Below are 225815 nucleotides of genomic sequence, written 5' to 3' on the forward strand. Positions count from 1 at the left end.
CCAGCCCGGCCCACGGTTCGGTGGCGGGCGCGGCCTGCTGTCCTTCCGGGCAGTGCGCGCGGAACTCGCACCAGCCGCAGCGCCCGCCGGGGTTCGGCGGGAACACGTCCCGCCCTGCCGTTCCCCCTTGGAACGAGTCGGAGGCGGTCTGGAGTTCCTCGGCCAGCCGTTCGGCCCGCGCCACGTGCTCGTCCAGGGAGGCCTGGGTGTGCTCCCACGCCCCGACCCGGCCGCTGGGCAGGTGGTGCAGTTCGACCCGCCCGGTGGGGGCGCGCAGCGTCCGCCGGGCGGCGACCGCGTACAGGGCGAGCGCACGCGAATCCCGGGCGTCCTCGTCGGTGGCCGCGCGTCTGCCGGTCTTGTAGTCGACGATGACCAGCTCGCCGTTACGCCGGTCGATGCGGTCCACGCGGCCCTCGGCGATGATCGTGCCCGCGGCGGCCGATACCCAGCGCTCCACCGCGACCGGCTCCGCGCCGGGCGCGAGCCGTTCGACGTAGTCGGCGACCCACCGCTGGGCGCGCTCCCGGTACCGGGTGGCCTGGGCGTGGTCGGCGAAGCCGTCGCTCTTCCAGCACTGCCCGACCAGCAGCACCGCCTTCTCCGCGGTCCGCTGGGCCGCGGGCAGTTCGAAGAAGGCTTTCAGCGCGTTGTGCACCACCGCGCCGAGGGTGGCGTTGGCGCGAGCGCCGGAGCGGGGCGGCGCAGGCCGGTCCAGGTAGGTCATCCGGAACTTGCGCGGGCAACCTTCCCAGTTCGCGAGCTTCGCGGGAGTGACCCGGACGAGCTTGCCGGGGATGCCTTCGAGGCCTAGCTGTCCCTGCACTCGCACCACACTACGCAGCCGGAGCGTCGCGTCGCGTTTCCCCCCGCGCCGCACCCGGAACTCACCGGATCAGCTGATCTCGGTGGTCATCCGGCCGTGAACACCTCACTGCCGCTGCTCTTGTCGATCAAGCGCTGCAGCGAGGCCGGCGCGGTGGTCTCCTGCCCGATCCGGATCGTCTTGTTCGTGCCGTGGTAGTCGCTGCTGCCCGTCGGCACCAGGTCCAGCTCGGCGGCGAGCTCGCGCAGCTCCTGCCGGGTCGGCTCGTCGTGGTCCGGGTGGTCCACCTCGATGCCGGTCATGCCGCGGTCCGCCAGCTCCGCCACCACCGCGGCGTTCACCACCGGGCCGCGGGCGCGGGCGAACGGGTGCGCCAGCACGGTGACCCCGCCCGCGTCGGCGATCATCTCAATCGCGCGCAGCACGGGGGTGTCGGTGCGCGGCAGGTAGTACCGGCCGCTGCTGCCCAGGTAGCGGGCGAAGGCCTCGTCGACGCTCCGCACCATGCCCGCGCGCACCAGCTGCCGCGCCAGGTGCGGGCGCCCGCCCGGCGAGTCCGGTGGCAGGCCCGCCATCAGCTCGTCCGCGTCGACCGGGAAGCCCTCCGCCGCCATCCGCTCGGCCATCTCCCGCAACCGGCCGCGCCGCTCCGCCCGCAGCCGGGACTGCTCGGCCACCAGCGCGGCGGAGGTCGGGTCGAACAGGTACGCCAGCAGGTGGACGGTGATGTCGCGCCCCGTCCCGTCCGGGCAGGTGCAGGACAGCTCGGCGCCCGGCACGACCCGGACGCGCCCGGCGCCGGCGACCACGGCGTCCGCCGCCTCCGCCCAGCCCGCCGTGGTGTCGTGATCGGTGATCGCGACGACGTCCAGCCCCGCCTCGATCGCCGCGTCGACGAGCTCCGCGGGCGTGTCGGTGCCGTCGGACTCGGTGGAGTGGGCGTGCAGGTCGATGCGCAAGCGTGGCCTTTCCGTTCAGGCCGGTCCGTCGACCGGCGGGCGGGCGTGCGGTCGCCGCGGGAGGTCGCGCCGCGACGGTGGAGGCCCAGCGGCTCGACCGGACTTCCGCTGCGCACAGTCTCGCCGATGGTCCCGGGACCTTCCGAACCAGCCCACGAAGAAGAGCCGGGGCCGCGGGTGATCCCGCGACCCCGGCTCGGCAGCGACCGGTTCAGCTCGGAAGCTTGGCCTTCTTCTTGCCCACCGCCGCGCGGCGGGCCTTGAGCATGGAGAAGCGTTCCTGCTGCGCCTTCTTCTCCCCGAACACCAGGTACGAGATCGCGTCCTCCACCTCGTCCGGGTTCGGCACGTACTCGATCCGGTTGAGCGCCTGGATCTGACCGGCCGACTCGACCACCAGCGTGCCGTAGCCGAACATGCGCCCGGCCAGGGTCCGCTGGAAGGTGAGGTCGGTGACCTTGCCGATCGGCATCATCGCCACGTTGGTGGTGAAGATGCCTTCCGCGATCAGGAACCGCTTGTCCGTGACGACGATGCGTTCCACGTACCAGTCCAGCACCTGGTAGGTGAACCGGAGCAGCACGACGAGGCCCGCATACCAGAGCACGTTCTGCGGCAGGCTCGTGTCCTGCGGCAGCATTTGGGACACCATGACCACGCCGACCAGCAACCCGATCGCCTCGAACAGTTCCCAGACCAGGCTCGCCCAGTGTCTGCGGAGCCGGATGACCCGGCGTTCGGTCTCGAGCAGGTACTCGTCGGGATCCCTAGGCGCGAACACGTCAACCGCCCTTCGGCGCTACTACACGAAGATGTTCTGCATGAAGGTGATGACCGCGTTCGCAGCATCCGCGAGGCTGTCCTTGATGTTGTTCACCAACTGACCAGCCTGATCTGGGGCGTTGATCAAGAAGAAGAGGAGGAACGCGACCCCGGTCCAGGTCAGGATCTTCTTAAGGTTCACTGCGATACACCCCGTCCGAAATGCCTTTGAACATGCTGGCGCCTGCCGATCTGTTGTACCGCACTCGGCGGCTGTAGGGCAGCATTGTCCCGCACTTGGGTCAGTCGTCAGCTGAACCGTCCGGATCAACTACCCTCCGTGTCGGTGATCATAACCAATGGACGAGTGATCCGGTGCGTCGGCGCCGTCGTGCACGATCCGCAGGGCCGGTTGTTGCTGGTGAAGCGGGCCAACGAACCCGGCAGGGGGCAGTGGTCGGTACCGGGCGGCAAGGTGGAGCCCGGAGAAACCGATCGTTCGGCGGTACAGCGCGAAATTTCGGAGGAAACGGGACTCTCCGTGATCGTCGGCAGGTGGCTCGGGAGGGTGCGGCGCCCGGCCCCGACGGGGACGTTCGACATCCACGACTACGCGTGCCGGCCCGATGACGTGGTGCTTTGTCCCGGCGACGACGCGGCCGACGCGATGTGGGCGGACGCTGCGACCTTTGCCACACTCGACGCCGCCGGCCGGTTGACCGAGGGCCTCGCCGAGGCGCTGCGGGGGTGGGGACAGCTCCCCGGGCCGTCCGCCGGGAGCTGAAACCGGCGAACCCGGCAGTCCACGCATTCGCCGCGAACGGGGCGAAATTCGGGATGGCCCAGGCGTGCGGGCGGCGAAAATTCACCCATTTCGCCGTGTGCCATCACACCCGGCACCGCCGCCGCTCGAACCGAGAACGGCGAGTATCGTGAACCGTTGGCCGGTCCGGACCACTCGCGAACGGCGAGTCGGGCAGAAGGAGGTGAGGGATTGTGAGCGGCGGTGCCGACAGCGCGCTTCCGAGTAGTACCAACCGCATCCCCGCCTGGGAGGCCTGCGGCTAGGCCGGTTCCAGGTGCCCATCGGCGCCGGTGGGGATGCGCGGTCGAGATCACCCGAGATCCGATTCCCGCCCTTGGAGGTCGCCGTGCCCAGCCTTCCTTCTCTCGGCCTGCGCAATCGCGCAGCGCGCCACAACGGCCGCACCGCGACCGCTCCCGCTCCCCCGCCCGCCTACGTCGTCGACTGCGGCGTGTACGTGGACGGAGTGCGGCTGCCGGGCGACCGGTCGCACGCCGAGGCGATCGACGAGGTGCGCAGGCGCGGCGCCGGGTTCGTCTGGATCGGGCTGCACGAACCGGACGAGGCGCAGCTCAACGGGCTGGCCGAGACGTTCGGGCTGCACGAGCTGGCCGTCGAGGACGCGGTGCACGCCCACCAGCGGCCGAAGCTGGAGCGCTACGACAGCACGCTGTTCATGGTGCTCAAGACGGTCCGCTACATCGACAACGAGAGCCTCACCGCGAACAGCGAGATCGTGGAGACCGGTGAGCTGATGGCGTTCGTGGGCCGCGACTTCGTGATCACGGTCCGGCACGGCAAGCACGCCAGCCTCGCCCAGGTCCGCTCGCAGCTGGAGACCGACCCGGAGCAGTTGCAGCTGGGCCCGGCCGCGGTGCTGCACGGCATCGCCGACCACGTGGTGGACACGTACCTGGAGGTCACCGAGGCCATCCAGGACGACATCGACGAGATGGAAGCCGCCGTGTTCGCGCCCCGGACCAAGATCGAGGCCGAGCAGATCTACCTGATGAAGCGCGAGGTCATGGACCTGCGCCGCGCGGTGATGCCGCTGGCGAAACCGCTGCAGCGGCTGGCCGAGGGCTACACGCCGATGGTGCCCGAAGAGGTGCGCTCCTACTTCCGCAACGTCGAGGACCACCTGACGACGGTGTCCGAGCGGGTGGCCTCGTTCGACGAGCTGCTGACCACGCTGGTGGACGCGACGCTGGCCAAGATCACGCTCCAGCAGAACACCGACATGCGGAAGATCTCCGCGTGGGTCGCGATCGTGTCGACGCCGACGATGATCGCCGGGATCTACGGGATGAACTTCGAGAACATGCCGGAAGTGCACTGGACGTTCGGCTATCCGGCGACGCTGCTGGTGATGATGCTGGCCTGCCTGACGCTGTTCAAGATATTCCGGCGGAACAAGTGGTTGTGAGCACGTGCTGTAACGTTTTCGATCATCCGGGCGATGTAGTCCGCAGAGGTTCGACCGCCGCGGTTGTGCACCGCGAGCGCTCTCCCCGAACGATTCGCCGCCGTGAGGATTCCGGTGCGCGTCGGGAAGAAGTGAGGAGGTAGTCATGTCGATCGTCGTGCGCCGCAGTGCGATGGGGCGGCGGGTGTTCACCCGCAGGCTGCCGCTGAGCGGATCGGGGAACGTGGCGCCGGAGCGAAGTCCCGGGTCGCCGCGCCGGGGGCGAAAACCCGGTGCGATGTGGGACGCGCTGTCCGCCTCGCCGCGCGCGCTCGCCGTGCGCTGATCACCGTTGCGGCACCGCCGCCCCCACATCGTGAGACGACATTTCACATCGATCATTCTCACGCTGCCGGGAGGCACCGCCATGACTCGTCTCGCCACCAACAAGCTCGCCCTGCTGACCACCCTGCTGATGGGGTGGATCCTGACGCTGTTCATCATCATCGCGCAGCAGGGCTGAATTCCCCAGGTCCACTGTGGACCTCGTTGATCGCATTCCCGTTCGGGTGATCCGCACGCGTTCGCGGATCACCCGTTGCGCGGATTCCCCGGTCGGCGCGCCGGAAAGCGGGTTAGAACTGTCCGCACCTGGAACCCCTTGAAGTCGAGGAGTGGTGCGGATGTTCGCCCGCCCGGCCCGGTACGCCCGGTCGATCCTGCTGTGCTCGCTGTTGCTCACCGCCGCCTCGCCGGCCCACGCGGACGAGCCCCGGCTCGACGCGCTCACCGCCGAGATCGTGGACCGGACCAACCAGGTCCGGGCCGAGGCCGGGTGCGGCCCGCTCGCGCCCGCGCCCGGTCTGGAGCAGTCGGCGCAGGCGCACGCCGCGGACATGGCCGAACAGAACTACTTCGCGCACTCCGACGCCGTCTCGCCCGCCCGGGCGCTGCCGCATGCCGAGGTGCTGCCGCGCGCCGAGGTGCTGGGCGAGAACATCGCCGCGGGCAACGCGGCCGCCGCCGAGACATTCCACCAGTGGATCACCAGTCCCGGGCACCGGGCGAACATCCTCGACTGCAGGTTCACCGGCATCGGCGTCGGCCACGCCTACGACCCGAGCAGCACCTACGGGCACTACTGGGTCCAGGAGTTCGCCGGCACCACCTGATCGCGCGGAACCCGGCCCGCTCGGCCGGCGTCACCGGTCGAGCGGGCCGCGGTCATTCCTTGACCGCCCCGGAGGTCAGCCCGGAGACGATGCGGCGCTGGAACAGCAGCACGAACAGCACGATCGGCACCGTGATCACCACGGCCGCGGCGGCGATCGTCCCGGTCGGGTCCTCGAACTGCGAGTCGCCGGTGAAGAACTGCAACGCCACCGGCACCGTGCGGGACGCCTCCGTCGAGGTCAGCGAGATCGCGAACAGGAAGTCGTTCCAGCAGAAGATGAACACCAGGATCGCCGTGGTGAACACCCCGGGCGCCGCCAGCGGGGCGATCACCTTCCGGAACGCCTGCCCCGGCGTCGCGCCGTCCACGGTGGCCGCCTCCTCCAGCTGCCACGGGATCTCGCGGAAGAACGCGGACAACGTGTAGATCGCCAGCGGCAGCGAGAACGTGGTGTACGGCAGCACCAGCCCCGGCCAGGTGTCGAACAGCCCGAGCGTCCGCTCGATCTCGAACAGCGGTGAGACCAGCGAGACCTGCGGGAACATCGCGATGAGCAGCGACACCCCCACCAGCGCCCGCTTGCCGGGGAAGTCCAGCCGCGCGATCGCGTAGGCCGCCATCGCACCCAGCACCACCGCGATCGCCGTGGAGATCAGCGCGATGCCGATCGAGTTGACCAGCGCCCGCAGGAACTCGCCGGTCTGGAAGATCGCCGCGTAGTTCGCCAGCGTCCACTCCGCCGGGATGAACCGGCCGTCGCTGAGCCCCGCGGAGGTCTTGAACGACAGCGACACGATCCACAGCACCGGCACCAGCGCGTACGCCACCACCACCGCGTTGAGCACCGTCCACTTGGCGGTGTCGGCGGGTTTCCGGCTCATCGGCTGCCCCCGTCCTCGTCGGCGCCGGGCGCGGCCGCGCCGAACAGCTTCACGAACAGGAACGCGATCAGCGCCACCGCCAGGAAGATCAGCACCGACATGGTGGAGCCGATGCCGAGGTTCAACCCCTTGATCAGGTTGTTGTAGGCCAGCACCGACACCGAGGAGGTGTCCTGCGCGCCGTCGGTGAGCACCACGATGTTGTCGAAGACCCGGAACGCGTCGAGCGTGCGGAACAGCACCGCCACCAGGATCGCCGGCTTCATCACCGGCAGCATCACCTTCGTGAACCGCTGCCAAGGGGAGGCGCCGTCGATCCGCGCCGCCTCCAGCAGGTCCTCGGACACCAGCGCCAGCCCGGTCATCAGCAGCAGCGCCATGAACGGCGTCGTCTTCCACACCTCGGCCAGCACGATGATCGCCAGCGCGCTGCCGCGCTCGGTCAGCGGCGCGCCGTCGGTGACCAGGTTCGCCAGGTAGCCGGTGTCCGGGGTCCACGCGTAGCGCCAGCTGAACGCGGCGACGACGGTGACGATGCCGTACGGGATGAGGCTGACCGTGCGCACCAGGCCGCGCCCGAGCACCGCCCGGTGCATGATCAGCGCCAACGCCATGCCCAGCACGAACTCGATGACCAGCTGGGTCGCGACGATGAGCAGCGTGGTGCCGAACGCCGTCCACCAGTACTGGTCGGACAGCACCGTCAGGTAGTTCTCCAGGCCCACGAACTCGCGCTGGTCCGGGTACTTGAGGTCGTAGCGCTGGAACGACAGCCACACCGCGTGCAGGATCGGCCAGCCGGTGACGGCCAGCATCACCAGCGCGGCCGGTGCGCACAGCATCCAGCCGAGCCTGCGCTCGGCGCGCTTCGCCTGGTCGACGGCGGACGTCACGGCAGCACCCCCCGCGAGTCCAGGGCCTTCTGCACCTCGGTGCGGATCCGCTCGGCGGTGCGCGGCGGGTCGATCCGCGACGCCGGGGACAGCAGCTTCGACAGCACCGTCGAGACGTTCTGGTAGGCGGGCGTGATCGGGCGGATCGCCGGCTCCCGCAACTCGGCGAGGATGGTGTCGCGCATCGGGTACTCGGCGGCCATCTCGGGTGCGGCGTAGACCGATTCGATGGTGGGCGGCACCCCGTCGTGGATCGCGGAGAACCGCTGGCTGTCCGCGCTGCGCAGGCACAGCGCCGCGTCGAAGGACGCGCGCGGGTTCGGCGAGTGGGCGCTGACGGCGAGGTTGAACCCGCCGAGGGTGACCTTGCTGGGCCGCGCCGGGTCGGAGCTCGGGTAGCGGGCCCAGCGGACGTTCCGCGCGAGGTCCGGCGCGTCCTCCTGCATCGACGGGTAGACGAACGGCCAGTTCAGCTGGAACGCCGCGTCGCCCTGCTGGAACTCCAGCCGGACGTCGTCCTCCTGCGAGTTGGACATGGAACGGCTGGTCAGCCCGGAATCGGCGAGGGCCTTGAGCTGCTCCAGCGCCCGCACCACGCCCTCGTCGACCACGGCCCGGGTGCCGTCGTCGGAGATCAGCTTCCCGCCCGCGGAGGCGAGCAGGGTGTTGAACTGCACCACGTAGCCCTCGAACTGGGCGCCCGGGACGAGGATCGTCGACGGCTCGCCCGCGGCCTCGAACCGCTTCGCCTGCTCGATCATCTCGTCCCAGGTGCGCGGGGGCCGGTCCACCACGTCGGAGCGGTACCAGAGCAGCTGCACGTTGGTGTTCTTCGGCGCCCCGAACAGCTTCCCGCCGTAGCGGGCCGAGGCCAGCGGTCCGGCGAGGGTGCCTTCCTCGGCTCGCTGCCGGTCCGCGCCGGTCCACTCGCGGACCCAGCCGGCGCGGGCGAACTCCGCGGTCCAGGTGGTGTCCAGGCCGAGCACGTCCATGCCGTCGTCCTGCGCGGCCAGCCTGCGCACCAGCTGCTCGCGCTGGCCGTCCGCGTCGCGCGGCAGCTTGTGGTAGACGATGCGGTACCGGCCGCCGGCCTGGTCGTTGCACCGGTCCACGACGGTCTGGAGGTTCTCCTCCGGCGCGTAGTACAGGTTGACGACGTCGTCGTGCCGCGGGGCAGCGCAGGCGCTCAGGGCCGAGACGGCCAGCACCGCCGTCCCGCACGCCGCGGCCAGCCGGACCGCGCCCCCAGCGCGTCTGCGCACCCTCACCGTGGTCGGACCTCCCGGTCTGCTCGCGCGCGGGCACGCCGAGGCCGAGTGCCCGCGCCCCGTCGCACGCCACCGCCGCACCGATGATCAGCGCGGTGACAGCAACCTAGGGCGCCGCCGACACCTCCGACAAGCCCCCAACCGTGCGCACCACCGGTGTCCGCGAACGGTGCGGGGTAACGGCACGAGCGGAAGAGGCGTACAACTTCCCGTACGCCGAGGAGGTGGCCGATGAAGACGATGTCCTATTCCGAGTCCCGCGCCAAGTACGCCGAAACGCTGAACTCCGTGGTCGACGACCGCGAGGAGGTCGTGATCACGAGGGCCGGGCACGAGCCGGTCGTCATGGTCGCGCTGGACGACTACGAGTCGCTGAAGGAAACGGCCTACCTGCTCAAGAGCCCGGAGAACGCCCGCAGGTTGCTGGCCTCGATCGAACGGCTGGAGCACGGCGGGGGCACCACGCGGGACCTCGTCGAATGAAGCTCGTCTGGGACGAGAACGCGTGGGCGGATTACGTCTGGTGGCAGACCCGGGACCGCAAGGTCCTCAAGAGGATCAACACGCTGCTCGAGGACGTCGAGCGGAACGGGAACGAGGGCATCGGCAAGCCGGAACCGCTCAAGCACGCGTTCTGGTCGCGCCGCATCACCGATGAGCACCGCTTGGTGTACCGGGTCCAGGAGGACCGGATCCAGATCGCCGCCTGCCGCTACCACTACGGCGGCTGACCGCCGTCCGCCGCGGCGGGATCGCGAACGCGTCCCGGGCGGACGCCACGCCGCCCGGGCCGGGCGAGCTCACGGCGAGGCTTGCGGCCGCATCGCCAGGTGCGCGAGGAGGTTCCGGCCGTGCTCGGCGTGCCGGGGCTGGGCGAGCACGTCGTAGCGCCCCGCGACCAGCTGGCTCGCCGAGGAGAAGTCCCGCCGCCCGCGCATCGCCGCGTACCCGGCCGCGGCGAAGCCGACGCCGATCAGGATGCCACCTGCCAGCCCGGCCAGCATCGAGCTCAGCGCGCCGGTGCCCTGCGGCGCCGCGATGCTCATCACCAGGCCGATCAGCAGCCCGATCCACGCGCCGGAGGCCGCACCCCCGGCCAGCACCTTGCCCCAGGTCAGCTTGCCGGTGACCCGCTCCACGAGCATCAGGTCGACACCGACGATGGTCACCTCCCGCACCGGGAAGTCGGAGCCGGCCAGGTGGTCGACCGCGCGCTGCGCCTCCTCGTACGTGCCGTACGAGCCGATCGGCCACCCCGTCGGCGGGGTGGGCATGCTGCTCGGTGAACCCGGCGCCGGCCGAGCCGAGCCGGAAAACGGGTAGGACACCGCTGACACCTCCGTGGAGCGCACTTCCTGGCGGGACGGCCGAAGCCCGATTCGTCCCCGATCGTCCCCGCCTCCAGGCTACCCCGAGCCCTCGGGCCGGAGATCGTCTTGGGTGGCGGGTCGCAGCGACCACGGCCGCAGCTCCACCCGTCCGCCGGTGACGTTCCACGCGCCGCGCCGCGCGGCCCGCCGCTCCGCCCACCAGGCGTAGGCGAGCACCGCCGCGATGAACGGCAGCACCTCGCCGACGGGGAAGTCCCCGGCCTGCTCGATACCGGGTACCCCGCTGAGGCCGCCGACCAGCAGGCTCAGCACGTTGTTCACCACGTGCAGCGCGATCGCCGCCTCCAGCCCGCCGGTGAGCACCGCCAGCCTGCACATCGCCACCGCCATCACCAGCAGCTGGCACCACACCAGCGGATCGGTGTAGCCGTGGCCGAGCAGGAAGAGGAGCGAGGTCAGCACGATCGCGGGCCACGGGGTGCGGAACCAGGCGCTGACCGCCTGCAGCAGGAACCCGCGGAAGGCGAACTCCTCGGCGGCGCTCTGCACCGGCACCACCACCAGCGCCAGCACCGCGATCCGCGCGTAGTCGGCCCAGCCGGGGAACCCCGTCCCGAACGAGCGGCCGGTGGCCCAGGTCAGCAGCGCCGAGACCGCGAACGCGACGAGGAACACCGCGAGGGCGGCGAGCAGGCACTCCCCGAGCCACCGCCACCGGAACCGGCCGGTGACGCCGATCAGCTGCCGCGGGCTGCGCCGCTGCACCCACAGCGCGGTGAGCACCGCGGCCGGGATCAGCGAGACCAGCGCCCCGAACGAGACGAACAGCAGCGCGAACGGATCCCGCACCAGCGCTTCGACCGAGTTCGGGTCCAGCACCAGCCCGGCGATCCGCAGGTCGCCGAAGCCCGCCGGGTACAGCACGGACGCGCCCAGCACCAGCATCACGGCCAGCAGCAGCACGAACGCCAGCACCGCGAACACGAGCAGCGCCACCAGCGGGCGCCACCAGCGGTGCCGGGCGTCGCGGGCGAGCAGGTGGTACGGGACGCCCGCCGGAGCCGGGTCCGCCGCGGCCGGGTAGTCGTTCACCTCGCTGATCATAGTGTTCGGGGCCCGGCGGCCGGTTCGGCGCGAGCCGCATCCGATCGGGCGGAATCGCCGGCGCTCGTGGGCCCGGTCCGATCGGCGGTGCGCTCCGGGCGTGGTCGCGGCCGCAGCAGATCCACAGTGGACAGCAGCACCATGTGCGCGTAGGCGGCGGCGATCGCGGTGGGCACCAGCCAGCCGACCTCGCCCACTGCCGGGTCCGCCAGCCAGAGCGCGGTGCCGAACACCGCCGCCGACAGCAGGGCCGCCACGGCCCGGCCCCACGGCCGCAGCCCCAGCGAGAGCAGGAAGTTCACCGCCACCGCCGTCAGCGCCAGCCCCTGCGGCCCGAGCGTCAGCCCGGTCTGGGCGACCCACGCCACCGCCGCGGTCACCACCACCGCGGTGATCCCGGCGGGCAGCCAGCGGGCCGCGCCCCGGCCCCGGCTCAGCAGGCGGAAGCCCAGCCACAACGCCGAGACCGCCACCACGACCAGCGCCAGCAGCACGCCCGCGTTCATCTGGAACGGGTCGAAGGTGAACGGCCGCAGCGCGACGGCCGTCGAGGAGTCCGGTGGCAGCACCACTATCCGGTCCCCTGCCGATGCGCCCGGGTACCAGCCCGTGCAGTACGTGGTGCCGTCCGGTCCCGCCGGGAGCCCGGCCGGGCAGCTCAGCGAGACCTCCCGCGTGAACAGCGCGCCGCCCGCCACCGGGGCCACCCCGCTGAGCACCACGGCCGCGGCACCGAGCAGCGCCGCCAGCGCCACCCGGCGCGGCGCGGCCACCGCGAGCACCGCCAGCAGCAGCACCGGCTTCACCACGGTCGTCGCCACCCGCCCCAGCAGCCGCAGCACGCCCGCCGTGCCCGGCCGGACCGCGCGGTAGGCCACCAGCCCGGCGCGGGTCGCGATCGAGGCGAGCCGGGGTTCGCCGAGGTCCGCCACCCGCTCGCGGCCGACCGAGTAGCGCCGCACCTCGCGGGCGAGCGGCTCCGGTTCGGGGACGTCCGGCAGCGCCGGTTCGCCCGGGTCGGCGCCGGGGGCGACGGTCGCGACGAACGGCACCTCTTGGGCGGCGATCGTCCAGTGCAGCCGTTCCACCACGAGTTCCTTGGTGCGGGTCAGCGGGTGCTCGTCGACCGGGTCGGCGAACATGGCCGCCAGCTCGGCGCGCACCTGGTCGGCATCGCGCTCCCACAGCTCGGCGAGGAACGCCCGCCACCGCTCGGATTCCGCGGCGTCGCCGAGCTCGGCGCGGGTCGGGGTGGTGACGATCTCCCGGATGCGGTCCGCGATGCCCTCCGGCCCGAGCCCACCGCTGTGCCGCAGCAGCCGCGCCGGGACCAGCAGCAGCCCCACCAGCGCCGAAGCCGAGTCCAGCCGCCCCCACATCCAGTCGTTCGCCCGCCACCGCGCGGACAGGAACGCGCCGAAGTTGCCCAGGTCGCCACCGCGCACCTTGTCCTCGACGTGCAGCTCGCCGCCGGTGCGCAGCGCGTCGAACGGCAGCGGGGAGCGGGCATCGCTGACGACCCGCAGCAGGTTGATCCGGTCCCCCGGCGACCGCCCCACGTCCAGCGGCGCGGTGAGCACCACCAGCGCGCGCAGCACCGCGGCGCGCTGCTCGGTGCGCTCCAGCAGCGCGTAGCCGACCTGCTCGGGGGAGGCGGCGCGCTCCGGGGAGCGGGCGGGCAGCCGGGAATGCTCGGGCGGTCCGGCGGGCCGCGTGCCGAACCGCTCGTCGTCCCCGCGCGGCGGGGCGGCGGCGGCCAGCCGGTCCGCGATGCGGTGCAGCACCACCCGCGCCTCCGCGACCGCGTCCACCCCGTGCTCGTCGTCCGGGACCGCGTCGGCGCCGGAGGACTCGGCGATCGAGGAGAGCTCGGCGGCGAACTCCTCCAGCGCGCGCTGGAACCGCTCGCCCCGGTCGATCTCGTCGAGGACCGCACCGAGCAGCGGCCGCACCGGGGACGGCAGCCGGTGCTGCAACCGGTCGCGGCGGTCCGCGACGCGCAGCACCCAGTCCGACATCTCCCCGAGCTCCACGATCGGTTCCAGCCGGGCGCCGTCCACCCAGTACCGGTCGGCGTGGCCCTCCAGGACCTGGGTGAAGGTGCGCAGCCGGTACAGCTCCGACTTGCAGCGCCCGATCACCGGCAGCTGCTCCGCCGCGGCCCAGCGGCCGATGTCCCGCGCCCAGTCCAGGCATTCCTGGACCCCGGAGTTCAGCGCGCGCACGTCGTCGAACACCGCCCGCGGGTTCGCCGCCGCCAGCCCGGCCAGCCCGACGCCGAGCCGCCGCCCCAGCACGGTGCGGACCTGCGGGGACCAGCCCGCGAGCGGTTCGCCCACCACCGGTGGCAGCAACCTGCCGTCCTCGCTGCCCGCCGGTTCGACCAGCAGCCGCACCACGGCTTGGGCGTCCAGCTCGGCGCGCACCACCGCGTACTCCGCTTCGATCCGCGCGGCCTCGGCCAGCAGCACCGCTTCGCGGTCGACGGCCTCGGCGGCCAGCAGCGGCGCGAACACCGATCTGCGGCGCAGTTCGGTGCGCTGCACCGCGGCGTTGTGCTCGTCGAGGGCGTGGATGTCGGCCAGCAGCGACTCCTGCGACATGCGCGCGCTCATCGCGGTGGAGGCCACCGGCAGCGCCAGCTGCCTGCTCAGCGGCCTGCCCTCGCCGACCGTCTCCGGTTCCGGGTTGAGGTACAGCAGCCAGCGCGCGCTGGGCCGCTCGGTGGGTACCGCGGCCATCGCCTCCACCGCCGCGGCCACCGGGATGTTGTCCAGCACGCCACCGTCGATCACCCGGTACGGCCGGGGATCGGTGGTCGTCTCGGAGAACACGCCGAGCATGTCCGGCTGCCCGGCCGGGGCGCCGCCGACGCTCGCGTGCACCTGCGCCGGTTCGAACGCGAACGGGAACGAGGAGGTGGCGCGCGCGGCCTGCGCCATCCGCAGCGCGGTCGCCGGGAAGTCGGGCCCGGTGCCGAAGTCCGACAGCGGCTGCCCGGAGCGGCCGCGGTGGCGGAACCGGAACATCGCGGTGCGGCGCTGCTCGACCAGCGGACCGGAGCGGCCGTCGAAGTGCCGCTCCAGCACCGGATCCAGCAGGGTCGCGGTGAGCAGCAGCTCCAACCGGGACCCGAGGTTGCGGGCGTCCCGCGGCGGCGGGGTCAGCTCGGTGATCAGCCGGGCCAGTTCGGCGCGGAAGTAGTCGTCGCCCTCCAGCAGCGAATCGGGGCGGCGGTGCCAGAACTTCGGCACCGCGCGGCTCATCGCCTCCAGGTCCGCCAGCCGCACCCACAGCTCGCGCATGTCCTCGAACGGCATGCCGTAGACGATCGAGGCGGCCAGCAGCGACGCGTTCAGCCCACCCGCCGAGGCACCGGCGAGCACGTCCACCGACACCGACTCGTAGCCGGCGAGCCCGGCCAGCGCCGACCACGGGTGCTCGGCGTCCACATCGGTGCGCTCCGCCCGGGGCGGTTCGACCCGGCCCGCCCGGTCGGCGGCCGCCCGGTCCACCGCGGGCCGGTCCGAGCGGGACGTCGCGCAGCGCAGCAGGTCGATCTCGGCGACGGCACCGCCGATCCACACCGCGAGGCTCGCCCCGCCGCGCATCGCCAGCGCCAGCCGGAGTTCCTGATCGTTCTCCGCGCCCGCGCGGCGCGGCGCGCCCGGTTCGGCCTCGCCGGGCCGTTCCTGATCCACCACGTCGCCGCCCCCTCGGTCGACCCGCACGCCGGGGCCGGTTCGTCCAGCGGCGGCCACCGGCGATCACTGTTGATCAGAACGTACCGCGCCGCACCGACCCCGGGATCGCCCACACGGGCGGTGATCACCCGGTTGGCGGGCTCCAGCGGTCCGTTCGGGACATGCCCGCGGCGCGGCCCTTGCCCGCGATGACCAGTGCCATCTTCCGGGAGGCCTCGTCGATCATCTCGTCGCCGAGCATCGCCGCACCGCGCTTGCCGCCCGCCTCCGAGGTGTGCCACTCGTAGGCGTCCAGCACGTTCTCCGCGTGGTCGTAGTCCTCCTGGCGCGGCGAGAACAGCTCGTTCACCACGTCCACCTGCGTCGGGTGCAGCACCCACTTGCCGTCGAAGCCCAGCGCCGCGGACCGGCCGCCGACGCGCCGCAGCCCCTCGACGTCCTTGATCGCCAGGTACGGCCCGTCGATCGCCTGCACGTCGTGCGCCCGCGCCGCCATCAGCATCCGCATCAGCACGTAGTGGTAGGCGTCGCCGACGTCGTAGCCGGGGGGCTGCTCGCCGACCACCATGGACCGCATGTTGATCGAGGCCATGAAGTCGGCGGGGCCGAACACCAGCGCTTCGACGCGCGGTGACGCGGACGCGATGGCGTCCACCTCGACCAGGCCGCGCGCGTCCTCGATCTGCGCCTCGACTCCGATCCGGCCGACCTCCAGGCCGGTGGCGCGCTCCACCTGGGTCAGCGTCAGGTCCAGCCAGCGCACGTGGTCCGGGGTGGACACCTTCGGCAGCACGATGGTGTCCAGGTTCTCCCCGGCGGTCTCCACGACCTCCACCACGTCCCGGTAGGTCCACTGCGAGGTGAGGTCGTTGACCCGGACCGAACGGATCTTGCCGTCCCAGCCGCCCTCGTTCAGCGCGGCCGCCACCCTCCCGCGGGCCTCCGCCTTCGCCAGCGGGGCCACCGCGTCCTCCAGGTCCAGGAAGAACGAGTCCACCGCCAGTCCGCGGGCCTTCTCGATCATCTTCGCGCTGGAGCCGGGAACGGCCAGGCAGCTGCGGCGGGCACGTCGGCGATCGACCACGGGAACCTCCTCATCGGGCACGGGCACCCAGGTCTCTACCACGATCGGCACCGCGCCGGTTGTGACGCCGGTCGCCGCGACTGCCCGGCGCGGCCCCGGCGATTAGCCTGATCAGCGTGGCAGCCACGACCAGGGTCTACGCAGCGCGGGTCGCGGGGCTCGCCGTGTTCGGCCCGGACGGCGAATCCATCGGCAAGGTGCGCGACGTCGTCGCCGGGCTCCGCGCCGCCGGGCAGCCACCGCGGGTCCTCGGCCTGGTGATGGAGATGGCGGCGCGGCGGCGGATCTTCGTGCCGATGCTGCGGGTGGTGCGCGTCGAACCGAACGCGGTCACCCTCGCCACCGGCTCGGTCAACACCCGCCAGTTCCACCAGCGCCCCAACGAGGTGCTGGTGCTCGGGCAGTTGCTGGACGCGAAGGTCACCCTCGCCGCCACCGGCGCCTCCGCGGTGCTGGTGGACGCGGCGCTGGAGCAGACCCGCACCCGCGACTGGCGGATCAGCAGGCTCGCCGTCCGGGAGCGCACCGGGCGGCTCGGCAGGCGCGGGCCGGTGCAGGTCGTCGAGTGGGACCAGATCACCGGGCTCGCCGCCGCCGAGCTCACCGACCGGCCGCAGGGCGTGGCGCAGCTGCTGGCCCTGCTGGACACGATGCGCGCCGTGGACGTGGCCAGCACGCTGCACGAACTCCCCGCGAAGCGCCGCTACGAGGTGGCCGAGGCGCTCGACGACGAACGGCTCGCCGACGTGGTCGAGGAACTGCCGGAGGACGACCAGAAGGACCTCATCGGACACCTCGGCGAGGACCGGGCCGCGGACGTGCTGGAGGCGATGAGCCCCGACGACGCCGCCGACCTGCTCGCCGAACTGCCCGAAGTGGACAAGAACCGGCTGCTGGAGCTGATGGAGCCCGCCGAGTCGGCCCCGGTGAAGCGGCTGCTCGCCTACTCCGCGGACACCGCGGGCGGCCTGATGACGCCGGAACCGGTGGTCGTCGGCCCGGACGCCACCATCGCCGAGGCGCTCGCGATGGTGCGCAACGCGGAGCTGCCGGTGGCGCTGGCCAGCATGGTCTTCGTCTGCCGCCCGCCGTCGGCGACGCCCACCGGCCGCTACCTGGGCTGCGTGCACATCCAGCGGCTGCTGCGCGAACCGCCATCGACGCTGGTGGCGGGCGCGCTGGACACCACGCTGGCCAGCCTGCCGCCGACCGCGACGCTGGCCGAGGTGACCCGCTACTTCGCCGCCTACAACCTGGTGTGCGGGCCGGTGCTCGACGACCAGGAGCACCTGATCGGCGCGGTCACCGTGGACGACGTGCTCGACCACCTGCTGCCGGAGAACTGGCGGGAGAGCGGACTGCCGGACGACCGGCGTTCCCCGGACGCACCGAAAGCGAGCGACGATGCCTGAACTGCTGTCCCGGCGGCGCCTGGACCAGCCCCGGATGCCGCGCCGGTTCTCCGTGGACTTCGACCCGGAGCTGTTCGGCCAGATCTCCGAGCGCGTCGCCCGCTTCCTCGGTACCGGCAAGTTCCTGTTCTGGATGACGGTGTTCGTGATCAGCTGGATCGGGATGAACCTGTTCGCGGTGGGCCTGCGCTGGGACCCGTACCCGTTCATCCTGCTGAACCTGGCGTTCTCCACCCAGGCCTCGTACGCGGCGCCGCTGATCCTGCTGGCGCAGAACCGGCAGGACGACCGGGACCGGGTCTCGCTGGAGGAGGACCGGGCGCGGGCCGAGCAGACGAAGGCCGACACCGAGTACCTGGCGCGGGAGCTGGCGGCGCTGCGGCTGGCCATCGGCGAGGTCGCCACCCGCGACTACCTGCGCGGCGAGCTGGACCGGCTGCGCGACGAGCTGCCCGGCACGGAGAGCCCGAGCGCCCGGCGCCGCCGCCAAGGCGCGGAGGGGCGCGAGGAAGGCTGACCGCCGCGCCCGGACCGCGGCCGCACCCGGGGCGCGGCCGCGAGCGTGTCGGTCAGGCCTGGGCGCGTTGTCCCGGCGGTGCGGGAACGCCGCCCGCGGCGAGCTTCTCGCAGGTGCGGGCGAACTCCTCCAGCTCCCGCGGCTCAGTCACCGAAAGGAAGTACTGGGTCACTCCACCGAGGTGCGTACCGGATGCGGTGCGCAACCGGCCCTCGCCGGCTTCGGTGATCACCGCGAGCACTCCTCTGCCGTCCGAATCGACCCGGACGCGGCTGACCAGACCGATCCGCTCCAGGCGGTCGACCAGTCTCGTCACGCCCGACCTGGACAGCAGCACGGCGTCCGCGAGCTCGGTCATGCGCAGCCTGCGCTCGGGCGCTTCGTACAGCGCGTGCAGCACGTCGTAGGCGGCCAGCGTCAGCCGCTGCTCGGCGATCAGATCCCCTTCCAAGCAGCGCGTGACGCGGGCGTGCGCGCGCAGGAAGGTCCGATAGGCGAGCAGCTCGCCACGAGTGGGTAATCGATCAAGACCCGTCTCGGTCACGATGAGTGATACTACGGAGGGCAGTCACACGAATGCGAAGTGCCCCCACATTTCCCGGATGTGAGCACGTCGGGGCCGGTGCCTGGAATAAACCAGCGCACAGGGCTGTTCAGGCGGCTCCGAGAGCACTCGCGGCGGCCACCAGGGCGCCCCGGCGGGCCGTCACGCGCTGCGCACCTCGCCGGTGTTCCCGGAGCTACCGGCCCGTAACATCGTGGGCCGGTCCGTAGCATCGAGGGCAAGCACAGCCGCAGGAAGGGTCGGTGTCACCGCAACCGTGACCAGCACGCACTCCGCTCCCACCGAAGAGGCCGTCCGCCAGGCCCTCACCCAGGTCGAGGACCCGGAGATCCACAAGCCGATCACCGATCTCGGCATGGTCAAGTCCGTGGCCGTCGAGGATGGCGCGGTCTCCGTCGGCGTGTACCTGACGGTCCAGGGCTGCCCGATGCGCGAGACGATCACGCAGCGGGTCGAGACCGCGGTCGGTGCCGTCGAAGGCGTGCGGGCGGTGACCGTCGAGCTCGACGTGATGAGCGACGACCAGCGCTCCGAGCTGCGCAAGAAGCTGCGCGGCAACGCCGACGAACCCCGCATCCCCTTCGCCGAACCCGGCTCGATGACCCGGGTGTACTGCGTGGCGTCCGGCAAGGGCGGCGTCGGCAAGTCCAGCGTGACGGTGAACCTGGCCGCCGCGATGGCCAAGCGCGGGCTGTCGGTCGGCGTGGTCGACGCCGACATCTACGGCCACTCCGTCCCGCGGATGCTCGGCTCCGGCGGCAAGCCCACCCAGGTCGAGAAGATGATCATGCCGCCGCAGGCGCACGGCGTGAAGGTCATCTCGATCGGCATGTTCACCCCCGGCAACACGCCCGTCGTGTGGCGCGGGCCGATGCTGCACCGCGCGCTGCAGCAGTTCCTCTCCGACGTCTTCTGGGGCGACCTGGACGTGCTGCTGCTGGACCTGCCGCCCGGCACCGGCGACATCGCGCTGTCCACCGCCCAGCTCATCCCGAACGCCGAGATCCTCGTCGTCACCACCCCGCAGCAGGCCGCCGCCGAGGTCGCCGAGCGCGCGGGCGCCATCGCCATGCAGACCCGGCAGCGGCTGGCGGGCGTCGTGGAGAACATGTCCTGGATGGAACTGCCCGACGGCCAGCGCATGGAGATCTTCGGCAGCGGCGGCGGGCAGATCGTCGCCGACTCGCTCAGCCGCGCCGTCGGCTCCGAGGTCCCGCTGCTGGGCCAGGTGCCGCTGGACACCCGGCTGCGCGAAGCCGGCGACAGCGGGACCCCGCTGGTCGTGGAGGCCCCCGAGTCGCCTGCCGCGCAGGTACTCACCGACGTCGCCAAGCGGCTCTCCACCCGGGCCCGCGGCCTCGCAGGCCAGCTGCTGTCGGTCTCCCCGGCCTGATCGACCCGCGGACGCCCGCCGACCCCGAACCCGGGGCGGCGGGCGTTCTCGCGTTCGGGGGCGGTCGACGCCGTGCGGCGGCCGGCGCGGTGACAGCAGTGCAGCGGTCACTGCACCACGACGGTCAGCGCACCCCGGCGGTCAACGCACCGCGACAGCCAGCGCACCCTGGCGGTCAACGCACCGCGACAGCCAGCGCAGCCCGGCGGTCAGCGCGCCACCGCGGTCACTGCTGTTCGGTGCGAGCGATGGCCAGCAGGCCGTCGCCGACGGGCAGCGCCACCGGCACCAGCGATTCGTCCGCGCGCACGGCCCTGGTCAGCTCGCGCAGCGCCTGGGCGCGCGGCTCCTGCCGCTGCGCGGCGTCGACCGGCCCGGCGAACACGATGGCCCCGCCCGGGCGCAGCAGCGGCGCGCCGAGTTCGAGGAACACCGGGTACTTGGTGGGCATCGCATCGACGAACACCAGGTCGTAGGCACCCTCGGTGAGCTTGGGCAGCACCCGCTCGGCCAGCCCGGCGATGAACCGGGTGCGGGAGCGGGGCACGCCTTCGGCCCGCAGCGCCTCGCGCGCGATGTGCTGCGCGGCGGCGTCGATGTCGATCGAGGTCAGCACCCCCTCGGGCACCATGCCGCGGAGCAGCCAGCTCGCCGAGGCGCCCGTGCCGGAGCCGACCTCGACGACGGATTTCGCGCGCAGCACGGTCGCCAGGAAGCGCAGCGCGGCGCCCGCGGACGCGTCGATGGACTCTTCCGCTGGGTCGGCCACCTGCCCGATGGATCCGCGGGCGTCGCCGAGCATGCTGCCCGGCCGGTCCAGGGGACCGGTGCCGATCGACGTCTCGGGTATCACGAGGCGCAAGATTATCTTCAGCGGGCGGTTCGGTTGCCCCTGTTCGGCACATCGTTAGACGGCTGTTTCCGGTATCACGTCCGATCTTGGGCCGATCAGGTGAACGTCAGGTTCTCAGGCTGCTCTCAGGGCCTTTTCATCCGTCCCTCACGAGCGCGCGCGAGAGTGGGTTGCGACCGGGAGCGGACCGCCGCTCCCCGCAACGAGGGCAGCACGCGGAACGCGCGCCCCACCGGCCCCGCCCGGCCTCGGCCGGGAACAAACCGGCGATCGCGTTCGTTCCCCGGATGCACACGCCGCAGGAGGTGGCTTCTCGTCCGATGCCAACACAGTCGATGAGTCCGGCCGTTCGAGCCGACCAGCACGCCGTCGCCACCGCACCCGTCGCGGAGGCGACGTGGACGCCGCCGTCCTGGGACGAGGTGGTCCGGGAGCACGCCGACCGGGTGTACCGGCTGGCGTACCGGCTCACCGGCAACCAGCACGACGCCGAGGACCTCACGCAGGAGACGTTCATCCGCGTCTTCCGCTCGCTGGCGTCCTACAAGCCCGGCACCTTCGAGGGCTGGCTGCACCGGATCACCACGAACCTGTTCCTGGACATGGCCCGGCGCCGCTCCCGGCTGCGCATGGAAGGCCTGCCCGAGGACACCGACCGGCTGCCCAGCACCGGCCCCAGCCCCGAGCAGGTGTTCTACGACACGCACCTGGACCCGGACCTGCAGGCAGCGCTGGACGAGGTGCCGCCGGAGTTCCGCGCGGCCGTGGTCCTGTGCGACGTGGAAGGGCTGTCGTACGAGGAGATCGGCACCACCCTCGGGGTGAAGCTCGGTACTGTGCGCAGCAGGATCCACCGCGGCAGGCAGATGTTGAAGGCCACGTTGGAAGCCAGGCGGGAGCAGGCTCGGGAGGACTCGGCATGACGGCTCGGCGAGGGTGGGGGCTGTCCGAACAGCACCTCGCACTGGACGCGCTCGTGGCATTCGTGGACGGGGAGCTCACCGCCAACGCCCACGACCGCGCGGCCGCCCACCTCGCCAGGTGCCCGGCGTGCGCGGCCGAGGCCACCGCCCAGCGGCAGGCACGGGCGGCGGTGCGCTCCGCATCCTGCCCGTCGATGTCCGCCGGGCTCCTGCAAGCGCTGCAGTCGATCCCGTCGAGCGCCGAACTCCCCGCCCAGCCCGACGGGCTGGCGCTGACCGAAGAGGGGCAGCTCGTCGCGATCAACCCGGGCGCACGACCGGGCCGGTTCGGTTCCGGCGCGGCGCTCGGTTCCAGCACTCCCCTCGGCGGCGGCAGGCAGCCGATGGGGTCGAGCACGCCGCTCGGCTCGGCGCAGTCCGAGGAACCGCGTGGTGGGCGCGGCAGGCGAGCGGGTGCGGGCGTGGTGTTCTCCGGGCTGGTGCTCGGCGCCTTGGCGCTGGTGAGCATCCCGGACGACCAGCTCCCGCCGACCGACGCGGGTCCGCCGCTGCCGCTGCCCGGCGAGGCCTACGACTCGGCTCTGATCCCCGCTTCGGCGCGGCTGGACGAGCCTCGGACGCCGACCTCGACGGCACCGACGTCCGCCACCTCGCCGGCCCCCACTTCGGGCGCGGCGCCGGGTGCCGAAGCCCCGTTCACGCCGCCCGACGCGCCGCTGGTCTCCGCCTCCACGCAGCCCTGATCATCGGGCCACCGCCCGGCGCCTACGCGGACTTCACCTGGTGCTGGGCAGGATGGGGACGTACCGGTGCGCGGGCGATCACCCACGTGTGATCCACTCGCATCGCCGATGTGTCGACGACTTCGCAGGCCCGGGGAGCGATGAGCGAGCAGCCGAGGAAACCCGCGCAGGAGGCCGATCCGGTGCGGCCCGACGAGGCTCGGCCGCACGACGACCAGCGCCACCAGGTTCCGCCCGCGCCGGACGGCGAAGCGGTGCACCCGTGGCAGCCGGGTTCGGCCGCTCCCGCCCGCGGCGTGCCCGCCGAGGACTTCTCCCGCCCGGACCAGGACGCGCCACCCGCTCCGCAGCAGCCCGCACCGCCCCGGCACCCCGAGGTCGACCCCGCGCAGGCCGCCGCCTTCGGCAGGCCCGACGGCGTCTCCGGCAGCTTCCAGACCGGGAACGACCGCCGCGCGCCCGGCGTCGAGCAGGCCCCTCCCCCACCCGATGCGCTGGTCAAGGCGTTCGGCCGCCCGCAGGGCACGCCCGAATCGCTGCAGCGCGAGCCCGGGGAGACCGCGCCCGCGCCCGCCGCTGACGAGCCCGCCACGTTCTGGAACGACCGCGGCGACCAGGACCCGTGGCGCAACCCGTCGGCGAGCTCCGTGATCGGCCCGCCCGCGGTGTCCGAGGCCGCCCCCGAACCTTCGCCCGAGCCCGGGCCGGGTCCGCTGCTGAGCGCCCGCGAAGTGCTGTTCGGCCGCCGGGTGCGGCCGCGCTCGCTGGCCGCGCTGGCCGGGGTCGCCGTGCTGCTGGCCGGGATCGGCGGCTTCGTCGGGCGGATCACCGCCGAGGAGGGCAACCCGCTGACCAACCCGGACGTGACGCTCGCCGAGGTGCAGCCGGGTGTGGACCGGCCCAGCGGCGGCGTGTCCGCCGTGGCCCGCCGCATCGTGCCTGCCGTGGTCTCGGTCGAGGTGCACGTCGGTGCGCAGGGCGGCAGCGGCTCCGGGGTGGTCATCGACGGCGACGGCTACATCGTCACGAACAACCACGTGGTGTCGATGGCCGCGGACACGCCGGGCGCGACGGTGTCCGCGGTGTTCAGCGACGGCAGCCGGGTGCCCGCCCGGATCGTGGGCCGGGACGTGAAGACCGACCTCGCCGTGATCAAGGTGGAGGTGGCGAACCCGACGGTGGCGCAGCTGGGCCGCTCCGCCGATCTCGCGGTGGGCGACCAGGTGATCGCCGTGGGCTCCCCGCTGGGACTGGCCAGCACGGTCACCACCGGCATCGTCAGCTCGGTGCACCGGCCGGTGCGGCTGGCCGGGGAGGGCACCGACACCAACGCGGTGGTGGACGCGATCCAGACGGACGCGGCGATCAACCCGGGCAACTCGGGTGGCGCGCTCGTCGACGGCAACGGCGCGGTGGTCGGCATCAACAGCGGCATCCGCACCATCGGTTCCGGTGGTGAGGGCGGTTCGATCGGGCTGGGCTTCGCGATCCCCATCGACGACGTGCGGCGCATCGCGCAGGAGCTGATCCGCAGCGGGCGGGCCGCGCACGCGGACCTCGGGGTGAACGCCAAGTCCGTCAACGACGGCACCACCGACGGCGCCCAGGTGCTCAACGTGCGGGACGGCGGTTCCGCGGCCGGGGCGGGCATCGCCGAAGGCGACGTGATCATCCGGGTGGGCGATCGGAAGGTGAGCACCGCGGACGAGCTGGTGGTGGCGACCGATCGGCACCGCGTCGGCGAGACCGTGCCGGTGACGGTGGTGCGCCAGGGCCGCGAGCTGGTGCTGGACGTGGCACTGCGCTGATCGCGCGCAGTTCTGGGAAAAGTGGCGTTTCCACCGGGCCCCGGCCGATGGGTAGGCTGGGTCCGGCGCGCAGCGCCACGCACGGGAGCGAAAGGTGATCCGAGGTGTTCGACAGCATCGGCTGGGGTGAGATCCTGGTCCTCATCGTGGTCGGTCTGTTCATCCTCGGTCCGGACCGGTTGCCCGAGGGCGCCGCGTGGCTGGGCAAGACGATCCGGCAGGTCAAGCAGTACGCCACCGGGGCGAGGGAGCACCTGCGCTCCGAGCTGGGCCCCGAATTCGACGAGCTGCGCAAGCCGTTGGAGGACCTGCGCGGCATCCGCGACTTCAACCCGCGCAGCGCGGTCACCAAGCACCTGTTCGACGGGGAGAACCCGCTCGACCCGCCGCTGAACGGGAACGGGACCGGCACGAACGGCAGCGGTACCGCCGCGAAGCCGCCGACCCCGGCCGCGCAGCCCCCGAAGCCGCAGCAACCGCTGGAGCAGGGCGAGCGCCCCCCTTACGACTCCGACGCGACCTGAGCCTGAGCCGCCACCGGCTCCGCCCGCGCGGTTTCGGCGCGCCTGCCGCGCAGCACCGCGAGCCCGGCCAGCAGCATCGAGCAGCCGAGCACGATCGACATCCCGTTCCAGCCCCAGGCCGCGTAGGCGATGCCGCCGACCACGCCGCCGACGCTGCTGCCGCCGTAGTACGCGAGCTGGTACATCGCCGAGGCCTGGCCGCGCGCCGACGGTGACGCGAGCACTCCCACCCAGCCGCTGGCCACCGAGTGCGCCGCGAAGAACCCTCCGGTGAACACGACGAGCCCGGCCAGGATCACCACCAGGTTCCCGGCCAGCATCAGCAGCAGCCCCAGCAGCGCGGTGCCCAGCCCGGTCAGCAGCACCAGCCGCCGCCCCCACCGGTCGGCGAGCCCGCCCGCGACCGCGGAGGTCACGGTGCCCGCCGCGTAGGCCAGGAACGCGAGCGCGGCGAGCGCGGGCGGCACCGACAGCGGCGGTTCGACCAGCCGGAACCCGAGCACGTTGTAGACGGCCACGAACGCGCCCATGCCGAGTGCGGCGACGAGGAACGGCGGCCGCAGCGCCGGATCGGTGGCAGCGGCCCGCACGCCGACCAGCAGCGGCTTCCAGCGCAGTTCCTGGCGCCGCTGGTGGCGTTCCTTCGGCAGCAGCAGCACGAAACCGACGGTGCAGATCCCGGCGAGGACGGCGACGGCCGCGATCCCACCGGCCCACCCCGCGTAGTCCCCGGCGATGCCGCCGAGCAGCCGACCGGACATGCCGCCGACGGTGGTGCCCGCGACGTAGAGGCCCATCGTGGTGCCGAGGTCGCGCCCGCCCGTCTCGTCGGCGAGGTAGGCGGCGGCGACGGCGGCGATGCCCGCCACGGCCGCGCCCTGCACCAGCCGCAGCGCGACCAGCAGCGGGAAGTTCCCGATGAACGGCAGCAGCACGCCGATCGCTTCGGCGAGCAGCAGCGAGCCGACCATGATCCGCCGCCTGCCGTACACCTCGGACAGGGTGCCGAGCGGGATCGCCGCGATCGCCAGGCCGAGGGTGCCCGCCGAGACCAGCAGGGCCACGGTGCCGGGCGCGAGGCCGAAGGCGTCGGCGAACTGCGGCAGCACCGGTTGCGGGGCGTACAGCAGCGCGAACAGGGCCAGTGCGCCGATGAGCAGCGCGATCCTGATGCGGCGGATGCGGTTCAGGTCGTCGGTGAGCACATCGGCGACCGTAAGCCGAGCTAATTAATGCGTCCAATGCGCCGGAGGCCCACAATTCATGCCGTGCCGCATGAATCAGAGCCGCCGCTGGACGCCGCCCAGCTCACCGCCGATCTCGCCCCGACGCTGGACCTGCTGCGCACGGTCGCCGCCGAGGGGCATCTCACACGCGCGGCGGCCCGGCTCGGCGTCCCGCAGCCCACGGTGAGCCGCGCGCTGGCCAGGATCGCCGACCGCCTCGGCACCGACGTCGTCACGAAGGAGGGGCGCGGTGTCCGGCTCACCCGCACCGGGGCGCAACTGGCGGCCGCCGCCGAGCACGCCTACGCGGAGCTGGCGGACCGGTGCCGCGAGGTGGTCGAGGAGCTGGACCCGGACCGCGGCCGCATCTCGCTCGGCTTCCAGCACACCATGGGCAGCGCCCTCGTCCCGGAGCTGATCCGCGGTTTCCGCGCCGAGCATCCCGGGGTGCGGTTCCGGCTCGTGCAAGGGGCCAGGGACGACATGCTGGCGGGCGCCCTGGACGGCCGGCTCGACCTGTGCCTGGTCTCGCCGCTGCCGACCGGCGCCGAGTGGCGGTCGGTGGCGGTGGCGCGCGACGAGCTGGTCGCGGTGGTGCCACCCGGCCATCCGCTGGCCGAGCGCGCGGAGGTGCGGTTCGCGGAGCTGGCCGCCGAGGAGTTCGCGCTGATGAGCCCGGGCTACGGGTTGCGGCACATCGTCACCGAGCTCGCCGAGGCGGCCGAGGTGCCGCTGCGGCCCAGCTGGGAAGCGGAGGAGGTCGGCACCCTCCGCGGCCTGGTGGCCGCCGGTCTCGCCGTCACGCTGCTCCCCCGGGCCTTCGGTGGCGAGGTGGCGGGCACGGTGGAGATCTCGCTGTCCCCGGCCGCGCACCGCACGGTCGGGATGGCCTGGCCGGCCGGCCGCACCCCGCCGCCGGTGGTGCGCGCGTTCCGCGACCACGCCACGTCCCGGCCCGGAACGGTCACGTCCCTGCCCTGAACGGCAGCGATCCCGCGGGGATCGGGTCCACCGCGGGATCGCTCCGGCCCGGCTACGTCATCCGGCCAGCGAGGCGGCCAGTTCGACGAGGGTGCGGGCCGCGAAACCGGTCGCGCCCGGCACGACCTCGTCGTAGGACTTGTCCGCGCGCCCCGGGCCCGCGATGTCCAGGTGCGCCCACGGCACGTCGCCGGTGAACTCGCGCAGGAACAGCGCGGCGGTGATCCCGCCCGGCCCCTGCGGCGCCTGCCGCACGTCGGCGAGCTCGCCGCGCACGTCGGCCGCGTGGTCCTCCAGCAGCGGCATCGGCCACCAGGACTCGCCGACCCGCTCGCCCGCCTCCCGCAGCGACCGGCCGAGCCGCTCGTCGGTGCTGAACAGGCCACCGGTGCGCAGCCCGAGCGCGACCTTCATCGCGCCGGTCAGCGTGGCCACGTCCACGAGGTAGTCCGGTTCGAGCCGGTCCACCGCGTAGGCCAGCGCGTCCGCGAGCACCATGCGCCCTTCGGCGTCGGTGTTGCCGACCTCGGTGGTCTTCCCGCCGTAGTGCCGCACCACGTCACCGGGCCGGTAGCTGCTGCCCGACACGTGGTTCTCCGCGGACGGCACCAGCGCCGTCACCCGCACCGGCAGCCGCAGCCGGGCGATGGACAGCAGGGCGCTGAGCACCGCGCCGCCGCCTGCCATGTCGGTGCGCATCAGGTGCATGCCGTCGGCGGGCTTCAGCGACAGCCCGCCGGTGTCGAAGGTGATGCCCTTGCCGACCAGCACCAGGTGCGGACCGGACTTCACGCCTTCCGGACGCCACGCCAGTTCCAGCAGCCGCGGCGGGCTCACCGATCCGCCCCCGACGGCGAGCAGGCCGCCGAAGCCCTTGTCCGCCAGCCACTTCTCGTCCCGCACGGTCGCGGTGACGCCCTGCAGCGGACCCGCGAGCGCGGTGCCCGCACCGGCCAACCAGGCCGGGTTCTTCACGTTCGACGGTGCGTTGGCGAGGTCCCGGGTCAGCGAGGTGGCCGCGGCCAGCTCCTCCGCCCGGGCCACGGCCACGCGGAACGCGTCCGCGTCCGCCCCGCCGGGAACCACCAGTAAGGCCTTGCGCATCCGCGGCGCGGCCGGTTCCGCCGACACCCGGAACCGGTAGTCGCCCAGCGACACCCCGAGCGTCAACGCCGAGACGAGCTCGACGTCGGCGTCCGCGGGCAGCAGCACCTGGACGTACTCCGCGTCGGCCGCATCGCCCAAGTCCGCGGGGTCGTCGTCCGAGGCGACCCCTTCGCCAAGCTTGGCGCGCGCCGCCCGCGCGATCGACGCGCCGATCGCGCGCCAGTGGCCGGGTTCGCCGGAGCCCACCCCGACGGCCCAGCCGAACCGCCCGTCGGCCAGCGGAACCGTGCGCACCTCGCCCACGGATGCGGTCACGCCCAGCGCTTCGAGCAGCGCGACGTCCACTCCCCACGGTTCGGCCGCTGCGGCCAGGTCGGGCCCGGAGACCCCGTCGAACACCGGCACCGCCGTCGGCACGCCGTCCCGCCACCGCGAGACCACGTCCACTTCGACCAGTGCCGTCGGGATCACCGGGAGCGCTGTCTGCTCCGGCGACCGCGACGAACCGAACACCGAGGAATCGGACACGGATTGAGATCCTTCCCGCACTCAAAGAGAAAAGGCCGTCTCGGCCACTCCACGGACACCGGCTCCGGCATCGAACTCGGATGCCAGAGCCGGTGAGACGATCGGGTGCACGCCGATCGCTTGCGCAGCGGCCTCAGCCGGTGGCAGATTCCAGGGCATCGCCCAGGTTCTTTGCCTCCTCCACCGACATCTCGACGACGAGCCGCCCACCGCCCTCAAGGGGGACGCGCATTACGATGCCGCGACCCTCCTTCGTCACCTCGAGGGGACCGTCACCGGTCCGGGGCTTCATGGCCGCCATAGCGTGCTCCCTCCGTGAACTCTTCCCACCCACTGATCGCCCACAACCAGCCGGGTCCGGTCCCATTCTCCCCCATCCGGACGCAGCCGCGAAACCGAACCGATCAACTCGTGTCGCTGTTGCGCTGGTCGAATGCCCGTGGCAGGTGGCAGACTCAGGCTCCGTGCGGGCTTTTTCCGGGCTTTTCGGCTCTCCGCACGGCCACCCGTGCGGGCGTCGTGCGGCGGCAGCGGCATTCCCGGCCGACCGTCCAGTCAGGACCTCCTCCGCGCCGCGCTCCGTGATCGACCCGGCACCGCCCGTGCGCGGTCCACTGTGGATGCGCTGGTCAGGGCGGCCGCGGCCCGCACCTCCCAGGCGACGAAAGGGCGAGAAGTGTCCGATGTACTGCTGACCCGCGACACCGGTGGCGTGCGACTGCTCACGCTCAACCGGCCGGAGTCGTTCAACGCGCTCAACGTCGAGCTCAAGCTCGCGCTGGTCGGCGCCCTGCGCGAGGCCGCAGCCGACGACGCGGTGCGCGCGGTGGTGCTCACCGGCAGCGGGCGCTCGTTCTGCGCGGGCCAGGACCTCAAGGAGCACATCGCGCAGCTGCAAGCGGACGACCCGAGTCCACTGAAGACGGTGGAGGAGCACTACAACCCGCTGATCAGGGCGGTGGTGACCATGCCGAAGCCGGTCATCTCCGCGGTCAACGGCAGCGCGGCCGGGGCGGGCGCCTCGCTGGCGTTCGCGAGCGACCTGCGGATCGCCTCGGCGGACGCGAAGTTCCTGATGGCCTTCGCCAACGTCGGGCTGTCGACGGATTCCGGCGCGTCCTGGACGCTGCCGCGGCTGATCGGCTACGGACGGGCGATGGAACTGCTGCTGCTGGCCGAACCGGTCGCCGCCGAAGAGGCGCTGCGCATCGGCATGGTCAACCGGGTGGTCGACCAGGGCCAGGCCACCGAGGCGGCGATGGAGCTCGCCGCGCGGATGGCGACCGGCCCCACCAGCGCTTTCGCCCGGATCAAGGAGACGGTCCGCGCGGCGGCCGCCGAGGGCATCGACGAGGCGCTGGACGTGGAGGCGGGCGCGCAGAACGAGGCGGGCAGCACAGCCGACCACCGCGAGGCGGTGGCTGCGTTCGTGGAGAAGCGGACGCCGAACTTCACCGGGCACTGACCCGCGCCGCGGGCCGTCCGCCGGGCGGCCCGCGCCGGATCACCCGGTGCGCTCAAGATCACTCGGCAAGCGCCGGATCACGCCGGATCACCCGGTGCGCGGCCGGTACTCCGGGCAGAACTCGGCGAACCGGTCCAGCGACCGCCGCAGGCCCCAGCTGAACGCGGGCCGCACCACCGGCCACAGCGCGCCGGTCCCGGCGGGCGCCGACAGGTCCTCCCACCACACGAAGGTCGACTCGTCGGCCTTGCAGTGCGCGATCACCCGGAAACCGCCCTCCCCGGACACCAGGGCGCCGGTGTGGCGGACCCGGCAGCACAGCGGCCGCCGCATCTCGATGATCTCCATGGTGTCCAGGAAGCCGACCCCCCGCAGCCCGGTGAACGCGGCCAGCGTGGTGCCGAGGCCGCCGTCGCCGCGGACCACGTGCACCGAGGTGCCGAGCATCCACTCGCCCTGCCGCGACCAGTCGGTCGCCGCCGCCCACACCTGTTCCGGTGCGGCGCGCACCGGTACCTCCAGCCGCAGTTGCGCATTGCCCACCCGACTCACTCCTCCTGGTCGACCGACCGGGCGCGCTGCAGCTGATCGCCCGCGATGTCGAGCTGCCGCTGCAGGACGGCGACCTGGCCGCGCAGGTCGTCGATCTCGTTGGCCAGCCGCTCCAGCGCCCAGTCCACCTCGGCAGCCTTGTACCCGCGCACGACCTGTTGAAACCGCAGCGAGCGCACGTCGGCGCCTTCGACGTCGACGGCGGGCAGTCTGGTCGGCGTCGCTCCGGGCGGCAGCGCCTCCAGCTGCTCCCCCCGCCCGAAGACCAGGGCAGCGAGCAGGTAGATCACCGCGGCGACCACGAGCACGACGAACAGGTAGATCAGCGCACTAGCCACGGTCCGATCGTGGCACGCCCGCCCCGCCGGGCGGCAGCAGACCTCGCCGGTGCGGCCGCGCTCAGCCCTGGGCCGGGATGACCTTGCCTTCGAGGACGCCTTCGATGGCCGAGGTGAACTCGCGCCACGCGCGGCGTTCCGCGCGCAGCGCCTCCGCGCCGGAGGGGGTGAGCCGGTAGGTGCGGCGCTGCCTGCCGCCGACGGTGCTCCAGGCGCTGGTGACGTAGCCGGCGCGCTCCAGCCTGCGCAGCGCCGGGTACACGGTGCCCGTCGGGAGGTCCAGCGCACCACCGCTGCGCTGCTGCAACGCCTCGATGATCGCGTACCCGTGCAGCTGTCTGCCGTCCAGGGTCGCCAGCAGCAGCGCGTCGAGGTGTCCGCGGAGCGCATCAGCCTTCACAGGTAGCGACTCTACGGTCATTCGCCACCACTGTCACCGTTCCGGCACAAGGGGACCTTGGTCCTTTCCCGATTCCTCTGCCGGTGAGTTCGATCACTCACCCGGGTGGTCGGGTTTCGCGGCGAACGGAGCCGTCCCGGTTCCGCCGACCGGCGGGTGGGGAGATCGCGTTTCGTGACCGGCCCGGCGAGACCGTCGCCCCGTTCGTGGGGCATTGCTCGACCGAACGAGTGGATCGATTCACGAGCACCGCATCGCCGCTCCCCGGCGGCAGCACACTGCGGATCACCAGACGCGCCCCGAGCCGGGCGCGTGCCGACGAGGAGGCCAGGAGGTCGGCGTGCGCGACGACAGCGAACGACAAGCCACCGGTTCGATCGACGACCGGGAGGTCGTCCTGCCCGCTCCCCGCCGCAGGCCCGACGCGGCACCGAGCTCGCTGTCGGTCCGGTCGAGCCTCGACGACCTGCGGGTGCGCATCGCCGCGCTGGTGGAGGCGGTGCACAACCTGCCCGCCACCGGCCTGGAGCTGGACGAGGCGCAGTGGCGCATCGACGAGCTCGCCCAGGAGATCAACCGCCCGTACCCGAGTCAGCCGCGGGTGCGCTCCCGCTGGCTGCGGCTCGCCCCGCTGCTCACCGAGCTCGACGCCGCGCTCCCCGTCGCCGCCACCGGCCGGATGATCGACGACGCCTTCTGACCGGCGGTGACCGCACCCGGCGGGTCGTGCCCGGCGTCCGACCGGCGGCGGAGCCGCTGAGCGGCGACCACCTGAGCGGCAGGACCCCGCCCGCCGGATGCTCGCGAGGACGGCGGGCTCTCCCGCGGTCGAGCCGGTGACGGCGGTCCCGCAGCGAGAACCCCGCTGAGCTTCCGCCCCGTTCCGCGGTGCGAACCCGAACCCCGAGGAGGTCAGGCGAGGGCGCGCAGCACGTGGTGCGGTGGGGTGGTCCCGGCGATCGCCGCGACCATGTCCAGGACCCGCCGGGTCTCGGCGACGTGGTGCGCGCGGAACACGCGCGCACCGCCCCAGGCGGCGACGGCGGTGGCGGCGAGGGTGCCCTCCAGCCGCTCGCCCACCTCGGCGTCGAGGGTCTCGCCGATGAAGTCCTTGTTCGACAGCGCCATCAGCACCGGCCACCCGGTGTCGGCGAGCTCGGACACCCGCCGCACCAGTTCGAGCCCGTGCCAGGTGTTCTTGCCGAAGTCGTGCGTCGGGTCGATCAGCACTCCGCTGCGCGGCACGCCGAGCGCGACCGCGGCTTCGGCGCGTTCGACCAGCTCGGCGACGACCTGGCCGACCACGTCCGGGTAGCGCACCCGGTACGGATCGGTGCGCGGCGGCAGCCCGCCGGTGTGCGAGCACACGACGCCCACGCCGAACTCGGCGGCGACCCGAGCCACGTCGGGATCGGCGCCGGCCCAGGTGTCGTTGAGCAGGTCGGCGCCCGCTTCGCACACCCGCCTGGCGACATCGCCGCGCCAGGTGTCGACGCTGATCACCAGCCGGGGATGCCGCTCGCGGACCGCGGCCACGAACGGCACCACCCGCCGGGATTCCTCGTCGGCACCGACCCGTTCGCCCTGCGCCCCGGCGCGGACCCCGCCGATGTCGACGATGTCGGCGCCGGCGGCGACCGCGGCGTCCACGGCTGCCAGCGCGGCGTCGGCGGCGAACGTGGCGCCGCGGTCGAAGAACGAGTCGCGGGTGCGGTTGACGATGGCCATGACCAGCGGCCGGTCCGCCGCCACGTCCTTGTCCCCGAAGCGCAGCGCGGGCTGAGGCGTCATGCTCCCGATCCTGGCACGTCCGGGTGCGGCGCCCGCCCGCGCCGGTTCAGCGGGACGGCACCGCGCAGGCGTCCAGCGCCGCTTCCACGTCGGTGACCACGACCAGCGCGTCCAGCGAGCGCTGCGAGGCGAACCCGTCGGCGACGAGCCTGCGCACCCAGGCGAGCATCCCGTCGTAGTGCCCGTCGGGGTCGAGGATCACGACCGGCTTCTCGTGCATTCCGATGTACCGGGACGTCCACACCTCGAACAACTCCTCGCAGGTGCCGATGCCGCCGGGCAGGGTGAGGAACGCCGAGGCGTGCGCGTCCATCAGGCCCTTGCGCTCGCGCATGGTGTCGACGACGAGGAGCTCGTCGGCATCGTCGTCGGCGACCTCCCGGTCCACCAAGGCGCGCGGGATGACGCCCACGGTGCGGGCACCGCCGGCGCGGGTCGCCCGCGCCACCTCACCCATCATCGAGACGCGCCCGCCACCGGAGACGAGCGTCCAGCCGCGCTTGGCGATGCCGGTGCCGACCTCGGCCGCGAGGTCCAGGTACCGCTGGTCCACCGGTCCGGAGGCGCAGTACACCGCGACCGCGTTCCCGGTGGTCTCCTGCTCGCTCAATGCGCCGCCTCCCAAGCCTGGTATGCCTCTTCCACGATGCGCACCGCATCCTCCACATCATCGGTCAGGTGCAGCAGGGCCAGGTCCTTCTCACCGACCTTGCCGGACGCGAGCATCGTGTCCCGCACCCAGTCGTAGAGGCCTTGCCAGTAGGACCGGCCGAACAGCACCACGGGGAACTTCGTGACCTTCTTGGTCTGCACCAGGGTGAGCGCCTCGAACAGCTCGTCCATCGTGCCGAACCCGCCGGGCAGGCAGATGAAGGCCTGGGCGTACTTGATGAACATGGTCTTCCGGGCGAAGAAGTACCGGAAGTTCACCCCGAGGTCCACCCACGGGTTGAGCCCCTGCTCGAAGGGCAGCTCGATGCCGAGACCGACCGACAGCCCGCCCGCCTCGGACGCGCCCCGGTTCGCCGCCTCCATGGTGCCCGGTCCGCCGCCGGTGATCACGGCGCAGCCGATGTCGGCCATGGCCGCGCCCAGCCGCACGCCCATCTCGTACTCGGGGTGTTCGCGCGGGGTGCGGGCGGAACCGAAGATGGTCACCGCGCGCGGGACCTCGGCCAGCGCGCCGAACCCCTCCACGAACTCCGATTGGATGCGCATGACCCGCCACGGGTCGGTGTGCACCCAGTCGGTGGGGCCGCGCGAGTCCAGCAGCCGCTGGTCGGTCGTCGTCGGTTCGTGCAGGCGGGAGCGGCGCAGCACGACCGGTCCGCGTCGCTTCTCCTGCGGGCGCTCGGCGCCGTTCGGTGAACCCTCGATCGTCATGGGTCGAGGGTAAGCAGGCGCCGGAGAACTCCGGGTGCCGCGCCGGTGACCACGTGGTGCCGTCCGGTCTCAGGACCGGCGAAGGGCCTTGGTGACCTGCGCGAACCCGCCCGTGCGGCGGCTCGCGGGCGTACCGTGGGCGGTACGACGACCGAGCGGTGCCCCGGCGGGTCGGCGGTGCCGCGGTCAGGGGGCGGCCATGCTCATCGAACTGCTCGTCATCGTCCTGGTCATCGGCGTGATCGGCACGGCTTCCGCGGCGCGGATCATCACGCAGTACGAGCGGGGCGTCGTGTTCCGCTTCGGCAGGCTCCAGGAATCGGTGCGCGGTCCCGGCCTCACCTTCGTGGTGCCCGGGGTGGACCGGTTGCGGAAGGTGAACCTGCAGATCATCACCATGCCGGTGCCCGCGCAGGAGGGCATCACCCGGGACAACATCACGGTGCGGGTGGACGCGGTGGTGTACTTCAACGTCACCGATCCGGCACGCGCGCTGGTCAACGTGGAGGACTACCTGTTCGCGATGGGCCAGGTCGCGCAATCCTCGCTGCGCTCGATCATCGGCAAGAGCGACCTGGACGACCTGCTGTCGAACCGGGAGCGGCTGAACCAGGGCCTCGAAGTGATGATCGACAACCCGGCGCTGCACTGGGGCGTGCACATCGACCGGGTGGAGATCAAGGACGTGTCGCTGCCGGAGTCGATGAAGCGCTCCATCGCCCGGCAGGCCGAGGCGGAGCGGGAGCGGCGCTCGCGGATCATCGCCGCCGACGGCGAGTTCCAGGCGTCCCGCAAGCTGTCCGAGGCGGCGGGCGTCATGGCCGACGCCCCGGCCGCGTTGCAGCTGCGGCTGCTGGAGACCGTGGTCGAGGTGGCGGCGGAGAAGAACTCGACGCTGGTGCTGCCGTTCCCGGTGGAGCTGCTGCGCTTCGTCGAGCACGCCCAGCACACCGCGGCCGGGCCCGCACCGGAGCAGCGCCGGGACGAGCCCCGCCCCGGCGCGATCGACCAGGTCCCGGACCCGGCGGGCGTGCCCGACGTCGAAGGCGTCCCGCAGGTCCACGACGCCCGCATGGGGCCCGGGGTCCTCAGCTCAGGAAGCGGGTGAGCGCTTCGGCGCAGCTCCGGATCTGGGCGACGGGCACGTTCTCCTGCTGGGTGTGCGCCAGCGTCGGCGAACCGGGGCCGAAGTTCACCGCGGGCATTCCGCGCGCGGCGAACCGGGCCACGTCGGTCCAGCCCAGCTTCGCGATCGGCTCCCCGCCCGCGGCCGCGACGAGTTCGGCGGCGGCGGGCGAGCTCAGACCGGGCAGCGCACCGCCGGAGGCGTCGACGACGGTGACGTCGAAGCCGTCGAACACCTCGCGGACGTGGGCTTCTGCTTCGGCGAGCGTCTTGTCGGGGGCGAAGCGGTGGTTGACCGCGACGAGGCACGCGTCGGGCACCACGTTGCCCGCGACGCCACCTTCGATCCGCACCGCCTGCAGGCCTTCGTGGTACTGCAGGCCGTCGATCACCGGCTGCCGCGGCACGTAGTCCAGCAGCCTGCGCAGGATCGGCTCGGCCGCGTGGATCGCGTTCTCCCCCATCCACGCGCGCGCGGTGTGCGCGCGGGCCCCGCTGGTGCGGATCTCCACCCGCAACGTGCCCTGGCAGCCCGCTTCGATGCCCGCGTTGGACGGTTCGCCGACGATCGCCAGGTCGCCGTCCAGCCAGTCCGGCAGTTCCCGCTCGATCCGGTTCAGCCCGTTGTGCTCGGCCGCGATCTCCTCGCAGTCGTAGAACACGAAGGTGAGGTCGTGGCGCGGTTCCGGCAGCGTCGCGGCCACGTGCAGCAGGACGGCGTCGCCGCCCTTCATGTCCACGGTCCCGCAGCCGTGCAGCACCTCGTCGGCACCGGAACCGGTGCGCCGGGACGGCAGGTTGTCGTTGATCGGCACGGTGTCGAGGTGACCGGCGAGCAGCACCCGGGAATCCCGCCCCAGGTCGGTGCGGGCCAGCACGGCGTCGCCGTTGCGCACCACTTCCAGGTGCGGCGCCTGGGTGCGCAGCGCGTGCTCCACGGCGTCGGCGAGGCGCCGCTCGTCCCGGGAGACGCTGGGGACGTCCACCAGCGCGGCGGTCAGGTCGACGGGATCGGCGCGGAGATCGAGTAGGTCGGTCACCCGCCGCAGGCTACCCGCGGCGGCACCGGCGGCGCCCGTCCCCGCGCAGTCCACGGTGGACGGTCCGGCGGGCGGAATCCGCCCTCGCTCGGCGCGATCGCGTGATCACGAAGCGTGCCGATGCCGCCTGCCGAGCCGACCCCTGCAGGGCACTGCCACCACGCGCCGATTACCGTTTTTCGCATGAGCGCGCAGACACCCGACCCGCAGAGCACCGGCGCCCACGGCATCGGCCTGGCCACCGTCACCGACGACGGCACCGTGCTGGACACCTGGTTCCCCACCGTCAAGCTCGGCGAGCCCGGCGAATCCCGCACCACCCGGCTGACCGGCGAGGAAGCGGTGCAGTCCCTGGGCGAGGCCGGGGCGGCACTGCTCGGCCGCGACGACGCCCGCGGCGTGGACGTCATGGCCGTGCGCACCGAGATCGGCAGGCTCTCCGACGAGCCCGCCGACACCCACGACATCTACCTGCGGCTGCACCTGCTCTCGCACCGCCTGGTCCGCCCGCACGGGCAGAACCTGGACGGCATGTTCGGGCTGCTGTCCAACGTCGTGTGGACCAACCACGGCCCGTGCCCGGTGGAGGGCTTCGAGGCGACCCGGCTGCGGCTGCGGGCCCGCGGCCCGGTCACCGTGCACAGCGTCGACAAGTTCCCCCGGATGGTCGACTACGTGACGCCGTCCGGCGTGCGCATCGGCGATGCGGACCGGGTGCGGCTGGGCGCGCACCTGGCCAGCGGCAGCACCGTGATGCACGAGGGCTTCGTGAACTTCAACGCGGGCACCCTCGGCGCGTCGATGGTCGAGGGCCGGATCTCCGCGGGCGTCGTCGTCGGCGACGGCTCCGACATCGGCGGTGGCGCCTCGGTGATGGGCACCCTGTCCGGTGGCGGCAAGGAGGTCATCTCCATCGGTGAGCGCTGCCTGATCGGCGCCAACGGCGGCATCGGCATCACCCTCGGCGACGACTGCGTGGTGGAGGCCGGGCTGTACGTCACCGCGGGCACCAAGGTCTCGCTGCCGGACGGCACCCTGACCAAGGCCCGCGAGCTGTCCGGTTCCGACGGCCTGCTGTTCCTGCGCAACTCCGGCACCGGCGCGGTGGAAGTCCGCCCGCGCGCCGGTGGCAAGGTCGAGCTGAACGCGGCGCTGCACGCGAACGACTGACCGCTACGCCGATCCGACCACCGAAGGGCGGGGGTTCACCGGCCCCGGATCGGCGACACTGGTGGTATGAACCACGCCGCAGGTGCGTCCGGCCTGCCACCCGAACCGCGGGTGGCGGGCCGGTCGGACCCGATCGCCGAGCACGTCCGCGCGGCGCTGGAACTCCGCGCGCGAGACCTGCTGGACGGCGAACCCGGCGCCAAGAGCGGCGAATCCGCCGAACCCGTGCACCGGATGCGGGTCGCGGTGCGCCGGATGCGGGCGGTGCTGCGGGCCGCCGCGCCTTTCCTCGACCAGAGCAGGCCGGAACACCTGCGCGCGGAGCTGCGCTGGCTGGGCCGCGAGCTCGGCGCCGTCCGCGACCTGGACGTGCTGCTGGCCCGGCTGCACCGCGACGTGGCCGATCTCGACGTGGCGCACCGGGAATCCGCCCGCCCGCTGCTGGATGCCGTGGCGCGCGAGCACCGCGCGGCGCGGCGAACGCTGGTGGCCGTGCTGGACGGGGAGCGCTACCGGGCGCTGGTCGACGAGCTCGTCGCGGCCGTGCACGCGCCGCCGCCCACCTCCGCCGCGGAGCACGACGCGGGGCACGACGCGGGGCGCGCGCTCCGGGCGCTCGTCGCCGAGCAGTACCGCGAGCTGCGCCGCGAGGTCGACGAGCTGGGTGCCCAGGCGACCGACGAGGAGCTGCACCGGCTCCGCGTCCTCGGCAAACGGGTGCGCTACACCGCGGAGCTCGCCGAACCGGTGCTCGGCAAGCCGATGCGGCGGCTGCTCGGCGCCGCCAAGCGGTTCCAGGACGTGCTCGGCGAAGTCCAGGACGCCCGGATCGCCGAAGAGCGGGTGCAGCGGCTGCTCCCCGACCTCGAACCGGACCTGGAGCTCGCGTTCGTGGCCGGTCGCCTCGTCGAACGGGAGCATGCGCGGCGGGTCGAGCACCGGGCGCAGTGGTGGGAGTGCTGGCGCGAGCTGCGCAGCAGTGCCGCGAAGGTGTGAACTGCTGGCGCTTCGCTCCTCTTGCGGGGAGGGGCGGGTGGCGGAACCTCAGCGGTCTTCTCGCTGCGGGATCGTTCTCGCAGGTGGCTCCGCCACATGCGACAACGCTGTCCTCGCGAGAAGACCGCTGAGAACCCGCGGCGGTGCCGGTGTCTCAGGTGGTCGGCAGCTCAGCGGCTTCGCCGCTGACAGGAAGGACGACTTGGCACGGTGCGCGGGTTGACGGTTTCGTCAGCCCAGGCGGGTTGCGGCGGCCTTGATCTGGTCGTCCGAGGCGGTCAGCGCGATGCGCACGTGCTGCTGCCCGCCCGGGCCGTAGAACGTGCCGGGCGCGACGAGGATGCCGTGCTGCGCCAGCAGGTCCACCGTCGCCCAGGCGTCCTCCCCGCGGGTGGCCCACAGGTACAGGCCGGCGCGCGAGTGCTCGATGGTGAACCCGGCGGCCTCCAGCGCGGGCCGCAGCACCGCGCGGCGGGCGGCGTACAGCTCGCGCTGCACCTCGACGTGCTCGTCGTCGAGCAGCGCCGCCGTCATCGCCTGCTGCACCGGCCGCGGCATGATCATCCCCGAGTGCTTGCGCAGCTCCAGCAGCTGCGCCACCAGGTCCGGGTCGCCCGTGACGAACCCGGCGCGGTAGCCCGCCAGGTTCGAGGACTTCGACAGCGAGTGCACCGCCAGGACCCCGGTGGAATCCTCGCCGGTCACCGACGGGTGCAGCACCGACACCGGCTCTGCTTCCCAGCCCAGCGCCAGGTAGCACTCGTCGGAGGCCACCACGGCCCCGACCTCGCGGGCCGCGCGCACCGACTCGGCCAGCGCGGCCGCGTCGAGCACCCGGCCCGTCGGGTTGGACGGCGAGTTCAGCCACACCAGCGCGGTCCCCGCGGGCGGGGCCTCGCCCGGCGCGAGCCGGACCACCTCGGCACCGGCGATCTTGGCGCCGACGTCGTAGGTCGGGTACGCGAGCTCCGGGATCGCGACCACGTCACCGGGTCGCACGCCCAGCAGCGTCGGCAACCACGCGACCAGCTCCTTGGAGCCGATCGTGGGCAGCACCGCCACCGGGTCGACGGTCACGCCGTGCCTGCGGGCCAGCGCCTCGACCGCGGCGGCGCGCAGCTCCGGCGTGCCGTGCGTCGCCGGATAGCCGGGGACCTCGGAGACCGAGGCCAGCGCCGCGCGCAGCGGCTCCGGCACCGGGTCGACCGGGGTCCCGACCGACAGGTTCACCAGCCCGTCCGGGTGCGAGCGGGCCGTCGCGGTCTGGGTCGCCAGGGAATCCCACGGGAAGTCCGGCAGCCGCGGACCGCGCGGCTCGCGCCTCGCGGAGCTCATTCTCCCTGCGGCGGCAGGCTGGTGACGGGCTCGACGTCCTTGTCGACCTTGCCGACCTTGGCCGCGCCGCCGGGCGAACCGAGCTCGTCGAAGAAGTCCACGTTCGCCTTGGTGTAGGCGCCCCACTCGTCCGGGACGTCGTCCTCGTAGTAGATGGCCTCCACCGGGCAGACCGGCTCGCAAGCACCGCAGTCGACGCACTCATCGGGGTGGATGTAGAGCATCCGCCCGCCCTCGTAGATGCAGTCGACAGGGCATTCCTCGATGCATGCCTTGTCGAGCACGTCGACGCAGGGCTCGGCGATCACGTAGGTCACGGTTGCTCTCCTGCTTGTTTCGATCCGGACCAGGCTTCCGCTACCCGGCCGATGCCAGTATCCCCCCGGCCCGCCGCCGCGGACCAAGGCGGGTCCCCGTCGCGCGGGCACCATTTCGACCATACTTCGGGCCGCCGAGGGCGGTAAACGGCATGAACTCCTAGATCGCTAGCGTCCCGACCCGTGGGCGTCCTTCCGCAACCACCTCGCGCCCTGCTTCGCGATGCGGCGCAGCGCGGACCGTTCGCCCAGGTAACCACCCACGACGCCGACCACGGGCACGTTCCCGATCCACTCGTGGTAGAAGCGGCCCTGCGGGCGTTTGTCCAGCTCGGAGTCGATCTCCCAGAGGGCACGTGCCATTCGCCACACCGTGCGCACCACCGCGCGCATCCTGCCGCCGCCGGTGCGCCGGGCCTCGTCGAGCTCCTCGGTGAGCTCGGCGGTCTTCGCGTCCTCCTCGGCCGGTGCCCCGCCCCGCTCCCCCGCGGCGACCTCCGGGGACAGGTCGCGGTCCAGCAGCACCTTGGCGATCAGCCGCACGTGGGTCCCCCTGTCGGTGACACCGTGTTCGGCGGCGATAGCCGAGAGCACCATGCCCTGCCCGGCCAGCCCCAGCGCGTTGCGGATCGGCAGCCGGGCGGTGAGGGCGCCGCCGAAGCGCGGCAGGCCGGCGGCGACCGCGACCAGCCTGCCCACCCGCTGCACCCACCAACCGCAGCGCTCGTCGACGCTCATCGCGTCCCAGGTCGAGCTGCCCGGCAGCTGCATGCCGTCGAGCTGGCGCAGCAGCTTGTCCAGCAGGCCGGGCTCGGCGGTCTGGTCGGCGGAGGTGGAGGCGGACGACCGCGCTCCGGTGCCCGGCTCGGTCGGATCTCCGGTACCGGTCTCCGCGGGGTCAGCGGCGTCGTTCTCCGGTGCCGTCGGGGTCTCCGGCGCTGTCGGGTTCTCCGGCGCCGTCGTGGTCTCCGGCGCTGTCGGGGCATCCGGTGCCGTAGTGGCCTCCGATGCCGTCGCCACCTCCCGTGCGGCCGCGGTCTCCGGCTCAGCGCGCTCGGTCTCCGGTGCGGCGGCCGTGGTCTCCGACGCCGCGTCCTCGGTCCCCGCCGCGATGTCGGCGACCTCCACGTCCGCGGCGGTGTCCGCGAACCTCCCGCGCAGCCGCAGCGGATCGGCCTCCCGGAGCACCTCCAGCAGCGGCGCGGTCGCGCGCACGAACGGCCGCAGCACCACCGCGACCCGCTCGTCGGTCAGCACTTCGGGCACGACCGCCCCCTCACTTCCCGGCGGTCCGGCCCAGGACGATCCCGAGCATCATCGCCGACGGCAGCGTTCCCGCGCCGATCAGCAACAACGTCCGCCAGTCGTTGCCCAGCAGCATGACGTCGCCGCCGGGGCCGAACAGCCCGAACACGAAGATGGTGGCGAACCAGACCACCAGCGGCGCCGCCGCCACCCGCCTGCTCGGCGAGAGCCGACCGGCGGCCGAGACCAGCATCGGCGTCGTCACCGCCGCCACCGCCGTGGTGATCGGGAACGGCGTGCTCCCGATCCACAGCGGCAGGTACAGCACCTCCACCAGCGCCAGCACCACCGCGTCGAGCAGCAGGAAGCCGAAGACCAGCCGGTCGCGGCCGGTCACCTCGGCACCACCGGTTCGGTCCCGCTCACCCCGAGTCCGCCGAACAGGTCCTGCTCGCCACCCGCCGGATCGCCGGTGGCCAGCACGTAGTGCTCGGTGCCGGTCAGCGGGTGCGCCACCCCGTTGGACAGCGCGTAGGCGCCGGGGCCGTCCCCGTTGTTCCACTCGTCCACCCACACCCGGACCTGGGTGCCGTGGGCGCGCAGCGCGCGGATCTTCCCGGACAGGTGGTCCGCGACGTCGATGACCGTGGTGATCGACTCGTCGGGCACGCTCGCCAGGTCCGCCAGGTCGGGCAGCTCGAACGGCATCGACTCGGCGGTGGCCAGGTCCGCCAGCCCGGCGCGGAGCCGGTCCCGGGACGGCACGGCGTGGAACACGCGCAGCACGTCCGGGACGCGCTCGGCCGCGGCCATCGTCACGTCGTGCGCGCGCACGTGGTCGGGGTGCCCGTAGCCACCGTCGGCCGCGTAGGTCACCACGACCTGGGGCCGCACCTCGTGCAGGATCTCCGCGAGCGCCTCGGTCTGCTCGGCCAGGTCGCCGACGGCGAACGCCCGCGGGTGCGCCGAGGGCAGCGCTCCGGCCCGGCCGGGTTCCTCCCACAGCATCCCGGAATCCCGCCAGCGACCGATGCCGCCGAGGAAGCGGTGGTCGGCCACCCGCAGCGCCGCGCACGCGGAACGGAGTTCGCCCACCCGGTAGCCGCCGAGCTGGTCGGCCTGGTCGGCCGCCAGCCCCCGCAGGCTCTCCGGGATGACCTCGCCCTCCTCGCCGAGGGTGCAGGTCACCACCGTCACCTGGACACCGCGCGCCGCGTAGCGGGCGATCGTCCCGCCGGTCCAGAGGGTCTCGTCATCCGGATGCGCGTGCACCAGCAACAACCGGGGAGGAGCCGTCAGCGTCACCTGCCCAGCCTAATCGGCCCGGCGCACCCCTCCACGCGGTGGTCGAACAGCCCGCGACGCGACCTGTCAACCAGCGGCGATCAACTTTCACCCGGGCCGGTGGACAGGATCGCCCGGACGATCAGCTCAGCGGCCCTGCAGCGCGTCCAGCGCGACGGCCTGCGCGAACACCACCCGCCGGTCCAGCCGGTCGTCGTGCACCGTGATCACGTAGCGGTCCCGCAGCGCGAACTTCTTCTCCACCGACAGCACGACCTGCCCGTCCACCGCGAAGTCGAAGTGGTACGGGAAGAAGAACGGGACGTTCTCGATGAACGGGATGAACTCCCACAGCCGGCGCAGCAGCGCGATCGGCTTGCTCCGCTCGTGCCCGACGGCCGCCGGCTGGCCGGGCTGCTCCAGGTGCCAGGTGGAGCGGGTCAGCGATGTGCGGAAGTCCTTGCGGAAGAACCCGATCGGCGCCCCCGCCGCGTCGGTGACGTCGTACCCGGAGGCCAGGTCGACCACCTTCCGCGCGCGGAACCCCGCCACCGGCTGCGTCTTGTCCGCGTCCGCGTACAGCGTGACCTGCTCCTTGAGCGCGACCCGCTTCTGCTGCGCGAACGCGACGAGCTCGCCCTCGCCGCCCTGGCCGTCGTCGGCCCGGATCTCGTACCGGTTGACCATGAACGTCACGCGCTGGCGCAGGTGGAACGTCCTGATCTGCTGCAACCGTCCCGAATCCACGTTCTCTCCTCGATGCCCGGCCACGACCGGGGCTCAGTACCCGTCGTTGTCGCTCGGGGTGCCCTTCCAGTCGGCCGCGGTCGAGAACGGGCCGGAGAGGCCGTTCCCGCGCTGCACCCCCGTCACGTCCCGGCCGAACGCCAGCACTTGAGCCTGCTGGTACAGCGGCAGCGCCACGGCCTGCGACCACAGCACCGATTCGACCTTCGCCGACGCCTCCGGGAACGGCAGCGCCCCGCTGAGCGCGGCGTCGATCGTCGGCTGCAGCAGCTGGTCGCAGAAACCGGTGGCGCTGAACGGGAACGGCCGGTCGTCCGAGTCGACGCCCGGGCAGCCGTAGGAGGTCGCCATCATCGCCGCCGGATCGCCGTCGGCCGGGCGCGGTGCGACCGCCATGTCCACCGAGCTGGCCGCGCCGGGTTCCTCGGACAGCGGGTTCGTGGGCAGCATCTCGCCGAAGAGCTGATCACCGGTGGGCGTGACCACGGTGGCCTGGACGTCCTGGGCCCGCAGCTGCGCGGCCGCGGCCTCGGCGATCCGGATGTACTGCTCGTGCTCGAACGGCGCCGCGATCACCAGGTTCAGCGGGCGGCCGTCCTTGGTCCACGCGCCCGCGCGGTGCTCGTACCCGGCTTCGGTGAGCAGCCGCTGCACGCGCGCCGGATCGGGCCCGTCGGCGCCCGGCGGTTCGGTCGGGGTGTAGCCGCGTTCCGAGGGGGCGAGCACCTGGGCGTGCGCGTGCAGCTGGTCGCCCGGTCCACCGCCGCTGCCGACGTCGATCAGCGCTTCCCGGTCCAGACCGGCCACGACCGCGTTCCGCACCCGGGCGTCGGCGAGCTGCGCGCTGGTCGGCCGCAGCAGCACCTGCATCGTCGCCGGCCGGGGGACCGTGCTGACCTGCACCGCCGAACCCAGATCGCGCAGCGCGCCCATGGTGCCGCGGTCCGCGCCGAACACCGCCATGTGCAGGTCCCCGCTGCGCAGCGCGGCGACCTGGCCGGCCTGGTCGCTGGCGCGCAGCACGATCCGGTCGGACACCGCGGGCTTGCCCCAGAACCGGTCGTTGCGCTCCAGGATGATCTCGCCGCGCTGCAGGTCGACCTGGCGAATGGCGAACGGGCCGCCGGAAGCCGGGTAGCCGTTGTCCAGCGCCGTGGCCCACCCGCGCGGCGCGTCCCGCAGCAGGTGCGCGGGCAGCAGGTTCGCGAACAGGCTCTGCCAGCCCGGGTAGGGGCGTTCGAAGGTGACCTCGACGCTCTTGCCGCCTTCGCGGGACTGCACGTCGTCGATCAGCTGGTATCCGGCGGGATCCGACACGCCGGGCTGGGAGCGCAGCTGCTCCCACAGGTAGACGAAGTCCTCGGCGGCGATCGGCGCGCCGTCCGACCAGGCCGCTTCCTTGCGGATCCGGTAGCGCACCGTGAACCGTTCCGCGTCCGGCACCACGTCCGCCGACTCCATCAGCGTCGTGTCCAGCGCGTTCGCCCCGTCCGGACCGGGCCGGAACACCGAGGGCAGCATCAGGCTGGACAGCGCCGAACTGGTCGGCGACAGGTCCGCGAGGGTGTGCGGGTTGAACCCGCCCTCCAGCGAGTCGACGCCGACGACGACCTCGGTCGGCATCGGCTGCGTGGACGGAGCCGTCTGCGGGCTCGGCGCCGGTGGTTCGACCAGCGGGGGAGGCGGCGCGTCGGTGCACGCCACCACCAAGCTCCCGATCGTCACCAGCAAGCTGACCGCGATGAACGGGTGTCGACCCTGGTGCACGCCGCCGAACCTCCCCTCTTTCCCCGGTCGCCGATCACAGGCGGACGCGATGTCCCCCTGTAGAAGGACGCGCGGAAGCACTCATGGTTCCGCGCGTCCTTCTGGCACTGCACACCGGGGTGGAAACGCTCAGCTTCCGCTCAGGTGGGGCTCAGCCGTTGTCGCGGGCCTTGGCCCGGGAGCGCTCCCGGCCGCGGGTCGTCGCGTCCAGCACGAGCTTGCGCACCCGGATCGCGTCCGGGCCGACCTCGACGCACTCGTCGGCGGAGCAGAACTCCAGCGCCTCCTCCAGGCCCAGCGTGCGGGGGCGGGCCAGCCGCTCCAGCTCGTCGCCGGTGGCGGAGCGCATGTTGGTGAGCTTCTTCTCCTTGGTGACGTTGATGTCGAGGTCCTCGGCGCGCGGGTTCTCGCCCACGACCATGCCCTCGTACACCTCGGCGCCGGGCTCCACGAAGAACGTGCCGCGGTCGGCCAGCTGCATCATCGCGTAGCTGGTGACCGGGCCGGAGCGGTCCGCCACCAACGAGCCGCTGTGCCGGGTGCGCAGTTCGCCGACCCACGGGAAGTAGCCCTCGAAGACGTGGTTGGCGATGCCGGTGCCGCGCGTCTCGGTGAGGAACTCGGTGCGGAAGCCGATCAGCCCGCGGGAGGGGATCACGTAGTCCAGCTTGATGCGGCCGGTGCCGTGGCCGTCCATCGTCTCCATCCGGCCCTTGCGGCCGGCGAGCAGCTGGGTGATCGCACCCAGGTGCTCCTCCGGGGAGTCGATGGTCAGCCGCTCGAACGGCTCGCACAGCTTGCCGTCGATGGTCTTGGTGACCACCTGCGGCTTGCCGACGGTGAGCTCGAAGCCCTCGCGGCGCATGGTCTCCACGAGCACCGCCAGCGCCAGTTCGCCACGGCCCTGCACCTCCCAGGTGTCGGGGCGCTCGGTCGGCACGACCTTGACGCTGACGTTGCCGATCAGCTCGGCGTCGAGGCGGTTCTTCACGAACCGCGCGGTGACCTTGGTGCCACCGTTGCGGCCGGTCATCGGCGAGGTGTTCACGCCGATGGTCATCGAGATGGCCGGGTCGTCCACGGTGATCCGCGGCAGCGGCTGCGGGTCGTCGGCGTCGGCGAGGGTGTCGCCGATGGTGATGTCCGGGATGCCCGCGATCGCCACCAGGTCACCGGCGTGCGCCTCGGCGGCGGGCACCCGGTCCAGGTTCTCGGTGATGAGCAGCTCGGTGATCCGCACCTTCTCGACGGACCCGTCCTCGCGGCACCAGCCGACGGTCTGGCCCTTGCGCATGGTGCCCGCGTGGATGCGGCACAGCGCGATGCGGCCCAGGAACGCGGAGGCGTCGAGGTTGGTGACCAGGGCGCGCAGCGGCGCCTCGTAGTCGCCGACCGGCGCGGGCACGTGCTCCATCAGCACGTCGAACAGCGCGGTGAGGTCCTCGTCCGCGGGCAGGTCGCCGTCGGCGGGCTGGGTGAGGCTGGCGCGCCCGGAGCGGGCGGAGGCGTAGATCACCGGCAGGTTCAGCACGGCGTCCATGTCCACCGAGCCTTCGCCGTCGTCGAGCTCGGAGGCGAGGTCCAGCAGCAGGTCGTGGGCCTCGTCGACGACCTCGGCGCAACGCGCGTCCGGACGGTCGACCTTGTTCACGACGAGGATCACCGGCAGCTTCGCGGCCAGCGCCTTGCGCAGCACGAAGCGGGTCTGCGGCAGCGGCCCCTCGCTGGCGTCGACCAGCAGCACCACGCCGTCGGCCATGGACAGGCCGCGCTCGACCTCACCGCCGAAGTCGGCGTGGCCGGGGGTGTCGATGACGTTGATGGTGACGGGACCGCTTTCGGTCTCCCGCCGGATGGCCGTGTTCTTGGCCAGGATCGTGATGCCCTTTTCCCGTTCCAGGTCATTGGAGTCCATGACCCGGTCGACGAGTTCGGCACGTTCGGAGAAGGCGCCGGATTGCCGCAGCATGGCGTCCACCAGGGTGGTCTTACCGTGGTCGACGTGCGCGACGATCGCGACGTTGCGCAGATCGTTGCGGATCCGCTGGTTCGGTTCGGCGACGCTGGTGGCGGGCACGCGAGCACTCCATGAGTTGGAAGACGAAGATCAGGTCAGGCGGCAGGCGCTTGTCGACCTCTGCCGGCCGCCGTCCCGCTGCCGCCGCTGCGGGAAGTTGCGGCCCCCGGCGCGGACCCGCGTTCCGAGAACCCCGTGCTCCGGCTGGCTCACCCGTCTGAAGAAGGCGGCCGATCGCGGACGGCGGGGCCGTCATGTCGAAGGCCCGACACTTGCTGAGGCTCGGTGCGTTGTCGACACGCGGCCTACTCCAGCGTAGAGCACTTCCCGAACGGGACCGCGGACAGGTGTTGAGCGCAACACCCGCGGCCGCGGGTTCGCCGGAACCACCGGGACCGACCTAGGGTGGCGGAGTCCGGTCCCCGAGCGGACCCCTCCGGCAGCGGGAAGCCAGTCGTGAGCAAGAAAACGATCAAGGTGAAGCGGAAGTGCTGCCTTTCGAAACCACCGTGCAAGCAATGCCCGATCGTGGTGTTGCGGGAAGCGCTGAAGGACGCGAAAGCACGCGAGGTCAAGAAAGCGCAAAAGAAGGCAAAGAAAGAGTCAAAGGAAAAGAAGTCGCATTGATCCGCACCTCGGCGCGAAGCCCAGGTGCGGATCAGCGCGGGCGCTCTATTCGCTCACCGGGACCAGCTGGTCGGCGTACTTCGCCATTTCCGGCACGGTGCGCAGCGCCTGGAATTCGATCACTTCGTGGCGGGCGAGTTTTCGCAGTTCGAAGGGGTCGGTGGCGAGGATGGCCTCCAACCTGCCACGAGACATGGATCTGGCGATGAGCACGCCCCCGGTCAACGGGCTGCCCGGTTCCGGAGTCCGGTGGCCGGTCGTGATGAAGTCACCGGCCTCGTAATGTCTGCTCACCCACTCATAGTGATCCACCAATGCGCCGTCGATGTCCGATTGCGGAGCCGTGTAGTTCAGCAATACGACGAACATGAATCCAGAATAGCCCTCCTCCGGCACGAGTGCCCATACCCTTCTGGTAACGTGCGCGCCGTGCACGAAATGTCGCATCCGCGTCTGAGCATGTGGTGGGGCGCCCCCGGGCGGCCCCGGCTCGTCGTGCGCTGAACCGCACGCACATCGGTCGCCACCAGGCGACCGGGCGTTGCGCGGTGCAGGCTGGTGAGCGGCCATCGATCCGAGGAGAGATCGTGACCCGCTTGTCCGGCATCACCCCGTCCGGCCACGTCCACCTGGGCAACCACCTCGGCGCGCTGCGCCGGTGGGCGACCGAAGGCGGCCCGGACGACCTGTACTTCATCTCGGACCTGCACGCGATGACGCTGCCCTACCGGCCCGAGCGGCTGCGCGCGCTCACCAGGGAGAACCTGGCCGTGCTGCTGGCCACCGGCATCACCGCCGATTCGGTGTTCGTGCAGTCCGACCTCGCGGGCGAACTGGGCGCGCTGAACTGGGTCCTGGAGTGCACCTGCGGCTACGGCGAGGCCAGCCGCATGATCCAGTTCAAGGAGAAGGGCGACGGCCAGGACGGCGCGCGGCTCGGCCTGCTCACCTACCCCGTGCTGATGGCGGCGGACATCCTGCTGCAGGGCGCCACCGAGGTCCCGGTGGGCGTGGACCAGAACCAGCACGTCGAACTGGCCCGCACGCTGGCCAAGCGGTTCAACGGCGGCCGCGGGGAGGTGTTCGTCGTCCCGCGCGCGGTGGTGCCGAAGACGGCCGCCGCGGTGCGCGACCTGTCCGATCCCGCGCGCAAGATGGCGAAGTCCGCGCAGCAGCAGGCGGGCGTCGTGTTCGTGCTGGACGAGCCGGACGTGGTGCGCCGCAAGTTCCGCCGCGCCGTCACCGACGACAGGGCCTCGGTCCGCTACGACCCGGACGAACAGCCCGCGGTGGCGAACCTGCTGGAGATCCTCGCCGCCTGCACCGGGGGCAGCCCGTACGCCGCGGCCTCGTCCGCGAGCACGTACGCCCAGCTCAAGGACACCGTGGCGGAGGCGGTGGTGGAACTGCTGCGGCCGGTCCGGGACGGCGCGCGGGAGCTGCTGGACGACCCGGCCGAGCTGGACCGGGTCCGGGAGAAGGGGGCCGCTCGCGCGGCCGAGCGCGCCCGGCCGCGGCTGGACGCCGCGCTGCGGGTCGCCGGGTTGCGCTGACCGTCCCCTGATCGAACGAGCCGAGGCAGGGGCCCGAAGCCGGGCGCCGCACGCCCGACGGGCCCCTGACCTGGTTCTTCAGCTTCACCACCGGAGCGAGCCCGTCCGTCGATTCGTTCACCAGTTCGAGTAGTTCAGGCCGAAAACGTGGCGAACAGGTGGTCGAACCCGGCAATCTCGGTGCATGGACGCAGCGAACGCGCACCCCGCCGGGAACGGCCTCCGACTCGACCGCAGGGACCTCAGAACGGCAGGTCGCGCAGCGAATGCGCGAGCACCTGGTCGGCTTCGAGCCAGTTCAGCTCGCCCAGCTCGGGCCGGCGTGCCCAGTGCACCGCCCGGTGCTCGACCGCCCGCGGCTCCGCGCCCGGATCGGCCAGCTCCGCGGTGTGCACCCGCAGCAGCATCCCGTTGCGCAGCGGCACGTCGGTGCCGACGCGTCCGGTCGGCACGACCTCGACGTCCAGTTCTTCCTTGCACTCCCGGACGACCGCGTCGTGCTCGCTCTCCCCCGGCTCCACCCGGCCACCGGGGAGTTCCCAGCGTCCGGCGTCCCGCGCGGGGAACCGGCGCTGCTGCACGAGCAGCCGGCCCTCCCGCGTGATCGCCGTTCCGACCACGACCGGACGCGCCGCCCAGGACTCGGCGAGCGCGCCGACCGCGCGCATCCGGCGCGCCAGCACCGCCAGCACCACCCGACGGGCCAGCGCCACGTCGACCACCCGTCCGAGCGCGCCGAACGGCGTCGTCCACCGCAGCGAGTCGGTGAGCAGCGTGCGGCCACCGGCCGCGGCCAGCACCGATTCGTGCCGCAATTCTTGGAGAGGACCAGCGATGAGCACCGATTCCAACCGATCCGCGTCCGCCCGCACGATGCGGGTGCGCAGCCTCGCCGGCGGGAGCTTCGTCCAGCGGAAGGCGAGGTCGTCGCCCGGGACGAGGAGTTCGGCGGCGGGCGTCAGCGCCCGTCCCTGGACGCCCAGCGCCCGCAGGCCGTCCTCGGCGGTGCGGGTGTGGCGCAGCGCCGCCCCGACCGTCCGCAGCGGGGCCGCCACCAGACCTGTGCTTCGCAACACCGACACGTGGGTACATCCTGCCGCACACCACGCGGAGCACGCTCCGGGGTGGTTCCGGTTCCGGGACCGCGCCCGGGCGCCGGGTGCGGGCGGACGGCTGCGCGCCCTCTCCGGTGTCCGGTGGCTGCGCGGTGTCGCGCTCGCGGTGGGCTCACTCCTGCCGGGACGCGGGGCGCAACGGCCCGGGCAGCGGCCAGCGGATCTCGATGCGGGCCCCGCCTTCGGGCGACTCCGCCGCGTGCACCGAACCGCCCCGGCCGCGCACGGCCTCGGCCACCAGCGCGAGCCCCAGCCCGGCACCGCCGGTGCGGCGGGCCCGGTCCGGCTGCACCCGGTGGAACCGGTCGAACACCCGCGTCCGGTGTTCGGCGGGGATGCCCGGACCGTCGTCGTCCACGACCAGGCGAACGCTCGCGGCGGCGGGCAGCAGCGACACCCGGACCAGGGCCCGCGCGTGCCGCAGGGCGTTCCCGATCAGGTTGTCCAGCACGGTGGCCACCTCGGCGGCACCGGCGAGGATCACGACGCTCCCGGTGGGCGCGGTGACCTGGACCCGGGGCCGGGCACCGCGCAGGTTCGCCCGGTCGGCGGCCGCGCGCACGGCGCTGCCGAGCTCGATCGGCTGCTGCTGCGGCTGCGCGCCGGACTCCGCCCTGGCCAGCGCGAGCAGCCCGTCCACCAGCTCGGACATCCGCTGCGCCTCGGCGGCGATGTCCTGCAAGGTCTCCTGCGCCAGCTCCGGGTCGGGGTGCACCACGGCGACCTCGGCCTGCGCCCGGATCGAGGCGACCGGATTGCGCAGCTCGTGCGCGGCGTCACCGGTGAACCGGCGCAGCCACTCCGTGTCGCCGTCGCGGCGGGCCAGCATCTCGTTGAGCGCCTCCGCGAGCGCGCGCAGCTCGTCGTCGGCCTCCGGCACCGGCAGCCGGTGCCCCTCCGGCAGGCGCACCGCGGCGAGCCGCATCCGCTCCACCGGGCGCAGCGAGCGGCGCACCACCAACCAGGTCGCGACGCCGACGGCACCGGCGGCGAGGATCGAACCGAGCGCCAGGGCACGGCCCGCCGAACGGACCGTGTCCGAGTGGCCGATCAGGTGCGCGCCGCCCAGCACCAGCCGCGGTTCGCCCGCCGGATCGGGCACCACGGCCCCGACCCAGCGGTAGAGGCCCTGGCCCGACCCGTCCCCCGACCACTCGACGACGCCCGCACCGCTCTTGAGCTCGCTGATGTTCGACCGCCCGAGACCCGGGTCCGGCAGCGAATCGACCGGGACGCCGGAGGTGTCGAGGACCCGCACCTCACCACCCGCCACGGCGCGCGGCGGAGTTCCGGCGGCGATCTGGCGAACGGCGACCCCGACCTTGCCCTTCAGCTCCGCGTCCACGGATTCGACGAGCAGCCAGCTCATCAAGCCGACGCCGAAGTGCGCGAGCACGCCGAGTCCGACGAGGGCCACCGCGGTCGCGACCGCGCTGGTCCGGAACCGGAGGGTGCGGCGCGACCACCACGCCCGCAGCTGCCGCAGCGGCCACCGGCTCACCGGGAACCGTTCCCGCCACGGGTGCTCGTCGGTTCCGCGCCGGCGGCCTCGTCCGGGCCCGCTTCGTCGCTGACCTGGTAGCCGTGGCCGCGGACCGTGCGCACCAGGTTCCCGGCGCCGACGGCGGTGAGCTTGCGGCGCAGGTAGCCGATGTAGACCTCGACCACGTTGCGGGTCACGAACTGGTCTGCGCCCCACACCTGGCGCAGCAGGTCCTCCTTCGGCACGACCGTGCCCGGGCGGCTCGCCAGCGCGACGAGCAACCCGTACTCGCGCGGGGAGAGCGCCACCGGGACTCCGGCCCAGCTCACCTCGCGGACGTCCCGGTCGATCTCCAGCTCGCCCACCCGCAGCCGGGCGTGCCGCGCGGAGCTCTCCCCGCGTCGGGCCAAGGCCCGGACCTGCGCGGTCAGCACCAGGAAGGAGAACGGTTTGACCAGGTAACCGTCGGCCCCCAGGTCCAGCCCGTCGGCTTGGTCCACCTCGCCGTCCTTCGCGGACAGCAGCAGCACCGGGGTCGTGATCCCCTGACCGCGCAGCCGCTCCAGCACTCGGTACCCGGACAGGCCGGGGAGCATCACGTCCAGCACCACCACGTCGAAGGAGCCGGTGGCGGCGAGCCGCAGCGCCTCCACGCCTTCGACGGCGACCGTGACCTCCATGCCCTCGGCGGAGAGGCCGCGGCGCAGCGCGGTCCGGACTCCCGGTTCGTCGTCGACCACCAACACCCGCGGCTGCATCTGCTCAGCATGCCGTCGTGGCACGGCCGCGCGCAGCCACTCCTGAGATCCTTCTCAGCTCGAGAGGAGCTCTCAGGTCCATCTCAGCTGTGCGGGATCACGCTCAGGGCAGCGGATCGGATCACCAGGAGGACCGCATGAAACGCAGGAACGTCATGGTCGCCGCCTCGGCGGGTGGACTGGCGGGGCTGCTCGGCCTCACCGTGCTGAGCCTGCCGGCCGGCGCGGACGAGGACCCGCAGCTGCCGCCGGTCGCGCCGGAGCAGCTGGTCGAATCGGTGCTGACCTCGACTCCTCCGGCGCTGACCGGCACGGTGCGGGTGGACAACGCGCTCGGGCTCCCCGCGCTGCCGGGCGTCGACGGCGGGGCCGGCTCGATGCTGGGCGACGGGAGCAGCACGCTGCGGGTGTGGAACGACGGAGAGGGGCACAAGCGCGCCTCGCTGCCCTCGTCCTCCGGCGAGGTGACCGTCGTGGACGACGGCACCGCGCTGTGGAAGTGGGACTCGGAGTCCCGCACCGCCACCAAGACCACCAAGCCGGAGCACCCGGGCGACGCGGACGGCCGCGGACCGCTCGGCCACGGCGGCGAGGACGTCGACCGGGACCCGGCGGCGCTCTCCCGGGACATCGTGGGGCGGCTGCGGCAGACCAGCGACGTCGCCGTGGACGGCACCGCGACCGTCGCGGGCCGGGACGCCTACGAGCTGGTGCTGACGCCGAAGCCGACCGAGCGCACCGTGCTGCGCGAGGTCCGGCTCGCGGTGGACGCGCAGACCCGCTCGCCGCTGGAGGTCACCGTGCTGACCAACGGTTCGGACGAACCGGCGCTGCGCGCCGGGTTCTCCGAGCTCGACCTGTCCCAGCCGGACCCGGCGATGTTCCGCTTCACCCCACCGGCCGGTGCGAAGGTCGAAGAGGCCCCTGCCGGGGATCGGCACCACCGGGAAGGTCGCCCGGAGGGCAGTCCGGAGCACGCCGGGCAGCACCCGACCGTCGTCGGCGACGGCTGGGACACCGTGCTGGTCGCGCACCTGCCGCAGCAGGCGGCGCAGCAGGACCGCCCCGGCTCGCCGCGCGGCGAGGACGGGAAGCGCGGTGGCGAGCGGATGAACCCGCAGGCGATGGCGCAGCAGCTGGGCAAGCCGGTCAACGGCCCGTGGGGTGACGGCTGGCTGATCAGCACCAAGGTCGGTTCCGCCCTGGTCACCTCCGACGGGCGTGTCGCGGCCGGTGCGGTTCCCGAGCAGGTGCTCACCGCCGCGATCGGGACTCCGTGATGACCGAAGTGGCCGACCAGGCCGAGCAGGCGGGGGCGGCGACGTCCGCCCCCGCCGCGGTCGAGGTGTACGCCGCGCGGACCTCGGGCCTGCGCAAGACCTACGGCGACACCGTGGCGGTGGCGGGCATCGATCTCGCCGTGCCCCGCGGCGCCGTGGTCGGGGTGCTCGGGCCGAACGGTTCGGGCAAGACCACCACGATCCGGATGCTGCTGGGCTTGATCAAGCCCACGGCGGGCTCGGTCGAACTGCTGGGGCACGCGCTGCCGGACGAGTCCGACCGGGTGCTGCCCCGGGTCGGGGCGCTCGTCGAGGGACCGGGGTTCCACCCGTTCCTGTCCGGGCGGGAGAACCTGCTGCGGTGCGCCGCGATGGAACCCGACCTGGCGAGCGCGGACATCCGGGCCGCGGTGGACGGGGCGCTGCACCGCGTCGGGCTGGCGGCCGCGGCGGGTCGCCGGTTCCGCGGCTACTCGCTGGGCATGAAGCAGCGGCTGGGGTTGGCCGCGGCCCTGCTGGTGCCGCGGGAGCTGGTGGTGCTCGACGAGCCCACCAACGGGCTGGACCCGGCGGGCACCAGGGAGATCCGGCAGATCATCGCCGAGCTGCACGCCGTCGGCACGACCGTGCTGGTGTCCTCGCACCTGCTGTCCGAGGTGGAGGCGACCTGCACGCACGTGGCCGTGATGCACCGGGGCACGCTGGTGGCGCAGGGCGAGCTGGCGGGCCTGCTGGAGTCCGGCGGTCCGCACCTGATGATCTCCACGCCGGACCTCGACGCCGGGCTGGAAGCGCTGCGGGACAGCGGGATCTCGGCGCGGACCGAGCAGGGCGCACTGCGGGTGGAACTGTCCGAAGTGGACGCCCCGGAAGTGGTGGCGACGCTGGTCCGCGCCGACGTCGGGGTGCACGAGGCACGTCGCGGGCGCGCGGGCCTGGAAGACCTGTTCGCCCGGCTCACCGAGGAGGAATCATGACCGCCCCCGCACCGGCCGAGGCTGTCGCGGCCCCGCAGGCGCGCCGCTCAGCACCGCTGGGCAGGGTGCTGCTGGCCGAGTTCCGCTGGGTGCTGCGGCGGCCGCGGAACCTGCTGGCGCTGCTCATGCTGGCGGGGCTGCCGGTGCTGATCGGCGCGGGCATCGCGTTGACCGGCGGTCCGAGCCGCGGCGGCGGGCCACCGGTGCTCAGCGCGGTCGCGGGCAACGGGCTGGTGCTGCCGGTGGCGAGCATCGTGCTCGCGCAGACGATGCTGCTGCCGCTCGTGGTGGCGATGGTCGCGGCGGACGCGATCGCAGGCGAGACCTCGCACGGCACGTTGCGCGGGCTGCTGATCGCGCCGATCAGCCGGGTCCGGCTGGTGGGCGTCAAGGCGGCCGGCGTGCTGCTGATGGTGCTGCTGTCCGTGCTCGTGCTGGCGGTCAGCGGCCTGCTCACCGGTTTGATCATCGTCGGCGGTGACGGCCTGGTGACCTTGTCCGGGACGACGCTGTCGCTCGGCGCGGCGCTGGGGCGCATCGCGCTGGCGGTGCTGTGGTGCGCGGCGCAGATGGCGGCGGTCGGCGCGGTGGCACTGGCGCTGTCCTCGCTGACCGAGCACCCGCTGGTGGTGATGACCGGGACGATGGCGGCGCTGATCGTGTTCGGCGTGCTGGGCACCGTGCCGTCGCTGGAGTGGATGCGCCCGCTGCTGATCACCACCGACTGGTCGGCCGTGATCGACGTGCTGCGGGATCCGATCTTCACGGACACCTTGTCCACGGGCCTGCTGCGCGCCGGTTGCTACCTGGTGATCGGGCTCTCGGCGACAGTGCTGCGCATGGTCACCCGGGACGTCTGATCGAGGTCCGGTGCGGTGGGCTTCCGCGGTCCTGGAACCACCGCACCGGAGCCGGACGGCTCGCGAACGGCGGCGGACGAACCGGGCGAGGTCAGTCACCGCCGACGAGCGCGACCCCGTCCGGGTCGAGGCGCAGCCGGACCTCGTCGCCGACCGCGGGAGCATCGGCGATGTGCGCGACGGCCTCCACCTGCCCGAGCTCCGGCACGGTGACGGCGAGCCGGACGTGGTCGTGCCGGTGCACCCGCTCGCGCACCGCGCCGAGCGGTCCTGCCGGTGCGGGATCGCCGGGCCGGATGCGCCGGGCGCGCACTCCGGCGGCCCGCAGTCCGAGCCGTGCCGCCCCGTCCTTCGCGGTCACGTCGACGGCGCCGAGCGCGCAGGTCGCCACGCCGTCGCGGACCTCCGCGGGCAGGAAGGTGGTGCAGCCGAGGAACGCGGCCACCTCCTCGTCCGCGGGATGCCGCCACAGCAGGTCGGGAGTGTCGGCCTGCAAGATCGTGCCGCGGGCCATGACGGCGACCCGGTCGGCGAGGGTGAACGCCTCGTCGTGGTCGTGCGTGACGACCAGCGCGGTCGACTCGCCGCGGCCGAGCAGTGCGGCCAGGTCCACCGCGAGCCGCTCGCGCAGCATCCGGTCCAGCGCGGAGAGCGGTTCGTCCAGCAGCAGGAGCTCCGGATCGGCGGCCAGCGCCCGAGCCAGCGCGACCCGCTGCGCCTCGCCCCCGGACAGGTCGGTGACCCGCCGGTCCTCGTACCCGGCCAGCCCGACGAGTTCGAGCAGCTCGGCGACGCGCGCCGCCCGGGCCGCGCCGCCGACGCCGCGCATCCGCGGGCCGAACGCCACGTTGCCCGCCACGTTCCGGTGCGGGAACAGCTGCCCGTCCTGGAAGACCAGCCCGAACCGGCGGTGGTGCACCGGCACGGCGGCGAGGTCGCGCCCGTTCCAGCGCACGGAGCCCGCCGTGGGGCGCTCGAGCCCGGCGACGGCCCGCAGCAGCGTGGACTTCCCGCAGCCGGACGGGCCGAGCAGCGCCAGCACCTCGCCGTCCAGCACCGAGAGCCGCACGTCGCGCACCGCCGTGGTGTCGCCGAAGCGGACGGTGAGCCCTTGCACTTCCAGCCCCATCAGAAGTCCTCCACGGCGTCGGTCCCCACCCGCAGCCGTTCGATGAGCACCACGCCCAGCACGGTGACGATCATCAGCAGCGCGCAGGCGGCGTAGGCGAGTTGCGAGTTGAGTTCGCCCGGCCTGCCGAGCAGCCGGGCGATGGCCACCGGCAGCGTCGGCGCATCGGGCCGGGCGAGGAAGCTGGTGGCGCCGAATTCCCCGAGCGCGACGACGAATCCGAAACCAGCGGCGGCCAGCACCGAGCGCACCGCGAGCGGGAAGTCGATCTCGCGGCGTACCCGCCACGGTCCGGCACCCAGCGTCGCCGCGGCCTGCCGCAGCCGGTCGTCGATGGCCCGCAGCACCGGCAGCACGGTGCGGATCACCAGCGGCGTCACCACCAGCGCCTGCGCGAACGGCACCAGCAGCGGTGAGGTGCGCAGGTCCCCGGGCAGCGAGCCGAGCGTGATCAGGTAGCCGAAGCCGACGGTCACCGCGGACACCCCCAGCGGCAGCATCAGCGCGAGGTCGAGGCTCTCGGCGACGAACCGCCGCCGCACGGCGACGAGCACGAACGAGGCGAGCAGTCCGAGCAGCAGTGCCATCCAGGTGGCGTCCACCGCGGTGCGCACCGAGTTCAGCGCGGCTTCGAGCCCGGTGACCTCCAAGGTTCCGGGCTGCCCGCTGCCCAGCAGCGCGCGGTATCCCGCGAGCCCCCACCCGTCCCGGGTGGACACCGACCGCACCAGCAGCGTGGCGATCGGCGCGAGCAGCGCGCACAGCACGGCACCGGCTAGCCCGACGATCCACCACTCCGCGCCCTGCGGCGGCCGGGCGGTGGTCGCGGGCGCGCGCAGCCGCAGCGCGGTCTCCCGGCGGCGGCGCGCGAGGGTGGCCACGAGCAGCGCGGCGACGACGGCGACCAGCTGGAGCAGGGACAGCGCCGCGGCACCGGGCAGGTCCAGCAGTTGCACGGTGCGCAGGTAGATCTCGGTCTCCAAGGTGCGCAGCCGTCCCCCGCCGAGCACCAGCACCACTCCGAAGCTGGTGGCGCTGAACAGGAACACGACGGCCGCCGCCGACCCGATCGCGGGCAGCAGCGCGGGCAGCGTCACCGAGCTGAAGGTGCGCAGTCGTCCGGCGCCGAGCGAGCGCGCGGCGTCCTCCATCCGCCGGTCCAGGTGGCTCCACAGCCCGCTGATGGTGCGGGCGACGACGGCGACGTTGAAGAACGCGTTGGCCAGCACGATCGGCAGCACTCCCCCGTCGGCGCCGAACAGCGCCCGGAACGCCATGCCCACGACGATCGTCGGCAGCACGAACGGCACGGTCACCGCGACCCGCAGCAGTCCCTTGCCGGGTACGACGAGCCGGGCGAGCACGTACGCGAGCGGCAGTCCGCAGAGCAGCGCGACGGCGGTGGACGCGGCGGCCTGGCCGAGGGTGAAGCCGACGAGGCGCCAGGTGGACGGCTCGGCCAGCACCGCTCCGACGTCGCCGCGCACGCCGAGCCCGATGATCGCCGCGACCGGCCAGGCGAAGAACACCCCGAGGAAGCCGAGGACGAGCACCGCGGCCAGCGCCACCGGCACCCGGCGCCGGAGTTCGCCGGTCATCCCCGGACCAGCGTCCGCCACTGCTCGACCCACCGGTCCCGGTTGTTCTCCACTTCGTCGGCGGGCAGTTCCCTGGGCCGCGGCGGCAGCGGAGCGCTCGCCGTCCACCCCTTCGGCAGCGCGACCCCGTCGAGCGCGGGGTACACGTACATCTGGTCGGCGACCTGGCCTTGGAATTCGGGCGAGAGCAGGAAGTCCACGACTTCTCGCGCCGCCTGCGGGTCCGCGGCGCCGGTGAGCACGCCCGCGTATTCGACCTGCCGGTAGCAGGTATCGAGCAGCGCCTTGGTGCGCGGCGTGCCGCTGTCGTCGACCTCGGCGGCGGGTGAGGACGCGTAGGACAGCACGATGGGCCGCGGTCCCTGCCCGGTGGATCCGGAGAAGTCCTGGTTGTAGGCCTCTTCCCAGCCGGAGGAGAGCCGCACGCCGTTGGCGTCGAGGGCGCGCCAGTAGTCCTGCCAGCCGGGTTCGCCGAAGGCGTCGATGGTGCCGAGCAGGAACGCCAGCCCCGGGGAGGACGTCGTCGGGTCCGGCATCGAGGTGAGGTTCCGGTACCGCGGGTCGGTGAGGTCCTGCAGCGTCGCCGGTTCCGGCAGCCGGTGCGCGGCGAACCAGGCGGGGTCGATGTTGATGCACACGTCGGCGACGTCGATGGCGGTGAGCCGGTCCTGCCCACCCTGGGCGTAGCGCTGGGGTCCGCGGTCGGCCGCGGCGGGCCGGTAGGGGGCGAACACGTCGGAGCGCAGCGCGCGGGAGGCGAAGGTGGAGTCGACGCCGTAGGCGACGTCGCCGAGCGGGGCGGCCTGGGACAGCGCCAGCTTGTTGGTCAGCTCTCCGGCGTCGCCGCTGTTGCGGACTTCCAGGTGGATGCCGCTGCGCTTCTCGAAGTCGGCGAGCAGCGCGGGGTCGGCGACGAACGAGTCGTGCGCGACGAGGGTGACGGTGCGCGCCGCGGTGTCCTCGCCGGAGCTCCCGATGAGCGAACATCCGGTGGTGAGCGCGGCTGCGGCGAGTGCCGCGGCCCAGCGCAGTAAGGGGTTCAACGGTCCTCCCGAGTAGCACACCGGTCTCGGCCACGCGTGCGAACTCGAGCTGATCGCGACACCTCCCTGCGCCGGCATGATCCGGTTCAGGTGCGGACGGTCGAGGGGATTCGCCCCTCCTCTCAGCCCAGCGCGCTGGACTCCCGTGGCGACGGCAGTCTACGTGCCACCACCGGGCCGGGGGTCGACGGTCGCGTTCCGGCCGTCCGACGACCACCATGTGGGCATGACCGAACTGCTGAACGACACCCAGGTCGCCGAGTCGCTGTCCCGCCTGCCGGAGTGGGCCCAGGACGGCACCACGATCGTGCGGAGCGTGGAGTTCGCGAGCTTCCCGCAGGCCATCCAGGCCGTGAACCGGGTCGCGGAGATCGCGGAGAGCGAGAACCACCACCCGGATCTGGACATCCGGTGGCGCACCGTCGTGTTCGCCCTCTCGACGCATTCGGCGGGTGGTCTCACCGCGAAGGACTTCACGCTGGCCGAGGAGATCGACGGGGTGGTCGACGCACTGGCCTGAGCCGCGCCGACCTGAGCCGCGGGCTGCCGTTGCGCGGGGAGCCGGCTCCGCCGCTGCCGCCCCGCCCGGTCAGCGCGTCGGGTGGAGGACGAGCGCGGCGGCTTCGGCGGCGCAGCCCCAGGACAGCGAGACGCCGCAGCCGGAGTGCCCGTAGTCGTGCACGACGGTGGCGCCGCCGAACCGCTCCACTTCGAGGCGGACGGCGTCGCGGCCGGGGCGGAGTCCGACGGTGGCGCCAAGCACTTCGGCCCCGGCGAGCAGCGGTTCGACGTCCGCGCAGCGGCGCAGCACGGCGGCGCCGTCCTCGCGGTCGGGCGTGCGGGACCAGTCCTGCTCGCGCGCGACGCCGCCGAGCACGACGTGGTCGCCGTGCGGCACGTACGAGGTGAACTCGGGGCCTGCGCCGACTTCCACGAAGTACTCGGTGATGCCGGGGTTGCGCACGATGACGTGCTGTCCGCGCACCGGGCGCACCCCGGGGTCGCCGACGAGTTCGTGCGCGCCGACGCCGGTGCAGTTGACGATGCGGTCGGCTTCGCCCGCGGCGTCGGCCAGCGAGGACACCGGGCTGATCAGCAGTTCGCCGCCCGCGGCGAGGAGCCTGCCGGTGAGGTGGTCGAGGTAGCGCGGCATGTCGATCAACGGGAGCGTCGCCCGGTAGCCGCTGCGGAATCCGGTGGGCAGCTCGTCGGCGGTGCAGGGGCGCAGGTCGGGCAGCAGCAGCGCTTCGGGCGGCAGCTGGTCGCCGAGGTCGACGCGCGCGGCCATCCGCCCGGTGGCGAGGTGCACCCCGCTGTCCGGGTCGGCCACGAGCTCGACCAGCCGGTGGTAGGTGTCGGCGACCCACTTGCGCACCCGAGCGGCGGGTTGCAGCAGTGCCGGACCCCAGATCGCGCCGGCGACGGCGGAGGTGGTGTCGGCGGGTGGTTCGTCGGTGCGGACGCGCACCGGCACGCCGGATTCGGCGAGGACCACGGCGGTGCTGAGCCCGATCACCCCGGATCCGATGACCAGAACGGTCCCGTTGGCGGCCATTTCGGCACGCTAGCAGCGTTCCCCGTCGCGCACGGCCTGCTCGGGGCGGGGTTCGCGGGCGCTCGGCGCGGCCCTAGTCCTCGACGATGGTGATCGTTCCGGTGCCGCCGCAGTTGCTGCACCCCTTGCCGTTGCAGTCTCCGCAGATCAGGGTGATGTGCTGCATGCGCACAACGTAAATCGCCTGGTCACGGCGTGCGACTCCGTTGCTCCGGGGTGCGTCGCCGACGGTTCGCGGCGGGCCGCGCTGCGCTACCGGCCCCGCCCGCCTTTCACCCGGACGTGCCCGAGCGGAGGGGGCGGCGGGTCGGAGAATCGCGTTCGCCCGGTGTTCGTCATCGATCGGGGGTCAGCCGATCGCGGTCCGAGGCGAGGAGGACCGGATTCGAGGAGCGGCCGCTTCCCCATCCGACGTCGGTCCCCCGGCGTACCGTTCCGGCCATGGAACGGGTCGATCGCACGAACACGTTCATCGAGGTGGCCGAGGACTGCCCGGTCACCACCGCGACGGTGCCCCCGCTGAACGCCGAGGCGCCGTCGGTCGCCGCGCGCACCTACCGGCTGATCGCCGAGCACCCGTACGAGTTCACGTCCGGCGACGTCATCTTCACCGTCTTCGCGGACCGGGCCGCCATCCCGGACGAGGAGCGGGCGGACGCCCGCCGGGAGTTCTTCGCGCGGAGCAGGGCCTGCCTGCGTTCCTCGCCGCTGGGCAAGCGCTACGGCTGGGGCATCCACGCCGACGCCCGCGGCCGCCTGGCCCTGTACGCCGTGGACGGCCCGGAGTACGCGGAGTTCACCTCCGGCCGGCGCACCGGAGAGTCGGGCGAACCGATCACCCGCACCAAGGCGCTGCGCAGCACCCGGGCCTGACCTCCCCGACCCGACCGGCCCGCGCCCTCGGCGAGCGGGCAGGGGCCGCATCCCGGGAGACCGCCCCTGCCCGTGAGCTCAGTCCACGGGGACGACCTCGAGGGTGTTCCGGCGCACGGGCTCGGTCGACATCGTCACCGAATACGGGCTGTCGGAGTACTTGTCGAGGAACGCGGCGTCCACCGCCCGGTTGGTCTCCTCGTCATCAGCGGGAACAGCGGCGAAACGCACGCTCCTCCGCACTCCTCCGGCGGAGATGCGTCCCCGCCCGGTCTCCAGCGCGGGCCCGTATCACTTGCCCCGGGTGCCGTTGAAGGAGCGGATGAAGATCCGACCGCCCACGGGCACCGACCAGATGTCCACGGTCTTCGGGGTGGTGCCGTCGGGCAGGGTCGCTCCGACGGTGAAGTAGGTCTCCGCGTTGATGCGGGCCAGTTCGTCCTGGGTCCAGTCGGCCATGTCGCCGGCCTCCCTCGCGTTCGGCGGCCGTGCGGCCGCGATGTCCGGTTCCGCGCGCCGACTCCGGTGCTCGATGCGATGGGTGCGTGCGTCGGCGCGTGCCCGCACCGGGTCCGGTGGCGGCTCCGCGGTGAACGCACCCCGGCGCCGCGCCCCGAGTCGGTGCGTCAGATCGTGCCGAGGAAGAACGGAACCAGCTGGGCGACCGCTTCGGCGACCTCCTTCTCGCCGTCGTAGAGCGACATGTGGTTCGCCCCCTCCACGACGTGGAGCGACTTGTCCGCGCTCGCCGCCCGCTCGTGCAAGTCGTCGCTCATCCACTTCGAACCGGCATCACTGCCCGCGATGAGCAACAGCGGCTGGGTGAGGAAGACCTCGGCCTCGTGGAAGGCGTCGTAGGTGACGATCTGGCTGAGGCTGCGCGCCGTCATCCAGCCCGGCGCGGCGGGGTGTTCGCAGCGGGGCGTGTGGTAGTACTCCCACGCCTCTTCCAGCTCGGGGTTCGGCGCGTCCTCCCTGTTCATCGGCGCGAGCGGGAACCGGTTGTCCTCGCCCCGCCCGGTGGCGTCGGTGGTCCGCGCTCGGGCGGCCTGGTCCAGTGCGGGTGCCGCATCGGCGTCGGCGACCGAGCCGTCCCAGCCGTTGCGGAACATCTGGCCGATGTTGACCATGCTCACGGTGCCCACGGCCTTGATGCGCGGGTCGTTGATCGCCGCGTTCGCGGTGTACCCGGCTCCGGCGCAGACGCCCATCGCGCCGATCCGCTCCTCGTCCACGTACGGCAGGGTGGTCAGGTGGTCGACCACGGCGCTGACGTCTTCGGTGCGGACGTGCGGGTTCTCCAACTGCCGGGGGCTGCCGGTGCTCGCGCCTTGGAACGATGCGTCGTAGGCGATGGTCACGAACCCGTTCTCGGCGAGCTCTCTCGCGTAGGTGCCCGCGGTCTGCTCCTTCACACCACCGCCCGGGTGGGAGACGACGATCGCCGGGTACTCCTCGGCCTCGTCGAACTCGGGTGGGAAGTTGATGACCGCGGCCAACGTGGTGCCGTAGCCGTTGCGGGTCTCGATCTCGATGTTCTCGCTCACGATCCTCCTCCGGTGAAACGCCGTGCAGCGCGTCCGGCCGGCTCCCGGCGGACCCGGCTGCACCGGACGCCCTCCACTGTGGGAGCCGTTCGGCGGCTGCGGCAGGTTCGGCCAGAACCCCCTCGACCAGGTCTTCCGGGGTTCCACCAGAGCCTGGATCGGAGCGGCGGGCGCATCTAGCCTCGGGGCATGGCGTCGAAGGACGAGAACGTGCGGGACTTCCTGGCCACCCGACGCGCGAAGATCACACCGGACGTGGCGGGACTGCCCTCGCTCCCCGGCATCCGGCGCGTGCCCGGCCTGCGCCGCGAGGAGGTCGCGATGCTCTCCGGGGTGTCGGTCGACTACTACACCCGGATCGAGAAGGGCGACCTGACCGGCGTGTCCGACGACGTCCTCGATTCCATCGCCCGAGCCCTGCGGTTCACCTCCGACGAGATCGGGTACCTCTACGACCTCGCGCGGACCGCGCGGCGCCCCGCACTCGCCCGCAAGCGGACCAAACCGGCCCGGACGGTTCCGCAACGGGTGCGGCTGCTCATGGACGCCATGCCCCAGACCCCGGTGCTCGCCCACAACAGGTGCCTGGACGTCGTGGCGGCGAACGCCCTCGGCCGAGCCCTGTTCTCCGTCGTCTACGACAGCCCGACGAGGAGCTCCGCGGCCACCCCGCCGAACATGGCGGCGTTCGTCTTCCTCGACCCGGCGGCCGAAGACTTCTACACCGACCTGGACGACGCCGCGAGCGCCTGCGTGCGGATGCTGCGCGTCCAAGCCGGGGCCACGCCGCACGACAAGCAGCTGACCGGGCTCATCGGGGAGCTCTCCACCCGCAGCGAGGACTTCCGCACCCGCTGGGCGGGACACGACGTCGGGCGGCTCCGCGACGGCAGCAAGGCGATCGACCACCCCGAAGTGGGCCACCTCGACCTGGGATTCGAGCAGCTCACGATCGACTCGGCACCGTCGATCGTCCTGTCCACCTACATCGCGGAGCCTGCTTCGGCGACGGCCGAACGGCTCCAGCTGCTCGCCGCGTGGACCACCGCACCGCCCACCCCGTCCCCGCTGCCCTGACGCGCGAGCCGGACCGGGCCGCCGCCGGTCAGGGCGCCGCTCGGCCGTCGCGGGACATCCGCAGCAGCGGGTACGGCCGCCCTTCGTCGTCGAGCTCGCTGCGCCCGGTGATCGCGAACCCGTGCCGGAGGTAGAACCCGACGGCCTGCGCGTTCTGCTCGTTGACGTCCACGGACGTCACCCCGAGCTCGACCACCGCGTGCGCGAGGAGGGCGCGGCCGACTCCTCGCCCGCGGTGCGCCGCGTCGACGAACAGCATCTCCAGGCCGGTACCGGACGTGCCCGCGAAACCGACCGGCGCACCACCGAGCTCGGCGACGCTGATCCGCACCTGCGGGAAGTGCGCGACGGGCAGGCGCTCCTCGATCTCGGCGCGGTCCCGCGGGTCCAGGAAGTCGTGGGTGGCGTCGACCGCACTGCGCCAGATCCGCAGGAACGACGGGAACTCGGCGGCTCCCGTCGACTCGCGGATCGTCACCTCAGGCACGACGAGCCCGAGCCGTGCAGCAGGGCAGGTCGAAGCGCCGCACTGCCGACGGCGGAATCACGAGCACCGTCCTGCCCCCTGATCTGCAGCGACCGACTACACGTTGAAGCGGAACTCCACGACGTCGCCGTCGGCCATGACGTAGTCCTTGCCCTCCATGCGGACCTTGCCCCCGGAGCGCGCGGTGTTCATCGAACCCGCTTCGACCAGGTCTGCGAAGGACACGATCTCGGCCTTGATGAAACCGCGCTCGAAGTCGGTGTGGATCACGCCGGCGGCCTGCGGGGCGGTCGCGCCCTGCGGGATGGTCCAGGCGCGCGCTTCCTTCGGGCCCGCCGTCAGGTAGGTCTGGAGGCCGAGGGTGTGGAACCCCGCGCGGGCCAGGGCGTGCAGGCCCGGCTCCGGCTGACCGACCGATTCCAGCAGTTCGCGGGCCGATTCCTCGTCGAGCTCGATCAGCTCGGATTCGACCTTGGCGTCGAGGAAGACGGCGTCGCCGGGAGCGACCAGGTCGCGCAGCTCCTGCTTGCGGGCCTCGTCGGAGAGCACGCCTTCGTCGGCGTTGAACACGTACAGGAACGGCTTGGTGGTGAGCAGGTTCAGCTCGCGCAGCTCCGGGATGTCGGCCATCTTCGCGGCGAACAGGGTGGTGCCCTCGTCGAGGACCCGCTTCGCTTCGTTGGCCGCGTCCAGCGCGGGGCGCTTGTCCTTGTGCGTGCGGGCTTCCTTCTCCAACCGCGGCAGCGCCTTGTCCAGGGTCTGCAGGTCGGCGAGGATCAGCTCGGTGTTGATCGTCTCGATGTCGCTGGACGGGTCGACGTTGCCGTCGACGTGCACCACGTCCGGGTCGTCGAACACGCGGATGACCTGGCAGATCGCGTCGGCTTCGCGGATGTTCGCGAGGAACTTGTTGCCGAGGCCCTGGCCTTCGGAGGCGCCCTTCACGATGCCCGCGATGTCGACGAAGGACACGGTGGCGGGCACCAGCTTCTCGGAGCCGTACAGCTCGGCGAGCTCGGCCAGTCGGGGGTCGGGCAACGGCACCACACCCACGTTCGGCTCGATCGTCGCGAACGGGTAGTTCGCCGCGAGCGCGTCGTTGCTGGTGAGGGCGTTGAACAAGGTGGACTTGCCGACGTTGGGCAGCCCGACGATTCCGAGGGTGAGGCTCACGGGCCGTGAGTCTAAGTGGTGCGGGCGGCGATCGGCGCAGGTGGCCCGCACCCGAACCGCGCGCACCCGGTTCGGGTGCGAGCCCGGTCCGGACGCAAGACCAGCTCGGGTGCAAGCCCGGTCCGGACGCAAGACCGGTCCGGGCGCCCGGTCCGGACGCAAGACCAGCTCGGGGGCGAGCCCGGTTCGCGGCGCGCCCGGATCGGGCGTCCAGCCGATCGGGGTGACCGCGTCAGTCGTCGTCCTGCTCGCCGTCGCCCTGGTCGTCCTCGCGGTCGTCGTGCTGGTCCCCGTTCTGCTGGTCCCCGTCCCGGTGGTCGTCCGGCTGGTCCCGGTCCTGTTCATCCGGACCCGGCTGATCACCGTCCTGCTGATCGCCGTCCTGCTGTTCCCCGTCCTGCTGCTCCTGCTGCTCCTGCTGCTGTTGCGGCGGCGGAGCCGGGTCGTCGCAGCCCGCGGTGACGGTGAGCGCGAGGAGCACGCCCGCCGCACCGCCGACGAGCTTGCCGCGGGAACGCGTGATCGTGGAGTGAGCCATGACTCCGACATTAAGGAGCAATCCCCCACCTGTCATCCGACCGCGACGACCCGCTCTCGTCGCGAGGCGAGGGGTGGCGCGACCTCGGCGGTCGTCTCGCTGCGGGATCGAGTCCACCGGTGGTCCCAGCGGACCACGCCGTCTCGCGAGAAGACCGCTGTGAACCCGCAGGCGGCCCGGTCGATCAAGGGGTCGGCACGTCAGCGGCTTCGCCGCGGGCAACGCGAGATCGGAAGCCGGTGGTCAGGTGTCGAGTTCGATGGTGGAGCCGTTGTCCCGCGACTTCCGGATCCGCAGCCGCACCCCGATGCGCTGGCGCATCTCATCCACGTGCGAGACGAGGCCGATCACCCGGCCACCGGCGCGCAGCTCGTCGAGGGTGTCCATCACGAGGTCGAGCGTGTTCGCGTCGAGCGTGCCGAAGCCCTCGTCGATGAACAGCGTGTCCAGCAGCGCCCCGCCGGTCTCGGCGGCCACTACGTCGGCGAGGCCGAGGGCCAGCGACAGGGAGGCCATGAACGATTCGCCGCCGGAGAGCGTCTTCGCGGACCGGGTCTGCCCGGAGTAGTCGTCGAGCACGTCGAGCCCGAGCCCGCCGCGGGTGCCGCGCGCGCCCGCGGCGTCGGAGTGCACGAACGAGTAGCGGCCGTCGCTCATCCGCCGCAGCCGCCGGGTGGCGGTGACCGCGACCTCTTCCAGCCGGGCGGCGAGCACGTAGGAGCGCAGCGACATCTTGCGCGCGTTCTGGCCGCGCCCGTTGACGACGTCGGCGAGCGCTTCGAGTTCGGCGTGCTCGGCGAGCGCCGGGCCGAGTTCGTCCCAGGCCGCGCGCAGCCGGGTCGCGAGCTGCCGCACGTCGCGTTCGCGCTGTTCGGCGCGTTGCGCGGTCACGGCGGCGCGTTCGGCGGCTTCGCGTGCGGTGGTGGCGGCTTCGGCGGCGGTGTCCAGCCCGACCTCGGTGTCGGCGTCGATGCCGAAGAGCTCCTCACCGCCGAGCGCGGCCTGCGCGGTGGCGCGCCGCTGTTCGGCGCGGGTGAGGGAATCGGTGAGCTCGCCGCGCCGGGCTTCGTCCCGTTCCGCGCGCAGCGCTTCCTCGACGTCGGTGAAGCCCGCGTCGACGGCCGCGGTCCGCAGCGATGCGCGCTGCTTGGCGAGCCGGGCGTCGGCGTCGTCGCGGGCGGTGCGGGCGGCGACGAGGCGGTCGAGCCGCCCGACCTGGTCGAGCAGGTGCGCGCGGTGCGCGTCGATGTCGGCGTGCTCGCCGCGGGCCGCGTCGAGCCGGGCGGCGCGGGCGTCGATCGCGTCGGCGAGACCGGTGCGTTCGGTGCGCGCGGCGGCGATGCGCCGGTCGAGTTCGCCGCGCTGCTCGGTGAGCCGTTGCGCGGCGGAGTCGAGTTCGGCGAGTTCCCGGGTGCGCGCCGGGGTTCGGTCGGCGAGATCGCGCACCGCGTCGCGGTGTTCGGTGGCGGTGGCGGTCTCGGCGGCGAGGTCGTCGGTGCCGCGGTCGCCGACGCGGTCCCGCAGCAGTTCGAGGTGCCTGCGCGCCTCGGTCTCGGCCGCGGCGGTGTCGTCCCGGCGGGCTTGGGCGCGTTGTTCGGCCTGCTGGGCGCGCTCCTCGTCCTCGGCTCCGACCGAGTCGTCGACGGCCGAGCGCGGTTCGGGGTGGTCGGCGGAACCGCACACCGGGCACGGGTCGCCCGCGGTGAGCCCGGCGGCGAGTTCGGCGGCCATCCCGGCGAGCCGGCGGTCGCGCAGGTCGAGCACGGTCTCCCGGGCGCGCTGGTGCTCGTCCACGGCGCGGCGGGCGGCTTCGGCGGCCTGGTCGTGGGCCTGCTGCGCGGCGGGCACGGCGCGGGCGGTGCGGAGCAGCTCGGTGAGCTCGTCGACCTTCGCCTCGGCCTGCTCGCGGCGGCTGCCCGCTTCTTTCGCCTCGTCGAGCCGGGTGCGGGCGGCGCTGATCCGGTCGGGCAGCGCGGCCTGCTGCTCGTCCAGCTCGGCGATGGCGCGTTCGTCGGCGTCGATGCCGCGGTCGAGTTCGGCGAGCCGGGCGCGGTCGGAGTCCTGCTTGCGGGCTTCCGGGAGCAGTTCGGCGAGCGCGCCCGCGCGTTCCCGGTGTGCACCGGAGCGCCTGCGCAGGTCGTCGAGCGGCGCGTCCGGGTCGGGGCAGCCGGTTTCGGCGTGCGCCGCTTCGCGGGCGGCCCGGTCGAGTTCGGTCTCGGCTTCGGTGACGGCGCGGCGCGCGGTGAGCACCGGCAGCACCCGCTGGGCGGCGTCGAGTTCGGCGCGCCACCGCTCGTGCTCGGCGCGCCGCGCGTCGAGTTCGGCGAGTTCGGCGTGGGCGCTGCGAACTCGGCGCACCTTGTCGGCGAGTTCGCGGCGGGCGGTGAGCTCCCGTTCCGCGGCGTCGCGCCGGGTGCCGAGTTCGGCGTGCTGCCGCCGGGCCTCGTCGAGTTCGGCGGCGAGGTGCTTCTCCCAGCTCTCCAGCCAGTGCCGCTCGTCGGCGCCGTCCTCGGGGTCCTGCCCGATGACCTGGGCGGTGCGGGCGAGCAGTTCGCGGACCTGCTGCTGGTGGGCGTCGACTTCGCGGCCGCGTTCCCGGCGGTGATCGACGAACCACTGCTCGACGTCGGCGAATCGCTGGGTGCCGAACAGCTTCTCCAGCAGCTTCTCGCGTTCGGTGGTCTCGGCGCGCAGGAAGTTCGCGAACTCTCCCTGCGGCAGCAGCACGACCTTCGTGAACTGGTCGACGCTCATCCCGAGCAGCCGCTGCACGCTGCGGTTGACCTCGTCGATGCGGCTGGAACCTTCGGAGGGCGCGTCGCCGGGGGCGTCGTCGATCCAGGTCAGCGAGGCCTTGGCGTTGCGGGTCGTGGTGCCTTCGCCGCGCTTCTTGCGCTGGTCGTACTTGGGGCTGCGCACGATGCGCAGCCGGTGGCCCTGCACGGTCAGCTCCAGTTCGACGGAGGTGACCACGTCGGCGGCGGCGGTGTCGCAGCGCAGCTGCTTGACCTGTTCGCGGGCGCCGGGGACCGCGCCGTAGAGGGCGAAGCAGATGGCGTCGAGCAGGCTGGTCTTGCCCGCGCCGGTGTCGCCGTGCAGCAGGAACAGCCCGTCGGTGCCGAGCGCGTCGAAGTCGACGTCGACCCGGTCCCGGTAGGGGCCGAACGCGGTGATCGTGAGCTGGTGCAGCCTCATTCCCGCACCTCCGCGACCTGCACGGCGTGCAGCGCCGCGGCGAGCAGCGCGCGTTCGCCGTCGGTGGGTTCGGTGCCGCGGCAGTCGGCGACGAACCCGTCGGCGATGGCGGTGTCGTCCCGCCCGCGCACCGCTTCGGAGTAGCGCAGTTCCGCGGTGGCGCGCCCGTTCTCCGGCTGCCATTCGAGGTGCACCGCGTGCGGGAACCGCTCCTGCAGGGCGCGCATCCCGTCCACCGGCCGCACGTCGTCGGTGAGCGTCGCGGACAGGAAGCAGTCCTCGTACTCGGCGTACTCGGGTTCGGCGAGCAGCGCTTCGAGCCGGCCGCGGACGGTCGCGAGCGCGCGCGGCACGGGCAGTTCGTGGCGGCGCACCTCGTGGAGCCCGTCGGCGTCGAGGTCGACGAGCCACGCGGACTTCCGCTGCCGCGCCTCGGAGAACGAGTAGGCGAGCGGGCTGCCGGAGTAGCGCAGGTGCTCGGCGAGGGTCTGCGGCCCGTGCAGGTGGCCGAGCGCGACGTAGTCGACGCCGTCGAAGACCGCGCCGGGCACGGTGTCGACGCCGCCGACGGCGATGGGTCGTTCGGATTCACTGGCGTCGCCGCCGACGACGAAGGCGTGCGCGAGCACCACGGACCGGGTTCCGGCAGGCCGGCCCGCGAGGTCGGCGCGGACGCGGTTCATCGCTTCGGCGAGCACCGGTTCGTGCCCGCGGCCCTGGACCGGTGCCGCGCCGGGCACGTCGGGCGACGAGTCGAGGACCTGGCGCGCCGGATCCGGTTCCAGGTAGGGGATTCCGTAGAAGGCGACGGGCCCGTGCTCGTCGTCGAGCAGCACGGGTTCGTGCAGCCGGGAGATGCGGGTGCGCAGGTGCAGTCCACCGGCGGCGGCGAACTCGCCGAAGGCGCCGACGCGGGCGGCGGAGTCGTGGTTGCCGGGGGTGACGACGAGTCGCGCCCCGGCCGCGCGGAGTGCGCCGAACACGCGCACGCAGGTCTCCACGGCCTCCCCGGAGGGCACGGCGCGGTCGTAGAGGTCGCCGGCGACGACGACCACGTCGACGTCTTCGGCGGTGACCAGGTCGGCGAGCCCGGTGAGGACCGCTTCCTGCTCGGCGAGCAGGTCGCGGCCGTGGAACGTCCGTCCCACGTGCCAGTCGGAGGTGTGCAGCACCCGCATGGCGGTCAAGTTACCGAACGCCTCCGACTCCGATCGCGCTGCGTCGAGGCCGCCGGGACGCGGTCCACGACATCGTCTTCGCAGGTGATCGACACCGCGCCGGACTCGCGGCGGGCCTCCCGGCGGACCGGCGGACCGTTGCGCCGACACGCGGACGGCGAGTCTGACATGCGTTCCTGCCAGGGAAAACGCGCCGGTTCGGGCCGATCAGGTGGTGCTCGACCCGATCGGAACCGGATCACCGGCCGGATGCGGAATGATCAGCCCCGTTCCCGGCCGAGAGGAGATCGCCATGGGCGTGCTGATCGCCGTCGTGATCGTGCTGGTGCTGCTGTTCGCGGCCGCGCTGGTGCTGATCTGGCGGCTCTACACGGATTCCGCGCACCGCGCCGACGAGGCGCTGCGGATGGTGGAGGCCGAACGCGCCCGCACCGTGGAGCAGCAGGCGGCGCTGCGCCGGTACGAGGTGGCGTTCGCGTCCATCACCGGCCGCGGGGAGCTGGGCGAGCAGGTGCTGGTCGAGACGGCGAAGTCGCTGGGGCTGCGGGAAGGCGTGCACTTCAGCGTGCAGACCGACCTGGCCGGGGGCGGCGCGGCGCGGCCGGACCTGGTGCTCTCCGTCGGCGGCGGCAGGCAGGTGCCGGTGGACGCGAAGGCGAGCCTCGCGGTGTGGGCGGAGGCGATGGAGACCGACGACCCGCAGGAGCGCGGCGATGCGCTGCGGGTGCACGTGCGCAACATCCGCTCGCGGGCGGCGGAGCTGTCCGGGAAGGGCTACCAGCGCTGGGCGGACGCGATCTACGGAACGATCATGTTCGTGCCGTCGGACGCAGCGGTGGTGACCGCGCTGGACACCGATCCGAGCCTGCTGTCCTGGCTGCTGGACAAGCGGGTCTTCCTGTGCGGCCCCACGGGTTTCGCGGTGCTGGCCTCGGCGGCGCTGTTCGCGGCGACCGAGCGCACCATCGCCGAGGACATCGAGCAGGTGCGGTCGCAGGCGGTGCGCGCGCAGCGGGCCGCGTCCGGCGCGGTGGAGGCGGTGAACCTCTCCAGCACGCACCTGCAGCGCTTCGTCTCGGCCCGTCGCCGCGAGCTGGACGCGCTGGAGTCGTTCCGCGGCGCGGTGCAGCCGCTGGCGGAGGGCGCGGGCGGCGCCGCCTCGATCGGCACCGTGCGCCGCGAGGAGGAGGGGCTGGTGGGCAGCGACCCGGCCGAGAACTGACCGCGGATCAGACGTGAGTGGCGAGGAACTCGTCGATCGCGTCCACGATCATCGGCACGCTCGGGCCCGGGGTGAAGCCGTGGTCGAAGTCGTCGTACGGGTGCAGCGACACGTCCACGCCGAGTTCGCGCAGTTCGGCCGCGAAGTTGAGGCTCTGCGCGATCGGCACCAGCGAGTCCTTGGTGCCGTGCTGGATGAGGAACGGCGGCTCGGCGCCGGAGAGGTTGCGGACGGGGCTGGCCGCGGCCGCGTGCTGCGGGCATTCGCTCGGCATGCAGCCGAGGTACTTGCGCACCGTCCGGCGCGAGTAGTCCGACAGCTGCGGGGTGGCCAGTTCCGCTTCGGCGCTCAGGTCCGTCGGTCCGAACCAGTCGATCACCGCGCGGATGCCGGTGAGCCCGCCACCGGGTTCGCCGGGGTCGTCGGTGACCGCCCCGAGCTGCGAGACCAGCAGCCCGCCCGCGGAGGCTCCCCACAGGACCACGCGGTCGGCGTCCAAGCTCCACGCGCCCGCGTGCGACTGCAACCAGCGGACCGCGGCCGCGACGTCCTCGACCTGCGCGGGAGCGGGGCCGAGATCGCTGAGCCGGTAGTCCACTGTGGCCACCGCGAAACCACGGCTGAGCATCCGTTCGGCCGCGAGCGATTCGGCGGCACCGCCGATGGCGAGGTGCCCGTCGAGCGCCCGGTCGCCCGCGTCCCAGCCGCCGCCGTGCGCGTACACCACCAGCGGGTGCGGCCCGGATCCTTCGGGCAGGAACAGATCCAGCTCCAGCGGCCCGGACGCGCGTGTCGCGTACACCTGACCGGGGACGACCCGCGCCGCGCCGAGGTCGGCGGCGGCCGCGCCGATCAGCGTGCCGCTGCCGGAACCGGCGGAGACGGCGCAGCCCGCGGTCACAACCAGCACCGCCGTGCCGGCCAGCACCGCGCGCCAGATCCGCCGTGCCGAGACCATGCCGCCCTCCCGGAACCGTTGGCTCCGTCCACCGGCGCCGACCGCAGAGGACCTTAACAAGCAACTCACTCGTTCGAGTGGCACTAGTACCTCTCGCAACGAGACCGACCACCCGACCGCACCGGACGAACGGACCGTTCACCCAGCGCAGCAACGCCGGCACTCCACGCACCCCACCACCGACCCGCGAACCACAACAGCGAATCCGCGCTCTCCCGCCAGCGGCGAAGCCGCCGGCAGTGGGACCACGCACGCCACCGGCACCGCCGCGGGTTCTCAGCGGGATTCTCGCGAGGACAGCGTTTTCGCCTGTGGCGGAGCCACCGGTGAAAACGATCCCGCAGCGAGAATCCCGCTGAGGTTCCGCCACCCGCCCCGCTCCGCAAGAGGAGCGAACGAACTCAGGCGTCAGCGGCGTGCTGCTGTCCCGCGAGGAAGTGCTGGATGTCCGCGGTGGCCCGGTAGAGCTCCAGGTAGTGCTGGTAGAAGGCGTCGTACCGCTCGGTGCGCTCCGGGTCGGGCACGACGGTGCGGGCCACCGGGTTCCACTGCCGCTCGTCCACGGCGGTGCCGGTGGCGATCCCGGCCATCAGCGCGTCGCCGAACGCGGCGCCGACGGTCTCGCTGGGGATCTGCTGCTCCTGGCCGGAGATGTCGGAGACGATCTGCGTCCACAGCCCGCCCTGGGTGCCGCCGCCGACGGCGACGAGCCGCCCGGCCCGGCCGCCCGCGGAGCTCATCGCTTCGAGGTTGTGCCGCACCCCGTAACCGATGCCTTCCAGCGCCGCCCGGTAGACCTCGGCCCGGCCGTGGCTGGTGGTGAGCCCGAGCAGCGCGCCGCGCGCGTCCGGGTCGAAGATCGGCGTGCGCTCCCCCGCGAAGTACGGCAGCAGCAGCAGGCCGCGACTCCCGGCGGGCGCGCCCGCGGCTTGCTCGACGAGTTCGGCGAAGTCGCCGTCGACGAGCCGCCGGATCCAGTCGGTGACGGCACCGGAGGTCGCCATGCCCGCGGCGAGCGTGTAGGTGTCCGGGAAGACGCCGCAGGTCCCCCACAGCGCGGAGTGCGGCCGCGGGTCGGTGAGCACCTGCACGAAGAACATGGTGGTGCCGTACATGAGCATCACGTCGCCGGGTTCGCGCACGCCCGCGCTGGTGGCCTCCGCCCAGGCGTCGATGGTGCCGGTGGTGACGGGGAGCCCTTCGGGCAGTCCGGTTTCGGCGGCGGCGTTCGCCCCGACCCGGCCGACGACCTCGGTGGGCCAGGCCAGCTCGGGCAGCGGCAGGTCGGGGGCGACGCGCTGCGCCCAGTCCTTCGACCAGTCGCGGGCCTGCAAGTCGTAGAGCGGGTCGCACTGGCTGGCGGAGTGGTGGTCGAGCACGTACCGCCCGGTCAGCCGGTGCACCAGGTAGGAGCTGCACATGAGCAGCTTCTCGGTGCGCGCGTACACCTCGGGTTCGTTCTTGGCGAGCCACCGGATCTTCGGTCCGACGGCCTGGCTGGTCAGCGCGGAGCCGCCGCGGCGCAGGATCTCGTCGGCGCCGAACTCCTCGGTGAGCTCGGCGATCTCGGTGGTGGCCCGGGTGTCGACGCCGTAGAGGATCGCGGGCCGCAGCGGGTTGCCGTCGCCGTCGGCGGGCAGCAGCACCGGTCCGATGCCGCTGACGCCGAGTCCTTCGATCGTGCGTCCCTCGGCGGCGGGCAGCAGGTCGCGCACGATGGCGGTGAAGTCGTTCCACCACACCGATTCCGCGTCGTGCTCGACCCAGCCCGGGTGCGGGTAGGAGGTGTCGTGCGGTTTGGTCGACCTGGCCACGATCCGCCCGTCGGTGGTGACCAGGACTCCCTTGGAACTCGACGTTCCGATGTCGATCCCGATCAGCACGCCCTCAGCCATCGCCTGTTCCTCCCGCTCGTCCGGTGTTCCCCGCGGCATCGTAAAGACCCGTCGTCCGGGCGATCCGCACTCCTGTCCGATTCGGGCACGCGCGCGGTCCGCTCAGCCACCGGCGGGAGCCCGGTTCCCGCCGATGGCCGCTGGACAGGCGCGTTGACCTGCGCTTCAGCGCGAGCGGCCCGCGTGTTTGATTCGGCCCGTTCCGGCTTGTTCGATCAGGTCGCCGGTTCAGGCCCCGCGGGTCCACTCGTCGAGCCGGACGCCGAGCTGGTCGGCGACGGCGCGGAGTTCGGCGCGGTGGTCGCCGGGCACGGCGTGCACGTGGTTGGCGCCGAACTTCGACAGGAACACCTCGCCGGGCGCGTCGAGCCGGGCGAACGCGTGCGGCCATTCCGGGGTGGACTGCTGGACGAGGGCGTGGTTGGTGTCCTCGTCGTAGTTCTCGAACTCGCCGAGCATCAGCTGCAGCCGGTACTCCCCCGCTTGTCTGGTGAGCCGACCGAGGGTCATCTGACCGGGCGCGGCGATGTGCTGCACGGAGGCGCCGCCCGCGGGGAAGAAGAACACCTCCGGATAGAAGTTGACCTTGGCGAGGTTCTCGGCCGGGTCGTCGCTGCGCGCCGCGTACCAGGTGGCGTGCTGGCCGGAGTTGCACAGGTCCCAGATGTCGCGGTCCGCGTGGTAGTGCCGCACGTCCGCGAACAGCACCGGGGTGCGGGCGACCTGCTTGAACAGCTGCATGGTGAGCGCGCCGTCCATGTCGGCTTCGGTGGCGCAGACGTGGGTGTCCTTGGGGCCGTTCCAGTCGTAGGGGTCGTTGAGGAAGGCCTCGGTGACGTCCATGGTCGCGAAGTTCTCGGTGAGTTCCGGCTGGCCCTTGATACCGGAGAAGTCGAGGTGCCGCTCGGCGATGATCTCGCGGACGGCGATGTAGGAGCGGAGCTGGCGTTCGAGCAGTTCGGGGGTGAGCTTCGCGCCGTCGTAGTGCACTCCGGCGGCGTGCTGCTCGATCCACTCGCGGGCTTTGCGGGCTTCGGCGGCGTCGGCCTTCTCGGCGCGCAGCACGAGTTCGTACTGGTCGATCTCCTCGACGTCGATGCCGAACTGCCGCTGCCACTGGTCGGTGTTGGCGACGGCGGTGTTCATGCCCATGGGCCGGCCGCCGAAGCGCCCGAAGGTGGAGCCGCGCAGCGAGGCGACGGCGGCGGCCGCGGTGGCCTGGACGCCGATGGTCGCGGCGAGTTCCGGGTCGTCGGGGGCTCCCCAGGCGCGGGTGTGCTTGCGCCCGATCTGGTCGAGCGCACCGCCCGCGGCGAGCATGCCGACGAGGCCGGGTTCGGTGGGGTCGGTGCTGGCGACGAGCACCAGCGGGCTGCGGGTGGCATCGGCGGCGAGCATCGTGAAGTGCGGGAACGACCAGACGGCGTAGTAGAGGACGGTGACGTCCACGTCGGCGGCGGCGACTTCGCGAGCCACGGTGGTGGCGAGCACGTTGTCGGCGACGAGTTCTCTCCCGGCGACCACGTCGTGCCCGGCCGCGGTGAGCGCGGCGACGAGGGCGTCCTGCTTGAGCCGGATGAAGTCGGCGTTGCGCGCGTGCACGTGATCACGACCGTCGGAGATGGAGATGACACCGATGCGGGCCACAGGGCCTCCCAGGTTCTCGGAACGTGCTGGGTCCGGACGCGCCTGGCTCCCGGTTTCGGGACGCCGACGCCTCGACTTGCACCGCCCCCGGCCGGTCGCCCCGGATCCGCCTGCGCTGGAGTTCCGCGCCTGCCGCCTGCACCCGAGTTCGTGCACCGTTGACCGACCGGGTTATGAGCAATCGATTTCTCGGAAGTTATTCTGGCTTCGTCGGAACTGTCAAGGAATCCGCGCCGCGACCACGCGGCCAGCCGACAGCAGGAGGTCCGGTGGCGACGATCAGTGATGTGGCGGCCAGGGCCGGGGTCTCCACCGCGACGGTGTCGCGGGCGCTGAACGGCAAGAGCACGGTCGATCCGGCGCTGGCGGCGCGGGTGGTGGCCGCGGCGGACGAGCTGGGTTACCGCCCGAACGGCCCGGCCCGGAACCTGCGCAAGCAGGAGACGGCGGTGCTGGCGCTGATCATCTCGGACATCGAGAACCCGTTCTTCACCGCGATCTCCCGCGGCGTGGAGGACGTGGCGCACGCCGCGGGCTATTCGGTGGTGCTGTGCAATTCCGATGACGATCCGGCGAAGGAGCGCGAATACCTGGACGTGGCGTTGCAGGAACGCGTCGCCGGGGTGCTGGTGTCGCCGACGGGTCGGGAGGAGAGCGCCGCCCTGCTGCGCGCGCACGCCGTGCCGGTGGTCGCGCTGGACCGGCCGCTGCCGGGTGGCGGGGACACGGTGCTGGTGGACAGCGGTGGGGCGGCGCGGAGCGCGACGCTGCACCTGGCCGACGAGGGCTATTGCCGCATCGGCTGCCTGACGGGCCCGAGCGGAATGCCGACGGCGGACGCGCGGCTGGCCGGCTACCGCGAAGGGCTGCGCACGGCGGGCCTCACCGATGCGGGCCTGGTGCGGCACACCGAGTTCCGCGCGGCGGGTGCCCGGCGCGCGGCCCGGCAGCTGCTGGACCGGCCGGAGCCGCCGGACGCGCTGCTGGTCGCGAACAACGCGATGGCGGTGGGCGTGCTGGAGACCTTGGGCGAACTGGGTCTGCGCCCCGGCCGCGACGTCGGCGTGATCGCGTTCGACGACGCGCCGTGGGCGACGCTGCTGGATCCGCCGTTGAGCGTGGTCGCGCAGCCCGCGTACGACGTGGGCGCGCTGGGCGCGCAGCTGCTGCTGCGCCGCATCGGAGGTGACGTGGGCGAGCCGGCGACGCGCACGTTGTCGGCCCACCTCGTCGCGCGGGGCAGCACCACCCGCCGGTGAGTCACCGGGCGGCGGGCAGCGCCACCATCCGCGCCATCTCGTCGATCTTGGCGGTGAGCTTGCGCCGGTCGGCGGGCGCGACGGTGAACCACTGCCGCCCGTCGCCCCCTTCCCGCTTCTGCGTCAGGTAGCAGCCGTCCGGCCCGGTGAAGAACGACACCGAGAACGGCGGCCGGTGCGTGCGCCCGACCCGGCGGTCGTGGCTGCGCACGGTGAACACCCCGTCCAGTTCGCGTTCCGCGGTGAGCACCGTCGCCAGCACTCGCGCGTCGGCGCTCTTCACCCCGGCCCCGGTGAGCGCGCTGAGCAGGGTGCCGGTGGGGTTGCGCCGCATCCGGTGGGTGGCGTTGTCGAGCGCGTCGACCGGCACGCTGGCGGTGCCGCCCTTGCCCGGCGGCGGGCTGCCGATCAGTTCGACGGCGTTGCCCGCGGGACCGCCGTACTCGTTCCTGCTGAGCACGATGTCCTGCAGGTCGTCGTTGTTCTCGCCATCGGCCTGGTACGCCTGCACCGTGGCCCGGCCGTGTTCGACGCAGACCGCGTTGAACGAGGTGCCGCGCTTGGCGTGCACCGCCACCCCGACCGCCAGCGGCGGCCGGGACAGCAGTTGCCACGCGTCGTCCAGGAACGGGTGCAGCTCATCGCGTTCCAGGTACCCGCGACGAGCGAGGTCCTGCCTGCCGAGTTCGGCGGCGCGGGCCAGCTCGTCCCGGGTGGGTTCGCCCGCCAGCCTGCCCACCCGCAGCAGCGGGTGGACGTGGCTGTCGAACCGCTCGCACAGGTAGGCGGCGGCCAGCGGGCTGATCGACATCCGGCCTCGGGTCATCAGCGGTCCTGGTTCTCCCAGTCGCCGAAGACCGGCGGGGCGACCGCCCGCATGTCGTTGGTGAACACGTCTTCCTCCTCGATGAGCCAGCTGGGGCGCTCGTGCTCGGCGTCCTCGCCCTGCTTCGCACCGCGCTGACCACCGCCCATGCCGCCCGGCGCGCCCGCACCGCCGCGAGCACCGGTCGCACCGGCGCCACCGGACGCGGACGTCCCGCCACCGGCACCGCCCAGGCCACCGATCCCGGCGCGACCACCGGCGCCCGTGCCCGAACCGGCACCAGCACCCGCACCGGCGCCGAGGCCGCCCATGCGACCCCCGGAACCACCAGCACCGACGCCACCGCGACCACCCGCGGCGCCACCAGGACCACCGCCCGGCGCCGGAGCCCAGCGACCGTTGTACGGGTTCTGCCGCTCCCACGCGCCGGTCTGCGGGTTCTGCCGGTACAACGTGCCGTCCGGCCCGCGCACCACACCCGGCGGCAACCCGCCGTTCTGCACCGGCGGCTGAGCCCACGACGAACCCGTGCCCGCCGGACCGCCACCGGGATTCCCGGTGCTCAGCGGCGGAGCCCCACCACTCGACACCGGCGACGAAGCCCACGAGGACGACGTCCCCGCCGGAACCCCACCGCTGTGCGAGGACACGCTGCTGAACTGCGAATTCCCCATCGCATCCCGCGCGGACGGCGTGGTCGCGCCGGGGGCGGGCGAGTTCGACTCCTCCCCGGGCATGGGCTGGAACTCGGGCACCGAGTTGAGGTTGGCCTCGGTCTCCCGCTGGTACCGCTCCTTGATCTCGACCGCGCGATCGTTGGTGAGCTGGAAGTCCTCCATCCGCTCCTCGTAGTCGCTGGCCCACCCGAGGATCCAGGTGTCGTCCCAACCGCCTTCCTCGACCCAGCCCTTCTGCGGCGGGTCGAGCTGCACCTCACGGCCGTTACTGAGCGTCTCGCCCTTACCGGGGATCTCGTGGAACGTGGAGGTCTGGGTGTTGGCCTGCGCCGCGAGCGCCTTGCTCACAGCGCCTGCGGTCTCCGACGCGGCACGAGCGTGCGGGACAATTTCATTGATCGAGGCGTTGGCGGCGTCGGCAGCACGCCCCTCGTGGGCGGACTCGGCACCACGAAGAGCATCCTCGATATCCGTTGCCAGGCTCTCAAATTTACTCTTCGCCGAATCCCAGCCCGCACTACCGTGATTCAGAGCCTGCGGCAACGAACCAGCATCAGGGGATCCCCCCATATCAGCACGCAGCTGCTTCGCGATCCCGGCGAAACAAATTCCCGAGCCAACGATCGAGCTAGAACCCGCAACAGAAGAAGACATCCCCAACCTCAATCACTTTACCGAAGGAAGACCTGGAACCGACCGCTCAAGTGCACCCTTCGCATACGAACACGGATCAAATCTACTACCATCAGAAGGCGTATCGAATGCGAAAGAAAACAAGATCTGATCATCCTTGGTTGCAAGGTAGATTCCACAACTACCCTGTTCAGGGAGAGAGTTGTTCGCCTGCACCGCCGGATGACCGGCAATATTCATCTCAGAGAAGTCGACATAACTCGCCGAAGAATCCCTATACTGCTGGATTGAACGACCAGGTATGACCGTCAAAGCGACCGACGTCTCCCCGCCCGCAGATTGCCATTCACAGGAATCAGGAATCGTCGGATCCGTCTCGTTCGGCGAAATCTCCCCAACGGGCTCCAGACCTAGCGATTTGGCATCGTCAGCCTTAAGCAAGTCGCACTGCTTCACCGCAGCAGCATCGAGCGGGTCCGTAACCTCTGTCGGCTCTACCAACGGAGCGGAAGAGTCAGCACCGTCACTCCCGCCATCACCACCGATCGCACATCCGGAAATAGCGACCGCAGACGAAGCCAGAAAAACCGCGAGACGCAACTTACCGCCGTTATTCATCGCCATTAAACGTCACGCCCGCCCGACTCGATCAGCGTCCACCGTCGCATTTTCTTCAGCTCGTCGATATTCTTCAAGAGTCTGACGATACGAATCAATCTTCACCGTCAATTGATCGACGATGGCGCTCGCCGCGCCCTGCATTGACGCATCAGCACCGCTCGCGCGCGCCTGGAAGAGCTCCCTCGCCGTCGACGTGGTTGCGTCCTTCGCAGTCAACTCACCTGGCATTGCCAACTGAGACTTCCGAGCCAGCGCCCGCGCATCGTCCCGCGCATCCTCGAGCTTTCGGATCGCCGCCTCGAGCGCCTCTGGGTCTATCCTGAACCCGGTCATGCTTCCTCCCCTGGCATGTCCACGCGTCAGCTGAGCATGGTGCACGCCCGCCCCGCCCCGCGTGCGGGAACCTACTCAACCACCTGTATGACGATCAACACAGTAGTTGGTGACGCGCCGCGGGTGATCGCCACCCGTTCAGCTCAATGGTTTCCGAGGCAGAGATTTACGCATTCCCCTGACCTGCATCAACCGCACTGCGTGACCGCGGATGATCGCACCCCCGGCAACTTGAAGCAATCCAGGGCGACGGCCATGGCGAGAGCGAGATCTCAACCGCACCGTGACCGTTCGACCGCCTGAGGCCAACGCAAAGGACACCCCAGCCGAGACGGCGGAATCACTCTCACCCCTCGGGCAAATCTGACTGCAATGCCATCAGGGAAGAGAACGCAACTTGCCGATGCGGAACGGCGATGACCACGCGGCCAATCTTCTGAGCTCAGACGCGAAGCTTGTGAATAGCCAGCACAAAACACATTCCAGACAAGACGGCAGGTAGAACCATCATCCCAAGGCAGGCAATGCTTTCCATATCGAACGCGCCACCCCTCCGAACCGACGCGCCCACGAGCAGGATGAACAAGGCGCCACCCAGGAAGCCGAAGAATACGCAACTGATCCAGATCACCAGCGACGCGCGCCATACGCCCGCAGCGTAAGTCACGTTCAGCCAACCACGCTTGACATAGGACTGACCGATCAGAGCGAACCCGCCGGCCATCATTGAAAAGAATCCAGATAGGCCGCACAGGCCTGACACCAAAATCATGGCAGCATTTTCAGCAGCCGACAATTCGAAAGCCCACCAGATCGCGGCAACCGCAATCACTGGGGACCCCACCAACAGAATTAGGCCCAGCAAAACCAGCCGAGTCTTCACCTTTCGCGCCCAACTGGGCGAAACCTGAATGTAGTTCGGCGGCGGCTGCGGACCAACCGGGATTGGAATGATCACCGCGCCTCCCAGTTCGACTCGTCCCCATCACTGGAGCTACCGTCACTCAAGTCAACACCGTTCTCCGGCGTCGCCCATTTCCCGCCGAGTTCGTCGATGGTCTTCTGCGCGGATTTCATCTGCGAGTTAATCGGCTGGATGGCACCGGTGAACGCACTGAAGGCAGCTGTGGCAAGGCCGATCGCGGCGACGCCGACACTGACGCCGAATGCTAACCCAGGCGGCGCCGTAACAACTCCAATACAACCCGCAATTGCGGTAGCCAGTCCACCGAGGAACGTTACCACCGCGATACTGATGGAGATCCAGAACATCTGGACGGCGTTAGCCAGCGTGTCGAGCGCGGTGACCATCTTGTCCGCAGCCGACTTGGCGCCGTTGACCGCGTCGGCTTGGCCGGGAACCAGTGCCTTGTACGCTTCCGCCGCACGCCCTTCCCACTCGATGTTGGTGCGGTGCTTGTCAAGTTTGAGATCACCCGCGACGGTGCCCAACTTCGCGGCCACCAGATCAGCCCACTGTTGGGACGCGGCCCGCAGCAGGCTGGGGCTGCCGGCCCGTTCCACGGTCTGCATGATCTGGTCGAACATCTGCTTGTGCAGCTTCACGATTTCCTCCATGCCCTTCTTGATCGGTTCGATCAAGTGCATGAAGGCTTCCGGAACCCAGCTCAGTAGCTGGTTGACTCCGTCGCAGAGCTTCTGCATCATTTCTTGGACTTCGGTGAGCTTTCCGCTCACCATGTGGATCACATCGTCGCCGGTGGATGCGGTCACGGGTGTTCTCCAAGCAGATTGTGCAGCTTTTGCATGGCAGCGTCGTCGTCGGCTTGGTACTGCTGCGCAGCAGCGGTCAAGTCGTCGGCGACCTTGTGGAAGTACTGCTGTCCCTGATCGATCAGGCTGCCGATCGCAACGCGCAGCTCTTCCAACGTGTCGTCCAGGCCGAGTTCGTCGCTGAGGAAGAACCGCTGTCCTGGCTCGATCTTCACCGCTTCCACGGCTTGCTTGGGACCGTTCATCGCTTCGGCCTGTTCGCGCCATAGGGCGGCGTCGGTGTGCATGGCGTCGAGGGCGGTTGTGATGCCTTCGCCGTGCGGGGGTGCCATCAGAGTCCCTTCGGGGGCTGGTCGGTGCTGAAGCCGAGACGGCGGAGGAATCGCTGCGGGTCGCTCGCCAGGGCGAACAGTTGGGAGATCGCCGGACTCTGCGGTCCGTTGGCCACATCGCCCGGGACGGCTTTGTCGCGCAGGACTCGCAGGACGTCGGCGAGTTCGCCTTCGATCTCGGTGTTGCGCGCCGCGCTGCACCAGGTCGCGTCGATGACGAGGTCCAGGATCTGGCCTTGTTTCGACGTCCCCCGGACATGGCCGCCGCTGCTCTGACCGGACACCGTCGCGCCGATGGCCTCCGTCATCCGCTGGTTGAACGCCGCCAGGTCGGTGGACACGGCGTTGATGAGCTGCATCGCGTCGGCTGCCGTGATCGGGTCATCGGAGGCGGCGATGCCTTCGGCCGGTTCGGTCCGAGTGGCCGGGGGAGCGGATTGCACGAGCTCGGCCTGTGCCGTCGCCGCCCGCATGGTCGCGTCGTTCGCGGCCGCTACGACGTGCACGGGCAGGCTGCGCGGATCAGTAGTGCGCTTCCAGCCGGAGGCCAGCTCGACCGAGCGGAACTCCCCGGTGTCGGTCACGCGGACCGTGACGACACACTCCGGGTCCCGACCTCGAAGCAGGTCGTCCGCCGCCTCCGGTCGCTCGGGGTTCCGGACTTCCTCCGGCCCGAGGTCTTCCTCGTTCAGCTGCCACCGTTGATCCACGGGGCGGGACCATACCTAGACCACGTCGTTCCGCGCCCGGGTTCGTCAACACGGGACGGGTTCGGTGGTGGGAGGCGCGCGTCACTCCGGTGCGATCGCCGCGTGCCGTACCGCCGGAATTCGGCGGCGGGCGGCGGAAGGCCGGTGCTAGCGTCCCGAGCTGCACGCCGTCGGGATGCCGTCGGTGCCGGAACGAGGAGGACGGGTCCTATGTGGACGACTCGGGCGGAGGCTCCCGCCGACGTGGCGGCCGTGCGCGCGGTGAACGCCGCCGCGTTCCCGACCGAGGAGGAAGCGGACCTGGTGGACTCGCTGCGGGCCGATCCGGCCGCGTGGATCGACGGGCTCTCGACCGTCAGCGCGGACGGCACCGGCGCGGTCGTCGGGCACGCGCTGCTGAGCCGCTGCCACGTGGACGGCGCACCGGCGCTGGCGCTCGCGCCGTGCGCGGTGCTGCCCGAGCAGCAGGGCCGGGGCGCCGGGTCGGCGGCGATCCGCGCCGGGCTCGACGCCGCCCGCGACCGCGGCGAGAACCTGGTGATCGTGCTGGGGCACGTCGACTACTACCCGCGGTTCGGGTTCACCCCGGCCTCCGGGTTCGGGGTGCGCGCGCCGTTCGAAGCGCCCGACGAGGCGTTCCTCGCCCTGTCCCTGGACACCTCGCGCCCCACCCCGACCGGGCTCGTCCGGTACCCGGCGGCGTTCGGCGTCTGACGCCTCAGCGGTCGAGGCGACCCGCCTTGACCGCCCCCAGGAACGCGCCGAACGCACCGGAGCCGAAGGCCAGCACCGGGCTCGCCTGCCCCAGCTTCGAATCCCGCACCGCGGAACGCTCAACGGACAACGCCACTTCGACGCACTCGTTGTTCGCCCCGCTGCGACTGGACTTCCGCCAGGTCGTGCCGCCGTCGCCGCTCAAGCCCTACCCGTCCACGCGGCCGGACTTGACGCAGGCGAGGAACGCGGCGAACGCACGCGCTTCGAAGCGCAGGACAGGTCCGGCTTCCCCGGACTTGGAGTCGCGCACCGCCGAATGATCCGCGGCCACCTCGACGCACGCACCACCGTTCGTGTTGCTGCGGCTGGACTTCCGCCAAGTCCGGTTCCGGTGCACTGCGTCCTCCCGATCGTCCTGGAATCGGTCGAAATGCGGCTGTGCCGCCTCAGCGGTCGAGCTTCCCGGACTTGATCCCGCGCAGGAACGCGCCGAATGCACCGGAACCGAACGCCAGCACCGGGCTCGCCTGCCCCAGCTTCGAGTCGCGGACGGCAGAGTGATCCGTGGTCAGTGCGACTTCGACGCAGGCGCCACCGTTGGCGTTGCTGCGGGTGGACTTCCGCCAGCTGACGGCCTGGATTTCGCGGGCGGTCACGGCGCCACCTTCTCTGTGCTAAGCGAGCTTTCCGATTGCGTCCCGGATGAGCTCGGCCGAAGCGGACTCGCTGAGCGCCGCGACCCTCAAACGGTTGAACGCTACGGTATAGGACTTGAGGTGTTGGGGACCAGCAAGATAGTCCGCGTTGGTCAAGCCTTCCAAGTACAGGATTGTCTTCTCCGGCTCGGCCAGGCTGAGGATGGTGAACGGTGATCCCAGCGCCAAGTGCGCCCAGTCGGACAACGGCAGCACCTGCAAGGTGACGTGCTTCAGCTTCGCCGTTTCGAGCAGCAAGTCGAGCTGTTCGCGCATGACGGCCGTGCCACCCACGACCCCGCGAATCGCTGGTTCGCCGAGGACCGCGGAGAGTTCGGGCGGATTCGGCCCGGTCAGCCTTGCGCGCCGCGCGACCCGACTCTCCGCGATCCGCCCCACGTCCTCCGGGCGAACCGAGATCGCCTGCGCCAGCAGTGCTTCGGCGTACGCCTTGGTCTGCAAGATGCCGGGGATCATGTCGCCGTAGTGGATCAGCAGTTCGCTCGCGACCGATTCCATGCCGACGTACGACCGCGCCCAGTCCTGGACGCGCCCGTAGCTCCCGCGCTTGCGGGCTTCCTTGGCGAGCTGGTGTGCGCGTTCGGTGCGATCATGGTCGACACCGCAGCGCTCGGCGATCCGGTCGAGCTCGGCGGCCGAGATCGTGCGCGCCCCGTTCTCCAGCTTCGACACCTTGGAGACGTCCCAGCGCAGCAGCTCTGCGATCTCCTTCGGCTCCACGCCCGCGGCTTCGCGCATGCGGCGCAGTTCCAGGCCGAGTTCCAGCCGCCGGATGACCGGTCCGGGATTCGTCACGATGCCTCCTCGATCGTTCGCCGAGGAGTCTGCCGGATCCAGGCCACGACCAAGATCCCTCTAAAGGGCGACTATCTACATGGCAATGCCGCTTATAGATTCAACGCAGCGACAACCTCCCGTCGCCGGCGCGGAACCGGTGGCCTCCCCCTCCCCGACCGGGTCGCCGGTTCCGCGTCCCACCAACGGAATTCGGGAGTGGCGCATGTCCGCGCCGGAACCGCGCGGCTGGCGCGGGGTGTTCAGCAGCGACCGGGTGCACCGGGTCTCCCCCGGCAACGAACGCCGGATCGCGCACGGCGGCCGGGCCCGGCTCGGGCTCGCCGACTGCGGCGCGGTGTGCGTGCCGCCGACGCCGAACGAGTGGCCGCTGGACTCCTGCGCGCGCTGCTACCCCCGGACATGACGGTGCCCGGTGGTCGTGGGACCACCGGGCACCGCGCGCGATCAGCGGGTCAGAACGCGACCACCGAGTACTCGGAGGCGGTCCAGGCCGGAGCTCCCTGCACCGGGATCAGCTCCACGCGCACCGACTCCTTGCCCTCGGTCAACGCCACCGGCAGCTCGAAGCCGTCCTCCAGCCAGCGGTGCGACTCGTTGCCCAGCGGCTGCAGCCAGGTGCCCGCCGGTGCGCCGTCGACCCGGACCTCCACCTGCTGGTAGGCCTGCGCCTGGTCGCCGATGCGGCGCAGCCGGGCGCCCTGGTTGTCCTCGCCGAGCTGCACGTCGAAGCCGACCGGCCCGGTCGCGGCCGCCACCGGCGCGCTGCGCTGCTCGTCGGTGCCTTCGAAGCGGGAGTCCAGCGGGTTCACCACCTCGCCCTCGGCCCGGTAGCCGTGCTCGTCCCGGCTGCCCTCGTCGGACACGTCGATCCGGTCCACTTCCTCCTGCGACACCGGCCGCCCGCCGTACCAGTAGGCGGTGGAGCTGTAGTCGCCCGGCTCGTCGTTGTTCGGACCGTGCTCGATGCCCGCGACCAGGCCGTCGTTGAACGGCACCGCGTCCGGCACCTGCAACCGGTAGGCACCGGTGCAGTCGTACTGGCAGCCGTCCCCGTTCAGCTCGTGCGCCGGGTTGCCCGCCAGCGGCATCGAGAACGTGGTGCCGTCCCGGAAGTACCAGCCCGACTCGTAGTAGTCCTCGCTGCCGGTGCCGTACCAGGCGGGGCTGCGTTCGCCGTTGACGTAGAAGCGCTCGTCGCCCTCCAGGTAGTTGCGCTGGTTCGCCGCCGCGTTCGTCTCCGGCAGGGACAGCGGCTGGTTGCGGTGCGTCGCCGTCGCGTTCGGCGGGATCAGGCCGCGCATGGTGTGCGTGACCCCGTAGAACGTGCCCGAACCGTCCGCGTCCAGGAAGTTCCAGTCCTCGCCGTCCACGGTCCGGCCGCGGTGGTGGGTGGCGTGGAAGTAGCCGGCGTTCTCGTCGGCCTCGCGCGGTGCCACGGAGACCTCGGCGGTCATGCCGTCGATCGGGACGCCGCCGCCGTTGACGATCTCCACGGTGGCGCTGCGGTCGAACGGCATCGGCCACCAGGCGGTGTACCAGCCGCCGTCGCCCGGGTCGATGGAACTCATCATGCTGCGCACGTCGTGCTCGCCCAGGCCGGAGCCGAAGAACTCGCCGATCGGAGCGTCCACGGTGGTCTGGCCGTCGAAGGTGATGCGCAGCCGCGCCGACTCCAGCACGTGCTCGGAGGCGGTGACCTCCTCGGGGCTGAAGCCGTAGCGGCCCACCAGCTTCTCCCTGGCGAACACCGCGTTGTCGATGCGGTAGCCGTGCGCGGCCTCCTCGCCGGGATGGCCCGGTCCGACGTCGAGCACGTCGGTGCGCACCCACTCGCCGCCGACGAGGCTCTGCACGTCGTAGCGGAACTCGTTGACGTCCAGCGAGGAGGACGTGAAGCGGTTCGCCACCTCGATCGAGGACTTCCCGGCCGTCAGCTCCGGGGGCACGTCGATCGCCTGCACGCCCCAGCCGCCGGGTTCCGCGGCGCCGCTGCGCCACTCGCCTGCCGGTGCGCCGTCCACGCTGAGGCCCGCCACCTGGTCGGCGACCTGCGGGTCGAAGCGGCGCACGATGCGCACGCCCGCGTTGGCCGGGTGCACCGCCGCGTCGAACCGGCTGCCGCCGCCTTCGCCGAACGCGCGACCGTCGTCGATCACCCGCGGGCTCGGCACGACCTGCGGAATGCGCAGCCGCAGCTCGTTGATCTGGCCCGGCCCGTCCAGCTGCGCCACCGGGGCCGCGGCGCCCGGGGGGACGCCGAAGTCGCGGCGCGTCGGCTGCGCCGCCGGGTCCACGCCCTTCGGGTCGGCGATGCCGAACTTGCGCAGCCGCGCCAGCACGTCCTGCGCCGGATCGGCCGGATCGAAGGTCCGCACGCCCTCCGCGTCGCCGAACGAGCGGTAGTCCACGTGGTAGAAGTCCGGGTTGTTCTGCACCGTCACCCGCATCGACTCGCGGTACGGCATCGGCACCTTGATCACCGCACCACCCGCGGCGTCATCGCCGTTGCCGACCAGCGGCCACTCGAACGGCGCGCCCACCCGGCCGCTCACCACGTCGATCAGCGGCGCGTCCAGCACCGTGCGGCCGTCCAGCTCGACCACGATGTTCCCGGTCCCGGTCACGTCGCCCCACGGTTCGCGGGTGAACCAGATCGAGGAGATCTCGCCCGCACCCGCGCGTTCCGCGATGACGCAGCCGCGCTCGGCCTGCCGCAGGCAGGAGTAGGTGCCGTTGAACCCGTCGTCGTTGCTGCCGTCCCTGGCGAAGCTGGAGAACTGCCCGGTGTGCTCCGATCCGCGCAGCTGGGCGAGCCCGCCCGGCTGGCGGAACGTGTCCCATCCGACGCTGCCCTTGCCCGCCGCGCGCGCCTGCTCCTGCCCCTGCGCCGAGGCGCGCGCCGCGCCGTGGGTGGCCGCGTCGGCGACCAGCGCGGCGGCCGCCAACGACGCCACGCCGAGCACCGCACCGAACTTCCTCGGCAGCCGTCTCGCAGTGCGCAGCGCATCACTCCTGCGGTCTCTCATCAAAGCTCGCCCTCCCCACATCACTATCCACAATGGACAGCGTTGTCCTGGTCATACGACGGTGGTGCGCGGTCGGGAACGGATGGGTCGGTTCCCTCGAACGGGGGCGCACAAGATCACACGCTCGGTTTCACCCGCAGCGTAGGAAGAGGTCGCACCGGCTCCAAGGGACATCGCGGAACAACGAGAATACGGACTCCGAAATTCACTCATTAAGATGGTCACCGGGACTGCGTGGAGATCAATACCACCAACCAGGTGGATTTGATTTCTTTTCGGCGACGTCTCGCTTTGCTAAAGAAAAAGTCGCACGCCAGGGCCACTTTCGCCCTAGCGCGCGACCTGCACCTTCACCGAATCAGAAGTGAGATGTGGTAGCCCTCGAAGTCTCAGCCCTGATTCAGCCGGGCGTACACCTCACCCGCGTTCTCCTTCGTGATCAATTCCGTGGGAAGGGTTTGCAGCTTCTCCGTCGGCTCGCAATCGACCAGGATCTTCTTCGCCGCTTCCACGGCCTCCTCGCCACCGGTCGGATTCAGGAACGTGGCCTGCAACCGGCCCTGCTCCACCGCTTTGATACCGCCCGCCTCGATCGGCAACCCGTCGATGCCCACGAACTTCAGCTGATCCGCCTTGCCCGCGGCCTGCGCGGCCAGGTAGGCACCCTCCGCCATCGGGTCGTTGTGCGCGTACACGGCCTGCGCGTCCGGGTGCGCCTTGAGCAGCGCGTCCATCTTCTCCTGGCCCTCCGCCCGCTCCCAGCCGCCGTCGTCATCGCCGATGATCTCGATCTTCGAGCCGGCGATGCCCTGCATGAAGCCGTCGTGCCGCTCGTGCGCCGGTGTCGAACCGGAGAGGCCCTTGATCTCCACGATCTTGCCGCCGTCCGGGAACAGCACGTTCTTGAAGTACTCGCCCGCCTGCCTGCCGATCGCCTCGTTGTCCACGCCGACGTAGGTGGTGAACGCCTCCCCGTTGACCTTGCGGTCCAGCAGGACCACCGGCGTCCCCGAGTTGTAGGCCCGGCGCACGATGTCCGTCAGCGGCGCCGCCTCGTTCGGCGAGATCATCAGCAGGTCGACCTGCTTGGTCAGGAACGACTCCACGTCCGAGACCTGCTTGGCGTTGTCCTTGGCCGCGTCGGCGAACTGCACGTCCTTGAACTGGGGGACCTGCGCGGCGAACTTGCGGATGTCGTCGTCCATCCGCACGCGGTAGGGCTCGGCGAGGTTCGCCTGGCTCATGCCGATCGTGTACTGGCGGTCCGGGCCGCCGCACGCCGCCCGCGCGTCCTGCGGCTTCGCCGCACCGCTGTTCTCGCTCGTCGTGCCGCACGCGGCGGCCGTCACCGCCAACGCGGCGCAGGCTGCTGCGAACGCGGACCTCGTCGTCTTTCGCATGGTGCTTCCTTCCCGCGGAACTACCAGGGACGCTTCGAGCGGACGGGTGGATCGGGGAACGGACCGGTCACGCGGCCGGGCGCAGCCGCTGCAGCGCCGCGGCGGCCACGATCACCAGACCCTTGATCAGCAGCTGCACGTCGGTGTTGACGCTGTTCAGACTCAGGATGTTGTTCAAGATCCCCAGCAGCAGCGCGCCCGCGATCGTGCCCACCACCGAACCGCGCCCTCCGGCGAGGCTCGTGCCGCCGATCACCACCGCCGCGATGCCGTCCAGCTCGTAGGCGAGGCCGTCGTTCGGGCTGCCCGCGTTCAGCTGCCCCGCGTGCACGATGCCCGCCAGCGCCGCGCAGAACCCGGACAGCGCGAACGCGATGATCTTCACGCGGTTCACCGGGACACCGGACAGCCGCGCCGCCTTCTCGTTGCCGCCGATCGCGTACAGGTGCCGCGAGTAGGCGCTGTAGCGCAGGAACAGGATCGCCGCGACCGCCACCACCGCGAAGATCAACGCCGGGATCGGCACCACCCCGCCGAAGGTGCGCTCCCCCAGCAGCGAGAACAGCATCGGCGCCTGGCCCGCGCCGTCGCCGTAGGAGATCTGCACCGTCTCGCCGCCCGACCACATCCGGGCCAGACCACGCGCGATGTTCAAGCCCGCCAGCGTCACGATGAACGCCTGCACGCCCAGCACCGCCACCGCGGCGCCCTGCAGCACCCCGAAGACCAGGCCGATCAGCAGCACCAGCAGCGCCGCCACCAGCACCCCGAAGTCGTCGTTGACCAGCAGCACCGCCGAGCCCACCGCGGCCAGCCCCAGCACCGAACCCACCGACAGGTCGATGCCGCCGATCAGGATCACGAACGTCAGGCCGACCGCGATGATCCCGATCTCCGATACCGCGCGCACGATGTTGAACAGGTTGTCGCCGGTCAGGAACAGGATCTGGCCGTCGTCGCCGCGCGGGGAGAGCGCGATCGCCGCCAGGAACACCACGACCAGGCCGAAGAAGCTCTGGAACCGGAACAGGGTCTCGACGCGCTCCCGCCTGGACCGGCCGGGTGCCGGGTCGGGTGCGACCTCCTGCTGCGTCTGCTCGCTCATCGCGCTCCTCCCCCGGCGACGGGGCCGCGCCCCGTCTCCACCGCCGACGAACCACCCTTCGGCGACACCTTTTCCCCCATCGCGGCGGCCAACAATTCGGCTTCACCGGCCCGGGTGGTGTCGAACTCGGCGACGCTGCGGCCGTGCCGGAGCACCACCACGCGGTGGCACACGCCGGTCAGCTCCGGCAGCTCCGAGGACGCCAGCAGCACCCCGATGCCGCGCGCCGCGATCTCGCCGAGCAGCTCGTAGATCTCCGCCTTCGCGCCGATGTCCACGCCGCGCGTCGGCTCGTCCAGCAGCAGCAGCCGCGGTTCGGTCAGCAACATGCGGCCGAACACGACCTTCTGCTGGTTCCCGCCGGACAAGGTGCCGACCGGGTCGGCGATGCGGCCCAGCTTCACCTTCAGCCGGTCCACGCTGCGCTCGGTCGCCGCCACCTCGGCACGGCCGCGCACCAGCCCGCCGACGCCGAGCCGGTCCACCACCGACAGCACCGTGTTCGCCCGCACCGAATGCCCCAGCACCAGGCCCGAGGCGCGGCGGTCCTCCGGCACGAACGCGATGCCGCGGCGCAGCGCGTCGCGCGGCCCGCGCGGGCGCACCTGTTCGCCGCCCAGCCGCACCGAACCTTCCCAGCGGCCGGCCGAACCGGCGCCGAACAGCGACTCCAGCAGCTCGGTGCGGCCCGCGCCGAGCAGCCCGCACAGGCCGACGATCTCGCCCGCGCGCACCGACACGTCGATGCCGTCCGGGTCCCGCCTGCCCACCCGGTACCGGCGCGGCAGCACCCGGAAACCGGCGACCGACAGCAGCTCCTCGCCCGGCGGCCGGTCGTCCGCGGTGCGGAACAGGGTGCGCACCGAGCGGCCCACCATCGCCTCCGCGGCCTGCTCGGCGGTGAGGTCGCGGGCGTCGAACTCGGCGACCCGGCGCCCGTTGCGCAGCACCGTGGCCCGGTCGGCGACCGCGCCGATCTCGTCCATCCGGTGCGAGATGTAGACGATGCCGGTGCCGCGCCTGCGCAGCTCCGCGATCACCGCGAACAACCGGTCCACTTCGGAGTGGGACAGCGCCGAGGTCGGCTCGTCCATGATCAGGACCTTGGCGTCGAGGGACAGCGCCCGCGCGATCGTCACCAGCTGCTGCTCGCCGACCCGCAGCTCACCGACCGGCCGGGCCGGGTCCAGTTCGATGCCGGTGCGGGACAGCAGCTCGCGGGTGCGCTGCGCCATCGCGCGGCGGTCCACCACGCCCGCGCGGCGCAGTTCCCGGCCCAGGTACAGGTTGTCGGCGACCGACAGCGCGGGGACCAGGTCCAGCTCCTGGTGGATCATCGCGATGCCCGCCTGCTGCGCGTCCGAGGGCTTCGCGAAGCGCACCGGGGCGCCGTCCACCGCGATCGAACCCTCGTGGTCGGCGATGTCGCCGGAGAGCACGCGCATCAGCGTGGACTTGCCCGCGCCGTTCTCCCCCAGCAGCGCGTGGACCTCGCCCTCGTGCACGGTCAGATCGATCCCGTCGCACGCCAGGACACCGCCGTAGCGTTTGGTGATGCCGGTCAGCTCTACCAGTGGCGCTGTCATGGTTCCCCCCGTCACCCGACCGCTGTCACTCCGAACAACCGCACGGACCCGAGAAAACGATTGCTCGGACGCTAAGAGTTTCCAGTTGCCTGTGTCAAGGTTCACAGTCCACCAGCGGGCCGCCCAGCCGCCATTCGGCCGCGACCGACCGCACGACGGTCACGAGGAAGGGGAAGCCCGCAGCTCGGCGATCAACTTCCGGAGAGGTCGTTCCACAGCCGTTCCTGACCGTTACGGTTGTGCTCGTGACCGCCACTCGCGAGCGCCAGAGCGCACCCTCTCCCGACCACGGCGCCCCACACTGGGCAGAACGGTCCGCTTTCCGCACCCGTGGCGTCCCGCTATGGGCGGCGGTGCTGATCGCCGCGGCCGGCACCGCGCTCGGCGCCGGGATCGACCTGCTCATCAGCGGCACCCCCGGACTGATCTTCAAGATCGGCCTGCTCGTCGGGTGCGTGGCCGGGGTGGCGCTGGTGCAGCGGGAGAGCCTGTTCGGCCCGATGGTGCAGCCGCCGCTGGTCGCCACCGTCGTCATGCCGCTGCTCGTGCTGCTGTTCGGCGGCGGAGGCGGCAGCGGGATGATGGGCAAGGTGCTGGGGGTCGTGCAGCCGATCATCGCCGGCTTCCCGATGATGGCGATCACCACCGCGATCTGCCTCGCGTTCGGGCTCGCCCGGATGTTCTGGCTGGAGCGCCACGACGCCGAATCCGAGCTGGACCTGGCCGACCAGCCCACCAAGAAGCGCAAGCCGGTGAAGCCGCCGAAGGAGGCCGCCGAACGTCCGGCGCGCAAGCGGCCCGCCGATGACGAGAAGCGCCCCGCCCGCTCCCGCGACGCCTCCGGCAGGCCCCGCCGCCCCGCCGAGCAGGGCGGCCGCACCCGCGACGCCGCGAGCAAGCGCGACGGGCGCGATCGCGGGACCCCGCCCGCCCGCGGCGAACGCGGCACCCCGCCCGCCCGGGGCGGCACTCCCGGCCGCAGCTCCCAGCCCGGCCGGGCCCCGCGCGGTGAGGGCCGCGGCGAAGGCCGCCCCAGGCCCGCGCCCGGGCGCGGACGTCCCGAACCGAAGCGGGACGACCCGGCGCGCAGGCCCCGCCGCCCGCGCCGCGACGACGACTTCTTCGACTGAATCCGCCGCGCCCCGCGCAGCAGAACGGCCCGCCGACCGATCAGGTCGAGCGGGCCGTTCGCGCTTCGGCGCTCCGAGGTGAGCCGCCCCGCGGAGACGGGGGTAGCTCACCTGCGGTGTCGGGTCAGCGGACGCCCTTCGGCGCGTCCGGGTTCTCCTTGAGGTCCTTGCGGAGTTCCCGCGGCAGCGCGAAGGTGATCTTCTCGTTGGCGGTGGTCACCTCTTCGACCTCGCCGTCCCAGCCGCGCTCGGCGAGGTGCTCCAGCACCTGCATCACCAGCACGTCCGGCACCGAGGCACCGCTGGTCACGCCGACCGTGCCGACGCCCTCCAGCCAGGAGTCCTCGATCTGGTTCGCGTAGTCGATCAGGTGCGAGTCGTGCGCGCCCGCCTGCAGCGCGACCTCGACGAGCCGCTTCGAGTTCGAGGAGTTCTGCGAGCCGACGACCAGCACCAGATCGCACTCGGCGGCCATCGCCTTCACCGCGAACTGGCGGTTCGAGGTGGCGTAGCAGATGTCGTCGCTCGGCGGCGCCTGCAGATCCGGGAAGCGCTCCTTGATCTGGTCGACCCGCTCCATCGTCTCGTCGACGCTGAGCGTGGTCTGCGACAGCCACACGACCTTGTTGGGGTCGCGGACGTGCACCTTGTCCACGTCCTCCGGCTTGTCGACGAGCTGCACGCGGTCCGGCGCCTCACCGGCGGTGCCCTCGACCTCCTCGTGGCCCTCGTGGCCGATCAGCAGGATGTCGTAGTCGTCGCGGGCGAACCGGTTGACCTCCTTGTGCACCTTCGTGACCAGCGGGCAGGTCGCGTCGATGGTGCGCAGGTTGCGGTCCTTCGCCTCCTCGTGCACGGCGGGGCTGACGCCGTGCGCGGAGAACACCACGAGCGCGCCCTCCGGGACCTCGTCGGTCTGGTCCACGAAGATCACGCCGCGGTCCTGGAGCGTCTCCACCACGTGCTTGTTGTGCACGATCTCCTTGCGGACGTAGACGGGCGGACCGTAGGTGTCCAGCGCCTTCTCGACCGTGATGACCGCGCGGTCCACGCCTGCGCAGTAGCCACGGGGTTTGGCGAGCAGGACGCGCTTGGTGCGTCCGCCCTCCGGAGTGCCCTGGTCGGAGGTGCCCTGGTCAAGGTCGCTCTGTGCGAGGCGATCGGCTGCCTGCGGCGAGGTGCTCATGCCGACCAGGGTACGGACCGCTCCCGGACGGGTCAGCCCTGCGGGCACCTCCCACGCAGGTACCGAACGTCACCGCTCACCCCACCGGTCGACACCTGGAACGCGGCACCCCGCCCCGGATCGGGGACGCGCCGCCACCGGGAGCACTCGCGGTACCGCCGAACATCGCAACCGCCCCGCACCTCCGGGCGAAGCTCGTGCGCCCGGCCGATGGTTTCCGCGGCGCGAGTGCGGGAGGCTGGGGCCATGTCGACGTACCCCTTGCCGATCCGCGTCGCGGCCGGACTCGCGGCCGTCACCGCCGAGCAGACCCGGCAGCTGCCCACCCAGCTGCTCGGGCTGCCGCTGACCGTGGCCAGCCAGGCCCTGCAGCTGTCGATGCGGGTGCAGCAGCAGATCACCGAACTGGCCATCCGCGGCGACGAAGCCCTCAGCGCCTGGGACCGCGGCGAGGACCAGCCGGAATGGGCCACCTTCGACGAGGACGAGCCCGCGCCCGGCCCCGCGGCGGCGGACGAAGCGGACGTGCTCACCAGCTACGACGAGATCACCCTGCCGCAGCTCCGCGGCAGGCTGCGCGGCTTCTCCGCGGCCGAGGTCGAAGCCATGCTCGACCACGAGCGGCGGAACCAGCAGCGCCCCGAATTCGTGCGGATGCTCGGCAACCGGCTGGAACGGCTCCGCGCCGAGAACTGACGCGCCGCCCCGTCCCGTCCGGGATCGGCCGTATGATCGCGCCGCCATGCCCGGACGTGGAAGGAGCGGTCCTGAACGCCCCCGCCAACCCACCGCCGACCAGCGCGGAAGATCCGTGGCCGGTGCGCACCGTGGCCCGCAAGATCGCCGACTGGATCCACCGGCTCGGCACCATCTGGGTCGAAGGCCAGATCACGCAGATCTCGCAACGGCCCGGCGCCGCCACCTCCTTCCTCACCCTGCGCGACCCGTCCGCCGAGGTGTCGCTGACGCTGACCTGCGCGTCCTCGCTGCTGCGCAAGCAGGACCCGCCGCTGACCGACGGCAGCCGCGTCGTGGTGCACGGCAAGCCCACGTTCTTCACCGGCCGCGGGACGCTGAGCCTGCGGGTGGACGAGATCCGCGCCGTCGGCATCGGCGAGCTGCTCGCCCGCATCGAACGGCTCCGCCAGCTGCTCAAGGCGGAAGGGCTGTTCGACCCGGCCCGCAAGCGGAAGCCGCCGTTCCTGCCGAACAAGGTCGGTCTCATCACCGGGCGCGCGTCCGCCGCCGAGCACGACGTGCTCAGCAACGCGCGGCTGCGCTGGCCGTCGGTGCGCTTCGAGATCCGCAACGTGGCCGTGCAGGGCTCGACCGCGGTGCCGCAGATCCTGGACGCGCTCGGCGAGCTCGAACGCGACCCCGACGTGGACGTGATCGTGCTGGCCCGCGGCGGCGGCAGCGTCGAGGACCTGCTGCCGTTCTCCGACGAGGCGCTGTGCCGCGCGGTCTCGACCTGCCGCACGCCGGTGGTCAGCGCCATCGGGCACGAACCGGACTCGCCGCTGCTGGACCACGTCGCCGACATCCGCTGCTCCACCCCCACCGGAGCGGGCAAACGGGTCGTCCCGGACATGGCGGAGGAGACCCAGCGGGTGCACCAGCTCCGGGACCGCGCGCGACGTGCGCTACACGGATGGGTGGATCGCGAGCGCAGGCTGCTCGATTCGCTGCGCAGCAGGCCCGCGCTCGCCGACCCGCACGGCCCGCTGGACCGCAGATCAGAACAGGTCCAGATCGGACGGGACCGCGCGCGGCGCGCCATCACCGGCGTGCTCACCGCCGAAGGGCACGCGATGACCGCGACTCGATCTCGCTTGACGACCCTCGGTCCTGCGGCCACTCTTGCTCGCGGGTACGCGATCGTGCAGCGGGTCGAGCCCGACGGGGCGGACGGAGTGCTGCGCTCGATCGACCAGGCCCCGGCGGGAACCACCTTGCGGGTCCGCGTCGTTGACGGAGCGGTGCACGCCGTGGTGCCCGACGGAACGGAGTAGTGGAACGAGGGAGGTAGTGGTGCGGGGACAGCAGGAGCCCACATTCCTCCCCTTGACGGTGGCCGTCACGCGCTCGCCGAAGCTGCACGACGCCGAGCAGGTCCGGCAGTGCGCGCGGGAGGCCGACCTGGCCGCCGCGCGCTGCTGGAACGCGCTGCTCGGCGGCTGCGACTCCACCGAGCGCCGGACGCTGCCGCTGAAGCTGCGGGCGCTGGCGGACGCCACGTCCGAGTACGCGGGCAACCGGTGGTGGGTCGGCCGCGGAGCCGGACACCGACGTAGGGTCGCCGAAGCGCAGTTGCGCATCAACGATGCGGTCCGGGAAGGCGACGGCGCCGAGTTCGCCGAGGCGTTCGTCGGCTACGACCAGGCCATCGCGACCGCAGTGGTGTCCGTACCCAGCAAGCTGGAGAGCCCCACCCCGTGACGAAGAACGAGCAGGACGAGCACTTCGACCCGGTCGCCGACCACCCGGACGTCGCCGAACTGGGCTACGAGCAGGCGCGGGACGAACTCGCCGACGTGGTCAAGCGGCTCGAAGCGGGCGGCCTGTCCCTGGAGGACTCGCTGTCGCTGTGGGAACGCGGCGAAGCGCTCGCGGCCGTGTGCGAGCGGCACCTCGCGGGCGCGCGGGAACGCGTCGACCGCGCCCTCGCCGCCGTGGAGGAGCCCGGCGAAGATCGGTAGTGGGCTCGCCCACGTGCCCCGGCTCCGTGCCGCGCGATCTGCGAAGATCCGACGAGCAGGGCGCGCGGAGCCGGCGCGTGCTGCCGATGGAGTCAGCTCGCCATACCGGGAGGCGCGATGAGCACGTCCACCACGCAGGGTCGCCACGAGGCGCCCGACCGCAACCTGGCCATGGAACTGGTCCGGGTCACCGAGGCCGCGGCGATGGCCGCGGGCCGCTGGGTCGGTCGCGGCGACAAGAACTCCGGTGACGGAGCCGCGGTGGATGCCATGCGCAAGCTGATCGGCACCGTCTCGATGCAGGGCGTCGTCGTCATCGGCGAAGGCGAGAAGGACGAAGCGCCGATGCTGTTCAACGGCGAGGAGGTCGGCAACGGCGAAGGCCCCGAGGTGGACGTCGCCGTCGACCCGATCGACGGCACGACGCTGCTGAGCAAGGGCATGCCGAACGCGCTGGCCGTGCTCGCCGTCGCCGAACGCGGTGCCATGTTCGACCCGTCCGCGGTGTTCTACATGGAGAAGCTCGCCGTCGGCCCGGAGGCCGCCGGGGTCGTGGACCTGAACGCGCCGACCGCGGAGAACATCCGCCGCGTCGCGAAGGCCAAGCACATCGACGTCTCCGACGTGACGGTCTGCATCCTGGACCGGCCGCGGCACGAGGACCTGGTCCGCGAGGTCCGCGAGGCGGGCGCCCGCATCCAGTTCATCTCCGACGGCGACGTGGCCGGGGCGATCGCCGCGGCCCGCCCGGACAGCGGCGTGGACATGCTCATCGGGATCGGCGGCACGCCCGAGGGCATCATCACCGCGGCCGCGCTCAAGTGCATGGACGGGGAGATCCAGACCCGGCTGTGGCCGAAGGACGACGCGGAGCGGCAGAAGGCGATCGACGCCGGGCACGACGTGGAGCAGGTGCTGACCACCTCGGACCTGGTGCGCGGGGACAACGTGTTCTTCTGCGCCACCGGCATCACCGATGGCGCGCTGCTCAAGGGCGTGCACTACCGGGCGAACCGGTGCAGCACCCAGTCGATCGTGATGCGGTCGAAGTCGGGCACGGTGCGGGTCATCGACGGCCTGCACAAGCTGTCCAAGCTGAGCGAGTACTCGGACGTGGACCTGGGCGGCACCGAAGGCGGCAGGCACGGCCTGCTCCCCTGATCGCACGACCCGGACCGCCCGTCCCGCGCACGCCGGGGCGGGCGGTTCCGCGTTTCCGGGCGCGAGCTGTTTTTCCCGGTATTTCCCCGAATCGGCCATTCGGGCCGCGTTGACCTGCACCGGAGCCCCGTTCGGCCGTGTGGGTACCGTCGTTGGAGCGACGCGAAGACCCACCTAAGTGGGTGCCTCGGAGGAGTGAAGATCCTTACCGTCAGTGGTCACTCGGCCCGCCGCACCGGACCGAGCACCACCCCGGCCGCACCAGGACCGGGCACACGGAAGGACTCGTCCCCCATGCGCACACGCTCCCTGCTCACCGGAGTGCTCGCCGCCGGCGCCGCGCTCGCGCTGGCCACGCCCGCTTCCGCGGCCCAGGACCCCACGCCCATGGTCGTGGGCGGGCACGACGCCACCGAGACCTACTCCTTCATGGTGTCGCTGCAGTCCGGCGGCGGGCACATCTGCGGCGCTTCGCTGATCAAGGAGGACTGGGCGGTCACCGCCGCGCACTGCGTCCAGGGCAGCCAGCCGGAAGACCTGTCCGTGCGCGTCGGCAGCCTGGAGCACGCCTCCGGTGGCGAAGAGGCCGGGATCAGCGACATCAAGGTGCACGACTCCGCGGACATCGCGGTGATCAAGCTGGACAAGGCGGTCTCCGCGCAGCCGATCTCCATCGCCTCCGAGTCGGGCGCGACCGGCACCGAGACCCGCATCATCGGCTGGGGCCAGACCAGCCCGGCGCCGGGCGGCGAGGCCCCCGCCACGCTGCAGGAGCTGGACACCGCGATCGTCGACGACGCCGACTGCTCGAGCATCGAGGGCGAGACCGAGATCTGCACCTCCAACCCCGGTGGCGACTCCGGCGCCTGCTACGGCGACTCCGGCGGCCCGCAGATCAAGGGCACCCAGGGCTCCTGGGAGCTGATCGGTGCGACCAGCCGCGCGGGCAACAACGACTCGAACTGCGCGACCGGCCCGTCGATCTACACCGACGTGTCGGCCCTGTCCAGCTGGGTCGAGGAGAACACCGCCGCCTGATCGGCACCCCCCTGACCGGCCGCCTTCCCCCTGGGGAGGGCGGCCGTTCCACGTTCAGGACCGGTCGGAGGAGTGGCCGGGGAAGAGGTGGGCGGCCGGGTCGAGGGCGACCGCGATGTTGTTGACCGCGGTGGCCGCCTCGCCGAAACCGGTGGCGATCAGCTTCACCTTCCCCGGGTAGGTGGCCACGTCGCCCGCCGCGTACACCCGGTCCCGGTTGGTGCGCATCGTGCTGTCCACCCGGATCGAGCGCCCGGCCAGCTCCAGCCCCCAGGATTCGATCGGCCCCAGCGAGGCGGTGAACCCGAGCGCGGCGACCACGGTCCGCGCGGGCAGCACCCGCCGCCGCTCGCCGACGGACAGCTCCACCTCGTGCACCCCCTCGGCGTCCCCGCGCACCGCCACCACCTGCGCCTCGGTGATGATCTCGACGCCGAGCGCGGCGACCTCCCGCACCAGGCCGGGGTGCGCGCGGAACCGCGACCGGCGGTGCACGAGGGTCACGCTGCGCGCGATCGGGTGCAGCGCCAGCGCCCAGTCGAACGCCGAATCCCCGCCGCCGACCACCACCACGTCCTGCCCGCGGTGCACGGCCAGGTCCGGCACGAAGTGCACCACTCCCCTGCCCAGCCAGTCCCCGCCCGCGGGCAGCGGCCGCGGCGTGAACTCGCCGATGCCCGCGGTGATCAGCAGCGCTCGCGCGCGCACCGGGTCCGCGCCGGCCAGCACCCGCAGCTCACCGTCCACTTCGGACAACTCGGTGGCGTCCCTGCCCAGCAGGTAGCGGGGTTCGCGCGGCGCGGCCTGCGCCACCAGCGCCGCCACCAGGTCGCGGCCGCGCACCGCGGGGAACCCCGGCACGTCGAAGATCAGCTTCTCCGGGTACATCGCGGTCACCTGCCCGCCCGGCTCCGGCAGCGAATCCACCACCGCCACCGACAGGCCGCGGAACCCCGCGTAGTACGCCGCGAACAGGCCCGCGGGCCCCGCGCCGACGACCAGCAGATCGACCTCGTGCTCGGCCATGCCCCACCCCGCTCGCCCCGGTGCAACGCGGATCACACCCGAGCCTAGACCCGGGCGGAAGTGCCCGGCCCGATGACGATCTCCGTCACCTTTCTCGGTCCAGCACCGGCCGGACGACCCGGAAGTGGGCCGCCCCATACTGACCGGCCCCGCTCGCGCGGTGGACACTTCGGTCATGGCTGAACAGGACTACCGGATCGAACACGACACCATGGGCGAGGTCAGGGTTCCCGCCGACGCCCTGTACCGCGCGCAGACGCAGCGCGCCGTGGAGAACTTCCCGATCTCCGGCCGCGGGCTGGAGCGCGCGCAGATCCGCGCCCTCGGGCTGCTCAAGGCCGCCACCGCGCGGGTCAACGGCAGGCTCGGCATCCTCGAGGCCGACATGGCCGAGGCCATCGCCACCGCCGCCGACGAGGTCGCCGAGGGCCACCACGACGCGCACTTCCCGATCGACGTGTTCCAGACCGGCTCCGGCACGTCGTCGAACATGAACGCCAACGAGGTCATCGCCACCCTGGCGACCCGCGGACTCGGCCGCGACGTGCACCCGAACGACCACGTCAACGCCTCGCAGTCCTCGAACGACACGTTCCCCACCACGATCCACGTGGCCGCCACCGAGGCCGTGCTCGCCGACGTCATCCCCGCGCTGGAGCACCTGGCGGGGGTCGTCGAGGGCCGCGCCGCCGAGTGGACCGAGGTCGTCAAGTCCGGGCGCACCCACCTGATGGACGCGGTGCCGATCACCCTCGCCCAGGAGGCCGGTGCGTGGGCCTCGCAGGTCCGCTTCGGCGTGGAGCGGCTGCGCTCCGGGCTCGACCGGCTCGGCGAGCTGCCCATCGGCGGGACCGCCGTCGGCTCCGGGCTGAACGCACCGGACGGCTTCGGCGCGGCCGTCGCCGCCGAGCTCGCCCGCGTCACCGGGCTGCCGCTGACCGAGGCCCGCGACCACTTCGAGGCGCAGGCCACCCAGGACGGCGTCGTCGAGACCTCCGGGCACCTGCGCACCGTCGCGGTGAGCCTGAACAAGATCGCCAACGACGTGCGCTGGCTCGGGTCCGGCCCGCGCACCGGCCTCGCCGAACTGGCGCTGCCCGACCTGCAGCCCGGCTCCTCGATCATGCCGGGCAAGGTGAACCCGGTGATCCCGGAGGCCACCCTCCAGGTCGTCGCGCAGGTCATCGGCAACGACGCGGCCGTCGCGTTCGCCGGCGCGCAGGGCAACTTCCAGCTCAACGTGAACCTGCCGGTGATCGCCCGCAACGTGCTCGAATCCGCGCGGCTGCTCGCCGCCGTGTCCCGGCTGCTCGCCGACAAGGTGTTCGCCGGGGTCGAGGCCAACGTCGAGCGCGCCCGCGAGTACGCCGAGGGTTCGCCGTCGATCGTCACGCCGCTGAACCGCTTCATCGGCTACGAGGAAGCCGCGTCGATCGCGAAGCAGGCACTCAAGGAGCGCCGCACCATCCGCGAGGTCGTCCTCGAACGCGGCCACGTCGACTCCGGCAAGCTCACCCTGGAGCAGCTGGACACCGCGCTGGACGTGCTGGGCATGGCCAAGGCCAAGTGAGCCGGTGGGCCGTGCGCACCGCCACCCGGCGAGCGCACGGCCCGATCCGGAGCACCCCCAGCGGTTCCGGATCACGACTACGACGCCGCGCACCGCACCTCCGGTTCCCCCGCTCTCCCGGCGAGTTGCGGGGAACCGCGCGCACCATGGGCGCATGGTGCCGCTGACCGCGGTCGTCGCCGCGTCCGCCGACGTCGCGGCGACCCGCGCCCGCAACGCGAAGATCCACGTCCTCGCCGAACTGCTCACCCGCCTGCGGGGTGCGGAGATCCGGCCGACCGCCGCGCTGCTCGCCGGGGAACTGCCCGGGGGACGCGCGGGCGTCGGCTGGTCCACGTTGCGCTCGCTGCACGCCGCACCGGCCGCCGAACCCGAGCTGACGGTGCTCGACGTGGCCGCCGCCGTCGACGCGCTGCGCGCCACCACCGGCGCGGGATCCGGGCAGCGGCGCCTCGACCTGCTGCACGCGCTGCTGGGCCGGGCCACCACCGACGAGCAGCGGTTCCTCGTCCGGCTGCTCGGCGGCGAACTCCGGCAGGGCGCGCTGGAAGGCGTGCTGCTGGCGGCCGTGGCCCGCGCCGCCGACGTGCCCGCCGACGCGGTGCGCCGGGCGTTCATGCTCTCCGGGCGGCTGCCCGCCACCGCCGAGGCCGCGCTGACCGGCGGTTCCGCCGCGCTCGCCGAGTTCCGGCTCGAAGTGGGCAGGCCGCTGCGGCCCATGCTCGCCTCCCCCGCCGCGACCCTCGCGGACGCGCTGGACGAGCTCGGGGCCTGCGTCGTCGAGCACAAGCTGGACGGGGCGCGGATCCAGCTGCACCGGGACGGCGGGCAGGTGCGGGTGTTCACCCGCACGCTCCGCGAGATCACCGGGCAGGTCCCGGAACTGGTCGAGCTCGGACTCGCCCTGCCCTGCACGTCCGCGGTGCTGGACGGCGAGGCGCTCGCCCTCACCGACTCCGGCAGGCCCCGCCCGTTCCAGGAGACGATGTCCCGCTTCGGCGCCCGCGGCCCGCGCGACGAGGTGCTGCGGCCGCACTTCTTCGACTGCCTGCACCTGGACGGCGCCGACCTGGTGGACGAGCCGCTGCACCGGCGGCTGGCGGCGCTGGCCCGCGTCGCGCCCGAGCACCGCATCCCCGGTGTGCGGCCCGGCACGGCGGAGGACGCGAGCGCCGTGCTGGACGACGCGCTCGCCGCCGGGCACGAAGGGGTCGTGGTGAAGTCGCTCGACTCGGTCTACGCGGCGGGGCGCCGCGGCCGGACCTGGCGCAAGGTCAAACCGTCGCACACGCTGGACCTGGTGGTGCTCGCCGCGGAATGGGGCCACGGGCGGCGCAGCGGCGCGCTGTCGAACCTGCACCTCGGCGCCCGCGACCCGGCGGGCGGGCCGCCGATCATGGTGGGCAAGACGTTCAAGGGCCTCACCGACGAACTCCTCGCCTGGCAGACCGCCGAATTCCCCCGCCACGAGACGCACCGCGACCGGAGCACCGTGCACCTCGTCCCCGACCTCGTGGTGGAGATCGAACTGGACGGCGTGCAGGTCAGCACCCGCTACCCCGGCTCCGTCGCGCTGCGCTTCGCCCGCGTGCTGCGCTACCGCCCCGACAAGGACGCCGCCACCGCCGACACGATTGACGCGGTGCGGGCCATGCTGCCGGGGGCTCCGGCGGCGGATGAGAAAGTGGAGCCATGACCACACCCAGCGACGACGAGCAGGTCGGCTCGATCGACATCGGTTCGGGCAGCATCGACCCCCGCGACTTCCAGGCGAGCACCTCCTCCGCCGAGGCCGAGTTCTACGTCGCGCTGCTGCTCATCGAGATCTCCTCCGCGTCGGCCACCGAACCGGAGCTCTACGAGGAATCGTTCGTGCTGGTCAAAGCCGAATCCGACGAGGAAGCGCGGGAGAAGGCCGTCGACTACGGCAAGCAGCAGGCCGCCAGCTACCCGAACGAGGACGGCGAGATCGTCACCTGGAAGTTCAAGGAGCTCGTCGAGGTGAAGAAGGTCGAGGACGCCACCTTCGACGACGGCGCCGAGCTGTACAGCCGCTTCTTCCGCAACTACACCGCCTACCGCGCCTTCGAACCGATGCTCAGCGGCGAGGAGATCTGACGCCGTCCACCCCACCGGTGATCTTGCGACCCGTTCGGGTGCCGCGGCTTGCTCTCGAACGCGCGTTCCCGATGCAGTACGAGCGTGTACTTAGCCGCCTACGCCGACGAGTCCTACGACCTGGACCTCGGCGTGTACGTCCTGACCGCCAGCCTGATCGACCGGACCGAGGCCGAACCGATCCGCGCCGTGCTCACCCACCTGCGCAAGGGTGGGCGAAAACTGCACTGGAGCAAGGAGCCCGATCGTCGTCGCGAGGAGATCGCGAAGGTCGCGAGCACCTTCCGGTCGACCAACTTGGTGGTCGTCGGCTCGGCGTCTCCGATGAACGCGGAACGCGCCCGCCGCAAGTGCCTCGAAGCAATCCTGCCGGAGGTCGAGGCGGCGGGCGGATCCGTGCTGACGCTGGAATCCCGTCGGCCGCACAACGACAAGCTCGACAAGAAGACCGTGGCGGTCTGCAAGCGCAAACGCGTGATCTCGATGAAGGTTCACGTCGAGTTCATGCCCGGGGACGCCGAGCCGATGCTCTGGCTGCCGGACATCGTGTGCGGAGCGGCGTTGGCCGCCGCACGCGGAAACCGGCGGTACTTGGAGCAGCTGGCCGACGCCGCGCGCCTGCTCGACGTGGATGCGTCGTGAGCGGAAAAGGCCCCAGAAAACGCAGAGGCCGGGGTCCCGCCTCCGGCGGGTAGTCCCGGCTTACTTCCACGCACCTCGGTGCGCAGCTACCCACAATGTAGCCGCGCGGCGAAAACCCCCGCAACCACACGTCCGGATGATCCGCTCCGGGTGCGGGGCTCGTCCGATCCGGCCGGTGGCGGCCGTCCGGCACGTATCGTGGAACCTCGTGCGGTTCTTGAACGGGCAGCAGCCCTCCACAGACCTGACCTACGACGACGTCTTCCTGGCCCCGCGCCGTTCCGGCGTCGAGTCCCGGTTCGACGTCGACCTCGCGACCTCGGACGGCTCCGGCACCACGCTGCCGGTCGTGGTCGCCAACATGACCGCCGTCGCGGGCCGCCGCATGGCGGAGACGGTGGCGCGGCGCGGCGGGATCACCGTGCTGCCGCAGGACGTCGCCCCCGAGGCCGTCGCGGAGATCGTGTCCTGGGTGAAGGACCGGCACCCGGTGTGGGACACACCGCTGGTGCTGCGCGCGGACGACGCCGTCGCGGACGTGCTGAACCTGCTCCCGAAGCGGTCGCACGGCGCGGTCGTGGTCGTGGACGAGGACCGCAGGCCGGTCGGCGTGGTGGACGAGGCCGCCTGCTCGGGGGTGGACCGGTTCGCGCGGATCGGCGAGGTCGCCGACCGCTCCCCGCTGGTGCTGGCGCTGGGCACCGAGCCGCGGGAGGTCTTCGAGCAGCTGCACGCCCAGGGCAAGCAGGTGGCGCTCGCGGTCGACGCGGACGGCGGGCTCGCCGGCATCCTCACCCGCCGCGGTTCGCTGCGCGCCGAGATCTACGAGCCCGCGCTGGACGGCGCCGGCCGGCTCCGGGTCGCGGCGGCGGTCGGCGTGAACGGCGACGTGGCGGGCAAGGCCGCCGCGCTGCTGGCGGCCGGGGTGGACGCGCTGGTCGTGGACACCGCGCACGGCCACCAGGAGAAGATGATCAGCGCGTTGCGCGCGGTGCGGGCGCTCGACCCGTCGGTGCCGGTCGTCGCGGGCAACGTGGTCACCGCCGAGGGCGTGCGGGACCTCGTCGACGCGGGCGCGGACGTGATCAAGGTCGGCGTCGGGCCGGGCGCCATGTGCACCACCCGGATGATGACCGGCGTCGGCCGCCCCCAGTTCTCCGCCGTCGCCGAGTGCGCGGCGGCCGCGCGGGAGCTCGGCAAGCACGTGTGGGCGGACGGCGGAGTCCGGCACCCGCGGGACGTGGCGCTGGCGCTGGCCGCCGGGGCCGCCTCGGTGATGGTGGGTTCCTGGTTCGCGGGCACCCACGAGTCGCCCGGTGACCTGCTGCGCGACGAGCACGGTCGCGCGTACAAGGAATCCTTCGGCATGGCCTCCAAGCGCGCCGTCGGTGCTCGGACGCGCACCGACAGCACCTTCGACCAGGCCCGCAAGGCGCTCTACGAGGAGGGCATCTCCAGCTCTCGGATGAAGATCGACCCGAAGCGCCCCGGCGTGGAGGACCTGCTGGACGAGATCAGCTCCGGGCTGCGCTCCTCCTGCACCTACGCGGGCGCGCGGAACCTCGCCGAGTTCCACGAGCGCGCGCTGGTGGGCATCCAGTCCGCCGCCGGTTTCGCCGAGGGACGCCCGCTGCCCGGCGGCTGGTGATCCCGGTGGCCGGGGGCGTCCGCGCGGACGCCACCGGCCCGGGCGTCAGGGGGTGAACTCCCCTTCCAGCATCTCCGTCACCAGCGCCGCCACCGGCGAGCGCTCGGAACGGGTCAGCGTGATGTGCGCGAACAGCGGATGGCCCTTGAGCTTCTCGATCACCGCCGCCACCCCGTCGTGCCGCCCGACGCGCAGGTTGTCCCGCTGCGCCACGTCGTGGGTCAGCACCACCCGGGAGTTCGCCCCGAGCCGGGACAGCACCGTGAGCAGCACGTTGCGCTCCAGCGACTGGGCCTCGTCCACGATCACGAACGAGTCGTGCAGCGAGCGGCCCCGGATGTGGGTCAGCGGCAGCACTTCGAGCATGCCCCGGTCGGTGACCTCGTCGAGGACGTTCTCGCTGGCCAGCGCGCCGAGGGTGTCGAACACCGCCTGCGCCCAGGGCTGCATCTTCTCGTTCTCGCTGCCCGGGAGGTAGCCCAGTTCCTGGCCGCCGACCGCGTAGACCGGCCGGAACACGACGACCTTGCGGTGCTGCTGGCGCTCCAGCACCGCTTCGAGCCCGGCGCACAGCGCGAGCGCCGACTTGCCGGTGCCCGCTCGGCCGCCGAGGGAGACGATGCCGACGTCCGGGTCCAGCAGCAGGTCCAGCGCGATGCGCTGCTCCGCGGAGCGGCCGTGCAGCCCGAAGGCCTCCCGGTCGCCGCGCACCAGCTTCACCTGCTTGTCGGCAGTGACCCGGCCGAGCGCGCTCTGGGTGCCCGCGAGCAGCCGCAGCCCGGTGTTGGCGGGCAGGTCCTTGGCCTCGTCCAGGTCGGCCGCGCCGTCCTTGAACAGCGCGTCCACCTGTTCCGGCGGCAGGTCCAGGTCCGCCATGCCGGACCAGCCGCTGGACACCACGTCCTGCGCCCGGTACTCGTCGGCTTCCAGCGCGACCGAAGCAGCCTTCACCCGCAGCGGCATGTCCTTGGTGACCAGCGTGACCCGGTGCCCGTCGGCGGCGAGGTTCAGCGAACACGCCAGGATGCGGGCGTCGTTGGAGTCGGTGCGGAAACCTGGCGGCAGCACCTGCGGATCGGAGTGGTTGAGCTCGACGTGCAGCGTGCCGCCGTCCTCACCGATCGCGACCGGCGCGTCCAGCCGGCCGTGCTCGATGCGCAGTTCGTCGAGGCCGCGCAGGGCCTCGCGGGCGAACCAGCCGAGTTCCGGGTGATGCCGCTTCGCCTCGAGTTCGCTGATCACGACCAGCGGGAGCACCACGCGGTGCTCGGCGAACCGGGTCATCGCCCACGGATCGGACAGCAGCACCGAGGTGTCGAGCACGTACGTGCGGACATCCGTTCGGGCTGCGATGCCTGCGGAGTCCTCGGCCTGGGCCGGGGTTTCCGCTGTGGCTTGGGAACGTCGTGTGGTCACGGCTACTCCCTCGCGGGCGTGGGGCACACGCCCGCTCGTCGGCGGGCCGGGCCGCCCCTGCCCTGGCCTGGCCGGACCGGCAGGCGGTCCGGCGCAGCCACCGAGGCCGCGCACCGGCCCCGAGCGACCACGGAGGACGGTGATACCGTCCGATCCAGCCAACAGCCACGGTCAGGGCCTCCCCGGACGGGCCATTTACGCGTCGACCCGTCACTTCGGACGCTACCTCCGAGATTCGCTTCTGGGCAGGCGACCAGGCAGGTGATTCGCCAGAACGTCAGCCTGGGGTCACGTGCGCACCGGTTCCGGTGCACCCGGACGCCATCCGCCCGTCGCCCGGACGTTCCCGCGAATCGGACAAGATCCTGGTCACAGCGTTGCGGACGGGGCAGTCGAACTCCTCCGCCGCGAGCCCCCGGAACCACCCGGACGTACGCACGTGCCGTGATCAACGCAGCGTCCACTTTGGTCTGATCGAGTGAACAACAGGACTTTTCGGACTTGTGGCACCGATTCCGGGGTTCGACCGATCGGCCCAATCGGCGCACCGATCACCCGCCGGGAGTCCACGGCTCGTCCAGCAACCGCCGCACCCCTTCGCCCGCTTCGAGCCTGCGCGCCACCCGCCGCGTCCCTTCCGCGTAGGTGACGACGTGCAGCCGCCACCGCGGATCGGCGGCGAAGCGGAGGAACGCGCGGACGCCGTCCGCGGGCAGGCACGCCCACCGGTGCAGGTGCGCCGCCGCCGCATCGATGCCCGGGCCGTCGTGCAGCAGCAGCGCCGCGTCCGACCGCACCTCGCGCAGGCCGTCCAGCGCGGCCAGCACCCGTTCCGCCCGCTCCCCGTCGACGCGGATCCCCGCCTCCGCCAGCACGTCCTGCGCCCAGCGGCCCCAGCCGGGACCGACCGCGATCCGCAGGCCCAGCTCGGCGATCCCTTCCGCGAGCAGCGACTGCGGGCCGTCCCGCAGCGCGATGCCGTGCTCGGCCCAGCCGCGCGCGCCGACCAGCTCCCGCTCCTTGCGGCAGTGCTCGGCGTGGTGGCCCGGGTAGGACTCGTGCGCGACCAGCGCCGGGAGCCGCCCCGCCCACACCTGCCGGTCCGGGTTCACCGCGACCAGCGAGCGGAAATCACCCAGGTAGCGGTGCAACGCCGACCACGGGCGGCCGCGGACGTAGCGGTGGTCGACGCGCTCCTGCACCGGCAGGCCCGGTTCGGCCCGCACCCGGGCGCGCAACGCGCGGGCGAGCTCGGCGACCCCGCGGGCCAGCAGCGGCGGCGGCACCCGTTCGCGCCGCGCCAGCAGCGCCAGGCGGTCCGCGACGGGTCCCGAGCCGGGCAGCAGCTCCGCCAGCTCCGCGTGCGCGCGGCGGTACCGATCGGGGTCACCCGGTTCGAGGGAGATGCCGAAGCACGCCGCGACCTCCCCGCGGAAGGACGCCTGTTCCCCGGCCAGTCGTCTGGCCCGGAGTTCCAGCGCGGCGAGCTGCGCGCTCAGGAACGCCGCCCGCGGCGCGGCGAATCCGACGTCGGGGACGGAGGCGAACAGCAATTGCGCGCGTTCTGCAAGTACACCGGGGACTGATATGGGCTCGCGGGCGATCACGCTGTGCAATCGCGGTTCGCCGACGCAGGAGAGCACGAAATCGGGGTCGAGCCGCCCGATGCGCAGTCCGAGCCGCAGGTACTCGCGAACCAGCTCGGCGGCGTCCACCACCGGACGGTACGGCCTCGCTAGCTGCGAGGAAAGGCCCCGAAGACCATTCGGCGGAGCCCGGATCGCGAATCCCCGGCGACCGATGTTATGGAGCACGAATACTTACCGGCGAGTAGCCGGACCGGGGAGCGACGGTTCGCCTTGAGGGCGAAAAATTTTGCCTACACGATGGTGTTAACCAGCTGTGCTTACACCTTCAGGAATGGTTAGGTTTTTTTCGCGGCCGACTCCCTGGGCGAACTTTCCGGGGTGCTCGTGAACGAGGGACCGCGACCGCAACACCCGAAACAACAAGGAGCATCCAAGTGCTGAAGAAGGCAGTGGTCGTCGCCGGTGCGGCGGCGGGTCTGATGGCGCTGGCACCGATCGCGAACGCGGACACCGCGGACAACGACGGCGTCAACCTGCTGAACGACAACAACCTCAGCGTGCTGCCCGTCCAGGCCTGCGGGAACAACGTCGCGGTCCTCGGTGCCGTCGTGCCGATCCTGTCGCCGCAGACCAGCGACTGCGTCAACGCGCCGGTCGTGGACCACCCGTCCGTCAAGGGCTGAAACGGCGCCACCACTCGGTAGTCGGCATTCCGTCGGCGCGGTCCGTGAGAGACGATCTCAATTCGCGCCAGGTTCGCCGAAATCGCCGAGTCACCTCATTTCGAGGTAACGTCGCCGACGGACCGGAATCCACTTGGACTTTTTCGAGCGGAAGCCATTCTCCGGCGACATCACGACCGCCCCGATCCGGTCACTCCACGTGTTCGCACACGGGTGAGCGCGCCACTTCGGGGCATCCCGCGGCAATACTTCTAGGAGAGTGAACGCAATGCTGAAGAAGGCAGTGGTCGTCGCCGGTGCGGCGGCAGGCCTGATGGCCCTCGCCCCCATCGCCAACGCGGACAGCGCCGACAACGACGGCGTGAACCTGCTCAACGGCAACAACATCAGCGCCGTGCCGGTGCAGCTCTGCGGCAACAACGTCGCCGTGCTGGGTGCCGTCGTGCCGGTGCTGTCCCCGCAGACCAGCCAGTGCGTCAACGCCCCGGTCGTCGACCACCCCTCGGTCAAGGGCTGACACACAGGCGCTCGTGTGGATGCATGAAAAGGCCAGGCCCTTCGGGACCTGGCCTTTTCGCTGCGCTGGTGCGGGACCAGCCCGGACGGTCTTCAGCCGCCGTAGCGGCGGTGCCGCGCCGAGTACTCGCGCAATGCGCGCAGGAAGTCGACCCGCCGGAACGCGGGCCAGTACGCCTCGCAGAACCAGAACTCCGAATGCGCCGACTGCCAGAGCATGAACCCGGACAACCGCTGCTCTCCGGACGTGCGGATCAGCAGATCCGGGTCGGGCTGGCCCGAGGTGTAGAGGTGCTCCGAGATGTGGTCGACGGTGAGGAACTCCGCGAGCTCCTCGATGGTGGTGCCCGCCTCCGCGTGCTGCTGCAGCAACTTGCGCACCGCATCGGCGATCTCCTGCCGCCCGCCGTACCCGGCCGCGACGTTCACCTGCATCCCCGTGCGGCCCTCGGTGCGCAGCGCCGCCGCCGACAACCGGGCCGCCGTCTCGGTGGGGAGCATGTCCAGCGCACCGACGATCCGCACCTGCCACGGGTTGCTCGCATCGGTGAGCTCGTCCACCACCCCGGCGATGATCTCCAGGAGCGCGTCCAGCTCCGCGCTGGTGCGGTTGAGGTTGTCGGTGGAGAGCAGCCACAGCGTGACCACCTCGACGTCGGCCTCCTTGCACCAGCCGAGCAGCTCGCTGATCTTGCGCGCACCGGCGCGGTGGCCGTGCGCGATGTCGAGCCCGGCTTCCTTGGCCCAGCGGCGGTTCCCGTCGAGGATCACACCTACGTGCCGGGGTGCCCTGGCGCCTCTGAGCTGACGGCGCAGCCGTCGCTCGTACACGTCGTAGATGAGTTCCCGCAGACGAACCTTGAGCGCCACGCTCCCTGAGAGTACGCGCGCCGCTGCGCAGCCCCGACGGTCCCTCCGTCGAATGCCGACCGTGCTGCTCCGAACGCTGCCGCGGCCTGCAACGGACATCACCGCCAGCGGGGGGCTGCGCAGAACCTACGGTCCCGTAATCTTGCGGTGTGACTAGCGCCTTGACCGCTCGACGCGCCACCTCCTCCGTCAAGCCCCGGATGCGCGGCTGGATCCACCTCTGGTCGCTGGTGGGGGCCGTGGCCTCGGGCGCCACGCTCATCTCCTTGGCCGCGGCCACCGTGGGGGCGTCCGCAGCGCTGGGGACCTCCATCTACGTGGCCACCGTGCTCGGTCTGTTCGGGGTCAGCGCGCTGTACCACCGCAAGACGTGGAACTCGGTGGGCGCGCGCACCTGGATGCGCCGCCTCGACCACTCGATGATCTTCCTCTTCATCGCGGGGACCTACACGCCGTTCGCGATGCTGGCGATGCAGCCGACCACCGGCGCCATCGTGCTCGCCGTGGTGTGGGGCGGGGCGCTCGGCGGCGTGGTGCTGAAGCTGGCGTGGCCGAACGGGCCGCGCTGGGTGGGCGTGCCGGTGTACCTCGCGCTGGGCTGGGTCGCCGTGTTCGTGCTGCCGGAGCTGCTGTCCCACGCGGGCGTGGCCGCGTTCGTGCTCCTCGTCGTCGGCGGCGTGCTCTACTCGCTCGGCGCGGTCTGCTACGCGACCCGGCGGCCGGACCCGTGGCCGAAGACCTTCGGCTACCACGAGCTCTTCCACGCGGCGGTGACCGCGGCGGCGATCTGCCACCACATCGCCATCTGGCTCGCGCTCTACGCCTGACCGGCCGGCCCGCCCCGCAGGTTCAGCGGGAGAGGGCGGCCGCCAGTTCCTCGGGTGAGGTGACCGGGCGGTCGCACACGTAGCCGCGGCAGACGTACGCGGCGCTGGCACCGTCGACGAGCCCGCGTCCGGCGAGCAGCGGCACCGCCTCGGCATCCGGGGGCCCGGCCACCGCCACCGCTCCGCCGGGGGCGTGCCGGTGCGCCACCGCGAGCAGTTCCGAGCGCGCCGCCCCTGCGGCCCCCGCCACCGCGATCTGCACCGGGCCGTGCGCCAGGGCTTCCGCGGTCGCGAGCCAGTGCCCGGCGAAGCGCGGCGCGCGCTGCACCAGCAGGCCGGCGCGGGACAACGCCTGCTCGGCGGCCGCCCGGTAGCGGGTCGCGCGGTCCGGGCCGGCGAGCGCCGCCGCCGTCAGCAGGGCCGCCGCGGTGGCCGAAGCACCGGACGGGCTCGCGTTGTCCGTCGGATCGGACGGCCTGCGCACCAGCGCCTCCGCGTCCGCGGCCGTGTCGAAGAAGGAACCGGGGTGCTCCGGGTCGGCGAACTGCTGCAGCGCCGTGTCCAGCAGCGCGCACGCGGCGTCGAGCCAGGTCTGCTCACCGGTGGCCTGGTGCAGCGCGAGGAGGCCTTCGGCGAGGCAGCCGTGGTCCTCCAGCACGCCGGCGGCCTGGCCCACCACGCCGTCGCGGGAGCTGCGCCGCAACCGCCCGTCCACCACGTGCCGCTGCACCAGCAGCTCCGCGGCCCGGCGCGCGTCCTGCACCCACTGCGGCTCGTCGAGGACGGCGGCGGCCTCCACCAGCGCGGTCAGCGCCATGCCGTTCCACGCGGTGACGACCTTGTCGTCGATGCCGGGTTGCGGGCGGTGCGAGCGGGCCTCGGCGAGGACGTCGCGCACCCGCCGCCACCGCTCCGCGTCGTCCGGGTCCGCGGGCAGCCGGAGCGTCGACGCCCCCTGCTCGAAGGTGCCTTCCGGCGTGACGACGAGCAGCTCCGCGGCCCACCGGCCGTCCTGCTCGCCCAGCACCTCGACCAGTTCCTCCGGCGTCCACGCGTAGGTCAGGCCTTCCACGCCTTCGGTGTCGGCGTCGAGGGACGCGGCGAACCCGCCGTCGGCGGTGCGCAGGTCGCGCAGCAGGAATTCGGCGGTCTCCCGGGCGACCCGGCGCGCCAGGCCCGACGCGGCCACGTCCAGCCGGGCCAGGTGCGCGTACGCGCGCAGCAGCAGCGCGTTGTCGTAGAGCATCTTCTCGAAGTGCGGCACCACCCACGCCGCGTCGACGCTGTAGCGCGCGAACCCGCCGACCAGCTGGTCGTACAGGCCGCCGCGGGCCATCGCCTCCGCGGTCGACCCGGCCAGCCGCAGCGCCTCGTCGGAACCGGTCCGCTCGTGGTGGCGGAGCAGGAACTCCAGCACCATCGACGGCGGGAACTTCGGCGCGTCCCCGAACCCGCCGTGCACCGCGTCGAACTCGGCGCCCAGCCGGGAGACCGCCGCGTCCAGCGCCGCGTCGTCCACCCCGGCCTCCGGCAGCGCCGACGGCTGGGCGGCCAGCTGCTCGACGACCCGGGTCGCCGCGGCCCGCACCTCGTCACCTCGCTCGGACCAGGCGGCGGCGACCGCCTCCAGCAGCTGCGGGAACGAGGGCATGCCGTGCAGCGGCTTCGGCGGGTAGTAGGTGCCGCAGTGGAACGGTTCGCCGTCCGGGGTGAGGAAGCAGGTCATCGGCCAGCCGCCCTGCCCGGTCATGGCCTGCGTGGCCTCCATGTACACCGAGTCGACGTCCGGGCGCTCCTCCCGGTCCACCTTGATGTTCACGAAGTGCTCGTTCATCGCGGCCGCGATCTCGGCGTCCTCGAACGATTCGTGCGCCATCACGTGGCACCAGTGGCAGGCCGCGTAGCCGATCGAGAGCAGCACCGGCACGTCCCGGCGGCGGGCCTCCTCGAACGCCTCCGGCGTCCAGGGCCACCACTGCACGGGGTTGTCCGCGTGCTGCAGCAGGTAGGGGCTGGTCGCGTCCGCAAGCCGGTTCATGCCGCCAGCCTCCCACCCGCCGATGATCGCCGCACCCATCCGGGTGGGTGCGGTGCTGGCTAGCCGGAGGTGCCGGTGCCGCCCTTCGCCCCGGGTTCCGCCGGCTCCGGTTCGGCCGCGGCGGGAGCCTCCTCGGCGCCGTCGGCCGCCGCTTCGGCGCGGCGCGCGCGGGCTGGGGCGGCCTGGGCGGCGCGCTGCTCGTCGAAGCTGGTGGGCAGCTTCTTCAGGTGCTTGGTCATCGAGCGGATCAGGAACGCCACCGCGATGCCGAACAGCACCAGCAGCAGCAAGCCCACCGGCGAGGACTTGCCGAAGTCCTCGCCTTGGCCACCCGGGTCCGCCGGCGGCGCGGGCGCCTGCGCGACCACCCAGGTCAGCGCTTCGTGCGCGTTCATGCCGACACCTTCTCCCGCACGCCGGAGAACAGGTCGTCCTCCGGCAACGTCGAATCGACCAGCGAGCGCACCAGCTCGTACTCCTCGGTCGGCCACAACGCTCGCTGGATGTCCAGCGGGACCGCGAACCACCGGCTGTCCGGGTCGATCTGAGTCGCGTGCGCGCGCAGCGCGTCGTCCCGCGCCTCGAAGTATGCCCCGCACTCGACGCGGGTGGTGACCCGCTCATCGGTGTCCGGGCGGTTGCTGCCGTCCCACTTGGCCAGCCAGTCGCCGTACGGCGACTCCAGGCCGCGCTCCAGCAGCGCGTCGTGGAACAGCTGCATCTTCTTCCGGGAGAAGCCGTGCGAGTAGTAGAGCTTCAGCGGCTGCCACGGCTCGCCCGCCTCCGGGTACAGCTCCGGGTCGCCCGCCGCGTCGAACGCGGCCATCGACACCTCGTGGCAGCGGATGTGGTCCGGGTGCGGGTAGCCACCGTTCTCGTCGTAGGTGATGACGACGTGCGGGCGGAACTCGCGCAGCAGCGCGACCAGGTCGGCGGTCGGCAGCGCCGGGTCCACCGTGGCGAAGCAGCCCTCCGGCAGCGGCGGCAGCGGATCGCCCTCGGGCAGGCCGGAGTCGACGTAGCCGAGCCAGCGGTGCTGCACGCCGAGGATCTCGGCGGCCCTGGCCATCTCGGCCCGGCGGATCTCGGGCATGTTCGCCAGCACGTCCGGTCGTTCCATGGCCGGGTTCAGGATGCTGCCGGCCTCACCACCAGTGCAGGTGACGACCATCACGTCGTGGCCTTCCGCCACGTAGCGCGCGGTGGTCGCAGCGCCTTTGCTGGACTCGTCGTCCGGGTGCGCGTGCACCGTCATCAGACGCAGCTTCTCGGCCATCGGAGGCATGTTCCTTTCCCGCTCACGTCACACCCGGCCCCGCTGGTCGCCGGCCGGACACCCACAGGGATACTCAACGCGGGTGTCGCCACCCATTGTTCCCAACGGGCCGACATCCTCGAACGGCCGGGCAGGCTTCGTCCGATCCGGCTAACCCCGATCGGACCAGGAAGGCGGCGTGCGGTGAGCGACCAGGTCCCCGCAGGGCGGTACGGGTCACGGGCCCGTCGCACCGCCCCGCCGGCGGTCCGCTGGGGGCTCGGCGTCCTCGCCGCCGTGGTGCTGCTGGGCGTGGCGCTGCTGGGCTACCAGAACCTGGGCAGCGCGCCGATCGAGGGCAAGCAGGTCGCGTTCGAGGTGATCGACGACGGCTCGGTCCACGTCACCGCCGAGGTCCGGCGCGACGACCCGGCGCGACCCGCCGAGTGCGTGATCCGGGCGCGCGCCGAATCCGGCGAAGAGGTCGGGCGGAAAGAGATTCTCGTGCCGCCCGCCACCGGAACGGTCCAGCAGGGCACGGTGCTGCGCACCTCCCATCGAGCGACCATCGGGGAGGTGTACGGCTGCACCTACCGCGTTCCTGAATATTTGTCCACCCACCAGCGGCCAACCGGGTGAACAAGACCTAACGGCCCCGGATGCTGAGAAAATGCACTCCATCGGTGGGCTGATTTGTGCTATCGTCAAGCGCAGCACGGTCCCGCGCGGGCCGTGTTTTTTCCGTTCCTAGCAGTACCCGGAATTCGCGAGGACGGAAGTAGTCGGCCCGCGGAAGGCGGGTCGCCGTCGACGAGGAGTGGTGACCGTGAGCGATACCCAGGTGACCTGGCTGACCCAGGATGCTTATGCGCGGCTCAAGGGCGAGCTCGATGAGCTCGTGGCCAACCGCCCGGTGATCGCCGCGAAGATCAACGAGGCCCGGGAGGAAGGCGACCTCAAGGAGAACGGCGGATACCACGCCGCCCGCGAGGAGCAGGGCCAGCTCGAGTCGCGCATCCGCCAGCTGCAGGAACTGCTGCGGACCGCGCAGGTCGGCGACGTGCCCACCGAGTCCGGCGTGGCCAAGCCCGGCTCCGTGCTGACCGTCCGCTACGACGGTGAGGACGACACCGAGCAGTTCCTCCTGGCCAACCGGGAAGAGGGCGCGCACGGCGATCTCGAGGTCTACTCCCCCAGCTCCCCGCTGGGCCAGGCGCTGCTGGAGGCCAAGGAAGGCGAGACCCGGGAGTACGAGCTGCCCAACGGCGGCACCATGAAGGTGACCCTGGTCAAGGCCGAACCCTTCTCCGGCTGAGCAATAGCGGACGCGGGCGTGCTCCGACCACGCCCGCTCCGCATATCGGATCGCTTTGCGGCCGCACCGGCCCGCGCCGAGCGACGCACGCACCTCCGCGCATAACGCAACCCCGTACCGGAGCGAGTAGCGACGCGTCCCGGCCCGCTGGTCCCGGCCTGGATTTATCGACGAATCGAACTCATTCGAATCCCCGCATTATCGCCGCGCTTTCGCGCGCCCCGAATTCTTTTTCCACGAATGGTCCCGGCACCGCCGGTCGTCGCTGGCCGGCCCGCTCCCGCCCGGCCGCCGAACGCCGATCCGGCCGCACGGCCCGGAGTTCCGGCGCTCGCGCCCGGCGGCGGACCCCGGCCGGGCGCGTCGTGCCCGGCCACCGGAAGATCGTCGCCCAGAACGGGCCTTTTGTCCGGAGGGTGAATTCACCGCGTTCCGGAAACCGACCGGCACCGGCCCGTCACGGCTGTTCCCCCGCCAACCGCTCCAGCAGCGGTCGCACCCGCGGCGGCACCGGGGTGGACAGCGCGATCGACGTGGAGGTCCGCAGCACCTGCGGCGCGGCCACCACCTCGTCGATCACCCGCTGCAGGTCGGCGTTGGACCGCGCCACCACCCGCACCCACAGATCGCCCTCGCCGGTGGTGGTCTGCACCTCGCACACCTCGTCGATCGCGGCCAGCCGCCGCACCACGGCGTCCCGCTGCCCCTGCGCGATCTCCAGCACCGCGAACGCGGTCAGCCCGTAGCCCATGGCCGCCAGGTCCAGGTCCGGTGGGAAGCCGCGCAGCACCTCGCGGCGTCGCATCCGGTCCAGCCGGGCCTGCACGGTGCCGCGGGCGACGCCGAGCCGCCGCGAGCACTCCAGCACCCCGAGCCGGGGCTCGTCGGCCAGCAACAGCAGCAGCCGGGCGTCGAGCGCGTCCAGCTCCGAGTCCTCGTGCTCCACCGCGCCTCCTGCGCAACTTGACCGACCTGGCGAGCCGCGTCCCCGCTCGACCGGACATGTTGTCCAGTGAACTCGGCGTCCCTTGTGCAGCATGACCGACGACCTCACCCTTCGTGGCACACACCTCGCACAACGCAGGGAGGGCACCCGTGACCGGCACCGTTGACCACGGCAGCACCGGCAAGCTCGACGACGTCACCTTCGACCAGATGCGCAGGCTCGTCGGCCTCGTCGACCACGACTCCAGCCGCGACCCGTTCCCGGTGCGGGCGATGGACGCGGTCGTGTTCGTCGTCGGCAACGCCACCCAGAGCGCGTTGTTCTACCAGATCGCGTTCGGCATGGAACTCGTCGCCTACCGCGGCCCGGAGCAGGGCGAGCGGGACCACAAGGCGTACGTGCTCAAGTCCGGCTCGGCCCGGTTCGTGCTGCTCGGCGCGGTCGACCCGGACAGCCCGCTCGCCGACCACCACCGGGCGCACGGCGACGGCGTCGTCGACCTGGCGCTGGAGGTGCAGGACGTGGACCGCTGCGTGGAGCACGCCCGCTCCCAGGGCGCCACCGTCCTCGACGAACCGCACGAGCGCGCCGACGAGCACGGCGTGGTGCGGATGGCCGCCATCGCCACCTACGGCGAAACCCGGCACACGCTGATCGACCGCAGCCGCTACACCGGCCCCTACCTGCCCGGGTACGTGGCGCGCACCGGCGGCTACACCAAACCGGCGGGGGCGCCGAAGCGGCTGTTCCAGGCCGTCGACCACTGCGTCGGCAACGTCGAGCTCGGCGAGATGGACCGGTGGGTCGGCTTCTACAACCGGGTGCTGGGCTTCGTGAACATGGCCGAGTTCGTCGGCGACGACATCGCCACCGAGTACTCGGCGCTGATGAGCAAGGTCGTCGCCAACGGCAACCACCGGGTGAAGTTCCCGCTCAACGAGCCCGCCGCCGGGCGCAAGAAGTCGCAGATCGACGAGTACCTGGAGTTCTACCGGGGCGCGGGCTGCCAGCACATCGCGCTCGCCACCGGGGACATCCTCGGCACCATCACCGCGATGCGCGCCGCCGGGGTGGAGTTCCTGAACACGCCGGACTCCTACTACGACGATCCGGAGCTGCGGGCTCGCATCGGGCAGGTGCGGCTGCCGATCGAGACGTTGAAGGAGCACGGCATCCTCGTGGACCGCGACGAGGACGGCTACCTGCTGCAGATCTTCACCAAGCCGATCGGGGACCGGCCCACCGTGTTCTACGAGCTCATCGAGCGGCACGGCTCGCTGGGCTTCGGCAAGGGCAACTTCAAGGCGCTGTTCGAGGCCATCGAGCGGGAGCAGGACCTGCGCGGCAACCTGTGACGCCGGGTGTCCCGCCGCGTCGAGGCGCGGCGGGCACCTCGCTCACCGCTCGGAGGTGACGGTGTAGCCGGCGCGGGTCAGCTCGGCGACCACGTGCTCGCGGTGCTCCGGGCCGCGGGTCTCCAGGCTGACCTCCACGTCCACCTCGTTGAGCGCCAGCGCACCGGAGATCCGGGAGTGCTCGATGTCCAGCACGTTCGCCGCCAGGTCGCCGAGCCTGCCGAGCAGTTCCGCCAGCGATCCCGGCAGGTCCGGCAGCCGCACCCGCAACGACAGGTAGCGGCCCGCGGAGGTCATGCCGTGCCGGATCAGCTGCAACAGCAGCAGCGGGTCGATGTTGCCGCCGGAGAGCACCGCGACCGTCGGCGGTCGCAGCAGGTCCGGCCGTTCCAGCAGGCCTGCGATGGCGGCGACCCCTGCCGGTTCGGCGACCAGCTTCATCCGCTCCAGGCACAGCAGCAGCGCGCGGGACAGGGCCTGCTCGCTCACCGTGATCACGTCGTCGACGAGGGCCGAGACGTGCTCGAAGGTGACCTCGCCGGGCCGGGCGACGGCGATGCCGTCGGCCATCGTGCGGGTGTCCGAGAGCTGCACCGGGGCGCCCGCCGCCAGGGACGGCGGCCAGGCCGCGGCCTGCTCCGCCTGCACCCCGATGACCCGCACCTGCGGCCGCAGCGCCTTCACCGCGGCCGCCACCCCGGCGACCAGGCCACCACCGCCGGTGGGCACCAGCACGGTGCCGACCTCCGGCAGCTGTTCGAGCACCTCCAGGCCGACGGTCCCCTGCCCGGCCAGCACGTCCGGGTGGTCGAAGGGGTGGATGAACTCGGCGCCGGTGCGGGCGGCGTGCTCCTGCGCCAGCGCGAGGGTCTCGGACAGCACGGCGCCCTCCGCGCGCACGTCGGCGCCGTAGGACTGGGTCGCGGCCAGCTTCGGCAGCGTCGCGCGCTCCGGCATGAACACCGTGGATTCGATGCCCAGCAGCGACGCCGCCAGCGCCACGCCCTGCGCGTGGTTGCCCGCGCTCGCCGCCACCACCCCGGCCGCCCGGCGCTCCGCGTCCAGCGCGTGCAGCCGGACGTAGGCGCCGCGCAGCTTGAACGACCCGGTGCGCTGCAGGTTCTCGCACTTCAGGTACACGTCGGCACCGACGTGGTCGCTGAGCACCCGGGAATGCGCGAGCGGGGTGCGGCGGGCCACGTCCACCAGGTCCTCGGCGGCGGTGCGGATCCGGTCCACGCTGATCAGGGACATGCACCAATCGTGCCCCAGCGCGAGCTCGGCCCGTCGACCGAGGTGTTGGGTACGCTGCTCGGTACGCGTGATCTGCCCACGGCATCGGGGCCCTGCCGGGGCGCGCGGACCCACGACGGCGCAACGGCGCGCGGAGCAGCGGCTCCGGGGAGGACACGGATGGCACCGGCGATGGCATCGACGGGAACGCTTCCACTGGTCAGCGGGATCGCGGTGGCCGCGGTCCTGTCGGCGGGCGCCGTGTTCGCGGTCGCCCAGGCGGGCTGCGACGAACCCGGCTCGTACCGGCAGCAGGACGGGGTGGTCGAACTCATCGGCGGCTGCGTACAGGCGGAGGACCTGCCGGTGTCGCCGGAAGCGCAGGACGGCGGTACCCCGCACACCACCACGAACACCTCCGTCGCTCCCTGACCCGAGCGCCCGCCCTCGGCATGCCGTCGTCCTGTCAGCGGCGAAGCCGCTGAGCAGCGACCACCTGGTCGACCGGCACCGCAGCGGGTCCTCAGCGGTCTTCTCGCGAGGACGACGCTTTCGCATGTGGCGGAGCCATCCGTGAAAACGATCCCGCAGCGAGACGACCGCCGCCCGCCCGTATCTGAACCCGCCCGGCGAGTCTCGTCGGTTTCCTGTCAGCGGCGAAGCCGCTGAGCAGCCGACCACCTGAGACACCGGCACCGCCGCGGGTTCTCAGCGGCTTCCTCGCGAGGACAGCGATTTCACGTGTGGCGGAGCCACTCGAGAAATCGATCCCGCAGCGAGGAAGCCGCTGAGGTTCCGCCACCCGCCCCCCTCGTATCAGGAGGAGGAATCAAAAAGGCTTCAGAGGGCGGCTAGGAGGTCTTCTACCAGGTCGTCCGGGTCCTCGATGCCGACGGACAGCCGGACCAGCTCCGCAGGCACCTGCAGGGCCGAGCCGGCGGTGCTCGCGTGCGTCATCTTGCCGGGGTGCTCGATCAGCGACTCGACGCCGCCGAGCGACTCGGCGAGGGTGAACAGCCGGGTCTTCGCGCACACGTCCAGCGCGGCCTGCTCCCCGTCCACGTGGGTGAACGAGATCATGCCGCCGAAGCCGTGCATCTGCTTGGCCGCGACCTCGTGGCCGGGGTGCTCGGGCAGGCCCGGGTAGTAGACCTTCGCGACCTTGGGGTGCTCGCGCAGCGCGGCGGCGATGCGCCCGGCGTTCGCGCTGTGCCGGTCCATCCGGGCCGCCAGGGTCTTCACCCCGCGCAGCGTCAGCCACGCGTCGAACGGGCCCGGCACGGCACCGGCGGTGTTCTGCAGGAACGCCACCGAGCTCGCCAGCTCGTCGTCCGAGGTGAGCACTGCGCCGCCGACCACGTCGGAGTGGCCGCCGAGGTACTTGGTGGTCGAGTGCACCACCACGTCCGCCCCCAGCTCCAGCGGGCGCTGCAGGTACGGCGACGCGAAGGTGTTGTCCACCACGAGCCGGATCCCCGCGTCCCGCGCGACCTGGGCCAGCGCGGCGATGTCGGCGATGGTCAGCAGCGGGTTCGTGGGCGTCTCGACCCACAGCACCTTCGTCTCCGGCCGCACCGCGGCGCGCACCGCGTCGACGTCGGACACCGGGACCGGCGTGTACTGCACGCCCCACTCGGTGAGCACCTTGTCGATCAGCCGGAACGTGCCGCCGTAGGCGTCGTCCGGGATGATCACGTGGTCGCCGGGGCGCAGCGAGCCGCGCAGCACCGCGTCCGTGGCCGCCATCCCCGAGGAGAACGCCCTGCCGTGCTTGGCGCCCTCCAGCTCCGCGAGGCACTGCTCCAGCGCGGTGCGGGTGGGGTTGCCGGTGCGCGAGTACTCGTACCCGGCGCGCATCCCGCCGACGCCGTCCTGCGCGTACGTCGAGGTCGCGTGGATGGGCACGATCACCGAACCGGTCGTCGGATCGGGTTGCTGTCCCGCGTGAATCGCGCGGGTGGCGAAGCCATCACTCATGGATGGCAGCGTACGGACCACACGGACATCCGCCGTTCGGCAGGTGGCCGTCCTGCCTGTGCCCGAGCACGACGACGGCCCGCGACCGGAGTGGTCGCGGGCCGTCGTGGCTGGATCAGCGGATCACCACTGCGGGGGCTGCTGCCCCGGCTGCTGCGGGTATCCACCGGGCTGCTGCCCGTACTGCGGCGGCTGGCCGTACGGCGGCTGTCCCGGCTGGGGCTGGCCGTAGGGCTGCTGCCCGTACTGCGGGGGCTGGCCGTACGGCGGTTGCCCGGGCTGGGGCTGGCCGTAGGGCTGCTGGCCGTACTGCGGCGGCTGGCCGTACGGCTGGCCCGGCTGCGGCTGGCCCGGCTGGCCGTACGGGTTCGGCTGCCCGAACTGCTGGCCGGGCTGGCCGTACGGGTTCGGCTGGCCGAACGGCGGCTGGCCCGGCTGCGGCTGCCCGGGCTGGCCGAACTGCGGCTGGGCCGCGTAGGGCTGCCCGGCGAAACCGGCCTGCGGGACGCCCTGCGCATCGGGACCGGCGGCGATCCACTCGCGCGTCGCGGGCAGCATCGCGAGGACGCCGACACCGGCCGCGATGAGCGCACCGACGATGTAACCGATCAGCAGCGGCACGGTGGGGGCGGTCGCGATGCCGGTGATCAGCAGCACCAGCGCCATGACCCCGGCGCCGCCCACGGTCACGTACGGGCCGTGCTGCTTGCGCATCAGCAGGAAGATCCCGCCGACCAGCATCGCGATCGACGCCAGCAGCTGGATGAGGGCGAGGAAGCTGGGCAGGCCGAAACCGATCAGGGAGATGGCCGACAGGACGCCGATGAAGCCGATGAGCCCGAGCAGGGTGCAGAGCCCGCCGAGTCCCGCGGCGACCCCACCGGCGACCTTCGCCATCGTCCCGTCCACACCCTGCTGCCCGTACGGACCCGGCCCGGCCTGCGGCGGCGGTGCGCCGAAACCGGCCTGCGGTGCCGGGAACCCGCCACCGGGAGTACCGGCCTGCGGGGGCTGCTGCGGGAAGCCGCCGGGCTGGCTCTGCGTGCCCGGCTGGCTGTACATCGGCTGCGCGGGCTGCGCCGACGGCGGCACCATCTGCGTGGCGGCCTCACCGCCCTGCCCGGCGAGTCCCGGCTGCTCGTACATCGGCTGCGCGGGCTGCATCGACGGCGGCACGACCTGGGTGGAGTCCCCACCGGGCTGCTGCTGCGGGCGCACCACCTGGGTGGCGTCCGCGGACGGCTGGTCCGCGGCCTGTTCCATCTGCGCGGGGCGGACGACCTGAGTGGCGTCCGCGCCGGAGGACTGGTCGGTGGCCGGGGTCTGCGGGTCCAGCTGGGCGCCGATCTTCGATTCGGGGGCGTCCGCCTCCGAGTCCGATCCCTGCGGTTGCTGTCCCTGCTGACCGCCGTCCGGCGGCTGCGGAGAGCTCATCGGGTTTCCTGACCCCCTTGGGCGTGGAACGTGGTTCTGCGGAGCGTGTTGATCGTGCACACGCTATCCGATGTGTCGCAGCGTAGCGGCCGTTCGTGACCAGAAGTCAACGCCCGGCGATGAACGCGAGGACGTCTTGGCGCGTGACGACACCGGCCGGTTTGCCGCCGATGAGCACCATCGCCCCGTCCGCGTCGGTCAGCGCCGACATCGCCGCGCTGACCTCCTCACCTGCACCGATGGTGGGCAGCGGCGGGGACATGTGCTGTTCGATCCGGTCGGCGAGCTGGGCGCGCCCGGCGAACAGGGCGTCCAGCAGGTCGCGCTCGTTCACCGCCCCGGCGATCTCGGCGACCATCACGGGCGGTTCCGCGTTGACGACCGGCATCTGGGAGACGCCGAACTCGCGCAGGATCGCCACCGCCTCCGCGACCGTCTCGTTCGGGTGGACGTGGACGAGTTCGGGGAGGGTGCCGTCCTTGCGCAGCAGCACGTCCTTGATGGCGCCGCCCGCGTGGTCCGGGGACAGGAAGCCGTACTTCGCCATCCACGAGTCGTTGAAGACCTTGCCCAGGTAGCCGCGTCCGCCGTCGGGCAGCAGCACCACGATCACGTCGTCCGGCCCGGTGTGCTCGGCCACGCGCAGCGCCGCGGCGGCCGCCATCCCGCAGGAACCGCCGACGAGCAGCGCCTCCTCCCGGGCGAGGGAGCGGGTCATGGTGAACGAGTCGGCGTCCGAGACCGGCACGATCTCGTCGCAGATGTCCCGGTCGTAGGTCTCCGGCCAGAAGTCCTCGCCGACGCCCTCCACCAGGTACGGACGTCCGCCGCCTCCGGAGTACACGGAACCCTCCGGGTCCGCCCCGATGATCTTGACCTTGCCGCCGGAGACCTCCTTGAGGTACCGGCCGATGCCGGAGATGGTGCCGCCGGTGCCGATGCCCGCCACGAAGTGCGTGATCCGGCCTTCGGTCTGCCGCCAGATCTCCGGGCCGGTGCTCAGGTAGTGCGACTCCGGGTTCGCGGGGTTGGCGTACTGGTTCGGCTTCCAGGCGCCGTCGATCTCGGTGACCAGCCGGTCCGAGACGCTGTAGTAGGACTCGGCGTGCTCCGGCGGCACCGCGGTCGGGCACACCACGACCTCGGCGCCGTAGGCCTCCAGCACGGCCCGCTTGTCCTCGCTGACCTTGTCCGGGCAGACGAACACGCAGCGGTAGCCCTTGCGCTGCGCCACCATCGCCAGGCCCACGCCGGTGTTGCCGGAGGTCGGCTCGACGATGGTGCCGCCCGGCTTCAGCTCGCCGGACTCCTCCGCCGCCTCCACCATGCGCAGCGCGATGCGGTCCTTCACGCTGCCGCCGGGGTTGAGGTACTCCACCTTCGCCAGCACCGGCGTCGAGGCCGATCCCGCCAGCGAGTTCAACCGCACCAGCGGGGTGTTCCCGACGAGGTCGATCACGTGCTCGACGTAGTCCACAGCGAGTCCCTTTCGCTCTCCGCGACGTTGTGCGGCTGAGCCTAAGCGGACGTTTCGCGGCCCGTGGCGCACGGGTGGTCCCCGGGCGCGCCGCCCGGCTCGCCCGACCCGGCGGGAACGTTTTCCCGGCTGAGGGCGTATTCATGTACAGGACGAGAATTCGCGGAGCGTCGGCGTGGCGCGAGGAGGAGCGGTCATGGTCGGGACGCGGATGCTGCGGCTGGCACTGGTGGCGGCGGGAGCCGTCGGCGGCGTGTCCGGCGCCGCGTACGGCCTGCTCAACGGGCAGTCCTGGTACGCGCGGCGCGCCATCGGCGAACCCACCGGCGTGCCGTTCCGCGCCGACGGCGTGCACCTGCCCGACGGCACCGGGCCCGTCGCGGCCTCCCCCACCGGGGAAGCCCCGGTCCTGTTCGCCGTGCTCGGCGACTCCTCGGCCGCCGGCCTCGGCGTGGACGCCCCGAACGAACTGCCCGGGGTGCGCATCGCCCGCGGCGTCGCCGCCGAGCTGGAGAACCCCGTCGAGCTCACCACGTACGCGATCGTCGGCTCCACCTCCCGCGACCTGGCCGCGCAGGTCGAGGCCGCGCTCGTGGTGCCGCCCCGGCTCGCCCTGATCATCATCGGCGCGAACGACGTGACCGCCCGGCAATCGGTCGCCGACTGCGCCGCGCTGCTCGGCGACGCGGTCGGCGAGCTGCGCGACGCGGGCGTCGGCGTGGTCGTCGGCACCTGCCCGGATCTGGGGGCGATCCGGCCCATCCCGCAGCCGCTGCGGTCCGTGGCCTCCTCCTGGAGCCTCGCGCTCGGCCGCGCGCAGCGGCGCGCCGTCGAAGAAGCGGGCGGCTACGCGGTGCCGCTCGCCGACCTGCTCTCCCCCGAATTCCTCACCCACCCCCAGGAGCTGTTCAGCCCCGACCGGTTCCACCCCTCCGCCGCCGGGTACGAGGCCGCCGCCGGACTGCTGCTGCCCGCGCTGTGCTCCGCGATCGGCGAATGGCACGGGCCGCCGGTGCCGCAGCCGCCGGTCCGGTCCTCCGCCGCCGAAGCCAGACGCCCCACCAGCCGCGTCGTCGCCCGCCTCAACCAGCGCTTCGGCCGCCACCGCAGCAGCTGACCCGCCCGACGACCGCATCCCCACCGGGGTGCTGGTGACGGTCGTCTCAGCACGTCCCGGCCGGTGCCGGTCTTACAGTGGCGCGAGAAGTCGACCTCGCGGTCGGCGCCGCGACCCGTAGGCGAACGAAGGAGTTCCCGCATGCCCGAAGCAGTGATCGTGTCCGCCGCGCGCTCGCCCATCGGCCGCGCAGGCAAGGGCTCGCTGGTCGACGTTCGCCCCGACGACCTCGCCGCGCAGCTGGTGCGCGCCGCGCTGGACAAGGTGCCCGAGCTCGACCCGGCCGAGATCGACGACCTGATGCTCGGCTGCGGCCTCCCCGGCGGCGAGCAGGGCTTCAACATGGGCCGAGTCGTCTCCGTGCTCCTCGGCTACGACCACCTGCCCGGCACCACCATCACCCGGTACTGCTCGTCGAGCCTGCAGACCACGCGGATGGCGTTGCACGCCATCAAGGCCGGTGAGGGCGACGTGTTCATCAGCGCCGGGGTGGAAGCCGTGTCCCGGTTCGCGAAGGGCAACTCGGACTCGCTCGACGACACGCAGAACCCCGTGTTCGCCGACGCCGAAGCCCGCACCAAGGCCACCGCCGAGCAGGGCGCCGACGAGTGGGTCGACCCGCGCGAGTTCGGCAACGTGCCCGACGTCTACATCCCGATGGGCCAGACCGCGGAGAACCTGGCCCGCGCCAAGGGCATCAGCCGCGACGAGATGGACGAGTTCGGGGTCCGCTCGCAGAACCTCGCGGAGAAGGCCATCGCCGACGGCTTCTGGGCCCGCGAGATCACCCCCGTGACCACGCCGTCCGGCACCATCGTCGACACCGACGACGGGCCGCGCGCCGGAGTCACCAAGGAAGCCGTCTCCGGGCTCAAGCCGGTGTTCCGCCCCGACGGCCGGATCACCGCGGGCAACTGCTGCTCGCTCAACGACGGCGCCGCCGCGCTCGTCGTCATGAGCGACGTGAAGGCCAAGCAGCTCGGCCTCACCCCGCTCGCCCGCGTCGTCTCCACCGGCGTGTCCGGGCTGTCCCCCGAGATCATGGGCCTCGGGCCGGTGGAGGCCTCCAAGCAGGCGCTGCGGCGGGCCGGGCTCGGCATCGGCGACATCGACCTCGTGGAGATCAACGAGGCGTTCGCCGCGCAGGTCATCCCGTCCTACCAGGACCTGGGCGTCCCGCTGGAGAAGGTGAACGTCAACGGCGGTGCCATCGCGGTGGGCCACCCGTTCGGCATGACCGGCGCCCGCATCACCACCACGCTGATCAACTCGCTGCAGTGGCACGACAAGCAGTTCGGCCTGGAGACGATGTGCGTGGGTGGTGGCCAAGGAATGGCCATGGTCCTCGAACGCCTCAGCTGATGACCGGCTCTGTCCACTGAGTGGGCAGGTGGCGGAACCTCAGCGGGCCCCTCGCTGCGGGATCGTTTTCACCGGTGGCTCCGCCACAGGCGAAAACGCTGTCCTCGCGAGGGGCCCGCTGAGAACCCGCTGCGGTGCCGGTTGCTCTGGTGGTCGCCGCTGACAGGACTGGAGCATGGGAAAGGGCCTCCCTCCTTGTGGAGGGAGGCCCTTTCTCGTCCTGGTGCTAGTCGTTCTGGAAGTACGACAGCAGGCGCAGGATCTCCAGGTACAGCCAGACCAGCGTGGTCATCAGGCCGAAGGCCACGTACCAGGCGAACTTGGCGTCCACCCCGCTCTTGATGGCCTTGTCGGCGGCGTCGAAGTCCAGCAGGAAGCTGAACGCCGCGATGCCGATGCACACCAGGCTGAACACGATGGCGATCGGGCCGCCGTCGCGCAGCCCCAGACCACCGGCGGTGAAGAACCCGGCGACCAGGTTCACCAGCATCAGGATGGCCACGCCGGCCGCCGCGCCGATGATCCACTTAGTCAGCTTCGGCGTGACCCGGACCGCACCGGTCTTGTAGACCACGAGCATGGCCGCGAACACGCCCATGGTGCCCGCGATGGCCTGCATGATGATCCCGGAGCCACCGCCGCCGGTGAAGTTGTTGACCGCGCCGCCGATGACGTAGCTGATGCCACCGAGGAACACGCCCTCGACCGCCGCGTAGGCGATCACGAGGGCGGGGCTGACCTTCTTCTTGAAGATGATGACCAGCGACAGCACCAGACCGATGATCGCCGCGGGCAGCGCGAGCGCGTACAAGCCGGAGATGTAGGTCGCCGCGCCGGTCGCGACGGTCAGCGCGAGCGTGATCGCCGTCTTGGTGACCACGTCGTCGATCGTCATCGGACGCGTCGCCTGCGGCGGCGCGGCCGGTGCCTGCCCGGGCGCGCCGAAGCCGCCCTGGCCGTAGTTGAAGTTCGCGTACCCGCCGTTGGTCGGCAGGTTCTTGAACGCTGGGTTGCTCGTAGTGCGCAACTCGTCCTCCTGGGCGTGCTTTGCGCCGTCTCCGGTACAACGACCGAAGCTGCCGGTCGGTTCCCCACGGGTAAAACAGACTTTACCCCCGGTCCCGCGAACGCCTCGGCCCCCGGTTTCCCCGCCCGGCCGCCGGCCGAACAACCGGGAAAATCCGGTCACGGAACGTCGCAACCTTTTCCAGGGGTGGCCGCGCGTGCCTGGTCCGCGCGGAAACGGGTGCTGCGCTGCGACCGAACGAGTGAGAACCGGGCGAATCCGGCTGGGAAAAACGCAGCGCGTCATGGGCGCGAATAGATCGGATGGCGCCTTGTGGCCACCCTCCGTGATCGGAAGGATGCGGCTCGGGTGTCCGTGTGCCGTGTCGGGGGCTTTCGCACCCGGCGCGCGCCACATCGCTGTGGCGCGCGCCGGAGAGCAAGCACGCCGACGCCCTGATCTCCCAGACCGAGACTGGAGCATGCATGCGCACGTTCAGGAAGTTGATCACAGCGGCGGTGGGTTCCGCTGTGCTCGCCGGCAGCGGACTGCTGGCGACCACGGGAACGGCCATCGCCGCGCCGGAGGAAGGGATCGGCCACGAGACCACACCGGGACAGCCCTACGCGGGTATCGAACGGGACCGGGACTGGCTCGGCTCCTACATCGTCGGCGACAAGCAGGTGTGGTGCGTCCGGTTCGCGCTGAAGGCGCCGGACACCGGCGAGCAGTACGAACCGGGCGACGAACTGCTCACCAAGTGGGGCGACCCGCTGCCGGACGACGTGGCGGCGAACATCTCGTACCTGCTGCTGCGCTACGGCACCACGCAGGACGCGGACCAGGCGGCGGCGCTCGCGCACCTGCTGCACTCGTGGACGTCCGCACCCCGGGACCCCAGCGACCTCGACCCGGGCAAGCCGTTCCAGGAGATCGGCTACGACATCGACTTCCAGCTCGGCAAGCTGCCGCAGGGCGCCAAGGACGCCGTGGAGCAGCTGCGCGCGGACGCGGAGAAGAACCGCGGACCGTGGGAGGCCTCGCTGACCGCTCCCGAACAGGAGCAGGTCATCGGTGAGGCCGCCGACTGGACCGTCACGGTCGAGCACCCGGACGGCACCGGCGTCACCGGCGTCCCGGTGACGATCACCGCCACCGACGCCGAGGTCGAAGGCCTCGACGAGGACGGCACCGTCACCACACCGGACAACGGCGACCCGCTCACCCTGAAGGTGACGCCCACCGGGCCGAACCCGAAGGTCGAAGGGGAGCTGTCCACCCCCGCCGAACGCCCCTACGTGCAGCAGGCCGTCGAGAACCCGGATGGCGTGCAGCGCGTGGTGTCCACCGGCGGGGAGGACCAGGTCAAGGTCGAGGACGTCACGACCGCGGTCACCGCGCCCGGCAAGGTCGCCGTCGGCAAGATCGACGAGGAGAGCAAGGCGGGCATCGCCGGCGTCGCGCTGCGGGTCAGCCTGCCCGACGGCGGGCCCGCGCTGAAGCAGGACGGCACCGAGCTCGTCGGCCCCGACGGGCAGCCCGCCGTGGTCACCACCGGCGACCAGGGCACGGTCGAGATCGCGGACCTGCGCACCCCGCAGGACATCATGATCACCGAGGTGGCACCGGCGAAGGGCTACGAAGAGGCCTTCGACGCGGCGAACCCGCCGTCCGTCACGGGCACCGTCGAACCCGGCGGCACCCTGACGCTCACCGTGACGAACAAGGCCAACACCCCCACCGTGCCGATCTTCATCCCGGCCGGTGACCCGGGCGTCAGCGGTGGCGTGGTGGAGCTGAGCGCCGCCGGTGGCGACGGCGCCGTCTCCCCCGGTCTGCTGGGCCTCGGCGTGCTGGCGCTCACCGGGACCGCGGTCGCCGGTGGCGTGGCGTGGCGCAAGCGGCTCGCGGCGGCAGGTGAGCGTTGACCGCGCCGAAGCGTCGCCTGATCACGCTGGTCCTGGCCGGCGTGGTCGCGCTCGTCGCGGTGGTGGCCGTCGTGGCGAGCACGCTGCTGCGCACCGAGGAACCGGCCGCGGCACCGCGGGCGGCCTCGGTCGCACCGGCCCCGGTGCAGCCCGCGGACCTGCCGCCGCAGCCGGTGCACATCCCCGCCGGGCAACCGCCGGGCACCGTCCGGTTGCCGCAGGGCGGCCAGGCGGAGCTGGTGCGCAAGGAGCTCGACCGCAGCGGCACCCTCCCGGTGCCGGACGGCGTCGACGAGGCCACGTGGTGGGGTGCCGGGCTGGACTCCCCGCAGGGCGCGACGGTGCTGGCCGGGCACGTGAACTGGAAGGGCTCGGTCGGGCCGTTCGAGGAGCTGTGGAACTCCGCTCCGGACCAGCTGGTCACCGTCGTCGACGACGACGGAACGGAGTGGCGCTACCAGGTCTCCGAGATCGTCACGCTGTCCAAGGAAGAACTGCCCGCCCGCGCCGCCGAGCTGTTCGGCCAGGGCGGCGAGCACCGGCTCGTGCTGGTCACCTGCGGTGGCCGGTACGTGGGCGGTGACCTCGGCTACGACGAGAACCGGATCGTGGTGGCCACCCCGGCCTGAGGCCGGTGCAACGACGAGAGCGGGGTTCCCACTCGGGAACCCCGCTCTTCGTTCGTCCAGGACCGGCGGCGGCTAACGCCGCTTCTTCTGGCCCTTCTTGGCCGAAGCGGCCTGCTTGCCCGGCCGCTTCTTCTGCTGCGGGCGCCGGTTCCCGCCTCCGCCGCCGGAGTTCGCGGTGGCCTTGGCGCCGTTCACGGCGGTGGCCGAAGCGTCGGTGGCCGAGGCCTCGGAGTCCTCGTCGGCAGCGGATTCCGCGGAGGTCTCCTCCGCCTTCTTCACCTGGCCGGGCTTCTGCCCCGGCTTCGGGCGCGGCGCGTCCTTCTTCGCTGCCAGCTCCTTCTGCTTCTCCCGCTCCTGCTCGCGGTCGATCTTGTTGCTCAGGAAGTGCTGCTGGCCCAGCGTCCAGATGTTGTTCGCCATGAAGTACAGGACGATCGCGATCGGCAGCACCCAGCCGGAGAACAACGTGCCGACCGGCGCGACGTACATCATGAACTTGCCCATCATGGCCGTCTGCGGGTTGGCCATGGAGGCGTCGGTCTGGCGCTTCATCGACATGCGCATGGTGGTGAACGTCGCGATGGACGCGATCACCATCAGCGGCAGGCCGACCGCGATCATGTTCAGCCGCGTGGTCCCGAACGCTTCGAGGACCGCCGCGGGCTGGCTCAGCCAGTTGCCGAGCTTCGCACCGAAGATGTCGGCGTTGATGAACGACTCGACCCCGGCGCGGTCGAAGATGTAGTTGCTCTGCGCCTGCGGGGTGAAGCCGCGCAGCACGTGGAACAGGCTCAGGAACACCGGGATCTGCAGCAACGCGGGAAGGCAGCCACCGATCGGGTTCACCCCGTGCTCGGACTGCAGCTTCTGCATCTCCTGCGCCATGCGCTGCTTGTCGTTCTTGTACTTCTCCCGCAGCTTCTGGATCTGCGGGGAGAACTTCGCCATCTTCCGGCCGGCGCGCATCTGGCTGATCGCCGGCTTGAGCAGCACCACGCGGAGCGTGAACACCAGGAAGAACACCGACAAGGCCCAGGCGAACCCGTTGTCCGGCCCCAGCACGGTGCCGAAAACCCTGTGCCAGAACCACAAAATGGCCGACACGGGATAGAGGATAAAGTCGAACACTCAACCACTCCTGGTCATCGCCCGGCGATCGTCCCGGGCCCGCTTGCACGGCCGCGCCCGCCCTGTGCGCACCGGCCTCAGCCCTACCAGGGTGCCATGCCCGGCGGCCCGGACGAGGCGGGGCGGGGCTTTACCACGGAGGGTGATGGCGCGGTCGCGGAACGTTCGAGGCCCGTCGCGGGCGACCGGGCCGTCCGGCACCCGCTCGGCACCACGCGCGGTGCGCCATCCCGCGATCCTGCGCCGCCTCCCCAGCCGGACCGCGGGCAGCCCGTTCCGGGAGCCGGCGACCCGCAGCCGCCCCGCCGGGCCGGAGCGCCGCACCGCACCGCTCGCCAGCACCGGGACCAGGTCCACCAAGTCGGCGGCGAGGCGATCCAGCTCCGCCGCCGCGTCCCGCGGGTCGAACCGCCGGTGCTGGCGCTCCGCGAGCCAGCGCAGCGCGGGCGGCAGTTCCGCCGGGCCCAGCGGCGGCACCTCGCGGCCCACCAGCATCGGCAGCACCACGGCGCCCGCGCCCGCGGCCACCACGATCTCCCGCCGGATCCAGTCCTGCGACTCGTCCAACGCCCGTCCCCCGCACGTCCCGGGCGCGGTCCTCCAGTGCGGGCCGATCAGCACCAGCAGCACCCGGCAGCGCCGCGCCCCCGCCAGCAGCTCCGGCGGGAACACCCGGCCCGGCTTGATCGACAGGCCGTCGAAGAAGATCCGGTCCGCCCCGAACCTGCGCCGCAGGTCGGCGGCGATGAACGCCGCCGCGATCTCCGCATCTCCGGTGCGGTAGTTCACGAAGACCTCGTGCACAGTGGCGATCTCCTCTACCCGTGCGGACTTCCGCTGATCAGCTCGTCCTGGTGTGCAGCGCCGCGGTGAGCCGCGGGTACAGCTCGCGCACGCAGCGGTTCGCGTGGAAGCGGGACAGCGTGCGGGAGATCCGCCGCAGGTCGGACAGGATCGTGGCCGAGGCGAACGAATCGACCACGGCCAGCAGCGCTCCGGTGAGCGCGCACGCGTGCTCCACCGCCCCGGCCGAGGCGTAGGCCAGCGCGCGGCGCATCCCGTAGCGCGCCCGGGTGCGCAGCGCCTGCTCCGGAACCCGGGCCAGCTCGCCGTCCAGCACCTCCGCCGCCCGCCTCGACCGGCCCAGGTCGTGCAGGCACCAGCCGGTGATCATCGCGGTGGGGTCGGGCAGGTACTTCGGCCCCAGCACCGGGACGTCGTGCTCCGGCGCGGCCCGCGCCAGCAGCTCGCGGGACCGGTCCAGCGCGCGCAGGCACGAGTCGTAGTCGCCGGCCAGCGCGTGCCCCTGCGCCTCCCGCTGCGCCGCGAGCCCGCCGATCCGCGGCGGCACCGGGCCCTGCTGCGCCCGCCGGGACAGCTCGATGGTCTGCCGCGCGTCGTCCCGGTACAGCGTGATCAACCCGCGGCACACCAGCGCGTAGCTGGCCAGGTGCCGATCCCCGCCCACCGCCGCGAACTCCACCGCGCGGTCGGTCCACCACAGCGCCGCCCGGTCGTCCCCGGACTCCTGCGCCATCCAGCCCGCGTATTCGGCGTAGCGGGCGCTGAGCACCAGCAGGTCACCGCTGCTGCTCGGCCCGGCGTCCGCCGCCAGCCTGCGCAACGTCTGGGAGTGCACCGCGAGCACCGGCAGCACCGCGCCGTGGCTGGCGGTCTGCCCCAGCTCGCGCAGCAGGTCGAACTGCCTGCGGAACACCTCCAGCGGTGGAGCGTCCAGCGCGGTCGCGGCCCGGCCGCGCGACCCGCCGCCGTAGGCGAACGGCACCTCGGCGCCGGGGACGCCCAGCGCGGCCACCTCGCCCCGGTCCACCAGCCGGAACCAGCCCGCGTCACCGGTGAGGTCCATCAGCCACAGGTCGCCCTCCCCCACCGGTCCCGGTTCCGGCGCGCTGGGCTGCGCGGGCACCAGGCTCGCGAGCGCACCGCCCGCCCCCAGCGCGGCGTCGCAGCTGCGAGCGAGTTCGGGGTTCGGCCGCCGGACACCGTTCTCGACCTTGCTGAGGTAGCCCTTGCTGTAGTGCACCCGCTCGGCCAAGTGCGCCAGCGACCATCCGGCGTCCTGGCGGAATCGCCGGAGTTCCGTCGCGAACCGAGTTCGCCGTGCGGCCACGAATACCTCCTGTTTCCGGTCGTCCGGCCGCGTGGCACCGGGCAACGCCTCGTGCCGGACGACTGATCGGGACATGCTTCGTCGAGGAAGAAAAAGAGGGGCGCCACGGAAATTAGTACGAAGCACACTGAAAGTGGAGGAGTTCTTGATCATGACATCCGGATTGCGCAACGCCTCACCCGACAGGAGCAAGAATCCCGGGGATCAGTTCGCCCTGCGTGCGATGCTGTCGCTCGGATTCACCCTGGTGCAGGTATGGGCCATGCACACAGCGCTCACCAGCGCCCCGCCGGAAGGTCCGGCCCGCTGGGCGCTGGCCCTGGTGCTGTCCGCCGCGTTCATCGCCGTGCTGGATTCCTGGGCCGCCGTCTGGCGGTACCTGCGGAACGGGAACCGGCGCCGGGTCCGCAATATCGGGTAATCCGGCCGGCCGCGCCCGACTCGCCGAATTCGCGGTTTCACGGGAAACGGCGCATTTCCCGCCGGAACAGCGAATCGAAATGGTCCGAGCGGTCGATCAAGCGACCCGAATCAGCCGGTTGGTACCGGGACCGCCCGTTCACCCCTCTTCCAGGACGTCCAGGACGGGCTGGCCGTACTTGGCCAGCTTGTTCTGGCCGACGCCGCTGATCGCGCCCAGCTCGTCCAGGGTGGCCGGGCGCTGCGCCGCGACCTGGCGCAGCACCGCGTCGTGGAAGATCACGTAGGCGGGCACGCCCTGCTCCTTCGCCGTGGCCGCGCGCCACGCGCGGAGGCGTTCGAACAGCGGCGCCGCCTCCGCGGGCAGCTCGACCTGCTCGGCCTTGCCGGCCTTGGCCTGCTTCGGCTCCTTCGCGGCCTTCGCCGGTTCGCGCCGGAACCGCACCTCGCGCTCCCGCGAGAGCACCGCACCGCTGGACTCGGTGAGCACCAGGGTGCCGTAATCACCTTCCACCGCCAGCAGACCCTGCGCCAGCAGCTGGCGCACCACGCCCCGCCACTCCACTTCCTTGAGGTCCGCACCCACGCCGAACACGGTGAGCTCGTCGTGCCGGAACTGCTGGACCTTGTCGTTGCGCTTGCCCAGCAGGATGTCCACGACGTGGCCCGCGCCGAACTTCTGCCGCCGCTCGTGCAGCAGCCGGTACACCGTGGAGAGGAGCTTCTGCGCGGCGACCGTGCCGTCCCAGGACTCCGGCGGGTTCAGGCAGGTGTCGCAGTTGCCGCACGGCGCGCCGTCCTGGCCGAAGTAGGCCAGCAGCTGCACCCGGCGGCACTCCACGGTCTCGCACAGCGCGAGCATCGAATCCAGGTGCGCGCCCAGCCGCCTGCGGTGCGCGTCGTCGCCCTCGGAGTTGTTGATCATCTTGCGCTGCTGGACGACGTCCTGCAGCCCGTAGGCCAGCCACGCCGTGGAGGGCAGCCCGTCGCGACCGGCCCGGCCGGTCTCCTGGTAGTAGCCCTCCACCGACTTGGGCAGGTCCAGGTGCGCGACGAACCGCACGTCCGGCTTGTCGATGCCCATGCCGAACGCGATGGTGGCCACCACCACCAGTCCGTCCTCCCGCAGGAACCTGGACTGGTGCGCCGCGCGCGTCCCCGCGTCGAGGCCCGCGTGGTACGGCACCGCCGGAACACCGTTCTGGCTGAGGAAGTCGGCGGTCTTCTCCACCGATGACCGGGACAGGCAGTAGACGATGCCCGCGTCCCCGGGGTGCTCGGTGCGCAGCAGGTTCAGCAGCTGCCGCTTCGGATCGTTCTTGCCGACGATGCGGTACTGGATGTTCGGGCGGTCGAAGCTCGCCACGAAGTGCCGCGCCTGCGTCAGGTCCAGCCGCGTCGCGATCTCACCGCGGGTGGCCTCGGTGGCGGTCGCGGTCAGCGCGATGCGCGGCACGTCCGGCCAGCGCTCGTGCAGCATCGACAGCGCCAGGTAATCCGGCCGGAAGTCGTGGCCCCACTGCGCCACGCAGTGCGCCTCATCGATCGCGAACAGCGAGATGTTCCCCTTGTCCAGCAAGGACAACGTGGATTCGACGCGCAGCCGCTCCGGCGCCAGGTAGAGCAGGTCCAGCTCCCCGTTCAGGAAGGCGGCCTCCACCGCGCGGCGCTGCCCGGCGTCCTGCGTCGAGTTGAGGAACCCGGCGCGCACCCCGAGCTCGGTGAGCGCGTCCACCTGGTCCTGCATCAACGCGATCAACGGGGAGACGACGATGCCGACGCCGTCGCGGACCAGCGCCGGAACCTGGTAGCACAGCGATTTCCCGCCGCCGGTGGGCATCAGCACCAACGCGTCGCCGCCACCGACGACGTGCTCGACGATGTCCTGCTGCGGGCCCCGGAACGAGTCGTAGCCGAAGACGCGGTGCAGCACCTCCAGCGCGTCGGGCGCGGCAGGATCGGCGACGGGACTGCTCTGCGCGGAAGTCACCGGGCGATTCTACGGAGCCACCACGACGCCGAACCGGCCCATCGGGCGCCGGTGTGTCGGCCCGGTCCGCGGCCGCTCGCACGCCGCGGGCCGGGCCCCGGGCTCAGTTGACGAAGTCGGGGAGCCGCTCCGCCACCCGCTGCGGGCTCGGCATCTCGGCGATCTCCGCGGCCACCCGGCGAGCGACGAGCCGGTGCGGCGAATCGCCCAGCAGCGGCGCGGCCGCCGTGCGCACCGACTCCGCGGTGACCTCCGCGCCCAACAGCTGCGCACCACCCCCGGCCGCGGTGATCGTCTCGGCGTTGCCGAACTGGTCGGCGCCCTGCGGCAGGAACAACTGCGGCAACCCGGCCCCCAGCGCGGCCAACGTCGTCCCGCTGCCGCCGTGGTGCACCACCAGGTCCACCCGCTCCAACAGCTCCGCCTGCGGCACCCACTCGTGCACCGAGACGTTCGGCGGCAGCTCGCCCAACGCTCCCGCCTGCACGCTCGGGCCCGCCGCGACCAGCACGTCCACGTCCAGCGCGGCGAGCCCCTCGATCGCGGACCGCAGCACTCCCGCATCGCCGAAACCGGTGCCCAGCGTCAGGTACACCAGCGGCCGCGACCGCTCGGCCACCGCTTCCGGCGGCAGCTCACCGGGCGGCGCGAACGGGACCGGCCGCAGCGGGAAGCGCGGCAACGATTCGAGGAGCTCCGCCGGTTGCAGCGAAGCCGGGAAGATGTCCAGGAACGGATTCCCCAGGGTGCGCAGGTCCCCTTCGGGAAGGTCGATACCGGCGTCCGCCGCCACCGAGCGCAGCGCCGGGTCGAAACCCGCGTAGCTCGCCGGGGACTGGCGGCCGAAACCGTGGCACACGCCGGGAATTCCCGCTTCCCGCGCGGCCAGCCCGGCACCGTGGTTGCCCGCTTCGTGCACCACCAGATCGGGCTTGAACTCGGTGAGCACCGGCCGCAGGTCGGCCAGGTAGCGGCGCGGCAGCTCGGCGCCGAACACGAGGGAGACCAGCCGTCGCCATTCCTCGGAACCCGGTTCCGGCCGCGTCGACGAACCACCCGAGGCCGCGGCGAAACCGGCGCCGATCGGCACGCCCACCGCGGCGAAGCGGAGGCCGAGCTCCTCGACCGTGCCGCGGAACGGTTCGCCGGTGGCGAACAGGACGTCGTGGCCGTGTGCACGCGCGGCGCGCGCCAGCGGGATCAGCGGGTACAGGTGGCCGTGGCCGGAAAGGCTGGAGAAGACGATTCGCACGCGGTCGACGGTAATCGTCCGATACCGGTTCTCGCCGGTGGATTTTCCCAGGTACGACGCGGAAGAGGCGATTTTCGCCGTGAATGACCGATTGGCTCGTTTCGAGCCGGGGTGATCGCAGCCCTCCTGCCGCGATCACCCGGCCCCCAGTTGATCTTTCTTTCAGCGCGGAACGATCCGCGGGATCAGGTCGCGGCTTCGGAATCCCGCGACGGCAGGTGCACCAGGATCAGGCCGACGGCGGCGATGATCAGGTTCTGTAGGGCGGCCTGCAGCCCGTTCCACTTCTCGGACTGCCACATCATGAACCACTCACCGCCGATCACGATGAAACCGCCGCCGAACAGCAGCACCTCCAGCAGCCAGCCCAGCGACGCCAGCCGGCGTGCCAGCTCCGCGCGCCGCGCATCCGCGTGCGAGCGCAGCCACACGACCAGCGCGGCGACGAGCACCACCGTGATCAGCACTTCCCAGCCGATGACCACGAGGTACGCGGTCGTCGACAATCCGGGATGCGTGATCGACCGCCACATCGTGTCCGGTGAATTGAACGTCGTGTCCATTGCGAACACGTGCTGCACGAACGCCGCATTCGTCCCGAAGTCCGTGATGTTCCCGAAGGCGACCAGCCCCATCTGCGCAGCGGTGATGGCGACCAGCACCGTGATCACCGCACGCAGACTCCCCAACGTTGCCAGAAGACGCATGCGGCGGACTGTACGCAAGCGGCGGTGTCGAGACCGCTCGCGTGCCGCATTCGCAATAATCCGGATCGGAACACGACACCGGAACAGCACCAGGGAAGGAGCCCCATGCGGGTGTGCCTCGTCTCGCACCGCCTGGGCGGGTTCGACGGCGTGAGCATCGAGGCCGCGAAATGGGCGGCCGGGTTCCGCGCCCTCGGCCACCGGGTCACCCGGGCCGCCGGCCACTTCGTCGACCGGGAACCCGGCGACGTCGAGGTCACCGGCATGTGGGCGGACCGCCCCGGTGGTGATCCGCCCCCGGTGGACCACGCGGTGATCCGGCGGCTCTGCACCGAGCACGACCTGCTGGTGCTGGACAACGCCGGCTCGCTGTGGAGCGCGCCGGACGCCTCCACCGCGTGGGAACGGCACGCGCTGGACACCGGCACGCCGGTGCTGCTGCGCCACCACGACCCGGCTTGGCAGGGCACCGCGCTGCGCGCGGTGGACGGCGACGCGGTGCCGCTGCACCACCCGGCGCACCTGCACGTGCTGATCAACGAGCGCACCGCGGGCGAGTTCACCGCCCGCTGGCCCGAACTGCACCGGACCGGGGCGCTGCGCGTGGTGCACAACCGCGTGCACGTGGACCGGCTCGCGAGCGGCGACCGCGACCGCACCCGCGCCCGGCTCGGGATCGCACCGGACGAGGTGCTCGTGCTGCACCCGGCGCGCGTCGAGGGCGCGAACAAGAACATCCCCGGCGCGGTCCGGATCGCGACCGAGCTGCGCGCGCGGCTCGACCGGCCGGTGCGCTACTGGCTCACCGACGACACCCCCGCCACCGGGCACGTCGCGGAGGCGCTGGCCGCCGCGCCCGGACCGGTGCGCGGCCACGTCGACGAGCAGGCGGACATGTACGCGGCCGCCGACCTGGTGCTGCTGCCCTCCACCTGGGAGGGCTGGGGGTTGCCCGTCGCGGAGGCCGCCGCGGCGCGACGGCTCGTCGTGGCCGGGCCGTACCCGGTGCTCGACGAACTCCGCGCCCTCGGCCTGCACGTACCCGGGCCGGACGCGGTGGACGAGGTGGCGGCGCTGCTGCGCGACCCCGCCGCGGCCGCCGAACCGCTCGCCGCGAACCACCGGGCCGTCCGCGAGCACCTCGACGCGGCGGCGCTGCCCGCGGTGCTGGCCGAACTGGCCGAGCTCGCCCGGCGCCGCTGCGCCACTCCCCCACGCCGCTGATCGAGAACCCCGATCGAGGAGCACCGCCGCACATGCCCGAGATCTTCGTCGTGCACCGCCGCGACCCGCACAACATCGGCGACATGGCCTGCCCGCCGTCCGACCACCTCGAACACTTCCCGTGGCTGGCCGACGCCACCACCATCGACATCGAGCACGACGTCCCGCGCTACGCGGACCGGTTGCGCCGCGCCCACGTCATCTACGGCGGTGGCGGTCTGCTCGGCACCGGGTTCTTCGACCGGCAGCTCGACCTGCTGCTGTCGCTGCGGCCGCCGAAGCTCGTCGTCTGGGGCGCCGGGCACAACAACAACGAGCACCACGCGATCGACGCACCCGAGCTCCTCGACCGGTTCGACTTGGTCGGCCTGCGCGACCGGCAGGGCCCCGGCGGCCACGAGTGGGTGCCGTGCGTGAGCGCACTGCTGCCGCGGCTGGCCGCCCCGGGCGAACCGCGCCACGAGGTCGTCGCCTACCGGCATCGCGATCAGAAGCTGCCGTTCCCCGCCGATCTAGGCGAATTCCCGTTGCGCACCAACGGGAACGACGACCTCGACGGGACGCTGGACTTCCTCGCCTCCGGGGAGGTGGTGGTGACGAACTCGTACCACGGCGCCTACTGGGCGACGCTGATGGGACGGCGCGTCGTGGTCGTCGACCCGTTCGCCTCGAAGTTCCACGGCTTCCAGCACCGGGTGCCCGTGGTCGACGGCCGTTCCTGGCGCGCCGCGCTCGCCGACACCCGCACCTACCCGGACGCGCTGCGGGAGTGCCGGGCGGCGGTGCTCGGCTTCGGCGACCGGGTCCGGCGGCTCTTCGGCCGCTGACCGCCGGGCCGCTGACCGCCGGGCCGCGGGGCGGTCACCCCGGGCGGGTCACTCGCTGATGCTCGCGGGAGGTCACTCGCAGGGCGGCGAGTACGCGGTCTGCGGGATCGTCTGCTCCCACTGCTCGCGCGGCAGCACCCCGCGGGTCGTGGCGCAGATGCGGTCGATGGCGTACTGCTCGTCCAGGTCCCACAGCTGCGCGGTGTTGTCGCCGCTGGAGGTGGCGAAGGTCCGGCCGTCCGGGCTGAACGACACCGTGTTCACCGCGGCCTGGTGCTCGGCGACGCTGTTGCCGATCGGCACCGCCCGCTGCGGATCCGACACGTCCCACAACCGGACGGTGCGGTCTTCGCCCGCGGTGGCCAGCGTCCGGCCGTCCGGGCTGAACACCGCGGTCTTGACGATCTGGGTGTGCCCGATCAGCGGGTTCCCGAGCAACCGGGGCGCCGCCGGGTCGGACACGTCCCACAGCCGGATCGCCTTGTCCTGGCCCGCGGTGGCGATCGTGTTCCCGTCCGGGCTGAAACTCGCCGTGTAGGTCTCCGTGTCCCCCGTGTTCAGCGGTTTCCCCAGCAGTTCCGGGTGCCCGCGGTCGGTGACGTCCCACAACCGGACGGTGCCGTCGCTGCTCGCCGTCGCCAGCACGCGGCCGTCCGGGCTGAAGCTCGCCTGGTTGATGTAGCCGCGATGCCCGGTGAGCGGCGCCCCCAGCCGCACCGGCACGGTGGGGTCGCTGACGTCCCACAGCTGCACGCTGTGGTCGTCGTCGCAGGTCACCAAGGTCCTGCCGTCCGGGCTGAACGACACCTCGCCCGCGTAGCGGGTGTCGACCTTGAACGACCCGGCGAGCGGTTTCGGGGCCGACCGGTCCTGCATGTCCCACAACCGCACCGTGCCGGAGCCGCCGCCGGTGGCCAGGATGCGCCCGTCCGGGCTGAACGCCGCCGCGTACACCGAACCGACCGGACCGTCGTAGACGTCCAACGGGCCGGCCACCTGGCGCGGCACCCGGGTGGAGACGTCCCACACCCGCATGGTGTGGTCGTCCCCCGCGGTGATCAACGTCCGCCCGTCCGGGCTGAACAGCGCGGTGTTCACGCGCGCGGTGTGCCCGGACAGGATCCGCTCCGGCAGCGACCAGAGCCGTACCGTGCCGTCGTCCGCTCCGGTCGCCAAGGTGCCGCCGTCCGGGCTGAACCCCACCGCGAACACGGTGCTGCTGCCCGAGCTGAGGCTCTGCCCCAGCCTGGTCGCGTTCGCCGGGTCGGTCACGTTCCACAGCAGCGCCGAGCTGTCGGCGCTGCCCGAGGCCAGCGTGCGGCCGTCGGGGCTGAACTTGACCGACCACACCGGGGCGTTGTGCCCGATGAGCGCGGGCCCGAGCTGCACGGCGTGGGCCGGGTCGTGCACGTCCCACAGCCGGATCGTCTTGTCCGAGCTGCCGGAGGCGAGCGTCCGACCGTCCGGGCTGAACGCCACCGTGTGCATGCCCCCGGTGTGCCCGGTCAGCGGCTGGCCCAGCGGCGTCGGCCGAGCCGGGTCCGCCACGTCCCACAGCCGGACGGTCCGGTCATCGCCGCTGGTCGCCAAGGTCCGTCCGTCCGGGGTGAACGCCAGGGTGCGGACCTGCGCGAAGTGCCCGGTCAGCGGCTCTCCCCACGGCACCGGCCGGGCCGGGTCGGTCACGTTCCACAGCCGAGCCGTCCGGTCCTCGTTGGCGGTGGCCAGCGTTCGGCCGTCGGGGCTGAAGGCCAGCAGGTAGATGGTGCCGTCGGTGCCGCCGATCGGCGGCCCCAGCGACTTCGGGCGGGCCGGATCGGACACGTCGTACAGCCGGACCAGGTGGTCGTCGCCCGCGGCGGCCAGGGTCCGCCCGTCCGGGCTGAACACGGCCGAGGTGACCCAGCTGCCGAACCCGGTCAGCGGTGCGCCCAGTTGTTTCGGGTGCATCCGGTCGGAGACGTCCCACAGCCGCACGGTCTCGTCGTAGCTGGCGGTGGCGAGGGTGCGGCCGTCCGGGCTGAACGTGGTCAGGTACACCGGCCCCTTGTGCCCGCGCACCGGCATGCTCAGCGGCGAGTTCTGGGTGGACAGCAGCCGCGTGTACACGCCCTGGTCGTCCGGGCGCAGCCGCTCGGCCACCAGGTTCAGCTTCGCCGCGGCGGAGGGGTCACCGGCCTGCAACCGATCGGCCTGCGCGAGCACCTGCCGGAACTCGGCGTCGTCGCGTTCCCGCACCGCCAGCACGGCGGCCACGGCGGCGACTGCGGCGAACACGCACACGGCGGCCGCCGTGCCGCGCCGGAACCAGCCCGCCCGCCGCCGGTGCCGCATCGAGGCGTGCAGGAACTCGTGGCTGATCGGCGCCAGTTCGGCCGAGCCGACCTGGTCCGCCCAGTGCTGGGCCGTTTCCAGCCGTGCCCCGCGGTAGAGCAGCGAGGTGTCCCGGCCTTCCTGGCGCCACGATTCGGCGTCCCGTTCCAGCCGTTGCCGGGCGAGGTTGCCCGCGCGGTCCTGGTCGATCCAGCTGCGCAGCCGCGGCCACGCGTACAGCAGGGCCTCGTGGCTGATCTCGGCGCAGTCGGAGTCCAAGGTCACCAGCCGCGCGGTCGTGAGCACGTTCAGCGCGCGGGCCGCGGCGTCGCGGTGTTCGGCGTGCTCGACGATCTCGGTGTAGGTGGCGCGCCTGCGGGTGTCCTGGGTGTCCTCGCCGACGTGCACCAGCCGCAGCAGCACCTGCCGCGCGGCGGTCTGCCCGCCTTCGGCGAGTTCGGCCCACGCCCGTTCCGCGGTGGCCGCCACCGCGCCCTGGATGCCGCCCGCCGCGCGGTACCCGGCGATGGTGAGCTTCCCCGATTGCCTGCGCTGCCAGGTGACCAGCAGCGCGTGTGACAGCAGCGGCAGCGCACCGGCGTCGTAGGCCCGTTGGGACGGTTTGCCGTACGCCCGGCCGACGCTGACCCCGAGGTCGCGCAGCAGCACGTCCACCAGACCCGGTTCGATCTGCAGGCCGGTGGCCTTCGCCGGGCCGGTGATGGCCTTGCGCAGCTCGGTGACGGTCATCGCGCCCAGCACCATCTGCCGGTGCTGGAGGGCTTCGGCGAGTTCCGGGAAGTCGAGGCACCGCGCGTAGAAGTCCGCCCGCAGCCCGAGCACCACCAGCCCGGGCGGGGTGCCGCCCGCGAATCCGGTCGTGCAGCAAGCGTTCAGCACCTGCACGAACAGCGCCCGCCGGTGCTCGTCCCGGCACATGGTGAACGCTTCCTCGAACTGGTCCACGACCAGAACCAAGCGCGCCCCGTCGCCGGCGGCGCGGCGGACGTGCCCGGCGACGGCGTCCCGGACCTGCTCGGCGAAGCGGAAGTCCGCGGACGGGTCGGGGACGGGCGCGTCGAAGGCTCGTCCGCCCGCGGCGGGTGAGTCCGGGACCGGTGCGTTCGCGGCGTCGGAGTCCTGATCGTCCGAACCCTCCGGGCAGCGGACCGGGCCGTCCGGTTCGGCGCCGTGGCGGTCGGCGTTGGCCAGCACCTCGTTGAGCTCGGGGATCAGTTCGGTGAGAGCTCGGAGCGGGTCCTCTCCCGGCGTCGTGGTGCGAACCGGCCACGTCGAGGAGCCCTGCTCGGCGAGCGCGCCGCCGGTGAGCGCCGGGAGCAGACCCGCGCCCAGCAGCGAGGACTTCCCCGCCCCGGAGGCACCGACGAGCATGGTGATGCCGCCCTCGTCGGCCGCGGCGGCGAGGCGTTCCACCAGCGTGGTGGTGGCGCGTTCCCGCCCGAAGAACCAGCCGGATTCGTCCTGGCCGAACGCGGCGAGTCCGCGGTACGGGCAGAGCCCGCCGTCCGCGGGCGGGGCCGTCTCGGCTTCGTCCGCATCGCCCTTCTCGGTGGCGGGGGCCGGGTCGGGCGTGCTGAGCGGGCTGGCGAGTGCTTCTTCCCAACGGGCCCGCCACGCGGACACGTCGTAGAGTCCCTCCACCGGAGGCTGCGGCTGGTGCTTGCGCGCTTCGCCGATGAGGATCTCGAGCACCACGGAGAGCGCGGCGAACCGGGCGGGCACGTTGCGTCCGCGGCGCCAGTCGCTGATCCGCTGGGCGGTGGATCGGATCGGCCTGCCGCGCTCGTCGAGCCGCCGGGCGCGCTCGACCGCGTCGGCCACCCGCTTCAGCGGGGGGTCGCCCGCGGTCACGTACAGCAGGGCGAACCGTTCCGCGAACAGCGCCCGCATCCCGGTGCCCGTCGCCGAAGCCCCCGCTTTCCGGTCCGTCATCCCCGTCCTCCTCCGGTCCGGATCCGGACCGGAAAATCCGGTACCCGCCGTTGAGCAGGTACTTCCCCACGCTCCGGACGCGGGCCGCCACACATCCGCTCCGTCGCCTGCCATGCTCTGACACGGGCTGCGCCGAACGGGCCACGGACGGTCGATGCGCGCGAACCGACCGAACGGTCCGGACAGCAGCCGAGTGGCGGTAGGTGTGCCGCTGAGGTGACTGGGGGTTTCGTCAGCGGCACACCGCACCACTTGGCTTTCGTCGACAGCACGCGGATTCCGGGTCGGCGCACCGCACCGGAATCGACAACCGCCGAGCGATCACGAGAGTACGCGGAATCACCCCGGCCACTCACGGTGGTCGGGGAATTTCGCGTGCCCGAGAAGTCCTCGACCGGCCTTCGCCGGTGTCCGCTCCCGCACCGGACCAGGGTTGTCACCGGCGGCGGAGGGCTCTTCCGGGCAGTCCGGGCGGCTGTCGGGCCGGAGGTTCCGTCGAGGGCGAATCGGCGCCGAGCCGGGTCCGGGGAGGCGGCGCAAGGTTCGTGGGATGTCGCCCGATGGGGTGGTCTCATCACGGGCAGTCGCTGCCGCATCCGCTCGGCGCGCTGCCATCGCTGCGGCGCTGCTTCGCAGTCCAGCCGGCCTCGCTGCGTGGTCCGCGGACCGGCCGTCGCGTGGTGGTGCCCCCGGTCGGGATCGAACCGACACTCGGACGAGTTTAAGTCGTCTGCCTCTGCCAGTTGGGCTACGGGGGCTCGGTCTCAGCGCGCGTTCGAGGAGGTCCTAGAGCGCGGGCTGAGCGGTAACGGCGCCGATCGGTGCTGGGCCGATCGCCACCGCCGGTTCGGACGCACCGACTCTGCCTCCGGTTCCCCCCGATCGGAAGCCGCCGACCAGAGCAAGCCGCTCCCCCCGGTGCGCGGCGATCGGCGGCGGTCGCGGCCCGCCCCCATCAGTCCCACCTCGGCGCCGAGGTAGTCGCCACGAGGTGCTCGTAGCGCTCGGCGACCCAGCGGTGCACGGCGGTGGAGACCGCGTCGTCCTGCGCCCGGTGCTCGAACCAGCGCCAGTCGCAGTTCACGTTGACCTCCAGGAACACGTGATCGGAGTCCGTGGCGAGCAGGTCGAACGCCGCCACGTGCAACCGCCAGAAGCGGCACAGCGCCAGCAGCCGGGTCGCCAGGCCTGCGGGCAGCTCGACCCGTTCCACGGCCACCGAGTCCGGGTCGACCCACAGCTGCGCCGGGTCGAGCTTGTCCACCCGGTAGCCGATGACCTCGTCGCCCACGACGAACGCGCGGATCTCGTGCTCGGAGCCGACGTACTGCTGCACCAGCACCGGGGCGGGCTCGCGCGCTTCCGCGGAGTGCCGGATGTCCAGCGGCCGGGGGAAGAGCCCCCGCAGCGCGCCCGGTTCCGGTTCGAGCATGTGGTGGCCCGCGGTCTTGACGATGCAGCGGCCGCCGCCCGGGCGGTTCCGGCCCGGCAGGGTGGTCACCGCGGTGCGCGGTACCCGGAAGCCGAACGAAGCCGCGTCCCGCAGCTGGGTGAGCCGGTCCAGGTGGGCGCTGGAGCGCACCGGGTTGATCTGCTCCCAGTCGGCGCGGCCGGACAACCAGCCGGACACCGCGCGCCACTGCTCGCGGACGTAGGCGCCGTGGACGGTCGTCGGGTCCACGGGCAACGCGGTGATGTCGAAGTGCCGCCGCCACACCATGATCGGTCGCAGCAGCCAGCGCTCGAGCTCGACCAGCGGGGTGTCGGTGTAGACCGTGAGGGCGACGTCGACGCACCGGTCGGCGTCGATGCGCACCATCCGGATGTTGCGCTCCGCCAGCGCGAGGGAGAGCTCGTTCATCTCCATGTCCGCGGCCCGCGCGAGGACGAGCACGCACGGGATCGGATCGCCGTCCCCGTCGTCGACCAGGTCCGCGCGGTGCACGCGCTCCTGGAAGTCGAGGCTGGTGTCGGCGGAGCGGAAGAAGTAATCCTGCCCCTGCAGCAGCAGTGGCCCGGGGCGGAAATCAGCGGCCGCGGGACCGGTCGTGGGGCCGAACGGGTGCGCGAAGTCGTCCGCCGCCCCCTCGGTCATAACCCCGGTCCTCCTGCGATGCCGCCATCACCGGCGCTCGGTGGTCCGGCCGGTGCTGCGCTCGGTCAGTCGTCCTTCTTGCGGAACACCTCGGAAGCGGCCTGGTACTCGGCCGCGAAATCGGCGAGCGGGCCGTCCTGCACTTCGTCGCTGCGCAGCAGAGCCGCAAGTTCCTGGAGAGTCAAAGGATTCACCCCTTCCCCAACTGAGGCATCCTTTCGAGTGACGACGCCCCGACAGTCTTCGATTACCCGCTACTCATCGTCAAGGGTAGCGGGTCACCCGATCGCCTGCACGGAGCAGCCCCCACTCGTACGCGAATCACCGCGTGCTCATGAAGCACGCGGTGATCACCCGGAGTGCGGTCAGCTTGCCGCGGCCCGCTCGAAGTCGGCCTTCGGATTCTGGATCTGACCCATCGACACGGCTTCCCGCTTGAACAGGAACGCCAGCGTCCAGTCGATGACGATCCGCATCTTGCGGTTGAAGGTGGGCATCCGGCTCACGTGGTACGTGCGGTGCATGAACCACGCGACGAAGCCCTTGGCCTTGAACCCGTAGACGTCGGCGACGCCCTTGTAGAGCCCGAGGCCCGCGACCGAGCCGGCGTAGGCGTGGCGGTACTCCTTGGTGGACTTGCCACGGAGCGACGCCAGCAGGTTCTTGCCGAGCTGGTTGGCCTGGCGCACCGCGTGCTGCGCGGACGGCGCGCAGGTCGCGTTCGGGTCGGTGTCGGCCTTCGAGAGGTCCGGCACCGCCGAGCAGTCACCGGCGGCCCACACGTTCGGCAGGCCTTCGACCTGGAGGTGCGAGGTGGCCTTGATCCGGCCGCGCTCGTCGAGCGGCAGGTCGGAGTTCTTCAGCACCGGGTTGGCCTTGACGCCCGCGTTCCACACCAGCGTGTCGGTGTCGAACTCGGTCCCGTCGGAGAGCACGGCGTGCCCGTTCTCCACCGACTTCAGGAAGGTGTTCAGGTAGACCTGGATCCCGCGCTCTTCCAACGCCTTGACGACGTAGACGCCCATCTTCTCGCTGACCTCGGGCATCACGCGCCCGGCGGCCTCGACGAGGACCCACCGCATGTCCTCCGGCGAGATGGACTCGTAGTAGCGGGTGGCGTAACGGGCCATGTCCTCCAGCTCCGCCAGCGCCTCGGCTCCGGCGAAGCCGCCACCGACGAAGGTGAAGGTGAGCAGCCGCTTGCGCAGCTCCTCGTCGGAGGTGTTGGCCGCCGCGTCCATCTTCGCCAGCACGTGGTTGCGCAGGTAGATGGCTTCACCGACGGTCTTGAGGCTGATGCCTTGTTCCGCCAGGCCGGGGATGGGCAGGAGTCGGGACACGGAGCCCAGCGCCACCACGAGCACGTCGTAGGGGAGCTCTTCGGGACCCGTCTGCGGGTTCTCGATCTGCACGACCTGGTCGGCGTGCTTGATCTCGGTGACACTGGCGGTGATCACATGGCACCGCTTCAGGACTCGTCGCAGTGGCGCTACCACGTGGCGAGGCTCGACCGAGCCCGCTGCCGCTTCCGGTAGGAAGGGCTGGTAGGTCATGTGCGGCTGAGGATCGACCACGGTGACGGAGGCTTCGCGACGTCCCAGCTTGGACTGAAGCTGAAGCGCCGTGTACATGCCGACATAGCCGCCGCCGAGGATGAGAATCCGGGTGGGTTCGGATTTACCAGCCATGCCGATATGGTCGCACCACTGGGCGGGGGCACGGTCCGCAGACCCCCCCTAATGTGACGCCAGTCGCGCGTGGTGGTGATCACGATCTACGCGCTGTGCGCGGACGGCTGCGCTCGGTATGCGCACTCCGCAGCGCGGGGGAGCCGGATTGACGGCCACCCTACCGACTTTTCCGGCCGGAAAGCCACCACGCCGCAGCATCTTCCGCATTCCGAGGAGTTCGGCGCCGGATCGGCGTCCACCCGTGCTGACCAGGTACTGCGCTGCGGATTCCCGATTCCGGCAGGGCGCGGCGGCGGCATCGGGACCGCGGGCTCCGATCAAGAAACCGGTGCTCACGGACGCTGAACCGGTACGGCGCAACGGATTCGCCACATCGACCCGAGCCGCGCGGTGCCACCGCGACCTCACACCTGCACGACCGCGATGCCCCGCCGCCCGGCCGCGCGAGGCGCGATCTCCTCGCACGCGGGGGAATCGACGGTCGGGCCGAGGTCGCCGCCGGGATCCGCGGGGGCTCGCTCGTCGTCGCCTGCTGCCGGAGTCCCGAGTTCCGACAGCAGGTGCCGCATGCCGACCGGGTCGGCGGCGAGCAGCACGACCGGACGAGCGAGCCCCGAAGCCGCCACCGCGACGATCGCGTCCACTGTGGAGTTGAACCGGTGACCCGCCGCGCCACCGGTGGTGCACTTCCCGCCGAGGCGGGCGTCCTCCGGACGCACCGGGAGGACCTTGATCCGATCGAGCACCGCCGAGAGCTCCGGGTCGGCACCGGAACCGAGCATCGCTTCGGCGAGCGTCACCGCGGTGATCACTACCTGCGCCCGGCGCGCGCGGGCGATCTCGACGTGCGCGCGAACTCGGGCGCCACCGGCCGCGAGCTCGCGCACGGCGGCGGCGTCGAGCAGGAGCGTGCCGCCCGCGGCTATTCGTGGTCGGGCCATGCACACCTCGCTTCCTCCAGCGCCGCAGCGGGCACCGGTCCGTGTTCGCGTTCGAGCAGGTCGGCGAGCTCGCCCAGCAGGTCCAGCTCCAGCTGCCGCGCCACGGCATCGGTCACGTACTGGCTGAACGCGCCGCGCCCGACCCGCTGCTGCACCGCCGCCGTCAGGTCTTCCGGGATCGACACGCTCACCTTGCGCGCCCGTCCCGCCGACCGGATCTCCCCGGACGCCGCGGGTTGCACGACGTCGACGGCTCCGAGCGGCGCCTCGGCCGGGCGGTACCGCCCCACCAGTTCCGCCAACCGATCCGCGAACTCGGGCAACCGCCGCCCCTCGAGATCGGGCGGACCCGCCTCATTCCCGCGCGCCTTGTTCACCGTCACGATTCGATGCTACCTCGGGTAGCAACATCGACCCAGCGACAAAACTCCCGATCACCCCATCGGGTACCCCCTGGTCCACGAATTGCATGTAATATGCATGCATGGTTGCCTTGCAGATTCGCGATGTGCCTGAGGCCGTGCGCGACACGTTGGTCGACAGAGCGCGCGCGCAAGGACAGTCGCTCCAGGCGTACTTGCTGTCCTTGGTCGAAGCCGAGGCGCGCCGCTCGGAGAACCGGGCTCTCCTCGCCCGTTTCTCCGGCCGGTCCGACGGGAGCACGGTCGCGGCGGACGACACCGCCGACGAACTCCGTGGCCTGCGCGACGAACGTGGACTCGACGAGAGCGGTGACGGCTAGTGCTGGTCGTGGACGCATCAGCGCTGGCCGACGCCCTGCTCGACGACGGCCCGTCAGGACGTCGGGCTCGGTCAGCGCTGGCCGCCGACGACCACTGGGCGGCACCTGCGCACATCCACATCGAGGTCATGTCAGTGATCCGGGGGCGGCTGCTGGGACAGAAGATCACCATCGAGCGCGCTGAAGATGCCACGACCGCTCTGGTCGACATGGCGCTGGACCAGGTCGATCCCACCCGGCTCCTGCCCCGCATGTGGGAGCTGCGCGGCAACGTCACCGCTTACGACGCCGCGTACGTCGCCGCCGCAGAGCAGTTGGGATGTCCACTGCTGACCGGAGACCGCAGGCTGTCCCGCGTTCGCGGCGTCCGCTGCGAGATCCGGACGATCTTCGCCGCCTAACCGCCCTCGCTTCGGTGTTGCCGTTCGTGTTCGGGTCGCTGCCGCGGATCAGCGGTGCCCGGACGGCGGAGGACGGCGCGACCATCGTGGTCGACGCGCCACACCCGGAGTTCGCCGCGGCGCTCCGCGACGTTCGATGAGGGCGGCGGAGCGACGTCAGATCCCGGCGAGCTCGCGGGCGCGGTGCAGCACGTCGCGCAGCATCTCCGGGGTGAGCGTTCCGGTGAAGGTGTTCTGCTGGCTGACGTGGTAGCAGCCGAGCAGGTTCAGGTCCGCGCCGCCGTCCGTCGCGGGCAGCACCACCGCCGACCCGTGCCCGAACTTCGGCCGCGGCGACGGGACCTCCCAGGCCGCGTCGCGCAGCACCGGCAGCACCGCCTGCCAGCCGAAACCGCCCAGCACCAGCACCACCCGCACGGTGTCCCGCAGCAGCACGAGTTCGCGGGCCAGCCACGGCCGGCAGGTGTCCCGCTCACCCGGGGTCGGTTTGTTCGCGGGCGGGGCGCACCGGACCGGTGAGGTGATCCGGGTGCGGTGCAGCACCAGCCCGTCCCCGAGTCCGCGCGCGTGCGGCTGCGAGGCCAGCCCCACGTCGTGCATGGCCTGGTAGAGCACGTCCCCGGACCGATCGCCGGTGAACATCCGGCCGGTCCGGTTCGCGCCGTGCGCGGCCGGGGCGAGGCCGACGATCGCGATCGCCGCGTCCGCCGGGCCGAAACCGGGCACCGGCCGGCCCCAGTAGGTCTGGTCGCGGAACGCCGCCCGCTTCTCCCGCGCCACCTGCTCCCGCCACTCCACCAACCGGGGGCAGGCGGTGCAGCGCGCGATCCGCTCGTCCAGCACGCCCAGCTCACGCGCGGCGCGGGCCGCGGCGGCGGGATCGATGACGGGGTCGTCCACCAGCTCGGAGATCACCCCTCCACGGTGGCAGAAACCTCGCCGCCGCGCGGGTTCCGGCACGTAGAGTTCGGTCATGGCAGCCACCGAAACGAGCACCGGCGAAGCCGGGCAGGAAACGACGACGGCCCCGGCCGACCCGACCGACGACCTGGTCAGCACGCACCACACGATCACCGCGGCCGGCGGTGAGCTGTCCTACACCGCGACCACCGGCCGCATCGTGCTGCGCGAGGAGGTCATCACCGACGGCAAGTTCGACGGGCTGAAGGCGAAGGCCGAGGTGCACCTGACCTCGTACGTCGTCGACAGCACCGAACCGCGCCCGGTGACGTTCGCCTTCAACGGCGGCCCCGGCTCCGCGAGCGTGTGGCTGCACCTGGGGGTGCTGGGGCCGCGGCGGGTGCTGTCCGGGGACACCGGTGCGCTGGCCGCCCCGCCGTACGGGCTCGCCGACAACCCGGAGACGCTGCTGGCGGAGAGCGACCTGGTGTTCATCGACCCGGTCTCCACCGGGTACTCGCGGGCCGTCAACGGCGGTGAGCCCGCGGACTTCCACGGCTACCAGCGGGACATCGAGTCCGTCGGCGAGGTCATCCGGCTGTGGACCTCGCGGAACGGGCGCTGGATGTCGCCGAAGTACCTGGCGGGCGAGTCCTACGGCACGCTGCGGGCCGCGGCGCTGGCCGAGCACCTCCAGGACAAGCACGGGCTGTACCTGAACGGGCTGCTGCTGATCTCGTCGGTGCTGGACATGGGCACCATCCGGTTCACCGAGGGCAACGACCTGCCGCACGTGCTGTACCTGCCGACGTACGCGGCGATCGCGCACCACCACGGCAAGCACGGCGACCGGCCGCTGCCCGAGGTGCTGGAGGAGGCGGAGAAGTTCGCCTCCGGGGACTACGCATGGGCGCTGTCCCGCGGCGCGCGGCTGCCCGCGTTCGAGCGCGCCGACGTCATCCGGCGCACCGCCGAGCTCACCGGCCTGTCCGAGGACTACGTGGACCGGGCGAACCTGCGGATCGAGCACCTGCGGTTCTTCACCGAACTGCTGCGCTCCGAACGCCGCACCGTGGGCCGGATGGACGGGCGCTTCGTCGGCTGGGAACCGGACGCGGTGGGCGAGCGGATGACGGACGACCCGAGCGTCTCCGGCATCATCGGCGCCTATTCCGCGGCCATCAACCACTACCTGCGCCAGGAACTCGACTACGCCAACGACCTGCCGTACGCGTTGCTGAGCAACCGGGTGCAGCCGTGGTCGTACAAGGAGTTCGAGGGTTCCTCGGTTTCGGTCGTCGACAAGCTCGGTGCGGCGATGCGCACCAATCCGCACCTGCGGGTGCACGTCGCCGCCGGCTACACCGACGGCGCCACGCCGTATTACGCGGCGGAGCACGTGCTGGCCCGGCTGCCCATTCCGGAGGAGCTGCGCGCCAACATCGACGTCCGCTACTACCCGGCGGGCCACATGATGTACGTGCACGAGCCGTCCCGGGTGCAGCAGTCCGCCGACCTGGCCGAATTCATCCGCCAGGGCGGCTAGCGGCGGTTCCGGGGTCCGCGGTGCGCACGACCGCGGACCCCGGGGCGCGCATTCCAGGAATGGCCGATCACCGCGCGTGCGGATTCGTGACGAATTGCAGCGGCCCGATTCGGTTGCGCACTCCCCCGATCCTGGCGAGAACCGGTCAGCGCACCTGGGGTTCTGCACTTCGGCGCCGGAACGGGCTTGGTCGACTTCGATTCCTTGTTGCAACATCAACGGCATGGGCGCGAACGAGTACGACCTGTTCCGGGCCATGCCCTCGGTGCCCGACACCGATCGCCCGAACTCGGCCCGCATGTACGACTACTACCTGGGCGGTTCGGCGCACTTCGCGATCGACCGCAAGGCGGCCGACGACGCGCTGGCGGTGCTGCCGCAGTCGGCGGTCTACGCGCGGGCGAACCGGGCGTTCCTCGGCAGAGCCGTGCGGTTCCTGCTGTCGGAGGGCGTCGACCAGTTCCTCGACCTCGGCTCCGGCATCCCCACCGTCGGCAACGTGCACGAGATCGCGCACCGCATCGACCCGTCCGTCCGGGTCGCCTACGTCGACCACGAACCGGTGGCGGTGGCGCACGCGCAGCGGATGCTCACCGGGCAGGCGAACGTGACGATCACCCAGGCCGACGTGCGGGATCCGCAGAGCGTGCTCACCGCGCCCGGGGTGGCCGGGATGCTCGACTTCTCCCGTCCGATCGCGGTGCTGGCGATCGCGATCCTGCCGTTCGTGCCGGACGACGCGGAGGTGCACCGGCTGGTGGCCAGCTACCGGGAGGCGAGCGCCCCGGGCAGCTGGCTCGCGATCTCGCACATCTCGCAGGTGTCGGCCACCGACGAGCAGGTCCGGGTGGCGCACGAGGTGATGGCGCGGACACCGACGCCGGTGCTGTGGCGGGACCGGGAGAGCGTGCTGAGCCTGTTCGACGGGTACGCGCTGGCCGATCCGGGCCTGGTGCTCTCGCCGCTGTGGCGCCCCGATTCGCAGATCAGCTTCGGCGAGGCGGGGCAGGCGAACGCCTACGGCGGGGTGGGCCTGCTCGCCGGGTGAGACGCGAGCGCGCCCCGCCCGGGAACCGGACGGGGCGCGCGTCGGCGCTGATCAGGCGACCACGTGCGGCCGCTCCTCCGCGAAGTGGCAGGCCGCCGGGTGCTCGCCCAGCCGCACCTCCAGCTCCGGGACGCTCTCCGCGCAGATGTCCTGCGCCTTCCAGCACCGGGTGCGGAACCGGCAGCCCGACGGCGGGTTCGCCGGGCTCGGCACGTCGCCGGTCAGCCGGATGACCTCGCGCTTGCCGCGCAACGTCGGGTCCGGAACCGGGACCGAGGACAGCAGCGCCTGCGTGTACGGGTGCTGCGGGTGCTCGTAGATCTGCTCGTCGGTGCCGATCTCCACCATCTTGCCCAGGTACATCACGCCTACCCGGTCCGACAGGTGCCGCACCACGCCCAGGTCGTGGGCGATGAACACGTACGAGAGGCCGAACTCCTGCTGCAGCTCGCCGAGCAGGTTCATCACCTGCGCCTGGATCGACACGTCCAGCGCCGACACCGGCTCGTCGCAGACGATCACCTTCGGCTTCAGCGCCAGCGCCCGGGCGATGCCGATGCGCTGCCGCTGGCCGCCGGAGAACTGGTGCGGGTAGCGCTGCAGGTGCTCGGGGTTGAGCCCCACCACCTCCAGCAGTTCCTGCACCTTGCGCTGCCGGTCGCCCTTCGGCGCCACCTCCGGGTGGATCTCGAAGGGTTCGCCGATGATGTCGCCGACGGTGCGGCGCGGGTTCAGCGACGTGTACGGGTCCTGCAGCACGATCTGCATGTCGCGGCGCAGCTTGCGCAGCTCGGCGCCGCGCATGCTGAACATGTCGCGGCCCTCGAAGGTGGCGGTGCCGCTGGTCGGCGGCTCCAGCCGCATCAGCACCTGCGCCAGCGTGGACTTGCCGCAGCCGGATTCGCCGACGATGCCGAGCGTCTCGCCCTTGTTCAGGTCGAACGAGACGCCGTCCACGGCGCGGACCTGCCCGATGGTGCGCTGGAAGACGATGCCGCGGTTGATCGGGAAGTGCTTGACCAGGTCCCGCACTTCGAGGATCGGCTCACTCACTGGTCATCAGCTCCTCGGCGAAGTGGCAGGCGCTGGTCCGGCCGTCCCCGAGCAGGTGCTGCTCGGGGATCTGCTCCTGGCAGCGGTCCTGGGCGCGGGGGCAGCGCGGGTGGAACGGGCAGCCGCTGGGGATCTTCATCAGGTTCGGCGGCAGGCCCTTGATCGTGTCCAGGTCCTGGCCCTTCAGGTCCAGGCGCGGGATCGACCGCATCAGCCCCTCGGTGTACGGGTGCCCGGGCCGCGCGTAGAGGCTGTAGGCGTCGGCGGACTCGACGATGCGGCCCGCGTACATCACCACGATCCGGTCGGCGACCTCCGCGACCACGCCGAGGTCGTGGGTGATGAGGATCAGCCCCATCCCCCGCTCGCGGCGCAGCTCGTCGAGCAGGTCCATGATCTGGGCCTGCACCGTCACGTCCAGCGCGGTGGTCGGTTCGTCGGCGATGAGCAGCTTCGGGTCCAGCGCCAGGGACATCGCGATCATCGCCCGCTGCCGCATGCCGCCGGAGAACTGGTGCGGGTACTCCTTCACGCGCTGCTTCGCGTTCGGGATCTTCACCAGGTCCAGCAGTTCCACGGCGCGGGCGGTGGCGTCCTTGCGGGACATGCCGCGGCGCAGCCGCAGCTGCTCGGCGATCTGGAAGCCGACGGTGAACACGGGGTTCAGCGCCGACAGCGCGTCCTGGAAGATCATCGCCATCGAGTCGCCGCGGAGCTCGCGACGACGCGCGTCGGTGGCGGTGAGCAGGTCTTCGCCCTCGTAGCGGATGGCGCCGCCGGTGACGAAGCCCGGCGGGGTGTCCAGGATGCCCATCACGGTCTGCGCGGTGACGCTCTTGCCGGAGCCGGATTCGCCCAGCACGGCCAGCGTCTCGCCCGGGTCGACGTGGTAGCTGACGCCGTTGAGCACCTTCGCGACGCCGTCGCGGGTGCGGAACTCCACGTGCAGGTCCTCGACGTCGAGCAGCCGCCCTGCCTTCTCGTCCTTGTCGGACACAGCGGTCCTCCTACTTCTGCTTCGGGTCGAGCGCGTCGCGGACAGCGTCACCGAGCATCACGAACGCCAGCACGGTGACCACCAGGAACCCGGCGGGGAACAGCAGCAGGTGCGGGGCGGTCTCGATGTAGTCGCGGGAGTCCGCGATCATCACGCCCCAGGACACCACCGGGTACTTCAGCCCGAGGCCCAGGTAGGACAGCGTGGCCTCGGCACCGATGAACCCGCCGAGCGCGATCGTCGCGTACACCAGCACCGGCGCGAGGCAGTTCGGCAGCATGTGCCGCAGGATGATCCGCGACGGCGTCGCGCCCAGGGCCCGCGCCGCCTTCACGTAGTCCTGCTGCTTCGCCGAGATCGCCGCGGACCGCATGATGCGCATCGCGATCGGCCAGGACAGCGCCGCGATCGAGCCCACCACCTGCAGGATCACCCGGGTTCCGCTGGGGATGTCACCGGGCTGGTTGAAGGTGGTGAGGATGACGATGGCGCCGAGCACGAACGGCAGCCCGAGGAAGATCTCGGAGAACCGGGACAGCAGGTTGTCCAGCCAGCCGCCGTAGTAGCCGCCGATGATCCCGACGACGGACCCGATCAGCACCGTGCCCAGGGTGGCGAGCAGGCCGACGGCGACGGACGCGCGGGCGCCGTAGATGGCGCGCGCGTAGATGTCCCGGCCCTGCACGTCGTAACCGAACCAGGCGTCCGCGGACGGGCCCTGCCGGGCGTTGGCCAGGATCGCGTTGTTCGGATCGGCCGAGGTGAACAGCTGCGGGAAGGCGACCATCAGCAGCAGCACGAAGATGATCGCCGAGGAGGCCAGGAACATCGGCCTGCGCCGCAGGTCGCGCCAGGCGTCGGCCCACAGGCCGCGCGGCTTCTCGGGCCTGATCTCGTGGGCCGCCATCGGGTCGGTCCCGGATTGCGTGGTGGTGACGACAGTGGCAGTCGGTTCAGTCATATCGAATCCTCGGGTCCAGGACCGCGTACAGGATGTCCACCAGGAGGTTCATCAGCAGGTACACCAGCACCAGCAGCGTGACGATGCCGGTGACGGTCATGCCCTCCTTGGTGAGGATGGCCTTGTAGACCAGCCCGCCGATGCCCCGGATGTTGAACACGCCTTCGGTGACGATGGCCCCGCCCATGAGCGCGCCCAGGTCGGTGCCGAGGAAGGTGATGACCGGGATCATCGAGTTCCGCAGCAGGTGCACGCCGACGACGCGGCGCGGTCCCAGGCCCTTCGCGTGAGCCGTGCGCACGTAGTCGGCGCGCTTGTTCTCCATCATGCTCGTCCTGGTCAGCCGCGCCACGTAGGCCATCGAGAGGCTGCCCAGCACGAAGCCGGGTACGAGCAGTTCGCCGAACGTGGGATCGGACCCGACCGATGTCTTGATCAGATCGAGCTCGGTGCCCAGCCACACCTTCAGCACGAACCCGGTGACGAACACCGGCAGCGAGATCAGGAAGAGCGTGGAGACCAGCACCAGGCTGTCCAGGAAGCCCTTGCCGCGCAGACCGGTCACGATGCCGGCCAGGACGCCGATGACGGCCTCGATGACCAGCGCCACCAGGGCCAGCCGCACGGTGGTCGGGTAGGCGTTGGCGATCAGCTGGGAGATCTGGACGCCGTTGTAGGTCTCGCCGAAGTCCCCGCTGAACAGCTGCCCGAGGTACTTGAAGTACTGCACGACGAGCGGGTCGTCCAGGTTGAACTGCTGCGTCATCTCCTTGATGTACGAGTCCGGGCAGGGCCGCTCACCGCACTTGCCGGCGAACGGATCACCCGGGACGGCCCACACCATCGCGTAGATGAGGAATGTGGTGCCGATGAAAACTGGGATCAACTGCAACAGCCGTCGCAGTACGTAACGTCCCACCGGTCCTCCTGTGCACGAAGAACGCGGCCCGGCCCGCCCCGAGCGTTCCGGGGCGAGCCGGGCGCCTCGCTCTGCCTACTGCTGCTTCAGCGTCACCGACGTCAGGTCCAGCTTGCGGAACGGCGTCGCCTTCGCCTCGGCCAGCCGCTCGGTGGAGTAACCGGCCTGCACCGGCTGCGTCCACAGCGGGATCACCGGCATGTCCTGGGCCAGCAGCTTCTCCGCGTCCGCGTAGAGCTTGTTGGCCGCTTCCACGTTCGGCGCGGCGTTGGCCTTGTCCAGCGCGGCGTCGAAGGCGGGGTTGGAGTACTCGCCGTCGTTCGAGGACGCCCCGGTGCGGTACAGCTGCGTCAGGAACGTCTCGATGTTCGGGTAGTCCGCGACCCAGCCGGTGCGGTACATGCCGGTGAACTCGCGGGCGTTGGCCTGGCGGCGGAACTCGCTGAAGGTGGGGGTCGGCGTGAACTGCACGTCGAGGCCCAGGTTCTGGCGGATGCTGGAGGCGACCGCCTCGGACCACTCGTTGTGGCCGCCGTCGCCGTTGGTGATGATCGTCAGCGTGCCCTGGAACCCACCGGCCTTGGCCAGCAGCTGCTTGGCCTTCTCCGGGTCGAACGTGCAGTACTCGCCGCACTGGCCGGGCACGAAGCCCTCGACCGACGGGGAGGTCCAGCCGTCGGCGGGCTGGCGGCTACCGGCGAAGATCTGCTGGGTGATCGTCGGGCGGTCGATCGCCATCGAGATCGCCTTGCGCAGGTCCGGGTTCTTGAAGCGCTCGTCGTAGAGCGGGAACGCGATGTTCTGGGTCAGCAGACCCGGCTTCTCCTGGGCGCCCTCGCCGAGGTCGGTGCGCCACTTGTCGCCGGTGAGCGCCGAGACCGGCACCTGGCGGATGAAGTCGAGGTTGCCGGAGACCAGGTCCTGGTAGGCGGTGTCGAGCTCGTCGTAGACCTTGAACTCGACCGCGCGGACCTTCGCCTTGTCGTCGCCCTTGAAGTCGTCGTAGCGGCTGACGGTGAGGTTCTCGTTCGGCGAGCGGGACTCGAACTTGAACGGGCCGTTGCCGATCGGCCGGTCCTCGAAGCCCTGCTTGTTCGTGTAGAACATCTCGGGCAGCGGGTAGAACGCCGAGTAGCCCAGCATGGTGGGGAAGATCGCCAGCGGGGACTTGAGCTCGACCTGGAACGTGTTCGGGTCGAGGACCTTCAGCCCGGACATCGTCTCGGCGGTCGGCTTCGGTGCCTCCTTCGGGCCGCTCGCGCCGTCCGGGTCAGCGGGGTTGACCTGGTCGTAGCCCTTGACCTGCTCGAAGAAGCTCGCGCCCTGCTGCCCGTTGGGGGCATAGGCGGTGTAGTTCCAGGCCTTGACGAAGCTCTCGGCGGTGACGGGCGACCCGTCGTGGAACGTCCAGCCCGGCTTGATCTTGATGGTGAAGGTCCGGTTGTCCGCCGACGGAGTGATCTCCTCCGCCATCTCGTTGCTCACCGAAGCGTCGTCCGGCGAGTACTTGACCAGGCCGGAGAAGATCGAGTCGATGACGTTGCCGCCGTTGACCTCGGTGGTGTTCCCCGGGATCAACGGGTTCTCCGGCTCGCCCCACTCGACGGTGACCGTGTCCGCCGACGCCGAATTCCCGCCGCCTCCGCAGCCGGAGGCCAGCAGGGCCACCGCCAACGGGGCCGCCAGCATCGCGGCCAGACGTCCCTTTCGCATGCGTCCTCCCACTTCCCACGCGCGCCCCACCGAGGATTTCTCGGGGCCGCACCGCACGGCGATGATGTTCACCACCGCGATAGACGAGCGTAAACATAAATGAGAAACACCGACCCGCAGTGCCCCGTCACAAATCCGTCACTTTCTGGTTCGATCCAGAAACCAATCCATCCACGCCCCGGAGGCGATCGACCACACTCTGAGAACTAGCTGATGGAGAGGGCGATTCCGTCCAGGATGTCGTGCTCGGACACGGCGACCGCATCGATCCGGGCGCGCTCGGCCAGCTCGTCCGCCAGCACCTTGACGACGAGCGCACCACCACTGATGACGTCGACCCGGCCCGGGTGCATGGAACCGATCGCCGCACGTTCTTCATGAGTCATCGCCAACAGCTCCGAAGTCGTTTCCTCCAGTTGTTTCTGGGATAAACGGGAAAGGTGAATTGCCGCGGGATCGTAAACCGGCAAGTTCTGCGCCACCGCGGACAGCGTGGTGACGGTTCCGGCGACGCCGACCCAGGTCCGCGCGCCGGAGGCGTCCACCGCCGCGAACGCCTCGTCGAGGATGCCGCGGGCGACCCGCTCGGCCTCGGCGACGTCCGCCGCGGACGGCGGATCACTGTGCAGGCAGCGCTCGGTGAGCCGCACGCAGCCGACGTCGGCGGAGAACGCGGCGTCGATCCGGGCCTGCGCGCCGTCCCACTCGCCCACGACCAGCTCCGTCGAGCCGCCGCCCACGTCGGTGACCACGAACGGGCCATCGGCGGGGTCGAAGTCACCGACAGCACCGATGAACGACAGCCGCGCCTCCTCGTCCCCGGTGATCACCTCGGCGTCGATGCCCAGGGTGTCGCGCACCATCGCGAAGAAGACGTCCCGGTTCGCGGCGTCCCGGGTCGCCGAGGTCGCCACCATCCGGATCCGCTCCACGCCCTTGCGGCGCGCGATGGCGGCGTAGTCGACGAGCGCCGCGCGGGTGCGCTCCAACGCCTCCTCCGCGAGCCGGCCGGTGGCGTCGACGCCCTGGCCGAGCCGGACCACCCGCATCTCGCGGTGCACGTCGCGCAGGTCGCGGGCGCCGTCGGAACCCGCGGTCACGTCGGCCACCAGCAACCGGATCGAATTCGTCCCGCAGTCGATCGCGGCCACCCTGGACATGGGCTTCTCCTAGCGCTGTTCCGTGGTCCGGAGCCGGTGCCCCGTCCTTCGATCGGCGACCACGCTAGCCGCTGTGGCGGCCGAACTCACCGGTGGCGTGTCGGCGCAACTCGAAATCGGGGAACGTCACTGAACGGAGTGAACAGCTTCCGCCGCCGGTCAGGTGGGACGCACTGATCGGTCCGGACGGCGGTACGACCCGAACTCACTCACCCGATCGGATGATCATGGGCGAGGAGCGAAGTCGGCGGGAACCTCGCACGCCTGCAGCGGGCCCGATGCCGCGGGCCGCACGAGGACGACCTCGCCGGGCTTCGCCTCGTGCGGGTCGGTGGTGCCGGGCTCCAGCCGGGCCCCGGCGTCCTGCCCGCGCGGGACGAACCGGCCCTCGTCGAGCACCGCGGCGTCGCACTGGTCCGGGACGCCGGCGGCCCCGGGGACCGTCGAGGTGACCGGCGTGCTCGGCTCGGTCGGATCGGTGTTCGCCGTCGGGTGGGAGGCATCGGTCGGGCGGGAGGTCTCGGGCGGGCGGGTGCCGGACGTGGGGCGCCCCGGGGACGACGGGGGCGCGGTGCTCGACGGGGCCTCGGTGGCGGGCGGCGCGTGGTCCGGCGGTCCGCCCGCCGCGGGCGGCCGGGAGGGTGCCGGTCCATCGGCGGGCGGGAGTTCGCCGGTCGAGCTGGACGGCGGAATGGCCGAGGGCGGCGAGGGCGGCGCGGTGGACGGCGGAGCACCGGGCGCGTCCGGCGGCGGTTCGGCAGGAGCGGGCTCTCCGGGCGGCGGCGCAGCGGGCGACGGGACATCGGGCGACGGCGCACCGGACGACGAGTCATCAGGCGACGGCGCGTCCGGCCGCGGCGGATCGGCGGGGACCGCACCGGACGTCGGCGGCACCTCCGACGCCGAGCCGTCCGCAGGCGGAGAGCTCGGCGACGCCGTACCCGGACCGTCCGCCTCGGATCCCGGCGGCACGCCCGGCTCGCCGGGCTCCGCGGTCGACGCCCCCGGCCAGGTGGGCCGCGCGTCCGAGCCCGGCGCGTCCGGCGCTCCGGGCGACGGCGGGGTCTGCGCCGAGGCCCCCGGGACACCGGCTTCCTGCGGCGCCGCGATCACCGGCGCGGGCCGGGCGTCCGGCAACCTGCTGCCCGCGAGCACGTCGCGCCCGTCGGATTCCGGCAGCGGCTCCACCGGCTGCGGGAACGCGCCGTTCGAGTAGGCGTCGGCCCAGTTCAGCACGGTGCGCACGTAGTCGTCGGAGTGGTTGTAGCGGAACACCGCCTCCGCCAGCGCCCGCGGTTCCCGCAGATCTCCCCCGGCGCTGCACAGGTAGGCGCCCGCGGTGGCCGCCGCGTCGTGCACGTTGTGCGGGTTGAGCTCGCCGTCGTCGTTGCCGTCGAGGGCGTACTCGTTCCAGGTCCCGGGGACGAACTGCATGGCTCCGACGGCGCGGTCCCACACCGGGTCGCCGTCCAGGCTGCCGCCGTCGGTGTCGGGGATGGCGGCGACGCCGGGCCCGCCGTCGAGCCGGGGCCCGAGGATCGCGGACAGCGTGGTGCCGTCGACGTCGACCTTCCCGCCGCGCGCGTGCCCGGATTCGATGCGGCCGATGGACGCGAGCACCGACCAGTGCAGGCCGCAGCCCGGGTGGGTGCCGATGAGCCGGTCGGCTGCGCCGACGTAGGCGGCCATCATCGGCTCGGGGATGTCGAGGCGTCCGCCGGGCTGGTCGTCGGGCGGGCCGGGCAGCCGTTGCGGCCTGCCCGCGAGGTCGAGCAGTTCGGTGCTGGGCTCGCGGGTCTGCGGCAGGTGCCCGCTCGCGCCGTAGAGCCCGCTGTCCGGGGCGGATTCGGCGCGGCCGTCGCGCACGGTCGGCGGCGGCAGCGAGAGCAGGGTGCTGGAGGCGGCGACCAGGAGCAGCGTGGGGGTGAGCGCGGTCGCGGCGCGCCACCGGCGCCGGTTCCGGCGGCGAGCGGTGGGACGGGTGTTGCGAACTGCCACGGTGCCTCCAGCCCCCACGAGATCGTCCGCGACCAGGGGCTTTCGCCACCGGCGCTGGATCCGTCACCACCGTGGCACGAAGCGGCGCGTTACGACGCTCGCGCTCACTCCATCGAGTGCCATTAATAGCCACTTCGATCATGCAGCGTGATCACGGCCGCTGATCGAACACGATGGAGTGGATCTCCGCAGCTCAGGCGCTCATCCGAATGCCGCAGCGCGGCTCGGCCACCGGAGAACGGGGACGGCGGAGCGGGAGGGCCCGCGGCGACCGCGCGCCGCGGGCGGAACGTCAGCCCGCGGGCTCGGCGGCGGGCTTCTCCGGCCAGCGCCGCTCGATGATCTCCAGCGCCTCGTCGCCGAACGGGTTCACCCCGGGCCCCTTGGCCAGCGAATGCGCCACGTGCACGTGCAGGCACTTCACCCGGTCCGGCATGCCGCCCGCCGTGACCAGGGTGCCCAGCGATTCGATCGCGTCCCGCTCCGCCAGGTAGGACTCGTGCGCCAGGCGGTAGCGCTCCGCCAGCTCCGCGTCCGCGGCGAGCCGGTCCTGCATCTCGCGCATCAGCCCCTCGGCCTCCAGCGTGGAGCAGTGCCCCACCAGCCGGGGCGAGGTCAGGTAGTACAGGGTCGGGAACGGCGTGCCGTCCTCCAGGCGCGGGTGCGTCTGCACCACGGCCGGCTCCCCCGCCGCGTCCCGCGCCGCCACCGCGCGCAGCCCGCGCGGCGGTCGGCCCAGCTGGCGGGCGATGCTGTCGCGGTCGCTCGCGGCGACCGCCGAAGTGTTGCTCACGTCAGTTCCCTGTCAGCGACTTCCACAGATCCGAGTACCAGGCGCCGTCGTCCTCCGGTGCCGGCGCCGTCGGCGGGGCGGCCGGTCGGCCGGGCAGGTCCACGATGTACGGCGTCTCCCCGGGCCGCACGTACCCCAGCCGGGAGCGGGCCTCGGCCTCCACCCGCTCCGGGTCGGAAAGCTGCGCCTTGCGCAGTTCCAGGTCGCGCACCTGCTGGACGAGCTCGGTGCGCTGCTGCTCCTGCGCGGCGAGTTCACCGCGCTGGCTCAGGTAGGTCCGCAGCGGCACGGACACGCTCAGCGCCATCGCGCACAGCAGCAGCGCCAGCAGCGCCGCCCGCCGCGTCGAGGACAGCTTGAACGCGCCCGCGGTCTCCGAGCGGGAACCGGTCTTCGGCCGCGGCCGGGAACCCGATTGGGCTCCCGGCCGCGTCCCGGACCGCTTCGCGGTGGTCGGCGCCTCCGTGCGGCGGCGCGCACCGTTCCCGCGCGTCGACGGGGAACCGTCCCCGCGACGGCGCTGCTGTCGATCAGAAGATCGCCCGCTCGGCATCGTCCGCACCCGTCGTCGTGGTCACCCGGCCTCGCGGACCGCTGGTGACCAGGATGTCACGCCTCCAGGTTGAGCCGCGGGAAAGCCAGCTCACCCGCGTAGCGGGCGGCGTCCCCGAGCGCTTCCTCGATGCGCAGCAGCTGGTTGTACTTGGCGACCCGCTCGCTGCGCGCCGGGGCACCGGTCTTGATCTGGCCGCAGCCGGTGGCGACCGCGAGGTCGGCGATCGTGGTGTCCTCGGTCTCGCCGGAGCGGTGGCTCATCATGCTCTTGTAGCCGCAGGAGTTCGCCAGGTTCACCGCGTCCAGCGTCTCGGACAGGGTGCCGATCTGGTTGACCTTGACCAGCAGCGCGTTGCCCGCGCGGCGGTTGATGCCCTCTTCGAGGCGCTCCGGGTTGGTGACGAACAGGTCGTCGCCGACCAGCTGCACGCGCTCGCCGAGCTCGCTGGTCAGCTGCACCCAGCCGTCCCAGTCGTCCTCGCCCAGCGGGTCCTCGATGGACACCAGCGGGTAGTTGTCGAGCAGCTCGGTGTAGTAGCCGGTCATCTGCTCGGCGCTGCGCTTGGACTTCTCGAAGGTGTAGGCGCCGTCCGCGAAGAACTCGGTGGCGGCGACGTCCATCGCGAGCACGATGTCGGTGCCCAGCTTGAACCCGGCCTTGTCCACCGCGACCGCGATGAGGTCGAGGGCCTCGCGGTTGTTCGGCAGGTCGGGGGCGAAACCGCCCTCGTCGCCGAGCCCGGTGGGCAGGCCCTTGGCCTTGAGCACCGACTTCAGCGCGTGGTAGGTCTCCGCGCCCCAGCGCAGCGCGTCGGAGAAGGAGTCCGCACCCACCGGCGCGATCATGAACTCCTGCACGTCCACCCCGGTGTCGGCGTGCGCGCCACCGTTGAGGATGTTCATCATCGGCACCGGCAGCACGTGCGCGTTGGGGCCGCCGACGTAGCGGAACAGCTCCAGGCCCGCGGAGTCCGCGGCGGCCTTCGCGACGGCCAGCGAGGCGCCGAGGATGGCGTTGGCGCCGAGCCGGGACTTGCCCGGGGTGCCGTCGAGGTCGACGAGCTTCTGGTCGACGACGCGCTGCTCGGTCGCGTCCAGGCCGGCCAGCTCTGGGCCGATCTCGTCGAGGACCGCTTCGACGGCCTTCTCGACGCCCTTGCCGCCGTAGCGCTCGGCGTCGCCGTCCCGCAGCTCGACGGCCTCGTGCTCACCGGTGGAAGCGCCCGACGGGACGGCCGCGCGGGCCAGCGTGCCGTCTTCCAGTGCCACTTCGACCTCGACGGTGGGGTTACCGCGCGAGTCCAGGATCTCGCGGGCGCCGACCTGTTCGATGATCGCCACGTGTGCTCCTAACCAGGGTTTGAGGTATGGGCGGCCCGCCCGACTCGCTCGTGCGCGCGAGCGGGCGCCGATCGCCCCACGACCGCCCCCGAGCCTATCGGTGGGCGCGAGGGCGGTGCGGCCGACTTCGCGCACGCCACACCGCGCGCTCGCGCCGGAGCGGCCGAGATCACCCCGGCGACCACGCGCCGTGATCGAGAACGGCCGGGACGGGCGCGGACGACATCCGCTCGGCCGTCGAGGAACACCGGGACCGGCACGTACCGTTGTGCGGACCATGAGCAGCGAAGGCACCGTTGAAGCGTTCCGCCGGGCGGAGAGCCTGGTCGCCCAGCGCAGGCCCTGGGAAGCTCTCCGCGCACTGCAACCCGTGCTCGACATCGCCGAGGACAAGCCCTCCGTCCAGCTGCTGCTGGGGAGGGCTTACTTGTTCACCGCCCAGTTCCGCCGAGCGGAGGCCGCGTTCCTGCGGGTGATCGAGCTCGATCCGTCCGACCACTACGCCCGGCTGGTGCTGGGCCGCACGCTGCAACGGCAGGGGCGGCTGCGGGAGGCTCGCAGCCAGGTCCAGCTGGCGGCGGTGATGAACCCGGACCCGGCCTACCAGGAGGCGCTGGGCGAGATCAACGCCCGGCTGGCCACCCGCGGCGGCTGAGCCGGGGCGGCGCGACCGAGCTCGCGGGCGCCCGGCCCGCGGGGTCGTGCGGTGCGCGGTTCAAGGGGTCGCGGCGGTTCAAGGGCTCGCGCGCTGCACGGCTCAGGGATCACGGCGGCTCACGGATCACGCGCTGCACGGCTCACAGTTCGAGGCGGCTCACGGATCACCCACCGCGGCTCGCGGGTCGGGCTGCGCTCGCCGGGTCACCCGCGGCGGCTCGCGGCCGCCGAGTAGCTCTCGGCGATCGCGTACACCTTCTGCCCGTACTCCACCGAGTTGTTGTACGACATCACCGCGCCCCACCAGCCCGTGCCGGTGGTCAGGTCGCGGCCGCTGGAGCACAGGTAGCGCGCGGCGGCCATCGCCGCGTCGTCCAGGTTCTGCGGGTCGCCGAGCCCGTCGCCGTTGCCGTCGGTGGCCCACTTGCGCCAGGTGGACGGGATGAACTGCATCGGGCCGACCGCGCGGTCGTGCACCGGGTCGCCGTCGAGCGCGCCGCCGTCGGTGTCGCCGATGGCCCGGACACCGGGGGTGCCGTCCAGCGGCACGCCGATGATGGGGCTGGAGGACACCGCGTCGTCACCGAGCACCCGGTTCCCGTAGCGCCCGTGGTTGGACTCGATGCGGCCGATCCCGGCGAGCATGGCCCAGGAGATCCGGCAGCTCGGCTGGTACTGGCGCATCGCCAGGTCCGCGTTCACGTAGGAGATCAGGGCGCGGGCGGGCACGTCCGCGGAGGACGCGACGTGGTCGGCCCACTCCCGCACCGGGTCTTCGCCCGCGGGCGCGAGTTGCTGCGCGGGCTCCGGGACCAGGGGCGCGGCGGAGCCGGGCAGCACGGGCGCGGGTTCCACCACGACCTGCTCGGGCGGCGGTCCGGCCGCGGGTGCAGCGTCGGGCCGGGTGAGGGTGGAGGCGAGCGCCACCCCGGCGCCCAAGGTGGCGACGAGGGCCAGCGCCACGGCCAGCCGCCCGACGGCGGCGGCCACTGCGCGCAGCCGGGATGCGGTCGGGTCGGTCACGCGATCAGGCTACTTGCCGGTATCCGCGAGAACTAGGAGCGAACACGAATCGACCATCGGCCGACCCGAACCCGCGCGGCCGGATCGATCGGGCGTCCCCGGATCGGCGGCGAACCAGGCTCGACCGGTGGCGAACCAGGATCAGCGGCGAAACCCGGTTCGGCTAGTCGCGAAACCGGATCAGCGGCGAACCCGCGCGGCCGGGCGCGAACCCGGCTCGGAAGCGGACCCGGCACGATCGGCCCGGACCCGTGGCGGACCCGGCTCGGTCGTTGCTGAACCCGACCCGGTCGGTCGCGAACCCGGCTCGATCGGCGACGAACCCGGCTCGGCCGGTGGCGAAGCCTCGCTCAGTCCGTCGCGAACAGGCTGCGGCTGGTCTTGCCGTAGTGGTCCGCGTGGTCGAGCACGTCCTGCCCGTAGTCGTGGCTCTCGTTGTAGTCGAGCAGCGCGGCCCAGAACCGGTCCGGGTCCTGCATGTCGCCGCCGACGGTGCACAGGTACTCGGCGGCGGCGAGGGCGGCGTCGTCGATGTCGTGCGGGTCGGCGATGCCGTCGCCGTCGGCGTCCACCGCCCACCGCTCCCAGGTGGTGGGGATGAACTGGAGGGGCCCGATGGCCCGGTCGTAGACGGGGTCGCCGTCGAGCCTGCCGCCGTCGGTGTCATCGATGCGCTTGACGCCGTGGCTGCCGTCCAGCGGCAGTCCGATGATCGGGGTGCTGGGCCTGCCGGTCTCGTCGAGGCGGGCGCCGCCGTAGCGGCCGTGGCTGGATTCGATGGCGCCGATCCCGGCGAGGGTGCTCCAGCCGAGTCCGCAGCCGGGATGGCTCTGCTCGACGGCCGTGGCGGCGTAGCCGTAGGCCTGCAGGGCGACGCGGGGGATGTTGAGCTCGTCGGACATCGATTCGGCCCAGGCGGTGAGCTGCAGCTGGGGCCGCTGGGTGGTGGGCAGCGGCGGGCCGCCCTCGGGCAGCACGGTGAGCGGGGGCGGGTCGACACCGCCGTCCGGAGGCGCCACGGCGGGCGGCGGGACGGCTTGCACGCTCGGACTGATCTGCTCGGGTTCGCGGTCCACTTCGATGCCGCACGAGACGAGCAGCGCGACCATCGGTACCACTCCGGCGAGCCGCCACGACCTGCTCGTGCTGAGTTGCTGCGACACGAATGCCCTCCCTTTCCTCGCCCCAGTGTGCACGTACCGGATCATCACCCGGGAACGAACCGGACTTTTCGCCGCCACCGCCCGGTTCGGCGGGTGCGCGGGTGCCGCCGGTCGGCTCGTCGGGATCAGCCGCCGGCGGCCGGGCCGCGATCGTTCTCGCTGGTCGCGCCGTCGTCCGCCCAGTAGTCGGCCCACTGCTGCGAGGTGAGCCGGTGCGGGTCGTGCCCGTCGGCGCGGGCGGCGGCCTCGGCCGTCCGGACGCGCGCGGCGAAGTCGAGCGCGGCGGCGCGCAGCTCGTCCTCCGGGTCCCCGCCCTCCAGCCGGGCGCGCGCGACGAGGGCGAACGCGCTCGCGCCCGGCGTCCCCGCCGCGGTGAGCAGTTCGCGCGGCACACCGGCCCGGTCGGCGCGGTTCACCAGCTTGGCCGCCAGCGCGGCCGCGGGCTGCCCGGTCGCCACTCCGTCCACAATGGATTCACGTTGCTTCTCGCGCTGCTTCAGCTCGTCCCAGCGCAGCTGCTGGGACTCCGCGTCGTGCACCGAGCCGGCCTCGGTGAACACGTGCGGGTGCCGGGACACGAGCTTGCCCACCAGGTCGGCGGCGACCTCGTCCACCCCGAACGGTTCCACGCGGTCCTCGGCCGCGATCCGCGCGTGGAACAGCACCTGCAGCAGCACGTCCCCCAGCTCCTCGCGCAGCGACGGCCGATCCCGCTGCTCGATCGCGTCCAGCAGCTCGTAGGTCTCCTCCACCAGGTAGCGGCGCAGCGAGTCGTGGTCCTGCTCCGCGTCCCACGGGCACCCGCCCGGCGAGCGCAACCGGTCCATCACGGTCACCGCGTCCAGCAGTTCCACGCCCACCGGCGGCTGCGCCCCGAGCAGGGCCGCGCCCGCGTCCAGCAGCGCCACCGCCTGCTCCGACTGCACATCCGGCGCGAACAGCACGACCGGTTCGCGGCCCGCCCGGGCGAGCAGCTCCGGCACGTCCGGCGTGCCCGGATCGTCCAGCGCCGAGACCGTGGCCGGGGAGAGCCCCGGCACCACGTGCACCGCAGCGGCCCGGCGCAGCGCGGGCACCGCCGCCGCCGGGATCACGTCCCCGAGCCGGTCGTCCACGACCACCACCGCCGTTCCCGGTGCCACCGCCCCGGTGTCCGAGAACCCCGAGTTCGCGCCGATTCCGCCGGAAGCCGCTGAACGTGCGTTGTGCATGGCGCGATTGTGCCAACCGCGCGGCGGCCATCGGTCGCAGTGCTCGATCCATGCCGCGGAGGGTGCCGGGCCGTCCGCCCGCGCCCCCGGCCGACACACCGGCGCATCACCCGGTACGGGTGATCTCGACCGGACCTCGCCGCAGAAGATCACCCGTTCAGCCGCAGCCGGCCGGTCAGGAACGCGCGCTGGGCAGCACGATCCCGATGGTCTCGTCCTGGTTCGGCGCCGCCGAGAGACCGAGCTCGTCCCACACGCCGTAGCGCGGGCTGAGCTCCACCCCGACCTGCTGCGCGGTGACCCGCAGCAGCTGATCGCCCAGGGCCTGCATCTTCATCTCGTCGGCGCCCGCGGCGCTCGGCGCGGGCGGCGGCGGTGCGACCTCGCGCTGCTTGATCCGCACCACCGTCCACTGCCCGGACTGCGGTTGCAGCTCGAACGCCATCGCCGTGCCGGTGCGCGCGCCGAACAGCGGCGTGCCCGCGGCCAGGTCGGGCACGTCGGCGGAGCGCAGCCGCTGGTCGGCCGCGGCACCCGTGCCGGACTGCCGGTCCTCGGCGATGAGCGCGGCCGATTCCGCGTCGCCGCCCGCCATCCGCCGCACCTTCTCCTCGGCTTCGCGCCGGTTCACCGCGGAGGTGACGTCGTAGGTGACCGACAGCCGGTCCACGTACTTGCGCCCCAGCTCGGCCGCGAGCAGCCTGCTGCGCACCACGTCCTGGATGTCGCTCTCGGTGTAGATCTGGCCCTTGCTGGCGGCCTGCGGCCCACCGGCGGAGTCGATGACCTCGGCGACCCGACGCTCGTCCACGTCCAGGCCCTCGGTCCGCGCGGCCTGCTTCGTCAGCTCGCGGCGCACCAGGTCGGCGGCCATCCGGCGGGTGAGCTCGCCGAGCATGCCCTGCTCGGACAGCTGCGCCTTCGCCTCGGGTTCCTTCTCCAGCACCGCGCGGTAGCGGCTCTGCACCTCGTTGATCGGGATGCGCGCTTCTCCGACGAACGCCGCGGCACCGGCCTTGCCCGGTTCGACACCGCAACCGGCGAGCAGTGCGCAGCAGAGCAGGATCAACGCGAGCGGGCGGGCCCGGTGCATGGCGGAACTCACAGCGATCACCCTCTCACGAGATCATCGCAGGGTGAACCCTGCACGCACCGGGTCCGGATCCGGTCAGTTCACGCAGGGCACGCCGCCCGCGGTGATCGGCTGCTGCTGGTCCTGCGCCTGCGCGGGCCGCAGCCCGTCCAGCCGCAGCGCCGGCGCGCCCGCGAAGTTCACCGCGCCCGGGCCGTCGTAGTCCGCACCCAGGTACACCTCGACGGTGCCCGCCGGGACGGAACCGCTGGTGCGCACCGGGATTCCGCCGAGGGACGCCGCGACCTGCTCCCCCGCGTCCTGCTCGCCAGCGGCGACCCGCACCGAGGAGGAGCTCGCCGACGCCGCGTTGCCGGTGGCCCCGGTGCCGAACCCCTGCGCCGCCAGCCGGTCCGCCACGCTCGCGGCCAGGCCGGTGATGCCGGAGGCGTTGTAGACGTCCACCGAGATCTCCGCCGGGGAGCTCGACTCGGAGGTCTCCGGCGTCGTCTCCCGCTGCGTCTCCGGCGACCGCTCGGCCTGCTGGCGCACCGCGCGTTCCTGCGGGGACAGCAGCAGGTTCGCCACGAACCGCTGCACCTCGTCCTCGTCGGCCTGCACGTCTTCGCGGCCGGACGGGCCGACGAGTTCCACCGGGATGGTGTGGAAGTCGATGTCGCCGCCCGCGATTCCGGACATCTGCTGCGCGAATCCCATGAGGTCCCAACCGGAATCGACCACCACCGACTTCTGCAGCGCCCCCACCAGCTCGCCGAGCCGCACCGGGTTGCCCAGCGTGCCCGCGGACAGCACCTTGTTCGCCAGCCCGGACATGAACACCTGCTGGCGCACCACCCGGTCCAGGTCGTAGTTCGGCAGGCCGTAGCGCTGGCGGACGAAGGCCAGCGCGTCGGCGCCTTCGATGGTCTGGCGCCCGGCGGAGAACACCGCGCCGGAGTGCGCGCTGTCGTCCACCGCCTCGTTCAAGCACACCTCGACGCCACCCACGGCCTTGGTGACCTCGTAGAACCCCAGCAGGTTCACCTCGGCGTAGTGGTCGATGCTGGTTCCGGAGAGGTCTTCGATCGTTTTGATCAGGAACTTCTGGCCCTCGGCCTTGGACTGCAGCTCCAGCTGCTTCTCGTCGGTGACGCCGTCCTGCTCCAGCCTGTGCCGGGCCTCGCTCTTCGCCCGGCCCAGAGCCGAGTTGAGCTTCTGCTCCCCATAGCCGTTGCCGAGTTCGACCATGGTGTCGCGGGGGAAGGAGACCGCGCTGGCGCGTTGCCCGCCGTTGGGGATGCGCACCAGGATCATGGTGTCGGTGAGGTCGCCGCCCTCGTCGTCGGTGGTGCGCAGCTCCTTGAGCACGTCCTCCGGCAGCGGATTCCCGTCGGCGTCGGTGCGGCTGTCGTTGCCGACCAGCAGCACGTCGGTGGCCCCGTCCGGCGAGTTGAAGCCGCTGCCGATCACATCGCTGCCGGTGAGCCCGCCGGTGAACCCGTTGAAGGCGCCCCACGCGTAGGCGCTGCCGCCGAGCACCACCACCGACAGCAGCGCGGCCACCGTGCGCCCGAAGAACCTCCGCGCCCGGCGCGGCCGGCGGGAACGGGCCGGTTCGCGGGGGACGACCGGGTGGCGCACCGTCGTCGCCTCACCGGGACGGGATGGCCCGCCCGGACGGGGATTCCTCGGTCGCTGCGGTCCTCGCACATGATCCACGCCCTCGTCCTCTCCCCGCCCCTGCAGCACCTGGCGGCGCGCCGATCGGCGCGGCCAGCTACGAGTTCAGACGCGTCACGGCCGAGCGGGTTGCCTCCCGGCACCGCACGACCGCCGATCGGCCCCGGACGACCGGCGGGAGCGGGTGTGGTCCGAGCGCTCCCGAAACGCGTGCCGATCATGCACCGGCCCGCGCACCGCCGCCAGCAGAACCGCCGGGATCACACCCGCCCGGCCGAGTGGGAAAGCGCCGCGCAGCAGGAGGTTCAGGCCGGTCAGCCCACCGGAGCGGGACGACCGGCGAGCGAGGTCAGCAGGGTCGCGCACCACTCCAGCAGCGCCTCGTCCCGCAGCGGCGGCGCACCCATGCGCCCGCCCGCGGCGCCTTCGGTCGGCCGCGGCACGGACACGGTGCGGACCGTCGCCTTGTACACCGCCTTCGGGTAGAGCCGCTTGAGCCGCATCTGCTGCGAGTCGGCCAGTTCCAGCGGCGCCACCCGCAGCGAGGAGCCCTGCAGGGTCACCTCGGTGACGCCGTGCTCGCGGCACACCTGGCGGAACGCGGCGACCTTCAGCAGCCGCTGCACCGGTTCCGGCAGCGGCCCGTAGCGGTCCTCCAGCTCGGCGCGCACCGCGTCCAGCGCGGCCTGATCACCGGCGGCCGCGATCTTCCGGTAGGCCTCCAGGCGCAGCCGCTCCCCCGGCACGTAGTCGTGCGGGATGTGCGCGTCGATCGGCAGGTCCACCCGCACTTCGGCGAGCTCCTGCTCCAGGTCCGCGGTGCCCGCACCCGCGTGCTGCTTGAACGCTTCGACGGCCTCGCCGACGAGCCGCACGTACAGGTCGAAGCCGACGCCCGCGATGTGCCCGGACTGCTCGGCGCCGAGGATGTTGCCCGCGCCGCGGATCTCCAGGTCCTTCATGGCCACCGCCATGCCCGCGCCCAGCTCCGAGTTCTGCGCGATCGTCGCGAGCCGGTCGTGCGCGGTGTCGGTGAGCGGTTTCTCGCCCGGGTACAGGAAGTACGCGTAGCCGCGCTCGCGGGCGCGCCCCACCCGGCCGCGCAGCTGGTGCAGCTGGGACAGGCCGAGCATGTCGGAGCGCTCCACGATCAGCGTGTTCGCGTTGGAGATGTCCAGCCCGGTCTCGACGATCGTGGTGCACACCAGCACGTCGTGCTCGCGCTCCCAGAACCCCTGGATGATCTTCTCCAGGCGTTCCTCGTTCATCTGGCCGTGCGCGGTGACGATCCGCGCCTCCGGCACCAGCTCGCGCAGCGACCGCGCGGCCTTCTCGATCGTCGAGACCCGGTTGTGCACGAAGAACACCTGGCCGTCGCGCAGCAGCTCGCGGCGGATCGCGGCGCCGACCTGCTTCTGGTCGTAGGCGCCGACGTAGGTCAGCACCGGGTGCCGCTCTTCGGGCGGGGTGAGGATCGTGGACATCTCGCGGATGCCCGCCATGCTCATCTCCAGCGTCCGCGGGATGGGCGTCGCCGACATCGTCAGCACGTCCACGTGGGTGCGCAGCGCCTTGATGTGCTCCTTGTGCTCGACGCCGAAGCGCTGCTCCTCGTCGACGATGACCAGCCCGAGGTCCTTGTAGCGCACGCCCGTCTGCAGCAGCCGGTGCGTGCCGATCACGATGTCCACCGAGCCGTCCGCCAAGCCCTGCAAGGTCTGCTCGGACTCCTGCGGCGTGGTGAACCGGGACAGGCCCTTGATGGTCACCGGGAAGGAGCGCATCCGGTCGGTGAAGGTGTTCAGGTGCTGCTGGGCGAGCAGCGTGGTCGGCACCAGCACCGCCACCTGCTTGCCGTCCTGCACGGCCTTGAACGCGGCGCGCACCGCGATCTCCGTCTTGCCGTAGCCGACGTCGCCGCAGATCACCCGGTCCATCGGGACGGCGCGCTGCATGTCGGCCTTGGCCTCGTCGATCGCGGCCAGCTGGTCCCCGGTCTCGGTGTAGGGGAACGCGTCCTCCAGCTCCCGCTGCCACGGGGTGTCCGCGCCGAACGCGTGGCCGGGCGCGGACTGGCGGGCCGCGTAGAGCTGCACGAGTTCGGCGGCGATCTCCTTGACCGCCTTGCGCGCCTTGGCCTTGGTGTTCTTCCAGTCGGAGCCGCCGAGCTTGTTCAGCGCGGGCAGTTCGCCGCCGACGTAGCGGGACACCTCGTCGAGCTGGTCGGTGGGCACGAACAGCCGGTCGCCGGGCTGGCCGCGCTTGCTGGAGGCGTACTCCAGCACCAGGTACTCGCGGGTGGCGCCGCCGACGGTGCGCTGCACCATCTCCACGTACTTGCCGATGCCGTGCTGCTCGTGGACGACGAAGTCCCCGGCCTTCAACGCCAGCGGGTCGACCGCGTTGCGCCGCCGCGACGGCATCCGGCGCATGTCCTTCGTGGAGGTGCCGCCGCGGCCGCCGGTCAGGTCGGTCTCGGTGAGCACCACCAGTCCCACGCCCGCCGCGGCGAAGCCGTCCTCCAGGCCGCCGCGCACCACGGTGATCACGCCGGTCTCGGGGGCCGCGGTCAGGCCGTCGGCGGCGTGCCGCACCGGCAGGTCGCTGTCCCGGAACTGCTGCACCGCGCGCTGCGCCGTCCCCTGGCCGGGCACCACCAGCACCGCGGCGCCGCCGGAAGCGGTGTGCGCGCGCAGGTCGGTGAAGGCGCGCTCCACCTCACCCCGGTACGCCTCGACCTGCTTGAGGCCCAGGTGCACCACGCCGCGGTCCGCGCTGTCGCTGCTGAGCTGGGTGAGCGTCCACCACGGCAGCCCGATCTCCCTCGTCCGCTCCTCGACCTCCGCGAGCCCGCGGTACGCCGAAGCGCCCAGGTCGATGGGGGCCTTGCCGCCGTCGGCGGCGACCATCCAGGACGCCTCCAGGAACTCCTGCCCGGTGCGCACCAGGTCCGCGGCCCGCGCCCGCACCTTCTCCGGATCGGCCAGCAGCACGTGCGTGCCCTCCGGCACGAGTTCGGTGAGCAGCCGCATCTCGCCGTCGCACAGCGCCGGGATCAGCGCCTCCATGCCTTCGACGGCGGCACCGCCCGCGATCTTGCCGAGCATCTCGGACAGGTGCGCGTCCGCCTCGTGCTGCCGGGCCAGTTCACCGGCGCGCTCCGCCACCTCCGGGGTGATGAGCAGTTCGCGGCAGGCCGGGGCGTACAGCGCGGTGTCGGTGGCGTCCGGCAGCGAGCGCTGGTCGGCGACGGAGAACGGGCGGACCTCGGTGACCTCGTCGCCCCAGAACTCCACCCGCAGCGGGTGCTCCACGGTCGGCGGGAACACGTCCACGATGCCGCCGCGCACCGCGAACTCGCCGCGCTTCTCCACCATGTCCACGCGGGAGTAGGCGAGTCCGGCGAGGCGTTCCACCAGGTCTTCGAAGTCGTGCTCGTCGCCGAGCCGCAGCCGCACCGGCGCGAGTTCGCCGAGGCCGGGCGCGATCGGCTGGATGAGGCTGCGGACCGTGGTCACCAGCACCCGAACCGGGCCTTCGGCGTGCTCCTCGGGGTGCGCGAGCCTGCGCAGCACCGCGAGCCTGCGCCCCACGGTGTCGGCGCGCGGGGACAACCGCTCGTGCGGCAGCGTCTCCCAGGACGGGAGCACCGCGATGCCGTCGGCGCCCAGCAGGTCCTCCAGCGCCGACGCGGTCTCCTCGGCCTCCCGGCCGGTCGCGGTCACCAGCAGCACCGGGGCGGCCGCGCCTGCTTCGGCGGCCAGCGCCGCCGCGGCCAGCGGGCGGGCGGCGACCGGGCCTTCCAGCACCAGGCGCGGGCGGCCCGCCGCGGACACCACGTCGCGGAAGCTCGCCTCCCGCAGCAGCGCGTCGAGCAGCCCGTGCAGCGCGGCCGGGGCGGCGTCGATCGGAGTGGCAGGACCAGCCTGGGTCATCGGAATCCCTCGCACCGAGAACGGACATGCGCGCAGACCCGTCCCCGGGACGACTGCGTCCGAGTCCGGTGCGCGGGCGTCGGCGTCGCGACGGCTGAGCCGGAACCGGCTCTCCCAGCGGACCGGTGCCGGGTGGCGGGAGTCGCCGTCCAGCCTACGACTCCGCACCGACGACGTCCGGCCGCCCTCGTCCCGGTCGTTCGACCGGCTCGCGGCGGAACGCGCCGCCCCGGGTCAGCGCCAGGTGCCGAGCTTGGGCTTGTGCTCCAGGTTGGAGAGGCCGTTCCAGGCGATGTTCACCAGGTGCGCGGCCACGTCGTCCTTCTTCGGCTTGCGCGCCTCGAGCCACCACTGGCCGACGAGCGCCACCATGCCCACCAGCGCCTGGCTGTAGAGCGGGGCGAGCTTCGCGTCGTAGCCCTTCGCGCTGAACTGCAGGCCGAGGATGTGCTCGACCTGGCTCGCGATGTCGTTGAGCAGCGAGGAGAACGTGCCGGTGGTGGAGGCCACCGGCGAATCGCGGACGAGGATGCGGAACCCGTCCGTGCAGGTGTCGATGTACTCGAGCAGCGCGCCCGCCGCCTGCTCCAGCAGCGCGCGGGGGTGCCCGGCCGAGAGGGCGGAGACGATCTGGTCCAGCAGCGCGCGCATCTCGCGGTCCACGACCACCGCGTAGATGCCCTCCTTGCCGCCGAAGTGCTCGTAGACGACCGGTTTGGACACGCCGGCCCGGTGCGCGATCTCCTCGATGGAGGCGGCTTCGAAGCCCTTCTCCGCGAACAGGGCGCGGGCCACGTCGAGCAGCTGCTGACGTCGTTCCTCACCGGTCATCCGGACTCGGGTGGTGCGGGCCGAACGCCGCCTGGTCTCCGAATCCGGCGAGTTCCGCTTGCGCCGTCCTGCTGCCACGCAGGTCACCCTATCCGTCGAGATCCTCCGAGGTGCGCACCTCCCCGGCAGCGCGCGGCGTTCCCCTGCGGGGAAGGCTGCCGCGCGTCGGGGAGGCCGGTCCGGCGGCACCCCCGCTGGGGCACCGATCCCGTGGGGAGGATCGGGCCCGGCGAGGTTCCACCACCGCGACCGCCGGAGGGGTCGGTCAGCCCTTGTAGTCGGTGACCGCGATCCGGGCCAGCCGCTTCTCGTTCGGCCAGCGGACCTTCCAGGCCCAGCCGACCTTCTCGAAGAACCAGATCACCCGCGCCGAGATGTCCAGCTGCCCGCGCAGCACCCCGTGCCGGGCGCAGGTCGGGTCGGCGTGGTGCGAGTTGTGCCAGGACTCGCCGAACGACACGATCGCCAGCGGCCAGAAGTTCGCCGCCTTGTCGCGGCTCTTGAACGGGCGCTCGCCGATCATGTGGCAGATCGAGTTCACCGACCACGTGATGTGGTGCAGCAGCGAGACCCGCACCAGCCCGGCCCAGAAGAAGCCGGTCAGCGCGCCCCACCAGGACCAGGTGAGCAGGCCGCCGAGCACCGCGGGCAGCACCAGGCTCAGCGCGGTCCACAGCACGAACAGGTTGTTCAGCTTGACCAGCCGCTCCTCCTTGTGGAGGTCGGGCGCGAAGCGCTCCTCGTTGGTCATGTTCCGGTCGAACAGCCAGCCCATGTGCGCGTGCCAGAAGCCCTTGGCCAGCGCGCCCGGGGTGCTGCCGAAGCGCCACGGCGAGTGCGGGTCGCCGTCGCGGTCCGAGTAGGCGTGGTGCCGCCGGTGGTCGGCGACCCAGGTGATCACCGGGCCCTGCAGCGAGGTCATGCCCGCGATCGCGAGGGTGGCGCGCACCGGCCAGTTGGACTTGAACGAGCCGTGCGTGAACAGCCGGTGGAACCCGACGGTGACGCCGAGCCCGCTGAACACGTAGAAGAAGACCGCGAGGCCGACGTCGACCCAGCCGAGGCCCCAGCCCCAGGCGAACGGGATCGCGGCGACGAGCGCGACGCACGGGATCAGGACGAACGCGTAGACGAAGAACTGGGCGAGTCTGGGGCGGGTTCCCGCGGTGAGCGGTTTGGGCCCGGATTCGGCCCCGGAAGCCTCGGGAGCAACGTCGGTTGCTGCGGTCATACTCACTACCTCAACTGGGTCAGGTGGTGGAAAGAACGGTCGTCAGCGCCGGAACGCCGGCTCGACCCCGCAGATCCTACGGGACCGTAACCTACGCCAGCGTAAGTTGGTGGATGCACAATCGTCACCCCCCGGCGACGGAAATACGGCGTGTCGTGACCGCCCGGGCGTGTCCCGGCCGCCGGACCTGATCGTTCGTGCACCCGTGAGAACGATCACCCTGGACGGGCATGCCACGATGTCGACTGGGCGACCGCGGTCGGTCGGCGTGGCGGTAGGCTCGAGCGCCGGACCACATCGCCCGATCCGCCGTGGTGTAAAGGCAGCACCTCAGATTTTGGTTCTGATGGTCCAGGTTCGAGTCCTGGCGGCGGAGCAGCGGTCCCCGCGACGCCGTGCGATGTCCCGACGGGAACCGTGGTCGATCGTCGACCTCCCCGGCCCCGGCCGGGCTTGGATGCCAGCAGGGGGTGTGCGCCGCTGCGCGAGGACACGACGGACGTGCGCGACGATGCGGCAACCGCGCTGAGCGAGGTCAGCGACGCGTGGTTGGTCGGTCGCGCTCGCGAACTCAACGCCGTCGGCCAGAACAGCGACGCACTGGGCCAGCGCGGCACCATCCGCGAAGCCGACGGCCTGCTCGCCGAGGCGCAGCGGCGCGGCGAACCCCGCATCGTCGCCCAGCTGCTGCGGCACTGCGCCGCGATGCGGCTGTCCTCCTCCGGGCTCGCGCACGGCGCCGAACCGCTGCTGGACGAACTGCTCACGCACAGCCGCAGGCACGGCCTGACCGTGCTGGAAGCGGACGCCTACGCGCTGCGCGGCAGGCGGGCGCTGCTCACCGGCAGCGAGGACAACGCGATCACCGAGGTCGCCAGCGGGCTCGCCATGCTGGAGGACGAACCCGTCCCGGACACCGCGCTGGGCAGGCGCTCCTGGGACCGGCTGCTGGCGACCGCGCTGATCGACCTGGGCTCGGTGCTCACCCAGCTCGGCGTGTACGAGACCGCCGACGAGGTGATGGCCCGCGCGCTGCACCGCATCCGGGAGAGCGGCGGCCCGCACGAGATCGCGCTGCACATGATGAACCGCTGCCGCATGTTCCTCGGCTGGGGACTGCGCCTGGAGCGCATCGGCCAGCAGGACGCGGCGGGCGAGCGGTTCGCCACCGCCTCCGGGCTCGCGCTGGGCGTCGAGGTGCCGTGGCGGGAATCGCTGTTCCCCCGGCTCGCGGACCGCTCCGCAGCGGACCAGATCCCGGTGCTCGGCGCCGCGCACGCGCTCGCCCAGCCCGGCGCGGAACACATCGAACGGCTGCAGCGGCTGCGCTCGCTGGACCGGGCCATCCACCCGCGCGAGAAGATCATCGTGGCGATCGCGCTGTCCCGCTGCCTGACCGGAGCCGGGCGGCGCTCGGACGCGGTGCGGATGCTCTCCGACACCCGCTCCAAGGTCACCAGCGACGCCGCCGACCCGACGCTGCGGATCTCGCTGGCCCGCGAGTACGCGCAGCTCACCGAGCTCGACCAGGACCGGCCGACCAGCGACGCGGTGCACGACTACGTGCTGGACCTGGAGAACGAGCTGTGGGCGATGCGGGAGGGCCGCTACCTGACGCTGAGCACCCGGCTGGAGAACTCCCGGCTGAACCTGCGCCACGACGCGATCACCCAGCAGGCCCTGCAGGACCCGCTGACCGGGCTGTCCAACCGGCGCGCGCTGGACGAGCGGCTCGACGCGCTGCTGGACTCGGCGGAGGCGCAGCCGCTGTCGGTGGCGCTGGTCGACCTGGACGGCTTCAAGGAGGTCAACGACCGCTGCTCGCACGCCGAGGGCGACGACGTGCTGCGGGTCGTGGCGAGCACGCTGCGGGACACCCTGCGGGTGGACGATTTCGTGGCCCGCTACGGCGGCGACGAGTTCGTGGTGCTGCTGCCGGGCGTGACGCTGGGCGCGGCCGAGTCGGCGCTGCAGCGGACCGTGCAGGCGATCGCGCGGCTGCCGAAGGCGCTGTCCCGCGGGGTGACGCTGTCGATCGGCGTGGTCGCGCGGCGCCCGCAGGAGTCCGGGGCGCAGGTGCAGACCCGGGCGGACGCGGCGATGTACCAGGCCAAGCGGAACGGCGGGAACCAGGTGGCCACGTTCGCCGTGGAGTCCTCCGGCGGGGACGACGAGGAGACCTGGATCCCGCCGCAGCCCCGCTGACCGGTTCACCCGGACCGGCGCCGCAGCTGCTTGCGCGCGCACTCTCCGTGAACAGCCCGTCGCCGGGCCGGGCGGTCGGCACCCGGCCGCCCGCGGTGCGCCGCGGCGCTGGCGACAACCCGCCACCGGCCCGCCCGATTGATCACAAAGCAGCAGTTCGGGACGGCCGTGACGTCCTGGTCGGGGTGGACCGGGCAGGTAGCATCGGCTTCCGCCGGACAAGCGGGAAGGGCCACCGGCGCGGGCACGGCACGCCCCGGTTACCCTTCACCCGCTTGGACGCCACCAGCAGCCGGTTCGCGGCGAGACTGCTCACCGTGACCACACCGACCAGGGCGACTCCGGCGTGTCGGCGTCGAACCCGCTTGAGACCCAAGGGAGTGCGTTGATGCCTCAGGGCGAGAACGCCCGGCCCGCCCCCAGCACGTCCGGCGCGGCTTCCTCCGGTTCCCCCTCCGCACTCGGCACCGCGGGCTCCGCGGTCAGCACCATCGTGCTCGCCGCGGGCGAGGGGACCCGGATGCGCTCCGCGACGCCGAAGGTGCTGCACCCGATCGCCGGTCGGCCGCTGGTCGAGCACGCGGTGCGGGCGGCGGCCGGGACCGGCCCGGACGACCTGGTGGTCGTGATCGGCCACGGTCGGGACGCCGTCGGCGAGCACCTCGGGCAGGTCGCCGACGACCTCGGCCGCAAGGTGCACACCGTCGTCCAGGACCGGCAGCTCGGCACCGGGCACGCGGTCGCCTGCGGCATGCAGGCGCTGGCCGACCAGCGGCACGGCACCGTGCTGGTCAGCTACGGCGACGTCCCGCTGCTGGACACCGCGACGCTCGACGCGCTGCTCGCCGAGCACCACGAGCGCGGCAACGCCGTCACCGTGCTGTCCGCGGTGGTCGACGACCCCACCGGCTACGGCAGGCTGGTCCGCGACGCCGCCGGGAACGTCACCGGCATCGTCGAGCAGAAGGACGCCACCGCCGAGCAGGCCGCCATCGGGGAGATCAACTCCGGGGTGTACGCGTTCGACGCGGCGGTGCTCTCCGACGCGCTGGACCGGCTGTCCACCGACAACGCGCAGGGCGAGCTGTACCTGACCGACGTGCTGTCCATCGCCCGCACCGACGGTCACCCGGTGGGTGCGCTGGTGTGCGCCGACACCTGGCTGGTGGAGGGCGTCAACGACCGGGTGCAGCTGGCCCGGCTCGGCGCCGAGCTCAACCGCAGGCTGGTGCTCGGCTGGATGCGCGAGGGCGTCACCGTCACCGATCCGGCCTCGGTGTGGCTGGACTGCGACGTGCGGCTGGACCGCGACGTGACCGTGGAGCCGGGCGTGCAGCTGCGCGCGGGCACCACCGTCGGCGAGGGCGCGCTGATCGGCCCGGACACCACGCTGACCGGCTGCACCGTGCACGCGGGCGCCTCGGTGGTGCGCACCCACGGCGAAGGCGCCGAGGTCGGACCCGGCGCCTCGGTCGGGCCGTTCGCCTACCTGCGCCCCGGCGCGCGGCTCGGCGAGAAGGGCAAGATCGGCACCTTCGTCGAGGTCAAGAACGCCGAGATCGGCACCGGCAGCAAGATCCCGCACCTCACCTACGTCGGCGACGCCGAGATCGGCGAGGGCAGCAACATCGGTGCGGCGAGCGTCTTCGTGAACTACGACGGCGTCGCCAAGCACCGCACCGTGATCGGTTCCCACGCGCGGACGGGTGCGGACAACATGTTCGTCGCCCCGGTCGAGGTGGGGGACGGCGCCTACACGGCCGCCGGCTCGGTCATCACCCAAGATGTCCCCCCGGGCGCCATGGCGGTCGCCCGCGGGAGGCAGCGCAACATCGAAGGCTGGGTGGCTCGCCGCCGCCCGGACACCGCCGCCGATCGAGCCTCCCGACAGGCTCAGCAGCGGTCGGGATCTGACGACCTGACCACCAATCCGACGAGTGACACCCGATGATGGGCGTCAACGGGGAGGGACGATGACCGTGAGTGCCATGTCTGCGACCCCGAAGAAGAGCCTCAAGCTCTTCTCCGGGAGCAGCCATCCGGAACTTGCCGAGGAGGTGGCCAAGCAACTCGACGTGACGGTCACGCCCCAGTCGGCCTACAAGTTCGCCAACGGCGAGATCTTCGTCCGCTACGACGAGTCGGTCCGCGGCTGCGACGCCTTCGTGATCCAGTCGCACTGCACACCGCTCAACGACGCCATCATGGAACAGCTGATCATGGTGGACGCGCTGAAGCGCGCCAGCGCCAAGCGCATCACCGTGGTCATGCCGTTCTACGGCTACGCGCGGCAGGACAAGAAGCACAAGGGCCGCGAGCCGATCTCGGCCCGCCTGATGGCGGACCTGTTCAAGACCGCGGGCGCCGACCGGATCATGACGGTGGACCTGCACACCGACCAGATCCAGGGCTTCTTCGACGGGCCGGTCGACCACCTGCTGGCGCAGACGGTGCTGTCGGACTACATCCGGCAGACCTACGTCGACGAGAAGATCACCGTGGTCTCGCCGGACTCCGGCCGGGTGCGGGTCGCGGAGAAGTGGGCGGACAACCTCGGCGGGACTCCGCTGGCGTTCATCCACAAGACCAGGGACCCCACGAAGCCGAACCAGGTCGTCGCGAACCGCGTCGTCGGTGACGTCGAAGGCCGGCTGTGCGTGCTGGTCGACGACATGATCGACACCGGTGGCACGATCACCAAGGCCACCGAGCAGCTGCTGGAGTCCGGCGCGAAGGACGTCATCATCGCGGCGACCCACGGCGTGCTCTCCGGCCCGGCCGTGGAGCGGCTGTCGTCCTGCGGGGCGAAAGAGGTCGTGCTGACGAACACGCTGCCGATCCCGGAGGACCACCACTTCGACACGCTGCGGGTGCTCTCGATCGCACCGCTGGTCGCCGAGGCGATCCACCAGGTGTTCGAGGACGGCTCGGTCACCAGCCTGTTCGACGGCCACGCCTGAGCGGAGCCCGAAACGCGGAACGGCCCGGTCCCCCCTCGGGGCCGGGCCGTTCCGCGTTCTCGGTGCTCGGCCGCGCGGGCCGGTCCCGACCTCAGATCGTCGTGACGACCTCGTCGTAGTCGTGGCGCGGCAGGCGGTCGAACCAGGGGTCCTCGCCGGGCTTGCCGATGTTGACCACGACGAGCACCTGCTGCTTGCCGTCCGGGAAGAACTCGGCGTTGATGCCCGCCGGGTCGAAGCCGGTCATCGGACCGGCGGCCAGGCCCGCGGCGCGGACGCCGAGGATGAAGTAGGCGACCTGCAGGCTCGCGTTGAGCCTGGCGTGCTCGGTGCGGAAGTCGTCGTCCGCCCACATGTCCTTGGCGTTGGGGGCGTGCGGGAACATCCGCGGCAGGTTCTCGTGGAAGTCGGTGTCGGCCGCGAGCACCGCGACGACCGGCGCGCTCTCGGTCTTGGCCCGGTTGCCGCCGCCCAGGTGCGGCAGCAGGCGCTGCTTGCCTTCGTCGGAGCGGATCAGGACGATGCGCAGCGGCTGCTGGTTCATCGAGGTCGGACCCCACTTGACCAGGTCGTGGATCGCGCGCAGCTGCTCGTCGGTGACCTCGTCGGAGCTGAACGTGTTGGCCGTGCGGGCGTTGCGGAACAGCAGGTCCTGGGCTTCTTCGGACAGCTGCAGGCCGGTCGTGGAATCGGTCGAGGTCATGATCACTTCCTTGCTCGCGGTTTCTCGGAGCAACGTGCTTGAAGCTTCCACCATTCCGCGGTGCGGCGCGCGTCACGCCCGCCGCACCCGCTGATGGGGCGAACCGGACTTCCCCCGGTCGTCAGAACATCCCGACGAGTTCGTTGATCGCCACTCCTACGAAGAGGAGCAGGCACAGCCCCAGCAGCGTGTTCGACAGCCACCGGGAGCGGTGCTCGGCGGGCATCATCGACCGCGAGTTCAGCAGCACCAGCAGCGTGCCCGCCAGGAACGGCATGAACAGCGCCCCCAGCACCCCGTACACCAGCGTGAGCTGGAACGGCTTGCTGAACAGCAGCAGCAGCATCGGCGGGAACGTCAGCCACAGCAGGTAGATCCGGTAGGGCGTGCTGTGCATGCCGGCCTTGTGGTCGTAGGCGGCGGCGGTCTCGACCGGCGCTTCCTTCGGCAGCCGCCAGGTCCGCCACCAGTCGGCGAACAGCAGGCTCACCCCGTTCCACACGCCGATCACCGAGCTGAACGCGACCGCGAAGAAGCCGACCAGGAACGGGATCCGCGCCCATTCCCCGTAGTCGGCGGCGAGCACGTCGCCGAGGTTGAGCAGTCCCTTGTCGCTCTCGGTCAGGTCCTGGCCGAGCAGGATCTCCGCGCCCACCACCAGCATCGCCACCACGAAGATGCCGGTGGTGAGGTAGCCGACGGCGTTGTCCATCCGCATGATCGGCAGCCACTTCGGCGTCCGCCAGCCCTTCGCGAACGTCCAGTAGCCGTAAGCGGCCATCGTGATGGTGCCGCCGACACCGCCCATCAGGCCGAGCACGTAGGCGACCGAGCCCGCGGGCAGCCGCGGCACCAGGCCTTCGCCGAGCTCCAGCAGGTTCGGCCCGACGAGGAACGCGGTGCCGACGACGGTCACGAACATGACCCCGACCAGCACCGTCATGATCTTCTCCAGCACCGCGTAGCGCCCGAACCACACCAGCGCCAGCCCGAGCAGCCCGCACAGCGCCGCCCAGCCGCCGACCGGCAGCACCGGGAACAGCGCGTTCAGCGGCAGCGCCGAGGCGGACATCGCGGTGGCGCCGTACACGAAGCCCCAGATGACGATGTAGACGCCGAAGTAGGAGGTGGCCCACCGGCCGAGGGAGCGCCAACCGGAGAGCATGGTGCGCTCGCCGCCGAGGTGCCAGCGCCCCACCGCCTCGCCGAGAGCCAGCTTGAACAGCGTGCCCACCAGCACCGCCCAGAACAGCGTGTACCCGTAGCGGGCACCGGCGACCATCGTCGCGACCAGGTCGCCCGCGCCGACCCCGGTGGCGGCGGCCATGATGCCGGGCCCGATCTGCTTGAACCGCGCCCAGCCCGTGGCCGGGAGTTGCGGCGCGCTGCCGTGCTCGGCGCCCGGATCGGAGCTCGTGTCTGCGGACATGCGCGTCAAACTATCGCCGCACGTGGTACCGGTCATCCACAAGCGACCAAACCGTGACGCCAGAGCCCGTCGGCACCGCAGTTCTCCCGTCAGCAGCACTTCCGTCAGCGGCGAAGCCGCTGAGCCGACGACCACCCGAGCAACTCGCACCGCAGCGGGTTCTCAGCGGCCTCCTCGCGAGGACAGCGTTTTCTCATGTGGCGGAGCCACCTGAGAAAACGATCCCGCAGCGAGGAGGGCGCTGAGGTTCCGCCACCCGCCCCTCCCGCAAGACGAGATCCGAAAATCAGTAAGCGACGGTGAAGCGGGTGCGGTGGTGCGCTGGTCGGTCGAGCTCGTCGACGAAGGCCAGGGCGAAGTCGTCCCCGCCGATCGTCGAGCTCCCCGCTTCGTCGGACAGCAGCAGGTCGCCGCCGACCCGGTAGTGCCCGGTCCGCTCCCCCGGTGCGTAGGAGCCGAACACGGCGGGCGGGCTCACGTAGAACCAGTCGACGTCGGCGGGGGCTTCGCGCAGCGCGTCCAGCACCTCGGAGTGCGAGCCCGCCTCGACCTTGAACTCCTCCGGGAACTCCGGGGTGTCGATGACGCGGGGGCCGCCTTCGGCGACGCGCAGGCTGCCCGCCCCGCCGACGACGCCGAGCCGGAAGCCGTTGGTCCGCGCGGCGTCGAGCAGCGTCGGCACCGCGTCGAGCAGCTTCTTGCCGTCGGACGCCGGGCGGCCCGGGGTGGCGATGAGCACCGCGTCGGCGCCCTTGGTCACGTCGAGCACGAACTCCGGGTCGTGCATGGTGCCCTGGCGCCCGCTGAGGCCGTCGGCTTCGGGCAGTCCGCTGACGTCGCGGGCCACGCCGACCACCTCGTGGCCGCGGGACAGCGCTTCCTTCGCGATCCGGCCGCCCGCGTACCCGGTGGCGCCGAACAGAACGATCCGCATGGGAGATCTCCTCCAGTATGTCGACTCGATCCGACGGTAACCATTGGTAACCAGTGACTTCAAAGTGCTATAAGTACCTGATGGTTACCAACCTGGTCCCGGACGTGCGCAACCCCGCCTGCCCCACCCGCGTGGTGCTCGACCGCATCGGGGATCGCTGGACGTCGCTGGTCGTGCTGACCCTGCTGGACGGTCCGATGCGGTTCACCCGGCTGCGCTCGGCCGTGGGCGGTGTGGCGCCGAAGGTGCTCACCCAGACCTTGCGCGCGATGGAGCGCGACGGCCTGCTCAGCCGCACCGTGCACGCGGAAGTTCCACCGCGGGTGGACTACGAGCTGACCGAGCTCGGCCGGTCGCTGCGCGCCCCGATCCAGGCCATCACCGACTGGGCGGAGGCCCACGTGGTCGACGTCGAAGCCGCCCGGGCCGCCTACGACGCGGGCCGCGAGGACCGCTGACACCCGTGCACCCACCCGGGCGGCGCGTCGCTCCCACGCAGGCTCTAAACTGTTCGGGTTGCCTCGGCGAGGCCGGGTTCTTCCACCCGGCGTGATCGACGCGGCGGCTCGGTGTTCGCCCTCGTGGACGCGAAGGACCGCCGGCGCCGCCCGCACAAGGTGCCGCCCCGTCCGGTACGCGCCGACCACGCAAGTGGTACACCCGCCGCCGCAGGCCGCCGACCAGTTCCGTTCCGCCCGACGTCACGAGGAGTGCACCACCGTGTCCGAGGTACGTATTTCCGTCGAACCGCGCACCGAGTTCGGCAAAGGCGCCGCCCGTCGCACCCGCCGCTCCGGCAAGATCCCCGCGGTCCTCTACGGCCACGGCTCCGACCCGAAGCACCTGTCGCTGCCCGCGGTCGAGTTCGCCCGCGCCGTCCGCGACAACGGCCAGAACGCGGTGCTGACCCTCGAGGTCGCCGGTTCGGCCAACGAGCTCGCGCTGACCAAGACGATCACCGCGCACCCGATCAAGAACTACATCGAGCACGTCGACCTGCTGCTGGTCAAGCGCGGCGAGAAGGTCACCGTGAACGTGCCGGTCGTGCTGGTCGGCGACGCCGCCCCGGGCACCCTGGTCACCCAGGACCTCAACGAGCTCGAGGTCGAGGCCGAGGCGCTGCACATCCCCGAGCAGTTCGAGGTCTCCGTGGACGGCGCCGAGGACGGCACCCAGATCCACGCCTCCGACGTGCAGCTGCCGAAGGGCGTCACCCTGACCTCCGCCCCCGAGGGCCTGGTCGTCAGCATCAGCGAGGCCCCCACCGCCGCGGACATGGAGTCCGAGATCGACACCGAGGGTGCGGGCGTCGTCGAGGACGAGCCCGAGGACGCCACCTCCGCGGAGTCCTGAGCCCACGACGTCGGGCCTGCGGCCGGGGTGCGGTGAACCGCGCCCCGGCCGCAGCGGCTCCGGCCCGCACGGGCCGACCACCGTGCGGCCGCCTCGGCACGAGGTCGGCCACCCCGAGGTCGCCGCTGATCGGCCGCGACCCCCATCCGAGGACGCAGCCTGGTGACCACTCCTGACTCGCCCGTCCTGATCGTGGGACTCGGCAATCCGGGACCGCGCTACGAGGGCAACCGGCACAACGTCGGCTTCCTCGTCGCCGACGAGCTCGCCGCCCGCGTCGGCGGCAAGTTCAAGGCGCACAAGTGCGGCGCGGACGTCGTCGAAGGCCGGTTGGGCGCCCACCGCGCGGTGCTGGCGAAACCCCGGTCGTTCATGAACCTCTCCGGCGGGCCCGTGTCGGGCGCGTCGAAGTTCTTCAAAGCCACCCCCGAGACGCTGATCGTGGTGCACGACGAGCTGGACCTGCCGTACGGCACCGTCCGGCTCAAGCGCGGCGGCGGCGAGAACGGGCACAACGGGCTGCGATCCATCACGAAGTCGCTGGGCACCAAGGACTACCTGCGGGTGCGGTTCGGCGTGGACCGCCCGCCGGGGCGGATGGATCCGGCGGACTACGTGCTCAAGGACTTCTCCGGCGCCGAGCGCAAGGACCTCGGCTACTTCGTGGACCTGTGCGCGGACGCCGTCGAGGCGCTGGCCGCGGACGGCCTGGAAGCCGCGCAGAACCGCTTCCACTGACCGGGCTCAGGCCGGATCGACCGGGCTCATCCGTCGCCGAACACCGGGCTCATCCGCCGGACGATCAGTCGTCGACCGGGCTTCAGCCGTCGACGAGCGCCGCGGTGGCGGCGCGCTTGAGCTTGCCGGACGGGGTCTTCGGCAGGGATCCGGGCGGCAGCACCACCACCGCGGCCGGGCGGACGCCGACGGCCCGCACCACGCTGCTGGTGATCTCCTTGCGCAGCGCCTGCTCCGCTTCCGCCGATCCGGTGGACGCCGATTCGCAGACGACCGCGAACCGCTCCCGGCGGCTGCCCGCGTCGAGCCGGACCGCGGCCGCGTTGCCCGCGCGCACGCCGTCGACCTCGGCGGCGGCGCGCTCCACGTCCACCGGGTAGATGTTGCGCCCGCCCATGATGATCACGTCCTTGCGCCTGCCGCAGATGACGACCTGGCCGTCGACGAGGTAGCCGTCGTCGCCGGTGTCCAGCCAGCCGTCCGCGTCCTGCGCGGGCACCGGTCCGTCCGCGGTGCGGTAACCGGGCGTGACGGCGGCGCCGCGCACCCGCACCCGGCCCACCGCGCGATCGCCCAGCTCGGCGCCCGCATCGTCGACGACCTGCACTTCCAGGCCGGGCAGCGGCGGCCCGAGCAGCGCGAACGAGCGCGTTCCGCCGCCGGTGGCCGGTTCGGCGCGGCCGCGCACCTCCAGCGCTTCGGCGGAGACCACGTCCACCGTCGTCGGCCGGTCGAGCTCGGCGAAGGTCACCGCCAGCGTCGCCTCCGCCATCCCGTAGGCGCACACCACCGCCGACTCGCCGAGCCCGAACCGGGCCCCGGCGGTGGTGAAGGCGCGCACCGCGGCCACGTCGATCGGTTCGGCACCGTTGAGCGCGAACCGCAGCCCGGACAAGTCGAACTCGCCGTCCTCGGCGCGGCGCATCCGGCGCGCCACGACGGCGTAGGCGAAGTTGGGGGCCGCGGTCACGGTGCCGCCGTACTTGCCGATCAGCTTCGGCCACAGCAGCGGCGCGGCGAGGAAGTCGGCCGGCGTCACCTGCACCGCCTCCATCCCGATCGCCATCGGCACGGTCAGCGTGCCGACCAGGCCCATGTCGTGGAACAGCGGCAGCCAGGACACGGCCACGTCCCGCACCGGGTCCAGGCGCGCGATCTCCACCATCGCCGCCGTGTTCGCGGCGAGGTTGCCGTGCGTGATCCGCACCGCCTTCGGGTCAGCGGTGGAGCCGCTGGTCAGCTGGAGCAGGGCGGTCGCGTCTTCGGCGGTCGGCACCGGTTCGGCCAGCGCTTCGGGGTGCTCGGCGAGGCCTGCGAGGTCGCGGTACCGGATGCGGTGCGAGTCGAGCAGGTCGGCGAGCGGCTCGAACGGCGGCCCGAGCAGCACCAGCTCCGCGTCGATCATGCCGAGCACCCGCACCGCGTCCTGCGCCCAGCGGGCCAGGTCGGCGCGCGGCGTCGGCTGGTGCAGCATCGTGACGCCGCACCCGGCGAGCCAGCCGCCCTGCACCGCCGGGGCGATCAGGCCGGGGTCGGCGGCGAGCACGGCGACCGCGGCTCCGGGCCGGACGTCCGCGGTGAGGGCGGCGGCGATGCGCCGCGCCTGCTCGTGGACCTCCGCCCAGGTGCGGCGCCGGGGTGCTCGCGGTTCGCCGGTGACCAGCCCGCGCCCCGCCGCGCCGCCGTCGAGCGCCGAGGCCACGATCCCGTCCACGAACCGGCTCATGTGACGCACATTACGGCCGTTCCGAGGTGTGGGGAACCGGCGCACCGCCCAATCCGGCCCGGCGAAAGGTCCCACCACCCCGCACCCACGCCCGCGACCGTCGAGCCCGCCGGTTCAGGCCGCATCGGTTGCCCGTCAGCGGCGAAGCCGCTGAGCCGACGACCACCCACGCCACCGGCACCGCAGCGGGTTCTCAGCGGCTTCCTCGCGAGGACAGCGTTTTCGCATGTGGCGGAGCCACCTGCGAAAACGATCCCGCAGCGAGGAAGCCGCTGAGGTTCCGCCACCCGAGCAACAAGCAACAGGAGAGCCGCCAGATTTCAGTCCAGCTGATCGGCCAGTTCCAGCCAACGGGCTTCGACGTCGTCCTTCTCCTGCGACAACGCCCGCAGCTCCGCGTTGAGCCCCTGCAGCCGATCCGGCTCGGTGGCGGCTTCGGCGAGCTTGACGTGCAGGTCCTGCTCCTTCTTGCCGAGCTTGTCGAGCTGGCGCTCCAGCTTGGCGAGGTCCTTGCGCGCGGCCCGCTCCTGCGCCCCGGAGAGCTTGTGCTCCTTGGCGGCGGCGGAGTCGACGGCCTGCTTGCCGACGGATTCCTCCGCTTCGAGCAGCGAGCTGCGCCGCCGCAGGTACTCCTCGATGCCGCCGACGAGGTCGCTGAGCTTCCCGTCGCCGAACAGGGCGACGACCCGGTCGCACACCCGCTCCACCAGGTACCGGTCGTGCGAGACGACGACGAGCGTGCCGGGCCAGCCGTCGAGGAGGTCCTCGAGCTGCTGCAGGGTGTCGATGTCCAGGTCGTTCGTGGGTTCGTCGAGCACCAGCACGTTCGGCTCGCCCATCAGCAGCCGGGCGAGCTGGAGCCTGCGCCGTTCCCCGCCGGAGAGGTCGCCGACGGGCGTCCACTGCCGCCCCTTGCCGAACCCGAAGCGCTCCCCCAGCTGGGAGGCGGTGAGCTCGTACTTGCCGAGCTGCACGCGTTCGGCCACGTCCTCGATGGCTTCGAGCACCCGCCAGTCGCCGGGCAGGTCGTGCAGTTCCTGCGTGAGGTGGGCGAGCCGCACGGTCGCGCCGACCTTGCGGGTGCCCGCGTCCGGTTCGCGTTCGCCCGCGATCAGCCGCAACAGCGTGGTCTTGCCGGAGCCGTTGACGCCGACGACGCCGATCCGGTCGCCGGGCCCGACCTGCCAGGTCACGTCGTGCAGCAGGGTGCGGTCGCCGATCCGCAGGTCCACGTCCTCCAGCTCGACGACCGTCTTGCCGAGCCGCCGCTTCGCGAAGCTGACCAGTTCGACGGTGTCGCGCGGTGGCGGGACGTCGGAGATCAGCGCTTCGGCGGCCTCCACCCGGTAGCGGGGCTTGGAGGTGCGGGCCTTCGCGCCGCGCTGCAGCCAGGCGAGTTCCTTGCGGGCGAGGTTCTGCCGCTTCTCCTCGGCCTGCTGGGCGAGCCTGCCGCGCTCGGCGCGGGCGTAGATCCAGTCGGCGTAGCCGCCTTCGTACTGCTCCACCTTGCCCTGGGTGACCTCCCAGGTTCGGTTGCAGACGGTGTCCAGGAACCAGCGGTCGTGCGTGACGATGACGAGCGCGCAGCGGCGGGCCAGCAGGTGGTCGGCGAGCCAGCGCACCCCTTCCACGTCGAGGTGGTTCGTCGGCTCGTCCAGCACCAGCAGGTCGAGGTCGCGCACCAGCGCGGCGGCCAGCGCGACCCGGCGGCGTTCCCCGCCGGAGAAGTCGGCGACGGGCGTGTCGAGGCCGAGCCGGGTCATGCCGAGCCCGGTGAGCACCGAGCGGACCCGCGCGTCGGCGGCCCACTCGTGCTCGGCGGTGAACCCGTGCGGGTCGAGCACGGCGTTGCGCACGGTCGACCCGGGCGGGAGTTCGGTGCGCTGGGTGACGACGGCCATCCGCAGGTCGCGGGACTGGCTGACGCGGCCGGAGTCGGGCTCTTCGGTGCCGGACAGCACTTCCAGCAGCGTCGTCTTGCCGCCGCCGTTGAGGCCGACGACCCCGATGCGTTCGCCTTCGCCGACACCGAGGGACACGCCGTCCAGCAGCGGTCGCACTCCGTAGCTCTTGCTCACCGATTCGAGGTTGATCAGGTTCGCCATCGGGGGTGTGGATCTCCAGAGGAACAGAGGAACGTGAGGGGTGGGTCAGGCGTGGACCTGCGGCGGGGTGGGCCGGTCGGCGCGGTCGTCGCCGACGACCCGCGCGCCGGGCACCGGGCCCTGCGCGACCCGCACGGTGCGGCACACGCCCGCGCCGGACAGCTCGGCGGCCACCCGGACCGCCGCGTCGTTGTCGGTGCACAGGAACGCGCAGGTCGGCCCGGAACCGGACACGATCCCGGCGAGCGCGCCCGCCTCCACGCCGGCGCGCAGCGTGCGGCGCAGGTTCGGCCGCAGCGACACGGCCGCGGACTGCAGGTCGTTGCCCAGCAGCAGCGCCAGCTGCCGCGGATCGCCGGAGGCCAGCGCCTCCAGCAGCGGTTCGACTTCGCCGACGCGGTGCGGGCCGGTGTCGCCGCGCAGCCGGTCCAGCTCGGCGTACACGCCGGGGGTCTCCAGGCCGCGCCGGTCCAGCGCGATCACCCAGTGGAAGGTGTGCCTGGCCAGCACCGGGACCAGCCGCTCCCCGCGACCGGTGCCGAGCGCGGTCCCGCCCAGCAGCGAGAACGGCACGTCGCTGCCGATCTTCGCGGCGATGTCGGCGAGGTCGTCCCGGCCGATCTCCAGCCGCCACAGCGTGTTCAGCGCCAGCAGCGCGGCGGCCGCGTCGGCACTGCCGCCCGCCATGCCGCCCGCGACCGGGATGCCTTTGCGGATGGTCAGCTGCACGCCCGGTTCCTCCGGGTCGCGCCCGGAGTGCTCGGCGAGGAGCTGCACGGCCCGCCACGCGAGGTTGCTCGGCCCGGTCGGGACCGAGTCGGCGCCTTCGCCGTGCACCTCGATGCCGGGTTCGTCGGCGGTGCGGACCGTCACCTCGTCGGTGAGCGAGAGCGCTTGGAAGACGGTGACCAGCTCGTGGTAGCCGTCCGGGCGGGTATCGCCGACCGACAGGTGCAGGTTCACCTTGGCCGGGACACGCACGGTGATGGGGGTGGGTACCACGGAGAGCACCCCTAGAGCGTACGTGTCCGCGCGAGCCCGGTGCCGCCCCAGCACCCGACTTCACAGCGGAACCTCCGCGCACCCGGCCGGAACTCCCGGCCGGGCGACGCCCCCGCCACCAGGTGGATCTTCATCTGCCCCGGCCCGGACGCACCGCGGCCCCCGCACGTCCGCGCGGGGGCCGCCGATCCGGGATCGATCAGGAAGCGGGGATCACCGAGATGCCGCCGTAGGTCTTGGTGATGAAGTCCTTGACCTCCGGGGAGCGCAGCAGCTCCGCCAGCTTCTGCACCCGCGGGTCCTTCGCCATCGCGGGCGAGGCGACGAGGCCGTTGGCGTACGGGTTGTTCTCCGCGCTCTCCACCGCGATCGGGTCCTTCAGCCCGGCCTTGAGCGCATAGTTGCCGTTCACGATCGCCGCGTCGACGTCGTCGACCGAGCGGGGCAGCTGGTCGCTGGAGAGCTCCTGGAACCGGATGTTCTTCGGGTTCTCCGCCACGTCGCGCACCCCGGCGCCCTGCTCTGCGCCCGGCTTCAGCTTGATGACTCCGTTGTTCTGCAGCAGTTCCAGGCTGCGGGTCTGGTTCGACGGGTCGTTGGGCAGCGCGATCCGCGCCCCGTTCGGCAGCTCCTGGAGGGACTTCACCTTCTTGGAGTAGACCGACAGCGGTTCGAGGTGCACCGTCTGCACCCATTCGAACTCACCGCCGCGCTGCGCCTGGTACTCCGCCAGGTACGGCTTGTGCTGGTAGTAGTTCGCGTCCAGCTCGCCGTTGGCGACGGCCTCGTTGGGCCGGTTGTAGTCGTCGAACTTCTCGATCTCGATCTCGATGCCGGCCTGCTCGGCGAGGTGGTCCTTGACGAACTGGAGGATCTCGCCGTGCGGCTGCGGGCTGACGCCGATGGTCAGCGGGGCCTCGGGGTCCTGCGCGGCGGGCGTGCCGGAGGCGCCGCAACCGGCCAGTGCCAGCGTCGCAGCGGTGAGCACCACGGCCAGGGAGCGAAAACGCATCGATCGCGTCCTTTCTGGAGGGCCGACCGGTGACGTGCACCGGCGGCCGGCGGGGATCGCACGTCCCCGCCGTCGGAGTGTTCCTGGTGAGCTGCGGGCCTAGCCGGTCGCGCTGCGGCGGCGGTCCACTGCTTTGGCGGTGATGTCGGTGAGCAGCTGCATGGCGAAGGCCAGCACGGCCAGCACCACCACCGAGCCGTACAGCACGCGCTCGTCGTACGCCTGGTAGCCGTCCTGGATGGCGGTGGTCCCCAGCCCGCCACCGCCGATGGCGCCGGCCATCGCCGCGTAGCCGATGAGCGCGACGGCGGTGACGCCGACGGCCCCGACCAGCGCGGCGCGGGCCTCGCCGAGCAGCACGGTCCACACGATCCGCCACCGGCTCGAACCGGTGGTGATCGCGGCTTCGACGACGGTGAAGCTCACTTCCCGCAACGCGTTCTGCGTCAACCGCGCGAAGAACGGCACGGCGCCGACGACCAGCGGGACGATCACCGCGGTGCTGCCGATGGACGTGCCCACCAACAACCTGGTGAAGGAGGCCAGCACCACCAGCAGCACCACGAACGGCACGGACCGCACCACGTCGACGACCACACCGAGGATCCGGTGCAGCGTCGGACGCGGGCTGAGCCCGACCGGAGAACTCAGGTGCAGGAACACGCCCAGCGGCAGTCCACCGAGGACCGCCAGCAGGGTCGAGACCAGCACCATGTAGAGCGTTTCGGCGGTGGCACCGCCGAGCAGCTCCGCTACTTCCGCCCAAGGGGTCGGATCACTCACGCCGCGACTCCATCAACACTGACCGGGGTGCGCCGCACGTGCGCGTCCCGGTCGACCATCCACTTCAGGGCCGACTCGGACCGCTCACCGGCGAGTCCGATGCGGAACTTCGCCACCGGGGTGTCGCCGAGCCGGGTGAGCCCGCCGCCGAGGATGGACAGCTCCACCCCGAACCGGCTCGCGGCCTCGGGCAGCAGCGCGCCGACAGCGGCGAAGCCGACGAGGACCACTTCGGCGACCACGTCGTGGCGCACCCCGGGCACGACCGGTGCCTGGTCGGTCTCGGGCAGCAGGCTGGTGCTGACCCGGCTGCCGGGTTCGGCGACGAGGTCGAGCACCTTGCCATGCTCGACGAGCTTGCCGCCTTCGAGCACCGCCACGTCGTCGGCGATGCGCCGCACCACGCCCATGTCGTGGGTGACCACCAGAACGGTGACGCCCAGTTCGGAGCGGGCCCGGTCCAGCACGGTGAGCACCGAGTCGGTGGTGCCCGGGTCCAGCGCCGAGGTCGGCTCGTCGGCCAGCAGCACCGAGGGCTTGGCGGCCAGCGCGCGGGCGACCGCGATGCGCTGCCGCTGCCCGCCGGAGAGCCGGTCCGGGTAGATCGGCGCCTTCTCGGTGAGCCCCACCAGGTCGAGCAGTTCGGCGACGCGGCTGCGGCGCTGCGGCGCGGGCATCCCGGCGGCTTCCAGCGGGAGCGCCACGTTGCCCGCGGCGGTGCGCTGCCGCAGCAGCGAGTCGCCCTGGGGAACGACGCCGATGTGGCGGCGGGCGGCGCGCAGCGCGGCGCCTTCGAGGGAGACGAGGTCGGTGCCGTCGACGCGGATGGCGCCGCGGTCCGGCTTCTCCAGCAGGGCGATGCACCGGGCGAGGGTGGACTTGCCCGCGCCGCTGGGTCCGACGACGCCGAGCACGGCGCCCGCCGGGACCTCCAGCGACACGTCGTCGAGGGCGACGACGTCGGACCGGTCGGACTGGTCGGGCCGGAAGGACTTGGTGAGGTTCTCGACTGTGATCACGATCGCGCTCCGCATCAGCTCACGCCGACCTGCGGACATGCCGCGGCCGGGCGGGGAGGAACAGAAGGGCCTGGTGGGGCGGTGACGACTGGGGCCGTCAGCCGGCGAGGCGACAGGCCGTCGTGGTGCGGCGTCCGTGATCGATAACCCGGCGCTGGGTCAACGCGAGCCCGTGCGGACCGGAGCCGACGCGAGCGCGACCACCGCGGGCCCGCCTGCGGCTGGACCGGGGCGCACGTTCACCTGCGAGCAGAGTTTCAGACACCACAACTCCATCGACCCTGGCGTTAGCACCTGCTCCGGTGGAGTGGTTGCTGCGGCGTCGTGGAGCCAGGTCTCTCAGCCGCTCGGGATGGATTTCCCGAATAGTAGAACGCAGCGGCGTCGGGAGGCGCAAGCCAAAAGCCGTCACTATGTGGAATCGTTTGACAAATCACATCCCCCTACTGAGCAGGAGACATGTCTGGTCGTGAATATTCCAGTGACCTTATGTGAGCAGCGCTACGGTTTTCCGCCTGGACGGAGCAACGCGACCCCCGAGGGTGCGACGCAGCGGAACGTCAGCGCGCCGATCCCGCGCCCGCCTCGGCCACCCGGGCGAAATCGGCCACCGTGAGCTGCTCGCCGCGCGCCGACGGGTCCACCCCGGCCGCCCGCAGCACCTCCTCGGCGCGCGCCGCCGAACCGGCCCAGCCGGACAGCGCCGCCCGCAAGGTCTTGCGCCGCTGCGCGAACGCCGCGTCCACCGCCGCGAACACCTGCGCCCGGGGCGCCGCCGACGGCGGGTCCACCCGGGAGAAGGACACCAGCCCGGAATCCACGTTCGGCACCGGCCAGAACACGTTGCGCGGCACCGGACCCGCGCGCCGGACGTCGGCGAACCACGCGGCCTTCACGCTCGGCACCCCGTAGGTGCGGCCGCCCGGCTTCGCGGCCAGCCGGTCGGCGACCTCGGACTGCACCATCACCAGACCGGTGCGCAGCGACGGCAGCTCCGCCAGCAGGTGCAGCACCACCGGCACCGCCACGTTGTACGGCAGGTTCGCGACCAGCGCGGTCGGCTGCGGCTCGGCGAAGTCGGCGGCCCGCACCCGCAGCGCGTCGGCGGGCAGCACCCGCAACCGGTCCCGCAGTTCGGGGGCGAATTCGGCGGCGGTGCGCGGCAACCGCTCGGCGAGCACTGGGTCGATCTCCACCGCCACCACTCCGGCGGACTCCGGCAGCAGCGCCAAGGTCAGCGAGCCCAGCCCGGGACCGACCTCCAGCACCACGTCCTCCGCGGTGAGACCGGCCGCCCCGACGATGCGGCGCACCGTGTTCGAGTCGTGCACGAAGTTCTGGCCGAGCCGTTTCGTCGGCCGGATCCCGAGTTCCCCCGCCAGCCGGCGAACATCGGCCGGCCCGAGCAACCGCGCCTGGTTCGCGTGCTGTTCCACGAGGTCAAAGCTACCCGCGCCCGCTTCCCGCACCGCGCCCGCCCTCCCCCGCGCTGATCAGGGCCGCGCCGATCAGGGCCGCGAACGCGAACGACCGGTCACCGGCACGAGGCCGATGACCGGTCGGGGAACGCGGAGGTCGCCGCTCAGCCGAGGCCGAGCTTCGAGGAGCAACCCGGCCAGGCGCCGTAGCTGCCGCCGCGGGCGTCGCGCACCTTGGTGGCCACCGAGATCTGCTGCTCCCGGCTCGCCTGGTGCGGGTAGGCCGCGTACTGGTCGCCGCCGTAGGCGTCCCAGGTGCTCTTGTCGAACTGGAGGCCGCCGTAGTAGCCGTTGCCGCTGTTGATCGACCAGTTGCCGCCGGCCTCGCACTGCACCAACTTGTCCCAGACGGCGCTGTTCGGCGGCTGCTTGGTGCCGACGCGGACGACCTTCTCGGTCGGCTCCTTGGTGATCTTCTCGCCGACCGCTTCGCGACCGGTCTCCTCGCCGTTGCGAGTGCTCACCCGGGTGAAGACGATCTTCTCGCCGGGCGTGCCCGGGTTCTCGACCTTCTCCTCGCCCTTGAGCATGGAGTCGTCTTCGATCTCCTTGACCGGCGGCTCGATCGGCACGGTCACGTTGACCACGGTGCTGCCGGTGCGATCGATCTGCACCGTGGCACCGCTGGTGATCTTCTGGTCGCCGCCGGGGGTGATGTGGTCTTCCGGCCCGAGCTGGAGGTTCTGCTCCTTGACCAGCTCGTCGACGGTCACCGCGGTCGTCGTCAGCTGCCGGGGCTCGCCCGCGCCGTCGGTGATCGTGATGTCCTTGGCGGTCTTGACCACCAGGTCCATGCCCTGCTCGGGCACCGCCATGCTGCGCGCGCTGGAGACCCAGGCGCCGTCGTCGACGACGCCGAGCTGGCGCAGCGCCTGGCCGACGGTCACCGACCGGACCCATTCCTCGCGCTGCTCGCCGTCGACCGTCATCTTCAGCAGCCGGCCGCGGTCGAGGGTGATCGTGTCGTTGTGCCCGACCTTGGACTGCGGGGAGGGGCTCAGCGCGTCGTGCTCGCCGATGTTGATGCCCTCGTCCTCGAGGACCTCGCCGACGGTCGACTCGTAGGTGTTGACCTGGCGTTCCTTGCCGTCGATCTCGACGGTGACGGACTTGTCCATCGCGGCGGCGGCGCCGCCGGTGCCGGTCAGGGTGAGGATGACCGCGGCGACCGCGCCCTTGAGGAAGCGCTGCTTCCACGAGGTGATCGCCTCGACGACCTCCGCGGAGGGCTGCGCCTGCGGTTCGCCGAGCTCCTCGGGCAGGACCAGCGGCGGCATGACCACGGTCTCTGCGTTGATGAGGCGGATGAGCTCGTCGACGTCGATGTCGGCCGTCGCGAGCATCTCGTCGGCCTGCGGGCCGAGCGCCTCGAGCACGTCGTCCGGCGTGATCTCCAACGCGCCGGGCGGGAAGCTCGGGTGGTCCTGGGCCGGGTACCGGCCGCTGATGGGGGCGAAGGACTGCTCCGCCGTGATCTCCGCGTCGCTCTCGCGATCGAGCAGACCGACCGCGGTCTGCTGCTGCGGGCTCACGGGGCTGAACCAGTCCGTGGAGGGCTCGAAGGAATCGGCCCAATAGCCGTGGTCTCGGCCTGCGCCACCCAGCTGCTCATCGCTGCGGGTGGAGCTGGCGTGGGCACCGGGGATGCCGCGTCCGTTCACAGGGTCGCTACCTCTCGAAAGCGAGAAGCCGTCCGCGCGCCGGTGACCATGGGGAGTTCGCCGAGCATGTCCGGTTCGAACTCCTTCACCTGCCGCTGCGCGACTTCGTGCTTCGTTTCCGTATCCGACTCCCGTAGCCAAGCGCCATTCAGCCGATACCTGATGCGAACCGGTCTCGTTCCCAGCTCGATCGGTGGCACCGACTTCCCCGACGTACCCGGCGGCGACTAGCGGGCGTTTCCGTGACTTCGTTGTCATCGGTTACGAGGCCGAGACTCTAGCGTGATCCAGCGGGCGCGCCAAGGGGCCACCCGGCGGTGTGAGCTGGGTTACGCCGGTTTGCCGCGCAACCGCGCACCGTCCGTGATCGGATCGGGCGATCCACTGCAATCCGGTCCTCATTTTCCCAGCCGCGCCGCGGTTTCTCCGGCGTTCGACGAAATCGATCAGGATGTCCCTTGTGGACGGTGCGATCGCCGCTGGTGAGCGGATCACCGAGCCGCGGAGCAGCGGTTCCGGTTCACCCGCCGCACCGGCGGGTGGGGGTCGGGCGACGGGAGAGCGCGATCATCTCCCGCCGCCCGCGGCCGAGGCCGACGGCGGACCGTCGGACGCGCTGGGTGATGAGGAAGCCCACTTCCTCACACTCTCGGGCGATCTCCGCGAACCTCCCCGTTCAGCCGCAGTTCCCAGCACCGTTCAGAGCAGTACCACTCACCGCCGGTCGCCGGAGGCGCACGGCGGATCTCGTCCGTCCTCCCGCGGTCGGCGGTGCCGATGAACTGAGAACCGCCCGAGCCACCGGCACCGCCGCGGGGTCTCAGCGGTTCCCCCGCGAGGACGGCGGCGGCAGCCTGCGACAGCGACCCCGCGGCGAGGGGTTCACCGAGGTTCCCCCTCGCCGACGAGCCGAGACGTCAACGCGGCAGGCCGAGCTTGCCGGCGCAGGAGGGCCAGGCTCCGTATCCACCCCGGTCGTCGCGCAGCGCGCTCGCCACCGCGATCTGCTGCTCGCGCGAGGCGCGGTGCGGGTAGCGGGCGTAGTCGCCGCCGCCGTAGGCCGCCCAGGTGCTGCGGTCGAACTGGAGCCCGCCGTAGTAGCCGTTCCCGCTGTTGGTGGCCCAGTTGCCACCGGATTCGCACTGCGCCAGCCGGTCCCACACCGGCCCGGTGCGGGCTTCTCCGGCGTCGTCGCTCCGCTCGGGGGCGGGAGCCGCGGTCGCGAGCGGCGCGCCGCACAGCGTGATCGCGGCGGCGATTCCGATCCTGGTGATGCCACGGATGCGCATACAGGTCCTGACTGCCGTACCTCCGGGCAGCGGCCCCGGCGCAGGCCGCAGACCTGTCGAGTCCACTGTGGCCGATCGCCGAGCGGGGCCGCCCCCGGCTTCCGCAGTGGACGCTAGGTCGCCGGATCGCGGTCGCAACTCCGTGCGGGCGCCCCGCTCGGCGGCGGGACACGCTCAGTCAGCGCAGGTCAGCCGCGTTCAACCTGATCGAGGCGGAAGATCCGCTCGGCAGTGGCGGTCGTCGCCACTGCGAGTTCCGCCAGATCGGCTCCGCGCAGCTCGGCGAGCTCCCGAAGGGTGTAATTGGCGCAGTAGGACTCGTTCGGCCGCCCGCGGAACGGGTGCGGGGTGAGGAACGGCGCGTCCGTCTCCACCAGCATCTGCTCCACCGGCACCAGCCGGGCCGCTTCGCGCAGACCGGCGGCGTTGGCGTTCCGGAAGGTCGCGGTGCCCGCGAACGAGAGCACGTAGCCGCGGTCCACGCAGGCGCGGGCGAATTCGGCGTCCCCGGAGAAGCAGTGGAAGACCACCGCCTCCGGCGAGCCCTCCTCGGTCAGGATGCGCAGGATGTCCTCGTGCGCGTCCCGGTCGTGGATCATCAGCGGCTTGCCGGTGCGCTTGGCCAGGTCGATGTGCCAGCGGAACGCCTCGTGCTGCGCTTCCGGCGGGGAGAAGTCCCAGTAGTAGTCGAGCCCGGTCTCGCCGATCGCCACGACCCGCGGCCGTTCCGCCAGTTCCGCCAGCACGTCCCTGGCGTCGTCGGTGAGGTCCTTGGCCCGCGTGGGGTGCAGCGCGACCGCGGCGAACACCCGCTCGTCCCAGGTCGCGGCCTCGGCGGCCCAGCGCGCGGCCTCGATGTCGTCGGCGACGGTGATCACCCGGGTGATCCCGGCGGCTTCGGCGCGGTCGACCAGGACGCGCACGTCCTCGGCGGTCTTCGCGCCGCACGCGTCGAGGTGGGTGTGCGCGTCCACCGCGGGCGCGGGCAGCGCCTCCGGCATCGGCGGCCGTTCCTTCTTGTCCTTCTTGCTCACCGTCATACCCCTCGGTCGGTCGTGCCACGGCGAGCCTACGGTTCGCGCGGGGCCCGACCGGACGGGGTCATTCCAGGTCGGCGCGCAGGAAGGACACGTTGTACGGCCGCCACTGCGTCATCGTGAAGTACACCGCGGGCCGGTCCGCGGCCCACGGGTGCTGGAACCCGCCGTAGAGCGCCGGGAACCGGGAGCCCGCGGCCAGCACCCGTCCCGGCGACCACGGTCCGGTGAGCCGGTCGGCGGTGCGCAGCACGATCGCGGCCCGCCGCTCGTCGAGGTGCACCGCGAACCACTGGCCGAAGTGCGTGTTGAACTGCACGGACAGCTCGGCGACGGGGGCGGCGAGCACCGGCAGCGCCTCCCGCGGGTCCGCGGCCCAGCCGCGCGCGGTCCAGTACCGGTAAGCGGCCGGGTCGAGCAGGTCGTCCGGGCCGACCCGCGCGAGGTGCCCGGCGCCGAACCGCCCGCTCGGCGTGCCGAGCAGGTGCACCCGGCCGTCGACGACGCCCGCGAACGCGAGCTGCTGGAACGGATGCCCGCCCTGGTCGCGGCGGCGGAACCGGCGCAGGAACGGCTGCCGGTCGTTGCGCCACACCGCCGTCTCCGACTTCGTCCACGTGCGGCCGCCGTCGTCGGAGTAGGCCAGCGCCCCGTAGTTCGTGTGCCACGAACCGGGGACTCCCCAGCGTCGCACCGACATGTAGTGCAGGTGGTTCCGCCCGCCGACGGCGATGCCCGCGGTCGGGATCACGGTGTGCTCGCGGACGCCGGTGCGGTCGCCGGGCAGGAACTGGGCCGCGCACCCGTCGTCCCGGCGCACCACCCAGTCCAGGTCGAGGCCCGCGTCGAGGTCGGTGCCGGTGCTGCGGGCGAGCACGTTGCACCGCCAGTCCGCGTGCTTCGGCCCGGCGCCGTTGCCGCCCCAGCGCTCGCCGTAGGTGTCGCCGAACGCGGCCAGCACCCCGCCGCGCCCGTCGTCCCACAGCACGCCGAGATCGGTCGCCAGCACGCCCGCACCCGCGTTCCCCGACTCCGCGCCGGTGATCGCCGCCAGCCTGGTCGTCCTGGTCACCCGCACCATGGGCGCACGGTAGCGCCGCTCCCGGTCCCGCCGCCCGCTCCGAACGCCCCCGGCACGTCCTCTCCACCGGTGGTGAAGCCGCTCAGCCGCCGACCACCTGCTCCACCGGACCACCCGTCCGCGTCACGAGGGCGGCGACGTCCCCGGTGGCGGAGCCGCCGCGGCGAGGAGGGCGCTGCGGTTTCCGCAGCCCGTCCCCCTCGCATCAGGACACCGAGCGCCGCCGGCTCACTGCCGGGCGGCGAGGACCGCGGTGTAGAGCTCGTTCTTGCGAGCCCCGTTGAGCTCCGCGACCTCGGCGACGGCGTCCTTGAGCCGCATGCCGTCGGCGGCGCGCTCCTCGACCTGCGGGACGAGGTCGGCCGGGTCCTGGGACACCGGGGCCGCTCCCCCGATCACCACGGTGATCTCGCCGCGCACCTCGCCGCCCGCCCACGCGGCGAGCGAGCCCAGGTCGCCGCGGCGCACCTCCTCGTAGGTCTTGGTCAGCTCGCGGCACACCACCGCCGCCCGGTCGGGGCCGAGCACCGCGACGGCGTCCGCGAGGGTGTCCGCGAGCCGCCGCGGCGATTCGAAGAACACGCAGGTCCGCTGTTCGGCGAACAGCCGCCCGAACCAGCGGCGCCGCTCCCCCGATTTGCGCGGCGGGAACCCCTCGAAGCAGAACCGGTCCGACGGCAGCCCGGACACGGCGAGCGCCGTCGTCACCGCGGACGGACCCGGCAGGCAGGTCACCGGCAGCCCTTCGGCCGCGCACGCCGACACCAGCCGGTAGCCGGGGTCGGACACGCTCGGCATCCCGGCGTCGGTCACCAGCAGCACGTCCTGGCCGTCCCGCAGCGATTCCAGCAGCCGCGGGGTGCGTGCCGCCTCCACGTCCTCGTAGTAGCTGACGATCTTCCCGGCCGGGGCGACGCCGAGCGAAGTCGCCAGCGCACGCACCCGGCGGGTGTCCTCCGCGGCGATGATCGCGGCCGAGCCGAGCGCGTCGACCAACCGGGCGGACGCGTCGCGGGCATCACCGAGCGGGGTCGCGGCGAGCACCAACGTGCCCGATCCGGATTCGAGGTCCATGAGCCCAACCCTACGATTCAGGTGTGAGCGTGCTCGTGCCGAACTCCACCGGCGGCCAGGCCGAGAACATGGTCGAACCCGGTCAGACTCCGCCCGCCGCCGAACCCGGTTCCTGGGACGCCGCGGCGCTGCTCGCACCGAAGATGCCGTCCGACCGGCTGCGCGGCTGGATCGTGACGCTGGTGATCGGGCTGATCGCCGGGGTGGTGCGGGTCTGGGACCTGGGCCGGGCCACCGACAAGGGGACGCCGGTCTTCGACGAGAAGTACTACGCGATCCAGGCGTGGCAGATGCTGCGCAACGGCGGCTACGAGGACAACCCCGGCTACGAGGTCGTGGCGCACCCGCCGGTCGGCAAGCAGCTGATCGCGATCGGCGAGTGGCTGTTCGGGTACAGCCCGTGGAGCTGGCGGATCTCGGCGGCGGTGGCAGGCACGATCATGGTGGTGCTGCTGGTGCGCATCGCCCGCAGGCTCACCCGTTCCACGCTGCTCGGTGCGCTCGCCGGGATCCTGCTGATCTGCGACGGGCTCAGCCACGTGCAGTCGCGGGTCGGGATGCTGGACATCTTCCAGGCGCTGTTCGTGCTGGCCGCGTTCGCGCTGCTGCTGGTGGACCGCGATCAGATGCGGGAGCGGCTGGCGGTGGTCGTCGCCGAAGGCCGCATCGGGGCCAGCCGGTGGGGACCGCGGATGGGCTTCCGCTGGTGGCGGTTCGCGGCGGGCGTCTCGCTGGGGCTGACCTGCGGGGTGAAGTGGAACGGCATCTACTACATCATGGCGTTCGGCCTGCTCAGCGTGCTGTGGGACGCGTTGGCGCGGCGGACCGCGGGGGTGCGGCGGCCGTGGGTGGGCGCGCTGGTGCGGGACACGGTGCCCGCGCTGGGTTCGCTGCTGGTGCTGCCGCTGGCGGTGTACTTCGCGACCTGGGCGAACTGGTTCGCGAGCGAGACCGCGACCGACCGGAACGCGGCGATCATCTCCTCGGACGTGGGGATGGGGTTCCTGCCGGATCCGCTGCGATCGCTGCTGTACTACCAGCTGAACGTGCTGGACTTCCACACGCACTTGACCACCGGGAACCACCCGCACCCGTGGGAGTCGAAGCCGTGGGCGTGGCCGATGGGCATGCGGCCGATGCTCTACTACTACGAGTCCGGGCTGCCCGGCTGCGGCGGGTCGAACTGCGTGCAGGCGACGATGCTGCTGGGCACGCCCGCGATGTGGTGGCTCGCGCTGCCGGTGGCGGCCTGGTCGGTGTGGCGGGCGGCGAGCCGGCTGGACTGGCGCTACACCGCGGTGCTGGTGGGCTACGCCGCCGGGTACCTGCCGTGGTTCGTGAACCTGGACCGGCAGATGTACTACTTCTACGCCACACCGATGGCGCCGTTCCTGGTGCTGGGGATCGTGCTGGTGCTGGGCGAGGTGCTCGGCTCGGCGCGGGAGCACACCGAGCGGCGCAAGACGGGGCTGCTGCTGGTGGCGCTGTACGTGGGACTGGTGGTCGCGAACTTCGCGTGGCTGTGGCCGATCTTGAACGGGGAGCCGATCACGCAGGAGCACTGGCAGGCCGAGTTGTGGCTGCCGTCCTGGCGGTGACCGCGCCGCGGTGGACGTCCCGCCCGGTCGAGCGGGACGTCCAGCCGGTCAGGCCAGTTCGGCGAGGGTGCTGCGCAGAGCACCGACCGCTTCGCTGATCTCCTCCGCGGTCACCGACAGCGCCGGGCGGAACCGCAGCGAGTCCGGGCCGGAGGGCAGGAACAGCGTGCGGTGCCGGTCCCGGGCGGTCGCGATCGCCGCGTCGCGCAGCGCCGGGTCGCGGAAGCTCACCGCGCACATCAGCCCGCGCCCGCGCGCGGAGCCGATCAGCTGCGGGAACTCGGCGGCGAGCGCGCCCAGCTCGCCGAGCAGCAGCTCGCCCATCCGGCGGGCGTGGTCGAACAGCCCGTCCCGCTCGGCGACCTCCAGGATCTTGGTGGCCCGGACCATGTCGACCAGCGATCCGCCCCAGGTGGAGCTGATCCGGCTGGGTTCGCGGAAGGCGTTGTCGGCGACGTCGAGCACCCGGCGCCCGCCGAGCACGCCGCACACCTGCATGCGCTTGCCGAACGCCACCAGGTCCGGGGCCAGGCCGAGTTCCTGGTGCGCCCAGATCGAGCCGGTCAGCCCGCCGCACTGCACTTCGTCGGCGACGGTGAGCACGTCGTGCTCGCCGCACAGCTCCTGCACCGCGGTGAGGAAGTGGGGCCGCAGGTGCCGGTCGCCGCCCTCGCCCTGGATGGGTTCGTAGACGAAGCAGGCGATCTCGTGGCCGTAGCGGCGCAGCGCGGCCTCGGCGGCGTCCAGCGCGGTCCGCTCCTCCGGCAGCAGTTCCGGCTCGTCCCAGCGCGGCCCGGGCTCGATGGCGGGGCTGGGGATGCGCGGCCAGTCGAAGATCGGGTAGTCGCGGATCTTGACCGGGTCGGTGTTGGTGAGCGACAGGGTGTACCCGCTGCGGCCGTGGAACGCCCGTTCCAGGTGCAGCACCCGGCTGCCGCGGACGGCGATGCCGCGGCTCGCGTTGTGCTTGGTCTTCCAGTCGAAGGCGACCTTCAGCGCGTTCTCCACGGCGAGCGTGCCGCCCTCGATGAGGAACAGCAGCGGCAGCTCCGGCACGCCCGCGACGCGGCGGAACGTCTCGGCGAAGCGGGCCTGCTCGACGGTGGCGAAGTCGGGGTTGGCCGGCTTGACCCGCGCGGTCCGCAGCAGCGCCGCCTCGAACTCGGGGTCCCGCAGGTCGGGGTGGCCGTGGCCGAGCGGGGCGGAGCTGAAGAACATGGTCATGTCGAGGTATTCGGTGCCGTCGCGCAGGTCGCGCAGGCGGCAGCCGTGCCCGGAGTCGAGGTCGACGACGATGTCGAGCAGATCGCCGGTGACCTGCGCGCGCAGCGCCGGAACCGCCTGTCGAGCGTCGATCGTCGTGGTGGGCTGGTCGAGAACGGCTTCCTGCTGTGCGGTCATGTCAGCCTCCTCGTGCGTCGTGCGGTCGCGGTAGCGCCCGTCACTCATCACGAAAATTATGACCAGCATCCTGACGAGATCACAATAATATTTTGATATCCGACCCCTTCACGAAAGATTTTCTTTCGCTCGTGGCGGGGCTCCCGTCCCGGCCCGCGGCGGTCAGCCCTCCACGGTGCGCAGCAGGTCCGCGAGCCCACCGGCCAGCGACTCCCGCTGCCGCGCGGTCAGCCCGGACAGCAGCGCCTGCTCCGCGGCCATGACCTGCGGGAACACCTCGTCGACGAGGGACTCGCCCGCGGCGGTGAGGCGCACCCGCGCGCTGCGCCGGTCCCGCTGGTCGGCGGTGCGCTCCAGCAGGCCGCGGTCGGTGAGCTCGCGGAGCCGCTTGGTGGTCGCCGCCCCGGAGGACACGGTGATCTCGTTGAGCCGTCCCGGCGTCACCGCCACGCCGCCGCGGCGCAGCGCGCACAGCAGGTCGAACTCGGCGCGGTTGAGCCCCGCCTCGGCGATCGTCACGTCCAACCGGCGCCGCAGCACCGCGGCCGCCCGCAGCACCCGGCCGATCACGTCCATGCTGGTGGTGTCGACGTCCGGGGTCAGGTCGGCCCACTGCGACCGGGCCGCGTCGATGAGATCCGGTGTTCGCTTCATCTCCCCATCGTTTCACTAGTAAACTACTTTTCCTACACTCGTGGCATGGCCGGAACCGTGCTCACCCGCAACCTGCCCGACGCGTACCGGTTCCGGCTGCACGGTCCGTTCTACTGGCCCGCCGCCCGCACGCTGCTGGCGATGGCCGTCCCGCTGGGCCTGCTGCTGCTCACCGGCCGCCTCGACCTGCTGCCCGCCGCCGTGTTCGGGGCGCTGAGCAGCGTCTACGGGCGCACCGAGCCGTACTACCGGCACGCCAGGACACTCGGCGCGGTGGCGGCGGGCCTGGTGCTCGCCGTCGCCGCGGGCGAGCTGATCGCGGTGTTCGCGGGTGGCACCCCGGCGCACGAGGTGGTGGCGCTGGCGGCCACCGCGTTCGTCGGAGCCGCGGCCACCGTGATCTGCGCGGCCGTCAAGGTCGGGCCGCCCGGCGGGTTGATCTTCGCATTCGCCACCGGCGCCTGCGCGCACCTGCCGCTGACCGCCGCCGACCTCGGACCGCACCTCGCCGCGGCCGTGCTGTGCGCCGCGTTCGCCTGGACCGTCAACGTCGCCGGAGCCGCCGCCATCGGGCTGACCCCGCAGCGCAGGGCCGCGGCCGCCGCGCTGGACGCCACCGCCGACGCGCTCGCGGCGCGCACCGACCTCGCCGCCCGGGCCGACCTCACCGCGCCCGACCTCGCCGCTAGGCCCGACCTCGCCGCTAGACACAGCGCCGCGGTCGCAGTCGAAGCGGCGTGGCACGGCCTCGCGCTCGTCGGCGAACGGCACCGGGGCACCGGCGAACACCGGGACCTGGTGCGCGCGGTGCACGCCTGCGAACTGCTGCTCGCTCCCGGCGCACCCGAGGTCACCCCCGCCGAGCTGCGGGCCGCCGCCGAGGCCGCCCGGGCGGGCGAACCGCTGCCCGAACTGCACCCGGCGGGCGGGCGCGCCCTCGCCCCGCTGCCCGCCTCCCGCTGGCCGATCATCCGCGACGTGCTGCGCGCCGCCCTCCGGCCGCGCCTCGGCGGGTCGTGGCTGCTCTCGTACGGCCTCCGCGTGTTCACCGCCGCGCTGGTCGCCGGGCTGATAGCCGACCTGCTCGGCTTCGGCCACGCCTACTGGGCTGCCGTGTCCGCGGTGTCGGTGCTGCAGGCCACCAGCACCGCCACCTCCGTCCCGCGGATGCTGCAGCGCGTCACCGGCACCGTCTTCGGCGTGCTCGTCGGCGCCGCCGTGCTCAGCGCACAACCCGCGGTGTGGGTGCTGCTGGTCGTGCTGGTGCTGCTGCAGTGGGGCGCCGAGATGACGGTGACGATCAACTACGGGCTCGGGCTGCTGTTCGCGACGCCGGTGGCGCTGCTGGTCAGCGCGCTCGGCACTCCCGCCGATCCGGCCGCGCTCGCCGCGAACCGGTTCTGGACGACGCTGCTGGGCGCCGCGGTCGCCGTCGCCGCGGCCTGGCTGCTGCCGCACCGCGCCTGGCTGTCCCGGGTGCACACCGCGCTGGCCCGGGTGCGGGCGCTGAGCACCGCCGAGCCCGTCCACCCACCCGCGCTGCGCGGCGCCCTCGTCGAACTGCACGAGGCCTACGAGCAGGCCGCCGGGGAGATCCGGCCCGCGCTGCTGCCCACCGAATCGCTGCTCACCGCCGCGCACGCGGCCTACGCGCGGCTGGACGCCCGCCGCGCCTGATCACCGCCCGAGCCAGGTGCGCAACGCCCACCAGGTGCGGGTGGTGTCCACGACGTGCGAACGCGCCGCCCCCGGCGCGTCGTTCACCCCGATCCCGGTGAGCTCCGCCAGCCGTTCCAGCCGATAGCGCACCGTGTTGACGTGCACGTGCAGGGCGTCCGCCGCCGCCCGCACCCGCCTGCCCCGGTCCAGGTAGCACAGCGCCGTCGCCGCCAGCTCCCGGTGGAACGCGTTGCCCGGGTCGAGCGCACCCAGCACGTCCTCGGCCACGGTGCCCGCCAGCTCCGGCTGCGCGGCCAGCGCCGCCTCCACCGCCAAGTCCGCCACCATCCGCACGCCCCGGTCGCCGGAGGCGGTGGCCACGCCCAGCGCCCGCACGCACAGCGGATACGCCCGGACCGCCGCTTCGAGCGGCACCGCCGGGGAGCACACGAACAGCGCCTCCTCCCCCGGCAGCGGGGACAACCGGCGCGCCAACCCGGCCAACCGGCCCTCCACCAGGCCGAACACCCCGTCGAGGCTGCGCTCCACGCCCTTGGCCAGCACCGGGTCGGTGATCTCGGTGACCACGCAGTGGTAGCGCTCCGCGCGGCTCAACCCGGCGCGCTCCAGCTCGGCCCGGTCCGGCGGATCACCGGCGCCGAACAACCCGCCCAGCACCCGCGCGTGCAGGTCCCAGACCGTGCGGGACAGGTCCAGCTCGGCGGCTCGGTAGCCACCGACGATGTCCCGCTCGGCGGTGGCGACGTAGTGGTCGACGACGACCACCAGTTCCAGGATCACCGCGTCCGCCACGCCCATCCCGCGCGCCAGCTCCACCCCGGCGCGGACCAGCTCGGTGCGACCGGCGTGCACCCCGCGCAGCAGCGAGGAGATCGGCACCCCCTGCAGCGCCCGGTCGGCGCCCAGCGCGCGGGCCACCGACACCTCGCCGTCCGGCTCCCCGCCCCGCTCCAGGTGGGCGGTGCCGTCGGCGAGCAGGGTCGCCACGTGCCTGCGGTTCTCCTCCTCCGGCAGCCGCGCGACGTCCGGCGAGCCGAGCCGGGCGGCCGCGGCGACCCGCGCCACGACCTCCTCGTCGGCGGCCAGCGCGGTCATCACCCGCAGCGCGATCGCGGTCATCCGCTCGTCCATGAGTCCTTCGAGACGTCGTGGTGCCCGTTGTGCCGGGGGCACAACGCGGTCGTCCGGGGTTGGACGGCCACCTCTACCGGCGCCGGGCGGGCTTCTGGTTCGCTCTCGACTACTGGAAAGTAACAAAATCTCCGGCCGGTTCGAGAAGATCACCCGTTCGCCGACCTCGATGTGGAGGACTCGCCGATGAGTTCGTCAGCAGACCGCGGAATCCCCCGCCGCGACGTCCTGGCCGCGGGCGGTGCGCTCGCCGCGGGAGGCGCGCTGGCCGGCGCCGCGCTGTCCCCCGGCCGCGCGGGTGCGGCACCGGCCACCGACGCGGACGCGATCGTCGTCGGCGCCGGCCTCGCCGGGCTGGTCGCCACCTCCGAACTGGTCGCCGCCGGGCGCCACGTGCTGCTGGTCGACCAGGAACCCGAAGCGAGCCTCGGCGGGCAGGCGTTCTGGTCGCTCGGCGGGCTGCTGTTCGTCGACTCACCCGAGCAGCGGGCCGCGGGCATCAAGGACTCCTTCGAACTCGCCCGCGCCGACTGGTTCTCCACCGCCGGATTCGACCGCGGCGTCGACGACCCGACGGGCGAGGACCACTGGGCGGCGCAGTGGGCCGAGGCCTACCTGCGGTTCGCGCACGAGGAGAAGCGCTCCTGGCTGTCCGGCCTCGGCGTCTCCTGGGTGCCGATCGTCGGCTGGGCCGAGCGCGGCGGGCAGCTCGCCGACGGCCCCGGCAACTCGGTGCCGCGGTTCCACCTCACCCTCGGTACCGGCCCCGGCGTGGTGGAACCGTTCGAGGAGCTGGTGCGGGACGCGGCTGCCGCCGGCAAGGTCACCTTCCGGTTCCGGCACCGCGTCGACGAGCTCAGCACCACCGGTGGCGCCGTGGACGGCGTGCGGGGCGGCGTGCTCGAACCCAGCGACGCCCCGCGCGGCACCCCCAGCTCCCGCACCGAGGTCGGGCGGTTCGAGCTGCGCGCCCCCATCGTGATCGTCACCTCCGGCGGCATCGGCGCGAACCACGACCTGATCCGCGCGAACTGGCCGTCCCGGCTCGGCACCCCGCCCGAACGCCTGATCACCGGGGTTCCCGCGCACGTCGACGGCCGGATGCTCGCCATCTCCGAGGCCGCGGGTGCGCGGCTGGTCAACCGGGACCGGATGTGGCACTACACCGAGGGCATGATCAACCACAGCCCGATCTGGCCCGGCCACGGCATCCGCGTCCTCGCCGCCCCGTCCTCGCTGTGGTTCGACGCGAACGGCCGCCGCTTCCCGAACCCGGGCGTGCCCAGCTACGACACCCTCGGCACCCTCGAACTGATCCGGCGCGGCGGGCACGAGCACTCCTGGTTCGTGCTCAACAAGCGGATCATCGACAAGGAGTTCGTGCTGTCCGGCTCCGAGCAGAACCCGGAGCTCACCCGCAAGGACCTCGCCGCCTACCTGGCGAGCCGCCTGTTCCACGACACCCCGCCGCCGGTCAAGGCGTTCCTGGACCACGGCGAGGACTTCGTCGTCGCCGACGACCTCGACGAACTGGTCACCGGCATGAACCGGCTCGCCGGGGCGGACCTGATCGACGCGGCGGAGCTGCGCGCGCAGGTCGAGCTGCGGGACCGGCAGGTGGACAACCCGTTCACCAAGGACCTGCAGATCATGGGCGTGCGGAACTCGCTGGCCTACGTCGGCGACAGCCTGGTGCGCACCACCCCGCTGCACAAGATCCTCGATCCGGCGGCGGGACCGCTGGTCGCGATCCGGATGAACATCCTCACCCGCAAGACCCTCGGCGGGTTGCAGACCGACCTGTCCGGCCGCGTCCTCGACGCCTCCGGAGCTCCGATCCCCGGGCTGTACGCGGCGGGCGAGGTCTCCGGGTTCGGCGGCGGTGGCGTGCACGGCTACCGGGCGCTGGAGGGCACGTTCCTCGGCGGCTGCCTGTTCTCCGGGAGGCAGGCCGGGCGCGCCGCGGCGGCCGAGAGCGCCTGACCCGCGGGCTGCGGACCCGGGCGCCACGGCGAAGGATCGTGGCGCGAGCACCGGGAGGGCGGATGACCGACGACGTGATCTACCTGGACCACAACGCCACGACGCCGATCGCGCGCGAGGTCGCCGAGGCGATGTGGCCGCACCTCACCGAGGTGTTCGGCAACCCGTCCAGCACGACCGGGCAAGGCGGACGGGCGCGGCGCGCCGTCGAGCACGCGCGGGAACAGCTCGCCGCGCTCCTCGGCGCGCACCCGGACGAGATCGTGTTCACCTCCGGCGGCACCGAGGCGAACAACCTCGCGGTCCGGGGCGCCGCGGCCGCGGCGGCCACCGCGGTCGCGGTGACCTCCGCCGTCGAGCACCCCGCCACCACCGCACCGCTGGCCCACCTGCGCGGGCACCGCGGCTGGCGGGTGGACCAGCTGCCGGTGGACGCGCACGCGCGCGCCGCCCTCGACCGGATGCCGTCCGGCCCGGTCGGGCTGGGCACGCTGATCCTGGCGCACAACGAGACCGGCACCGTCGAACCGGTGCGCGGCTTCGCCGAGGCGGTCCGCTCCCGCGGCGGGCTGGTGCACGCCGACGCGGCCCAAGCGGTCGGGAAGATCCCGGTGTCCGTCGACGAGCTCGGCGTGGACCTGCTCAGCCTCGCCGGGCACAAGTTCTGCGCACCGAAGGGCATCGGCGCGCTCTACCTGCGCCGCGGGACCTCGCTCGCCCCGGTGCTGCTGGGCGCGGGGCAGGAGCGCGGTCTGCGGCCGGGCACCGAGAACGTGCCGGGGATCGTCGCGCTGGGCGCCGCGGCCGAGCTGGCCGGGACGCTGCTGGACGCGGAGCGATCCCGCCAGATCGGACTGCGGGAGCGGTTGTGGGACCGGCTCGCCGCGCGGCTGCTCGGACTGCTGCGGATCAGCCCGCACGAGGAGGCGCTGCCGAACACGCTGCTGGTCGTCGTCCCCGACCGGATCGGCGCCGACGTGCTCACCCGCGCACCCGAGATCGCGGCCTCGACCGGCAGCGCCTGCCACGCGGGCACCCGCACGCCCTCGGCCGCGCTGCTCGCGACCGGACTGGACGCGGACCTCGCCCTCGGCGCCCTCCGCCTGTCCCTGGGCCGCGGCACCACCCCCGCCGAGATCGACCGAGCAGCCGACGCCCTGGCGAGATCAGCGAACAGACACCCCTGAGCACCCTCCAAAGTGGACGATGTCCGTCGGCTCCGTCTCCACGCGAAAAATGGAGACCGGAAGACACGCCAGCGCCGACGAGACCCCACCAAGGCGAACAACCGAGCGGCCCACACAACAAGAAGGAGCCTGGAAGACGCGCAACGTCGACCAGGCTCCGATCAAAGCGAGCAGGCGGGGAACTCGCCCTACCGCAACGAACCACCCCGCCCCACCACCGCACCGTGGGGGCCTACGGGGGCTCGGCCCCCGTACCAACAAAAAAAGCCCGGAAGACGCTACAGCGTCGACCGGACTTTTCCGTGGAGCTGAGGGGAATCGAACCCCTGACCTTCTCGATGCGAACGAGACGCGCTACCAACTGCGCTACAGCCCCTTGCCTGAGTGCTGTTGTAGCTTAGCAGGGCCCCAACAGCACTCCGCGCACCCCCCTCCCAAGAGGAGCGCGGAACCTATTCGCCCACCGCACGGCGGTACGGCTGCCAGGTTCGCTCGTCGAGCTCGTCGAACATCGGGTCCTCGTCGTCGATCTCCACGACGACCGCTCCGGTGTTGCGCGGAGCCGGACCGCGGGGCGCCTCGTACTCGTCCCGCTCGTCGTACTCGTCGAGCGCGGGCTCGCCGTACTCGAGCTCGTCGTCCTCGTCCTCGTCCTCCCGCAGCGCGGACATCCGCGCGAGCCTGCGCTCCCGGACGTCCTCCTCGATGCGGACCTGCCGGCGCAGGTAGGTGAGGTAACCGGCGAGGGCGAGGTCCACCGCCACGTGCAGCCACCACACCACCGGCGACGCGAGCGCCGCGACCAGCGCGGTGGCGATCGCGGTGAGCACCATCGCGATGGTGATCCGCTGCCTGCGGGCGTACTTGGTGCGCGCCGCGAGCGCCGCGGCCTCCGGGTCGTAGCCACCTCGGCCGGGCCGGTAACGACGCCCGGCGCGGACGTCGTCGCTGTACACGCGGCGCCGCTGGTCGTCGTCCTGCTCCTCGACGTCGTCGATCTCGTCCTGCTCGTCGATCTCGTCGCGGTCGTCGTCCTCGTGCCGGTCGGTGTCGGCCATGCCGTACGCCTCCTGCGCCCTCTCCGTCGCACCGGCCGCGGACCGATCGCTACCCCTGCGAACCACCCGCGCCGCCAGTGCCGAGTCCGTCGTCTTGGACACTTCCTGCCGGCGACGGGCGAACATCGGTACCAGCACCACCAACCACGCCGCCGCAAGCGCCGCGAAGATCAAAGAACTGGGCACGCCTCGCCACCTCCCCCTGGCTGCCTGCCGCACACTGCTGCGACCGCCACGCTAGCCACTTCTGTCACATCTGTCTCTGAGCCACGCCGTTGTGATTTCGTTTCGTCCTGAAGGCAGAAAAACCCACGGGCGGCGCGCGGGACGGGACGCGATGCCCCGGCGTGTCGGCACCCGCACGCCTGGGAACAGCGGAAATACACTCGGACGAGCGACGGGGTGCCGGAGCGCGGTGATCGAGGTCTCGGCTGCGGCGGGCATCCCGCGGCCCCTGGAGTGCGGCGAAGATCTCCCGATCCGGTCAGGCGTACCGGGCGCGTCCGCTGTGGACCAGCGCGGCCGCGGCACCCTCCGGCTGGTCCTCGACGGTGAGCCCGTAGACGTAGTGGTCCCGCCACGCGCCCTCGACGTCGAGGTAGCGCTCGAACAGCCCCTCGCGGCGGAACCCGGCCTTCTCCAGCACCCGCACGCTCGGCGAGTTCTCCGGGCGGACCGTCGCCTCCAACCGGTGCAGGCCCGCCGGGCCGAAGCAGTGGTCCACCGCCAGCGCCACCGACGCGGTCGCGATCCCGCCCCCGGACACGTCCGCCGCGACCCAGTAGCCGATCCACGCCGAGCGCAGCGCACCGCGCACCACGTTGCCGACGGTCAGCTGCCCCGCGAACCGGCCGTCCACCGCGATCGCGAACGGCAGCGCCTGCCCGCGCCGCGCCAGCCCGCGCAGCGCGCTCCACTGCGCGGGCCAGGCCAGCACCGCGTTGCGGTCCCGCCAATCGCCGACCGTCGTCGGTTCCCAGCGCTGCAGGTACGCCCGGTCCCGCAGCCGCAGCCCGCTCCACGCCGTCGCGTCCCGCAGCCGCGGCGGCCGCAGCTCGACCACGCCCGCGGGCACCAGCAGCGGCCCCGGACGGGCCGGCCAGCCGGGGTGCCGGGACGGGAACAGCGGCTCGGCGTCCTCGGACATCGAGCGGGTCACGCGCGCTGGGACAGGAACCGGACCTGCACGTCCTCGCCGGTACCGACCTCGGTGACGTCCTCGTCGACCAGGATCAAGCAGTTGGCCTCGGCCAGCGACGCCAGCAGGTGCGAGCCGGAGGTGCCCAGCGGCTGCACCAGGTAGGAATCGGTCTCCGGATCGCGCAGCAGCTGCCCGCGCAGGAAACCGCGGCGGCCCGCGGTCGAGGTCACCGGGGAGAGCAGGTTCGCCGTCACGGTGCGGCGGTGCGGGTTGCCGCGGCCCAGCGCGGCGCGGATCAGCGGCCGCACCAGCACCTCGAAGACCACCAGCGCGCTCACCGCGTTGCCCGGCAGCAGGAAGGTCGGCACCTCGTCCGGTCCGAGCCTGCCGAAGCCCTGCATGGACCCCGGGTGCATCGCGACCCGCGTCGAGTCGAGCTCCCCCAGGTCGCCCAGCGCCGACCGGACCTCGTTGCCCAGCGCACCGCCGACCCCGCCGGAGATCACCACGATCTCGGAGAGCAGCAACCGGCCCTCCACGACCTCGCGCAGCCGCTTCGGTTCGGTGCTGACGATGCCCACGCGGGTGACCTCCGCGCCCGCGTCGCGGGCGGCCGCGGCCAGCGCGTAGGAGTTCACGTCGTAGACCTGGCCCTGTCCCGGGGACCGGTCCACGTCGACGAGCTCGTCGCCCAGCGACAGCACCGAGACCCGCGGCCGCGGGTGCACCAGCACCTTGTCCCTGCCGACCGCCGCGAGCAGCCCCACCTGCGCGGACCCGATCGCGGAGCCCCGGCGGACCGCGAGGTCACCGGTCTGCACGTCCTCGCCCGCGCGCCGCACGAACGCCGCCGACGGCACGCCCTGGCGGACGGTGACCTTCGCCGGGTGCTCGTCGGTCTGTTCCAGCGGCACCACCGCGTCGGCCAGCGTCGGCAGCGGAGCGCCCGCGGTGACCCGCACCGCCTGGCCGGGCTGCAGCCTGCGGGGCTGCCGGGAGCCGGAGGTGATCTCGCCGACCACCGGCAGCACCGGCGCCTCGTCCCCGTCGACGTGCACGTCGACGCTGCGCACCGCGTAGCCGTCCACCGCGGCCTGGTCGAATCCGGGAAGCGCCTGACCGGCCACGATCTCCTCGGCGCACAGCAGGCCCTGCGCTTCGGAGATCGCCACCCGCACCGGCGCGGGCCGCACCGCGGCGGTGAGGACACGCGCGAGCTGTTCGTCCACTGACCTCATGGCACTCGACCTCTTCCAGGTGGAGCCGAGGCCGCCCGCCATCAGCTCCTGTTCAGTCGTTCACCGAGCCAGTCCCGCAGACCAGGCCCGTACTCGGGGTCGTCCAGGGCGAAGTCCACCGCAGCTTTGAGGAAACCGCCAGGATTTCCCAAGTCGTGTCGCTTGCCGCGGTGCACCACCACGTGCACCGGGTGACCCTCCGAGATCAGCAACGCTACGGCATCGGTGAGTTGCAGCTCACCTCCGGCACCGGGTTCGATCCGCTTGAGGGCGTCGAAGACCGCCCGGTCGAGGAGGTAGCGGCCGGCGGCGGCGAAGCTGGACGGGGCGTCCTCCGGCGCGGGCTTCTCCACCATGCCCCGCACCTGCTTGACGTCGTCCTCGTCGGTGTCGGCGACGTCGAAGACCCCGTACGAGGAGACCTCGTCGTCGGGCACGTCGAAGGCGCAGAGCACGCTGCCGCCGTGGCGCGCGCGGGTCTCGGCCATCTTGGCGAGGACCCCGCCGGGCAGCACGAGGTCGTCCGGCAGCAGCACGGCGACGGCGTCGTCGGCGTCGGTCAGGTTCGGCTCCGCGCAGCTCACCGCGTGCCCGAGGCCGAGGGCCTCCTCCTGCAGCGCGGTCTCGGCGGCGATCAGCTCGGGTGCCTTGCGCACCTTCGCGAGCAGCTCGTCCTTGCCGCGCTCCCGGAGGGTGTTCTCCAGCTCGGGCGCGGGCTGGAAGTAGTCGGTGACGGCCTTCTTGTCCGGGGAGGTCACGATCACGAGGCGTTCGGCGCCCGCTTCGGCGGCCTCGGTCGCCACCAGTTGGATCCCCGGGGTGTCCACGACGGGCAGCAGTTCCTTGGGCACGGCCTTGGTGGTCGGCAGGAACCGGGTCCCCAAGCCCGCGGCGGGCACGATGGCGGTGCGGAACGCAGCGTTCGCGGGGGTGCTGGCAGCGCTGTTCATGGGTCCGGAGCCTATCGGGCGCGCCTATGGTGGAACTGTGACCTCGCTGGGAGAACTACGGGAATCCAAGTCGCGGTGGCGGCGCGTCCTCGAGGAACGCAGAAGGACCATCGACGAGACCACTCGATCGGCGGAGACGGCATCGCTTCGTTCGGCGGTGCTGGACTGGGCCGGGCAGCGCAACCCCCGGGTGGTGGCGGCGTACGTGCCGGTGCGCGGCGAGCCGGGGTCGACGGAGCTGCTGGACGCGCTGCGGGCGGCGGGACATCGGGTGCTGCTGCCGGTCGTGGTCGGCGCGGCACCGCTGGACTGGGCCGAGTACGCGGGATCGGAGTCCCTGGACCGGGCCCGGTACGGGTTGCTGGAACCGAACGGCCCGCGGCTGGGCGCGGCGGGGCTCGGGGCGGCCGATGCGGTGCTGGTGCCCGCGCTGGCGGTGGACGAGCGCGGGGTCCGGCTGGGCCGCGGGGCCGGCCACTACGACCGCTCGCTGCCGCTGGCGGATCCGGCGGCGCAGCTGATCGGGGTGGTGCGGGACGCCGAGTTCGTGGCGGAGCTGCCCGGTGAGGAACACGACATCCGCATGCACGCGGTGATCACTCCTGGTCGAGGCCTCGTCGCGGTCGGTGGCGGGGGTCGCGGGCACGCGGTGTGACCTAAGCGTGTTTGCGCTGGGCACCCCGGATGGCGCATCATCGTGTTGGCACTCTGTCCATTCGAGTGCCAATACGATGAAGTCCGGAGGTTGACGGCTGTGCCCACCTACCAGTACGCCTGCACCGAATGCGACCACCGCTTCGAGACGGTGCAGTCCTTCAGCGAGGACTCGCTGACCGAGTGCCCGCAGTGCACCGGTCGGCTGCGGAAGCTGTTCAACGCGGTGGGCATCGTGTTCAAGGGCAGCGGCTTCTACCGCACCGACAACCGGTCGAACTCCGGATCGTCCTCTTCTTCGACGTCGTCGTCCGGGGAGTCGAAGTCCGGTTCGTCGAGCTCCTCCTCGGACTCGTCGTCCTCGTCTTCTTCCTCGTCGAGCTCGTCGTCTTCGTCGTCGAGCTCGTCGTCGACGACCGCGGCGGCTTCCTGATCCGCTCCGCACCCGAGATCGCCGATCGCTGCCGCGGTCGGCGATTTTTTCTGCGCAGGCAAGGGCTTTCACCCATCGGTGACCGAGTTGTCCACAGGCCGCCTAGCCATCCACAGATTTGGGAATCGACCCTGTTCGCGGGCCCCGCGCTCTCCTAACGTCGAGATCAGGAGATCGACGGCGAGGAGGGGCGATGAGCGGCGGGCGCGGGAATTCCGGGGGCACGGGACTGCGGGGCGGCACGGGGTTGCGGGCTGGCAGGGGTCTTCGGGACGGCAGTGGGCTTCGGGACGGCGGGCTTCGGGACGGTACGAGCCTTCGAGGTGGTCGGCGGCCGGGGAACGACCGGAACCTGCGGCGCGGCGGGAACGCGCCGGACGCCGGGCGACCGTCGAGCGGCGCGGGGGACATCGGACGGCCGCCGGTCGGTGCGGGCATCGCCGGCGCCCCCGGGCCGCGCGGCGGAGCCGAGCACGCGCGCGGCGCCGGCCCACGGCGGAACCGCGGCCCGGACCACGACCTGCGCCCGACCTTGCGGGAGCGGATGGCCGCGCTGCTGCCGCGAGCTCCGGTACCGCGCGGCGCAGGGCTGCTGCTCGCCCGCCGCGTCGCGGCCGTCGCGCTGTTCGCGCTGGCCGGCGTGCTCGCGCTGCTGCCCGCCCCCGGACGGCAGGTGCGGGTGGTGGTCGCGGCGCACGACCTCTCCCCCGGCAGGCCGCTGGACTCCGCGGACCTGCGGCACCGCGCGGTGCCCGCCGATCTGGTGCCGTCCGGGGCGCTGCGCGATCCGGCCGCCGCGGTGGGCCGGACGCTCGGCGGCGCGGTGCGGGACGGCGAGCCGCTCACCGACGTCCGGCTGGCCACCGCGGCCGACCGACCACCCGTCGCCGGAGCCGAGCCGGGTCAGGTCGCGGTACCGGTGCGCCTCGCCGATCCCGGGGTCGCCGACCTGCTGCGCCCGGGACTCCGAGTGGACCTGGTCACACCCCAGGAACGATCCGGTCCCGGATCGGTCCTCGCCGAGCAGGTGCCGGTGCTGGCGGTCCGCCCCACCGGAAGCGGGGCGGACCAGGGACGACTCCTGGTCGTGGGTGTTCCGGAGCAGCGCGCTGCAACGGTGGCAGGAGCATCACTGATCCATTCGGTGACCGTTACGCTCCGCTGAGCAGCCGCCGGGACGAGCTCCCGCGGCTCCGCTCCCGTCCGGGATCGACCCGGGCACGCCGAGTTCACCAGTTCAACGAAGGAGTGTGCCGTGCTCAAGGGCTTCAAGGACTTCTTGATGCGAGGCAACGTGATCGACCTCGCGGTCGCGGTCGTCGTCGGCAGCGCGTTCACCGCGCTGGTCACCGCGGTCACGACCAGCGTCATCAAGCCCGTGATCGCCGCAGCGGGCGGAGCGAACGTCCGCGGTCTGTCGTTCCAGATCATCGACGGCAACGAGGCCTCGGTCATCGACTTCGCCGTGGTGATCAACTCGGTCATCACGTTCCTGATCACCGCCGCGGTGGTCTACTTCCTGTTCGTGATGCCGATGCAGAAGATCCAGGAGCGCCGGAAGAAGGGCAAGGAAGAAGGCCCGGCCGACCCGACCGACGTGGAGCTGCTGCAGGAGATCCGCGACCTGCTGCGCCGCGACCAGGGCCTGCCCGCGGTCAAGGGCCTCGCTTCCGACGACGAGACGACCGTGGGCGCGAACGCCTCGGTCTCGGCGCAGAGCGGCAACGGCGGCGCCAGCAAGAACTGACCCGCGAGCGGTTCCGGGCTCCCGTCAGCCGCCGTGGTGCGGCGGGCGGTTCTCCCGGTACCAGCGCTCGGTCTCCCGCTGATCACCTTCCCGGCGGTCCGGCCCCTCGGAACGCTCGTCCGAGGTGGTCTGCGGGAGCACCTCGCCGAAGATCTCGGCGAGGCGGCGCCTGCGCTGCCGTTCGGTCTCCGTCATGCCTCCATCGTCCCCCATCCCGGGGATGCGCGGACTCCGGATGCCGTGGGCCGCTTCCTCCACCAAGATCGTGGTGCGACCATGACCGAGCACCCGGGGACTTCCCGGTGACGGCCGGGACCAGCCGGTGCCCACCGGTTTCGCGGCCGTGACCGGCACGGCCACCCGCTCCCGGCCACCCGCAGCGGCACGGCCACCTGGAGGCAACGGATGAGTTTCCTGGACAAGGCGAAGGACCTGGCCAACCAGGCCAAGGACAAGGCGGGCGAGCTCGCCGAGAAGGCGGGACCGAACGCCACCAAGGGTCTGGACGCCGCCAAGACGAAGCTGGACAAGGCGACCGGCGGCAAGTACCACGACCAGATCGAGAACGTGAGCAGCAAGGTGGAGGGCGTGCTCAACAAGCAGCAGTCCACCGGCGACTCCGGCTCGACCGGCGGCGGCTCCACCAGCTCGGGCTCGACCGGCCCCGGCTCCACCGGCCCGGGTTCGACCGGCCAGACCGGCCAGCCCGGCGAGACGCCGCACAAGCCCGACGGCGACGGCCCGGCGCAGCCCGGCGGAACCTCGTCTTCCTGAGCCGGCGGCGCTGGAGGACGACGTTGCGGCCGCCCCGGCGACGGCCGCAGCGCGAACGAGACGGTGGCGGCACCCCGCGGGGTGCCGCCACCGTCGTTCCGCTACCGGGTCAGGCCTGTTCGAGGCCCGACAGCTGTTCGATCACGTGCGTCACCAACGGCGACAGCGTGGCCATCCCGTCCCGCACCGCGGCCCGGGACCCGGCCAGGTTGACCACCAGCGTGCTGCCGGAGACCCCGGCGAGCCCGCGGGACACCCCGGCGTCGACCGCTCCCGCGGCCAGACCCGACGCCCGCAACGCCTCGGCGATGCCGGGCACCGGCATGTCCAGCACCCCGGACGTGGCATCCGGCGTGACGTCCCGGGGCGACACCCCGGTGCCGCCGACCGTGATCACCACGTCGACCCCGCCGATCACCGCCGTGTTCAGCGCGTTGCGGATGTCCACCGTCTCCCCGGCCACCGCGACGGTCCCGTCCACGATGAAACCGGCTTCCTCCAGCAGTTCGGTCACCAGCGGACCGATGCTGTCCTCCTGCTCGCCCTGCGCGGCCCGGTCGTCGACCACGACCACCAGGGCGCGTCCCAGCCGCTGCGCGCTGCGTTCCATGCCGTTCACCGTAGTGGCAAGGAGTTCCGGAGGGAGATCCAGTGACTCACCGGGCTCGACGAGCCGGGCGCGGTGCTGCTGGTTCCGGTGCGGGATGACGTGGCCGTTCCGTTCGGACATCTGTCGCGTTCTCCTTGTCACCGCGGCCCGGGCCGGGCCGTGCGGGGATGGCCGCGGGTGCGGCCGGGTCGTGGGGACCTCTACTGACCGGCGAGCACGACGTCCACCGTGCGCTCGGCACCGTTCGCGCCGCTCACGGTCACCTGGACCTTCTGCCCGGGCTGGTGCGAGCGAACGGAGGCGACGAGGGCGTCCGCGTCCTCGATGAAGCGCCCGTCGAACTTGGTGATCAGCTCGTCGTTCTGGATGCCGGCCTGCTGCGCGGGACCGTTCGGCACCACTTGGCGCACCACGGCACCGCCCTGCGGCGCGCTCTGGATGCTCACGCCGAGCGTGGTCTGGGTGGCCGAGCCGGTGTCCTTCAGCTCCTTCGCCGTCCGCTGCGCCTGGTCGATCGGGATGGCGAAGCCGAGGCCGACCGAGCCGCCCTGCTCCTGCTCCCCGGACCCCGGGCTGTAGATCGCCGAGTTGATGCCGACGACGCGGCCGTCCATGTCGACCAGCGGGCCGCCCGAGTTGCCGGGGTTGATCGCCGCGTCGGTCTGCAGCGCGTTGAGCACGCTGTCCTGGGCGCCGCTCTGCCCGCCCGCGCGCACCGGGCGGTCCTTGGCGCTGATGATGCCGCTGGTGACGGTGCCGGAGAGCCCGAACGGCGAACCGATCGCCACCACCGGGGCGCCGACCGGCAGGTCGTCGGAGCGGCCGAGCTCGGCGGGGGTCAGACCGGTGATGTCGGCCTTCACCACGGCGAGGTCGGACTTCGGGTCGGATCCGACGACCCGCACCGAGGCGGTCCGGTTGTCGTGGAACATCGCCGTGAGCCTGCCCTGCCCGGCGCCTTCGGCGACGTGGGCGTTGGTGAGGATGTAGCCGTCCTGGCTCAGCACGATCCCGGAGCCCTCGCCGGACCCCTGCGCGGTCTGCATCTGCAGCTGCACCACGCTGGGCAGCACCTTCTCGGCGACGCCCTGGACCGAGCCCTTCGGCGCGACGCTGGCGCTGCGCGCGGGCTGCTGCTGGTCGAGGCTCGTGCTCTGCGATTCGGCGCCGGAGGAACCGAGGCGGTAGCCCACGAAGCCACCGAC

209 protein-coding genes, 3 tRNA genes, 2 pseudogenes and 2 riboswitches (2 of these 216 cut by a window edge) are annotated in these 225815 nt (G+C 72.1%); of the genes and pseudogenes, 78 read left to right on the forward strand and 136 right to left on the reverse strand.

Annotation, left to right across the window (positions count from 1 at the left end):
• From AC29IT_RS22370 to AC29IT_RS22385, 4 genes are all read right to left on the reverse strand, one after another.
• A protein-coding gene (locus AC29IT_RS22370; protein WP_488220010.1) for a RecB family exonuclease crosses the window boundary here: on the reverse strand, positions 1-826 show its 5' portion. It extends 8 nt beyond the left edge of the window; 826 of the gene's 834 nt are visible here — the first part of the coding sequence; it begins with the start codon at positions 824-826; its stop codon lies beyond the left edge, outside the window.
• Positions 827-912: 86 nt separating this feature from the next.
• Complete coding sequence (locus tag AC29IT_RS22375) at positions 913-1785, reverse strand: PHP domain-containing protein (protein WP_358445368.1); 873 nt, start codon at positions 1783-1785, stop codon at positions 913-915.
• Positions 1786-1996: 211 nt separating this feature from the next.
• Positions 1997-2566, reverse strand: coding sequence for a PH domain-containing protein (locus tag AC29IT_RS22380; RefSeq protein WP_358445365.1), 570 nt, complete (start codon positions 2564-2566; stop codon positions 1997-1999).
• A gap of 21 nt (positions 2567-2587) precedes the next feature.
• Positions 2588-2749: a hypothetical protein gene (locus tag AC29IT_RS22385; protein WP_358445363.1), complete on the reverse strand. Its 162-nt coding sequence runs from the start codon at positions 2747-2749 to the stop codon at positions 2588-2590.
• Between the two features lie 144 nt (positions 2750-2893).
• Between AC29IT_RS22385 and AC29IT_RS22390 the strand changes: the two genes are divergently transcribed.
• The 4 genes from AC29IT_RS22390 (at position 2894) to AC29IT_RS22405 (ending at position 5929) form a co-directional block, all read left to right on the forward strand.
• The gene (locus tag AC29IT_RS22390; RefSeq protein ID WP_358445424.1) at positions 2894-3331 is read left to right on the forward strand and encodes an NUDIX hydrolase; all 438 of its coding nucleotides are present in this window, start codon (positions 2894-2896) and stop codon (positions 3329-3331) included.
• A gap of 367 nt (positions 3332-3698) precedes the next feature.
• Entirely contained in the window at positions 3699-4778 is a 1080-nt protein-coding gene (corA, locus tag AC29IT_RS22395) for a magnesium/cobalt transporter CorA (RefSeq protein ID WP_358445360.1), read from the forward strand.
• A gap of 145 nt (positions 4779-4923) precedes the next feature.
• The gene (locus AC29IT_RS22400; protein ID WP_358445357.1) at positions 4924-5103 is read left to right on the forward strand and encodes a hypothetical protein; all 180 of its coding nucleotides are present in this window, start codon (positions 4924-4926) and stop codon (positions 5101-5103) included.
• Positions 5104-5440: 337 nt separating this feature from the next.
• Positions 5441-5929 carry a CAP domain-containing protein gene (locus tag AC29IT_RS22405; protein WP_358445354.1) on the forward strand — a complete coding sequence of 163 codons (489 nt, stop codon included), beginning with the start codon at positions 5441-5443 and terminating at the stop codon, positions 5927-5929.
• A gap of 52 nt (positions 5930-5981) precedes the next feature.
• Here the strand turns inward: AC29IT_RS22405 and AC29IT_RS22410 are convergent, their stop codons facing one another.
• Genes AC29IT_RS22410 through AC29IT_RS22420 form a run of 3 tightly spaced genes read right to left on the reverse strand, consistent with a single transcriptional unit; the run spans position 5982 to position 8967 of the window.
• Positions 5982-6812, reverse strand: a complete 831-nt coding sequence (locus AC29IT_RS22410) for a carbohydrate ABC transporter permease (protein ID WP_358440025.1) — start codon at positions 6810-6812, stop codon at positions 5982-5984.
• The gene (locus AC29IT_RS22415; RefSeq protein WP_488220116.1) at positions 6809-7654 is read right to left on the reverse strand and encodes a carbohydrate ABC transporter permease; all 846 of its coding nucleotides are present in this window, start codon (positions 7652-7654) and stop codon (positions 6809-6811) included. The genes AC29IT_RS22410 and AC29IT_RS22415 overlap by 4 nt, the downstream gene beginning before the upstream one ends.
• A gap of 47 nt (positions 7655-7701) precedes the next feature.
• Complete coding sequence (locus AC29IT_RS22420) at positions 7702-8967, reverse strand: ABC transporter substrate-binding protein (RefSeq protein ID WP_488220011.1); 1266 nt, start codon at positions 8965-8967, stop codon at positions 7702-7704.
• A 237-nt stretch (positions 8968-9204) separates the two neighbouring features.
• Between AC29IT_RS22420 and AC29IT_RS22425 the strand changes: the two genes are divergently transcribed.
• Both AC29IT_RS22425 and AC29IT_RS22430 read left to right on the forward strand, forming a co-directional pair.
• Positions 9205-9456 (forward strand): type II toxin-antitoxin system Phd/YefM family antitoxin, encoded by a 252-nt coding sequence (locus tag AC29IT_RS22425; protein WP_488220012.1) that lies wholly within the window; start codon positions 9205-9207, stop codon positions 9454-9456.
• Positions 9453-9704, forward strand: a complete 252-nt coding sequence (locus AC29IT_RS22430; protein WP_488220013.1) for a Txe/YoeB family addiction module toxin — start codon at positions 9453-9455, stop codon at positions 9702-9704. The genes AC29IT_RS22425 and AC29IT_RS22430 overlap by 4 nt, the downstream gene beginning before the upstream one ends.
• Before the next feature lie 69 nt (positions 9705-9773).
• Here the strand turns inward: AC29IT_RS22430 and AC29IT_RS22435 are convergent, their stop codons facing one another.
• From AC29IT_RS22435 to AC29IT_RS22450, 4 genes are all read right to left on the reverse strand, one after another.
• Entirely contained in the window at positions 9774-10301 is a 528-nt protein-coding gene (locus AC29IT_RS22435) for a YflT domain-containing protein (RefSeq protein WP_358440017.1), read from the reverse strand.
• Between the two features lie 78 nt (positions 10302-10379).
• Positions 10380-11396, reverse strand: a complete 1017-nt coding sequence (locus AC29IT_RS22440; RefSeq protein ID WP_488220014.1) for a CPBP family intramembrane glutamic endopeptidase — start codon at positions 11394-11396, stop codon at positions 10380-10382.
• Between the two features lie 8 nt (positions 11397-11404).
• The gene (locus tag AC29IT_RS22445; RefSeq protein ID WP_488220015.1) at positions 11405-15112 is read right to left on the reverse strand and encodes a patatin-like protein; all 3708 of its coding nucleotides are present in this window, start codon (positions 15110-15112) and stop codon (positions 11405-11407) included.
• A 124-nt stretch (positions 15113-15236) separates the two neighbouring features.
• The gene (locus AC29IT_RS22450; RefSeq protein WP_488220016.1) at positions 15237-16196 is read right to left on the reverse strand and encodes an HpcH/HpaI aldolase/citrate lyase family protein; all 960 of its coding nucleotides are present in this window, start codon (positions 16194-16196) and stop codon (positions 15237-15239) included.
• A 116-nt stretch (positions 16197-16312) separates the two neighbouring features.
• Here AC29IT_RS22450 and AC29IT_RS22455 point away from each other — a divergent pair, with 116 nt between their 5' ends.
• Together AC29IT_RS22455 and AC29IT_RS22460 are read left to right on the forward strand one after the other, a co-directional pair.
• Positions 16313-17608, forward strand: a complete 1296-nt coding sequence (locus AC29IT_RS22455; RefSeq protein WP_358440008.1) for a magnesium transporter MgtE N-terminal domain-containing protein — start codon at positions 16313-16315, stop codon at positions 17606-17608.
• Positions 17601-18125: a DUF1003 domain-containing protein gene (locus tag AC29IT_RS22460; protein ID WP_488220017.1), complete on the forward strand. Its 525-nt coding sequence runs from the start codon at positions 17601-17603 to the stop codon at positions 18123-18125. The genes AC29IT_RS22455 and AC29IT_RS22460 overlap by 8 nt, the downstream gene beginning before the upstream one ends.
• Positions 18126-18177: 52 nt before the next feature.
• Here AC29IT_RS22460 and AC29IT_RS22465 read toward each other — a convergent pair whose 3' ends face one another.
• Positions 18178-18669 carry a MarR family winged helix-turn-helix transcriptional regulator gene (locus AC29IT_RS22465; RefSeq protein WP_358440002.1) on the reverse strand — a complete coding sequence of 164 codons (492 nt, stop codon included), beginning with the start codon at positions 18667-18669 and terminating at the stop codon, positions 18178-18180.
• 277 nt (positions 18670-18946) lie between these two features.
• Here AC29IT_RS22465 and AC29IT_RS22470 point away from each other — a divergent pair, with 277 nt between their 5' ends.
• Positions 18947-20083 (forward strand): Mrp/NBP35 family ATP-binding protein, encoded by a 1137-nt coding sequence (locus AC29IT_RS22470; protein WP_358439999.1) that lies wholly within the window; start codon positions 18947-18949, stop codon positions 20081-20083.
• Positions 20084-20309: 226 nt separating this feature from the next.
• Here AC29IT_RS22470 and AC29IT_RS22475 read toward each other — a convergent pair whose 3' ends face one another.
• Entirely contained in the window at positions 20310-20936 is a 627-nt protein-coding gene (locus AC29IT_RS22475; RefSeq protein ID WP_488220018.1) for an O-methyltransferase, read from the reverse strand.
• Positions 20937-21271: 335 nt separating this feature from the next.
• Between AC29IT_RS22475 and sigE the strand changes: the two genes are divergently transcribed.
• From sigE to tatB, 4 genes are all read left to right on the forward strand, one after another.
• Entirely contained in the window at positions 21272-21859 is a 588-nt protein-coding gene (gene sigE, locus AC29IT_RS22480; protein ID WP_358439994.1) for an RNA polymerase sigma factor SigE, read from the forward strand.
• Positions 21856-22602 carry a zf-HC2 domain-containing protein gene (locus AC29IT_RS22485; RefSeq protein WP_488220019.1) on the forward strand — a complete coding sequence of 249 codons (747 nt, stop codon included), beginning with the start codon at positions 21856-21858 and terminating at the stop codon, positions 22600-22602. The genes sigE and AC29IT_RS22485 overlap by 4 nt, the downstream gene beginning before the upstream one ends.
• 140 nt (positions 22603-22742) lie before the next feature.
• A complete protein-coding gene (locus AC29IT_RS22490) occupies positions 22743-24410 on the forward strand; it encodes a trypsin-like peptidase domain-containing protein (protein ID WP_358439988.1) in 1668 nt (555 codons plus the stop codon).
• A gap of 104 nt (positions 24411-24514) precedes the next feature.
• Complete coding sequence (tatB, locus tag AC29IT_RS22495) at positions 24515-24934, forward strand: Sec-independent protein translocase protein TatB (RefSeq protein ID WP_358439986.1); 420 nt, start codon at positions 24515-24517, stop codon at positions 24932-24934.
• Here tatB and AC29IT_RS22500 read toward each other — a convergent pair.
• Complete coding sequence (locus AC29IT_RS22500; protein WP_488220020.1) at positions 24913-26139, reverse strand: MFS transporter; 1227 nt, start codon at positions 26137-26139, stop codon at positions 24913-24915. The genes tatB and AC29IT_RS22500 overlap by 22 nt on opposite strands.
• A 63-nt stretch (positions 26140-26202) precedes the next feature.
• On the opposite strand from AC29IT_RS22500, the gene AC29IT_RS22505 reads away from it, so the two are divergent.
• Positions 26203-27141, forward strand: a complete 939-nt coding sequence (locus AC29IT_RS22505) for a LysR family transcriptional regulator (protein ID WP_488220021.1) — start codon at positions 26203-26205, stop codon at positions 27139-27141.
• Positions 27142-27198: 57 nt separating this feature from the next.
• Here AC29IT_RS22505 and AC29IT_RS22510 read toward each other — a convergent pair whose 3' ends face one another.
• Together AC29IT_RS22510 and AC29IT_RS22515 are read right to left on the reverse strand one after the other, a co-directional pair.
• Positions 27199-28776, reverse strand: a complete 1578-nt coding sequence (locus tag AC29IT_RS22510) for a leucyl aminopeptidase family protein (protein WP_488220022.1) — start codon at positions 28774-28776, stop codon at positions 27199-27201.
• A gap of 133 nt (positions 28777-28909) precedes the next feature.
• Positions 28910-29077 carry a DUF3117 domain-containing protein gene (locus AC29IT_RS22515; RefSeq protein ID WP_009949794.1) on the reverse strand — a complete coding sequence of 56 codons (168 nt, stop codon included), beginning with the start codon at positions 29075-29077 and terminating at the stop codon, positions 28910-28912.
• 375 nt (positions 29078-29452) lie between these two features.
• On the opposite strand from AC29IT_RS22515, the gene AC29IT_RS22520 reads away from it, so the two are divergent.
• On the forward strand, positions 29453-30241 hold the full coding sequence (locus AC29IT_RS22520; RefSeq protein ID WP_358439974.1) for an enoyl-CoA hydratase-related protein: 789 nt from the start codon (positions 29453-29455) through the stop codon (positions 30239-30241).
• A gap of 87 nt (positions 30242-30328) precedes the next feature.
• Here AC29IT_RS22520 and AC29IT_RS22525 read toward each other — a convergent pair whose 3' ends face one another.
• The 3 genes from AC29IT_RS22525 to AC29IT_RS22535 all read right to left on the reverse strand — a co-directional run bounded on the left by AC29IT_RS22525 (position 30329) and on the right by AC29IT_RS22535 (position 31531).
• A complete protein-coding gene (locus AC29IT_RS22525; protein ID WP_358439971.1) occupies positions 30329-30784 on the reverse strand; it encodes an SRPBCC family protein in 456 nt (151 codons plus the stop codon).
• Between the two features lie 5 nt (positions 30785-30789).
• Positions 30790-31131 carry a DivIVA domain-containing protein gene (locus AC29IT_RS22530; protein ID WP_358439968.1) on the reverse strand — a complete coding sequence of 114 codons (342 nt, stop codon included), beginning with the start codon at positions 31129-31131 and terminating at the stop codon, positions 30790-30792.
• A 61-nt stretch (positions 31132-31192) separates the two neighbouring features.
• Positions 31193-31531, reverse strand: coding sequence for a PadR family transcriptional regulator (locus AC29IT_RS22535; protein WP_358439965.1), 339 nt, complete (start codon positions 31529-31531; stop codon positions 31193-31195).
• Positions 31532-31871: 340 nt separating this feature from the next.
• On the opposite strand from AC29IT_RS22535, the gene AC29IT_RS22540 reads away from it, so the two are divergent.
• Positions 31872-32231 (forward strand): hypothetical protein, encoded by a 360-nt coding sequence (locus AC29IT_RS22540; protein ID WP_358439963.1) that lies wholly within the window; start codon positions 31872-31874, stop codon positions 32229-32231.
• A gap of 212 nt (positions 32232-32443) precedes the next feature.
• On the opposite strand, the gene folP is transcribed toward AC29IT_RS22540, so the two are convergent.
• The 3 genes from folP to AC29IT_RS22555 are packed head-to-tail and all read right to left on the reverse strand — an operon-like array spanning position 32444 to position 34705.
• Positions 32444-33322, reverse strand: a complete 879-nt coding sequence (gene folP / locus AC29IT_RS22545) for a dihydropteroate synthase (RefSeq protein WP_488220023.1) — start codon at positions 33320-33322, stop codon at positions 32444-32446.
• 46 nt (positions 33323-33368) lie between these two features.
• A complete protein-coding gene (locus AC29IT_RS22550; RefSeq protein ID WP_488220024.1) occupies positions 33369-33932 on the reverse strand; it encodes an LOG family protein in 564 nt (187 codons plus the stop codon).
• On the reverse strand, positions 33929-34705 hold the full coding sequence (locus AC29IT_RS22555; protein WP_358439955.1) for an LOG family protein: 777 nt from the start codon (positions 34703-34705) through the stop codon (positions 33929-33931). Before AC29IT_RS22555 ends, AC29IT_RS22550 begins: the two co-directional genes overlap by 4 nt.
• A gap of 199 nt (positions 34706-34904) precedes the next feature.
• Here AC29IT_RS22555 and AC29IT_RS22560 point away from each other — a divergent pair, with 199 nt between their 5' ends.
• Positions 34905-35813 carry a slipin family protein gene (locus tag AC29IT_RS22560; protein WP_358439953.1) on the forward strand — a complete coding sequence of 303 codons (909 nt, stop codon included), beginning with the start codon at positions 34905-34907 and terminating at the stop codon, positions 35811-35813.
• On the opposite strand, the gene dapE is transcribed toward AC29IT_RS22560, so the two are convergent.
• Positions 35794-36870: a succinyl-diaminopimelate desuccinylase gene (gene dapE, locus AC29IT_RS22565; RefSeq protein ID WP_488220025.1), complete on the reverse strand. Its 1077-nt coding sequence runs from the start codon at positions 36868-36870 to the stop codon at positions 35794-35796. The genes AC29IT_RS22560 and dapE overlap by 20 nt on opposite strands.
• Positions 36871-37053: 183 nt before the next feature.
• On the opposite strand from dapE, the gene dapD reads away from it, so the two are divergent.
• Positions 37054-38040: a 2,3,4,5-tetrahydropyridine-2,6-dicarboxylate N-succinyltransferase gene (gene dapD / locus AC29IT_RS22570; protein ID WP_488220026.1), complete on the forward strand. Its 987-nt coding sequence runs from the start codon at positions 37054-37056 to the stop codon at positions 38038-38040.
• Positions 38041-38106: 66 nt separating this feature from the next.
• Positions 38107-39036, forward strand: coding sequence for a CHAD domain-containing protein (locus AC29IT_RS22575; RefSeq protein ID WP_488220027.1), 930 nt, complete (start codon positions 38107-38109; stop codon positions 39034-39036).
• A 231-nt stretch (positions 39037-39267) separates the two neighbouring features.
• On the opposite strand, the gene dapC is transcribed toward AC29IT_RS22575, so the two are convergent.
• The 8 genes from dapC to typA form a co-directional block, all read right to left on the reverse strand.
• Positions 39268-40371, reverse strand: a complete 1104-nt coding sequence (dapC, locus tag AC29IT_RS22580) for a succinyldiaminopimelate transaminase (protein ID WP_488220028.1) — start codon at positions 40369-40371, stop codon at positions 39268-39270.
• Complete coding sequence (gene fdxA, locus AC29IT_RS22585) at positions 40368-40688, reverse strand: ferredoxin (RefSeq protein WP_224956059.1); 321 nt, start codon at positions 40686-40688, stop codon at positions 40368-40370. The genes dapC and fdxA overlap by 4 nt, the downstream gene beginning before the upstream one ends.
• Before the next feature lie 168 nt (positions 40689-40856).
• Positions 40857-41954, reverse strand: coding sequence for a hypothetical protein (locus AC29IT_RS22590; protein WP_488220029.1), 1098 nt, complete (start codon positions 41952-41954; stop codon positions 40857-40859).
• A gap of 10 nt (positions 41955-41964) precedes the next feature.
• Positions 41965-42330 (reverse strand): hypothetical protein, encoded by a 366-nt coding sequence (locus AC29IT_RS22595; protein WP_358439936.1) that lies wholly within the window; start codon positions 42328-42330, stop codon positions 41965-41967.
• The gene (mshB, locus tag AC29IT_RS22600) at positions 42327-43238 is read right to left on the reverse strand and encodes an N-acetyl-1-D-myo-inositol-2-amino-2-deoxy-alpha-D-glucopyranoside deacetylase (protein WP_358439933.1); all 912 of its coding nucleotides are present in this window, start codon (positions 43236-43238) and stop codon (positions 42327-42329) included. The genes AC29IT_RS22595 and mshB overlap by 4 nt, the downstream gene beginning before the upstream one ends.
• A gap of 126 nt (positions 43239-43364) precedes the next feature.
• Complete coding sequence (locus tag AC29IT_RS22605) at positions 43365-43964, reverse strand: LURP-one-related family protein (RefSeq protein WP_488220030.1); 600 nt, start codon at positions 43962-43964, stop codon at positions 43365-43367.
• A 33-nt stretch (positions 43965-43997) separates the two neighbouring features.
• On the reverse strand, positions 43998-45731 hold the full coding sequence (locus tag AC29IT_RS22610) for an ABC transporter family substrate-binding protein (protein WP_488220031.1): 1734 nt from the start codon (positions 45729-45731) through the stop codon (positions 43998-44000).
• A gap of 151 nt (positions 45732-45882) precedes the next feature.
• Positions 45883-47808, reverse strand: a complete 1926-nt coding sequence (typA, locus tag AC29IT_RS22615; RefSeq protein ID WP_358439925.1) for a translational GTPase TypA — start codon at positions 47806-47808, stop codon at positions 45883-45885.
• Between the two features lie 396 nt (positions 47809-48204).
• Here typA and AC29IT_RS22620 point away from each other — a divergent pair, with 396 nt between their 5' ends.
• Entirely contained in the window at positions 48205-48375 is a 171-nt protein-coding gene (locus tag AC29IT_RS22620; protein ID WP_358439922.1) for a hypothetical protein, read from the forward strand.
• 45 nt (positions 48376-48420) lie between these two features.
• Here the strand turns inward: AC29IT_RS22620 and AC29IT_RS22625 are convergent, their stop codons facing one another.
• Positions 48421-48744, reverse strand: a complete 324-nt coding sequence (locus AC29IT_RS22625; RefSeq protein WP_358439919.1) for a YciI family protein — start codon at positions 48742-48744, stop codon at positions 48421-48423.
• Positions 48745-48962: 218 nt separating this feature from the next.
• Here AC29IT_RS22625 and trpS point away from each other — a divergent pair, with 218 nt between their 5' ends.
• Positions 48963-49928 (forward strand): tryptophan--tRNA ligase, encoded by a 966-nt coding sequence (gene trpS, locus AC29IT_RS22630; protein ID WP_358439916.1) that lies wholly within the window; start codon positions 48963-48965, stop codon positions 49926-49928.
• A 242-nt stretch (positions 49929-50170) separates the two neighbouring features.
• Here the strand turns inward: trpS and AC29IT_RS22635 are convergent, their stop codons facing one another.
• From AC29IT_RS22635 to AC29IT_RS22645, 3 genes are all read right to left on the reverse strand, one after another.
• The gene (locus AC29IT_RS22635; protein WP_358439914.1) at positions 50171-51004 is read right to left on the reverse strand and encodes an NUDIX domain-containing protein; all 834 of its coding nucleotides are present in this window, start codon (positions 51002-51004) and stop codon (positions 50171-50173) included.
• Between the two features lie 151 nt (positions 51005-51155).
• Positions 51156-52544: a sensor histidine kinase gene (locus tag AC29IT_RS22640; protein ID WP_488220032.1), complete on the reverse strand. Its 1389-nt coding sequence runs from the start codon at positions 52542-52544 to the stop codon at positions 51156-51158.
• Positions 52541-53284, reverse strand: a complete 744-nt coding sequence (locus AC29IT_RS22645; protein ID WP_488220033.1) for a response regulator transcription factor — start codon at positions 53282-53284, stop codon at positions 52541-52543. Before AC29IT_RS22645 ends, AC29IT_RS22640 begins: the two co-directional genes overlap by 4 nt.
• A 137-nt stretch (positions 53285-53421) precedes the next feature.
• Here AC29IT_RS22645 and AC29IT_RS22650 point away from each other — a divergent pair, with 137 nt between their 5' ends.
• The 3 genes from AC29IT_RS22650 to AC29IT_RS22660 are packed head-to-tail and all read left to right on the forward strand — an operon-like array spanning position 53422 to position 56401.
• Positions 53422-54564, forward strand: coding sequence for a LolA family protein (locus tag AC29IT_RS22650; RefSeq protein WP_488220034.1), 1143 nt, complete (start codon positions 53422-53424; stop codon positions 54562-54564).
• Positions 54564-55541, forward strand: a complete 978-nt coding sequence (locus AC29IT_RS22655) for an ABC transporter ATP-binding protein (protein WP_488220035.1) — start codon at positions 54564-54566, stop codon at positions 55539-55541. The genes AC29IT_RS22650 and AC29IT_RS22655 overlap by 1 nt, the downstream gene beginning before the upstream one ends.
• Positions 55538-56401 (forward strand): ABC transporter permease, encoded by an 864-nt coding sequence (locus tag AC29IT_RS22660; protein WP_358439901.1) that lies wholly within the window; start codon positions 55538-55540, stop codon positions 56399-56401. Before AC29IT_RS22655 ends, AC29IT_RS22660 begins: the two co-directional genes overlap by 4 nt.
• 91 nt (positions 56402-56492) lie before the next feature.
• Here the strand turns inward: AC29IT_RS22660 and AC29IT_RS22665 are convergent, their stop codons facing one another.
• The 3 genes from AC29IT_RS22665 to AC29IT_RS22675 are packed head-to-tail and all read right to left on the reverse strand — an operon-like array spanning position 56493 to position 60171.
• Entirely contained in the window at positions 56493-57530 is a 1038-nt protein-coding gene (locus AC29IT_RS22665; RefSeq protein WP_488220036.1) for an ABC transporter ATP-binding protein, read from the reverse strand.
• A complete protein-coding gene (locus tag AC29IT_RS22670) occupies positions 57530-59128 on the reverse strand; it encodes an ABC transporter permease (RefSeq protein ID WP_488220037.1) in 1599 nt (532 codons plus the stop codon). Before AC29IT_RS22670 ends, AC29IT_RS22665 begins: the two co-directional genes overlap by 1 nt.
• Positions 59125-60171, reverse strand: a complete 1047-nt coding sequence (locus AC29IT_RS22675) for a thiamine ABC transporter substrate-binding protein (RefSeq protein ID WP_488220038.1) — start codon at positions 60169-60171, stop codon at positions 59125-59127. The genes AC29IT_RS22670 and AC29IT_RS22675 overlap by 4 nt, the downstream gene beginning before the upstream one ends.
• 46 nt (positions 60172-60217) lie before the next feature.
• A riboswitch (TPP riboswitch) is annotated at positions 60218-60328 on the reverse strand.
• Positions 60329-60397: 69 nt separating this feature from the next.
• Here AC29IT_RS22675 and AC29IT_RS22680 point away from each other — a divergent pair.
• A complete protein-coding gene (locus AC29IT_RS22680; RefSeq protein WP_258343104.1) occupies positions 60398-60691 on the forward strand; it encodes a 4a-hydroxytetrahydrobiopterin dehydratase in 294 nt (97 codons plus the stop codon).
• 69 nt (positions 60692-60760) lie between these two features.
• On the opposite strand, the gene AC29IT_RS22685 is transcribed toward AC29IT_RS22680, so the two are convergent.
• Positions 60761-61726, reverse strand: a complete 966-nt coding sequence (locus AC29IT_RS22685) for an FAD-dependent oxidoreductase (RefSeq protein WP_488220039.1) — start codon at positions 61724-61726, stop codon at positions 60761-60763.
• 441 nt (positions 61727-62167) lie between these two features.
• On the opposite strand from AC29IT_RS22685, the gene AC29IT_RS22690 reads away from it, so the two are divergent.
• On the forward strand, positions 62168-62599 hold the full coding sequence (locus AC29IT_RS22690) for a DUF6157 family protein (protein ID WP_488220040.1): 432 nt from the start codon (positions 62168-62170) through the stop codon (positions 62597-62599).
• A gap of 78 nt (positions 62600-62677) precedes the next feature.
• Here AC29IT_RS22690 and AC29IT_RS22695 read toward each other — a convergent pair.
• Together AC29IT_RS22695 and AC29IT_RS22700 are read right to left on the reverse strand one after the other, a co-directional pair.
• A pseudogene (locus tag AC29IT_RS22695) lies at positions 62678-63058 on the reverse strand (DUF2255 family protein).
• Between the two features lie 167 nt (positions 63059-63225).
• A complete protein-coding gene (locus AC29IT_RS22700; RefSeq protein ID WP_488220041.1) occupies positions 63226-64146 on the reverse strand; it encodes an alpha/beta hydrolase in 921 nt (306 codons plus the stop codon).
• A 189-nt stretch (positions 64147-64335) separates the two neighbouring features.
• On the opposite strand from AC29IT_RS22700, the gene AC29IT_RS22705 reads away from it, so the two are divergent.
• Positions 64336-65223 (forward strand): helix-turn-helix domain-containing protein, encoded by an 888-nt coding sequence (locus AC29IT_RS22705; RefSeq protein ID WP_488220042.1) that lies wholly within the window; start codon positions 64336-64338, stop codon positions 65221-65223.
• Positions 65224-65251: 28 nt separating this feature from the next.
• Here AC29IT_RS22705 and AC29IT_RS22710 read toward each other — a convergent pair whose 3' ends face one another.
• The 5 genes from AC29IT_RS22710 to AC29IT_RS22730 all read right to left on the reverse strand — a co-directional run bounded on the left by AC29IT_RS22710 (position 65252) and on the right by AC29IT_RS22730 (position 71794).
• Entirely contained in the window at positions 65252-65701 is a 450-nt protein-coding gene (locus AC29IT_RS22710; protein WP_488220043.1) for an acetyltransferase, read from the reverse strand.
• 105 nt (positions 65702-65806) lie between these two features.
• The gene (gene ychF, locus AC29IT_RS22715) at positions 65807-66883 is read right to left on the reverse strand and encodes a redox-regulated ATPase YchF (RefSeq protein ID WP_358439869.1); all 1077 of its coding nucleotides are present in this window, start codon (positions 66881-66883) and stop codon (positions 65807-65809) included.
• 232 nt (positions 66884-67115) lie between these two features.
• A complete protein-coding gene (locus AC29IT_RS22720; protein WP_488220044.1) occupies positions 67116-67421 on the reverse strand; it encodes a hypothetical protein in 306 nt (101 codons plus the stop codon).
• 243 nt (positions 67422-67664) lie between these two features.
• Positions 67665-70616: an AAA family ATPase gene (locus AC29IT_RS22725; protein ID WP_488220045.1), complete on the reverse strand. Its 2952-nt coding sequence runs from the start codon at positions 70614-70616 to the stop codon at positions 67665-67667.
• Positions 70613-71794: an exonuclease SbcCD subunit D gene (locus AC29IT_RS22730; protein WP_488220046.1), complete on the reverse strand. Its 1182-nt coding sequence runs from the start codon at positions 71792-71794 to the stop codon at positions 70613-70615. Before AC29IT_RS22730 ends, AC29IT_RS22725 begins: the two co-directional genes overlap by 4 nt.
• Positions 71795-72086: 292 nt before the next feature.
• Between AC29IT_RS22730 and AC29IT_RS22735 the strand changes: the two genes are divergently transcribed.
• Positions 72087-73016, forward strand: coding sequence for a DNA recombination protein RmuC (locus tag AC29IT_RS22735; RefSeq protein WP_488220047.1), 930 nt, complete (start codon positions 72087-72089; stop codon positions 73014-73016).
• A 7-nt stretch (positions 73017-73023) separates the two neighbouring features.
• Here AC29IT_RS22735 and AC29IT_RS22740 read toward each other — a convergent pair whose 3' ends face one another.
• The 3 genes from AC29IT_RS22740 to AC29IT_RS22750 all read right to left on the reverse strand — a co-directional run bounded on the left by AC29IT_RS22740 (position 73024) and on the right by AC29IT_RS22750 (position 77516).
• Complete coding sequence (locus AC29IT_RS22740) at positions 73024-73974, reverse strand: alpha/beta hydrolase fold domain-containing protein (RefSeq protein ID WP_488220048.1); 951 nt, start codon at positions 73972-73974, stop codon at positions 73024-73026.
• A gap of 401 nt (positions 73975-74375) precedes the next feature.
• Positions 74376-75869 carry an FGGY-family carbohydrate kinase gene (locus AC29IT_RS22745; RefSeq protein ID WP_358442741.1) on the reverse strand — a complete coding sequence of 498 codons (1494 nt, stop codon included), beginning with the start codon at positions 75867-75869 and terminating at the stop codon, positions 74376-74378.
• 228 nt (positions 75870-76097) lie between these two features.
• Positions 76098-77516 (reverse strand): L-fucose/L-arabinose isomerase family protein, encoded by a 1419-nt coding sequence (locus AC29IT_RS22750; RefSeq protein ID WP_488220049.1) that lies wholly within the window; start codon positions 77514-77516, stop codon positions 76098-76100.
• Between the two features lie 269 nt (positions 77517-77785).
• On the opposite strand from AC29IT_RS22750, the gene AC29IT_RS22755 reads away from it, so the two are divergent.
• Positions 77786-78775 (forward strand): LacI family DNA-binding transcriptional regulator, encoded by a 990-nt coding sequence (locus AC29IT_RS22755; RefSeq protein WP_488220050.1) that lies wholly within the window; start codon positions 77786-77788, stop codon positions 78773-78775.
• 1 nt (position 78776) lies between these two features.
• Here the strand turns inward: AC29IT_RS22755 and AC29IT_RS22760 are convergent, their stop codons facing one another.
• The 8 genes from AC29IT_RS22760 to AC29IT_RS22795 form a co-directional block, all read right to left on the reverse strand.
• A complete protein-coding gene (locus AC29IT_RS22760) occupies positions 78777-79601 on the reverse strand; it encodes an ESX secretion-associated protein EspG (protein ID WP_488220051.1) in 825 nt (274 codons plus the stop codon).
• Positions 79601-80626 (reverse strand): hypothetical protein, encoded by a 1026-nt coding sequence (locus AC29IT_RS22765; RefSeq protein WP_488220052.1) that lies wholly within the window; start codon positions 80624-80626, stop codon positions 79601-79603. The genes AC29IT_RS22760 and AC29IT_RS22765 overlap by 1 nt, the downstream gene beginning before the upstream one ends.
• A 318-nt stretch (positions 80627-80944) precedes the next feature.
• Positions 80945-81535, reverse strand: coding sequence for a DUF3558 family protein (locus AC29IT_RS22770; protein ID WP_488220053.1), 591 nt, complete (start codon positions 81533-81535; stop codon positions 80945-80947).
• Between the two features lie 6 nt (positions 81536-81541).
• Entirely contained in the window at positions 81542-81865 is a 324-nt protein-coding gene (locus AC29IT_RS22775; RefSeq protein WP_488220054.1) for a hypothetical protein, read from the reverse strand.
• A gap of 442 nt (positions 81866-82307) precedes the next feature.
• A complete protein-coding gene (locus AC29IT_RS22780) occupies positions 82308-82823 on the reverse strand; it encodes a hypothetical protein (RefSeq protein ID WP_488220055.1) in 516 nt (171 codons plus the stop codon).
• Positions 82820-83599, reverse strand: coding sequence for a hypothetical protein (locus tag AC29IT_RS22785; RefSeq protein ID WP_488220056.1), 780 nt, complete (start codon positions 83597-83599; stop codon positions 82820-82822). Before AC29IT_RS22785 ends, AC29IT_RS22780 begins: the two co-directional genes overlap by 4 nt.
• Positions 83596-83931 (reverse strand): hypothetical protein, encoded by a 336-nt coding sequence (locus AC29IT_RS22790; protein WP_488220057.1) that lies wholly within the window; start codon positions 83929-83931, stop codon positions 83596-83598. The genes AC29IT_RS22785 and AC29IT_RS22790 overlap by 4 nt, the downstream gene beginning before the upstream one ends.
• Positions 83931-84515 carry a hypothetical protein gene (locus tag AC29IT_RS22795; protein WP_488220058.1) on the reverse strand — a complete coding sequence of 195 codons (585 nt, stop codon included), beginning with the start codon at positions 84513-84515 and terminating at the stop codon, positions 83931-83933. The genes AC29IT_RS22790 and AC29IT_RS22795 overlap by 1 nt, the downstream gene beginning before the upstream one ends.
• 336 nt (positions 84516-84851) lie before the next feature.
• Between AC29IT_RS22795 and AC29IT_RS22800 the strand changes: the two genes are divergently transcribed.
• Complete coding sequence (locus AC29IT_RS22800; protein WP_488220059.1) at positions 84852-85355, forward strand: GNAT family N-acetyltransferase; 504 nt, start codon at positions 84852-84854, stop codon at positions 85353-85355.
• A 4-nt stretch (positions 85356-85359) separates the two neighbouring features.
• On the opposite strand, the gene AC29IT_RS22805 is transcribed toward AC29IT_RS22800, so the two are convergent.
• Genes AC29IT_RS22805 through AC29IT_RS22820 form a run of 4 tightly spaced genes read right to left on the reverse strand, consistent with a single transcriptional unit; the run spans position 85360 to position 86869 of the window.
• Entirely contained in the window at positions 85360-85560 is a 201-nt protein-coding gene (locus AC29IT_RS22805; protein ID WP_488220060.1) for a DUF397 domain-containing protein, read from the reverse strand.
• 3 nt (positions 85561-85563) lie between these two features.
• The gene (locus tag AC29IT_RS22810; RefSeq protein ID WP_488220061.1) at positions 85564-85857 is read right to left on the reverse strand and encodes a DUF397 domain-containing protein; all 294 of its coding nucleotides are present in this window, start codon (positions 85855-85857) and stop codon (positions 85564-85566) included.
• Positions 85805-86014: a DUF397 domain-containing protein gene (locus AC29IT_RS22815; protein ID WP_358442703.1), complete on the reverse strand. Its 210-nt coding sequence runs from the start codon at positions 86012-86014 to the stop codon at positions 85805-85807. The genes AC29IT_RS22810 and AC29IT_RS22815 overlap by 53 nt, the downstream gene beginning before the upstream one ends.
• An 18-nt stretch (positions 86015-86032) precedes the next feature.
• Positions 86033-86869, reverse strand: a complete 837-nt coding sequence (locus AC29IT_RS22820) for a helix-turn-helix domain-containing protein (RefSeq protein WP_358442700.1) — start codon at positions 86867-86869, stop codon at positions 86033-86035.
• A gap of 205 nt (positions 86870-87074) precedes the next feature.
• Here AC29IT_RS22820 and AC29IT_RS22825 point away from each other — a divergent pair, with 205 nt between their 5' ends.
• Positions 87075-87275, forward strand: a complete 201-nt coding sequence (locus tag AC29IT_RS22825; protein ID WP_358442698.1) for a hypothetical protein — start codon at positions 87075-87077, stop codon at positions 87273-87275.
• 49 nt (positions 87276-87324) lie between these two features.
• Here AC29IT_RS22825 and AC29IT_RS22830 read toward each other — a convergent pair whose 3' ends face one another.
• The 4 genes from AC29IT_RS22830 to AC29IT_RS22845 form a co-directional block, all read right to left on the reverse strand.
• Positions 87325-89898, reverse strand: a complete 2574-nt coding sequence (locus AC29IT_RS22830; RefSeq protein ID WP_488220062.1) for a glycoside hydrolase family 172 protein — start codon at positions 89896-89898, stop codon at positions 87325-87327.
• Positions 89899-90287: 389 nt separating this feature from the next.
• Positions 90288-91298, reverse strand: a complete 1011-nt coding sequence (locus AC29IT_RS22835; protein WP_358442693.1) for a substrate-binding domain-containing protein — start codon at positions 91296-91298, stop codon at positions 90288-90290.
• Between the two features lie 67 nt (positions 91299-91365).
• Positions 91366-92403: an ABC transporter permease gene (locus tag AC29IT_RS22840; protein WP_488220063.1), complete on the reverse strand. Its 1038-nt coding sequence runs from the start codon at positions 92401-92403 to the stop codon at positions 91366-91368.
• Positions 92400-93989, reverse strand: a complete 1590-nt coding sequence (locus AC29IT_RS22845) for a sugar ABC transporter ATP-binding protein (RefSeq protein WP_358442690.1) — start codon at positions 93987-93989, stop codon at positions 92400-92402. The genes AC29IT_RS22840 and AC29IT_RS22845 overlap by 4 nt, the downstream gene beginning before the upstream one ends.
• A 245-nt stretch (positions 93990-94234) precedes the next feature.
• Here AC29IT_RS22845 and AC29IT_RS22850 point away from each other — a divergent pair, with 245 nt between their 5' ends.
• Positions 94235-95119 carry a DUF6542 domain-containing protein gene (locus tag AC29IT_RS22850; RefSeq protein WP_488220064.1) on the forward strand — a complete coding sequence of 295 codons (885 nt, stop codon included), beginning with the start codon at positions 94235-94237 and terminating at the stop codon, positions 95117-95119.
• 124 nt (positions 95120-95243) lie between these two features.
• Here the strand turns inward: AC29IT_RS22850 and AC29IT_RS22855 are convergent, their stop codons facing one another.
• Complete coding sequence (locus AC29IT_RS22855; protein WP_358442685.1) at positions 95244-96305, reverse strand: 4-hydroxy-3-methylbut-2-enyl diphosphate reductase; 1062 nt, start codon at positions 96303-96305, stop codon at positions 95244-95246.
• A 246-nt stretch (positions 96306-96551) separates the two neighbouring features.
• On the opposite strand from AC29IT_RS22855, the gene AC29IT_RS22860 reads away from it, so the two are divergent.
• From AC29IT_RS22860 to AC29IT_RS22885, 6 genes are all read left to right on the forward strand, one after another.
• Positions 96552-97001, forward strand: a complete 450-nt coding sequence (locus tag AC29IT_RS22860; RefSeq protein WP_488220065.1) for a lipid droplet-associated protein — start codon at positions 96552-96554, stop codon at positions 96999-97001.
• A gap of 32 nt (positions 97002-97033) precedes the next feature.
• Positions 97034-98317 (forward strand): exodeoxyribonuclease VII large subunit, encoded by a 1284-nt coding sequence (gene xseA, locus AC29IT_RS22865; RefSeq protein WP_488220066.1) that lies wholly within the window; start codon positions 97034-97036, stop codon positions 98315-98317.
• Between the two features lie 52 nt (positions 98318-98369).
• Positions 98370-98744, forward strand: coding sequence for a hypothetical protein (locus AC29IT_RS22870; RefSeq protein ID WP_358442677.1), 375 nt, complete (start codon positions 98370-98372; stop codon positions 98742-98744).
• Complete coding sequence (locus tag AC29IT_RS22875; RefSeq protein ID WP_488220067.1) at positions 98741-99004, forward strand: exodeoxyribonuclease VII small subunit; 264 nt, start codon at positions 98741-98743, stop codon at positions 99002-99004. The genes AC29IT_RS22870 and AC29IT_RS22875 overlap by 4 nt, the downstream gene beginning before the upstream one ends.
• A 117-nt stretch (positions 99005-99121) precedes the next feature.
• Positions 99122-100165, forward strand: coding sequence for a class II fructose-bisphosphatase (glpX, locus tag AC29IT_RS22880; RefSeq protein ID WP_358442671.1), 1044 nt, complete (start codon positions 99122-99124; stop codon positions 100163-100165).
• A 294-nt stretch (positions 100166-100459) separates the two neighbouring features.
• Entirely contained in the window at positions 100460-101203 is a 744-nt protein-coding gene (locus tag AC29IT_RS22885) for a S1 family peptidase (protein WP_488220068.1), read from the forward strand.
• A 54-nt stretch (positions 101204-101257) separates the two neighbouring features.
• Here AC29IT_RS22885 and AC29IT_RS22890 read toward each other — a convergent pair whose 3' ends face one another.
• Positions 101258-102229 carry an NAD(P)/FAD-dependent oxidoreductase gene (locus tag AC29IT_RS22890; RefSeq protein WP_488220069.1) on the reverse strand — a complete coding sequence of 324 codons (972 nt, stop codon included), beginning with the start codon at positions 102227-102229 and terminating at the stop codon, positions 101258-101260.
• A gap of 175 nt (positions 102230-102404) precedes the next feature.
• Here AC29IT_RS22890 and AC29IT_RS22895 point away from each other — a divergent pair, with 175 nt between their 5' ends.
• From AC29IT_RS22895 to AC29IT_RS22915, 5 genes are all read left to right on the forward strand, one after another.
• Positions 102405-103799 carry a class II fumarate hydratase gene (locus AC29IT_RS22895; RefSeq protein WP_358442664.1) on the forward strand — a complete coding sequence of 465 codons (1395 nt, stop codon included), beginning with the start codon at positions 102405-102407 and terminating at the stop codon, positions 103797-103799.
• A gap of 154 nt (positions 103800-103953) precedes the next feature.
• Entirely contained in the window at positions 103954-105495 is a 1542-nt protein-coding gene (locus AC29IT_RS22900; RefSeq protein ID WP_488220070.1) for an ATP-dependent DNA ligase, read from the forward strand.
• Positions 105492-105917, forward strand: coding sequence for a DUF4288 domain-containing protein (locus AC29IT_RS22905; protein WP_358442659.1), 426 nt, complete (start codon positions 105492-105494; stop codon positions 105915-105917). The genes AC29IT_RS22900 and AC29IT_RS22905 overlap by 4 nt, the downstream gene beginning before the upstream one ends.
• A gap of 48 nt (positions 105918-105965) precedes the next feature.
• The gene (locus AC29IT_RS22910) at positions 105966-106559 is read left to right on the forward strand and encodes a hypothetical protein (RefSeq protein WP_488220071.1); all 594 of its coding nucleotides are present in this window, start codon (positions 105966-105968) and stop codon (positions 106557-106559) included.
• Positions 106560-106767: 208 nt separating this feature from the next.
• Positions 106768-108207, forward strand: coding sequence for a GuaB1 family IMP dehydrogenase-related protein (locus AC29IT_RS22915; RefSeq protein ID WP_358442653.1), 1440 nt, complete (start codon positions 106768-106770; stop codon positions 108205-108207).
• Positions 108208-108252: 45 nt separating this feature from the next.
• Here AC29IT_RS22915 and phoH2 read toward each other — a convergent pair whose 3' ends face one another.
• Both phoH2 and AC29IT_RS22925 read right to left on the reverse strand, forming a co-directional pair.
• A complete protein-coding gene (gene phoH2 / locus AC29IT_RS22920; protein WP_488220117.1) occupies positions 108253-109560 on the reverse strand; it encodes an RNA 5'-3' helicase PhoH2 in 1308 nt (435 codons plus the stop codon).
• A 614-nt stretch (positions 109561-110174) separates the two neighbouring features.
• The gene (locus AC29IT_RS22925; protein WP_488220072.1) at positions 110175-111338 is read right to left on the reverse strand and encodes a DUF885 domain-containing protein; all 1164 of its coding nucleotides are present in this window, start codon (positions 111336-111338) and stop codon (positions 110175-110177) included.
• Between the two features lie 308 nt (positions 111339-111646).
• Here AC29IT_RS22925 and AC29IT_RS22930 point away from each other — a divergent pair, with 308 nt between their 5' ends.
• Positions 111647-111895, forward strand: a complete 249-nt coding sequence (locus AC29IT_RS22930; RefSeq protein WP_358442647.1) for a hypothetical protein — start codon at positions 111647-111649, stop codon at positions 111893-111895.
• A 268-nt stretch (positions 111896-112163) separates the two neighbouring features.
• On the forward strand, positions 112164-112412 hold the full coding sequence (locus AC29IT_RS22935; RefSeq protein WP_358442645.1) for a hypothetical protein: 249 nt from the start codon (positions 112164-112166) through the stop codon (positions 112410-112412).
• A gap of 92 nt (positions 112413-112504) precedes the next feature.
• On the opposite strand, the gene AC29IT_RS22940 is transcribed toward AC29IT_RS22935, so the two are convergent.
• Positions 112505-113281: an isoprenyl transferase gene (locus tag AC29IT_RS22940; RefSeq protein ID WP_358442642.1), complete on the reverse strand. Its 777-nt coding sequence runs from the start codon at positions 113279-113281 to the stop codon at positions 112505-112507.
• 200 nt (positions 113282-113481) lie between these two features.
• On the opposite strand from AC29IT_RS22940, the gene trhA reads away from it, so the two are divergent.
• On the forward strand, positions 113482-114108 hold the full coding sequence (gene trhA / locus AC29IT_RS22945; protein ID WP_488220118.1) for a PAQR family membrane homeostasis protein TrhA: 627 nt from the start codon (positions 113482-113484) through the stop codon (positions 114106-114108).
• 22 nt (positions 114109-114130) lie between these two features.
• On the opposite strand, the gene AC29IT_RS22950 is transcribed toward trhA, so the two are convergent.
• From AC29IT_RS22950 to mca, 3 genes are read right to left on the reverse strand one after another with little or no spacing between them, the layout of a single operon-like run.
• Positions 114131-116146, reverse strand: coding sequence for a thioredoxin domain-containing protein (locus AC29IT_RS22950; protein WP_488220073.1), 2016 nt, complete (start codon positions 116144-116146; stop codon positions 114131-114133).
• Positions 116147-116205: 59 nt separating this feature from the next.
• Complete coding sequence (locus tag AC29IT_RS22955; RefSeq protein WP_488220074.1) at positions 116206-116541, reverse strand: hypothetical protein; 336 nt, start codon at positions 116539-116541, stop codon at positions 116206-116208.
• The gene (mca, locus tag AC29IT_RS22960) at positions 116538-117422 is read right to left on the reverse strand and encodes a mycothiol conjugate amidase Mca (protein WP_358442633.1); all 885 of its coding nucleotides are present in this window, start codon (positions 117420-117422) and stop codon (positions 116538-116540) included. The genes AC29IT_RS22955 and mca overlap by 4 nt, the downstream gene beginning before the upstream one ends.
• A gap of 183 nt (positions 117423-117605) precedes the next feature.
• Here mca and AC29IT_RS22965 point away from each other — a divergent pair, with 183 nt between their 5' ends.
• On the forward strand, positions 117606-118040 hold the full coding sequence (locus tag AC29IT_RS22965) for a DUF4307 domain-containing protein (protein ID WP_488220075.1): 435 nt from the start codon (positions 117606-117608) through the stop codon (positions 118038-118040).
• A gap of 187 nt (positions 118041-118227) precedes the next feature.
• Positions 118228-118716 (forward strand): transcription elongation factor GreA, encoded by a 489-nt coding sequence (gene greA / locus AC29IT_RS22970; RefSeq protein WP_358442627.1) that lies wholly within the window; start codon positions 118228-118230, stop codon positions 118714-118716.
• A gap of 457 nt (positions 118717-119173) precedes the next feature.
• Here greA and AC29IT_RS22975 read toward each other — a convergent pair whose 3' ends face one another.
• A complete protein-coding gene (locus AC29IT_RS22975; protein WP_358442625.1) occupies positions 119174-119662 on the reverse strand; it encodes an Lrp/AsnC family transcriptional regulator in 489 nt (162 codons plus the stop codon).
• Between the two features lie 209 nt (positions 119663-119871).
• On the opposite strand from AC29IT_RS22975, the gene hppD reads away from it, so the two are divergent.
• The gene (hppD, locus tag AC29IT_RS22980) at positions 119872-121017 is read left to right on the forward strand and encodes a 4-hydroxyphenylpyruvate dioxygenase (RefSeq protein ID WP_488220119.1); all 1146 of its coding nucleotides are present in this window, start codon (positions 119872-119874) and stop codon (positions 121015-121017) included.
• Positions 121018-121059: 42 nt separating this feature from the next.
• On the opposite strand, the gene ilvA is transcribed toward hppD, so the two are convergent.
• Positions 121060-122271: a threonine ammonia-lyase gene (gene ilvA / locus AC29IT_RS22985; protein ID WP_358442622.1), complete on the reverse strand. Its 1212-nt coding sequence runs from the start codon at positions 122269-122271 to the stop codon at positions 121060-121062.
• Positions 122272-122442: 171 nt separating this feature from the next.
• Here ilvA and AC29IT_RS22990 point away from each other — a divergent pair, with 171 nt between their 5' ends.
• Positions 122443-122682, forward strand: coding sequence for a hypothetical protein (locus tag AC29IT_RS22990; RefSeq protein WP_358442619.1), 240 nt, complete (start codon positions 122443-122445; stop codon positions 122680-122682).
• 408 nt (positions 122683-123090) lie between these two features.
• Here the strand turns inward: AC29IT_RS22990 and AC29IT_RS22995 are convergent, their stop codons facing one another.
• The 3 genes from AC29IT_RS22995 to AC29IT_RS23005 form a co-directional block, all read right to left on the reverse strand.
• Entirely contained in the window at positions 123091-124227 is a 1137-nt protein-coding gene (locus tag AC29IT_RS22995; RefSeq protein ID WP_358441830.1) for a cystathionine gamma-synthase, read from the reverse strand.
• Between the two features lie 123 nt (positions 124228-124350).
• Positions 124351-125661, reverse strand: coding sequence for a hypothetical protein (locus tag AC29IT_RS23000; RefSeq protein ID WP_488220076.1), 1311 nt, complete (start codon positions 125659-125661; stop codon positions 124351-124353).
• Positions 125662-125767: 106 nt separating this feature from the next.
• Positions 125768-127138 (reverse strand): cystathionine beta-synthase, encoded by a 1371-nt coding sequence (locus AC29IT_RS23005; protein ID WP_358441836.1) that lies wholly within the window; start codon positions 127136-127138, stop codon positions 125768-125770.
• Between the two features lie 196 nt (positions 127139-127334).
• Between AC29IT_RS23005 and AC29IT_RS23010 the strand changes: the two genes are divergently transcribed.
• Together AC29IT_RS23010 and AC29IT_RS23015 are read left to right on the forward strand one after the other, a co-directional pair.
• Complete coding sequence (locus tag AC29IT_RS23010; RefSeq protein WP_358441839.1) at positions 127335-128255, forward strand: SGNH/GDSL hydrolase family protein; 921 nt, start codon at positions 127335-127337, stop codon at positions 128253-128255.
• Positions 128256-128396: 141 nt separating this feature from the next.
• The gene (locus tag AC29IT_RS23015; protein WP_488220077.1) at positions 128397-129617 is read left to right on the forward strand and encodes an acetyl-CoA C-acetyltransferase; all 1221 of its coding nucleotides are present in this window, start codon (positions 128397-128399) and stop codon (positions 129615-129617) included.
• A 226-nt stretch (positions 129618-129843) separates the two neighbouring features.
• Here AC29IT_RS23015 and AC29IT_RS23020 read toward each other — a convergent pair whose 3' ends face one another.
• A complete protein-coding gene (locus tag AC29IT_RS23020; RefSeq protein WP_488220078.1) occupies positions 129844-130644 on the reverse strand; it encodes a Bax inhibitor-1/YccA family protein in 801 nt (266 codons plus the stop codon).
• Positions 130645-131108: 464 nt separating this feature from the next.
• Here AC29IT_RS23020 and AC29IT_RS23025 point away from each other — a divergent pair, with 464 nt between their 5' ends.
• Positions 131109-132551, forward strand: coding sequence for a hypothetical protein (locus AC29IT_RS23025; protein WP_488220079.1), 1443 nt, complete (start codon positions 131109-131111; stop codon positions 132549-132551).
• On the forward strand, positions 132548-133180 hold the full coding sequence (locus AC29IT_RS23030; RefSeq protein WP_488220080.1) for a class F sortase: 633 nt from the start codon (positions 132548-132550) through the stop codon (positions 133178-133180). The genes AC29IT_RS23025 and AC29IT_RS23030 overlap by 4 nt, the downstream gene beginning before the upstream one ends.
• Before the next feature lie 72 nt (positions 133181-133252).
• Here AC29IT_RS23030 and yidC read toward each other — a convergent pair whose 3' ends face one another.
• Genes yidC through AC29IT_RS23045 form a run of 3 tightly spaced genes read right to left on the reverse strand, consistent with a single transcriptional unit; the run spans position 133253 to position 136439 of the window.
• Positions 133253-134284, reverse strand: a complete 1032-nt coding sequence (yidC, locus tag AC29IT_RS23035; protein ID WP_488220081.1) for a membrane protein insertase YidC — start codon at positions 134282-134284, stop codon at positions 133253-133255.
• Between the two features lie 24 nt (positions 134285-134308).
• A complete protein-coding gene (locus AC29IT_RS23040; protein WP_488220082.1) occupies positions 134309-135112 on the reverse strand; it encodes a TIR domain-containing protein in 804 nt (267 codons plus the stop codon).
• A gap of 37 nt (positions 135113-135149) precedes the next feature.
• Positions 135150-136439, reverse strand: coding sequence for a helix-turn-helix domain-containing protein (locus tag AC29IT_RS23045; protein ID WP_488220083.1), 1290 nt, complete (start codon positions 136437-136439; stop codon positions 135150-135152).
• 151 nt (positions 136440-136590) lie between these two features.
• Here AC29IT_RS23045 and AC29IT_RS23050 point away from each other — a divergent pair, with 151 nt between their 5' ends.
• Positions 136591-136860, forward strand: a complete 270-nt coding sequence (locus tag AC29IT_RS23050; protein ID WP_488220084.1) for an MHYT domain-containing protein — start codon at positions 136591-136593, stop codon at positions 136858-136860.
• Between the two features lie 138 nt (positions 136861-136998).
• Here the strand turns inward: AC29IT_RS23050 and recQ are convergent, their stop codons facing one another.
• The 3 genes from recQ to AC29IT_RS23065 all read right to left on the reverse strand — a co-directional run bounded on the left by recQ (position 136999) and on the right by AC29IT_RS23065 (position 140808).
• Positions 136999-138849, reverse strand: a complete 1851-nt coding sequence (gene recQ / locus AC29IT_RS23055; protein WP_358441861.1) for a DNA helicase RecQ — start codon at positions 138847-138849, stop codon at positions 136999-137001.
• 103 nt (positions 138850-138952) lie between these two features.
• On the reverse strand, positions 138953-140101 hold the full coding sequence (locus AC29IT_RS23060) for a glycosyltransferase (protein WP_358441864.1): 1149 nt from the start codon (positions 140099-140101) through the stop codon (positions 138953-138955).
• Positions 140102-140286: 185 nt separating this feature from the next.
• Positions 140287-140808 carry a DUF2165 domain-containing protein gene (locus tag AC29IT_RS23065; RefSeq protein WP_358441867.1) on the reverse strand — a complete coding sequence of 174 codons (522 nt, stop codon included), beginning with the start codon at positions 140806-140808 and terminating at the stop codon, positions 140287-140289.
• A 105-nt stretch (positions 140809-140913) separates the two neighbouring features.
• Here AC29IT_RS23065 and AC29IT_RS23070 point away from each other — a divergent pair, with 105 nt between their 5' ends.
• Together AC29IT_RS23070 and AC29IT_RS23075 are read left to right on the forward strand one after the other, a co-directional pair.
• Positions 140914-142032 carry a glycosyltransferase gene (locus AC29IT_RS23070; RefSeq protein WP_488220085.1) on the forward strand — a complete coding sequence of 373 codons (1119 nt, stop codon included), beginning with the start codon at positions 140914-140916 and terminating at the stop codon, positions 142030-142032.
• 32 nt (positions 142033-142064) lie between these two features.
• Positions 142065-142859: a polysaccharide pyruvyl transferase family protein gene (locus tag AC29IT_RS23075; RefSeq protein WP_488220086.1), complete on the forward strand. Its 795-nt coding sequence runs from the start codon at positions 142065-142067 to the stop codon at positions 142857-142859.
• 72 nt (positions 142860-142931) lie between these two features.
• Here AC29IT_RS23075 and AC29IT_RS23080 read toward each other — a convergent pair whose 3' ends face one another.
• The 6 genes from AC29IT_RS23080 to AC29IT_RS23105 all read right to left on the reverse strand — a co-directional run bounded on the left by AC29IT_RS23080 (position 142932) and on the right by AC29IT_RS23105 (position 152235).
• Positions 142932-147125 carry an nSTAND1 domain-containing NTPase gene (locus AC29IT_RS23080; protein WP_488220087.1) on the reverse strand — a complete coding sequence of 1398 codons (4194 nt, stop codon included), beginning with the start codon at positions 147123-147125 and terminating at the stop codon, positions 142932-142934.
• Positions 147126-147806: 681 nt separating this feature from the next.
• Positions 147807-147883: transfer RNA gene (locus AC29IT_RS23085), tRNA-Leu, on the reverse strand.
• A 197-nt stretch (positions 147884-148080) separates the two neighbouring features.
• Positions 148081-149220 (reverse strand): ATP-grasp domain-containing protein, encoded by a 1140-nt coding sequence (locus tag AC29IT_RS23090; protein WP_358441878.1) that lies wholly within the window; start codon positions 149218-149220, stop codon positions 148081-148083.
• Between the two features lie 365 nt (positions 149221-149585).
• The gene (locus AC29IT_RS23095; protein ID WP_358441881.1) at positions 149586-150908 is read right to left on the reverse strand and encodes an NAD(P)/FAD-dependent oxidoreductase; all 1323 of its coding nucleotides are present in this window, start codon (positions 150906-150908) and stop codon (positions 149586-149588) included.
• Between the two features lie 407 nt (positions 150909-151315).
• Positions 151316-151852 (reverse strand): hypothetical protein, encoded by a 537-nt coding sequence (locus AC29IT_RS23100; RefSeq protein ID WP_488220088.1) that lies wholly within the window; start codon positions 151850-151852, stop codon positions 151316-151318.
• Positions 151834-152235: a hypothetical protein gene (locus AC29IT_RS23105; RefSeq protein WP_488220089.1), complete on the reverse strand. Its 402-nt coding sequence runs from the start codon at positions 152233-152235 to the stop codon at positions 151834-151836. Before AC29IT_RS23105 ends, AC29IT_RS23100 begins: the two co-directional genes overlap by 19 nt.
• Before the next feature lie 101 nt (positions 152236-152336).
• Between AC29IT_RS23105 and AC29IT_RS23110 the strand changes: the two genes are divergently transcribed.
• Both AC29IT_RS23110 and AC29IT_RS23115 read left to right on the forward strand, forming a co-directional pair.
• Positions 152337-152594, forward strand: a complete 258-nt coding sequence (locus tag AC29IT_RS23110; protein ID WP_488220090.1) for a hypothetical protein — start codon at positions 152337-152339, stop codon at positions 152592-152594.
• Positions 152594-152995, forward strand: a complete 402-nt coding sequence (locus AC29IT_RS23115; protein ID WP_488220091.1) for a type II toxin-antitoxin system VapC family toxin — start codon at positions 152594-152596, stop codon at positions 152993-152995. The genes AC29IT_RS23110 and AC29IT_RS23115 overlap by 1 nt, the downstream gene beginning before the upstream one ends.
• 156 nt (positions 152996-153151) lie before the next feature.
• Here AC29IT_RS23115 and AC29IT_RS23120 read toward each other — a convergent pair whose 3' ends face one another.
• A complete protein-coding gene (locus AC29IT_RS23120; protein WP_488220092.1) occupies positions 153152-153970 on the reverse strand; it encodes a uracil-DNA glycosylase in 819 nt (272 codons plus the stop codon).
• Here AC29IT_RS23120 and AC29IT_RS23125 point away from each other — a divergent pair.
• Both AC29IT_RS23125 and AC29IT_RS23130 read left to right on the forward strand, forming a co-directional pair.
• A complete protein-coding gene (locus tag AC29IT_RS23125; RefSeq protein WP_358441897.1) occupies positions 153969-155441 on the forward strand; it encodes a S10 family peptidase in 1473 nt (490 codons plus the stop codon). The two genes, AC29IT_RS23120 and AC29IT_RS23125, sit on opposite strands and share 2 nt — an antisense overlap.
• Positions 155442-155664: 223 nt before the next feature.
• On the forward strand, positions 155665-156489 hold the full coding sequence (locus AC29IT_RS23130) for an SAM-dependent methyltransferase (RefSeq protein ID WP_488220093.1): 825 nt from the start codon (positions 155665-155667) through the stop codon (positions 156487-156489).
• Positions 156490-156540: 51 nt separating this feature from the next.
• On the opposite strand, the gene AC29IT_RS23135 is transcribed toward AC29IT_RS23130, so the two are convergent.
• The 10 genes from AC29IT_RS23135 to eno all read right to left on the reverse strand — a co-directional run bounded on the left by AC29IT_RS23135 (position 156541) and on the right by eno (position 167979).
• Positions 156541-157542, reverse strand: coding sequence for an ABC transporter ATP-binding protein (locus AC29IT_RS23135; RefSeq protein WP_358441903.1), 1002 nt, complete (start codon positions 157540-157542; stop codon positions 156541-156543).
• On the reverse strand, positions 157535-158539 hold the full coding sequence (locus AC29IT_RS23140; protein ID WP_358441906.1) for an ABC transporter ATP-binding protein: 1005 nt from the start codon (positions 158537-158539) through the stop codon (positions 157535-157537). The genes AC29IT_RS23135 and AC29IT_RS23140 overlap by 8 nt, the downstream gene beginning before the upstream one ends.
• 10 nt (positions 158540-158549) lie before the next feature.
• The gene (locus tag AC29IT_RS23145; RefSeq protein ID WP_358441942.1) at positions 158550-159446 is read right to left on the reverse strand and encodes an ABC transporter permease; all 897 of its coding nucleotides are present in this window, start codon (positions 159444-159446) and stop codon (positions 158550-158552) included.
• 46 nt (positions 159447-159492) lie between these two features.
• Positions 159493-160419, reverse strand: a complete 927-nt coding sequence (locus tag AC29IT_RS23150) for an ABC transporter permease (protein ID WP_358441908.1) — start codon at positions 160417-160419, stop codon at positions 159493-159495.
• A gap of 75 nt (positions 160420-160494) precedes the next feature.
• Positions 160495-162132 carry a peptide ABC transporter substrate-binding protein gene (locus AC29IT_RS23155; RefSeq protein ID WP_358441911.1) on the reverse strand — a complete coding sequence of 546 codons (1638 nt, stop codon included), beginning with the start codon at positions 162130-162132 and terminating at the stop codon, positions 160495-160497.
• Positions 162133-162338: 206 nt separating this feature from the next.
• Complete coding sequence (locus tag AC29IT_RS23160) at positions 162339-163292, reverse strand: Ppx/GppA phosphatase family protein (RefSeq protein WP_358441914.1); 954 nt, start codon at positions 163290-163292, stop codon at positions 162339-162341.
• Between the two features lie 225 nt (positions 163293-163517).
• Complete coding sequence (locus AC29IT_RS23165) at positions 163518-165290, reverse strand: lytic transglycosylase domain-containing protein (RefSeq protein ID WP_488220094.1); 1773 nt, start codon at positions 165288-165290, stop codon at positions 163518-163520.
• Positions 165291-165582: 292 nt separating this feature from the next.
• Positions 165583-166083 carry a DUF501 domain-containing protein gene (locus AC29IT_RS23170; protein ID WP_358441920.1) on the reverse strand — a complete coding sequence of 167 codons (501 nt, stop codon included), beginning with the start codon at positions 166081-166083 and terminating at the stop codon, positions 165583-165585.
• A gap of 1 nt (position 166084) precedes the next feature.
• The gene (locus AC29IT_RS23175) at positions 166085-166636 is read right to left on the reverse strand and encodes an FtsB family cell division protein (RefSeq protein WP_358441923.1); all 552 of its coding nucleotides are present in this window, start codon (positions 166634-166636) and stop codon (positions 166085-166087) included.
• 56 nt (positions 166637-166692) lie between these two features.
• Positions 166693-167979 carry a phosphopyruvate hydratase gene (eno, locus tag AC29IT_RS23180; RefSeq protein WP_358441925.1) on the reverse strand — a complete coding sequence of 429 codons (1287 nt, stop codon included), beginning with the start codon at positions 167977-167979 and terminating at the stop codon, positions 166693-166695.
• Positions 167980-168256: 277 nt separating this feature from the next.
• On the opposite strand from eno, the gene AC29IT_RS23185 reads away from it, so the two are divergent.
• Positions 168257-168634 (forward strand): tetratricopeptide repeat protein, encoded by a 378-nt coding sequence (locus AC29IT_RS23185; protein WP_224958898.1) that lies wholly within the window; start codon positions 168257-168259, stop codon positions 168632-168634.
• Positions 168635-168840: 206 nt separating this feature from the next.
• Here the strand turns inward: AC29IT_RS23185 and AC29IT_RS23190 are convergent, their stop codons facing one another.
• The 8 genes from AC29IT_RS23190 to AC29IT_RS23225 all read right to left on the reverse strand — a co-directional run bounded on the left by AC29IT_RS23190 (position 168841) and on the right by AC29IT_RS23225 (position 180782).
• Entirely contained in the window at positions 168841-169659 is an 819-nt protein-coding gene (locus AC29IT_RS23190) for a lytic transglycosylase domain-containing protein (protein ID WP_488220095.1), read from the reverse strand.
• 350 nt (positions 169660-170009) lie between these two features.
• Positions 170010-170822 (reverse strand): lytic murein transglycosylase, encoded by an 813-nt coding sequence (locus tag AC29IT_RS23195; protein ID WP_488220096.1) that lies wholly within the window; start codon positions 170820-170822, stop codon positions 170010-170012.
• A gap of 125 nt (positions 170823-170947) precedes the next feature.
• Positions 170948-172033 (reverse strand): nucleoside triphosphate pyrophosphohydrolase, encoded by a 1086-nt coding sequence (locus AC29IT_RS23200; RefSeq protein ID WP_358441933.1) that lies wholly within the window; start codon positions 172031-172033, stop codon positions 170948-170950.
• A gap of 175 nt (positions 172034-172208) precedes the next feature.
• On the reverse strand, positions 172209-173138 hold the full coding sequence (locus tag AC29IT_RS23205) for a SurA N-terminal domain-containing protein (RefSeq protein ID WP_358441936.1): 930 nt from the start codon (positions 173136-173138) through the stop codon (positions 172209-172211).
• Positions 173139-173201: 63 nt separating this feature from the next.
• Positions 173202-174668: an LCP family protein gene (locus AC29IT_RS23210; RefSeq protein ID WP_488220097.1), complete on the reverse strand. Its 1467-nt coding sequence runs from the start codon at positions 174666-174668 to the stop codon at positions 173202-173204.
• 431 nt (positions 174669-175099) lie between these two features.
• A complete protein-coding gene (mfd, locus tag AC29IT_RS23215) occupies positions 175100-178720 on the reverse strand; it encodes a transcription-repair coupling factor (RefSeq protein WP_488220098.1) in 3621 nt (1206 codons plus the stop codon).
• Between the two features lie 234 nt (positions 178721-178954).
• Positions 178955-179551, reverse strand: coding sequence for a TetR family transcriptional regulator (locus AC29IT_RS23220; protein ID WP_358440847.1), 597 nt, complete (start codon positions 179549-179551; stop codon positions 178955-178957).
• Positions 179552-179816: 265 nt separating this feature from the next.
• Positions 179817-180782 (reverse strand): acyl-CoA desaturase, encoded by a 966-nt coding sequence (locus AC29IT_RS23225; RefSeq protein WP_358440828.1) that lies wholly within the window; start codon positions 180780-180782, stop codon positions 179817-179819.
• A gap of 305 nt (positions 180783-181087) precedes the next feature.
• Between AC29IT_RS23225 and AC29IT_RS23230 the strand changes: the two genes are divergently transcribed.
• The 4 genes from AC29IT_RS23230 to AC29IT_RS23245 all read left to right on the forward strand — a co-directional run bounded on the left by AC29IT_RS23230 (position 181088) and on the right by AC29IT_RS23245 (position 185947).
• Positions 181088-181158: transfer RNA gene (locus tag AC29IT_RS23230), tRNA-Gln, on the forward strand.
• 125 nt (positions 181159-181283) lie between these two features.
• Positions 181284-182987 (forward strand): GGDEF domain-containing protein, encoded by a 1704-nt coding sequence (locus AC29IT_RS23235; RefSeq protein WP_358440825.1) that lies wholly within the window; start codon positions 181284-181286, stop codon positions 182985-182987.
• 520 nt (positions 182988-183507) lie between these two features.
• On the forward strand, positions 183508-184938 hold the full coding sequence (gene glmU / locus AC29IT_RS23240) for a bifunctional UDP-N-acetylglucosamine diphosphorylase/glucosamine-1-phosphate N-acetyltransferase GlmU (RefSeq protein WP_488220120.1): 1431 nt from the start codon (positions 183508-183510) through the stop codon (positions 184936-184938).
• Positions 184939-184966: 28 nt separating this feature from the next.
• Positions 184967-185947, forward strand: coding sequence for a ribose-phosphate diphosphokinase (locus AC29IT_RS23245; protein WP_488220121.1), 981 nt, complete (start codon positions 184967-184969; stop codon positions 185945-185947).
• Positions 185948-186038: 91 nt separating this feature from the next.
• Here AC29IT_RS23245 and AC29IT_RS23250 read toward each other — a convergent pair whose 3' ends face one another.
• From AC29IT_RS23250 to AC29IT_RS23260, 3 genes are all read right to left on the reverse strand, one after another.
• Positions 186039-186650 carry a malonic semialdehyde reductase gene (locus AC29IT_RS23250; protein ID WP_258343339.1) on the reverse strand — a complete coding sequence of 204 codons (612 nt, stop codon included), beginning with the start codon at positions 186648-186650 and terminating at the stop codon, positions 186039-186041.
• Positions 186651-186771: 121 nt separating this feature from the next.
• Entirely contained in the window at positions 186772-188079 is a 1308-nt protein-coding gene (locus AC29IT_RS23255; protein WP_488220099.1) for an Nramp family divalent metal transporter, read from the reverse strand.
• Between the two features lie 286 nt (positions 188080-188365).
• The gene (locus AC29IT_RS23260) at positions 188366-189013 is read right to left on the reverse strand and encodes an NAD(P)-dependent oxidoreductase (RefSeq protein WP_358440814.1); all 648 of its coding nucleotides are present in this window, start codon (positions 189011-189013) and stop codon (positions 188366-188368) included.
• Positions 189014-189093: 80 nt separating this feature from the next.
• On the opposite strand from AC29IT_RS23260, the gene AC29IT_RS23265 reads away from it, so the two are divergent.
• From AC29IT_RS23265 to pth, 3 genes are all read left to right on the forward strand, one after another.
• On the forward strand, positions 189094-189471 hold the full coding sequence (locus tag AC29IT_RS23265; protein ID WP_358440811.1) for a winged helix-turn-helix transcriptional regulator: 378 nt from the start codon (positions 189094-189096) through the stop codon (positions 189469-189471).
• A 262-nt stretch (positions 189472-189733) separates the two neighbouring features.
• Entirely contained in the window at positions 189734-190366 is a 633-nt protein-coding gene (locus tag AC29IT_RS23270) for a 50S ribosomal protein L25/general stress protein Ctc (protein ID WP_358440809.1), read from the forward strand.
• 162 nt (positions 190367-190528) lie between these two features.
• Positions 190529-191104 (forward strand): aminoacyl-tRNA hydrolase, encoded by a 576-nt coding sequence (gene pth / locus AC29IT_RS23275; RefSeq protein ID WP_358440806.1) that lies wholly within the window; start codon positions 190529-190531, stop codon positions 191102-191104.
• 82 nt (positions 191105-191186) lie between these two features.
• On the opposite strand, the gene AC29IT_RS23280 is transcribed toward pth, so the two are convergent.
• From AC29IT_RS23280 to rsmI, 12 genes and pseudogenes are all read right to left on the reverse strand, one after another.
• Positions 191187-192830: a fatty acyl-AMP ligase gene (locus AC29IT_RS23280; protein ID WP_358440804.1), complete on the reverse strand. Its 1644-nt coding sequence runs from the start codon at positions 192828-192830 to the stop codon at positions 191187-191189.
• Positions 192831-193150: 320 nt separating this feature from the next.
• Entirely contained in the window at positions 193151-194935 is a 1785-nt protein-coding gene (locus AC29IT_RS23285; RefSeq protein ID WP_358440802.1) for an ABC-F family ATP-binding cassette domain-containing protein, read from the reverse strand.
• Positions 194936-194980: 45 nt separating this feature from the next.
• Positions 194981-195937, reverse strand: a complete 957-nt coding sequence (locus AC29IT_RS23290; RefSeq protein ID WP_358440845.1) for a 4-(cytidine 5'-diphospho)-2-C-methyl-D-erythritol kinase — start codon at positions 195935-195937, stop codon at positions 194981-194983.
• Positions 195938-196136: 199 nt separating this feature from the next.
• Complete coding sequence (locus AC29IT_RS23295; RefSeq protein ID WP_358440799.1) at positions 196137-196949, reverse strand: MetQ/NlpA family ABC transporter substrate-binding protein; 813 nt, start codon at positions 196947-196949, stop codon at positions 196137-196139.
• A 99-nt stretch (positions 196950-197048) separates the two neighbouring features.
• The gene (locus AC29IT_RS23300) at positions 197049-197732 is read right to left on the reverse strand and encodes a methionine ABC transporter permease (protein ID WP_358440796.1); all 684 of its coding nucleotides are present in this window, start codon (positions 197730-197732) and stop codon (positions 197049-197051) included.
• Positions 197729-198751 carry a methionine ABC transporter ATP-binding protein gene (locus tag AC29IT_RS23305; RefSeq protein WP_358440794.1) on the reverse strand — a complete coding sequence of 341 codons (1023 nt, stop codon included), beginning with the start codon at positions 198749-198751 and terminating at the stop codon, positions 197729-197731. Before AC29IT_RS23305 ends, AC29IT_RS23300 begins: the two co-directional genes overlap by 4 nt.
• Before the next feature lie 269 nt (positions 198752-199020).
• A riboswitch (SAM riboswitch) is annotated at positions 199021-199110 on the reverse strand.
• Positions 199111-199311: 201 nt separating this feature from the next.
• Positions 199312-200187: a 16S rRNA (adenine(1518)-N(6)/adenine(1519)-N(6))-dimethyltransferase RsmA gene (rsmA, locus tag AC29IT_RS23310; protein ID WP_358440791.1), complete on the reverse strand. Its 876-nt coding sequence runs from the start codon at positions 200185-200187 to the stop codon at positions 199312-199314.
• Positions 200188-200333: 146 nt separating this feature from the next.
• Entirely contained in the window at positions 200334-201890 is a 1557-nt protein-coding gene (locus tag AC29IT_RS23315) for a resuscitation-promoting factor (RefSeq protein ID WP_488220100.1), read from the reverse strand.
• Positions 201891-202807: 917 nt separating this feature from the next.
• Positions 202808-203059 (reverse strand): annotated as a pseudogene (locus tag AC29IT_RS23320) (transglycosylase family protein); the annotation flags it as partial.
• Between the two features lie 308 nt (positions 203060-203367).
• Positions 203368-204180, reverse strand: coding sequence for a TatD family hydrolase (locus tag AC29IT_RS23325; RefSeq protein ID WP_358440842.1), 813 nt, complete (start codon positions 204178-204180; stop codon positions 203368-203370).
• 100 nt (positions 204181-204280) lie between these two features.
• Positions 204281-205297 (reverse strand): glycoside hydrolase family 183 protein, encoded by a 1017-nt coding sequence (locus tag AC29IT_RS23330; protein WP_358440786.1) that lies wholly within the window; start codon positions 205295-205297, stop codon positions 204281-204283.
• A gap of 228 nt (positions 205298-205525) precedes the next feature.
• Positions 205526-206371, reverse strand: coding sequence for a 16S rRNA (cytidine(1402)-2'-O)-methyltransferase (rsmI, locus tag AC29IT_RS23335; protein ID WP_358440784.1), 846 nt, complete (start codon positions 206369-206371; stop codon positions 205526-205528).
• Positions 206372-206394: 23 nt separating this feature from the next.
• On the opposite strand from rsmI, the gene AC29IT_RS23340 reads away from it, so the two are divergent.
• Complete coding sequence (locus tag AC29IT_RS23340; RefSeq protein ID WP_488220101.1) at positions 206395-207969, forward strand: dolichyl-phosphate-mannose--protein mannosyltransferase; 1575 nt, start codon at positions 206395-206397, stop codon at positions 207967-207969.
• 48 nt (positions 207970-208017) lie between these two features.
• Here the strand turns inward: AC29IT_RS23340 and lat are convergent, their stop codons facing one another.
• Together lat and AC29IT_RS23350 are read right to left on the reverse strand one after the other, a co-directional pair.
• Positions 208018-209370: an L-lysine 6-transaminase gene (gene lat / locus AC29IT_RS23345; protein ID WP_488220102.1), complete on the reverse strand. Its 1353-nt coding sequence runs from the start codon at positions 209368-209370 to the stop codon at positions 208018-208020.
• A gap of 162 nt (positions 209371-209532) precedes the next feature.
• On the reverse strand, positions 209533-210024 hold the full coding sequence (locus tag AC29IT_RS23350) for a MarR family winged helix-turn-helix transcriptional regulator (RefSeq protein WP_488220103.1): 492 nt from the start codon (positions 210022-210024) through the stop codon (positions 209533-209535).
• A 45-nt stretch (positions 210025-210069) separates the two neighbouring features.
• Between AC29IT_RS23350 and AC29IT_RS23355 the strand changes: the two genes are divergently transcribed.
• Complete coding sequence (locus tag AC29IT_RS23355; RefSeq protein ID WP_358440775.1) at positions 210070-211701, forward strand: FUSC family protein; 1632 nt, start codon at positions 210070-210072, stop codon at positions 211699-211701.
• On the opposite strand, the gene AC29IT_RS23360 is transcribed toward AC29IT_RS23355, so the two are convergent.
• A complete protein-coding gene (locus tag AC29IT_RS23360) occupies positions 211702-212835 on the reverse strand; it encodes a helix-turn-helix domain-containing protein (protein ID WP_358440772.1) in 1134 nt (377 codons plus the stop codon).
• Between the two features lie 186 nt (positions 212836-213021).
• Between AC29IT_RS23360 and AC29IT_RS23365 the strand changes: the two genes are divergently transcribed.
• On the forward strand, positions 213022-214818 hold the full coding sequence (locus AC29IT_RS23365) for an FAD-binding dehydrogenase (protein ID WP_488220104.1): 1797 nt from the start codon (positions 213022-213024) through the stop codon (positions 214816-214818).
• A gap of 62 nt (positions 214819-214880) precedes the next feature.
• Positions 214881-216005 (forward strand): cysteine desulfurase family protein, encoded by a 1125-nt coding sequence (locus AC29IT_RS23370; RefSeq protein WP_488220105.1) that lies wholly within the window; start codon positions 214881-214883, stop codon positions 216003-216005.
• A gap of 303 nt (positions 216006-216308) precedes the next feature.
• Here the strand turns inward: AC29IT_RS23370 and AC29IT_RS23375 are convergent.
• The 5 genes from AC29IT_RS23375 to AC29IT_RS23395 all read right to left on the reverse strand — a co-directional run bounded on the left by AC29IT_RS23375 (position 216309) and on the right by AC29IT_RS23395 (position 220392).
• Positions 216309-216381, reverse strand: a tRNA-Ala gene (locus tag AC29IT_RS23375).
• Positions 216382-216457: 76 nt separating this feature from the next.
• A complete protein-coding gene (sepX, locus tag AC29IT_RS23380; RefSeq protein WP_488220106.1) occupies positions 216458-217282 on the reverse strand; it encodes a divisome protein SepX/GlpR in 825 nt (274 codons plus the stop codon).
• A 265-nt stretch (positions 217283-217547) separates the two neighbouring features.
• Positions 217548-218210: a GNAT family N-acetyltransferase gene (locus AC29IT_RS23385; protein WP_358440834.1), complete on the reverse strand. Its 663-nt coding sequence runs from the start codon at positions 218208-218210 to the stop codon at positions 217548-217550.
• A gap of 8 nt (positions 218211-218218) precedes the next feature.
• The gene (gene glp, locus AC29IT_RS23390; protein WP_358440764.1) at positions 218219-219442 is read right to left on the reverse strand and encodes a molybdotransferase-like divisome protein Glp; all 1224 of its coding nucleotides are present in this window, start codon (positions 219440-219442) and stop codon (positions 218219-218221) included.
• 41 nt (positions 219443-219483) lie between these two features.
• On the reverse strand, positions 219484-220392 hold the full coding sequence (locus AC29IT_RS23395) for a UTP--glucose-1-phosphate uridylyltransferase (RefSeq protein ID WP_358440762.1): 909 nt from the start codon (positions 220390-220392) through the stop codon (positions 219484-219486).
• A gap of 37 nt (positions 220393-220429) precedes the next feature.
• On the opposite strand from AC29IT_RS23395, the gene AC29IT_RS23400 reads away from it, so the two are divergent.
• The 4 genes from AC29IT_RS23400 (at position 220430) to mscL (ending at position 223226) form a co-directional block, all read left to right on the forward strand.
• Complete coding sequence (locus AC29IT_RS23400) at positions 220430-221047, forward strand: 5-formyltetrahydrofolate cyclo-ligase (protein WP_358440760.1); 618 nt, start codon at positions 220430-220432, stop codon at positions 221045-221047.
• Positions 221048-221146: 99 nt separating this feature from the next.
• The gene (locus tag AC29IT_RS23405) at positions 221147-221479 is read left to right on the forward strand and encodes an FmdB family zinc ribbon protein (RefSeq protein WP_358440757.1); all 333 of its coding nucleotides are present in this window, start codon (positions 221147-221149) and stop codon (positions 221477-221479) included.
• 544 nt (positions 221480-222023) lie between these two features.
• Positions 222024-222644 (forward strand): Flp pilus assembly protein CpaB, encoded by a 621-nt coding sequence (cpaB, locus tag AC29IT_RS23410; RefSeq protein WP_358440754.1) that lies wholly within the window; start codon positions 222024-222026, stop codon positions 222642-222644.
• Between the two features lie 90 nt (positions 222645-222734).
• Positions 222735-223226 (forward strand): large conductance mechanosensitive channel protein MscL, encoded by a 492-nt coding sequence (gene mscL, locus AC29IT_RS23415; protein ID WP_358440751.1) that lies wholly within the window; start codon positions 222735-222737, stop codon positions 223224-223226.
• 24 nt (positions 223227-223250) lie between these two features.
• Here mscL and AC29IT_RS23420 read toward each other — a convergent pair whose 3' ends face one another.
• Positions 223251-223421, reverse strand: coding sequence for a hypothetical protein (locus tag AC29IT_RS23420; protein WP_224960228.1), 171 nt, complete (start codon positions 223419-223421; stop codon positions 223251-223253).
• 210 nt (positions 223422-223631) lie between these two features.
• Here AC29IT_RS23420 and AC29IT_RS23425 point away from each other — a divergent pair, with 210 nt between their 5' ends.
• On the forward strand, positions 223632-224000 hold the full coding sequence (locus AC29IT_RS23425; protein ID WP_488220107.1) for an antitoxin: 369 nt from the start codon (positions 223632-223634) through the stop codon (positions 223998-224000).
• 109 nt (positions 224001-224109) lie between these two features.
• Here the strand turns inward: AC29IT_RS23425 and AC29IT_RS23430 are convergent, their stop codons facing one another.
• Positions 224110-224610 carry a MogA/MoaB family molybdenum cofactor biosynthesis protein gene (locus AC29IT_RS23430; protein WP_184476585.1) on the reverse strand — a complete coding sequence of 167 codons (501 nt, stop codon included), beginning with the start codon at positions 224608-224610 and terminating at the stop codon, positions 224110-224112.
• A 200-nt stretch (positions 224611-224810) separates the two neighbouring features.
• Positions 224811-225815, reverse strand: the 3' portion of a protein-coding gene (locus AC29IT_RS23435; protein ID WP_488220108.1) for a S1C family serine protease. It continues 450 nt past the right edge of the window; 1005 of the gene's 1455 nt are visible here — the last part of the coding sequence; the start codon falls outside the window, past its right edge; the stop codon is at positions 224811-224813.

Source organism: Saccharopolyspora sp. MMCC62, assembly GCF_057736575.1.

What these genes read in the sequence shown, in the direction of transcription:
- AC29IT_RS22400 (WP_358445357.1), top strand. Translation starts at nt 4,924, where the DNA reads ATGTCGATCGTCGTGCGCCGCAGTGCGATGGGGCGGCGGGTGTTCACC.
- AC29IT_RS22405 (WP_358445354.1), top strand. Translation starts at nt 5,441, where the DNA reads ATGTTCGCCCGCCCGGCCCGGTACGCCCGGTCGATCCTGCTGTGCTCG.
- AC29IT_RS22410 (WP_358440025.1), bottom strand. Translation starts at nt 6,812, where the DNA reads ATGAGCCGGAAACCCGCCGACACCGCCAAGTGGACGGTGCTCAACGCG.
- AC29IT_RS22415 (WP_488220116.1), bottom strand. Translation starts at nt 7,654, where the DNA reads ATGCTGTGCGCACCGGCCGCGCTGGTGATGCTGGCCGTCACCGGCTGG.
- AC29IT_RS22425 (WP_488220012.1), top strand. Translation starts at nt 9,205, where the DNA reads ATGAAGACGATGTCCTATTCCGAGTCCCGCGCCAAGTACGCCGAAACG.
- AC29IT_RS22430 (WP_488220013.1), top strand. Translation starts at nt 9,453, where the DNA reads ATGAAGCTCGTCTGGGACGAGAACGCGTGGGCGGATTACGTCTGGTGG.
- AC29IT_RS22460 (WP_488220017.1), top strand. Translation starts at nt 17,601, where the DNA reads ATGCCTGAACTGCTGTCCCGGCGGCGCCTGGACCAGCCCCGGATGCCG.
- sigE (WP_358439994.1), top strand. Translation starts at nt 21,272, where the DNA reads ATGAGTCCGGCCGTTCGAGCCGACCAGCACGCCGTCGCCACCGCACCC.
- AC29IT_RS22485 (WP_488220019.1), top strand. Translation starts at nt 21,856, where the DNA reads ATGACGGCTCGGCGAGGGTGGGGGCTGTCCGAACAGCACCTCGCACTG.
- AC29IT_RS22490 (WP_358439988.1), top strand. Translation starts at nt 22,743, where the DNA reads ATGAGCGAGCAGCCGAGGAAACCCGCGCAGGAGGCCGATCCGGTGCGG.
- AC29IT_RS22515 (WP_009949794.1), bottom strand. Translation starts at nt 29,077, where the DNA reads ATGGCGGCCATGAAGCCCCGGACCGGTGACGGTCCCCTCGAGGTGACG.
- folP (WP_488220023.1), bottom strand. Translation starts at nt 33,322, where the DNA reads ATGACGCCTCAGCCCGCGCTGCGCTTCGGGGACAAGGACGTGGCGGCG.
- AC29IT_RS22555 (WP_358439955.1), bottom strand. Translation starts at nt 34,705, where the DNA reads ATGACGATCGAGGGTTCACCGAACGGCGCCGAGCGCCCGCAGGAGAAG.
- AC29IT_RS22560 (WP_358439953.1), top strand. Translation starts at nt 34,905, where the DNA reads ATGCTCATCGAACTGCTCGTCATCGTCCTGGTCATCGGCGTGATCGGC.
- dapD (WP_488220026.1), top strand. Translation starts at nt 37,054, where the DNA reads ATGAGCGCGCAGACACCCGACCCGCAGAGCACCGGCGCCCACGGCATC.
- AC29IT_RS22575 (WP_488220027.1), top strand. Translation starts at nt 38,107, where the DNA reads ATGAACCACGCCGCAGGTGCGTCCGGCCTGCCACCCGAACCGCGGGTG.
- dapC (WP_488220028.1), bottom strand. Translation starts at nt 40,371, where the DNA reads ATGAGCTCCGCGAGGCGCGAGCCGCGCGGTCCGCGGCTGCCGGACTTC.
- AC29IT_RS22625 (WP_358439919.1), bottom strand. Translation starts at nt 48,744, where the DNA reads ATGTTCGTCGTATTGCTGAACTACACGGCTCCGCAATCGGACATCGAC.
- AC29IT_RS22645 (WP_488220033.1), bottom strand. Translation starts at nt 53,284, where the DNA reads ATGCAGCCGCGGGTGTTGGTGGTCGACGACGAACCGGGAGTCCGGACC.
- AC29IT_RS22650 (WP_488220034.1), top strand. Translation starts at nt 53,422, where the DNA reads ATGAAACGCAGGAACGTCATGGTCGCCGCCTCGGCGGGTGGACTGGCG.
- AC29IT_RS22655 (WP_488220035.1), top strand. Translation starts at nt 54,564, where the DNA reads ATGACCGAAGTGGCCGACCAGGCCGAGCAGGCGGGGGCGGCGACGTCC.
- AC29IT_RS22660 (WP_358439901.1), top strand. Translation starts at nt 55,538, where the DNA reads ATGACCGCCCCCGCACCGGCCGAGGCTGTCGCGGCCCCGCAGGCGCGC.
- AC29IT_RS22665 (WP_488220036.1), bottom strand. Translation starts at nt 57,530, where the DNA reads ATGGGGCTGGAAGTGCAAGGGCTCACCGTCCGCTTCGGCGACACCACG.
- AC29IT_RS22670 (WP_488220037.1), bottom strand. Translation starts at nt 59,128, where the DNA reads ATGACCGGCGAACTCCGGCGCCGGGTGCCGGTGGCGCTGGCCGCGGTG.
- AC29IT_RS22680 (WP_258343104.1), top strand. Translation starts at nt 60,398, where the DNA reads ATGACCGAACTGCTGAACGACACCCAGGTCGCCGAGTCGCTGTCCCGC.
- AC29IT_RS22685 (WP_488220039.1), bottom strand. Translation starts at nt 61,726, where the DNA reads ATGGCCGCCAACGGGACCGTTCTGGTCATCGGATCCGGGGTGATCGGG.
- AC29IT_RS22690 (WP_488220040.1), top strand. Translation starts at nt 62,168, where the DNA reads ATGGAACGGGTCGATCGCACGAACACGTTCATCGAGGTGGCCGAGGAC.
- AC29IT_RS22705 (WP_488220042.1), top strand. Translation starts at nt 64,336, where the DNA reads ATGGCGTCGAAGGACGAGAACGTGCGGGACTTCCTGGCCACCCGACGC.
- AC29IT_RS22720 (WP_488220044.1), bottom strand. Translation starts at nt 67,421, where the DNA reads ATGGCTCACTCCACGATCACGCGTTCCCGCGGCAAGCTCGTCGGCGGT.
- AC29IT_RS22725 (WP_488220045.1), bottom strand. Translation starts at nt 70,616, where the DNA reads ATGAGGCTGCACCAGCTCACGATCACCGCGTTCGGCCCCTACCGGGAC.
- AC29IT_RS22730 (WP_488220046.1), bottom strand. Translation starts at nt 71,794, where the DNA reads ATGCGGGTGCTGCACACCTCCGACTGGCACGTGGGACGGACGTTCCAC.
- AC29IT_RS22735 (WP_488220047.1), top strand. Translation starts at nt 72,087, where the DNA reads ATGGGCGTGCTGATCGCCGTCGTGATCGTGCTGGTGCTGCTGTTCGCG.
- AC29IT_RS22740 (WP_488220048.1), bottom strand. Translation starts at nt 73,974, where the DNA reads ATGGTCTCGGCACGGCGGATCTGGCGCGCGGTGCTGGCCGGCACGGCG.
- AC29IT_RS22745 (WP_358442741.1), bottom strand. Translation starts at nt 75,869, where the DNA reads ATGGCTGAGGGCGTGCTGATCGGGATCGACATCGGAACGTCGAGTTCC.
- AC29IT_RS22760 (WP_488220051.1), bottom strand. Translation starts at nt 79,601, where the DNA reads ATGACCCGAGGCCGGATGTCGATCAGCCCGCTGGCCGCCGCCTACCTG.
- AC29IT_RS22770 (WP_488220053.1), bottom strand. Translation starts at nt 81,535, where the DNA reads ATGGCGATGAATAACGGCGGTAAGTTGCGTCTCGCGGTTTTTCTGGCT.
- AC29IT_RS22775 (WP_488220054.1), bottom strand. Translation starts at nt 81,865, where the DNA reads ATGACCGGGTTCAGGATAGACCCAGAGGCGCTCGAGGCGGCGATCCGA.
- AC29IT_RS22790 (WP_488220057.1), bottom strand. Translation starts at nt 83,931, where the DNA reads ATGGCACCCCCGCACGGCGAAGGCATCACAACCGCCCTCGACGCCATG.
- AC29IT_RS22800 (WP_488220059.1), top strand. Translation starts at nt 84,852, where the DNA reads ATGTGGACGACTCGGGCGGAGGCTCCCGCCGACGTGGCGGCCGTGCGC.
- AC29IT_RS22825 (WP_358442698.1), top strand. Translation starts at nt 87,075, where the DNA reads ATGTCCGCGCCGGAACCGCGCGGCTGGCGCGGGGTGTTCAGCAGCGAC.
- AC29IT_RS22830 (WP_488220062.1), bottom strand. Translation starts at nt 89,898, where the DNA reads ATGAGAGACCGCAGGAGTGATGCGCTGCGCACTGCGAGACGGCTGCCG.
- AC29IT_RS22835 (WP_358442693.1), bottom strand. Translation starts at nt 91,298, where the DNA reads ATGCGAAAGACGACGAGGTCCGCGTTCGCAGCAGCCTGCGCCGCGTTG.
- AC29IT_RS22840 (WP_488220063.1), bottom strand. Translation starts at nt 92,403, where the DNA reads ATGAGCGAGCAGACGCAGCAGGAGGTCGCACCCGACCCGGCACCCGGC.
- AC29IT_RS22845 (WP_358442690.1), bottom strand. Translation starts at nt 93,989, where the DNA reads ATGACAGCGCCACTGGTAGAGCTGACCGGCATCACCAAACGCTACGGC.
- AC29IT_RS22855 (WP_358442685.1), bottom strand. Translation starts at nt 96,305, where the DNA reads ATGAGCACCTCGCCGCAGGCAGCCGATCGCCTCGCACAGAGCGACCTT.
- AC29IT_RS22860 (WP_488220065.1), top strand. Translation starts at nt 96,552, where the DNA reads ATGTCGACGTACCCCTTGCCGATCCGCGTCGCGGCCGGACTCGCGGCC.
- xseA (WP_488220066.1), top strand. Translation starts at nt 97,034, where the DNA reads ATGATCGCGCCGCCATGCCCGGACGTGGAAGGAGCGGTCCTGAACGCC.
- glpX (WP_358442671.1), top strand. Translation starts at nt 99,122, where the DNA reads ATGAGCACGTCCACCACGCAGGGTCGCCACGAGGCGCCCGACCGCAAC.
- AC29IT_RS22885 (WP_488220068.1), top strand. Translation starts at nt 100,460, where the DNA reads ATGCGCACACGCTCCCTGCTCACCGGAGTGCTCGCCGCCGGCGCCGCG.
- AC29IT_RS22890 (WP_488220069.1), bottom strand. Translation starts at nt 102,229, where the DNA reads ATGGCCGAGCACGAGGTCGATCTGCTGGTCGTCGGCGCGGGGCCCGCG.
- AC29IT_RS22895 (WP_358442664.1), top strand. Translation starts at nt 102,405, where the DNA reads ATGGCTGAACAGGACTACCGGATCGAACACGACACCATGGGCGAGGTC.
- AC29IT_RS22900 (WP_488220070.1), top strand. Translation starts at nt 103,954, where the DNA reads ATGGTGCCGCTGACCGCGGTCGTCGCCGCGTCCGCCGACGTCGCGGCG.
- AC29IT_RS22905 (WP_358442659.1), top strand. Translation starts at nt 105,492, where the DNA reads ATGACCACACCCAGCGACGACGAGCAGGTCGGCTCGATCGACATCGGT.
- AC29IT_RS22935 (WP_358442645.1), top strand. Translation starts at nt 112,164, where the DNA reads ATGCTGAAGAAGGCAGTGGTCGTCGCCGGTGCGGCGGCAGGCCTGATG.
- trhA (WP_488220118.1), top strand. Translation starts at nt 113,482, where the DNA reads ATGCGCGGCTGGATCCACCTCTGGTCGCTGGTGGGGGCCGTGGCCTCG.
- AC29IT_RS22950 (WP_488220073.1), bottom strand. Translation starts at nt 116,146, where the DNA reads ATGAACCGGCTTGCGGACGCGACCAGCCCCTACCTGCTGCAGCACGCG.
- AC29IT_RS22955 (WP_488220074.1), bottom strand. Translation starts at nt 116,541, where the DNA reads ATGAACGCGCACGAAGCGCTGACCTGGGTGGTCGCGCAGGCGCCCGCG.
- mca (WP_358442633.1), bottom strand. Translation starts at nt 117,422, where the DNA reads ATGGCCGAGAAGCTGCGTCTGATGACGGTGCACGCGCACCCGGACGAC.
- hppD (WP_488220119.1), top strand. Translation starts at nt 119,872, where the DNA reads ATGCGCAGGCTCGTCGGCCTCGTCGACCACGACTCCAGCCGCGACCCG.
- ilvA (WP_358442622.1), bottom strand. Translation starts at nt 122,271, where the DNA reads ATGTCCCTGATCAGCGTGGACCGGATCCGCACCGCCGCCGAGGACCTG.
- AC29IT_RS22990 (WP_358442619.1), top strand. Translation starts at nt 122,443, where the DNA reads ATGGCATCGACGGGAACGCTTCCACTGGTCAGCGGGATCGCGGTGGCC.
- AC29IT_RS22995 (WP_358441830.1), bottom strand. Translation starts at nt 124,227, where the DNA reads ATGAGTGATGGCTTCGCCACCCGCGCGATTCACGCGGGACAGCAACCC.
- AC29IT_RS23000 (WP_488220076.1), bottom strand. Translation starts at nt 125,661, where the DNA reads ATGAGCTCTCCGCAGCCGCCGGACGGCGGTCAGCAGGGACAGCAACCG.
- AC29IT_RS23010 (WP_358441839.1), top strand. Translation starts at nt 127,335, where the DNA reads ATGGTCGGGACGCGGATGCTGCGGCTGGCACTGGTGGCGGCGGGAGCC.
- AC29IT_RS23015 (WP_488220077.1), top strand. Translation starts at nt 128,397, where the DNA reads ATGCCCGAAGCAGTGATCGTGTCCGCCGCGCGCTCGCCCATCGGCCGC.
- AC29IT_RS23025 (WP_488220079.1), top strand. Translation starts at nt 131,109, where the DNA reads ATGCGCACGTTCAGGAAGTTGATCACAGCGGCGGTGGGTTCCGCTGTG.
- AC29IT_RS23050 (WP_488220084.1), top strand. Translation starts at nt 136,591, where the DNA reads ATGACATCCGGATTGCGCAACGCCTCACCCGACAGGAGCAAGAATCCC.
- AC29IT_RS23065 (WP_358441867.1), bottom strand. Translation starts at nt 140,808, where the DNA reads ATGCGTCTTCTGGCAACGTTGGGGAGTCTGCGTGCGGTGATCACGGTG.
- AC29IT_RS23070 (WP_488220085.1), top strand. Translation starts at nt 140,914, where the DNA reads ATGCGGGTGTGCCTCGTCTCGCACCGCCTGGGCGGGTTCGACGGCGTG.
- AC29IT_RS23075 (WP_488220086.1), top strand. Translation starts at nt 142,065, where the DNA reads ATGCCCGAGATCTTCGTCGTGCACCGCCGCGACCCGCACAACATCGGC.
- AC29IT_RS23080 (WP_488220087.1), bottom strand. Translation starts at nt 147,125, where the DNA reads ATGACGGACCGGAAAGCGGGGGCTTCGGCGACGGGCACCGGGATGCGG.
- AC29IT_RS23090 (WP_358441878.1), bottom strand. Translation starts at nt 149,220, where the DNA reads ATGACCGAGGGGGCGGCGGACGACTTCGCGCACCCGTTCGGCCCCACG.
- AC29IT_RS23095 (WP_358441881.1), bottom strand. Translation starts at nt 150,908, where the DNA reads ATGGCTGGTAAATCCGAACCCACCCGGATTCTCATCCTCGGCGGCGGC.
- AC29IT_RS23100 (WP_488220088.1), bottom strand. Translation starts at nt 151,852, where the DNA reads ATGGCCCGACCACGAATAGCCGCGGGCGGCACGCTCCTGCTCGACGCC.
- AC29IT_RS23110 (WP_488220090.1), top strand. Translation starts at nt 152,337, where the DNA reads ATGGTTGCCTTGCAGATTCGCGATGTGCCTGAGGCCGTGCGCGACACG.
- AC29IT_RS23125 (WP_358441897.1), top strand. Translation starts at nt 153,969, where the DNA reads ATGGCAGCCACCGAAACGAGCACCGGCGAAGCCGGGCAGGAAACGACG.
- AC29IT_RS23120 (WP_488220092.1), bottom strand. Translation starts at nt 153,970, where the DNA reads ATGACCGAACTCTACGTGCCGGAACCCGCGCGGCGGCGAGGTTTCTGC.
- AC29IT_RS23130 (WP_488220093.1), top strand. Translation starts at nt 155,665, where the DNA reads ATGGGCGCGAACGAGTACGACCTGTTCCGGGCCATGCCCTCGGTGCCC.
- AC29IT_RS23145 (WP_358441942.1), bottom strand. Translation starts at nt 159,446, where the DNA reads ATGGCGGCCCACGAGATCAGGCCCGAGAAGCCGCGCGGCCTGTGGGCC.
- AC29IT_RS23155 (WP_358441911.1), bottom strand. Translation starts at nt 162,132, where the DNA reads ATGCGAAAGGGACGTCTGGCCGCGATGCTGGCGGCCCCGTTGGCGGTG.
- AC29IT_RS23160 (WP_358441914.1), bottom strand. Translation starts at nt 163,292, where the DNA reads ATGTCCAGGGTGGCCGCGATCGACTGCGGGACGAATTCGATCCGGTTG.
- AC29IT_RS23175 (WP_358441923.1), bottom strand. Translation starts at nt 166,636, where the DNA reads ATGCCGAGCGGGCGATCTTCTGATCGACAGCAGCGCCGTCGCGGGGAC.
- AC29IT_RS23185 (WP_224958898.1), top strand. Translation starts at nt 168,257, where the DNA reads ATGAGCAGCGAAGGCACCGTTGAAGCGTTCCGCCGGGCGGAGAGCCTG.
- AC29IT_RS23200 (WP_358441933.1), bottom strand. Translation starts at nt 172,033, where the DNA reads ATGCACAACGCACGTTCAGCGGCTTCCGGCGGAATCGGCGCGAACTCG.
- mfd (WP_488220098.1), bottom strand. Translation starts at nt 178,720, where the DNA reads ATGACCCAGGCTGGTCCTGCCACTCCGATCGACGCCGCCCCGGCCGCG.
- AC29IT_RS23220 (WP_358440847.1), bottom strand. Translation starts at nt 179,551, where the DNA reads ATGACCGGTGAGGAACGACGTCAGCAGCTGCTCGACGTGGCCCGCGCC.
- AC29IT_RS23225 (WP_358440828.1), bottom strand. Translation starts at nt 180,782, where the DNA reads ATGACCGCAGCAACCGACGTTGCTCCCGAGGCTTCCGGGGCCGAATCC.
- glmU (WP_488220120.1), top strand. Translation starts at nt 183,508, where the DNA reads ATGCGCTCCGCGACGCCGAAGGTGCTGCACCCGATCGCCGGTCGGCCG.
- AC29IT_RS23250 (WP_258343339.1), bottom strand. Translation starts at nt 186,650, where the DNA reads ATGACCTCGACCGATTCCACGACCGGCCTGCAGCTGTCCGAAGAAGCC.
- AC29IT_RS23255 (WP_488220099.1), bottom strand. Translation starts at nt 188,079, where the DNA reads ATGTCCGCAGACACGAGCTCCGATCCGGGCGCCGAGCACGGCAGCGCG.
- AC29IT_RS23260 (WP_358440814.1), bottom strand. Translation starts at nt 189,013, where the DNA reads ATGCGGATCGTTCTGTTCGGCGCCACCGGGTACGCGGGCGGCCGGATC.
- AC29IT_RS23265 (WP_358440811.1), top strand. Translation starts at nt 189,094, where the DNA reads ATGGTTACCAACCTGGTCCCGGACGTGCGCAACCCCGCCTGCCCCACC.
- AC29IT_RS23280 (WP_358440804.1), bottom strand. Translation starts at nt 192,830, where the DNA reads ATGAGCCGGTTCGTGGACGGGATCGTGGCCTCGGCGCTCGACGGCGGC.
- AC29IT_RS23285 (WP_358440802.1), bottom strand. Translation starts at nt 194,935, where the DNA reads ATGGCGAACCTGATCAACCTCGAATCGGTGAGCAAGAGCTACGGAGTG.
- AC29IT_RS23295 (WP_358440799.1), bottom strand. Translation starts at nt 196,949, where the DNA reads ATGCGTTTTCGCTCCCTGGCCGTGGTGCTCACCGCTGCGACGCTGGCA.
- AC29IT_RS23325 (WP_358440842.1), bottom strand. Translation starts at nt 204,180, where the DNA reads ATGCCGGAGGCGCTGCCCGCGCCCGCGGTGGACGCGCACACCCACCTC.
- AC29IT_RS23330 (WP_358440786.1), bottom strand. Translation starts at nt 205,297, where the DNA reads ATGGTGCGGGTGACCAGGACGACCAGGCTGGCGGCGATCACCGGCGCG.
- rsmI (WP_358440784.1), bottom strand. Translation starts at nt 206,371, where the DNA reads ATGGACCTCGAATCCGGATCGGGCACGTTGGTGCTCGCCGCGACCCCG.
- lat (WP_488220102.1), bottom strand. Translation starts at nt 209,370, where the DNA reads ATGACCGCACAGCAGGAAGCCGTTCTCGACCAGCCCACCACGACGATC.
- AC29IT_RS23350 (WP_488220103.1), bottom strand. Translation starts at nt 210,024, where the DNA reads ATGAAGCGAACACCGGATCTCATCGACGCGGCCCGGTCGCAGTGGGCC.
- AC29IT_RS23355 (WP_358440775.1), top strand. Translation starts at nt 210,070, where the DNA reads ATGGCCGGAACCGTGCTCACCCGCAACCTGCCCGACGCGTACCGGTTC.
- AC29IT_RS23360 (WP_358440772.1), bottom strand. Translation starts at nt 212,835, where the DNA reads ATGGACGAGCGGATGACCGCGATCGCGCTGCGGGTGATGACCGCGCTG.
- AC29IT_RS23365 (WP_488220104.1), top strand. Translation starts at nt 213,022, where the DNA reads ATGAGTTCGTCAGCAGACCGCGGAATCCCCCGCCGCGACGTCCTGGCC.
- AC29IT_RS23370 (WP_488220105.1), top strand. Translation starts at nt 214,881, where the DNA reads ATGACCGACGACGTGATCTACCTGGACCACAACGCCACGACGCCGATC.
- AC29IT_RS23385 (WP_358440834.1), bottom strand. Translation starts at nt 218,210, where the DNA reads ATGTCCGAGGACGCCGAGCCGCTGTTCCCGTCCCGGCACCCCGGCTGG.
- glp (WP_358440764.1), bottom strand. Translation starts at nt 219,442, where the DNA reads ATGAGGTCAGTGGACGAACAGCTCGCGCGTGTCCTCACCGCCGCGGTG.
- AC29IT_RS23395 (WP_358440762.1), bottom strand. Translation starts at nt 220,392, where the DNA reads ATGAACAGCGCTGCCAGCACCCCCGCGAACGCTGCGTTCCGCACCGCC.
- cpaB (WP_358440754.1), top strand. Translation starts at nt 222,024, where the DNA reads ATGGCCGCGCTGCTGCCGCGAGCTCCGGTACCGCGCGGCGCAGGGCTG.
- AC29IT_RS23420 (WP_224960228.1), bottom strand. Translation starts at nt 223,421, where the DNA reads ATGACGGAGACCGAACGGCAGCGCAGGCGCCGCCTCGCCGAGATCTTC.
- AC29IT_RS23425 (WP_488220107.1), top strand. Translation starts at nt 223,632, where the DNA reads ATGAGTTTCCTGGACAAGGCGAAGGACCTGGCCAACCAGGCCAAGGAC.
- AC29IT_RS23430 (WP_184476585.1), bottom strand. Translation starts at nt 224,610, where the DNA reads ATGGAACGCAGCGCGCAGCGGCTGGGACGCGCCCTGGTGGTCGTGGTC.